Genomic DNA, 200,009 nt, shown 5'->3' with positions numbered 1-200,009 from the left:
CGCAAAATAGCGGATCAGTTGCCGAAATTTAGCTTCAGAAATTTTTGAACGCTTATAATACTTATTATTCATTGCATAGCAATATGTTACAAACTTTTATAATATGCTATGCTTCACTAGACCCTAACTTTTTATCAGGAGAAGCTGATCTTAAAATAGTAAGAGGTTCCACCAAAGAAGAAGCTGTTGCTTTTACTATTGCTTCGATATTGCAATCTCAACCACATCAAGCTGAATCCTTAAAATCCAGAACTTTAATCCTTGAGGATAAGAACAGTTTTCGTGGTTTGAAAAAAAACAATGGAAACTTAATTCTAATAACCAATTTTGAGGAATCAAAAATTGTATATAGCGCAGTTAGCAACGGTCACCATGTAATTATACCGGCAGGTCCTGATGATTCATTTAACAACCAAAATATAATAGATTTGCCCCTCATTGATCGAGATGGTCAAGTCAATGCACTGGTTGATATGGGGATACCTAAAGATGAATCGAAGAGACTTTCAAGAGAATCAGGCAGAAATATAACGATCCTCAAAAAGCAATTAGGTTTTCCGTTAAGTAAACATAAGTGGGCACACCAAGATGAAGCTAACGAACTAATCCCAGCTTTGTTAGTTGGCAGGTGGGATGAATCAAAAGAAGGAGATCGGGAAATTCTCGAAAAAATATCTGGAGAAGATTATAAGGAATATTCAGGTAGACTAATGAAATGGCTAAAAGTTGAAGCCCCACCTTTAATGAAAATTGGTTCTACTTGGCGACTTACCTCACCTTTAGATGCCTGGACAAATCTTTCCAATTTAATTACTGATGAAGATCTAAATAAAATTCGAACTCTATTCCTTGAAGTGTTTGAAGAGATAGATCCTGTATTCGAACTCGCCCCAGAAGAAAGAAAAATGGCTTCAATAAAGGGAAAAGAATCCATTTATAGTAGTTGGTGCCGAGAAGGTTTAATACAATCAATAATATTAATTGCTTTATATGGTGAAAGTCTAAAAGTCAGAAATAATATCAATCCTCAAGAGTGGGCTGATTCAATCATTGACGATTTGTTACTTGATGCTCCTGGAAAGCTTTGGGCTTCTCGAAATCAGGAAATGCCTCTAATAGCTGAAGCATCTCCGGATAGTTTTATTAAAGCTGTTAAAGAATCCCTCTCAAAACAGAAGAAACCAATAATGACTATGTTTACTGAAGAAGAGGGTGTGCTTTCTCCTACTAGCCGACATACAGGATTATTATGGGCCTTGGAATGTTTAGCTTGGGATCCAAAATATCTTTACCAATCATCATCATTATTAGCTCAGTTAGCAAAATTGGATCCTGGAGGAAATCTTACTAATAGGCCAATCAATAGTTTAACAGAAATTTACCTGCCTTGGCATTATCAGACATTTGCATCTTTTGAAGAAAGGATGGAGACAATTGAGGAAATTATCAAAAATGAATATGAAATTGGTTGGACATTGCTTATTAACTTGTTCCCTAACATACGTGGTATTGCTCATCCAACCTACAAAATGAGATGGAGACTATTTGATAAGAGTTATGATATGAGTTACTCAAGACAAGAAATACATGATACTTATTCTTATATCACAAAATTAGCACTAAAATACCTCGATTACTCTGAAACAAAAGTTGCCACAATAATAGATAAATCAACTTCTCTTGGAGTTATTCCCAAGGATAGGAAAGCCATATTAAATACTATTGAGTCTAATCTTTCAGAGATAAATCAAGAAGATTTTTCTGTATGGTACAAATTAAGAGAAATCCTTTCAAAGCATCGAACTCATTCTGATGCTAAATGGGCATTGAGTGAAAATATTTTAGATAGTTATGAACAACTATATATAAAACTTGAGCCCCAAGATCCGGTTCAAAAATATCTCTGGTTGTTTGATGAACATTGGCCAGATCTAGTTGAGGGTAAAAAGAAAATAGGAGATTCATACGAAAAACTAGAAGAAGAAATAAACACTAAGCGGGTCGATGCACTAAGGTCCATATATCAAGAGGTAGGGATAGATGGAGTTATATTATTAAGTGATAGAGTTGGGGAACCATGGATTTTTGGGTCGACTTTAGCAGAGCTAATCACTGAAAAGAAGGAAATTAAGTCAATAATAGACCTATTGAAACTGGGAGAAAACCATATTGAATTTATCCATGGTTTCGTTAATAAAAAAAGCAATGAATTAGGATATGATTGGATATTCAAACTTTATGAAAAATTGGCTGAAGAAGATTTTCAAGATGTGCATTTGGTGCATCTTTTTATTCCTTTAAGTCAAAATAGAAAAGTTTGGAAATTCATTGAAAATACAAGTGAAGAACTTGAAATAGAATACTGGAATACTATTAGACCAGCATTTAGTAATTTACCAATTGAAGAAAGATTGATTGGAATTAATAAACTAATAATGGTAGGTCGTCATTTAAGCGCTATAAAAATTGCCTCCATTAATACTGATGATTTTCCTTCAGATAAATTAGTAAAATTACTAGAACAGGGTGCGACATCGAAGTCAGAAGAAGACATTCATTTCCAAGGATATGAAATTAACAACTTATTCGAAGTCCTTGACGAAAGAGAAGATGTCGATGAATCAACTTTTGTACATTTAGAATGGCTTTATCTACAAGTTTTGACCAGTTATGGATCTATACGAAAACCGAAACTACTTCATAAAGAACTTGCTAAAAATCCTAAATTTTTTGTTGATGTATTAAGCTGGATCTACAAATCTGATAAAGAAGACAAAGATAAAAGTCTTTCAGAAGAACAGTTAAAGAAAAGAGCAGAATATACCTATGATTTACTTTCCACTTGGAATAGGATTCCAGGTACTGATGAATCCAATAATTTAAATTATGAATTTCTGAGGGATTGGATAGAAGAATCTCGAAAAATTGCAAATGAAAGAGGATACCTAGAAATAGCCGATTTGCAGATTGGGAAAGTACTAGCTGAATATCCTGAAAATATTGAACCTTGGCCACCTGAGGAAATTTGTAAAGTTATTGATACAATAAACACTGAAAGCATGAAAGATGGTTTCTCAACTGCAACCTTTAATAAAAGAGGCTCTTCTACAAGAGGCCCCTTTGAGGGAGGCGATATAGAAAGAGAACATTCTAACTTCTTCCAAAACCAAGCAGATAGTCTTAAAAACAAATATCCTAATACTGCAGAAATTTTAGAACGACTTGCCCGTAATTATGAGCAAGATGCTAAGAGAATGGATGAAATGGCACAACGTGATAAATTAGACTATTAGTAAATAAGTTCGCCTTATAACCAGCCTTTAGATTACCTCTAAGAAAATTACTACTTACTTTGGTGGTATAACCGCTACTGGACCCCGCCGGGGTGACCTATATAACCCGCTAGCTTTCGAGCTATCATGCGTATGAGTCCCCGGCAGGGTTCCAGACCAGAAGGCACTAGTTAGAATATAAGCCCAACGAGCTTATAAAGGTAATAGTGGCTGGTCCTATCCAGTAAGCGGCCATCATTCCACTTATAAATATAGGAGAAAATCTCATGGAAGCCAGCTATTATATAGGTATTGACATCTCAAAACAGCGGTTGGACTGGCAGGTAAACGACAGCCAAAATAACTCACGTAAAAACGGCCAAGCAGCAAACACTCCAAAAGGAATCCACAAAATGATTGGCCGATGGAAACGAGGTAACATCCGCCTGCATGAGCTTATCGTTTGTTTTGAACACACCGGCCCCTATGGGCTGTTGCTGGCGACCATATTAGAAGAATCCGGGATTTGTTATGTGGTGGTTTCGGCCGTCCAGGTTCAGCTCTCTTTGGGTATCCGTCGGGGAAAGTCTGATCCCATTGATGCTCGCCGCCTGGCTGAGTACTTGTGGCGCTTCCAAGACCGGTTGTCTCCCAGTCGCCTGCCCTCGAAAATGTTACTTGAATTACGCGGTTGGCTGCTCTGGCGGGAGAAACTGGTGAAAATGCGAACGGCCCTAATTAATGGCATCAAAGCCAATACCTTAACCAGTCAGGTAGCGGATCTGACAGAGATTAATGAACAAATGCAACTCCAGCATGATGGGTTGACTAAGCAACTCAAGCTGGTTGATCGGACCATTAAATCCTTGCTTCACAAGTACAACACCACCGAAGGCCAATATGATTTGCTGGCAAGTATTCCAGGTATCGGTCCTGTAATTGCCGGTTGGTTGTTGGTCTATACTGAAGGGTTTACCCGGTTTGACAACGCCCGGCAATTGGCCTGCTTTGCGGGCAGTGCGCCGTTCCCAAAGCAATCAGGCCAGAAGAAGAGCCCCGACCGAGTCAGCCGGTGGCGGTGCCAACGGCTGAAATCCTTATTGCTCAATGGGGTACATTCGGCTATCCAATATGATCCGGAGCTGCGGGCCTACTACGAGCGTAAGTGCGGGGAAGGCAAACATCCCCAAAGCGTGAGGAATGCGGTAATATGCAAACTGCTTTATCGGGTCTTTGCGGTGATCAACCGAGGAACCCCATACGTAAAAATACATCAGCACGAGGCCATAACATGAGTTGACTTACTCTTAGAATACGCATTAAGCTGACGTGCCTCGCCCTTTCTTGCCGATTTTGAGGTTACTCAATTTCTGTAGTACATTCTATTTTTAAATAAACGTTGGCCTGCACGCAGCTTATGCGCCATGTCGTTATGTACCTAAATAAATTCATCACTTATGAGTAGTGGAGTAATTGGAGGGATAATAGGTTCAAAAATTTCCGATTTCTTTGGGAAAAAGTATGGTAAGAAAAAAGCCTACTTTTGGACCGGGCTTGTCACTGCAATTATTGGTTTATTAATAACCGGTGCTTTCCTTACCACCCCAATTGTTAGAACTTCAGATTATGAAAAAGTTGAGCTAGAATTTGATGATGTTTGGCTGCGGGATGGTTATCGATCTTTTGAAATTATCTTCGAAAAAGGGTCAAATAAATATGAACTTAATCGCTCAATGTGGAAAGATAATTACGAAGCGTCTAATCTACTACGTTACCTGAAAGATCAAAAGGAAGCTACCCTTTGGATAAAAAGAAGTGAAAGTAATTATAAAATAGTCCGTGGTTTGGAAACCGGAAATATATTTTTGAGTCCAGAACATGGAACGGAATTGGACAATGGTAACAGAAAAGCCGGTTTCCTACTAGGTGGTTTGTTCATTGTTTTGGGACTGGGTGGTATTTACTCAAGCCGAATCAAAAAGTATTAGGTACATAACCTATATATGGCCTCCAATGTCAATAGGCTATAGCATTTTCTGGCAAGAAAAATCCTTCCTCGCCTACACAATTTCGATACCTTTCCTGTGGAGGTGTAGGTGTACTACAAGCAGTATTCAACGATGGTTTGCAGGTTCATGACTGCACCAAACACATATAGAGGCTCAACGACCAACGGTCGGTCAGAAAACCGATTCGTTACTCGGTCCCGCGGTTTGTGGGACGGCCATAGAACATATTGCGTACCCTGAGCCCGGATGATCAAGCGCGGGGATATGGGAAGAATCCCCCATTCCAGTTATGGAGCACCTCGGAGCAGGGGCAGTACATGCCGATGGTTCTGGCAACCAATCCATATGCCAGGTATCGAAAAATCCAGGGGCCGCTGCCGCCTCCAATCAAGCGGTGCGAGCTGGGCGTTACGGCCTGGTCAGCCGGATAATGATCTGCGGTGCAGTCATAATGAATAGGCTGAACAAAAGGCTCTTACCATAGGTCTTAGTTATACGTCGGGCTGACGGCAGCTCCCCATTTATACGTTTGCAGTTGTTGTAGACATCATCGCATTGTTTAGAAATTTGTGTTCATTGAACGGTTCCCGCCGCTTGAGCATATAATACACCACCACGCCCAGGCGCTTGGCAATGATGGTCAAAGCCTTTCCTTTCCCGTGCCGGCTGATCAGACGATTATAGTATTTCTCGGCCTGTTTATTGCCTCGCAGGTACAGCAAAGACGCTTCCGAGAAAGCCCACCTCAAATGGGGGTTGCCAATCCCCCCCGTGGTTCCATAGTTCTTTCCAGCCGAAGACTTTTGCCGGCCACCAGCCGTGCATAGGAACAAAACTCCCTACGGGAGGGGAACCGGTTCATCTCGTGAATTTCGTAGAGCATCGTCAGGGCCAGTACATCCCCTACACCTTTAATACTTTTTAGAAGATACAGACTCGTAGGGTCGTGTCCTTTGGCTAAGGCGAGGATCTGCCGGTCCAACTCTTTAATAATCGGATCATAGAAATCGATCAGCTTCAGATCAGTTTCGACCATAAGGCGGACCACCGGATCCGGAAAGTAGCCCACGATATCTTTGTCCCGGCGATGATGGGGACGGGACAAGGTCCCCAATGGCTCCAAGTTATACTGGCTTGTCGTATTCTGGATATGCCCTAACAGTTCGGCCCGCTTGCGTACAAAATGGATGCGCCGGCGCATTAGGTCCCGCGTGGGCCGCATTTCGGGCGGACGGGCGCACGCCATCGGGAAATTGCCGCCGCGTATCAGACGGGCGATTTTCAGCGAGTCAATGCGGTCGTTCTTAGTTTTTACGCCGTGGATGGCCCGCATGTACAGGGCGTGCCCCAAGATGAAGTCAATCCCTTCCTTCTTGCATAAATCAGCTATCCAATACCAGCAGAAAATACATTCCACGCCGACGACCAGATCGGCCCGGAAAGGTTCAATAGCCTGAAGAAAACGTTCTGGTTTGCAGGGTATGTTTTTGTGATAGACCTTTTGTCCATCTTTGTCCAGGATACAGACATACATGGTTCTTGCATGCAAATCAATTCCGCAGTAATATCGGTGGGTACCGGTATATAGGTTCATGGTTTTTCCTCCTTTGGTTTCTTATGGGTAAAAACGTAATGTAGCCTTGGAGGAGGCCATGAACAATATCACGCGCATTAACGCGGACGCACCTCGCCTATTCTTTGCTCCTCTTGGTTTTATGACTCTTCTTTCGTTAGTTGCTAATTCAACATTCATTCGCGTGCAGCTTATGCGCAGGGTCGTTAGCGGTACAAATTAAGTCACCTTGAAAGACATGAATCAGTTTCCAATTCTCGATGCTCGATTGGTCAAAAAATATTTCGAGCACCTAATTTCAAAGGATCCATTATTAGGACAAATTCAAAGTCATGCAGATATCCATCTTGGTGGACATAGGTATGAGATGGATGAAGAAGAACTAATTACAGAAAAAGAAAAAATTGGTAACACCCTTGAAATAAAATTTTCAGAAATAGAAGACTATGATTTAGAAAAATTAGCAATTCAACTATTTGAGTCAGGTCAAAATCATATTCAGCAAGTCCATGAAATGATGATCAAAGATTTGCAAAAGGTTACTGACTTGACAGGTAATGTTACGAGTCTAGAAGGGAAAGAAATTACAGCGGATCATGTCATTGATACAATTGAACAAATAAAAATAGCTTTCGACGAAAAAGGAAACCCTCAATACCCTCAAATTATTGCTGGATCTGAGTTAGCAGATAAGCTAAGTAAACTTGAGGTATCTGAAGAACAAGAGAAAAGACTAGAAAACATAATCAATAAAAAACGACAGAAATACTTTGCTGAGAAACGTAATCGAAGATTATCTTTCATCGATTGAAGAGCTACAATTATTTGAACCTTTTCGACAGCTATTAGCCTTAAAGGGATATTATGATACCCACATAGTCCATAGCTCAACAGAGTTCGGAAAGGATATTATTGCCAAAAAAGAGGTAGATGGAAAGGAACACCAATTTTCTTTTCAATTAAAGGCTAAAGACGTAAAGACAAATACTTTTAGGCAGGAAGTGAGACCTCAAATTATTGAGGCGTACACCAATAAATTATCCCATCCAAATTTTAATACTAACTTAGATTATCAGGTCATATTCGTTACAAGTGGAGAGATTAAACAACCAGCTAGTATAAATTTTCAGCAGCTTAATAAGTTTCTCGAAACAAAATTAAATCAAATAAGGTGTGATACGTGGGATAAAAATTATTTAGTTGAGAAATTTTTAAAAGTAGGTATAGAACCGTTTTATTCCTTACATAAATCAACAGAAACGGCAGGTAGTTTTATATCATTTTATTCTGCTATAAAAAATCATAAAGACATTGACTTTTTGGAGATCGAGAGATATTCCAAAAAGTGGTTAGACTATGATTATGATAATCCTATTAACAGATTAGAAATCTTGTTTGAGGCTTATTTTTTCTCAAAGTTATTGATAGATGACAAGCGATATTACGAAGCATTATTAATTATATCATCTCTAGTCAGGGTTATCTTAAAAAATGATGTTTACGCCGAATACAAAGACATAATTGAAGAGTACACTGATAGCCTATTCCAAAAGGTTCTAGTGGAAATAAATGGGATATTTGAAGAAGGCAATGATTACCCTATTATTGAAAGTACTAAGGGCGGTATCTTTAAAATATTTTACTATCCAATTTTATGTCATGAATATTTAGAACTCCTCTCTTTTTGTTATTTATTTTCATCTTCAGATGAACTGAAGGAAAATGCTTTTCAACTTATTCTAAAATTATTGGATGAAAAGGGAGCTTTTAGACCAATAAGTGATAATTATGCAATTACTATTGTATTGGTTTCACTTTGTTTGTATAAGGCTGACAAAAAAGAAGAGTTGAAACGATATTTGAATAATGTTACAGTCTGGTTAGCCAACCGATATAAAGAAATCGGCATTTCAAGCTTAGGTTCAACTCGTGAAGAAGAATTTGAGCAATTACTCTCTGAATACTTGGAGGGGTACTCATATTCAAAACTAGCAACTAGTTTTACCGCAAATGCTGTACTAGATATTTCATATAAAATAGGTGATCAAAAACTTTATGAAGATATTGCAAATGATCTTAAAGCGGTCGAACTAATTCCAGAATTTTACCACATTTTAAATCAGGATGCTTTATATACCTATGATGATCCCAGTATTCTAACATCAAATGATGATAAATTTAAGCTTGCCTATGAAGATGATTACACAAAAATGATAAAACATGAGAGAGCAAATTCTTCAGTAGAACTAGATCAAAATGTGCTATTTCTGATCTTTCTATTACGAGATCGCTATTTCCCAACCAAAATTTTCAATATTATTTAGGTTGTACCGCTAACCCCTTTAAAAAGGAAAATGTCAAGCAGCCCCCGTTAGACGGGGCAGGAAGTTCTCACCCAGTTATCCGTTTTTTTCATTTCTATAAACGTTTGGTTCAAACCTGTAACTGGCAACCGGGCTCAGTGACCGTGGTCGAATTATCACCTTTGCTAAGTTTCGAAGGGTACGTCCCTATTTTGGCTTTTAATTCTCTGTTCGTTTATTTATTAATTCAACAATCATCATCCATTCGTGCACCCTTTGAGCGCCATATCGTTATAGGCACTTTACCTAAACTGAGACTTTCATCAACCTATATATTAAAAACTGTTTACCCTAATTATGAAATATCGCCTTAAAATTCTGCCAATGTTAGTTGGGTTTTTATTTCTTAATGGCTGCCACGTAAGTAATTCGGGAAATTACCAGCAACTTCATCAAGAATTTAATGGGACATGGCAACCCGTACATTCAATCACTGATCAATCCATTGATGCTGATTTAGATGGAGAATCTTCACGTTTTTTACTTGAAGAAATCACCAATTGGGACGTTGCATTTTTGTCACTTCAAATTCTTAAAGATTCGGACGGTAATGAATACCCGCATTTATTTAACTTACCGTATCCCGATCAATATTTTCCACCTGAATCAAATCTGGGAGACCAAGGCTTTTATATAAACTATAATACTGGCTTGGCTCCCAGACGTTTTAAAATTACTCGAAGCGAAGGACAATTATCAATTCAGCTTCAACCAAAATCAGGTTATCAAGACGATGACCTTCCACATTATAAATCCATTGCAATAAAAAGTGACCATCTGATATTAGAAGTTGTAATGGAGATAGAGTTACTCACTGCTGATGGTTGGCAAATGGTAGAGTTTACGACTCGATATGCAAGAATTGGTGCCGGGACATGAACTATTTAACATCAAAAGGTACCGATGACCAGTGTTTCAACGAGACATTCCTGGTTTTAAAGCTCATCTTTCGTTAGTTGCCCAGCCGGTATCAATCCGAGTGCCGATTGTCCACCGGATCGTTACAGTGATGACCTATCCGATATGCTATTGGGCTTCCTATTCCATATAGGATACCTCAGAAAACGCTCCTCCCTAAAAAGTGGATCCAATCGGGTGTCTGCAGTTCTTTCGGTGCTGTTATTTTTTGCCACCTTTCATATCATCAGTTGTTTCATTAACATTTAATTTCGTACCTGGTAAGAGCAACGGCCGGTATCCTATACAATTAGCCTAAAGTCATGGAGCAATTTTTTTATTCTGTCCTATCTATACTTTTTCTTTTTTACGGTGTTGCAGATGCTCAACCCGATACCTTGCGCATAGACACTGGCTTGGTCACTGGTGTTTCGGAAAGTGGTTCTACAGTTCATGCGTATAAAGGAATTCCCTATGCCGCTCCACCCGTAGGTGATTTGCGATGGCAACCTCCTCAGCCCCCCACAACTTGGGAAGGAGTTTATCATGCAACTGACTTTGCTTCTACTTGCATGCAAAAACATCCACCAAAGGGAAGCTTTTATCAGGTGGAGTTTTTCCAGGAGCCGGAACCCATGAGCGAAGATTGCCTCTACCTGAACGTGTGGACCGGAGCCGAGTCTGCCGAAAATCTGCGGCCCGTGATGATGTGGATCCACGGCGGGGCCTTTTCACAAGGTTCAGGCTCCATGCCAACCTTTAATGGCAATGCCTTTGCTAAAAGCGGGGTGGTACTCGTGACCCTCAATTATCGACTGGGGATATTCGGCCTGTTAGCTCATCCTCAACTTACAGCTGAATCTGAACACAACTCATCAGGGAATTATGGGTTACTGGACCAGGTAGCCGCCCTTCAATGGATTCAACAAAATATTGACGCTTTTGGCGGTAACCCCAATAATGTGACGGTATTTGGTCAATCCTCAGGAGCAGGAAGTATCAATAAACTAATGGCTTCTCCATTGACTAAAGGGCTTTTTGACCGAGCCATTTTGCAGAGCGGTTCAGCTTATACCTTTGGCAAAACACAAGCATTGGAACAGGCAGAACAAAATGGGGAAACGGTTACAAAACTATTGGGAACTTCTTCTATAGAGGGTTTACGCAGCTGGCCGGCATCAAAACTGCTGGATAAAACCAGTCAATTTTCGTTTCGTCCTTCAATTGACGGTTGGTTTCTGCCGGATGAGGTATACAGCATTTTTGAAGAAGGAAGGCAACATGATATCCCAATTTTAGCTGGATCCAATGCTGATGAGGGTACTACGCTTAGAGGCCCTAAGCTCGATGCCAAGATCTTTACAAATATCATTCATCAGACCTATGGTGAAGATGCAAAAAACTTTTTAGCGCTTTATCCTCATCAAACAGACCAACAGGCCCGGAATTCATTTAACAAAGGATGGCGGGATGAAATGGCTTGGGGCGCTCATACCTTAGCACGGATTCACACAAAACAGCATAGCCAGAAGGCCTGGCTTTATTACTTTAGCAATGTCCCTCCCGGTCGCAATAGTCAGCGCTACGGGGCCTTTCATTCGGCTGAAATTGCCTACGTATTTAATACTTTAACTGCCGTTGACCGCCCATGGCAAAAGCAGGATCATCAGTTAGCCGATTTAATGCGCTCTTATTGGGTGAACTTTGCTTCCGAAGGGAACCCTAATAGTAAGCAGTTACCCAAATGGCCACCATACGACGCTAGAGAGAGAAAAGTATTGGAGCTGGGCAACACCATTGAACCTCAGATAATTTTGCAAGGGGATGTTTTGGAGTTTTACAATAAACAGTATGTCCGGCCAAAAGAGGAATGAGGAGATAATAGCTTTGGGAGGCCTTTGCGAACCCCCTCACATCTCGTCATTCTGGCCTCCGACGGCAGTCGGGACAGGCTTTGTTTCAGAATCTTATATACTTTTGGCAGCTTTTCAAAGGAGATCCTGAACTAAATTCAGGATGACAAGCTTAGTTTTACAAAGGTCCCTTTGAAAAAATCAGGCATTTTTCTCAGCCGTTTTTGCTGGGTGATATTTTCAACTACGCTCCACTTTGTTTTTCTGCGCTCAACCTGACATCAGCCTGAGCGCAATGAAGCCGATTTTACATCGAATGAATGAAGTCAAATATTTTATATTACATTATTCAAAGTCCTCTTATACCTCAATTTTCTTGTCATTACTTGATGCTAAAGTTCATAAAGCAAATAACCTTTAACTCTTTAAGAAGACAATGCAAAAAGTCTGCATTATCGGTGCCTCCGGAAAGCTCGGAAAATATATGGTTCAACATGCCCTGGATAAAGGCTATGAAGTTGTAGGCGTTTGCCGGGAGCAGAGTGTCGAAAAGCTGGACCCATTTATAGATCAAATGACCATTGTCCCGGGAAGGACAAACGACAGGTCAATCGTTGAAAAGGCCGTATCGGGTTGTGATGGCGTGCTTACCGTATTGGTACCCTGGGGTACGGATAATTATTCATCCGGAACCGCACAGGCCGTGCTTGATTTTGCGGAGCCCCATGCCCGGCTCATCTTTTCTTGCGGCTGGCATATCAGCAGAGATGGGAAAGATGTGTACTCATGGAAAATTAAGTTCCTGGTTAATATTGCCGGCTGGATAGCCAAGAAGGTTGGTTATGTAGACCTGGATGATCAGGTGGAAGCCTGTGATCGAATATTTGCCAGCGACACTAAATGGACCGTCGTACGGGGCAGCGATCTTGAAGAAGGCGAAAGCCAGGGCCTGCCGGTATGGAGTGAACATGTTGGAGATCCCATTCTTGAAAGTAACCTGACCCGACGCATAGACTTCGCTCTTTTTATGGTTGAAGCTTTGGAAAACGATGAGCTCATCCAAAAAGCGCCGGCCATCGTAGGCTGCCAGACTCCTTCCGCCCTTGCCCATCAATAAGTCTAAAAGCAAATTTGGCGACTTTGCAATACTACCCCATCCCAACGCTTATTTTGCAGTCAGGCGGGTTAATAAGTTCTAAAAGGATCCATCGGACGACATAATGAGCTGTCTGATGTTTTTCAAAACCCTCAGTTAGACATTACAGATTTACCCACAGTGACCTATACGCAAAACTTTTTTGCCAATATTCTATATATTCAGTAATTTCAGTCAATACTGAAATAAAAGAAATACTCTTTATGCAATTATCACCAGCGCTGGAAAATCTTGTTCTTCACTGGGGAAAAATGGGTACCAGGTGGGGAATCAATAGATCCGTCGCCCAGATTTATGCCCTCCTGTTCTTCCATCCCGATCCGCTACCGGCAGATGAGATAACAGAAACGTTATCACTGTCAAGATCTAATGTCAGTACGAGTCTGCGAGAACTTCAAAACTGGGGCATCGTCACTGTTACTCAGAAATTGGGAGACTCCAGGGATCATTTTAAGGCTCTGGAAGATGTATGGGAGACGTTCCAGAATATTGCTGCTGAACGAAGGCGACGGGAATTTGAGCCTACTCTCGATAATTTGCACGAAAGCCTGGAATCGCTCGAAGGTGAGGGAAAAGGTGATAATGAGCTTTACATGGAGGAACGCTTATCCGATATGCTTGAATTTCTGGAAGCAGTAGTATCATGGCATAACCAAATTCGGAACCTCTCCCCCAGCTCAGTCCAGAAGCTTGCTAACTTGGGCACAAAGATTCAAAAGATACTGGAAATTGCTAATGGTAAATAATTAATCAAGAAAATGATGGTCAATGCACTCAACAATTTTAAAAAATACGTCCCCATTTATCTACGACTTGCTTTGGGATTCACCTTCCTCTCAGCCGTTGCCGACCGTTTCGGCTTGTGGGGTCCCCCCGGGACTGCAAATGTAGCTTGGGGAAATTTCCAAAACTTTTTGAGTTATACTGCGACCCTTAACCCTTACCTGCCTACTGATTTAATCCCTCTTCTCGGGTGGTTTGTTACAGCAGGCGAAATTGGCCTTGGCTTGGCTCTCATTTTCGGATTTCGCACACGATGGGCTGCTCTTTTAAGTGGATTTTTGCTGTTCACTTTCATATTGGGAATCACCCTTTCGAATAGTATCAAAGGAGCATTAGACTATTCCGTTTTTACCGCCTCAGCAGGGGCTTTTATGCTTGCTTTGTGGCATACGGAAGGAATAAAAACCAATAATACGGCCAATCAATAAAAATGTAACTTTACCTACATTTGAAACCATCATGAAGTCTAAAATTTCTATTCTATTATTTATTCTGTTCCAGGCTGTTTTGCCGATGAGTGCTCAAGCACAGGATAACGACGATCATAATTTAGTGATACAGGATATTTTCCTTCAAAAAACCCCCGATATCGATTATAAGAACGTGAAAGTATCTAAAATTCAATTCCCTCCCGGTGCAGAAGCGCCAAGACACATGCATGACTACGCAACATTTGTTTATGTATTGAAGGGAACCATTGAAAACCAACTTAAAGGAGAAAAGGTCAAAATATTTGAGGCAGGAGAAATGTGGTGGGAGCCCCGGGGAACAGTTCATCTAATTTCACGGAATACCCATGATCAGCAGCAAGCCGAGCTGTTGATATTCTCATTGAGACATCATCATTGACGTTTCCAACGTGTAATCCGAAGATAATTATGAATATAAACGGATGAGTTCAAAACCCATGCATTGGTGATATTTTCATTCCCCCACCGGGCATATGAATGATTTAGAACAAAGGTGTGCTCAACATAGATTCTCCAAATAAGAGAAATAGCATCGATATTTCTTTTCTATGGGTTGCTTAGGATAGCTTTTTAACAAATATTTTTGTTAATTAATAATTGAGTGCTTTTTGGGATCCAAGACTATCATCTCCAAATCCGGTTGCCCCTCTTAATGTTATTCAAAATGGAGGATAGTGATGAAACACGGACTAAAAGTGGGAATTGCAATATTACTTTTTGCGGTTCCAGTACAAGCTCAAGAACAGATGTCACACATGGATATGGATAAGGATGCAAAAATTGAAAGTGCGATGAGCGCTGCTCCCCTTTCAATAGCTCAAGATGCAACTATCCGTGATTGGCCGGCTAATCCCGGTGAAGAGATGCCTTTACTCAAAGAAGGTTCCAACGAGTTTACCTGCCTTCCAAATATGCCCGATACTCCGGGGAATGATCCGATGTGCCTGGATGAGCCGTGGATGCAATGGGCTGAAGCATGGATGAATAAAGAGGATGTCAATATAACTCAAATAGGCTTTGGCTATATGTTGCAGGGCGGAACCCCTGAAAGCAATACAGATCCATACGCCGAAGGGCCGACGGAAGACAACGAATGGATGACGGATCCCGTTCCTCATCTGATGATCATAGTACCCGATCCGGAGATGCTGGAGGGATTGCCTGAAACTCCTGATAGTGGTGGCCCCTGGGTAATGTGGCGCGACACTCCCTATGTTCATATTATGGCACCAATGCCGAAACACAACCCAACAACCATGACTCAATAATCTATGAGGATCTACTCCGGCACAAGCCGTCGGTTGTTCAGCAGACTATTTTCGACAAATTCCTGAAAAGGATAAGGGAGAGATGAATAGAATCATAACTACCCGAGGAGGATTGTCGGGAAGACTGTGACCAGGAATCGGGTCATAAATTGCATCGGCCCGGAGTCCGATTACCGAAAAATCGATCATCCTATGGTGAGAAACCTGCTGAAGCGCGGTTTGATTTGTCCGGGGACCACGCACCTTGGTATAGATTCGCTTCCAAACGGTGCTGTTATTAGTCAGAAAAAAAATTCTGGCATGCTCTACACACTGGGCCCAATTATGAAAGGGCTATTATGAGAGGTATTAGCTGTACCTGACATCCGTGTTCAGGCCGAAAAGCTGGCAAAATTGCTGCTTAAACAATGATTCATAAAGATCAGGAAGGCGAACGGGTCAGAATATAAACTATTTCAGGCCGGCCCTTTTACTCTTTTGCCATAAATCTCAAATACAGACTTAGCCACGTGGCCATTCTCAACTACTAAATTAGTCTATAGTAATTCTTGGCATTCCACTATTTACAGTACTGGCAGCAAAAGTAATATATAGCATTATTCAGTCTCTACAATGATATGTCGTATATCTCCAGGCTTCGGTTCTTTAGCTGTCCAGTAATAGAATAAACCCTGGTCACCTTGTTTCATTTTAAGATCTTCAAGTGAAATTTGCTTAGACTGACCCACTTTTATTTCATTTTCTTTTTCTGAAATTGGGGCCCAATTAATTCTTGCAGCTAAATTTCGTTCTACAGCAAAATAGTAAATAGCGCTTTCGCCTCCATTCAATACCTTTAAAGCTGTTTCAGTGGCTTCTATTTGGATGTCTCCCGGTTTTACATCTGCCGGATTATCGGAACAGCTGATCATAAAACCAGCGAGTACGAATAGTGTTAGCGGTAAAAGATATTTCATAATCAATAATGTAGTTGTTTAGTTTTTGTTGTTAAACACACTGTACCCCAACAATCTAAACCGTTTTTCTCCATTACCCGGCCAGGGTGAGAGATCCAGCGACATGCGATAGCGTTGATCTTCGGTAAATTGCAGCGGTTTTTCTACCGTAAGATGTATTTGGGACTCCAACGATTGGGCATTCAACGAATCAGATATCATAATACCGTCAGGTACAAAACACGCAGCATTATCAGGACATTTAAAGACAGCCGTTACATAAGCATTGACATCCAGGGAGTCGGGCGGTTCTACCTCGGTTTTCATTTTATAAACAGTTGATAGTTCAAAACCATAAGCCTCCGGGTAGGTGCGCCTGGTCTCATCATTGCCGTTATTGTTTTCTAATAACGAACAACTTATCAGCATCATTAAACTAATAATGGTTACAACGATTCTTTTTCCTGAATATAGGCTATTCATCATACATCATAGCTAAAGTTCTAATCCAGTGTTTTAATCAATTTTGCTATACCCCATAAACCGACGGGAAGTGTATTGGTCGTCGGTGCCTGTATATTCAATACTGAATGACATTCTGTACCGTTGTCCCTGCTGAAATTGCCGGGGATTATCGACACCAATGGGATAGTTAATATTTTCTTCACCAGGATTTTTCGTATCTGATACAAAGATGCCATCTCCGAAACACAAGGCATACGGGGCATTTGAACAATCACGTTCAAGCATAATGTCAGTGACATATACTTCTACATTCAGAGAGTCGGTTGGCTGAGTCTCAACCAAATTCTGCAAGCTGGTGACTTCAAAGTCAAATGCCCGGGGATAGGTCCGTTCCGGATCGTCATCATTAAACAGTGAACAGCTTGTTAAAAACGTTAAGATTCCAATAAAAGCTATTATGTTTGCTGGATATCGATTCATAGTAGATTCTATGTTTATAACCTGTTGTACCTTAGAATTTGTTCGTTATTTATCTTCCAGTTTCACTTCAAAACTACCCGTGAGATGATATTTTTCTCCAGCCGGCACATTGTCTAAGCTATAATACGCCCTGAGCTCAAACTCAAACGTTCCCACAACCAAATTTGAAGCCTCATCATAACTGGTAATCGTTGCCGTGCCCGTAGTGTCGGGGTTACTTCCCAATGATTTATGTCCATCACAACCGATTATTTGAGCATAAGAACTGTCAAATATTGGATAAGAGCCAGCGCCATTAAATTCAGGAATGGTAAAATAAACACTCCTCACCCAACATTCGCTGTTTTCTTTAATACCATTAATTCTAAGGTTACCATCAGATAGTTCTCCGTGTGAATACCCACTCCATTTCTCTTCTTTAATTTGAACTTCAAATTTATATTGATCCCTATTTTCCTCCTTTTCTCCATCCCCACCGGACAATAAACCACATCCTGAAATGCAGACAGAAACCAGTAAGAAGCAGCTAATAAAAACAGGTGACTGATATCGAGCTATAATTTGCATAATTATCCTTTTTCAATTTTAACTATTGAGATGGATCCTTCATCATTCCCATAAATAAAATAGTGCCACTGGTTCGTTCTCGGATCAGGTATACAAACGGGCGGTTTACAATAAATGAAGACGAAGCCGTCTCAACTATGCCCACGGAGGTAACCGCAGCAGCTTCACTTCCCTCTTCATTGACGATGATGTTGGCCTTGTGCATCACTTCGCTGATGCGCAGCGCGGCATGGGGATTAATCTTTGAAAAATCAGCTCGTCCGTCAAACGCCTCATCCATCCCCATGGCAATGAGGATGTCATTCAGCTTCTTTTTGTAGTCCGATTCAAACTTAGGAACCCCCGTCATTATATGTCTGGATTTCAGCTGACCAATCCAGCTGGTAACATTCGAGGCAGTCAGCGACTCCTGCACAAAATCCTCAATCGACGTCTCTGAATCGCCGGACATAAGGATCGTCATGGTAAAGAGGCTGTCGCTATAAGCGAGGTCAGCCATCGCTACCTTCTCTGAGGTATAGGTCGCTACCGGTATCTTCTTATTCATCATATCCACCTGTACCGTCGAACCATCTTCCAGGTGGAAGTCTTCCGGCTGGGTATCCTCCGAATCAAATTGGTACAGCCAGTCTGCTTTAAAATAGATGGCGTTAATAAGGTAGAGTACCATATTAGGTGGAATTTCTTCAATAATCTGCTCAATGCGTCCGTTCGTCTGCTCTTCCACCCAGCCATTAATGGTGTCTACGGAAGAGGGATTACTGAAATCAAGTGAATCTACCCGTGCACCAAAATAAGTTTTAAGCGTATCTTTGAAAGATTGGCTAATATCAAATCCCTTGCGTCCCCATAAGGAATTTCCGATACGCATCTTCACCTTGGGATCGGCCCCCAGCAACAACGATATGAGGGTTTGGTAGGATTGGTTGATTTCCTGTAGCTCCATTTCACTCATATCCAGTGTTTCCTTCATCCCTGCCCTGGTAGAACCGGCGGCCCCGTTAAGCGTCATCCCCAGGGCCATGGAAATGCTTAGTGGTGAAATAAAAATGTTTTTATCTGTTTCATCAGCAACTACCTTTCTAAAAATATTGAAGCTGAACGCATTCCCTGATGAAACGATTTGCTTTTCATGCGTGGTGAGCTCCCTGGGCAATTCTTTTTTCTTATCTGCTTGCTTCTCGTCGCTAAACAGTGATGAGCAACCGGCTAAACAAAAAACGATAATAAATAGCGCTAAGGCTTCTTTCTTCATGTGTCGTAATATGGCTTAAAATTTTATAGCGACATTAACCCTCCATCCATATGTATTACACATTCCTTATTATCAATAACTACCCTAAAAAGAAAAAAGCCGCCCTGAATTAACAGGACGGCTTTTCTGTCTAAATACTATTACTAATTACTTTTCATCGTCTCGAACACAATCCACCTTTGGTTCTTGGTGGCATGGTTCAACTGCTGTTGCTCCACACTTGGGACATTCGCTTCCTTTTGCCATAACTATCACCTCTGAATTAGTTATTAATGTTTTCTACACTGACAGTTTACCATAAAATTCGCTCCTAAAACAGCTGTAGAGGCAATTTATACACGATTCAAATAAAACTTAAACTCCCACTCAACACAAAATCATCAGTCCTCTACATCCAAGTACTGTTTTCAGGATCCCCTGTGCCTGTATTCTTTGCTTTAAAAATTCGCTCGCCCGTGCGGCGCTCAAACTTTGTTATAAACGACCCCTGTCCCTCTTGTCGGATAAAGCGAACTATGCGCGCTAACAGATAAAATATCAAAAATACAATGGTAGCCGCTAAAAGCGTACTTATTGGCTGCTTAACCAGGTTTTGATACACCTGCTGAAGATAGGCCAACCCGTCATTCAAATAGTCCATCACATAATTAACAGCTCCTGCCCCATATTTTTGATTGAAGTCAGCGGCCGTCAACGTATTATAATCATCCACAATGCTTCCAACTTGGGGAATACTTTTAACCCACCATATGATCTCTTGGATAGCTTCAGGCAAGGATTGAAAGCCCGCCAAAATTTTATAGAGCAATCCACCCTGAACGCCCATACTGATAAAGGCCGCAAGCGGAGCCGCTACTTTTGAACACCACTCAATGATGAATAAAATAAGTTGCTTAAGAATTCGGAACATTTACCTAAAATTAATAATGATTTACGGACCTGTAACTGTTAACTTTGGCCTTTCATTCAAACCAATATATTAAAAACAGTTAAAGCGAACGAATATGCTGGCAAAACGGATCATCCCGTGTTTAGACATTAAAGATGGCCGTACGGTCAAGGGCGTCAATTTTGTAGGGCTACGTGATGCCGGAGACCCGGTAGAGCTGGCCCAGCGGTACGCTGAAGAAGGCGCCGACGAACTGGTATTTCTGGATATCACCGCTACCAAAGAAAAACGAAAAACGCTTATTGAGCTGGTTGAAAAAATTTCACGCCACATTGATATCCCCTTCACCGTGGGTGGCGGCATTGGAAGCGTGGATGAAATAGCCGACCTGCTGCACGCCGGAGCTGACAAAGTATCCCTAAACAGCGCTATCGTTCGAAATCCCGATCTCATCAATGAAGCTTCACAACAGTTTGGCTCTCAGTGTATTGTAGCGGCTGTGGATGCGAAGCATACCGGCGATGAGTGGACTGTCTTTATTTCCGGGGGATCCAAGAATACCGGGAAAGATGCCTTGAGGTGGATTGAAGAAGTCGAAGAACGAGGAGCCGGCGAAATTTTACTTACCAGCATGGATCGCGACGGCACCAAATCTGGCTTCGATCTGGATCTTCTTGCTGCCGTTAATGACATCATCTCTATCCCGGTAATTGCCAGCGGTGGAGCCGGCACCATCCAACACTGTATCGATGCTATTGAGCAGGGCCACGCCGATGCCGTACTTGCTGCCAGCATCTTTCATTTTAGCGAGATAGAGATTGAAACGCTAAAGCAAGAACTTAACAAAGCCAACATTCCGGTGCGGCAAACAACTTAGAATAATTCGTACTGCGCATTGCGTATCTCTGCTTAACCAAATACGCAGCACGAAACACGCAATATTTTCATTATGATCGACATTGACAGTTTAGACTTTTCTAAAGGCGATGGACTCATTCCCGCTATCATTCAGGATGCGGATAACTTCCAGGTACTGATGCTTGGCTATATGAATAAAGAAGCAGTTGAAATGACGCTCAGCAAAGGGCGGGTTACCTTTTATAGTCGCAGTAAGCAACGCCTGTGGACCAAAGGCGAAACCTCCGAAAACTACTTGGAACTGGTGGATCTCCAGCAGGATTGTGATGATGATACGCTGCTGGTGCTGGCGCATCCACAAGGACCGACCTGCCACACGGGCCATCAGTCTTGTTTCTTTCAAAAAGATTTTACCCCTAAAGATAATCTCCGGTTCCTGGCAAAGTTGGAAACACTGATCCAAAGCCGAAAGCAGGAACTTCCCGAAGGCTCCTACACCACTTCGCTTTTTCAGGATGGTATCGATGAAATTGCCCAGAAGGTGGGCGAAGAGGCCGTCGAAACCATTATCGAGGCCAAAAATGATAATCCGGATGACTTCAAAGATGAAGTGTCAGACCTCCTGTATCATTTGCTGGTTCTTTTAACTGAAAAAGAGTTACCGCTGGCACAAATCATTGAGCGCCTTGAAGAACGACATAAATAAACTCTTTTCATTCGGCCAAAAAATGGGAGACTTTGCAAAACTTAACTGTCATCTCGAACGCAGTGCAGCAATCTCCTTTTACAACTTCTAATTGGAGATTACTTTCTACTGGCGCAAGCGTCTCGCTTGTGCCCAAACCACCAGTTATTATATTTCTAAGCTAGGCAGACTGCCCAATATCCCATATCTCATTTGATTTAGCTTTTGTTATCTATTAACATAATAAACCATGGATCTTATATAGAAAAAGGTGAGCTATGTTAAAATCAAGAGTTTATTATCTACTTATTCTGCTTTTCGCACTTGTTATAGGAGCAGGATGTTCTGTGATCAATGGCGATACCCAATCAAGCACATTTACCATAAAGGTTGATAGCATCAACGTTCCATCTGAAGTGGCCTCGGACGACACGCTCACTGTTCGCCCTTTCGGAACGGTCGGACCCAACGGCTGCTACTCATTTGAACGATTTGAGTCATCGAGAACGTCTTCCTCCCTTGATTTAAAATTGGTTGGTGAATTGACCGAGGGAGATGATATCGGTTGCTTTGATGCAATTGTTCAATTGGATACGGTTTTTAAGGTACCGCCTCCGCTGGAAGGATCCTTTGAAATCAATATCCAGCAACCGGATGAATCGGTACTAAGTCGTACAGTCGAAGTAAAAGATTAAGCTTTCTCTACTGGCGCAAGCGTCTCGCTTGTGCCAAATCAACTGATGACCACTATATCTTCATGCCCCTAACAGGTTTCTCTATTCATCTGTTATCATTATGTAGTATTCCAATTTGAATTATTCTAATAATTTAAACACAGTTCTCACAAATAAAGGTGATGAGCTACGAATATAAGGTTACTTTCCTGGGGCTATCTGGCTAAATTCCTGTAATGGATAAACAACTCTTCATCACAGGATATTTTCCATACCAAACCTTTATTCCCTCCCCCTATTTATGTAAGTTCAGCTTTCTAAAATTGTTATTTAATTCTGAATATTTATCCATGAAAATTACGATTGACCATCTTAAAGACAGACACATGGAAGCCGCAAATGAAGAAGGGGGGCTGACCCGAATGGATGGCTCCACCAGTATTGGGGGCCTCGAAGGCGGCTTTAGTCCCATGCAATTGTTGCTGGCCGGTGCCGGTGGCTGTAGCTCAATCGACATTATGAATATCCTCGAGAAGCAAAAACAAGATTTACAGGACCTCAAGGTAGAGATTGAAGGCGATCGCCAGAAAAAAGATACGTATTCAGAGTTTACTACCATCCACCTGCACTATATTTTCACCGGCGAGTTGGATGAAGCCAAAGTAGAACGAGCCATCAACTTGTCACTGGATAAGTATTGCTCCGTTACCAAAACACTGGGAAAGACTTCTGAGATTACCCACAGTTACGAAATCAAATCTGCATAACACTCTCTCATGAGCAAGCAAAACCCTGAAACGAAATCGATACGTACGCAAACAGAGCGGTCGGAACAGCGCGAACACTCGACTCCGCTTTTCATGACATCAAGCTTTGTTTTTGATTCTGCCGAACATGCCCGCGCACTTTTTGCAAACGAAATAGAGGGCAATGTGTATAGCCGTTATTCCAATCCCAATACGGATGAGTTTGTGGCTAAAATGTGTAGGCTGGAAGAAGCCCAGGCAGGTGTGGCGACGGCTTCGGGGATGTCGGCTATATTTTCAAGCCTGGCGGCGCTTCTTGAACAGGGTGACCATGTGTTGGCCTGTCGCTCACTGTTCGGATCTTCGCATCAAATTCTCAACGGCATCCTCCCGAAGTGGGGTATCGATTTTTCCTATGGTGATATTGACGATCCCGAAAGTTGGGAGGAGCTCATCCAGGATAACACCCGCGTGCTGTTTCTGGAAACACCCTCAAACCCTGGTCTTGATCTGATCGACCTGGAGTGGGCGGGGCAACTGGCCGATGCACATAACCTGGTTCTGATTGTTGATAACTGTTTTGCCACGCCCTATTTACAAAAACCAATGAATTCAGGTGCAGATGTGGTTCTGCATTCGGCTACCAAATTTATTGACGGACAGGGACGTGGTATTGGTGGGGTCATTGTAGGACACGAGCGATATATTGAAGAAATTAATTTCTTTTGTCGACACTCCGGTCCCGCCCTTTCACCTTTCAATGCCTGGATGTTTTCTAAAAGCCTGGAAACCCTACCTGCACGCATGGATCGTCACTGCAGCAATGCACTGGCACTGGCAGAATTTTTAGAGGACCAGCAAAATGTAGAATGGGTTAAATATCCTTTCCTTCCCAGCCACCCGCAGTACAAGCTGGCCAAAAAACAGATGAAACAAGGTGGAGGCGTCGTCGCTTTTAACATTAGCGGTGGGTATGAGGCCGCTAAATCATTTTTGGATAAGCTTGATACCATCTCTTTATCAGCTAACCTCGGCGACACCCGCACTATTGCTACCCATCCAGCTTCTACAACCCATTCTAAACTGACGGATGATGAACGGGCGGCTGTCAATATTACGCCAGGCATGATGCGTATCGCCGTTGGACTGGAATCAGTCGAAGACCTTCAGAAAGATATTGATCAAGCACTGAACTAACATTCGGAAAGCTGGAGGGTTGAAATTAGCGGCTAAAAATCAGATCCTATACAAATTTTTCTAATTTCAAATCTCTGACTTCCAGCTTCTAACCTCCAAAAACTCTCAAGCTCTGAGGGAGTTCTACTCCCGTTGCGCACTATTCACTACGGGATATTGAGAAGGTATATTTCCCTGGCACTTCCAAAGTGCCGGGGAAGTGAAAGTAGCTTTCAATTTTTAAAAGAGTTTCAAAGCCAAGTTTTACTAAAACCTCTGTCAGATAAAAACTATTCTGTGGGGTCCACTTTTTTATAGGGTAGCTGATCGGTAACACACCCTTCTGAAGCTGAGGATACCAAACAGGCGTATTTGTAGAGTGATCCCGTAGTCACTTGCAGAGGAGGTGCTTCCCAAGTCTTGCGACGCTCTTCCAGCTCTTCATCCGAAAGATCGACCTCCAGCGTCCGCTCATCGGCATCGATACTGATCATATCGCCATCTTCAATGAGAGCAATAGTTCCACCAACCTGTGCTTCCGGTGTAACATGGCCAATTACGAATCCATGGCTTCCACCCGAAAAACGTCCATCGGTGATGAGGGCCACCTCTTTGCCAAGACCCGCGCCCATAATTGCCGCAGTGATAGAAAGCATTTCGCGCATGCCGGGCCCTCCTTTCGGACCTTCATACCGAATAACTACGACATCTCCTTTGCTAACTTCACCATTCTGAATAGCTTTCAAGCTTTCTTCCTCGGAATTAAACACCTTAGCGGTGCCGGTAAACTGCGTTCCTTCTTTTCCAGTAATCTTAGCAACTGACCCTTCCGAAGCCAGGTTTCCATACAGAATCTGCAGGTGTCCGGTCTCTTTAATCGGTTCACTCAGCGGGGCTATAATCTTTTGTTCTTCAAACAGCCCCGGAACATCCGCAATATTTTCTTCCAGTGTATTACCAGTAACCGTTATGCAATCTCCGTGCAAATATCCTTCCTCCAAGAGTAATTTTTGTACTGCAGGCACGCCTCCTACATTATAAAGATCTTCCATCATGTATTTTCCACTGGGCTTCAGATCCGCCAGGTAAGGCGTACGGCTACTTATCTCCTGGAAGTCATCAATAGTAAAAGGGACTTCAGCAGATCGGGCAATAGCCAGCAGGTGCATCACAGCATTCGTTGATCCACCCAGTACTACGGTTATCGTCACTGCATTTTCCAGCGCCTTCCGGCTAATGATATCCCGGGGTTTAAGATCTTTTTCCAGCAGATTCAGAATAGCCTGCCCCGCTTTCTCGCACTCTTCTATTTTCTGTTTATGTGTAGCGGGGATCGATGAACTGAAAGGCAAACTCATTCCCATCGTTTCAATCGCAGAAGCCATCGTATTGGCCGTGTACATTCCTCCGCATGCCCCCGCGCCCGGACAAGAGTGACGAATGACATCATTTAGTTCTTCCTCATCAATCTCGTCGGATAAATATTCCCCGTATGATTCAAAAGCAGAAACAAGGTTTAAATCTTGTCCATTGAGTTTACCGGGACTAATCGTTCCTCCGTAAACCATAATGGAAGGGCGGTTAAACCGGGCCATTGCGATGATAGAACCCGGCATGTTTTTATCGCACCCCACGACAGAGATATTAGCGTCGTACCACTGGGCCCGCATCACGGTTTCAATAGAATCAGCGATTACTTCGCGCGATTGCAAAGAATATTTCATGCCTTCCGTACCCATAGAAATTCCATCGCTTACCCCAATACTATGGAATACAAGTCCCACCATTCCGGCTTGCCAAGTACTCTCAGAGACATGCTCAGCCAGTTCATTTAAATGCATATTGCATGGATTACCCTGCCAACCGGTACTGGCAATCCCGACCTGGGCTTTGTCCATATCTTCGTCGGTTAATCCGGCCCCATAAAGCATGGCTCGTGATCCGACTTGTGATTCCTGTTGTGTTAATCGAGAGCTGTATTTATTCAGTTTGTGAGCCATAAAAGCGTTTTAATCCTTCATCCAAGTTAGAAAATACCACTGCGAAGACGGTTTAACAATGGTAAAATTTGATGCCTAAAAACTAAAAGAATAAAAGAATTAAGCAAGCAAAATTAACTATTCAAAAAAAAGCACATTTAATTTGACAAGGAAGTTATCTATCTCTATAATGACAATACTTTATTAAAGAAACAGACAACCTTGTTTAATCGAACAACACATACAGTAATAACAGCTCAGCAAGTGGAAGCTTTTTTCAATAAGCGAAACACTGCTGACATGTCATTGCTGTTCGTTATATCTTTTTTAATCATAGTTGCTGTTTCTATCTCACCTGTGGTAGGTCTAATTAGTGTCCTAATTGGTCTACCTATTCTAATTTCTGGCATTATTAATCTAATTCTAATTATCCGCTAACCATAACAGCCAGAGGTTAGAGCCAAAGTCTTAAAACGATCAACTTCTTTCTGACCTCTGGTAGGAAAAGTATATCTACCAGCCATATGGCACAAACAAAAATGAAATCAATCGATAGTGCAGAAACGGATGACGCCACGCCGTCATCTGAGACCGCTTTTTTGAATGGCGCAGAAATTTTGATCCGCACCCTTAAAGATATCAACGTGGATACCATTTTTGGATATCCGGGAGGGGCGGTGTTACCGGTGTATGATGAACTATTTGATGTTCATGACCTTAACCATGTATTAATTCGACACGAACAAGCTGGCAGCCACGCCGCTGACGGCTATGCCCGTGCTACCGGAAAGCCCGGAGTGGTACTGGTAACCTCAGGACCTGGTGGTACAAATACGGTAACCGGCATTGCAACCGCAGCCATGGACTCCATTCCTATGGTTGTATTTACCGGCCAGGTTCCTACGAATATGATTGGGAATGATGCCTTCCAGGAAGCGGATATTGTAGGTATTACCCGTCCGATCACCAAACAGAACTACCTGGTGAAGGATGTAAACAACCTGGAACGGGTGATTCGGGAGGCTTTCCACGTAGCTACCAGTGGACGCCCCGGCCCGGTATTGGTAGATCTGCCCAAGGATATGATTCAGAATAAGTGTCAATACAGTGGCCAAAAGGAAGTTTCCATCCCCAGTTATAAACCCACAAGGGAAGGGCACTCAACACAGATTTCAAAAGCTGCCCATCTCCTGAGTAACGCTAAAAAGCCGCTCATTTATGCCGGTGGAGGCGTGGTTCTGGGAGAAGCCTGGAAAGAACTCACGGACATGGCCGAGCGATTGAACATTCCGGTAACCACAACCCTTATGGGGTTAGGTGGGTTTCCCGAAGGCAAACCTCAATCACTGGGGATGCTGGGAATGCACGGAACCTATTACGCCAACATGGCTACGACCGAATGTGATGTTTTGTTAGCCGTCGGCGCTCGCTTTGACGACCGCGTAACGGGCCGTCTGGATGGCTTTTCACCGAATTCCAAGAAAATTCATATCGACATCGATCCCTCGAATATTGGTAAGAATGTCCCGGTTGATGTTCCTATCGTGGGCGATGTTAAGAAAGTGTTGCCAGCTATTGATCGGCAGGCTCAGAAACCAGCTATCGATGATTGGTGGGATACCATCAACACCTGGAAGAAAGAGCACCCATTGATTATTCCTGAATCTTCGGACACTATTAAACCACAACTGATGGTCCAACGGATTTCAGAAGTAACTAATGGCGAAGCTATTGTCGTTACGGATGTCGGGCAGCACCAAATGTGGGCCGCTCAACATTATACTTTCAATCATCCACAATCATTCCTTTCTTCCGGTGGACTTGGAACCATGGGTTACGGTTTCCCCGCAGCAATGGGGGCAGCCCTGGGGTGTCCGGACCGTCCGGTTGTCTGTATTACCGGTGATGGCGGTTTCCAAATGACCATTTATGAATTAGCAACAGCCGTTGAATATGAAATCCCGATCAAGATTGCGATTATGAACAATAATTGTCTCGGGATGGTTCGGCAGTGGCAGGAGTTGTTTTACAACAAACGATATAGCCACTCGATCCTGAAGAAAGGCAATCCGGACTTTGTGAAACTGGCTGAAAGCTATGGAGCAGCTGGTTTTCGGGCCTCAAACCCGAAGGAGATGGATTCTGTCCTGGAACAGGCCATGGAGATCAATGATCGACCAGTGGTGATGGATTTTGTTGTTGAAGAATTCGAGAACTGCTATCCGATGGTCCCCTCGGGAGCGGCATTAAATGAAATGGTAGAAGGTGAAGAATAACACAATGAAAATATCTAAAAACGGAACGGCGAAAAGCACCAACGATAAGCATACCCTTTCAGTTCTTGTAAGTTATAACTTGAATGCCCTCTTACGTATCATAGGCATCTTTAGCGGAAAGGGGTTCGAAATTGACAGTATCAGTTTCGGATCGGGAAAGGAATCAAACCTGGCTCGCATTACCATAACAACCCATGGTGATGAGCAGATTATTGAGCAAATCACCAAACAGCTGCATAAAATTATTGATGTGGTGAAGGTTAATGACTTGACCTACGATAGTTTTGTAGAAAGAGAATTAGCTTTAATCAAAGTTAATGCTACGCGATCCAGTCGGTCTGAAATAATGCAAATTGCGCAGGTATTCCGGGCCAAGGTTATTGATATCAGCCCTCAAAAGCTCGCTATCGAAGTAACCGGTAACCGTGATAAAGTTAATGCCTTTATCGGCATGCTCGATCCCTTTGGAATTGATGAAATAGCCCGGACGGGCAGCGTTGCACTAAAACGCGAATTTGAAGGAACTGTATAACAAAGAATAACTCATAAATCATTAAACAACATAGACATGAATGCACAAACGTATTATAACGACGATGCCGACCTCAAGTATCTAAGCGACAAAACCGTTGCTATTATCGGCTATGGAAGTCAAGGTCATGCCCATGCCCTGAATCTTAAGGAAAGTGGCATCGATGTCGTTGTAGGACTTCGTGAAGGAAGCTCATCGCAAGAAGAAGCAGAAAAGGCCGGATTAAAAGTTGTGGATACAGCAGCAGCTGCCAAAGAAGGCGATATTGTGATGATCTTGATTCCCGATCAGTACCAAGCCCAGGTGTACGAGGAAAGTATCAAACCTAACCTGGAAGAAGGCAACGTATTGGCCTTTGCTCATGGATTTAATATCCACTTTGGACAAATACAGCCGGAAGAAGATGTGGATGTCTTTATGGTTGCGCCCAAAAGTCCCGGCCACCTTGTACGACGAGTCTACACCAAAGGATCTGGCGTTCCCTGCCTGATTGCTATTGAGCAGGACTATACCGGAACGGCCAAAGACACCGCCCTCGCTTACACTAAAGCTTTAGGTGGAACACGTGCCGGTGTGCTTGAAACGACCTTTGAAGAAGAAACAGAAACGGATCTTTTCGGCGAGCAAGCTGTATTATGCGGCGGCGCTTCCGAGCTCGTGAAACAAGGGTTCGAAGTGCTCGTTGAAGCTGGATATCAGCCTGAAATTGCATACTTCGAATGCCTCCACGAGCTCAAACTGATTGTTGACCTTATGTACGAAGGTGGCATTGAGCGGATGTACTACTCTGTAAGTGATACCGCCGAGTACGGTGGATTGACGCGCGGACCAAAGGTCGTTGATGCCTCCACGAAAGAGCGCATGAAAGAAGTACTTAAGCAGGTTCAGGATCAGACTTTTGCTGATGAATGGATCCAGGAAAATAAAGACGGAATACCCAATCTGAAGTCCTTGCGAAACGACTTAGGTGAACACAAAATTGAAAAAGTGGGTAAACAACTCCGCTCCATGATGGACTGGATTGAAAAAGACGAAGATGAAGTTGTAGAAGCTGCTGAATAATGGACACTTCCATCCAAATATTTGATACCACGCTCCGGGATGGCACCCAGGGCGAAAAGGTTGCCTTTTCCGCAGAGGATAAACTGCGTATAGCTCAACAGCTCGATGCCTTCGGAATCGATTACATCGAGGGCGGATGGCCCGGCTCCAATCCCCGTGATATGGAGTTCTTCGAGCTGGCGAGCGAGGCTACCTTCAACCATGCCAAGATCGTTGCCTTTGGCAGTACCTGCCGGGCGGGATCAGCCCCCGAGGATGATCGGAACCTGAACTTGTTGGTTGAAGCAGACACGCCAGCGGTTGCCATTTTTGGAAAAAGCTGGCTCCTGCATGTCGAAAAGGCCCTTCAAATATCCGCCGAAGAAAACCTTGGCATCATTCGAGATTCTATCCGTTTCTTAAAGGAACACGGAAAAGAGGTTATCTATGATGCTGAGCACTTCTTTGACGGCTATAAAGCCAATCCGGAATATACGCTTGCCACTATTGAGGCAGCCGCATCAGCCGGTGCCGATACCATCGCTTTATGCGATACGAATGGTGGAACGTTGCCGCATGAGGTCGCGGAAATTGTTATGGATGTCCAAGAGAAAATTGATACCCCCATAGGAATTCACGCTCATAACGACTGCGAACTGGGGGTGGCTAATGCTATTGTTGCCGTCCAAAATGGTTGTGTGCATGTTCAGGGTACGGTCAACGGCTATGGCGAGCGGTGTGGCAACACGAACCTCTGTTCGTTAATCCCGAACCTTCAGCTTAAGCAGGATTTTCGCTGCATTCCGGATGAAAATATGGAACAGCTGACGGCCCTTTCCCGCTTTGTAAGCGAAGTGGCAAACCTTAATCCGGATATACGACAGCCTTATGTGGGTCGCAGTGCTTTTGCTCACAAAGGCGGCATCCATGTGAGTGCCGTTATGAAAAATGAAGAAACTTATGAGCATATTCGTCCGCATGCGGTTGGCAACCAGCGACGAGTCTTGGTATCAGACCTTTCCGGTAAGAGCAACATCAATTATAAAGCCGAACAGCTCGGACTGGAGTTAGATCAATATGGCGAACATGCCAAAGAGATTGTCCAAAAGCTGAAGCAGCTCGAAAATAAAGGCTACCAGTTTGAAGCAGCCGAAGGATCCTTTGAGCTCTTGGTAAAGAAGATGACCGGGGACTGGGAAGAGTTTTTTACCCTGGAAGGATTCCGCATCATTGTGGAGAAGAATGTGTCCGGAAGTTGCCGTACGGAAGCTTCACTTCGCTTAAAGGTTAATGATCAATTGGAACACTGTGCTGCCGAAGGGAATGGTCCGGTACATGCGCTGGACAAGGCGTTGCGTAAAGCCTTGCACAAATTCTATCCGGAAATTAATGATATGCATCTCAATGACTATAAAGTGCGAGTGTTAAACGAAAAGGACGGGACGGGGGCCGATGTACGCGTACTTATCGACTCAGCTGAACATGGTAAAAGCTGGGGCACCGTCGGTGTTTCTCACAACATCATTGATGCCAGCTGGCAAGCCCTGACCGATAGCTTTAGTTACTACCTGGCCCGGCAGCAAAAAGAAGTTCACCAAAAAGAAGCGATATAGATTATGCTTATTCAATATCATCAAACCCATTATCTACGCAGTTTGTAACTGCGATCATACATCTTAATATCTGAACAGATAAAACTATAGCATAATTACAAAATAACTTACAATACCTTTAACTCTATCATTATGGAAGACCAAATTAAAATTTTTGACACGACTCTTCGAGATGGGGAACAATCCCCCGGATTTAGCATGAACCAGGATGAGAAACTCCGGCTTGCTCTCCAACTCGAACGTCTGAAGGCGGATGTTATTGAAGCCGGTTTTCCTATAGCTTCTGAAGGTGACTTTAACACCGTACACGAAATAAGCAAGCACATTAAGGAAAGCACTGTGGCGGCGTTATGCCGTACTACACTCAAAGATATCGACCGCGCAGCTGAATCACTGGAACCAGCTGCCCATCCACGTATTCATACCTTTATTGCTACTTCCGACATCCATATGAAGTATAAGCTGAAGAAAAGTCGCGAAGAGGTGCTTGAGTCAGCTGTCAAAGCCGTTGAGCACGCCAAGAAATTTTGCGACGAAATCGAATTCTCAGCTGAAGACGCCTCCCGAAGTGATCCCGAATTTCTTTATGAAATCTTTACCGCCGTCATCGAAGCCGGTGCCCAGGTCATTAATGTGCCCGATACCGTAGGCTATGCCCTGCCCTGGGAATACGGCGAACTGATTGGCAATATCCGCAAAAACATTTCTAACATCGATCAGGCAACGATAAGCGTGCACTGCCATAACGATCTTGGGCTGGCCGTGGCAAACTCGCTGATGGCTATCCGAAATGGAGCTGAACAGATCGAATGTACGATCAATGGTATCGGCGAACGCGCAGGAAATGCTTCTCTGGAAGAGATTGCGATGGCTATTGCTACCCGCAACAATAATATGGCGAAGAAAACGAATATTGTTACCGAAGAACTGGTACCGGCCAGTAAGCTCCTCACCGAAATTACCGGCAACCAGGTACAGCCCAATAAAGCGATTGTTGGCGAAAATGCCTTTGCTCATGAAGCGGGTATCCACCAGCATGGGGTCTTGAATAATCCAATGACGTATGAAATTATGACCCCCAAGTCGGTGGGTTTAACCGGGAATAAAATTGTATTGGGTAAACACTCCGGACGATTTGCACTCAATAAAAAGTTACAGGAATTGGGTTATTCACTGGGCAAGAAAGAATTAAACCAAGTATATCTGCAATTTACGAATCTGGCCGACGAGAAAAAATCGGTCGAAGAAAAAGAACTGGTTGCCTTGATAAGTAAAACATTGCCACAGGAAGAAATGTCGGGGGATACGACCGTCGCCGGATAATCAAGCTAAAATCATTGGCTTCAGGGGGAGTTGTGCTCCCATAAGAGTCCGAGCGGACATTTGACAAGCTAAAAAGCACATTTTACTGATAAATTAATACTACTAATTTCGAAAACGTTTAGAATTATGGGAATGACTCTCACTGAAAAAATCTTAGCTAAAAACAGCGGCTCTTCCTCCGTAGAACCGGGAGAAAGTGTCTGGGTGGATGTTGATGTACTGATGACCCACGATGTTTGTGGTCCCCCATCCATCGGTATTTTTAAAAATGAGTTTGGAGAAGATGCCCGGGTCTGGGATAAAGAAAAACTGGTTATCATACCCGACCATTACATTTTTACAGAAGATAAATATGCCAATCGTAACGTAGATATCCTTCGGGGCTTTGCAGCGGATCAGGATCTGCCGTATTTTTACGACGTAGGCTCTGACGACTATAAAGGCGTCTGCCATATTGCCCTCCCCGAAGAAGGCTTTACCCGGCCGGGCGAAGTACTTTTTGGAACCGACTCTCACACCTGTACGGCCGGAGCTTTCGGTCAGTTTGCCACCGGTATCGGGAATACCGATGCGGCCTTTATCATGGGCACCGGCCAGCTGTGGGTAAAGGTACCCGAAACCATGCGTTTTGAATTTGAAGGGACTTCTATGCCCCCCTATATCATGGCTAAGGACCTCATCCTGCAGATAATTGGTGATATCGGCGTTGATGGTGCCACCTACCGAACGATGGAGTTTGGTGGAACGGGCATTAGTGCTATGACGATGGAAGACCGTATGACACTCACCAATATGGTCATCGAGGCTGGTGGTAAAAATGGGGTCGTTGAACCTGATGCCAAGACAGAAGCCTATGTCCGCGAACGTACCGACAAAGAGTTTGATCTTGTTTACAGCGATCCCGATGCTAAGTATCACAGCAAGTACCATTACAATCTGGAAGATATGGTACCTATGGTAGCCAAGCCTCACAGTCCGGATAACAAGGCCACCGCTATTGAGCTTGAGGGCACCGACCTTGACCGGGCTTATATTGGATCCTGTACCGGCGGTAAATTGTCAGACTTTGAGGCTGCTGCCGAAATCATTGACGGTCATGATCTGAAGTTGGATACTTATATTGTACCGGCCACCACTGAAATTGCCAAAGGTCTGGAAACACGCACCTTAAACGGTAAGCCACTCATCCAGATTTTCCGGGATGCGGGGTGCAACATTGGACAAGCTTCATGCGCTGCCTGCCTGGGTGGTCCGTCCGATACCTTTGGTCGTCTGAACAACCAGGAAGTCTGCATCTCCACGACCAACCGGAATTACCCCGGACGAATGGGATCCAAAGAGTCGCAAGTCTACCTGGCTTCGCCCTACACCGTTGCTGCATCAGCAGTGACCGGTAAAATTACCGATCCCCGCGTTTTCATTCAGCAAACTGTTATTTAAAACTACCAACTCGTACGACAAAATATTATGGCAACTAAGCATAAGAAAATTACAGGAAAAGCATTTGTGCTCGGTAAAAACATTGATACCGACCAAATTATTCCTGCCGAGCATCTCGTCTATAGTTTAGACGACCCGGAGGAACGTAAATTTTATGGACGTTACGCCCTCTCCGGCGTACCGGATGCCGAATCAGGACTGCCGGAAGGCAATATTCCGTTAGTAGAAGAAGATGAGTTCGAAAGCGATTTTAATATCATTATCGGAGGGCCTAACTTTGGCTGTGGATCTTCTCGTGAGCATGCTCCCGCTTCCCTCGACATCGCTGGGGTAGATGCGATTATTGCACCGACATTTGCGCGTATTTTTTACCGTAACTCGGTGGATGGCGGCTTTGTGGTTCCCTATGAGAGCCTTGAAAACTTAAGCAAGGAAATCCATACCGGGGATGAAATTGAAATCAATCCCGAAGAGCGAGTAGTGAAAAATATAACGCAAGATAAAACGTATGAAATCCGTCCACTGGGCAGCGTTGCAGATATTGTTAACGCCGGTGGTATTTTTGAATTTGCACGAAAAGAAGGAATGATCTCATGTCAGTAAAAGAAATAGTTGTACTACCCGGAGATGGTATCGGGCCCGAAGTTACCAAAGAAGCCCTCAATATTTTAGAGACCGTATGTAAACGACACGGCCACCAGCTAAAAACCAAAAGCTATGCCTTTGGCGGAGCCAGTATTGACCAGTTTGGCCGCCCCTTAACCCAAGAGACTATTGATGCCTGCAAAGATGCATCAGCGGTTCTTCTTGGTGCCGTAGGTGGTGAACAGTGGAATAATGAGCCGAAAGACAAACGTCCGGAAGCAGCTCTGTTGGGTATTCGAAAAGAACTCGACCTTTATGCGAACCTCCGCCCTATCAAAACCTACGATTCGCTCATTCATGCCTCCCCGCTAAAACCAGAGATTGTCAGCGGTGTAGATATCATGATCGTTCGCGAGTTGACGGGCGGCATTTACTTTGGACGTCCGAGACTTATTGAGAAAACGGAGACCGGCGAGCGCGGCGTAGATACCAAAGTTTATACGACTGAGGAGATAGAACGGGTAACTCATACCGCTTTTGAAACCGCTGCCAAACGCAACCGCAGAGTTACTTCTGTGGATAAATCCAATGTACTGGATGCTTCCCGCCTCTGGCGACAGGTCGTTATTGAATCTGCCAGCCAATGGCCTGAAATTGAACTCAACCATATGCTGGTTGACAACTGTGCTATGCAGCTGGTGCGTGATCCCAGCCAGTTTGATGTCATCCTTACCGGTAACATGTTTGGCGATATTTTAAGTGATGAAGCTTCTATGATTACCGGCTCCATCGGCATGTTACCTTCTGCCAGCATTGGCAAGGAGTATGCTATGTACGAGCCCGTTCACGGCTCTGCACCTGATATTGCTGGTCAAAATAAAGCCAATCCATTAGCGACTATCGCTTCAGTAGCACTGATGTGTCGCCATTCGCTCGACATGCCCGATGCGGCCCAGGAAATCGAAGAAGCCATCGAGACAACGTTACAAGATGGTTTCCGCACCGGCGATATTGCTTCCGGTGATCCCGATGAGTATCTCGTGAGTACGACGGAGATGGGAAGTGCGGTCTTAAAGCATTTGAATCCCGACTTACAGCCAGGCACTTTCCTGTAAATTTCGGGTTTATTACCTCATACAGCAGTAATCTACTGGAATTGATAGTGGATTACTGCTTTTTTTATTCCCTCCCTCCTTCTATAAAAATATAGATCCTACTATAGATGTACCAGAATCAGGGCATTGTATTCAGAACCGAAATAACAGCCCGCAAACCCCGTTTTGGAATCCGGAAAAGCGTACCGATTGGGGGGTATACCTCAATTGGGATACATGCAATGATATCAGGTAAGAAATTACCCGAGTTTCGATACAGATAAAATATATTATCCATCGACATTATCTGCATTGGCGATATCTATTGAATACAGATAATATGATCATTTCTTGCTGTTACTTCCCATAGGCCCACTTCTTGAATGTTATCCATTCAAAGTGTACCATAGATATTAAATGAATAAGATTAGGTTAGGTGGCTAAATAATTCATCAATCAAAATTTAATGAGTTTACAGTCTTCACTTGAAAAAGTTCATTCAAAAGTTGTCTCCAATGCTTGGTTAAAACTGTTTACGGCAATTGTAAGAGGTTGGTTGGCCATTGGTTTTATCATTCCAGGATTGAAGAAAGTTGCAAATGTCCCCTTCGCAGCAGGAATACCTACGTCAGAACCTATTGGCTATTTCTTTGATGCATTCTTTCAAGCAACAGAGTTTTATATCTTTGTGGGAGTTGCACAAGTGATAGCTGGTATTCTTCTCCTGTTTCCAGCCACTACTGCTCTTGGAACAGTGCTTTACTTACCAATCATTGTAAACATATGTTTTATAACTGTGGCCCTAAGTTTTAAAGGAACATGGCTCATCGCTTGGCTGATGCTTTTGGCAAATATTTATCTTCTTTGTTGGGAATTTGATAAGTGGCAAGCTTTGATTCCAGGATTTGAAAATTCCAATCCAGAAATTGGAACCAAGCATTTAAGCTTTTTAAAAACCACCATTGCTAGTGGTCTTTCAGGTTTATTCGCATTGGGGCTTATCTTTACAGCATTTGGTATTTTTAACAATAGTAGCATCCTCTATCCAATTTTGCTTGCTGTAGGTTCTTTAACTGTTTCAAGTTACTTGCTCGTTAAATTTCGTTCAAAATATGTTCTAACTAACTAGCCACCTAACCGCGCATTAAGCGGACACGCCTCGCCAGAACTTGCCACTTTCTGGCTTTTTAGCTTCTCGTTCATTATTTATCAAATCAGCATTCATTCGCGTGCAGCTTATGCGCAATGTCGTTAGGCTGCAAACAACTAAAAAGGAGGTTACTATGAAAACTATTTGTTTACAGCTCTTTTCTATTCTACTTCTAATCAGTAATCCACTAGCCTTACACGGTCAGCAGCAAAATTTCTCTGAAGAGGATAAAACTGCAATCAAAAAGCTTATTCAACAAACGGAAACTTATAACAATGCTAGCGACGTTGACAAATGGGTAAACTTATTTGCTGATGACGCAGTTTATATGCCACCTGGTTCACCCGCTGTTACTACACGAAAGGAATTAATAGAAACAGCTAAGGCAGGTTTTAAACACCAAGCTTCAATTTCGATTGAGCCTATAGAAATTAATGGTAATGGCGATTGGGCATTTGCACGCACGAAAGTAACTGGTGAAGTCAATGTCTTTGATTCAAAAGAGGTTGTTACTGTAGATGTAAAGCAAATTGTCATTTATACTCGAGAACCTGACTGTCAGTGGAGAATTGCGCGACTAATTAGTAACAGTAATACTCAATAGTGAAGATTTTTTGCTGCCTAACCCCTTTAAAAAGGAAAAAGTCAAGCAGACCCCGTCGGACGGAGCAGGCCCTCTCCACCTGCATTTTAGTATTTCATTTCTATAAATCCTCGGTTCAAGCCTATAGCTGGCGACCGATACTTGACATAACCGGCACCTATACGACAAAATGGGTAGTCAGAAGGTCTGTTCATCATTGTATCGTACGAAGGGGAAAACCCTTGTTAATGCAAGGTGTATGGCGAAGTTAGACGAATTCCTATTTATAAAGGCAGCTAAAGATCATTGAGATTCAGTTCAGGCAGGGGAGTTTTTATTTCTAAATCCAGCAAATAAAAAACTCCACTCCTGATGTTATAAACAGAAGTGGAGCTCTTTGTAATAACTTAATGCTGTAATTTAATTCCAGCTTTCTACTAAAAGCTCATCTTTATCTTCCTTTTCGGCCCACTCGTCAGCGTCTTCCATCGCTTCTGTTGTTTCTCTAACGTGGTGGTCCATCCACTGCTCGGAAAGCCGATCATTTAAATCTATATAATGCTCCCACTCCAGCGGAAGTTCATCATCCGGATAAATGGCCTCTACCGGACACTCCGGCACGCAGGCATCACAATCGATGCATTCAAAAGGATCAATCGCTAAAAAGTTTGGACCCTCACGAAATGCATCTACCGGACAAACGGAGGCGCAATGGGTATATTTACAGTTAATGCATGGTTCAGCAACTACGTATGCCATCGTAAAACTCTAATAATCTGTGTTAGTATTAAACTTTGTTTTATGTGTGTCAAAAAATCGCTTTAAAGTACAATAAAATGCGGAGGAATATAACAGCTATGCGGTTACTTGTTCGGTAGGCAAGGCATCTCCAACCACCTTTTCACCTACAATTTCAGCTGTTTTGTGGTACGCTTCCTTTATTTTTCCCTGCCGAAAGAAACTTAGTACTTCAGAGTCAATCAACTTGTACCAAAGATCTTTACGGTCAGAAAATTTTTCATGATATTTTGCCATTGGTTTTCTGAGCTTCTGCATAAACTCCAGGAACTGGCCGTATTCCGGGCCAAATTCTTCTTCGAACCGTTCACGTAACCGAACGGAAAGAGCAGGAGCTGCTCCACTGGTTGAAATAGAAATAGTCAGGGGGCCACGCCGTACGATAGAACCAAATGCAAAATTAGCGTTTGGCAGATCATCCATCACATTGACGAGGATATTCCGCTCTTTGGCTTCCTGGTACACCTTTTTATTAATGTCGCCTTCATACTCGGCCACAATAGCCATAAAAGCTCCTTCCAGGTCCCCTTGTTTATAATTCCGCGGGATCCACTTAAAGCGGCTCTCCCGAACCCAACGCCACATCTTTTCTGTTAGATGTGGACTAATGACTGTTAGGTTAGCATTTCGTTCTAACAGCTGCTCTACCTTCTCCTCGGCTTCATCATCACCGCCTACCAAAACCGTTTTACGCTCATCAAGTCGGCGTAAATAGATTGGAAACATTTCCATGGTATTACTCATTTTCTTAAAACTGTTTGTCGTATTAACTCCCGTTTTTCTGGGTTGAAAGATGAATTCCACACTCCGTCTTCTCCAACCCTTGCCAGCGTCCTAATCGTTCATCTTCAGGTTCCTCGCTATCTACGGGCTGTGTACAGGGTATACAGCCAATACTTGGGTAACCTTCATCATGCAGTGGATTGTAGGGCAATCCTTTTCCACGGATATAACCCCACACCTGGTCACCGGTCCAATTGGCTAATGGATTAATCTTAATTACCTCATTTTCAGGATCCCATTCTACAAAATCAGTATCCCGACGCCGTTCTGACTGGCTCCGTCGCACCCCTGTTATCCAAGCCTTTTTATCCGAAAGATAGTTTCGCAGCGGTAAAACCTTGCGTAAATGGCAGCATCGATTGGGGTTGGTTTCCCAGAGTTTATCGCCAAACTTTTCGGCCTGGTCTTCTAACGAAAGATCTGAGCTTACACGAGTGATGTCAATATCGAATCGTTCTTCAATCCGGTCGCGTAATTCATAGGTTTCCTCAAACAGAAGAAGCGTATCCAGATAGAAGATAGGAATCTCAAGCCCCAGCTCCCAAAGACGATAAATCAAGAACATTCCCGAAGGACCAAAACCTGTACCAAGTACCATGTCGGTTCCGAACGTACGGAATCCCCACAGGAGTACCTGATCAGGTCCGGCCACTTCGAACTGCTTGTTGAGGTTATCTAGCAGTTCCTTGGAAAGTTTCTGATTTGGAATGATTTCGTCTTTAAGCTTCTGCATTCTTCTGGTTATTTAGCCGACAAATTGCGTCCTTAATCTCGAATTTGATACCGTAGTTTCTTTAGCATCCTCCGTCTGGAACCAAGCCAACTCATGGCTTTTAGCAGCCAATTCACCAATCACAATAGTTCCCGGCGAAGATATATCCGTAGCTTCATCAACAATCGTTCCCAACGTTCCAAGCGTTGTTCTTTGTGATGAGTAGCTGGCCTTTTCTACAATTCCAACCGGTGTCTGCGGATCTTTTCCATGCTTGATTAACTTTTCAGTAATTTGGGGGAGACTTCGTGTTCCCATTAATACAACTAAGGTGTCCGAATGGACTAAGTGCTCCCAGTTGGTAAATGTTTCCGTATTTTTGATGGTATGGCCGGTTACCACCGTAAATGAACGTGCAACCTTTCGATGGGTTACCGGAATGCCGGCATAAGCAGGTGCTGCTAACGAGCTGCTGATGCCGGGCACTACTTCATACGGTATCTCTTTAGACCGAAGTACTTCGCACTCTTCGCCCCCACGGCCAAAGACAAACGGATCCCCACCTTTAAGGCGGGCTATCGTTTTCCCCTCACCGGCTTTGGTGACAAGAATATGATTGATTTGTTCTTGCGAGACCGAAGGCTTATCCGGACGTTTGCCAACGTAAATATGCTCCGATTTTTCGGAAGTCATTGACAACAGCTCCGGGTTAGCCAGGCGATCATAGACGATAGTATCTGCCTCACTAAGGATTCGGGCTCCCTTCACCGTAATTAATTCGGGGTCGCCGGGGCCTGCGCCCACGAGGTAAACTTTGCCATAGTTATGGTATGCTTCGACACTCATAATATGATTCAATAGTAGTTATGCAGAGACTGCTTCTGGTTCTTCAAGGCCTACACGATTCCAATAATCGCTGAATGATTCGCTGTTGCTTCGGTCACTTTTGTACTGCTCTAACAGTGGACGTACTTCTTCCACCAAGTCCTTACGTTCAACCAGATCCTTGTATTTGGAGTTTAACCGGGTACCGGCAGCATCACCACCGATAAAGATGGTATATTTATCCAGCGAACGACCAACGAAACCGATATCGGCCACGTAGGGTCGCGTACAGCCGTTGGGGCAGCCGGTCATTCGGATCGACAGCTTTTCATCTTCCAAACCCAGCTCATTGAGCACGCCGTCGAGATCACGGACAATATCTGGTAGAGCCCGCTCCGATTCGGTAATAGCGAGACCACAGGTGGGCAGCGCCGGGCAAGCCATAGAGTATTTTATGGCATTGGATAATTCATCATCCAGGAGCACACCATACTTATCAAAAATGGCTTCAATCTTTTCTTTGTCTTCTTCAGCTACATTAGTAAGTAACACATTGTGATTGGCCGTCAAACGAACGCCTGTTCCAAACTTGGAAACTACTTCGCGGAGTGCCGTCTTGAGCTGAAATTCCTGGTTATCCTGAATTCGACCGTTTTCGATAGAAAGTCCTAAAAACCAGTTGCCATCGGACTGCTGATTCCAGCCCAGGTACAGATCCAGATCAAAATCAGGGAGCTCTTCATAAGGCTCGAGTTCAAAGCCTAGACGACTAATCAACTCTTTCTCAAACTTTTCGAGTCCCCAATCATGAATTAGATATTTCATCCGCGCCTGCTTACGATTTACTCGTTCGCCATGGTCGCGCTGAATACCAATAATACTCTTGACTACATCCACGACTTTATCTTTGGAAACATAGCCCAGATGATCGCCCAAACGGGGAAAGGTACTTTCTTTGCGATGGTTCATACCCATGCCGCCACCGACCACTACATTAAAGCCTCTGATTTCATTCTCATCATCAAAGAGTGCTACGAGGCCGATATCCTGGGTGTAGAGATCTACGCTGTTATCTTTAGGCAAGGCAATGCCCACCTTAAATTTTCGTGGCAGATAGCTGTGCCCATATAATGGCTCTTTTTCTTTGACCTCCTCCTTGCCGGAATACACCTTGTCGCCATTGAGCCAAATTTCGTGATAGGCTTTACTGGCCGGCAATAAGATATCTGAAAGGTCATCGGCGAAGTCTTGCACTTTGGACTGCCGCCCATCGATATCAGGGGCTGGCGTTGCCATTACATTTCGGACAATATCACCACATGCTCCAAGTGTCGTAATCAGCGAATTATTAATTTCCTGTAGTGTTGTTTTTAGCTCATCTTTGATTATGCCGTGCAGCTGAAAGGCCTGTCGTGTAGTTACACGCAACGTTCCGTCAGCGTATTCATCGGCAATATCATCTATTGCTAAATATTGATCGGTGGTCATCTTCCCGGCAGGAATGCGCCCGCGGATCATGAACATATAATGTCGGTTACGACCTTCTCGGAGATCACGATCATCTTGCTGGTAGGTGCCATGGAATTTGAGCACCTGGATGGCGTCCTTGCTGAAGTGGGACTCGTCATTTCCCACTTCATCAGCAAGGGGCCCGCGAAGATTATCGCTGTTCTCCTTTATGACTTCAATTTTACTTTTTGTTCGTTTTCTTCGAGAACCCATAAAGGATATTTAGATTACGTTATATTGTAAATTACTTTTCAATTGGAGCGTCGATCAGGTTACCCCACTCTGTCCAGGAGCCGTCGTAATTGCGTACGCTTGGGAATTCAAGCAGTTCATTTAAGACGAACCAAGAGTGAGCAGAACGTTCACCAATTCGGCAGTACGAGACAATGTCTTTATCAGGAGTTATTCCTTCAGCCTCATAAATAGCCTTTATTTCTTCTTCAGTCTTAAAGGTACCGTCTTCATTCACCGTCTTAGACCACGGAATGTTTGAAGCACCGGGGATGTGACCTGGTCGTTGTGAAAGTTCATTCAGTCCTGGAGGGGCCAAAATCTTACCCGTAAATTCATCCGGAGATCGTACATCTACCAAGCCAAAGTCTTCATCATTCAGACGATCAGAAATATCGGATCGGAAAGCTCTGTACTCTTTCTTCTCACCGGAAATGGTATAATCAGTGGTGCCATAGTCGGCCGCATCGGTGGTCAATTCACGATCTTCAGCGATCCATTTTTTACGTCCACCATCCAGAATTTTAACATCTTCGTGGCCATAATACTTCAACAGCCAATACGCCCAGGCGGCAAACCAATTATTGTTATCTCCGTAGAGCACAATAGTGGTATCTTCACTTACGCCGGATTCCTGCAGTAGGGTTTCAAAATCTTCTTTAGTTGAAATCGTTCTTCGCAGTTGATCCTGCAGCTGGGTTTTCCAGTTCCATCCTATAGATCCCGGAATATGTCCCGAGTCATACGATTCGGTATCAACATCTACTTCTACAAACCGCACTGCTTCATCTTCGAGATGATTGGCAGCCCAATCAGTGGTTACAAGTACTTTTTTATTTGTTATTACGTCAGGCATTATTCTATTTGTTTTGCTTTGTGTTTAGATTAGATTATTTGAATAATTCTCACAAAGCCGCTTCCTGACACAGGTTGGCAGGCATTATCAACAAAAAAAGCCCGCTTCCTGTAACAGGCAGCGGGCTTTTATGATCAAGTTTTTAAAACTTATTTTCTCATATCAGTTCCACTACCTCCCGGCATATGCATACAACAACACATACACATACAGCACATGGCAACTGGCATGACAAGGAAGTTATGGATCTGATTATGAAAATTCATTACACTAAATTTTTGTTGATTAAATGACCGTTCGTCATCAGCGCTTATACAATAATAAATTAATCGCATGGAAGTCAACTAAAATTTCAAAAAAATATTTTTTTCTTTTTGGGCTGTTCAGAAACCCATTTTCCGGGAACGCTTTTGGAGCTTTTTTCATTACATAATCAGATCAAATGGAAAAGAAAGATTTTATAATTGGATTTATCAAAATTTTCCTTAACTTTTAAATCAATTATCCGATACCCCTGATGTATCGCAACACAATTTCAAGTAATTTGACAACAGCATTTAACATATCGCTCTCCCTTCTGTGCAAGTACACCTCTTGTACGTGTTGTTGCTGTTGTTGTAGCTAAGTTACCGGACTTTAACTTTTACATTCATTTCTTACCGGTAACAGTTTGAACGTGAGTTTACTGCTCTGTTCGTCTGTTTTTCATCTATCCTTCTTAAACTCTTGCTATTACTAAATTATTATGAAAACGCTCGATATCATTTCACAACCAGAATCACCGCTTACTAAAAAAAGCACTAAACTGGACTCCTTTGTCGGGAATACCCCCCTGTATCCCATTCAGAACCTGGACATTAAAGAAGATGTAAAAGTGTTTGCCAAGCTGGAATGGCAACAATTTGGTGGAAGTGTTAAGACACGAGCTGCTTATCGGATTATCCAGGATGCTATTGAAAGAGGAGAGCTTACGGAAGGAAAACATCTGCTGGATGCCAGTAGTGGCAATACGGGCATTGCATATGCACACATCGGAGCGGCACTCGGAATCCCAGTAACGCTATGCCTCCCGGAAAATGCTTCGGAAGAGCGAAAACAAATTCTACGCTCGCTCGACGTCAACTTGAAACTGACCTCACGCGCCGGCGGTACGGATGAAGCCCAGGAAGTAGCGAAGGAAATTTATGAGCAAAATCCGAGCCAATACTACTATGCTGATCAGTACAGCAATCCAAGTAACTGGAAGGCTCATTACGACACAACAGGGCCTGAAATATTGGATCAGACCAATTATGATGTCACTCATTTTATTGCCGGCCTGGGTACAACGGGAACCTTTACCGGCACCGGACGATTTTTGAAAACATATAAACAAGAAATAGAGCTTATCGCCTTACAGCCCGACATTGCGATGCACGGGCTTGAAGGCTGGAAACACCTTGAAACGGCTCATACCCCGGCTATTTTTGATGATTCTGTAGCGGATGTCATGCAAACCGTGAGCACCGAAGAAGCCCATGAGACAATGAAATTGGCAGCTCAAAAGGAAGGATTGCTCATCAGCCCCTCTTCGGCTGCTAACCTGGCTGGAGCATTGAGATTGGCCCGTCAGCTGGAAGAAGGAACTATTGTCACGCTCTTCCCTGATGATAGCAGCAAATACGGCGAAGTTACTAACCAACTGTTTAAATAACACTATGGCGCTTACGATTAGTAAAGAGGCTTTATCAATCATAAATGAACACGCCGAAGCGGATTATCCCAATGAATGCTGCGGATTTTTTTACGGCCTTGCCGATGGTGGTCAGCGTCAGGTTCGTGTTATACAGAAGGTGAAAAATGCGAAGGAGGGCGACCAACGCAGGCGCTTCCAGATTGATCCTCAAGACTATCAAAAAGCAGAAAAGTATGCCATTGACAACGATCTGGATCTTTTAGGAGTGTACCACTCACATCCGGATCATCCGGCTAAACCATCTGAACATGATCGTAAAGTGGCTATGCCCTATTTCTCCTATATCATTGTTTCTGTGCAAGACGGGAAGGCGGTCACCGTGCGCTCCTGGCGACTCAATGAAAGCCAACAATTTGATGAAGAACCAATAGAAACACACGAATTTACACCCGAAGTTTAACCCAAATACGATAACGACCCAAAATGGCACGAATAATTATACCCACTCCGTTGCGTAAGTACACGGATCAAAACAGACAGTTTGAGACTCAGCAGGATACCCTGTCAGCTGCAATAGAGCAGTTTATTGAGAAGTATCCGGATGTAAAGCAAAATTTACTGGACGACAATGGCAACATTCGTTCGTACATCAAACTGTACATCGGCAATGAGGAAGTAAGTCCTGCTGAAAATGGCTCAATTGAGCTGAAAGAAGATACGGAAGTTAGCATTGTACCCGCTATTGCCGGCGGTTGTTGAGGTACAGAAATACCGACCTTTTCAATACATTCTCAACAGATAACTTTTGTAACCGTATAACACTATGAGTAATTGGAACGATATAGAATTTTCAAGTAAAGAGCTGGGGCACTACAGCCGGCACCTTTCGATCCCGGAATTTGGAATGGAAGGGCAAAAAAAACTGAAGGCAGCTAAAGTATTAGCTGTTGGTACCGGTGGACTCGGTGCGCCCATGCTGCAGTATTTGGCCGCTGCAGGAGTTGGTACTATTGGCATTGTTGATTTTGATAAAGTGGAAGCAAGCAACCTCCACCGTCAAGTGCTGTTTGGTGACTCTGATGTGGGCCGGCCTAAAGTTGAGGTCGCCAAAGAACGACTCTTACAAAACAACCCTTATATCAACATCAATGTGCACGAGGTTCGTCTTACCAGCGAAAATGCTCTGGATATTATCAAAGATTATGATGTTGTGGCGGATGGCACGGACAATTTTCCAACCCGCTACCTGATCAATGATGCCTGTGTCATGCTTGACAAGCCGAATGTACACGGCTCTATTTTCCAGTTTGAGGGACAAATTTCGGTATTTAATTACGAGGATGAAGAAGGGAATCGTGGCCCCAACTATCGCGATCTGTTTCCTGAACCTCCCCCACCCGGATTGGTTCCGAGCTGTGCCGAAGCGGGAGTATTAGGCGTTCTTCCCGGAATAATTGGCTCCCTGCAGGCCAGTGAAGTCATTAAAATTATTACCGGCATAGGCGATCCACTCGCCGGCCAACTGTTTCTTTTTGATGCACAGGATTTCAGCACCCGGAAAGTTAAAATCACCAAGAATGAAGATAATCCACTGACCGGCAAAAATCCTTCTATTACAGAGCTGATAGACTATGAGGCGTTCTGTGGTATTCCTTCCAATGGGGAAGCCGAAGAAGAGGAAGCATCGGAAGTACCTGAGGTTAGCGTCACGGAATATAAATCCTGGTTAGATACCGGAGAAGATGTACAGCTAATTGACGTACGGGAGCCTTATGAAGCCGAAATAGCTGAAATAGGCGGTGATCTTATCCCACTCAAAACGGTCCTCGATCATGCTGATGATATCAGCCGAAATAAAAAGGTGGTGGTTCACTGCCGCAGCGGGGCCCGCAGTGCTGATGCCATTAAGCAACTGCAGGAAAAACACGGCTTTGATAACCTGTATAACCTGAAGGGCGGTATCCTGGCGTGGTCAGAACAGATTGATGAAAGCATACCACAGTATTAGCATTACTTACTTTACCCGTCGGACGAATTAAAATCGTCCGATGGGTACATATAAGAAAGCCATCCCAAAACATATGAGTTAAATGTTTGATAGCTTATAAAGAGTTATCGACTCTTATCGCTCTATGGGTGCATCGATCAGGTTGCCCCATTCGGTCCATGAACCATCATAATTGCGCACATTCGGGTATTCCAACAGCTCATTGAGGACAAACCAAGAATGAGCGGAACGTTCACCAATGCGACAATAGGCAATGATCTCCTTATCCGGGGTGATCCCTTCCCCTTCATAGAGCTTTTTTAACTCCTCTTCGCTTTTGAATGTGCCATCGTCATTGACTGCCTTAGACCACGGTATGTTGGAAGCTCCCGGAATATGGCCGGGGCGCTGCGAAAGTTCATTCAATCCCGGAGGGGCCAGAATCTTACCCGTAAATTCGTCAGGCGACCGAACATCCACGAGACCAAAGTCAGAACTATTAAGTTTAGGTTCAATATCATCTCGGAAGGCCCGATATTTTTTATTTTCACCTGAGATGGTGTAATCGGCAGTATCGTAATCAACGACATCGGTCGTCAACTCGCGATTCTCTGTTTCCCATTTCTTGCGGCCGCCATCCAGTATTCTTACATCCTCATGACCGTAATATTTTAATAACCAATAGGCCCAGGCGGCAAACCAGTTGTTATTATCACCATAGAGCACGATAGTTGTATCGTTGGTGATGCCGGAATGCTGAAGAAGCTTTTCAAAATTCTCTTTGGAAGCGATGGTTCGCCGGAGCTGATCCTGCAGCTGGGTCTTCCAGTTCCATCCTACTGCCCCGGGAATGTGGTTCGAGTCGTAGGCATCCGTATTAACATCTACTTCCACAAACCGGACATCTTCATCATCTAAATGGTCTTCGGCCCAATCGGTGGTAACCAACACATGATGATTTGATATGATATTAGACATAGTATTTTGATTTTAGATTATGATTTGTACTTCATGGACAAATCTTGTCTGGGGAAAGGCAGAGGATATTAAAATAGCAAAACCCACCACCTTCTCAGATAGTGGGCTTCTTTTCAGGAAACTATGTTCAGAATCAACTTACAGTATTCACAACCACTATCTTTTGTTTTATCAATAATGAGGTAATGAACCTTGTAGATGTAATAGGAAGACCATCAATTCAATGATGACCTAAATATAAAAGAATATCAAAACTGACAATTAATATAGCAACTCTATAAGTACCATTTTTTTAAAACCTGAACATTGATGCTTTCTACGATTCCCCTTCTAGTAATTTTAACGAAGCCGAGTTAATACAATATCGCAAACCGGTCGGTTCTGGTCCGTCGGGGAAAACGTGCCCTAAATGAGCATCACAAATATTGCAGAGCACTTCAATGCGCCTCATCCCGAAGCTATTGTCCGTTTTATAGCGAATTACATTCTTTTGTACCGGTTCGGAAAAGCTGGGCCAGCCGGATCCGGATTCAAACTTTTCGCCCGAATCAAACAACTGGGTTCCACAGCAGACACACGCATACAACCCCGGTTGGTGAGCCTCGCAATATTCACCGGAATGTGGTTGCTCTGTACCATGCATCCGGGTAATCTGAAACTGTTCTTCGGTCAACTCCTTTTGCCATTCGTCCTCTGATTTCTCTATTCTTTGGGGAGGTTCCGGAGTTCCGTTTTGAGCATATTCTTGTACTTTTTGCCAGTTAATCATGGGTCAATAAATTCAAATCCGAAGTATCATTGCTCTGTCGATAAGTTAAATCATTTCGTGACTATTTAAAACAGCCGATAGAGCTATTTCCCAGATATTATTGAATTGCCACTACTGTTTAGGAGAGTCATCAAAATATAAAAAAAGCCAGGCACCTATTAAGCACCTGGCTTTTAATAAAAATACAACAATGATTACGCAATTTTGGTAATCAGGTCAGCGGTACGCGCCGAATATCCAGCTTCGTTATCATACCATCCTAACAATTTGACCAACTTACCGTCTGCCTTGGTAAAGCCGTGATCATAAATGCAGGAATGAGGATTCGTCAAGATATCGGTAGATACGATTTCCTCTTCTGTATATTGCAGAACTCCTTTAAGCGGACCATTGGCGGCCTCTTCAAAGGCTTTATGCACATCTTCTGCGCTAACTTCTTTGTCAAGCACAGCGGTTACATCTGTAAGTGATCCGTCTGGGACCGGTACGCGAACTGCGCTACCATCCAACTTACCGTCTAAGTGAGGCAGGACAAGACCGACGGCCTGAGCTGCACCTGTTGTCGTCGGAACGATGTTATGAGCAGCGGTACGGCCTCTGCGGACATCCGAATGAGGGCCATCCAAAATCTGCTGGCTGCTCGTATAGGCGTGAATAGTAGTCATAAATGCCTTTGTCAGCCCAAACGTATCGTCTAATACCTTAACCATCGGAGCCAGGCAGTTCGTCGTACAGCTGGCGTTAGAGTAGATCTGTGTTTCATCATCAATCTGATCATCATTTACTCCAAGAACGATCGTCTTAACTCCATCACTCTTGGCGGGAGCGGAAATAATCACTTTCTCTGCTCCTGCTTCCAGGTGCTTCGCTGCACCATCCCGAGTACGGAAAAAGCCTGTAGATTCTACGATAATATCAGCACCACGCTCATCCCAGTTCAAATTAGCCGGGTCGCGCTCAGAAGAAACACCAATTTCTTTACCGTCAATTGTGATACTGTTTTCCGTCGCACTTACCTCGCCCGGGTACGTTCCATGAACGGAATCGCGCTTAAATAGATAAGCCAGGGTATCGGCATCCATAAGATCATTAATACCCACAATATTGATCTCATCTTCATGATAAGCCAATATCGATCGCGTTACCAATCGGCCGATTCGTCCAAATCCGTTAATACCTACATTAATTTTAGCCATAAAAGTTGTTCGTTTGTGTTAACTCGTTTTGAGTGTGATTTTTTTGTTTTAATCTTAGGCGTTCAAAATACCTCAAATTCTATTAAAGCCTCTTAAAATAACAGTATATCCGTTTTTTCTAAACTCCTATACAAATTTTTCAGTGCCCATCTTCATCCAGATTAATATCTTCGGGAATTTCTTCATCAAGCGGTAGTTCGTCCATAAAATCTTCTTCCTCTTCATCATCTGTGGCCTCAGCATTCGGACCTTCTTTAGCACCGGCTTTTCTCAGTAGATTTGCCACTTCACTGTTATCATTATCACGAGCCATGGTTAAAGCCGTATTTCCATTTTTATCACGCTTGCCCACACTAGCCCCCTGCCCAATTAAATACTCTACAATCTCCACATGGCCATCCCGTGCGGCAAGCATTAATGCGGTCTGTTGCCATCGCTGGGTGGCATTGATATCGGCTCCGTGTTCGCATAAAAACGTTACGGCTTCCAAACTGGATTCCCTTGCCGCTGCGATAAGAGCCAGCTCTCCAATTTCTGCTCCATGATCCAACAGCTGCTGCATCATAACGATATTATTATTTTCTGCAGCACGGTTTAAAGCAGTCCCCCCCATAGATGTGGCTCTATTGGGGTCTGCACCTTGCTTCAGGAGGTAGTCCACAATATCAGAATGATTATGTTGAGCAGCAATGATGAGGGGAGAGGATCCGTTTTTAGCGGTACTATTTATATCCGATCCTTCATTAACCAATTCTTTTATATCATCAAGTGCTCCTTCCTGCGCAGCTTTAAGCAAAGGGGACGTCTTCATAATAAATGCATTCAATTAGGAATATTTACAGGTTTGAAAAGTATATCATCATTATGAAGCTAATTATCAACTGATAATTAATATTTTTACTCTAATTTTCCTTGGCCATGGTATCCGTTCATAAAATCTTTGCCACTCATACGCTTTTTTCCCTGCAGTTGCACTTTTTTTAGGATGACGGTTCCCCGCTTACACCCCACCAGCAGATGCTCTCCCTCCATTACCAATTTCCCCACTTCCACTGATTTATCAGGCCCTAATTGGGAACGGTAGATGTTAAATTTTTGGCCATCAAGGGTAGCCCAAGCTGTCGGAAAAGGACTCAGACCCCGGATTTTATTATGAATCTGCTCCGCCGGATGGTCAAAATCTATTTTACAATCTTCTTTAAATAACTTAGGAGCCGGTGTAGCCTCTTCATGGTTCTGCGGAGTGGTTGTATAGCTATCCTGATCAATTTCTTCTACTGCTTCTACTAAAAGGTCGCTCCCCATTTTTTTGAGACGATTATACACCTCTCCTGTTGTTTCATTTCTACCAATGGGGGTCGTCTGTTGTTTGATGATATTCCCGGTATCCACCTTTTCATCAAGAAAGAATATTGAACAACCGGTCTGCTTTTCTCCCTCTATTACCGCCCAGTGGATAGGTGCAGCACCGCGATACTTCGGCAACAATGAGGCATGTAGATTAACCGACCCTTTGGAGGGTAGTTCTAACAATCGGGGGGGCAAGATCCGGAAAGCTACGACAACAAAAAGATCCGCTTCCAGAGCTTTTAGCTCTTCATAAAAATCATCAGCTCCAAGATCTTCTACTCCTATAACCGGAAGTCCCAGTTCCAGGGCTTTGGCCTTCAATGGAGTAGGCGAAGGCTTGGCGCGCCGCCCCCTTCGCTTATCGATATTACTGACAACGGAGATAATTTCATGGTCGGATTGATGAAGTTTTTCCAGACTTGGGATAGCAAAGTCCGGCGATCCCATAAAGACAATACGCATACGACTTGTTATTTAAACTTGGGCTTTTTTGGGTACGGTGGGGTAATCGATTTCTTTGTCTCCGGAAGCAATGCTCTTCAGCTTAGAGCCAAAAAGTTTACGCTTAAAGACCGAAAGGTAATCTAAAAAGAGAATGCCATCCAGATGATCATTCTCGTGTTGAATAACGCGCGATAACCAGCCACTGGCCTCCAAACGTTGTTTGTTAAAATCCCGATCCAGGTATTCTACGACAATATCTTCAGGACGCTTAACCGGGGCATTGACATCCGGGATACTCAGGCAACCTTCATCGAGCTGTATCTCTTGCTCTCCTGCCTCTATAATCTCAGGATTAATCATAACAAGGGGCCCTTGCTTGGGTTCATCAAACTCTTTTGCCATGGGGTCGGCATCCATAACAAACAGGCGCTTAAGCTTTCCCACTTGGGGTCCAGCCAAACCTACACCATCAGAGTTATACATGGTATCGAACATATCGTCGATAAGCTGCTGGAACGACTCTGAATTTTCTTTAACCTTCTCTGCCTTCTGGCGGAGAAGATCATCATCATACGTAACGATCGGTAATACGGACATTATCTGTGTTTTGCATTTCTATATATTTCTGAAGAATGATGGCTGCAGCAGCTTGATTAACACGGTCAGACTCCCGGCGTTTCATCTTGGGGACTCCCGCTTCCACCATTGCCCGAACAGCTTCTTTGGATGTATAACGTTCATCCACCTTTTCTACTTCCATATCCGGGAAGTGTTCATCCAAGCGGGTAAGAAATTTGCGAACCATTTTAATAGCCCTGCCTTCTTCCCCCTCGGGGGTTAATGGCCAGCCGACAACGAACTTTTCTACCTGTTCATTCTCAACAAGTTCCTTCAGACCTTCCATAATTTCACTGGTATGGTAAGTTCCTACCGGGTTTGCTACGGTTCGCAACAGATCAGAGCGTGCTACTCCAATCCACTTGGTGCCAACATCAATTCCTATAAGTCTGCCATATTTTGCCACTATTAGTCATCCATTTCTTCTAATTCTTCCTCATCCAGAGGTTGTTTTAGAAATTCTTTTAAAAGTTTACTGGGTTTAAAATGTGTTTTGCGATGCGCAGGCACATAGATTTCCTCATTTGTACGTGGATTTCGGGCCCGCGGCTTCGCTTTGGTCTTCTTAACTTCAAAAACACCAAAATCGCGTAATTCAATCCGACACGTCGGATCGGCATCCATCATGGTTTCTCGCATAGCGACCAGTACCGCCTCTACCCAGGGTTCGGACTGAACCATAGGCTCATCCAGCTGGTCGGCAACACGGCGCACTAAGTCTCTTTTGGTATAGGTAATCATCGTCTGTATATGATATTAAATTATTGCTCTAATGTGATAATTGTATGAATATATAAAGATTGACCTCTGATGTCTTACCGTAAAATATAATAGATGATATTACTTTTATTACGGATATAAAAATAATGACTCTATATGCAACGAGTGGTATCCACTATTCGTACCTGAACACGCTTTTGATCCCGTCAACCTTTTGAATCTTGGTAATCACCCGATCCAAATGCTCAATATCATCTACATATACCGTTAAAAGCCCTTCAAACATACCGCTGTCGCTGTTGACGTTAATACTCTTCATGTTGGTCTCCATCGATTTAGACAGGATATCGGTAATATCGTTGATCATACCCACGCGGTCTTCGCCAATCACTTTTACAGCACCCAGGAACTTTGACTCGATATGCTTGGCCCACGATACATCAATGATGCGCTCACCATCCGTCTTAATTAAATGACGGATATTTTTACAATTAGAGCGATGGACTTTCACATCTCCCGTGCGACTGATGAAACCAATAACATCATCACCGGGAATAGGATTGCAGCAATTGGCATAGCTATACTTAATATTGGAGATCTCATCATCAATAACCAAGGCTTTTTCATCTCCAATAGATCGGGCGGTGTCAATATAGGACTGCTGAAGTTCTTCCTCACTCCGGCTTCGGGGTCGCCGGGTACCGTCTCCTTCATCCTCAGTAATCCGGCCCGTGCCGGTAAATTGTTTAACGGCCTTAAAAAGTTTATTTACATCAAAATTGCCCTGGCCAATTTCATAGAACAACTCTTGTGTAGACTCAAACTTTAGCTTGTGAGCGATCTGCATCAAATCCTGATCTGAAATCTCGACATTGCCCCGCTGAGCTCTTTTTTCCCACAGCTCCTGCCCCTCGGTTACAACCTGGCGCTCTTTCTGTTTCATATACTGCCGGATACGTGACTTCGCTTTATGCGTAACCACGTCGTTTATCCAGTCAGGATTCAGGTTTATATCATTGCCTGTAATAATCTCTACCTGATCGCCAATTTCCAACTTCTGGCGCAGAGGGGCCATCTTACCGTTAACTTTGGCTGCCATCGCCCGCTCTCCAATTTCGCTGTGAATATCAAAAGCAAAATCGATGGGTGTTGCTCCCTGGGGCAGGGTACGCAGCTCGCCCTGGGGCGTAAATACATAAATCTCATCCTGATAGAGATTTAGCTGGAAATCTTTTACGAACTCAGTGGCAGCATCCGGACGCGGATTATCCAACACGTCGCGCACCCAGTGAACGAATTTATCCAGTGTTTCCGAACCGCGTTTACCCTCTTTGTATTTCCAATGGGCAGCGAGTCCTTTTTCAGCGATATCGTCCATCTGACGCGTTCGAATCTGTACCTCTACCTTGCGGCCCTGCTTGGTAATCACCGTGGTATGCAGCGACTGATAGCCATTGGCTTTGGGTACTGAGATAAAATCACGAAACCGCTTGGGAATGGGGGTATACCAATCCGTGATGATGGAATATACCCTCCAGCAGTCTTCTTTGGAATGCGGATCTTCCAGAATTATACGGATTGCAAAAAGATCGTAAATCTCTTCAAATGGCTTCTGCTGGCGCTGCATCTTCCGGAAGATCGAATAAATATGCTTGGGACGACCTTTGATCTCAAAAGTGAACCCCTGATTCTCCAGCTCATCGCGAATGGGCTGCATAAACTCTTCAATAAAATTTTCCCGAGCCTCCCGCTTTTCACGCAGCTTTCGCGAAATAAATTTATATGAGTTGGGATCAATAACTTTGAAGCAAAGATCCTCAAGTTCACTCTTCATATTAAACAGACCAAAGCGGTGGGCCAACGGGGCATAGAGCTCCATCGTTTCGGTAGCTTTCTGAAGCTGCTTTTCGCGCGGCAGGTGCTGAATGGTACGCATATTATGCAGACGGTCGGCAAATTTAATCAGCACGACCCGAATATCTTCGGCCATGGATAGCAGCAGCTTCATAAATGTTTCGGCCTGCTTGGTATCCCGGCTTTTAAAGACGCCCGAAATTTTTGTCACTCCGTCAATCAGGTGGGCTACCGTCTCGCCAAACTTTTCTTCGATATCATCGAGTGTCACACCAGTATCTTCCACGGTATCGTGCAGCAGGGCGGCCACTACCGAAACGTCATCAATATTGATTTCTGAAGCTACAATTTCGGCCACCGACACCGGATGCAGATAAAAAGGCTCGCCTGAGGCCCGTGCTACCCCCTCGTGCGATAGGTAACACAACTTAAACGCCCGTGCTACCATCTGCTCATCCACTTCATCGAGATCTCGACGGCAGACGTCCAACAGTCGCTTAAGATCCTCCTGTTGGGCAGGATCAAGCTCATGTGTATCTAAATCTATGTTATATTTCGTTTTCGCTTCAGCCATACATAATCGCTATTTAGCTCCCCGTATAATGTTGCTTCCTTAAACAACATCTTTAACTGTGACATTCAAATAAAACAACTGGCAACTTATTTTACTAATTGCAATAAAAAAGGCGGATGCATTCAAACATCCGCCCAAAATAACGTAATTATTTAGAAAGAAAGAGAAACCCCTACGATAAATCGACCGGTACTGGTATCAAAGTCATCAGTACTTAAATCTTTGAACTCCTTATTAGACTTAACCCGATACTCTACAAACGGCTTTATAGCTGGTATAGGGCTTATTTCTGCACCCACAAATCCGTTCCAATAAAGATTGCTGTCGGATTCTCCGGGTAATGATTCTTCCTGATAGTCCAGATCTGCTGTTTCAGAACCAAGCCCAAGCCCTACATAAGGAGCCACAAGACCTACCGAGACACCACCAACCGCTGCGAGTCCATAATCGTAACTTGTTATCTCAGTAGAGATACTTTGACTATCTCTTGTAAGCTGGTTTTCATCATTGAAATAGCTGAAATGAGCACGTAACCCCAAATTAACTATCGGTAACTTTTGGAGTATATCGCGTTCCAGACGGACTCCAAAACCATTTTTAGGCTCTTCGTCCCGAATTTCATAGGATGCACCTAAACTCCACTGCGCAACACTTTTTTGGGGAACAGCACTTACTAATAAAGCGAGGGTAGCAAAACCGAGTAATAATTTTTTAATATCCATAGTAGCTTATCTTTATATAATGTTATTTAGTTAAATGAGTTTTAAGGTTTAAGGGGTAAGATATACATTATCTTAATCCAAAGACAACCTTATCTCACATGCGTTTATAACAGTGTTAGCTATGATTTTATTCCCTTTTTTAAAAAAATAAATGCACCACCCAGCTTCCGTAAGCCTGAAAAAAATATGGACATTCCGCTTGGTTACCTTTATCTTTAAGAGTTATAATTAATTCCCACCTTTGGTATAGTCCTGCAGGAGCGCTGCATAAACCCAACACTTCTATATGGATGACATCTAAGGTGCTTAAAACACTTATTAGTATACATGAGACAGCAAGGAACAGTAAAATGGTTTGACGTAGAAAAAGGATTTGGATTCATCAAACCAGAGGACGGCGGAAAAGACGTATTCGTCCACAGAAATAACGTAGAAAATTTAGACTATAATCAAGGCCTCGAAGACGGAGAGAATGTAGAATTCGACGTTGAAGAAACCCCTAAAGGGTTAAGTGCCGTTGAAGTACAGAGCCTCGATTATAAATAAATAGTAGCCTTTTTGGTAAAGCTATAGCCTATTCCGTTCATCTCGGAATAGGCTTTTTACTGCTCTTTATTACTCCAAATCTGTAAAGGGCTCTTCAATATGGATGGTTTAACCTTTCGCAGGGCAATTTCCCGATCTTCAGGATCTCTTTTCAGCTCCTTATAAATATCTGAGACACCCAAACCTGCTTCTGCAGCGGCATCGAGATCAGATGAAAAATATACTTCAGATATGCCAGCCAGATAAATAGCCGATAAGCACATAGGACAAGGATGTCCGCTGGCGTACAAAGTAGCCCCTTTTAAACTTCCCTCGCCCCTTTTTTGCGTTGCCTTTCTGATCGCCTCCATTTCAGCATGAGATGTGAGATCGCCTGTCTGGGCGGCCTTATTTACACCAGTTGCAACAACTTTGCCTCCTTTCACAATGACTGCTCCAAACGGCTTACCCCCATCCTCCACATTTTGTAAAGCTAATGTAACTGCCTGATCAATATATTTTTGATTTTCCATATGCCAAGAGTAGGTATTTATTATAGTAAGGCGTTGTGGAGTTAACCCCCACGTTATTTCCTTGTGTCATCCCAATGAGTCCGACTCTGTCGAAGGAAGAGGAGCAGTTCCGAGGTAATAATTACGGTATCTAACACATTTAACTCCTAAAGACATTATAATAATTATTCATCTCCCAACGCTTTCATCCCGAATGTCTTCAACTTTGGAGAGGTATGCTCCTCTTCCATTATCTGCCTTATCGTTTCAACCACATCCGGATACTGGTTGGCAATATCCTGCTCTTCTGTGGGGTCCTCTTCGAGATTATACAACTCAATATCTAAATTCTTTTCTTTCTTTATATCTCTCCTGACTGCTTTCCATTTACCCATGCGTACCGCCTGCTGTCCGCCGTAGGCCGGGAACTCCCAATATAAATGGTTGTGTACCTCCTGTTTCTCCGGTAGTCCCTTCAGGGTTGGAGCAAAACTTATTCCATCGATAGAGGCTGGTACATCTTGACCTGCAATTTCACTTAGTGTAGGCAGGACATCCCAAAAGGCCGAGAGATGATTGGTTTTACTTCCGGGCTTAACAACATCGGGCCAGCTGGCAATCATCGGTACCCGAATACCGCCCTCGTATACAAACCCTTTGCCTCGGCCATATTTTTCTTGAAAAGGACCGGCGCTGTTAAAAAACTCGGAATAGGTTCCACCATTATAGGTGGGACCATTATCGCTGGTAAAAATAATAAGCGTATCATCATACTCATTCTTCTCTTTAAGCTTTTGAACCAACTGTCCTACTTGCTCATCCAGGTATGAGATCATGGCGGCATAGGTTGCTTTAGGGTAACGAACCGGCAGATATCCTGCCCCACCCAGATAGGGTTCTTCGTCACCAAATTTTTCATGGTAGTACTCTATCCAACGCTGAGGTGCCTGTAAGGCGGCGTGTGGAATAGGAGTAGCATAGTAGAGAAAAAAGGGTTGGTCTTTTTGTGCAGATCGATCTACAAATGAAAGTACTTCTTCCTGCATAAGGTCAGGCGCATAGTCAGGCTGATCGTGGTATTTGGCATAACTGTTGGTATCTCTGGGGTCCAGGCTATCCGGGAGTGTGGCATGGGGCGTCTGAACAATATTATCAAGAAAAATACGCTCGTGATTTCTCCAGAGGTGATCCGGATAATAATTATGCGCCTGGCGTTGACCGATATATCCATAAAAGAAATCGAACCCCTGCTCATTGGGATGTCCCTCGGTTTTGGGGGCTCCCAATCCCCATTTGCCTATGGCTGCCGTTTGGTATCCTCCCTTTTTTAAAACCTCTGCAACGGTAACGGTTGAATCCGGGATAGGTCGCTGGCCTTCCAGCTCAGGATCATCACGCATGGCCTGTATGCTCCACACATCACCGCGTTCGCCCCACTCATCATTACCACGAATATAAGCATGCCCCGGATGCTTACCCGTCATGAGCATATAGCGGGAGGGCGCACAAACCGGAGAGCCGGCATAGTGTTGGCTAAATAGCATCCCATTTTGAGCTAATTGGTCGATATTGGGCGTTTCTATTTTTTGTTGCCCATAGGCCCCAAGCTCTCCATAGCCCAAATCGTCTGCTAAAATATAGACGATATTGGGCGGAGAATTTCTTTCTTGTTGAGATGAATCGCAAGCTACACATACTGCTATCAAAATGACTACAAATATATAAATGTTCTTCATCTCAAAGCTGAAACTTTAAGGGTTCTGCTCTAAGCTGCCGTTTAACTCAATTTCATTTTCCGGAATATAAAAAACGACGCGAGGCTCATCCGGTTGGATAACTTGCGCAGCCTCTCCGGTTGAGAGATGTGTCCCCGGATAATCCCGTTGCATGGTACGACCATTTCTGAATACATCAAACTTTCGTTGTCCTTCAAAAGCAAATTCCAGTCGACGTTCTTCCATAACTACATCCATAATGGAATCATGGTTTTTTAGATCGCCAACCGAATAAAGCTGATTACCTGATAATCCTGCCCGTTTGCGGATGGTATTTACATCATCGATGGCTTGTTGATCGTTACCCAGCTTGGCATTCGCTTCGGCCCTGTTAAGATACATCTCTGCAAGGCGTAATATGACCGGAGAACTCAGCGATACAATACCCTCCTGGTAGGAAAATTTATTGACGTAATATTTTGGATAACCATTTCGCTCTTCGAGCACCGGATCTCCATTCTCATCTTTTTGGATGCTCCCGTCTTCATTGCGTACATATTGCGGTTCTATAAAGGCGTGGCGTGCGTCTTCTTCATACCGACCTAATACATCCCGGTAAGATTTTGATGCATACATTTCGCCCCAACCTACGCCATCGTCCGACCGTAGATACATAGATCCAATATTACCAAACCCGTGGTCATTTTCCTTAGTATGCTTGATGGCAAAAATGGTTTCCGGGTTGTTTTCATTCGGAAGGGTAAAATATTCCCGATAGGTTTGCGTGTCCACCAGTTCATAACGGCCGGAGTTAATGACTCTGTTCGCATACTCAATTGCCTGCTCGTTATTTTCCATATACAAGTGCACTCGGGATAGCAACGCGTAAGCTACCTCGGTTGAAGCATAACTACTATTTTTGTCCTCATTCATCAGACTGGCAGCTTGCTCCAAATCTTTAACAATAAAGTCATACACTTCTGCAACGGTGGCACGTCCGGGGCGCTCTTGGATGTCGGTAAAGTCAACGATGGGAATGCCCAGGTTTTGTTCTGGATTTTGAGTATACGGGCGCCCAAAATTATTGACCAACTGGAAGTGGACCAAAGCGCGCAGAAAGAGGTTTTCTCCCTTAATTTGGTCCAGCTTATCCGAAGATTCCTCTCCAATGGCTTCGATCACCCTATTGGCACCCTGTATAATCGCATAACCATCGCGCCAGAGCGTTTCAACATTGCCCATATTTGGGCTATGTCCATAGTTATAGGCATAGAACAAGGGATCGGTGGTCGTACCACTGAGCGAGACATTATCGCCCGGGAACTCATTCATATAAAATAGGTGCTTGGTATAATAATAGTAGCCAGATCCACCTACAAAGATTTGATAATTTCCACGTGTGGCTGCTTCCAGTCCCTGTACGGTTTCTAACGCTTCTTCATTTGATTTTCCATCATAGGGGGTCGTGCTAATATCACACCCTGCAAGGAGCATCAACAAAAGTCCAAATACTGCAATCGGTTTTCTATCTAAAAAAGTCATTGCTTTTGTCGTTTTAAATTGGTGTTCAAATATTCTGGATGATTAAAATCCTAATTCTATGCCCAGCAAATATTTTTTGCTGATTGGATATTTAGTGCCTGCAATCCCATCCAAATCAACTTCAGGATCCATCCCTGAAAAAGAGGTGATTGTCAGAAGGTTATCTCCACTGGCAAATATTCGCGCAGAACGAATACCTAACTCAGAAATCCAGCTGCCTGGTAAGTTGTAAGACAAAGAAATATTCTGGAGACGAATATAGGATCCATCTTCTAAATAACGCGAAGAGGGTTTATTGGAATTATTGTTGCCGCCATACACCGGCTTGGGATGCGTTGCCTGGTCACCAGACTCTTGCCATCGGTTCCAGTCATCCATCAACACCATGGCATTGTAGGTTGCGTAAGCACCATCAGAATCGAACAACTCTCGGGCGCTGTGGTAAATTTTGTTTCCATACACAAAATTAAAGAAGGCATTCAACTTCCATCCTTTGTATTCCAGGGTGTTTCCAAACCCTCCACTAAAGTCAGGAGATGCTGATCCAACGGACATGAGGGAAGCTTCGCTGTAATTGCTGGTGGTTGTTTCGGAAACAACATTCCCATTTTCATCTTTTTCCTGCTTTACCCACAGCGGGTTTCCATTTTCCGGATCTACGCCGGCCCATTTGCGCATGTACCAGGTCCGCAGATCTTTTCCTTCCATAATACGCTGATTGCCATTGGGGATATCTTCGCCATTATTTAGCGACAGCACTTCATTATTGTTGAAGGCAATATTAAAATTGGTGGTCCAGTTTAGGGCCCCTTGTATGTTGGTGGATGAGATCCCCAACTCAACTCCCCGGTTCCGAACAGACCCAATATTTCGGGTGATATTATCAAACCCACTGGTGCCCGGAAGAATCACGTTTTGTAGCAAGTCGTCGTTGGTCTTCTGATAGAGATCTACCGACAAATCGACCCGATCAAACAACCCGAAATCCACTCCGATATTTGCCATTTCAGCTACCTCCCAGGTTAGATCCGGATTTTCGATGCGTTCCGGCTGACTGGCTGCTTCACCTGCATATTGCACCGAATAGGCATAAAGTCCGCTTGCCAAATAATTGCTAATATCTGCATTACCGGTAGTTCCGTAACTGGCACGCAGCTTCAGGTTGGTTACCTGAGACGCAGATTCCAGGAACTCTTCATTACTGATAATCCAGGAACCGCCTACGGAGTAAAAGTTCCCATACCGATTATTGCGCCCAAACCGGGAAGAACCATCGCGCCGGAAGGAAAGCTTGGCAAAATAGGTATTCTCATAGTCATAGGATACCTGGGAAAGGCCCGATATAAATTTGCTTTCGGATTTATAGCCTCCCAGTGAAAAAGCTTCTGCCGTTACGTCCAAAATTTCCAGTCCGGAGAAGATCCCGGTTCCGGTGCCTCCGGTCCCATCAGCGTAGTTGGTTTCATATTCAAAACCGAGTACTCCACTTACTGTATGGGGACCAAAATTATGCTCAAAATTTAGAAGATTAGACGACAGGAAAGAGCTTGACTGGGCATAATAATTATAGAGTTCACCATTATTGGTACTTCCGGCAGCCGTGCGAGAGTCAGAAAAGCTTTCGTTCCTGGAATTACTATATGTTATCCTATTGGTAGAAGTAAAATATAACCAATCGGCAAAATCATACTCGCCCCGTACATTTGCCGTTAACCTTTTGGAGTTTTTCTTGTTGAAATTATACTGCATCGGGTACAAGAAGTTTGACTGGTCACGTCCTATCCAGTTGCTTTCTTTACCGGTCCGTATTTCTCCATTCTCACCAAACGGGCGGTCCCACGGCATGTTGATATATGACTGGTATAACGCTCCTGCCGGATTATTTACTTCGTTGGCATACCGGCCGGCAATTTTGGCGCTTACGTTAAAATTATCGGTAAACTGGTGGTCCACATTTACCCGGCCGCCAAATCGTTCATATCCTGTTGAAACCAGTGTCCCTTCTTCATCGTAATAATTCCCCGAAATATAAAATGTTGTTTGCTCATCCCCACCAGAGGCCGAGGCTTCGTATTTATTGGTTAAGCCGGTACGGAAGGCCAAATCCTGCCAATTGGTATTTCTATTTTGGTAATCGGATTCAAGAATCGGACTCTCAAACCGCTCATGGTAACTATACAACTGCTGGCCATTCATGACCTCAAAGTTACCGTTCGAACGCTGATTCCAGCCAACTGTGCTACTCACGTTAAGCTGTGTTTCTCCGGCACTTCCGGACTTTGTTTGTACTACAACAACCCCATTGGCCGCGCGGGAGCCATATAAAGAAGTAGCAGAAGCATCTTTAAGTACATTTATCGATGCCACATCATTGGGATCGAAAGTTCCGCCAATAACACCATCCACTACGTACAACGGCTCAGCGCCTGCCGAAATAGATCCCGTTCCCCGTATACGAACTTTGGTATCTGATTCGGGCCCGGGCTGACCGGAAGCACTGGTAACAAATACCCCAGCTGCCTTTCCCTGCAGGGCTTCTGTTGCTGATGAGGTCGTCACATCATTTAAATCTTCACCTGAAACCTGAACGACCGAACTCGTGCTTTCCTCTTTAGACTGTGTGGTATATCCCAGTACCAATACCTCTTCTAAAGCTTCAGTAGATTCTGTAAGACTTACACTTAAGGAGGATTGCCCATTTACCGGTACTTCTTTTGTTTCAAAACCAATAAATGAAAATACAAGCGTGGCATCGTCGGGAGCTGTGATTTCAAATGCCCCATTCGTATTAGTAGTTGTACCGCTGCTTGTTCCCTTCACCGTTATATTAACTCCCGGCAAAGGCTGTTGATTAGTCGTATTTATAACTTTGCCAGTTATTGTCATATCCTGAGCCTTTACGACCGAGGAAGAGAATAACAAAGCAAAACACACACAAAGAACTTTCCGTATCTTTTTATACTTCATAAGCTATGATTAAAGTTATGGCCCTAATGAAAGGTTAATGAAAGATAACACTTGTCTTTCACAACACTTTTTAGATAAATAAAAATTTAACGAAACACAACATGTATTTTTTATTTACTTACACGCCCTTATACTTTTGTTTTATTTCGTCTATGTTCGAAAATAGATAATGAGTATAAAAGAGAAGCACATCCAGTTATGGCTCATATACGGTCTTAGAAGACCATAGATATACCACCAAACAAATAGTGAAGAATTGCAATTTTCCAACGATCTATAATGAAAGAAGAGCATAACTCAAGCTCTGTGCCTTTGATCTCAGACACCAAGCTCACTCCTGATACCTTACTAAATTGCCCCTGATGATGTTGAATAAAATGTCGTTAATTTAAATCCATCAACAATATTTTATATAACGTTCTGGTAGTTGGAGTTTCAAAAATTTTCTTGCCACCTCGGTGTATTAGTCCCCTTAGGTTCGGGCGTGCTTTTTATATCAAAAGGATTGAAATATGAGATCTGATATTTATCCAATATCTCAAGCATACCCTTTAAGCGTTGCTGAAACCCTTCATAAGATTTGCTATCTGCCGGGGTCCATGCGGCCTCAGCCATAGCCGACAGGCGGGGCCAGACCATAAAATCAAGGCGCTCTTCATTTTGAACTCTTTCGGTCCACAGATTAGCCTGAATACCCAGAATTTGATCACCAAATACTTCATCATTGATACTCAACTTTGAAGGAAACCCATACACACTCCGCAAGTCCGAAAATCCATTCCATCGGCGACCAGACTGGTGCGAATCGTGCTGTACGAAATCAAAATACATGGGAATACGTGGGCACAAAACGGTGGTATATCCCTGCTGCAGCACCTCGTCTAATATTTCGGGTTTATCATGATGCCACCACATGACGACACTGCTATCTTTGGACACACCAGCGCTTGCAACCTCATCCCATCCAACGACTTTGCTTCCCATGGCTTTAACTGAATCGGCCATTCGGCGGATAAAGTACGACTCTACAGTCTTCAGATCCTCCAAATTTTGCTCATGCATAAGCTGCTGTATCTCCTCATCAGCGGCCCACTCCTGATTACCATAATGCACTTCATCACCACCGATGTGTACATAACTGGAAGGAAACAAAGTCGCGATTTCACGTAAAATGTTGGTTAAGTAGTCATAAGTAGACTCTCTACCCGGATGAAAAGTAAATTCCGGATGATCTTCTGATCCACCGCCCGAAAATTCTGGATATGCGCGATTGGCTGCAGAGGCATGACCCGGCATGTCAATCTCGGGAATCACTTTAATAAATCGTTTCTTTGCATAATTGACAATCTCCCGAATATCTTTTTGCGTATAAAACTGAGCAGGTGTATCAGGATTGCTCCAAGTTCCCTTACCCCCTATGGTTGTCAGTTTCGGATATTCTTTAATTTCTACACGCCAACCCGGCTCATCTGTTAAATGCCAATGGAAGGTGTTAATTTTGTGGAGAGCCATCAGATCAAGCAGCTGCTTTACCTTTTCCTTGCCGAAAAAATGGCGAGATTCATCCAGCATAAACCCTCGCCATTCGAACCTTGGCGCATCCTCAATAGTACAGGACCGGATCGTCAGCGGACGATTATCCTCCGATGCGGTATAGACTAGTTGCATCAGGCTTTGGATTCCATTGAACACCCCATGGGCAGCGCCCCCGGTAATTATAATCTCATCGGACATTACCTGTAACTGGTAGGCTTCATCAGCTAAGAGACTCTCATCTACCTGAAGCACAATCGAGCGATCGACACTGCTTTCCTCAGTCAGTGAGATCCCGAAACGACCCTCGAACTCCCGGCTAAGATAGGCCGGGACTGATTTCAGCTCAGCGTCGGCTTGCAGACCTATGCGTCCATCAAAAGTAAATTGCCCATCCTGTATTGTTTGTTTCTGAGGAGCAGGAATGATCGAAAGTTGCCCATATACTTTGGGCACACCGATCAGCAATAAACCGATAACAAACAGCCTTAAAAAAAGAGTCGTTTTCATATAAAAATTTATAGATTATAGAAAGGTTAGGCATTTATGGCGATAATGCTAAAAACCGAGCGGCATAATATATAAGCTTTTTTTAAGAAACACTATAAGCTAGGTTTTTGCCTTACGATAAGTCCCTTTTGAACCATCCTTCCCGCTTACCTTCAGCTTAATGACATAAGGAGCTTCAAACATTGGTTGGGGCAGATGGATAAAAACTTCATTGGGCCCCTTTTCTGATATTTTTAATGACTCAGACTCATCCTTCAACGGATGTGCTTCTTCAATAGAAATGCCTTCGGGCGTTGCAACCGTTATCTTCTGGGTTACAGGCACATTAAAAACTAATGCATAAACCTCATTCGTCTTCTGATCGGCAATATAATAACCCCAATCTTGCTTTTCCCATCCAAGATAATCTCCCGCATAAATCGCTTCACCATTGATGTCCATCCATTGCTCGATCTCTTTCATTAACGTCTTTTCTTGCTGGCGGATGGTGCCATCAGGCTTGGGACCAATATTAACCAGCATATTTCCTCCCATGGCTACACTATGAGTAATCCATTCCAATACCTCATTTGTAGATTTTACGTGGCTCACACTCCAGTCCTGATGGTAGCCCCACTGGTTTTCGGGAACAGTCATAACGGCTTCCCAGTCGCGGGTAGTTACAATCGTATCTTCCCGGAAAGAAGGTAATCGACGCTCATAGCCTGATTCGTAATCGCCCATCAGTTTATCGTTGGAATCAAAATGGCGACTGCCGTGATCATCGGCCCGCAGCCTGCTATTCACAATCATTCCGGGCTTCAGGGACTTTAACATTTGCTGAATTTCCAGTGTCCATTTTCCATTCTTTTTAACCGACTTATCCCAAGTTCCATCGAACCAGAACCCTTTTACTTCCGGATATCGTTCTACCAGCTCCGTCAGCTGGTTATCCACATACGTTTTATAGCGTTCAAAGGCCTGCTCATCCTCTTCAGATTTAATATCGTACCGCCAGTCCGGATGGTGCCAGTCCAAGATAGAGTAATAAAAGTAAACGTCGATTCCCACCTTGGTATAAGCATCGATTAGCTCTCCCATAATGTCCGTTTTATTAGGAGCCGACGCTACATCAAAGTCGGTGTATTCACTCGGCCACAAACAAAATCCTTCATGATGTTTGGTAGTCACTGTCATATATTTGAAGCCGGCCTCTTTTGCCATATGAGCCCATTCTTGGGCATCAAATTCATCAGGATTCCACTGATTGATCAATTTCGACCATTCTTCAGGCGGCACATCAGCCCAGGATTGTAGCCATTCTGCAGCACCGGGATATATTTTGCCATCCCACTTGCCGCCGGGAATGGCATACAGCCCCCAATGGATAAATTGTCCCAGCCTGTTTTCTCTAAACTTTTGCATGGCCTCATCCTGGCGTTTGCCTTCATATTGAGACCCATATTTCAAAGATTCATTCTCTTGCCCATGTACTGTAGAAATAGTGACAAAAACAGCAATGAGAAGAGGCAATAATGTAAAGCGATAGTTCATGAACACCGATTATATTTTATCATTACATTTATATTTATTTAAGAAGCAATTGGCAAAAAACCTATTGGCCGGAGCGTTGAATGGCAAGTACTTTTGCTCATTGCAACCCCGGCCAAGATTAATTACTGTTCGCTTACGATAATGGATGAGGTCTTATCATTAAACCCTGATAAGAACCAGATACTTCCGGGACCTACTTCATAGGAATCGCCCGTAAAGTTATCTTCGGAATAGAGGGTAACTGTTTGTCCCAGGGGCACCCTGATTGAACTTATATCATTGTTAACGCCTCCCAAAGCTTCCAACTCGCTTGTAGTATAAGAACCAACCTCCAGTTCGACGCCCCAGCCATTGTAGCTGGAATGCTGGTACACACCTACGGGATTGAGTTGAAACTCACCATTTTCAAACTCAAATGCATATCCGTGACTGCTTACACTTCCATTCTCCATCAGCAGTTTTATGCGCAACGCATATGGATAATCGCCGTGAGCAGGTATTTCATCGAAAGATAAGGTTGCACTAAAGCTGCTTCCATTGGCATTTTGTCTCCATGTAGCCGAATTGTAATCCCCATCACTGTCACTTGTCTTGGGATCAAGGTAGAACAGTACATCACTCACAGCTTTGTCGCTGGTATAGGTTCCTTCAACCTCAAGGCTATTGCTGGCAGCATCATAATTGATCTGTGGACTCATGGTCGTATTAGCCGACTCATAAATATCGGGGACCGGAGTAGACTGAAAAATCTGGTTCCGGTTCAAAATAGCGGCATGTGCTTCAGTTATAAACGTAGGTTCACGTCCCCAGGTATAATTTCCAGACCCCATAAGAGCGGTACCCAATGTTCCCTCCTGGGAGCTTTTCTCTCCATTATGGGGAAGGTTGAGTCCATGCCCCAGCTCATGCAACATCCCTCCAATGAGGTTCGATTCTGTTATCTCAATTTCTTCTACTTTTATATTGGCATTATCTACTGCAAAACAATGACGTCCCCAACCATAAAATGGCTGACTTCCCCCGTCAGTGCGTTGTGGCAAAAGAATCAGGTTGTGTTGGCTGCTAAACTCCTCCGGGTGTGCATCCCGATAAGCATTAACTTCGTCAAGAATGTCAGATCCGCTTCCATAATCATAGGTGGCTTGATCATGTTGCCCTTGTATAGTGATAATATCTACCTGGTGGTTAACCGTATCTATGGGTAAGCCAAAAGTCTTTTCACCAAAGCCATTCCGATCCACCTCCGACTTCACGTAATCTTGAAAATAAATCAGGAGCTCGCTCAGCCGCTGTTTGTAATTTTCCACTTCAGGATTATCGTTGGGCACAAAATAAACCACGTTTAGGTTCTTGGGATGAGTAACAAAATCCGAGACCAACTTTTCCTGGGCCCAGGCGCTTACACATTCGCCATAATTTGCGAATCCGAGATCCGCGCACCGAGCTTTATCGGGCTTTTTTGCTTTCGTTGGATGGGAATCTGACTGCATCTGCAAATCGGTACAAGAAACGATCAAAAACAAAGTTGTTATGAACAGTGATATCTTAGTGAACAAATGAGAAGTCTTCATGATAGATAGAGTATTGTTTTTATGAGTTTACCAGACGATGCACAATCCCCTTTTTAAATGCATCCTGCTGAATAATACTTCCCGGAAGTACAGGAAGTGTCTGGATGATACAGTTGTGCTTGTTATTGTTACTATTGGTTAGTGAAACTAAAATCGTAATAATGATAACTGGTAAGAGAAATCAATTCAGATTCCTCCTACCAGTATCGATGGATCAGGGAGAATCATACCCCGGATTCTGATCTAAATTGGGATTTAACACCAGCTGCTCCGTCGGCAGTGGGAAGAGATATTGACGCTCGTCAAATTCGCGTCCATTCGGCAATGTTTCAGCATAAGGCCGAATGAAGCCTTCTTCGCTTAAGAATACATCGCTACCCGTTACTACTGAAGGAAATTGCTCTTGTACAAATTTGATACCCTCTACCGGTTTCTCCAAGAATCCTCCGGCTTTCCAGCGCATCAAATCATCCCATCGAAACCCTTCAAAAGCTAATTCCACTCGGCGCTCTCTCCTTATTTCTCGTAATAAGGGATCGGGGACATAACCTACATATTGGCTATATTGGCTATCGAGAGCGGGATCATCGGGTACATTCCCCATCATCAAGTGGGGCATATCTACGCGATCTCTAATGGCATTAATGGTGCGATCAATGTCGCTTTGCGTAATTTGACCCAGCTCGTATTTAGCCTCCGCATAATTCAATAGCACTTCGGCATATCTGAAAACCGGGGCAGCTTGAATACCGTTATATACCCGGTCCCATTCAGCCGGATCATTCATATACCATTTGGCAACTCTAAAGCCTGTTGGGCAGGTGTTACCACTTAGCCCAGGAATATTGGGGACCGGAGCATTATTGGCGCCCATTGCCCCTTCTGTCAAATTATATTCCCCGAAATTGGCAATAGTTTGTGTTAGCCTTGGATCCCTATTGGTCATTTCTTGCTGGATGGAATCTTTACCTTCAAACACCGGACTTACTGAAATTGGTTTCCCATCGCTGGCTAAATATGTCTCAACCAACGAGCGTGTTGCTCCAAATCGGTGCCGCAGGTTTTGAGCCCAGTACCGGGCAAAAGCATGGCCAAGCCCTGATTCGGTGCTGTAATCCTTCCAGAAAATTATCTCCGGATTATCACTGTAGGAATAGGTGGAAAAAAGATCATAGTAATCGCTCTGTGTATCTCCTGTGGAGTAAATAGCATAGCTCCCTTCGGTCATTAATCGTTCAGAAGCTTCTACGCTGGCCTGTAAAAACTTGGTTTCATCCAGACCTAAATCTGTATGATATTTGCGGTAGGTTCCCTCAAAAAGACCAATTCGAGATTTTAGAGCCAAGGCTACGTCTTTATGAATTCGGCCGGCCTTCTCCTCACCCTTAGCCGGAAGGTATTCAATGGATTGATCCAATATATTCAGTACCGAATCCATCACTGCTTCACGAGGATCCCGTTCTCCCATTAATTCAGGAGAGTCTACATTTAAGGGTTTGGAAAGCCAGGGGACCGCCCCAAAAATTTTGACCTTTTTGTAGTAGGCCCAGGCCTTGAAAAATAAGACTTCTCCGAGGTAAATATTTCGATCTGCCGGATCCACATTGCCTCGCTTATAATTTGCCAGGAAATAATTCAGGCTGCGTATGTCATCCCAGCTCCATCCCACACTACTGCCGCTGTTATAGCTATCATATTCATTATTTGTAATACCTAAGTATGATTCCGGGGCCGCATTATCCGAAAGGACATCGCGGTAAGCCAATCCTTCATTTACGCCATAAGGCTGAACCCGACCGGCAGCCCAGCTGTAGCCATGTCCCCGTATATAGGTTTGGTAAAAGGTGTTTGTGTAGAGCTCCATATCCTGGGCTGTTCTCCAAAAGTTTTCATCGGAAACCTCATCCAAGGGAGCTCGCGTCATAAACCCATCATTACAGCTCAAGATGGAAATGCTCATCAGCAAAATGACCGATACTATATATATTCGTTTCATCTTATTAGATCTTTAAAATTTAAAAGTGAATTGCTTTAAAATGATACCTGTAATCCAACAGCTGCTGACCGAATCATTGGATAATCCAAATCCAACAACTCAGGGTCGAAGGTTTCCGGTATTCCCGTAGCTTCCCAAATGTTGTGAGCAGAAACAGATACCCGCAGCTTCTTCATGTTAAGTTTGGAAGCAATATCATTCGGCAAGGTATAACCGATAGCCACATTTTTCAGGCGGATATATGAAGCATCCTGTAAATATCGCGTCTGAGTCCGGATGTTGGCTCCTTTTGCTTTGTAAGCCGGGTAAAAAGCATTGGTCCTATCCCGTGTCCAGGAATTGTTATAGACTTCCCAGGTACCCGGAGCGCTTGAATTGGCAATTCGTCCCCAGAAAATGCTGTCACCAATCCATACATCTCGTTTACCGATCCCCTGGAAGAAGAGGTTGAGGTCAAAAGATTTCCAATAGGCATTGAAGTCCAACCCAAACCGGTACCGGGGCGTGCTGTTACCGATCTTTTTAAGGTCGCCGTGATCTTCAAGGGTATTGGCACCATTGGTAATCTCGCCATCTCCGTTCAGATCTTTATATCGAACATCGCCCGGATACCAGGTGCCGCTATCGATATCTGATTGATCAGCGGCGGCATCAATTTCAGCCTGATCCTGGAATATGCCCTGCGTTTCATAGCCCCATATTTCACCCATCTTCTGGCCTTCATACAAGCCGCTTAACAATTTATTGGGATTTCCATCAAACTTTATGATTTCGCTCTGGTAATCAGACACGTTGATCGCAACATCATATCGGAGCTCATCCTGGATTTGATCTCTCCATCGCGCCTCAAACTCCCATCCGACACTCTCCATGGTCCCTGCATTCTTATCGGGCACAGCGGCTCCCAGCACGGCCGGTAGCTTATCCCCGGGAACGATAATATCAGACGTTCTGCGACGGTACCAGTCAAAGGAAACATCCAGCCTGTCGATCATGGTCATATTCACACCAATATTAATGGTGGTCGTAGACTCCCAGGTCAGGTTATCATCAACCAAGCCCGGAGGCGTAATACCCACTGGCCTTGTACCATTGAAGAGGTGATTGACTTGAGAAATGGTACCATAGGATGGATAGAATAGATAATTCGATACATCCTGGTTACCCAGGCTACCATATGAGGCTCTTACTTTAAGCTCATTAAACGCAGGCTTTAAGAATTCAGCAAACTTCTCGTTGCTTATACGCCAGCCCGCCGATACGGAGGGGAAAAATTGAAATCTATTTTCTTTTGGAAAACGAGATGTACCGTCATAACGCCCGTTTGACTCCAATAAATAGCGATCGTCATAATTGTACTTAACCCTGTAAAAGGCACCCCGGATGGCCCAGTGGCTTTCACTGTCATACGAAAACTCGTTTCCTAAGGTTTGACCAATTACAGGAATATTGGGGCTCAGCAGCTCTTCGCCTCGGCCTCCGATATATTCATACTTATACCATTCCTGGTTAAAACCACCGGTAAGATCAATCGCGTGATTATCAAGATCCAAGGAGTAATCTGAATAAATATTTAGCGTGTATTTATCCGAATTTTCATCCCATCGCTGCACAGAAGAAGGCGAGGTATGAACAGCCGTTGGATTATTCCAATCACTATCTATGCGTTCCAATTCAGGAACAGTCTGCTTGCGTTCAAAAGCCGTTGTCCGATAGGAAAACGACCCCTTAATGCTCCAGTTCTCCGATATATTAATAGTCGGGGCAACATCCAGCATCAGCTCCTGATCATCCTCCTTATTCTCGGATCCATAATCCATGAAGGACAGGATATTATCGGTGTACATGGTACCCACAGGCGAGTCGGCCGGAGTTTGAAGCGGCATGTTAATATTTCTGCCATACTCCTGCGACATGGCATACCACCAGCCTCCCTTACCAGCCGGACTTACAGGCTCAGAATAGGTCGACGTATTATAGGAAACGCCATAATCCATCGTTAACCAATCTGTAACCTTTGAATTAAAATTCAATAACCCGTTGTAACGGTTGAACTGGTCGGTATTGATCCTGTATAACCCTTCTTGGTTTTGAAATCCAACGGAAACATAGTAGGTATTCTGCTCATTGCCTCCGCGAAGACTTAAAGTACTTTTCTGCATGGGACTATAGGACCGCACGGCTCTATCATAAACCTGGGTGTTACCGACCCAGATAATCTGGCCTCCCGGACTTTCAAAATAGACGGGATTTTCCTGTGGATTATTCATGTAGGCCTTAATACGGTCTCTTTTTTCAAGCATATCGCTGGGTGCCGACTGATCTCTCAGTCCATATGCTTTGATAGCCGCATCCTGGATAGTGTAGGCATCCAATAAATTTGGATTACCGGATGGCCGATTCCATTGCGTAGTAGCGTTAAAGGTAATCTGGGGAGCCCCGGACTGGCTTCCTTCTTTGGTAGTTACTAAAATAACCCCATTGGATGCCCGCGCACCATAAATAGCAGCCGAAGCGGCATCTTTTAACACCGATACACTTGCAATATCCTCTGGGTTTAACATATTGATATCTCGCTCCACCCCATCGACCAATATCAAAGGACTACCTTTCTTAAATACCTGATCACCATCATCCTCAATTGTAAAAGAGGTTGCCCCACGAATATTGAATGAGGGCTCCGTATTGGGTGATCCATTGGCAAAATCGATATTTAAATTCGGTATCGTACCCTGCAGAGCTTGCCCGACGTTAGCGACCGGTTTATTCTCTATAGATTCGGATGTTACCTGGCTCACAGAACCGGTTAAATTCACTTCTTCCTGCGTTCCATAACCCACTACAACTACTTCATCACCAGCAATGGCTTGGGGCTGTAGATCGACGTCAATTTGCGTTCTGCCCTGGATAGGTAATTCAAGAGTCTTATATCCTACAAAAGAAAACAGAAGCGTATCTTGCAAGGAAGAAACATTCAGCTCGTAGGTCCCCTCCGTACCCGTTGAGGTCCCATTTGTTGTTCCTTTAACCATCACATTAACCCCAGGTAGCGTTCCGCCCGTTTGGGCATCGGTAACCGTCCCGGAAATAACTTCTAATGCTTGCCTGGTCTTTTCGCTTGCTTCAACGGAATCTGCTTTCGATAAAACAAAGGAACGATTATTAATCCGCTTGAAGGTTAAATTGTTAGGAGTTAATAAACGTTTTAGCTCCTTCCTTAAATTCTGGGAGAGCTGATCCTTAGGGCTGACATATTTTCCTTTTAACAGCTCACTTGGGTACATAAAGTCTATCTCGAAAGCCCTTTCAATACGACTAAGCTCTTTTTCGAGTGTTACTTTTTCCTGCACCAAGTCGAGCTCGTCCAGCGTACTTCGGACCACCCACTTGTTGTCTATTTTTTGTGCCTGTGCCAACGATTGCACTAATATGAATAAAACAATCGCTGCAAGTTTTGTAAATTTACCTATCATAGATCCCTTCGGTTTTGGATTATAATTGTCTACTACTGATGCGATGCTGATCAAAATGTGATCAATGTTATTTATTGCGAGAAATAGTGATATGATTGTTCGTTCGGCGTATCTCAATATCCAATGCTTCTGAAAGGCCATCGAGCAAAGTTTGCAGGTCAGGGTTATTAACTGATCCTGATATTTTTTCACTTTTCAAGCTACTCCCATCTACCTGGATATCAACTCCGTAAGTATGTTCAATATCTTTGGCAATCTTCTCTAAAGCCGTCCTGTCAAACATCATCTTGTGGTTCGTCCAGGATGTGTATAAAGCCGGATCTACAGCCTGAACTCCAATTTCTTTATTGTCTTTACTGAGCACAGCCAACTCACCGGGTCTCATGACATAGCTATCTCTGGCTTGCTGTGTTGAATCCTTCAGCTCCAGGCCTACCTTTCCTTCTTCTAATACAACATTCGTTTGCTGGTCGCGCGTACTGACATTAAACCTTGTTCCGAGCACTTCAACATTTCCTTCGGAGGTATGGACAATAAAAGAACGGCGTTGCCCCCGAGGATTGCGGGTTATAGAGAAATACCCCTCGCCATTCAGCCACACTTCTATCGTATCTGCATTAAGCTGCTCCGGGGCATACCGAAGTTTAGTATTTGAATTGAGTGTAATTTGAGAGCCATCACTTATCTCGATCGTTCCCCGCATACCATAATCAATAGATACGGTTCGATAGGCGACTTGGCTGGAAGTACGACCTTCTTCAATTGAATAAAGTATTATACTCAGCACTCCAATCAGGAGTGCAATGGTCGCAGCGGCATAAGAGTAGGCCGTTGTACTTCGCTTTTGCACAAATGGTAACCTCCAAACATTATGCTCCCTTTGATCAATAGAACGGTTTAAACGAGCCAGTTGCTGCTTTCTATCTTCCCCTGCATCATCGGCCATAGGAAGCTCATACAAGAGCTTTGCCTGCTCTTTCAACATCCGATATTCTTCTCCCTGGCTTTCCCAATACTCCCATTGCTGCTGTTCTTCCGGTGTTGCTTCATTATTGATCCACCGGACAAATGAATCATCATCTAAAAGTTTGGCTATATCAGGATTTCGTTCAGACAAATCACTTCCTTTTTTAGTGGTTATGGTAGTCGTTCACTTTTAGAAAGGAAGTCAAATCGAGGATCTACTCAATTTATTTTATAAAACTTTGAGAAAAGTACGCAGGACAGGAAAGGCCTTAACAAAATCATAAAGGAATTATTTATAATCAGCTCATCACAAGTAGCTGTTCTCGGAGGGTATCAATAGATCGGGAGATATAATTATAAACGCTCTGTTTATTCACTCCCATAATTTCAGCAATTTCATCAGAAGTGAATCCATTATAAAATTTCAAAAACACAGCTTCTTTTTGTCTCTTTGAGAGCTGCTCTATGGCCTGTTCGAGCCTATACTTTTGTTCCTCTTCCAGCTCATCCATAATCATGAGCTGCTCTTTATTGATTAATTTTTTGAAAGACTCTTCCGAATAGCGCTCATCCCTTTCTTGTCGTGTTTCTGCTACATCATGCTGCCGGATAATGGTACGACGAAGTGACGAAAAAAGATAACTTCGGATATACTCAACTTGCGATAGGTTAGATCGGTACTCCCAAATAGAAATAAATAGTTCCTGAATGCTGTCCTTAACAAGCTGTGTATTGGGGATGATCTTTAACCCATAATTCAACAGATGAGTATAGTATTTATTGAATAAAGAAGACAAGGCCGTACGATCTCCCGCCCGCAGTTCTTCCCACAACCGGATATCTTCCGAACAATTTTCTTTATCCTTGTTAAGAACTGTTGTTAAAAACATATCTCAGAATTAAAGAAATATTATATTGCTCCGTACCTATTTCTTTTTGTTAGAACATCACTATAATTAACGTTTTCGCACTACCTCTTCATCAAATTGTTAGTTTTACCTTGTTATTCCATCCTTCCAACCAACCTCTGAAAATAAAAAACCCCCATCGTGAAACGGGGGCTTTTACCGAAGAATTAGCGACACCTACCCAAGGGGAAAAGGCAGACGTTGCTTAATATTCTCCGTTTGTGTGAAAAATCGGTTCATTGCGCAGCCATTGACCGCCGGTAAAGTCCGGAAATTCAACCGGAGCTCCTCCTTTGGCAATAGAGTTTTCCGAAAGTGGGAAAATCACGCTCCAGCTGGCGGCATCATAGGCATCCATCGGCGTGTTAACTCCTCGTTTAATGGATTCTACAAACGCATTTCGTACAAAGAAGTCCATTCCGCCATGGCCAGATCCTTCAGCTTGTTTTTCCATCTTTTTCCAAAGAATGGAATCAAACTCATCCTGGTATTTGCCAAATTCTTCCCACTGATGCTGTTCGCTACGCCCACGAATATGAACGGCATCGCGCTCGAGCTCCCAGAGACCATTAGTTCCCTGGGCTCTGAATCCCAATGAATACGGGCGTGGTAAGGTGGTATCAAGCGTAACAATAATCGTTTCACCATTAGCCGTTGTGATCGTTGTAGTAATGACATCACCCGTTTGCCAGTCTACGTCTTCATTCGGATGATCTTCTCCGCCATAATACTCAATATGACTTTCGAGTCCTCTGGCTTTAGTTGCATTAGAGGTTAGCTTTACAAAACGATTCCCTCTGTTTATATCCAGCCAATGGGCTACCGGACCAATTCCATGTGTGGGATAGTGATCTCCATTTCGCTTGGTGTAGTGTTCGGTTCTCCAACTGGAGACACTTCCTGTTCCGGGGCCAAACTCAAGATCTTTATTAAAAATAAATGGAGTCAAGTCGTGCTGATAACCACAGCGGGCATGAATCATTTCTCCAAACAGTCCCTCGCGCACCATATTGAGAACCGCCAACACATCACGCCGGTAACATACATTCTCTAACATCATGCAGGGCATGCCCGTACGTTCCGAAGTGCGGACCAACTGCCAGCACTCTTCGATTGTCAAACCTGCGGGAACTTCTACGCCGGCATACTTGCCATTTTCCATTGCTGCGACGGCCTGTTGGGCGTGGAATCGCCAGGGAGATGCAATTATCACTCCATCAAGATCATCCCGTTCACAGAGGTCGATATACTCTTCTTCTTTGGAATAGCCTTCGGGACGCTCTTGGCCGGCTTCTTCCACTAAATCCAAAGCACGGTTTAAATTATCTGGATTGGGATCCAGAATGGCTTTTATTTCTACGTCATCACGGTTCAGCATGCCGTTCAGATGGCTGGTTCCTCGTGAACCGACTCCTAAAAAACCCAATGATACCGTACGATCATCCTTGCCTTCAGCTATCGAAAAAGGAGCCATCGACAAACCAAGCCCCGTTAGTGCTGATGTTTTCAAAAAATCCTTCCTGTCAATTCCTTTACTCATATCAAAAAAACGTTAATCACTTAAAATGAAACGAAACCCAAACCACTTGTTAAGTTAATACTCTATGAATGAAAAGCAAATTTTATTTCGTTGTATTTCATTTTATTAAATTAGGTTATGTTATATAGAAAATAAGGCTTTCACTCCAAAGGGTATTAAGGATATCTTCTCCTTTAATGTCGTCTTAAAAAGAAACCACTACCGGACCTTTATCAGCAGAAGTAATACCCTCATACTCTTGCCAAAGGTTCCGGTCCGGATCCCCTATCCGTATTTTATAATTTGAGCGCTCAAAAACTTTAGGCCGAAACGGCTGACCTTTTAGACGAAGCGTATAGACCAACTCATCGCGATCCTGGTTATAAATCTGCACTACGGGCTTTTCCATGCCCTCTACTTGAATTTCCGGTAAATAAGTGACTGCTCGGCGACCGTAGTTATCTTCCTGCCGAATCACAATCGGCCAGCCATCATACTGTCCCTCGGGGTTGGCTTCCGGATCCACATACCTTGGCCAGCATTCTATACGAATGGAACGTTCGGTTTTATTGAAGGTCACTATGCCATAACCGGTGGCCCGATCATAAATGATAGATGGCTCCCGATTCGTCTGCACGGGATTTGCTACCGCATAAATGGACATCTGGTTTCCAAATCCATCGGTAAAATTACCCGTATTCTTAGGGCGGCCCGGCAATGGCTGGTGATCTTCGCCAACCTGAGGCCACCAGCGTCGGGGCCAAATATTATTCAACGCAGGTCCCGCAAAGGCAAAGCCAGAGTCACCAAACTCATCAATACCATATTGTACAGTACTTGCCAGATGTTGATCCCCGGCAATATGAAAAGCAAAGCTCTTCCTGATTTTACGAAGGGCTTCATCCCGGCCTTTTTGAGGCCACCCATTTGAATCCATATCGGTGGTTGGCGCATCTCCTTCAACATACTCTCCTTTTTCCGGGGTTGGCAGGCTGGGCACTATCTCATCAATAAGCGATCCTTCCGGAAGCGTTGCAACCGTACAAAAGTTAGTCTGCGACAATACCGCCTTCATTTGGGTTTGTCCACTCCAGTCGGCTGACCATTCCTCCAAAAACTGAAGCTGACGTTCTCCCAACAACTCGGCATCCACATCGTAATGTTGAGTTATATCAAAATCCGGATTCTGGATGAAGCCATTTTTTACCTTTGCCTCCTTGGGCAGCACATTTTGGGGTGCGGATTTAAACTTCCGATCCTCCAAAACGGCAAAACTCACCCCTCCGTAACTCCAATCGGTATAGTAGACCCCGATGTCCTGCTTAACCGGTGTTGGATCATAGGGATCAGGAAGGTTTGAGGTTTGCGTACGCTGAATAACATTAACCCATTCGGGGGGCATTTTATATCCGCCCTGATCCTGTGCTGCATATCCCCATCCCTCCCCGGTAGGGGCATCTTTACCTCCTGCTCCCCACACATTACCGTGGTACACATCATGATCATCCGGGATAATAGCACAGGGAATATCACGAAAAATATCCCGGTACGACCATCCAAACATATACCATTTGCGCAGGTAATCGAGGCAGGCTTTATCTACCGGTGAGCGCTGCACGCCAAATCCACCGTGACTTTCATAAATCTGATCGCCCAGGAAGACTGCCATATCCGGTTGGTGCTTAGCCACATGTTGAACCACTTCATTATTGGGAAATCCATAATGACTGTTGCAACTAAATACAGCCGTTTTAAGCTCGTCTGAAGATATCGGGTTAGCTGCTATTGTTCCCTCATAATAAAACAATTCGTCTTCTCCCCCCATCGGCAGGTCCAGTTTGATGCGATAAGGGATATCCTTGCTGTAGTTCCAGCCTTCTATACGAAAGCGTGCGGTTCGCGCATAGGAATCGACGGTAGTGGCTTTAACGGTGATCCACCCATATCCCTGCTTAATTTGGAAGTGGACCTGGTGCCCCTCAATTGCCTCAACCGGAGCACATTGCGCCGTAAGCTTCAGCGTCTTCTTGTGCAGGGTATATTGTGCAAAACAGATGGGACCAAAGGCTCGATCGGGATAGTGATCAACTTTCTCTCCCTGAATGGTCCAGTCAGAAAAATGGGCCGATGGCGTACTGGCGTTCTCTTGTTTTGAACCAAAGTGAGAGAGCAAGGCTATATTTCCAACCAGATGCTCTGGGTCCACATCCTCAGATTCTAAACGGGCAATGGGATGTTCATCATCACTTTTGAACAAAGAAAGGACAAGTTTATACCGATTTTCTACCGGCATGGCGGTAATCTGGAGTGCTATCTGCTCATTAAGCGCCACCTGACCTGTACTTTTCTGATCTCCAATAAATAGCTTGCCTTCGGTTGTAATGCCTACATCCAGTCCTTTTCCAAAAACGGCAGCGGATCGGTAGTCCTCGAACTTTCCTTTGGCTCCCAGCCGAAACCCCAGGTAATCTTCTGCAGTATTTGTTTGGTTTTGAAGGTGAATATCAACAGTGGTCTTAAACGGTTCCAACCGGTCTGAGAGCTGATGCGTCAGGCAGTGTAATGTCCTATTATTACTGCTAACTGAACATTGAGCCTTTCCACTCCTTATTTGCCAATCCTGCAAGCGATTCCCCCAATACTCGGGCCCTACCCACTCCATATCCTGCATTCGGTGCCAGTTGCTTTTAAAGGCTTTATCTTTGGAATTAAAAAACGACTTGACCTGCGATAAAAAGCTTTCATTTTCGCCTTTCTTTATTAATAGTTGGGGACTTAAGGCACTAAATGCCATTGCTTTAATTGCATTTTTTCTCTGCATAATATTAGAATAGATCTAAAATTGTGGATGTCATTAAATTGGCTAAACAAACTGGTACAGGAATAATTGATATCTAATTTCTTATATACTTGCAAATAGCTACCATTCCCAAATAAAAAGTCGAAAAACAGCCTCATTTAGCTGGACCACTTTTCGACGAACTAAATATTAATAATTTAAGTATGGGCTATGAATTAGAACTAATACACGCCCACTTCGGCCAAGGCTGCAAATTGTTCTCCATCCCAAGCAGATTGGGCAATTAATTTGAAGTATTGAAAAGTTTCAACAGCGCCAAGCGAAACAGTCTGTTCCGATACCGTATTAGCCAATTGAAAAGTGCCCAGGCTTGTCCAATTGGTACCATTAACACTCACCTTAATTTCCAAATCTTTGATATGTCGCTGCCCATTTTGGCGTTGGATAAATGTGAAACCTGACACCTCGGTCACCCCCTTCATATCTATCGTAAGAGAATGAGGGTAATCGGGCACAGGCGATATGTTGTACCATTGCGAATGCCAAAATGTAGTAGAGTCTGAATCAATGGCATCTGTAGCACGACCGTTATTTGCTCCTTCACCGGCAGGTTCTTCGGAAGAAAAGCTTGTGACCTCCCAAAATCCTTTACCAAAAGCACCTACTTCGGCCAGTGCCGCATATTGTTCGGTATCCCATGCTGACTGGGTCGTCATCCTGAAATACCGGAATTGCTGAGCACTACTAAACGTCAGGCTTTGTGACAAAGAGGTATGGGCCAGCTCATAAGTTCCAAGCGTTTGCCAACTTTGACCATCTGAGCTAATCTCTATCTTCAGATCTTTGATATTGCGTCGTCCGTCTTGGCGCTGGACAAACTGTAGACCATCAACAGGTAGCTCTTCGCCCATATCCACGGTTAAATAGTGTGGATGAGTAGGGTCGGGATCAATATCTGACCAACGAGAATGCCAAGTTGTACCGGGATCATCATCCAGAATGGAAGAAGCTGACGACCCTTCCTGAGAACTAAAGTCAATAACCTGCCAGTTGGCACGGTCGTAAATAGGCCGCGGACCATAGTCGAATGCCAGATCCGGCACGCCATTGGTATAAGTATAGTTCTGGACACTAAAGACCTTCGTTATCCCATTTTGAAAAACCAATCGTACCTTCAATTGATAATTTTTATCCGTCGTTTCGTACAGCTCACTGGCAGGCATACTTACGCTAAAGGTGTTGTCAAGGTTGGGCTCGACAGTCCACCCAATCTGATTGTATGTTGAATTACCTTCTGGATCTTGATAAACAATCACATCAGTCACCGGGGTATCCGTCTGGAATTTACCCTCCATTGCAACATATCCGTTTTGATAACTACCCGATACCTCCTGCAGGGAAGCATTGACCTGTCCGTAGAACGACCCTGTAGTTGAACTAAACACTTGATTGGTATTGAGGATGGCTGCATCCACTGGCGTCAAAAAGGTAGGCTGATCAAAAACGTGATTGCCGTTGTCCATGAGTGCAGTACCATGCTGCTGTTCTTCGCTCTGCTTGTGCGAATTATGGGGCAGATTCAACCCGTGTCCCAATTCATGGGCCAAGCCTCCGATCCAACCGGCCTGTTCCCCGGCATCACCTCCGGCGCCAAGATTGTCAACATCCATGAGCGGTCCGGCATCCAAAGCAAAGCACCACCGGCCTATTCCATAGAAAGGAACACCCGGATTACCGACTTCATCCGACATAAGGACTAAAATATGATCGCTGGTTTTCTTAGATGGATTTGCGTTAAAATAGGCATTAACTTCATCCATCACTTCGTCGGCACCGCCATTGTAGGGATAATGATCTACCGAATGATCCGCCTCTATATGGATGATATCCACCATGGACGTATCGGGCTTCATGTTCAAACCAAATGTTTTATTGCCATATCCCCATTGCTGCATCCACTGCCCATAATAGTCCTGCAGGTAGAGCATAATTTCGCTGATACGTTCCTCATAGTTGGCATGCGGAGGATGATCGGTGGGCGAAAAGTATACTACGTTTAAGTTATAGGCGTTGGTTACAGAAGTTGCATTTACACTACCCAATGCAGTAATCGGCCCCTGCTCCCCGATTTGTTGAGGCGATGAAGATAGATTAGGCTTATCACATGAACTTGTAAAACTGGCAACTATTAAAACTATAATTAAGCCAAGGTGAATTCTGTATTGATTTGTTATGGTCTGTAACATGATAACTTGATCTGCTATTAAGATAATATTGAATAATCCCTATTCTTTTTTGAACATAGATCCTGCAACTTATTGGTTTACCTTTACCTCCTTTTTATTTTGTCCAATCCCGTTTATTGTTGCATATATTTTTTGTGTATGCTATATCCCTTAATGTATGGGTGAGGAGCTGGGCCCCATCACCCATTCGTATTACATTATTCGTCCCCTTTTAAAAAGTGCCTACTTCAGCTAAGGCTGCAAACTTTGCCTCATCCCAGGCAGAATGTGTGGTTAGCTTGAAGTATCGGAACGTCTGCTGCTGTTCAAGAATGAGACTTTGTGGAAGAGATGTGTGCGCTAACTCGTAGGATCCAAGCTCTTGCCAGGTTTGTCCGTCGGAACTTACCTCAATACTAACATCTTTAATGTTGCGCCGACCGTCTTGCCGCTGTACGAATTGGAAGCCCTCTACATTCAGCGACTCTCCCATATCAACGGTTAAATAATGCGGGTGACCTGGATCAGGATTCACATCAGCCCAGCGTGAATGCCAGATGGTATCATAATCGCCATCCAGGATCAGGCTTGCTACAGAACCCGTGGCCACCTCTTCAGAGCTAAAGTCAACGACCTCCCAGCTGTCTCGTGAATTTATTGGCCGGGGCCCATAATCAAAATCCAAATCGGGAATACCGTTGTTATAAGTATAATTCTGTATACTAAATTGTTTAGTACTTCCATTTTCAAAAACCAGTCGTACCTTTAGCTGATAGTCCTTATCGGTGGTCTCAAACAGCTCGCTTGTTGACATGCTCACACTAAATGTATTATCACTGTTCGGTTTTACCGTCCAGCCAATTTGGTTGTAGGTTGAACGTCCCTCGGGATCCAGATAGACAATAACATCCGTGACAGGCGTATCCGTCTGAAATTTTCCATCTACTACAATACTCCCATTTTGATAGGAGCCAGAAATTTCTTCAAGAGACGCGTCCACCTCCCCATAAAATGATCCGCTGTTTGGGCTAAATACTTGATTGGTATTAAGGATAGCGGCATCCACCGGGGTTAAAAAGGTGGGCTGATCAAACACATGATTTCCGTTATCCATGAGGGCGGTACCATACTGTTGTTCCTCACTCATCTTGTGGGAATTATGGGGTAAATTCAGTCCATGGCCTAATTCATGGGCTAAACCACCGATCCAGGATGCCTGATCACCTGCTTCTCCACCAACCCCGAGGTTATCTATAGTCATCTCCGGGCCGCTATCGAGGGCGAAACACCAACGTCCGATTCCATAGAACGGAACACCCGGATTCCCCACTTCATCTGGCATGATGACCAGAATATGATCACTCGTTTTTTCCTCCGGATGCTCATCAAAATAAGCATTTACCTCATCCATCACCTTGCCAGCTCCTCCGCTGTAGGGATAATCATCCACCGGATACTGTCCTTCAATATGGATAATGTCAACCATCTGGCTCGCTTGATTTACTTCCAAACCAAAGGTTTTATCTCCGTATCCCCACTGTTGCATCCAGTCGGCATAGTAATCCTGGAGGTATAACATGATTTCACTGATGCGTTTACGGTAATCCTGGTGTGGGCCCTGATCAGCCGAGGAGAAATAGACGACGTTCAAACTATATTCAGAGACAGAATCAAAGCCGCCCTTTTGTTTTTCTGAAGAATTGGCATTCGAAATATTTTTACCGGAACTTAGATTTGATGCAGGATCATTACAGCCATTTAATATTAAAGCAAAGACAACTCCTATTGATAAAATTAAAATTGACTTGAATCCCCATTTTTTTATAATAATCATAATATTAATACTAAAATGAATAATTTAACATGTAAATATATCCAGGGTATAAAAGGCAACCGATAATCCAGCCGCTCCTTGCCCCCCTTCTTTATTTCTAAATATCTTCTATAAGCTATTACACTTCAGAATTGTACCTCTGTGACAAACAGGAGCAATTTTTAAAAGAAATTTAAAAATCACGGTAACATCCCGTATTATTTTTATCTTGCGGAAGCGATCAGTCTATGTATAGACAGGCGTCTTTGCTCGTATAAACGTTCATGCTTATACCTTTTATCTACATCTATACTTGAGCTTCAAGCATGTGTACTTAACCTCTCGGGGTGATACCTATCTGAGCCTTCAGATTATATTACGGGCAATCAATATTCTTTTAAATTTAATCTCTATCAGGAAGAAGATAGAACACAATTATAGAAGCTTTCCCGGTTGTATGGATATTGATTTACCTATTATATCCCTCTTATTTAGAATAGTATATAACGTTCTCTTGATCTTCTGATACATTGACCAATGTTGTTGTGCCATCAAACCAGGTAATTTGAATTTTATCCGGCTCTCTGCTTGTACCCATCACCTGAACTTTGCTGTTTTGCGACCAATACCCCGAGCCAGCCTGTATCTCTCTACGAGGACCCTTACTCCCATCCTGATAAACAATACGGATACTCGATCCTATAGCATCGCGGTTACTTTCCGGACCAACTAACCGGATACTGATGCCTGGCTTTTTGGTTTGATTCACGTATACTTTGGTCTGTCCACTATTTTGGGATATAACCAAGTCAACCTTGCGATCTTCATTGAAATCACTAAATCCTGCGCCACGCTGTTCTCCATATATTTTAATTCCGCTTTTCGTGCCCAATACAGGCAAAAATTGCCCCTGTCCATCCCCCCGCAATAATAATCCTCTGCCTGCATCCAGTCGCGGTGTTGATTTTCGAAATGAAAAATTATTCTGACCTAAGAAAAGATCCTCATTTCCATCGTTATTGAAGTCAGCTACCCCGACATACGAAGCTGATGTAAACTGGGCTTCAGCCGGAAGCGGGTGGGCCTTAAAACCATCGCTTGTATTTAAGAATACCGTTTGTCTTAATGTCTTGATTTCCTTGTAGGGAATGTTAGCAAAATTACGGCCAAAAATTTCGCCTACAGAAGCTTTAGCATAGGCTCGGTGTGATGGCACGTTCCGCAGGATAGATGGCATCGAGTCAAAATCATATAGTTTATTTCTGGGCACATATTCGTTGCTTGCCCTATCATAATAGGCTTCCACAATATCCAGCTTGCCGTCTCCATTAAAATCTTGGTAGTACATCCGCGGCGGATGCTCTTCATCAATCTGGTACGGACTGTTTAAGCCCAGGTTGGTAGCTACAATATCCGGCCGCCCATCGTTATTAAAATCTCCGGTGGCAATGCCATTCCACCAACCTGACCATTGATCCAAACCGACTTCTTTTGTTATTTCGTTGAAAACTCCATCATCATTTTCAAATAATTTCAATGGATACCATTCCATACTTAATAAAAGATCTGGGTCGCCGTCTGAATCAAAATCCGTAAAAACAGCTCCTGTTACCAGCCCTATATCCGAAAAAAGCTGCGTATTGCGGGCATCATACTGAAACTCTCCGCCATTATTAATTACCAATCTGCTTGTTGCATTTTTGGGGTACTGTAACGGCTTAAAGCGACCACCAATAAATAAATCTATCCAGTCATCCCCATTATAATCCGCAGCTGCTATAGGCCCGGTCGTTGACAACACCCCGGGTATTTTAGCTTGACTACTTACATTACCACCAGAAGAGAAGCCATAAATATAAGCCGAAGGAACGTTTGGATCTCCTTGCTCATAATTAGCACTACCAACTACAATATTTGTTTCTTTATCGGTAGACCAGCTAATGATAGACGTTTGATCGCCCGGCGCCTCATCTGTTAATTGATCTACCTGTATCTCTTTGAAACCATTGCCTGTATTTTGAAAAACATCCGTTGCGCTTCCTTTACCAGATCCTATGATCAGGTCATCCAATCCATCCTCGTTAACATCAACCCATGCTACTCCCGGGCCCTGCCGGCTTAGTTTTTTGGGTAATAATGGATGGAATCGAAACTCATCATATTCATTTTCATGATGAGTATGGCTAATTAAATCAGACTCATCCGCAAAAATGGGAGCATGCGTTACAGTATCAATCTCGCTACTTCCTGAAGGCTCTACGGCTCCTGATTCATAAACCTCATAAATTCTATTGCCCTTTACATTTCTAATAACACTTTTCTCACCGTCTCGCCAAGTCACAACCAAAATCTGAGTAGAGTCGTCTTCTTGAGCAGCAAATACTACTTGCTTTTGAGAGTCAGATAAATAATTTCCACCGGCCGTTATCTCTTTTTTTTGGGGCACGGGACCACCTTTAAGTTGCACTTTTGCTCCTATTCCTGCAGTATTGGGAGACTGTCCTTTCAAACGAACTGCAATCCGGGGCGCACCCGCTTGGTTTTCATACACAGCAGGTGTATCATTAAACCGATTCATTATTAAATCCAAGTCCCCGTCATTATTAAGGTCTGCGAGCGCCATTCCCATAGAAACATCTTCCGTTTTAAAGCCCCATTCTGTACTTACATCAGAAAACATAAGGTCTCCATTATTTCTAAAGGCCTTATTTTTCAATTTTAGCGGCGGATAATCTAACACATCTCCCTTGCCCCGACCTAACGATTGCCCTTCGCCACTATGTTTTATCTGCGTGTCCATATCCTGGTAATCGTAAGCGAAGCCGGTAGCAATAACGACATCCTCATAGCCATCCAGATCAACATCCATAAAATAGGTAGCCCATGACCACTCACTCGCTTCCAATCCGCTGTAGTGGGCAATCTGTGCAAAGGTGGTGTCCCTACGGTTCAGATAGAGCGAGTTTCTATTATATAGTATATGTCCTTTACGCTTTTCAAGATGTTCCGCAAACTGACGCATTCTCATCCGGTGGCTCTGGCTCAACATTTCTGTGGTTATATAATCAAGATGCCCATCCTTATTGATATCCGAAAAGTCCACCCCCATAGAAGCAAAGCTAATGTTGGGATTCGCCTCTGGGTTAAGTGCTTGAAAGGTTCCATCCCCCTGATTAATCCAGAACCGATCGGGTGTCCAGAAGTCATTTGCTACATATAAATCTGGCTCTCCATTACCTGTCACATCCTGAAACTTGGCTGTCAAGCCCCAATCTCTGGGAAGCTCTGTTGGTCCCCCATCCTGGTTCAAAAAATAGTCCTTCGAATTTGTTTTTTTGAAGCTCCCCTCTCCCTGATTAATATAGAGTTCATCAGAGGTCCCAACTTCATTCATATATGGCCCACCTTCCGTTTCAATGACGGTGTAATATTCATCAAATGGTGGATTAACGATGAGCTCGCCATCTTTGATTGTTACCGTGTTATCATAGTCAAGCTCTTCGGTACTGTAGAGGTCACGAACGGTGCGCAGCTTGTAGTTTGTAATATATAAATCCAATAGTCCATCACTGTTGATATCTGCCAGCGTCATCGTTTTGGATCCTTTACTTTTCCCTAATCCACTATCCTTTTTAAGAGAAAAATGTCCCTTGCCGTCATTAATATAGAGCTCATTAGTCTTTGTCAGAGAAGTTACCAATAGATCCGGAAATCCGTCTCCGGTCACATCAGTAAGCACAACACCGGTAGAATTATACCCTTCATGAGCAACCCCGGCCTGCTCGGTGATATCCTTAAATTCAAATCCGCCTATATTCTTATAGAGTTTATTGGGACCTTCAAGACTGGCAAAATAGAGATCTACCAACCCATCGCCATCGATATCACCCGCTGCCACGCCGGAACCGTTCAAATAGTGACGATTTTTACGAATACTGTCGGTGCTTACTTCATTGGCAAATTCAATATTCGTGGTTGCAGAACTAATATATTCAAAGCCTACTGTCCCATCTTTTTCAGGCTGTAGCTCGGCCCAGCGATAGCCTTCTTCCTGCTGCCACTGCAATTCTGGTTGGGAAGGCGGTGTACAGGTCGATAATATTACCACGCATATCATCAGATACAGGCATCGGACGAATATTCTTTTATAAGTAATTAAGGCTACAAGTCCAGTTCTATCCATATAAAAACTTATTTAACAATCACCTAAGCCAACACTTACAGTCGATTCAAAGTACAAAAAATAAAATCCCCTTCTCGATTGGGAAAGGAAATATACTACTATAGAGAATCCCAATCCGCTTGAAGGCGAACCGGGATTACGGATAGTAGTTTTATAAAGATTCTCTATTACTCCTAAAAAGCTTCAATTTCAGACACAAAGGTAAAGAAATTGGGGCCTTCCAGAGCTACCAGCTTGAAATATCGGATTTTCGGATTCGACTCTATAAAATACCGTTGTGGATCATTGATCTGTTCGAAATCGAACTCTCCAAAACTGGTCCACGTTTCACCATCGGTACTCCCCTCCAACCGGATGCGCGTCATACCCCGGCTATCATTTTGACGATTAGTAATTTGGAAACCACCAATTGTTTGCATGTTCTTCATATCCACTATGATATGATGTGGGTAATCAGGTTGTGACTGCGACCATGCCGTATGCCAAAAAGTATTGACGTCTCCATCCAAAGTCGAAGCACCTTGAGAATTCACCTCTTCTGAAGAAACCTCCACAACCGACCAGCCGGAACGATCCAGGAAATCCAGCGAAGCAGTGAGTAAGAAATAGGTTGTTTCCAGGTCCGGATTCACAATATACCCTCCCTCTATACTGCTCATGCTTAAAGGAAGCAGATAAGGTTGATCCAACTCTAAGCTTCCGTAAGGATTTACCCGCAATTTAAGAGGGGCAGAAGCACGCTCTCCTGCAGGAATAACAGCGGAGCTTGCCTCCATTTCAAAAGCCTGCTCCGGAATTAACGGGTAATCGGTTCCCTGCGCTTCGTTAAAGGAGTCGGCCAGTGCCGGAGTGAATTCAAAGCTTACCTTGATATCACTGGCTGGTGCCGACGGACCGCCGTAGCCGGCTCCATAGGTAATGTTTTGAACCTCATCTTTGAGAATTAGTATTTCCTCAGCCGGCATACTATTGGCCTGCGGCATGTACACTTGCTTGTATTGTTCAGGATTTTCAATATCGGTACCGCTCCCCGCCGGATCACATGCAGTAAACATGAGTAGAACGGCAACGGATGCAAAGCTGAAATAGCGAAAAAGTTTATTCATCTGTAACATAGTTTTAACCTCTAATTTATTCTACCATCCCGGGTTTTGCGTTAATACGCCATCCGTATTATTAATTTCGGACTGCGGAATAGGGAACAGATTCATTTTTTCTGTGTAAACACGATTCTGCAGTTCAATAATATTGTAATTATAGTTGCCTTCGCCCTCCTCGGTAATACGCACCCCGCGAATAGGCCCGTCAAATGTATCAGTACCGATATCCCAGCGGCGCACATCGAAGAATCGCTGACCTTCAAAAGCAAATTCAATACGGCGTTCGTGACGGATACGCTGTCTCATTTGCTCCTGAGAAAGCCCGGTCGGAAGGTCGGGCATTCCCACCCGGCTTCGCACTGCATTCACCGCATCGTAGACCGACTGGTCCGGACCAACTGCTTCGTTCTGTGCTTCGGCATAACCGAGTAATATCTCTGCATATCGCAAAATGACCCAGTTTTTGACACTGGTCTGATTACGCAGCAGATCCAGATCAGGGTCCAGGAATTTACCCATATAGTAACCGGTCAAAGTAGCGTTCTGTACGCCTTCACCATCCTGGCCGCCTACATAGGTTTCTACAGCACGGTCTCTCCACTGTGCACCGTTATGCAGAATGGATGTATAAAAGCGGGGATCGCGGTTGGCATAAGGGTCAGCAGCGTGCGTCGGATTATCCCAGTCAAAGGATTCACCGTTGGCCATTTCATAGGCGTCCACCAGGTCCTGCGTGGGATTTATCCCTCCGCCCCCGCTTTCGTATCCCACCGGGGTATGAGCCTGTTCAATAACGTTAGTTGGACCACTGCGAAGAGAAAATATAATTTCCGGACTATCCAAATTTCGTACAAAGACACTTTTATAATCGGAATCCAGCTCATAGACCCCCAGGTCCATCACAGCTTTAGCTGCCTCAGCGGCATCCACCCACTTCTGGGTATCGCCCGAAGGATTATGCAATGGACTGGCGGCCCAGAGCAGAACCTGTGCTTTAAGAGCCATAGCCATGGGTGTCGTTGCCCGTCCCCGGTTGGCCGTATAATGATCGTAGTTCATCGGCAAAGTATTAATCGCCTGATCCAAATCATCAATGATGAACGATACCGTCTCTTCGGCAGAAGCACGGGTTGCATCAATGGACTCCCCAAGATCGAAGGTCTGGGTATATAACGGCACGCCGCCATATCGCTTCAACAGCTGAAAGTAGAAAAAAGCACGCAGGAAGTGAACCTCTCCCGTTAAACGAGACCTCAGTTGTTCGGCGGTAATAAGTCCTCCGTCCTGACCGGTTTCTTCGCCGTGACGCACGGGGTATCCTCCTTCCTCCAGCACCATCTGGTCTGAATTCTCGAAAAACAGATTGGTCTTGCGGATGCCTTCGTACATTTCATCCCAAATATCCGCGGGATTAAAGGTGGATGACCAACTGTCATTATTCATAAAATGCACAACCCCAGACTGGTTAGAGTAATAAGCATCATCCGTAGCGGATGCCAGCATCGCGGCACCTACCGGCTGGGTATATCCATCCGTACGAACGGAATATATATTATTTACGAACTCGTAGGTCAAGTTCATGTCCGTGAATACTCGTTCTTTATCCAAGTCTCCCACAATATTACGGTCCAGCGGACTCGACACATCGCAGGAAGTAGCGGTTATAGCCAACAGTACTGCAACGATTCTTAACATATTTTTCTTAATTCGCATCATTTTTATAACCCTATATTAATTCCAAGATTAAATACTCTCATCAACGGATACTGACTGATACCGGCTCTCTGGTTTTCAGGATCAACACTATCCAGATCCGTAAACGTCAACAGATTGTAACCGTTAACGTATATTCGAAGGTTATCCACCCCGAATTTAGAGGTAAACTCCACGGGAAGGCGGTAGCCAATTTCAGCATGACGCAAGCGTAGATACTGCGCATCGCGCAGCCAGAACGTAGACGCCCGGTAGTTGTTTGGACTGGAACCAGTGGTAAGCCGCGGGTAGTCTGCAGAGCCCGCTGTTTCCGGTGTCCATCGATTCATTACAAATTCAGTGGGGCGGGCGTTGACAAACCCCCGGGTGGCACCGTTCAGCATAAAAAAGTCGTGACTGCCGGTTCCCTGTAACAGCGCACTCAGGCTAAAGCCTTTATACTCGAAGCCCAACTGCGCGCCATAGTACAACTCTGGCAAACCTGAATTACCAATTGGGCGCACATCACGGTCGTTAATAATACCGTTGTCATCCAGATCACGGTATTTAATATCTCCGGGCTGCACATCTCCAAAGGTTTGCACCGGACTGTTGGCGATCTCTGCTTCATCCTGAAAGAAACCTTCAGCCACCAGGCCAAACGGTTGCCCGACCGAATGTCCCCGGCGATACTCCCAGGGGTTTTCACGGAAGGGCTCATCCTGGTACACAATTTCGTTGCGAGCAAAAGAACCCAATGCACGCACAAACCAGTTGAAATCCTCATGAGTCTGGCTCCATGTTACATCCCACTCCACACCTTTATTTTCTACAATCCCCACATTTTGTGCCGGTAAAGTGGCCCCGATTAAGTCTGGAACAGAACTGATGGATGAAAGGATATCTTCACGCCGCTCAAAGAAGCCGTCCAACGATACGTTGAGACGTTCATTAAAGGCCGTTAAATCAATGCCGATATTGGCCTGTTTGGCAGTTTCCCAGGTAGCATCAGGATTAGGCAAAGCTCCTTCTGCTATTCCCCCAACTCCCTGTTGGTCACCGAAGGTTGAACCCGAGGCATTATCATAAAGAGCCGTATAAGGATAGCGACGGCCGCCCGTATTTTCGTTACCCAATAAACCGAAGGAAGCACGGAGCTTCAGGAAGTCAATGGTCTCATTTTCACTCAAAAAGTCTTCCTTAGACATGATCCATGCTGCCGAGGCGACCGGGAAGAACCCGAATCGTTCGCCCGGGGCAAAATTCTCAGAACCGGAATAAGAGACGGCCAGTTGCCCGATGTATTTGCCGTTATGAACGTAGCGGCTGTTAAAAGACAACAGCTGCTGGGCAAAAGGATCTGGGATATATGCCGGCGCCAGCTTAGACTGATAGTATTGCAAGCCTGCTTCAAAGCTGCTGGCGTTGTCAAAACCCTTCTGGTAGTTTAAGCCCGCCCTGAAAGCAGAGCGATTATCCTGGCTCTCATTCTGTCCCCTCCCGGACAGCGGATCCTCACTGCCAAAAGAACTGACAGTTCCATCACCATTCGGCTGGTAAACGGCGAATCCAGCCCGTTGATAAATAGACTGCCGGTGGAAATAGTCAAACGAATAGCCGACCATGGCCGAAAGACCTTCCAGCAATCCGTCCAGCTCTCGGTTCACTTCTACTGTGCCCAAGAAAAAATTGGATTTATTATCTACATACCCGGTATTGGTGATCAATCCATAAGGGTTTTGGGTATATTGGGCATTACCCCCGATCAGCGTTTCCCCGTCTTCTCCTTCCAGTCTCATGGGAAATAACCCCGGCGGATAGGTCGAGATGTTATTAAAAATTGGATTAAAGAACTGAGCATTTTGGTTACCTCGCACCCCAAAATCTCCAGGTGTATTTCGTTCTTCAAGACGGGCAGCCAAATCCAAGGTTACAGAGGTGGCCTCATCTAAGTCGATATCAACATTACTACGGAAATTGTAACGCGAATAATCGCTGGCCGTGCTGAACCCATCGTTCAGATCGGCATGTTTAAACAACCCCTGCTGGTCTGTCAAACCGAGTGAAACGAAATATCGGGCCACATCATTGCCGCCGCTGATATTAAAGTTATGGCGACTTTGTGTGGTTCTGTTTTTGAGCAGCTTGTTCTGCCAGTCCACATCGGGGTACAGCAAGGGATCGCTTCCGGTTCGATAGGCTTCAATGGCCTGGCTGTCAAAGCGTTCCGGGAGGCCATCATTGCGCAGGGCCTCATTATAAAGTACCGCATAATCGTGCGAACCCAGAAAATCGGGCATACTCAACGGTTCTTGTATCCCCGCTTCCGTGGAAAATCGAATTTTCGTACCCCCACTGGCCCCGCGTTTGGTGCGCACCAGTATAGTACGGTTCGCACCCATGATGCCGTACTGGGCATTGGCGGCTGCATCTTTTAAGATGGTAATTGATTCAATTTCATTAGGATCAAGCTGGTGGAAGCTGCGTTCGTATCCATCCACAAATACCCTGCTGCTGCTATTTCCAAAAGTAGAGAGACCTCGCACCCACAGCCTGGCCGTATTGAACCCTGGCTCTGAGGTGGTCTGCTGCACGATCAAACCCGGCAGCTGTCCTGTTAGGGCATTAGTCAAGTTGGTCTGCGGGAGCCGTCCCAGCTTATCGCCACTAACTGAAGCCGTTGAGGCTGTTGAATATTTTTCCTGTACCTCATCCCACGGCAGTGCTATGGTTTGGTCCCATTGCTGCGTCGAAATGAGATCGTATCCTTGTGCTCTTAGCGAATCCAGCTTCTGGGTCTGACGGTTCAGGCTATCTCTAATAGCCTGTTCGGTCTGGGCAGCTGCCGTATTAGCCCCACCCAGTACAAGCAGCAGCAATACTGCCCCGCTTGCCCAAAGCCGAAAACTATGTACCAATCCTTTCATATACATCCTGTTATGATAATTTCGGTTACTATTCATTTTTGTAAATCCCGATTGACTTAATATATCCCTCATTGCTACCACCCCGGATTTTGTTCTAATTCAGGATTTATATTCATTTCACTCTGAGGTATGGGGTACCGGTAAAATTCAGGTGTGTCATACCGTCTGGTCTGAATCACCTGTTTTTCGTACGTAATAGAACTATCCTCATTCAGCGTCACATCATAGCCGTACATATCCCCGGCGAATTCTTCTCCCTTTTTCCAACGCATCACGTCGAACCAGCGATGTTCTTCAAAGGCCAGCTCAATGCGCCGTTCTTTATGAATACGCTCTCGCATCTTTTCCTTGGTATAAGCCCCACAGTTCAAAGGCGGGAGTTCTACAGTTTCTCTTCCCCGCACTTCATTTAAGGCTTCACAAACCTCGGAAACAGGTCCCTGAGCCTCGTTCAGCGCCTCGGCATGATTCAGGTACATTTCTCCAAGACGGAAGATGGGCCAGGTCCTGGAATTGGGCTGCAAATTTTCACGGTCGGGCTCATACAGAAACTTTTTGAGGTTAAAGCCGGTACGGGTACCATCACCGCCACCGCCTGCTTCAGAGTCACGCCCGTCTACGCCCCAAGGCTCATAGATATAACCCTGCCACTCTGTTCCCGGTACAACCACCGTTTGATATAGCCGCGGATCCCGGTTCTCCATAGGCTTATCTTCGTCAAAGCCGGACGTTGGATCCTCAATAGACTTCCCGTTGGCCATATCGTAATCTTCAATCAGGTTTACCAGCGGGTTGGTCCCGCCCCAACCCAGCCGGTTGTTTAAGTTCATCGTACCGAAAAAAGTATTCCCATAATCCGGCTTGGCAAAAATAATTTCCCGGTTAAAAGGCTCCAGGAAAAGCTGCCGGTAATCGGGGTATAACTCATAGATCCCCAGGTCGATTACCTCTTTGGCCGCATCGGCCGCTGCCTGCCACCTTCCGGTCTCATTCGACGGGTTGTGCAGCGGACTGGCCCAGTAAAGCAGCGTACGGGCTTTCAGAGCTAACGCTGCCCCTTTTGTTGCTCGTCCCAAGTCGGAAGGCCCGTATTGTTCGGGCAGGCGGTTAGACACGGTATCTACTTCTGCGGCAATAAAATCAACGACTTCCCCGGCACTGGCACGGGGGATATCCAGATCATCCTGCACATTGATCACCTTTGTGATAAGTGGTACACCACCATACCGTTTAAAGAGTGCAAAGTAATAATAAGCACGCATAAAACGAGCCTCCGCCTTCATCCGATTGATCAACGCCTGGTCACCTGGCGTCTGCTCAATATTCTGCAAAAATAGGTGAATTTTCCGCAACGAAGCATAATGTCCACTCCAGGCACTATCAAAAGTATTTGATGGACTCCAAGCCCCACTGTTTATGCTCCAAGATCCCGCCCAATTATAAGCATTTATACCCTCATCGGTAACAGATCCCAGCATACAATAATGATAAGAACCCGAACTAAGCCCACTGCGAATGCCTGAGTAGATATTGCTGAGTACCCGCTCGGCCTGTAGTATATCACTGTATACCTCTTCTTCGGTCACTACGTTTCGGCGCGGCTCCGGGTCGAGAAAATTCTCGCAACCCAGCAAACCGGTAAATAGTAACAGAGCCAGCACCGGTACCAAGATTTCGTATCGATTTATCTTTTTCATAACTAAAACCTTATCAATTAACTATTTATGATTGATCCTTGGCCGGCTAACCGTTCAGATAAGACCGTTCAGCTGACCTAAAACTCACAGACAATCTTATAACTTTATGTTTACACCAACGTTGAATACCTTCTGAAGTGGATATTGCCAGCCGCGGAAATTTCTACTACCACTATTATTTCTGATTTCCGGGTCCTGCCATTCCACATCATCCCATGTCAACAAATTAGTACCATTGAGATAAACTCTCAGCTGTTTAACTCCTGCTCGTGACAGTAATTCAACCGGCAGCGTATATCCGATTTCAAGATTTTTAAGACGCAGATAAGAAGCATCTTTCATCCAAAATTCGGAAACTTGGAAGTTGTTAGCTGAACCGCTGGAAGACGTACTGATTCGAGGATAGGTAGCTGACTCTTTGGTTTCCGGCGTCCAGCGCCCCAGGTGATGTTCCATTACTTTACCTCCATTAAAGAACTCCCACCCTGCTTCATTCTGAAAATAAGAACTCCCGTTGGTTACGCCCTGGAAGAGCGCGCTAAAATCAAGCCCTTTGTAGTCGAATCCAAGCGAGAAGCCGAATTGCACTTCCGGGAACAAAGGATACCCGATAGGAAGACGATCATCACTGTTGATGACACCATCCCCGTTCTGATCGATATACTTGATATCACCGGGCAGCGTGGTTCCATAGGTAGACTGGTCTGCCCAGTTATCAATGTCTTCCTGGCTGTCAAAGAAGCCAGCCGTTTCAAAACCGAACAGTTGTCCTCTTGGAGTTCCCTCTGCTGAGAGCCAGGGGAAGGCGGGTTCCGGGTCAGCTAAATTTTTCCGCTCGTTCCTGGCAAAGGAGTAATTTCCTTTCAACCAGTATTGGAAGTTATTGCCGACCGCATTGCGGTGAACCAGCTCTATTTCATAACCACGATTGACCATTTCTGCAATATTACCAGGCGGGAGATTACTCTGTCCTACAATAGAAGGTACATCATCCCGGGTTATCAGAATATCATTGCGGTATTCGTGGAACAGATCAGCTTCTAACGCTAAAAAGTCTTCAAACAGATTTATTTCAAAACCAATATTGGTCTTTTCGGCGGTCTCCCAGGTTACTAATGGGTTTCCGAGTTCGGTCTGACCAAGCCCGGTGCCCCACTGCGGGTTTTCCCCGAAATAGTATCCACCCTGGTCTCCATAGGTATCAGAGAAATAGAGCCATCGGCGGCCGCCAATATCATCATTTCCAACGATTCCGTAGGAACCTCGGACTTTTAGAAAGGTGATCCATCCGTCACCGGCATTAAACCAAGACTCGTTACTTACGACCCAGCCGGCTGAGAAAGCGGGAAAAAAACCAAAACGACGGCCGGGAGCAAAGTTATCAGTCCCGTTGTAACCAAGGTTGAATTCTGCCAGATATTTGTCCTTGTAGTCGTAAGTCACACGGCCTACAAACCCCATTTCAGACCGGGGCCAAGCCGAATTAATCCAGTGACGGTCGGCCCGGAACATTGCTAACCCTGATGTTGAATGCGGACCAAAGTCCCGCGCATATTCGAGGGCCACCTCGCCGCTGTACTTGCGATCGTTCCGTCCGCCCAGAGTACCAAAGTAAGAAAGCGGGGTATTTCTACCCACCGGTTCATCATATATATACTCTCCGGTATCTTCATCCTTACCTAACAAGGTTACGGTTTGATAATCCCGATTCCATCCTTCAGCATAACGATAAATGTTATCGTAGGATATCATGGCCCGGGCCTCTAATCCCTGAGTAATAAAATCAAGCTTATGATTTAAGCGAGCAGTCACCTCAAGTGTATTTAAATCTTCCTGGCTATAGCCCGTTTCTCGAGCCAATGCAACCGGGTTACCGCCCGAGGCCTGCGACCTTACCGTTCCATTGGGGTTATAAGGCGTACCCCCATTGGGAGGGATACGTGAAGCCTGGGCTAGAATTTCACCATCTACGCCGGCTCCGGGCTGGTTACGTATTTCTTTTCGACCTGACAAGTTTAACTTAGCCTTAAAGTCGGGCGTAATATCAAAATCAAGATTTGATCGAAAGTTAAAACGCTTAAAGTTAGCGTTGGCCGAATAGTTATCATGCTCGGCTGCATCAAATAAACCCTGCTGAAACAGATAACTGCCCGAGACAAAATAACGCGCAAAATCGGTCCCCCCACTTATATTCAAATTAGTTTTGGTCTGTGCAGCGGTCTTATCCAACAGCTCTCCATACCAATCAGTATCGGGATACAGATAGGGGTCGCTACCGGTTCTATACGCTTCTAACTGTTCTTCGGAAAATCTCAAATCTTCTTCCGATGTGCCTTCATTCAGCTGTGCCTCATTATACAGCATAGCATACTCATATGACCCCACGTATTCCGGAAGCTGTGTAGGCGTCTGCAACGAGTAGTTATAGGAAAAATCAATAACAGGCGCACCCTCAGAGCCACGCTTTGTTGTCACCAAAACAACCCCGTTAGCCCCGCGAACACCATATACGGCCGTTGCAGAAGCATCTTTGAGGATAGAAATAGACTCTACAGCCGCTGGATCTATCTGGTCAAAGTCTCGTTCCACTCCATCCACTAATACCAGAGGACTGGAGCTATTGATTGTCCCGATTCCCCGAATCCTAATAGTCGGCGCATCTTCTCCCGGCTGGCCGCCACGTTGCTGCACGATCAATCCCGGTAAACGCCCTCCCAGACTGTTACCCAAATTTGCAACCGGAGACTGTTTAAGCTCTTCTGTCTGCACACTGGTTATTGATCCCGTTAACGTTTCCTTCCTCTGCTCACCATAGGCCACAACCACAAGTTCTTCTCCTTCGAGTACTTGCGGCTCTATTACTACCTCAACCTCTGTCCTTCCAGCAATAGGCTCCTCCCGTGTTTGATAACCAACAAAAGAGAAGACAAGGGTATCCTGCAGCGAAGGAACTTCAAGTTGATACTGTCCCTCATTATCTGTTGAGGTACCGATGGTAGTTCCTTTAACAGAGACATTTACAGCTGGCAAGGTCTCTCCCGACGCTGCGTCAGTTACGCTGCCGGTAATTGTTTCCTGAAGAGCATCGACCTTAGTCGCCTCCTCCATTTTCATCAGTATCAGCTGCCGATTTTGAGACAGTGCAAAACGGAGTCCCGTTCCATCGAGTATCTTCCAGAGTGCATTATTAAGACTGATCTCTTGCTCATGTAATGTCACTTTCTTTGAGGATGGGAGAAGCGCCTTGCTGTACATCAATTTGAGATCCGCCTTCCTCGCTATATTCATCAAAGCCTGTTCAATACCTACATCAGTTAAATCAATTTCGATGACCTGCTGTAGCTCATTGGCAACAGCTTCATTTTGCTGCATCTTATCATGCATAGCAATAGACTGTTGCAGATGGACTTTTGCCTGCTGCCCATGAAGCAATGGGGGGGCAACCCCCAACAGACATACTAATCCTATCAACCCGAGGATTCGAAACTGGAACCCCATCCTTTGTATCACTATCATATCATCCATTATATTTATTGTTTTTGTTCTACTTAACTTTTATGACCACTAATTATTTATCCGTTTCCCCTCTTTAACTGAACGTAATGGTATCACCTTCTTTGCCTACGCTTAAACCAAGCGATAAGGCAATATTTTGTACTACCTCTCTCATGGATTGACTATAGTCTATTTCTGCCGTTAATTTTTGGGAAGCAATCTCTCTGGTTGCTGTTTTAATATCTATATCATACCAGCGCTCAAGCTTGGGAATAATCTCACTAAGTGGACGATTATTAAAAATCAGACGCCCTTGTGTCCAGCCCAAATACCAGTCCAGATCAACATTGTCATAAATGACAGGTTCTTGATCTCCCGAGAGCACGCCCTTTTGATTACGTGTAACAATAGCCTCTTCCCCGGTTGGCCTTTTTTCAGTTCCCAGTGCAACCTTTCCTTCTGAAACAACGACCTCTAATTTCTTACGAACTCCTGACCACGCCTGGACCAAAAATTTTGTTCCCAGAACTTTTGTATAGGTCTCCTCGGAATGAACGATAAAAGGCTTATCGGGATTAGCGGTTACCTCAAAATAAGCCTCCCCTTCCAGGTAAAGCTCCCGACTATCAATATTAAAGTTTGTAGGAACCTCTATCCGACTACCGGCATGCAAGACAATCTTAGAACTATCATTCAGAATGTATGTAGCACGCTCTCCCTGATTAGCAACAATTTCACGAACTCCAACAGGGGTATTTTTGCTATTTTCATAACTACCGTTATAAACGTACAATCCAACGGCCATCAGAATAACTGCAGCTGCTGCTATTATAAAACGTTTGGGGCTGCGGCTTTGAGGTTTCCTGCCATAATCATAGGGCTGAAATGACTTTCTTTGATTCCTACGATCGGCTTCTTGGTGATGCTTAATCCTCTGCTCTTGCTTCTCCAATTCGTTCATTCCCTTTTCCAGCTTTCCCCAGCCCTCATCAACATCAAGCTGATAGGGTAACGTCCCCGATTCCTGCCAAATCTCATAAAGCTTTCCTACTTGCTCTTCTCTTTGAGGATTAGCGCTAATCCAGGATTCCATTTCGCGATTTTCTTCCCTGGTTAACTCTCCGGCAAAATATTTCACCAACTGTTCCCAAGGTATCTGCTGTTTCATTTGCTTACCGTGTCTTAAATCTTTAAAAACATCTTCTATAAGCTAATACACTTGAGAATGGCACCTCTGTGACAAAAAGAATATTTTTTCAAAAAACTTTTAACTGCGGGTTATAAGCTTCTCTTGGACTGCTGTATATAGCTATTTTAAAGAAACCGCGTCGAGTGGTTAAAAGAGAGCTTTGAAATACCACCCCGTCCCAACCCTTTAACCATACTGGCGCACCTGGTATTCTACGGCTCCGAGGGAGTTACACTCCTGTTAGTTTTAATAATAATTTGTGAGTAAACTTGAGGGCAAGACAACCGGGAGTACAACTCCCTTTGAGCTCAGAAAGGATTTTAAACATATAGCAATGCTACCGAAAATTCCGTAACCATTACTATAAGAGGCAGATAATCAGCGAGATGATTTCGTAAAAATTTTAAGGCACGCGTCATTTGTGTACCAACTGTATTAACAGAAATATCTAAGAATTCAGCTATTTCAGAATAAGTTAAACCGCTTCGACGATTCAATAAAAAAATCTCTTTCCGTTTAGAAGGTAGCTGGTTGATTCCCTCCTGAATATCACTTCGGAGTTTTTCTAATTGACGTTTATTCTTTGAAACAGTCTCCGTTTTAATCTCTTTAAATATCCGGGTGACTTCATCTTCTTTTTCTTTTACAATCCTTTGATGCCGAATCACATTCAATGCTTTATTCCGTACAGCCGAAAACAGGTAATGCTTTATCGTACCCGGTGGATTCCAGTCTTCCCTCTGAGCCCAAATATTCAGAAATATACTTTGGACAATATCCTCTGCTCCCTGCTTTTGCTTTACGAAACTATAGGCATAACCATGCAAGCGTTTGTAATAGGTACTAAATATTTGTTGAAAGGCTGCTCGATCGTTTTCTTCGCGAACTCTTCTTATCAACTCTTCCTCGGAATAAGAAGACTTCTCCACCCTTTTTTTTATTTTTTCAAACTCGATCATAGATTTCAATACCTTACCCTTTTTATTGCATTACCTTTCCTAAATTAAAATAAATTTACATAAATACAACCTTAAACTTTATTTCCCTTTACTACATCATTAAAAAACTTTCGTTTCGTTTCTTTGAGGAAGTTACTATATTGTACGATACATGGTCAAAGGGGTATTGTCGAAGAAGAATGATTTATTTATTAATCTATCTGCATCTGTATTTATCATGAGCCTATTATTAAACGCTTTCGATTCTAAAGAAAAGAACATCGACTTATTTACATCTTCAGAGATTGAACGACAGCCTTCTACCTGGAAAAAAGTTTGGAAAAAGCTTCAAAATGAAGCCGGAGAGTTATTAACATTTCTGAATCCCCTTCGAGCCAATCCCGAGTTAAATATAGCTCTAACCGGTGCCGGTTCTTCAGCCTTCATCGGAGACACTGTCTCCTCTGCATGGGTTAAGGACTTTGGCTGCCCCGTTCATGCTATTCCTACTACTGATTTAGTCACTCATTTTAAAAGTAGGATTGCTACCTCAAAACCCCTGCTTTTAATTTCTTTTGCTCGCTCGGGTAACAGTCCAGAGAGTACGGCGGCTGTGGACAAAGCCAATCAATACTGCGATGAAGTGTATCATCTTATTATTACCTGTAACCCGGACGGAGCTCTTGCTCAAATGGAAACGAAGGATAATACCCATGTATTTTTGCTTCCCCCAGAGGCTGAAGATCAGAGCCTGGCCATGACCAATAGTTTCACCAGCATGGCCTTGGCTGCTACCTTAATACCCAAAATTGTTACCGATAATACCGCAAGTCTTGCACGGCAAGTTGATCTGCTATCTGAATATGGAGAAGAGGTGATCAACGAATTTTCCACCATGCTTTATGAAGCTGCCCAAACAGATTTTAACCGGATTATCTTTCTCGGCAGCGGGCCAAACTGGGGCATTGCCAAAGAATCACATTTAAAAGTACAGGAACTGACCAATGGCAACGTCGTCGGTAAGTTTGACTCATTCCTGGGCTTCCGGCATGGACCCAAAGCTATTATTAATGACGAAACACTTTTGGTCTATTTACTTTCCAATAACGAGGCAACCAACCGTTATGAAAAAGACCTTATCGAACAGGTTGCCCAGCATGATGTCGATCTGACAACCCTTGCTATCACAGAATCCGACTGTTTGGATTCTCAAATAGATTTCTGCCTGAATCTGGCTCAAGAGGGCAACATCAGGGAAGATTTCTGGGCTATACTCTGTACCCTTCCCGCCCAAATCATCGGATTGTATAAATGCCTGCTCTTGGGTTACAGTCCCGACAACCCCTCTCCGGATGGAACCATCTCAAGAGTGGTAGAAGGAGTGACGATCTATGACAATTCCGAACCTTTGGCCCAATAACAGCTATGTTTCTTACAGTCTGTGCGAATCCATCGGTGGACTCTTTTTGGTCTATTGACCAGATACAACAAGGAACAACCAATCGCTCGACACAGGAATCCTTTTTCCCGGGTGGAAAAGGGATCCATACCGCATTGGCTATAAATGAGTTAGGAGAAAATGTAAGTACACTTGGTGTTTGGGGCGGACAGACCGGCCAATGGCTGAAAAGTGAATGCCAGAATCAAGGTATTTCAACTATAGGTCCATCTGTTGAAGCCTGGACCCGCCTTTGCATCACTGTTGATTCGGACTCCCCATGGAATGAAACAGAACTTTTAGGTGGTGGACCGGAGGTTCATACTGATGATATTGCATCCTTCAGGGAAGACTACATCAAGTGTCTTCAGCATAAAGATATCAGGGCTATCCTTATAAGTGGATCAACCCCAAGAGGATTTAAAAATGACATTTATAGCGAACTTGTGCGCAAAGCTCAAAAGAAAGACATTCCGGTCTTTGTAGATGCTTCGGGCCCACTTCTGGAACATACACTGCCCAAACATCCGTATGCTATCCACCTTAATCACCATGAAGGACACGAGCTTTCAGGAAAAGAAAAGCCCGCTGCTATAGCCCGGTGGTTAAGTAAATACTGCACCCTGGCAGCTGTTACGGCGGGTGCCGATGGTTTGTACCTTGCATATGAGGGCAAGATCTATCATGCGTTTTACACCCTGGATGAGAAAGAAATTATCAGTACTATTGGTTCGGGCGATTGCTTGCTTGCCGGACTCAGCCTCGCCATCTTCCGATACGATAAACCAGGACAATGGGCCAAATATGCTGCAGCCTGTGGAAGTGCCAACTGTATTCATCCGGAACTTGGGATGCTTAAAGCAGAAGAGGTAGAACAAATTTTTGAGCAGGTAACGCTTAACATAGTCAAACTTTGATGGATAAGAAGAACGCTAAAATAGATCTGCTGGTAATTGGAGAGCTCAATATGGACCTCATCTTTAATGAGGTTGCCTCATTCCCCGAGCTGGGAAAAGAAAAGATTGCGGGCGACATGAACCTTACGCTCGGCAGCTCATCCGCTATCTTTGCCGGGAACAGTGCCAGACTGGGGCTTTCCGTCGGATTTTGCGGCATGGTCGGCGAGGATGATTTTGGAGACGCCGTCATCACTCAGCTGAAAGAATATGAAGTCGACACCTCACTGGTAACGATGTCCGAGCAATATAAAACAGGGCTTACTGCTATCATTCGTCATGCGGATGACCGAGCGATGGTTACTTATCCAGGGGCCATGCAGCATTTCTCTATCGCTGATATTCCCAAGAAGGCTTTTCAACAAGCGCGCCATCTTCATGTTTCTTCTCTTTTTCTGCAGCCCGGCATTAAAGAGCATCTGTTTGAAATTATCCAACAGGCAAAAGCTAATGGCTTAACCATTTCCATTGATCCGCAGTGGGATCCAGAGGAAAAGTGGGACGTCGATTTTAAAAAGCTGGTTTCGCAAATAGACTTTTTTCTGCCCAATGAAGATGAATTTCTACATATAGCAGACAGCTCCAATATCGAAGAAGCTATTGCTGCATTTCAGCCCCACCTAACTGATGGCACTATTGTCGTAAAACAAGGGATTAATGGCGCTACCGGTATTACTAAGGACGAAGTAACCCAAGTGCCGGGATACTTGAACCAAGATCCTGTTGATACCGTGGGTGCCGGAGACAGCTTTAACTCGGGCGTTATCTATCAATTTTTGCAGGGCAAACCCATCGATGAGTGTATCAAATTTGGAAATATTACCGGGGCCGTTTCAACTACCGCTCCGGGAGGAACCACGGCCATCAAAAGTTTAGAAGAAGTGCATAACATTGCCAAGAACAAACTTTCAATAACAAAATAAGATGACTTTACAGGAAAAATTTTCGCAACTTGATCAACAGAATGATGCGTTGCTGGCGGTCAATTTTTATAATTTCGAAACGCTCTCTGCGGTTTTAAAAGCGGCATCAGCGCAAGAAGTGCCCATTATCCTGCAGTCCACAAAAAGTACCATCAACTACCTGGGTTTAGAAGTGACCGCTAAATTAGCACGGGCGGCGATCAGCCAGTACGATGTGGAGGCGTGGCTTCACCTGGACCATGCCCAGGATGTCGATCTTATCAAACGAGCGCTCGATGCCGGCTATGACTCAGTGATGATTGACGCCAGCGAAAAGCCTATTAACGAAAATCGGGAAGTCAGCCGCAAGGTTGTTGAAATGGCCAAACCTTATGGTGCTAATGTTGAAGCCGAGCTGGGCTACATCGCCAAGCTGGGACAATCTAAAGAGGATGTAGCCTTTACCCAGCCCGATGAAGCCCAGTCTTTTGTAGAAGATACCGGAGTGAATGCCCTGGCCGTAGCTATCGGCTCTGCGCACGGATTTTATGACCAAGACCCCGAACTGGATATTGAACTTCTGAGCCGTATCCAGCAGGCAACCCCCGCCGCCCTGGTGCTGCACGGCGGTTCCGGTATCCCTGATGCCCAAATTCAAGAAGCCATCCGAAATGGTATTCGAAAGATCAATCTCGCCACGGAAGTTAAGAATGGCTTCATGAACACCCTTCGCGAAGAACTGCCCAAATCCGATGAAATTGACCTCCGAAAGGTCTTTCCGGCTGCCATCGACCACGTTCAAAGTCTGCTGGAAAATAAAATCGCGATGATCAACCAAGCGTAATTTTATGATACCTATTGACTCCTTTTCTAAAATTGATGCACATATCCACTTTAATGCGGACCGAACCAATGTGCTTCAGCTCGCCGATCAGTTTGGCTTTTCACTACTGAGCATTAATACTGAAGTACCTGAATTTCCTTCGGTTGAAAAGCAACATACGCTTGCCAATGATCATCACCGGAAATCTGAAGTCGACCTCGCTCATGCGGCTACGGTCTCTACGGAGGGGGTGTTTGAAGAGGATTGGGCTGAGAAAGCAATTGCCAATATCAAAAGACGGCTTGCGGAAGGAGCCTGTGGTGTTAAGTTCTGGAAAAATATCGGAATGTCAATCCAGCGACCGAATGGCTCCTTTCTGATGCCGGATGCTCCTGAGCTGGAACCTATTTTCTCCTTCCTGGAGGAAGAACAAATTCCTACCCTTGGTCACCAGGGCGAACCCAAAAACTGTTGGCTTCCTGTGGATAAGATGACCGTCAACAGCGACCGGGAGTATTTTTCGGCTCACCCTCAGTACCACATGTACAAGCATGATGAATACCCGGATTACTGGGACCACATTGAAGCACGCGATCGTATCCTGGACCGTCATCCTAACCTGCAGTTCGTAGGCCTACACCTGGCCAGCCTGGAATGGAACCTCGATCAGGTTGCTGACCGACTGGACTGTTATCCTAATTTGGCAGTTGACCTCGCCGAACGGCAGTCGCACCTCTACTTCCATGCGGCCCAGGATCGGCAGAAGGTGATCGATTTTTTTGAGACCTACCAGGATCGGATTATTTACGGGACGGATATCATCGATGATCCCGAACAATCACCCGAGTCCATTAATGAAGAACTGGAGCGGCGGTGGACGGAACACTGGCAATTTTTTAGCAGTGATAAAGAAATGACGTCTTCACAAATTGACTCCTCATTCAAAGGATTGGCACTGCCAAAAGAAATCCTGGAGAAAATCTATCGTACCAATGCCGAGAAGAGATATAATTTGTGAGTAGTTAGAGGTTATTAGTTATTGGTTAATAGCTCATAAAACCAACCAATAACTAATAACAAACATCCCACACTAAACTTTCACCACTTCGATGTCTCTTTTCTTGAGTCCCTGTTCAAACTCTGGAGAGATCTCGTCGTCGGTAATGACCATACCAATAGGCGATAGATCACAAATAAATGAAAAGCTGTGGCGGCCAAATTTTGATGAATCTGTTACCGCAATAACCTGGTTGGATCGCTCTACCATCAACCGGTTAAGTTGGGCCTCTTGTGGATTAAAGGTGGTTAATCCATGTTCGAAGTCCATGCCGTCGACGCCTAAAAAGAGCTTATCAAAATAGTAATTCTTCATGGTCCGTTCGGCTTCGGGACCAACAAGCGAGTAGGATTTATCTCGCAAGACACCTCCCGTCAGCATCAGCTGAATCTCGGAAACCCCGGCCAGCTCGACGGCTGTATTAATGGCATTGGTCATCAACACCATATTCTTTTTATCCTTCAGACGAAGCGCAATTTCACGGGTTGTGGTTCCCGAATCAAGGATAATGGAGTCCCCGTCATTGACCAGTCCGGCTGCATACTCCCCGATACGTCGCTTTTTATCAACGTTAATCTTTTGCTTCTCCTCCAAAGAGGGATCATTGTAAACGTTATTGCGCAACAATGCCCCACCATAGGTACGATGGATCAATCCCTTTTCTTCGAAAAAGTCCAAGTCATTTCGAATGGTTACCGTGGATACGTCAAATTCTTCGCTCAATTCATCAACCCGTACCGATCCCTCACTCTGAATCTTATGTATAATTTTATCTCTTCTATCTACTGTTGATTTCATCTACAGACTGTTTATTATTAAGAATCGTTTTAGTGTTTTCAACATATATATGCCAAATGATTATAAAACGCAATTTTATTGCTTTTTTTCAATCCCTTTTAGAGACATAGTTGCAAAGAAAGCAATTTTTCCCATTTCTACATCCAAGATTCTGTATATCTTAGACGCTGGCTGGGTTTATATCCAACTGTGCGGCCAGGTTCTCCAGCATATCGGCCACCATCTTTTCCAGTGTAAACTGAGGTTCCCACCCCCACTGTTCACGGGCCGGACTGTCGTCGATGGAATCGGGCCAGGAATTCGCAATCTTTTGGCGATAGTCTGGTTCGTACTCGATGGTAAAGTCCGGTATATGTTGTTTAATAGCTTCAGCAATTTCAGCCGGAGTGAAACTGGTCGCTGCCAAATTATAGCTTGTACGGATGTCAATTGCATCTCCAGGTGCTTCCATCAGTTGCACCGTTGCGTTCACGGCATCTTCCATGTACATCATGGGGAGCTTGCTCTCCGGGCCTAAAAAACAGCTAAATCGTTCTCCTTTTAAGGCTTTATGATAAATATCCACCGCATAGTCCGTGGTGCCGCCCCCGGGCAATGACTTGTAGCCAATGAGTCCGGGATAGCGGACGCTACGCACATCCACCCCAAACTGCTGATGGTAATAGGAACACCACTGTTCGCCAGCCACCTTACTAATACCATAAACCGTAGTCGGATTAAGCGCCGTATTCTGAGGCGTCTGCTCTTTGGGTGCATCCGGACCAAAAACCGCAATGGAACTGGGCCAGAAGATACGATCCAGAGACTGCTCCTTCGCTATATTTAGCACATTCAACAACCCATCCATATTGAGTTTCCAGCCCAGCTCTATATTTTGTTCGGCCTTGGCAGACAGTAACGCTGCCAAATGATAAACCTGCCTGATTCCATGATCCTCAACAACTTGTGCAAGCCGATCCTTATTCAGCACATCAACAGACTCAAATGGTCCATCAGCAGCCTCTCCCCCCGGCTTCCGGATGTCGGAGGCGATGACCTTACTTTTCCCATGGATCTGGCGCAACCGCGCCGTCAATTCACTGCCCAGCTGTCCACTGGCTCCGGTTATTAATATCTTAGCCATAATGTAGTTCTCCGGGTTCTAAGTCTAAATTTCTTCTTTTACTTCTTTAAATGCTTCGATGGCTTTATCCAGGTCTTCTATTTCGTGTCCGGCCGAAAGTTGTACCCGGATACGGGCTTCGCCTTTCGGAACCACCGGATAATAGAATCCAATAACGTAAATACCTTTCTCTAACAGCCGCTCGGCAAATGCCTGGGCTTTGGGGGCGTCATACAGCATGATGGGCACAATGGGATGCGTTCCCTCTTTAATATCAAAGCCGGCCTCTGCCATGCCCTTGCGGAAATAGGTGGTATTTTCTTCCAGCTTATCCCGAAGCTCAGTCGTTTCATTCAACAGATTTAGTACTTCGATAGAAGCTCCCGTTATGGATGGAGCCAGTGTATTTGAAAAGAGATAGGGACGCGACTTCTGGCGCAGTATATCCACAATTTCCTGACGGGCTGCCGTAAATCCGCCGGAGGCCCCTCCAAGGGCTTTGCCAAGCGTTCCGGTGATGATGTCAACACGTCCTATCACATCACGATACTCGTGCACTCCACGGCCTGTCTTCCCGATAAATCCTGTGGCGTGGCATTCGTCTGACATTACCAAGGCATCATATTTGTCCGCCAGGTCACAGATTTTATCCAGCTGAGCGATGGTGCCATCCATCGAAAAGACGCCGTCGGTGGCGATTACCTTAACTTCGGCATCAGCGGCTTCTTGTAACTTTTCTTCCAGTGCCTCCATGTCATTATGGGCGTACACATACCGTTGCGCCTTACAGAGGCGAACGCCATCAATAATGGATGCATGATTGAGTCGGTCCGAGATAATGGCATCTTCCGGCCCCAGCAGCGGTTCAAAAATGCCTCCATTGGCATCGAAAGCCGCGGCATAGAGAATGGTATCGTCGGTACCCAGGAAGTCCGCTAATTTCTGCTCCAGCGTTTTGTGAATGGTTTGTGTACCACAGATAAACCGTACGGATGACATGCCGTAGCCATATTCATCGACCGTTTCTTTGGCGGCTTTTAGCACCCTGGGATGTGATGAAAGTCCCAAATAGTTATTCGAACAAAAGTTTATGACTTCGTCTCCTTTCTCTGTATTGATCACGGCCCCCTGAGGAGTCGTAATAACGCGCTCTTCTTTATAGAGTCCTTCTTTTTTCAATTCTTCTAACTCACTTTGAAGGCGTCCTTTTAAGCTACTATACATCTCTTTTCCTTTTATTGAATTTCGTTTTGTTTCTTTTATGCATCAAATAGAAAGATAATGAAATTAAACAAATATTCATTATTCATTCTACTGTTTATAATATCGACAGATAATAATAACGAAAGTTTAGCAATTTTTTGGATCCCTTTGGTAATTGACGACTCCCTCCTCTGCTTTGGATGCAGATAACAAATACCTGAAAAGAATGTTGTAGTTAATGGTTGTAATCCATTATATTTAGCGTCTCATTTTAGCAATGCTTATTTTTATAGGCGTTACAGGTGATGTGCCCGAGTGGCGGAATTGGTAGACGCGTCGGACTTAAAATCCGATTGGTATTTAAATGCCAGTGCCGGTTCGAGTCCGGCCTCGGGTACTTTTTAACTGACTTGTTCAGTAGTTTCGATTTGCATTACCAGTAAAAATCGCAATTTTAGTAGCGGCTTTTTGCTAAGATGTACCATTTCTTATTGATACTGAACGATTGATGCAGCCGTGCTAATTTTAGTTCTGGCTTGCATAAACTTATCCTTTGGGCCCGTAGCTCAGTGGTTAGAGCAGTCGACTCATAATCGATTGGCCGGGGGTTCAAATCCCTCCGGGCCCACTTTATAAACGCTAAATTACTGCCTACCAACAATTTATCGTTTTTGGCATAAATAAGGGTGCAATACTCCTTTCTTCTTACTTAACTTTACTCACTTGGATAACTGATCATCATTTTGAAGCAGAAACCTGACCAGAGGTTACTATATCCTTGACTTGTATATAAGTGCTCAACTATTAAGGCCCCATCTTGGCGTGCTTTTCAGGTACTATACTTCTGTCGAAACGAAAACAACATTCTAAGCCAGATTCTATAAATGAATATTAGGCTTTGTACCCTTTACTTCTTGCCATTCTCTAACTTTTTACTACATTACAGCAAATTAAGTAAAAACGTTGGTATTTAGTATCATCAAGGCTATAAACTAACCCATAATGAGTTCAGATAATCTTACACCTGAGCAGCAGGCAAGGAGGAAAATAGATCGAAGGCTCAATCAGTCCGGATGGGATATTCAAGGCAAAGATGACATCAACTTCAACGAGTCGAAGGGCCTTGCTATACGTGAATATCAGACAGACACCGGACCTGCAGATTATATCTCTTTTATAAACAAAAGGCCGGCCGCCGTTATTGAAGCTAAACGAGCCGAAGAGGGGCACCGGTTATTGCAGGTTGAAGAACAGTCAAACCGCTATTCATCCAGCGACCTTCAATATGTTGGAGAAACATCACTACCTTTTATTTATGAAAGCAACGGTGAGATTACACGTTTCACAAATCTAAACGATCCCAAGCCGCGGTCCAGGGAAGTCTTTTCATTCCACAAGCCCGAGACCCTGGAGAAATGGTTAAATCAGGAAAGGACGATTCGGGAACGCCTTCAAGGGTTGCCGGGGTTGAATGCCGATGGATTAAGAGACTGTCAGGTCACTGCTATTCAGAATTTAGAGCAATCTTTTAAAGAAGGCCGGCCGCGTGCCCTTATACAGATGGCTACAGGTTCCGGAAAGACATTTACAGCCATTACCTCTATTTATCGGCTCCTGAAGTATGCCGATGCCAAACGCATTCTATTCTTGGTGGATACGACGAATCTGGGAGAGCAGGCTGAGCAGGAGTTTATGAAGTATACGCCCAAAGGTGAAAACCGAAAGTTTACCGAGCTCTACCCGGTGCAGCTGCTTCGCTCCAGTTACATTGCGCCTGATAGTAAGGTGTGCATTAGTACTATTCAGCGAATGTACTCTATTCTGAAAGGAGAAGAGTTGAATGAATGGTCTGAACAGGAAAATCCTAATGAACAATTTCAGCCGGATAAGCCGGTTCCGGTGGCCTATAATGAAGAGGTGCCTATAGAATTTTTTGATTTTATCGTCATTGATGAATGCCATCGCTCTATTTATAATCTTTGGCGACAGGTATTGGACTATTTTGATGCCTTCCAAGTAGGCTTAACGGCTACGCCGGACAATCGAACCTTCGGCTATTTTAAAGAAAACGTGGTTAGTGAATATTCTCATGAACGGGCGGTGGCTGACGGCGTGAACGTTGGTTATGATGTATTTACCATTGAAACGGAGATTACCCAGAACGGCAAAGAGATTAGGGCCAAAGAATATGTAGAGAAGCGAGAAAAACTAACCCGCGAAAAGCGCTGGGAGCAACTGGATGAAGATGTGGAATACTCAGCTTCGCAGTTAGATCGGGATGTTGTCAATCCCAGTCAGATCCGGAATATTATACGAACTTTTAAAGATAACTTGCCCATAATCTTTCCCAATCGGGATAAGGTACCCAAAACGCTCATCTTTGCCAAAACCGACAGCCATTGTGATGATATCATCAAGACCGTACGTGAGGAGTTCGGTGAGGGCAATGACTTCTGCAAAAAAGTAACTTACAAGACGGAAGAAGACCCCAAGTCGGTACTGCAGCAGTTTCGCAATGAATACTATCCGCGCATTGCGGTGACGGTGGACATGATTGCCACTGGGACAGATGTAAAGCCGATCGAATGCCTGCTGTTTATGCGGGATGTAAAAAGCCGCAACTATTTTGAGCAGATGAAAGGCCGCGGGACCCGAACACTGCAAAAAGAGGACCTGGAACGGGTAACACCTTCAGCCAAAACGGATAAGACTCATTTTGTTATTGTGGATGCCGTTGGGGTGACCAAAAGCGTGAAAACGGACAGCCGTCCGCTGGAGCAAAATAAATCCGTTAAAACAAAAGACCTGCTGCATCACATTATGATGGGTAGTGCTGATGAGGAATATTTTGATTCCGCGGCTAATCGTCTGGCTCGACTGAATAAGGAGTTGGATGCGGAACAGAAGTCAACCTTTGAAGCAATAGCCGGCAAATCCATTAATACGGTCGTGAATGAGCTGTTGGATGCCCATAACCCGGATAAAATCCAGGAGCTGGCCGACAAGTCTGCTGCTGAAGGTGGTACCGAGGGGGATGAAGAAAAAGCACATGAGCAGCTAAAAGAAAAGGCGTCTTCTACCTTTACCGGAGAGCTAATCGAATACATTCAGGAGGCTCGCAAACAGAAGTTTCAAATCATTGATACGACTAATCGGGATAAGGTAACGCATGTTGGCTGGGATAAAGAACAAAAACAGCTTTCTGAAACGGTGGCGGAAAACTTCAAGACCTACATCCGGGAAAACAAGGATGAGATTACCGCCTTCAAGATATTTTATGACCAGCCGCACCGCCTGAAAGAAGTAACCTACCAAATGATCAAAGAGGTGGTAGCAAAGATCAGGCAGGATAAGCCTAACCTGGCTCCCCTGCACGTATGGAAAGCCTATGCACAACTGGAGAATTACCAGGGCAAAGATCCTCAGTCAGAACTCACGGCTTTGGTAGCACTGCTGCGTAAAGTTTGTGGACTGGACAGCGAACTACGCCCCTTTGACGCCACGGTGGATAAGAACTTCCAGGATTGGGTATTCGATAAACAGGCCGGCTCGTTAAAGTTCAACGACCAACAGATGGAGTGGCTACGCATGATTAAAAACCATATCGCTACCTCCATGCACTTTTCTAAAAATGATCTGGAGTTTGCTCCATTTGATGCCAAAGGCGGCATAGGACGTATGTATAAGCTTTTTGGCAATCAGATGGATGATATTATCGAAGAGATGAATGAGGAATTAGTGGCGTAGGTCTGAACTGTGATCATGATGATATAATATGATAGCCAGGATATCATGTAGATCAAAATCATCCTGTGCATCACAGTTCTGACAATGATAAATGAAGAAAGATAATAAATTGAGTTCGAAGCAATATAAATATTCCGATATCACCGAGCTTATTATCGGCTGTGCGATGGAAGTTCACAATACGCTGGGCAATGGGTTCCAGGAAGTTATTTACCAGCGAGCACTGGCTCATGAACTCGGATACAAGGAATTAAATTTCGAGCGAGAATTTAAGATGCCAGTGATCTATAAAGATCTCCGGATTGGCACACGGCGGGTTGATTTTCTGGTGGAGGATAAGATCAGCGTTGAGCTGAAAGCAGTAGTAGAATTAGAAAAGGTACATTTGGCACAGGCGATTAATTATTTGGAGGCGTATAATCTTGAAATCGGATTGTTGATTAATTTTGGCAACACCCGGCTGCAGTTTCATCGGTTGGAGAATAAGAAATTTGAACCGACATGATGATAGGCCAAAAGTTTTGAACTGTGATTACCGTGATAATTGAGGTATACAGGATCGTAAATGATCATGCACATCATATTTTATCCCAATCATCACAGTTCTGACAATTGATCGCTTAATCAAGTCTGTTAGACTAAAAAATTTCTTAATCTAATAAAACGCCATATATTAGATTAGTAAAATCTATAATCTAATTCATTAGAATAAGGTGGATATAAAGCATCATAAACTGGAGCACTTACCTCCTTCGGAGGATATAACGCCTGATCTTAAGTCATTAACCTCTGCTCATCACGCATTGGGTGAAATAAAAGGGCGTATAACGCGGGATGTTATTAATCCAAGCCTGATCATCGCCCCTCTGTTGACCAAAGAAGCGGTCGCCAGTTCAAAAATTGAAGGCACACAAACGACCGTTGAAGAAGTATTAAAATATGAGGCGGAGGAGCCTAAAAAAGAAGATTCAGACATTCGAGAGGTGGTCAACTACCGGAAAGCTATTCAGGAGTCTATTGAGTTTCTGGAGAAAAAGCCGCTGGGCGAACACCTGATCCGTAATCTTCATGCTACGCTCATGGCCTCTGTGCGGGGCAAAGAAAAAGATCTGGGCAATTTTAGAAGGATGGCCGTTCACCTGGGACCTCCCGACAGTTCAGCGGAAGAAGCAGAGTATGTACCTCCAAAGCCTAATGAGATAACAGACCTTATGAAAAACTGGGTGGAGTTTGTTCATGATAAAGAGATGGATCCTTTAATTCAGGCCGGAATTGCCCATTACCAGTTCGAAGCCATCCACCCATTTATGGACGGTAACGGCCGTATCGGAAGATTACTTATTCCCATATTGCTATATGCCAAGGATGTCATACCCTATCCTTATCTGTATATCAGTGACTTTTTTGAACAAAACAGGAAACACTATTACGATGCTCTGCGGGGCGTGGATCGCGACCGGGATTGGGACAGCTGGATCAGCTTTTTTCTTTATGGCGTTAAAGAAACATCTGAACAGATGCAGGACAAAGTTGTAAAAATGTACCGGCTATATGGACGTTTAAAAGAAGAACTGGTGGATCTTAATTCCCAATATTCTCAGCTATTGTTGGACCTGCTATTTGAAAAACCCATTATTTCCTCTAAAGAAATTTTAAAGCAACTGGATCAGCCGAGCCGACAAACGGTCTATAACCTTGTGGACAAATTTGAGACCCAAGAGATTATTTATGAAATAACGGGAAATAAGCGGAATAAAGTTTATGCGTTTCGGGAGTTACTGGGAATCATTAAGTAAAGGGGTGACAAGAGTTGTCAATATTATCAATATTTTTGCTGTTACATATGTATAATTAGAAACTGTTATAATGACCTATAAAGCCTTAAGAGAAAAAATATCTGGCTCAGACAACTACGAGCACTTCAAGAGCTTAAATATTACAGTTAATTGTCCTCATCTTGACTTTCAAAAGCAATTTGAAGGCATTAATGATATTTATCGGTTTTTCCGACAGCAGGCGCAGGCTTGGGAAAAAGTCAATAATGAAATACCAGGGACACTGAAAAACTCCAAAAACCACTTTTCAAATCTGCGGGATAGAATTGCTAATTTTGTTGAGCAAAACCTCAACGTTAATGGTAATGCCCTCCAAAACAATTGGCGAAACCTTAGTAATCAATTAAAGCGTCGAAAGACAATGAATGGTGGAACGCCGATTTTTTTAGCAGAAGCTCCTGAAACCAGCTATTTAATTGAGATTTATAATGACTATCCAGAAGCTTTTGGTGGGCTCCATGAATTTATTGTTACACCCGATAATCAAAATATTGACCTAAGAAATGCCTCTCCGTCTAAATTAAAGGGATACATCTTGGGATATGAATTTCGGTTGCAAGATCACACTGAAATCCAGCAGAGAAGGGACAACGAAAAAATTAGTCTTGGTCATATAAGAAGTAAATATGAGGATTATCTACAGCAAGCTGAGAAAGATTTACAGGATACGATTAAAAAGACAAAAGCTAATTATGACGAATATGTTCAGGCTATAGATGAATTAGAAAAAGCAAAAGAAGAATCATTTGAAAAATGGTTTGGACAATCAAAACAAGATTTTATTTCTTTTTTCGAAAATGCTAAGGAAGATGCACAGAATCTTCGAGAGGTTTATAGAGAAAGATTACGGTTTGCTGGCCCTGTTGAATATTGGCAGGAAAGAGCATCTGATATGAAACAAAATGGTGAGTGGTGGATGAGATGGTTTGGTGGATCTATAATTTTAGCAGCCAGTTCAATATTTTTACTTTTGTGGTTGGTACCAGATAGCATGACTGCTTCATTATTCAAGGGTGATCCAGAAGCTATTAAATGGACCTTACTTTTTGTAACATTTATTTCCTTTCTTGCCTATGGTGTGAGAACATTTTCCAAACTAACTTTCAGTTCTTATCACTTGGCACGGGATGCGGAAGAGCGTGAACAACTCACCCATATTTATCTTGCTCTTAAGAAAGATTCTAATGTGGAAGAAGAGGATCGGCATTTGATTCTTCAAGCTCTGTTTAGTCGCGCTGAGACGGGTCTATTAAAAGATGATGCTGCCCCAACGATGCCAGCATCTGTATTAGAAAAATTTAGAAATATATAGCCTTATACTAATGGAACTTACTGAGCATAAGATCGTTGATTCAAAAGATTGGAAAACTGTAAAACTAGAAGATGCTTGTGAAATATTAGATAGCGATAGAATTCCAATTAATTCAACCGAACGAAATGAAAGGATAAAAGGAAAATCAGAAGAAGAACTATATCCGTATTATGGAGCTACAGGTCAAGTTGGATGGATTGATGATTATATATATGATGGTGAGTATGTTCTCCTTGGAGAAGATGGTGCACCCTTTTTAGATTCACTTAAGAACACGGCATATATAGTAAAAGGTAAAATATGGGTAAATAATCATGCTCATATTTTGAAAGCTTATGATTCTAATAAGTACCTTTGCTACTATTTAAACTACATTGACTATAGAGATTATGTCTCGGGCACAACCAGACTAAAGCTTACACAAACATCAATGAAAAAGATTGATGTATTACTCCCCCCTCCCTTCATACAACATCGCATAGTTGAAAAAATAGAAGAACTTTTCTCCGATCTCGACAATGGCATTGAGAACCTCAAAAAAGCCCGGAAACAGCTTGAAACCTATAAACAGTCCGTCCTTAAAGCCGCTTTTGAAGGCAAGCTGACAAAAGAATGGCGGGAGCAACAAAAAAATTTGCCTACTCCAGAAGAACTGAAGCGACAAATAAAAAAAGAGCATAAAAATTACCGAGAGCAACAGCTTAAGGAATGGGAGCAGGAAGTTGAGGAGTGGCAAGAACAGGGAGAGCCGAGACGGAAGCCCCGCAAGCCGAGGAAAATGCCCGCTTTCAAAGCAATAAAAAAGAATGAATTAGAAAATTTGGATAACATTCCTTCTTCTTGGTTATGGTTGAGAACACAAGAAATCGGTGAATGGAATGGAGGTGGCACTCCAAGAAGAAGTAATGCTGAATATTGGGAAGATGGATCAATACCCTGGGTATCTCCCAAAGATATGAAGCGAAAAGATATTGCTACAACCCAAGACCTGATGACAGAAAAGGCATTGTCTGAAAGTTCGTCTGCAAGAATGGTAGATAAAGGATCTGTCCTTTTTGTTACACGAAGTGGAATTCTGAGAAGAACATTGCCGGTAGCTATTGCAAAAAATGATTTGACTATTAATCAGGATTTAAAAGCCCTTACCCCTGTTGTAGATATGTCACCAGAATATATCTACTGGTATTGCAAAGCGAATGATTTCAAAATTAGAAGAGAATGCTCTAAAGATGGGACAACGGTTGAAAGTATTAAAACGCAGGCAATAAAGGATTATCCTATACCGGTATGTTCTCCAAAAGAACAAGAAAAACTAATTGATGAAATTGAATCAAAAGTTTCAATTATCCAACAAGTAGCTACCACAATTGAACAAGAATTAGTAAAAGCAGAGTCCTTACGCCAAAGCATTTTAAAGAAAGCGTTTGAGGGGCGATTGGTAAATTGAAAAGGATTATCATTTAATTGACATCGCAAAAATTATTAAATAGCAGGGGTTGACCTGCGTGCCAACCCGATAAAGTGGATTGTCCTATTCGGGGCGATCACGTGGGATCGCCCCAACGGGAACCGGGGTTATCCCAACTGGGTACGAATTCAAAAATCGTAGGGGGCGATCCACGTATCAGCCCTGAAGAAAACGATAAAAAACCAAGATATTGTCTCCGTTAGAAACGATAACCAAGGATAAAAAATACCCGAATTCGGATTATATATATTACTATTAGCAATAATTGGTTGACCAATGACCTACGACCCCAAAAAACATAACCGACGTTCCATCCGCCTGGAGGGTTATGATTATGCCTCGCCGGGGTTGTATTTTCTGACCCTGTGCCTGCAAAACCGTGCCTGCCTGTTCGGGAATGTCGAAAATGGCAAAATGATTTTAAATACCGCTGGCCTGTTAACAGATGAATGGTGGAATAAAATCCCTGAAAAATTTCCCAACGTCCGGTTAGATGTTTACCAGATCATGCCTAACCATTTTCACGCCATCGTCGAAATTATCGATTCCGATAAAACCGTAGGAGCAGGCCCGCGTCTCTGCCCTGACAAAAACGACCGCCATAATCAGGATGGACACGCGGGTCCATCCCAACCGGCATCGCCCCAACGGGATTTTGAACCGCGGCAGGCGTCTATTCCGAAAATTGTTCAATGGTTTAAAACCATGACGACCAATAAATATATTAAAGGCGTCAAAAATGGCCAGTACCCGCCATTTGATCGTAAATTATGGCAACGCAATTACCACGATCACATCATCCGGGATGAAGAATCATTAGAACGTATCCGCTATTATATCACCCACTACCCGACCCAATGGCAAAAAGACAACAATAATCCTCAGAATATCAATTTTTAGTACAGATTGACCCGTGTGTCAATCCATTAATAATAAATCTATAAATCTGAATATAAAATGACTACGAACGGTATTGTACAGAAGGTTTGGAATTTTTGCGACACCCTCAGAGATGATGGGGTTGGCTACGGGGACTACCTGGAACAGATTACCTATCTGCTTTTTCTCAAAATGGCCTGGGAATACAGCCAACCGCCTTACAACAGAGACACCCACATCCCCGAGGAACATAACTGGAAAAGTCTCACTGAGAAAAGCGGCTCAGAGCTTGAACAGCATTATGTTACGCTGCTTCGGGAGTTGGGTAAAAGAGAAGGCATGATCGGGCAAATATTCGTCAAAGCACAAAACAAGATTACCGATCCGGCCAAGCTGTATAAGCTTATCCAGATGATTGATGGCGAAGATTGGGTGATGCTTGGGGCTGATGTGAAGGGCGATATTTATGAAGGCCTGCTGGAGAAAAATGCTGAGGATACCAAGAGCGGGGCTGGACAATATTTTACACCCCGTCCGCTTATCAAGGCTATGGTGGAATGCGTACAACCGGAGCCTATGAAAACGATCGGAGATCCCGCTTGCGGGACCGGTGGATTTTTCCTGGCTTCCTATGATTTTATCCTCGACAATTACGAGCTGGATAAAGAGCAGAAAGAGTTTTTAAAATATGATACCTTCAAAGGCTGGGAGATTGTGGCCAATACCGCACGGATGTGTTTAATGAATCTCTTCCTGCATAACATTGGGGATCTAACATCCGAACCGCCCATAGAACGGGAAGACAGCCTTATCTCTGATCCCGGTGACCGCTTTGATTACGTACTGGCGAATCCGCCCTTCGGTAAGAAAAGCAGTATTACCATCACCAACGAAGACGGTACCCAAAGCAAAGAAAAACTGACCTATAACCGTCAGGATTTCTGGACGACCAGCTCCAACAAGCAGCTTAATTTTGTCCAACACATAAAGAGCATCCTTAAAAATACCGGTCAGGCTGCTGTGGTTGTTCCTGATAACGTCTTATTTGAAGGTGGTTCCGGTGAAACCGTTCGCAAAAAATTGTTACAAACAACAGATCTGCATACCATTTTAAGGTTACCGACCGGTATTTTTTATGCCAACGGTGTCAAAGCAAATGTGATATTCTTCGATGCCAAACCGGCTTCTAAAGATGCCCAAACGAAAGAAGTATGGTTTTATGATTATCGGACCAACGTCCATCATACGCTGAAGCGTAAACCGATGACTTATGAGCATTTAAAAGATTTCATTGAATGCTACAAGCCCGGTCAGCGCCATAATAGAGAAGAAACCTGGAACGAAGAAAATGAGGACGGCCGATGGCGAAAGTACACGTATGAAGAGATCATCGATCGGGATAAAACCAGCTTGGATATCACCTGGATTAAAGATGACAGTCTAACTGATCTGGAAAACTTGCCGGAGCCTGAGGTACTGGCCGGGGATATTGTTGAAAATTTGGAAGCCGGATTAGAAAGCTTTCGTCAGATTGTGGATGAATTAGACGAGTAAATAAGTATCAATGCACTATACCCAGCCAGCTTCATATCGGTTTCTGGAAGGGTATATTTACGAAAAACGGTTACAGTATCTGAAAATCGATTATTTTCGGGCATTATTTACAAATATCGATTACCAATTATATTGATACCAATATTACAAAAATTGATTACTTTTTATAAAAATCGTTTATATAAGGGGGTGTTTTTATTAAAAACGTTTATATTTTGTATGGAATATCCATTTAAGATTACACATTCAATACAAAATGCAGATAGCAGAATTCTTAACTACGATAGGCATTGTATCAAGGTTGGAGAATATCGCTACTGCACTGCATATGATGCAGTTTAGCGAGGCTATCGAAAGGTGCAGATAAGTTGCTATTATTAGCTTAGCAATTTACAGGAAAGAAGAGAATTTGTCGCGAAGCGTTTTGAGGGCTCTGCAAATCTGTGTATCAACGGTATTGACGGATATATCAAGTTTTTCAGCTATTTCTTTGTAGGTCATCCCTTCATAACGACTTAGCATAAACACCAGGCGACGCTTTTCCGGAAGATCTTCGATAGCCTGTTTCACTTCTTTCAGCATCAATTTCTTGTGGAGACGATCATCGATTTTTTTCCCCAGGATGGGAATACTATGGAGCGCTTTCTTTTCTTCTTCCCACTCCCGAACCACTTTTTGGTGACGGCTATGATCTATGGCAAGATTCCGGCCCACTTTATAAATGTAGGTCTTTATTTTTTCATTGGGATTTAAAGCATCCCTGTTTTCCCAGACTCTCACAAACACTTCCTGAACCAGGTCTTCCGCGATTTGATTGTTCTTCACATATCCCCACAAAAAACGGTGTAAGCCCGAATAATACCTGCGGAAAAGCTTTTCAAAAGCTTCCTCATCATGATTCTTTATTTGCTCAACGAGGGTATTATCTGTCGGCAAAGAATTAAATTTAGGAGCAGAATCCACAGTGGCGTTTTTCTCTTAGGATGTGTTCTTTAAATCCCGGTTTTATTCTATCAAATAATCCTTTTAACAAATTACTAATAAAAAGATAACAATCAACTTTTAAGCCATGATTTTGGCTTTTATTCCCATTTATCCTCAATTTTTCAGATAAATTAATTACCCAAGATTTCTTTCTCCGTTTCTGTTCAGGTAGCGTGCTGAATACCGCGATCTGCCCGCTCTGGAACCACTTGTGAACAGGGAGACTGACTAACGTTAACCAGACGAAAACTATTAATATTTTGCGAGTAATCATCTGTGTTAATTGCTCCAAATTCTACCCAAATGGTTGATATGCCAAACCGTTTCGCTTTCCTTAATCATAAGCGTTATTTGAAAGAGCGACCGGGTTGTTTCTACCATAATACGATCTTGATATTCAGCCCACAATGGATCTTTAATATTCAGGGCCTGGATATTATTGGGAAAATAGCCATGGTATGATTGAAATTCCTTCATCTCATAATAAAGTTGTCGTAATAACCATTTATACGGCTGCCCCGGATCCGCTTCAAACGGCACCTCGTCGTCGCCCACTGTTGCTTCTGAAAACTGTAGCAATCCCCACATTTCGGGATAGTGAATATTTATAATGCCCTGGGGCGACCATACGGAGTAATCCGGGGGATAAGGTTTGTTGGTTGTGGGATCTTGGGCAAGCTGATATTCTCCATCTGTAACTTCTAACCGTCGTTGTGCTCGCTGAAAGTTCACTTTCCACTGGTCGCCATCAGATAAAGACTGCTTGTCCGTATCCAATGCCAAAATCGACGGGATAGGGATGGCATACTCGAGCGACCAGCCTTCATCCTCTGGGCCCGGCTCGTTGATAGTTCCATCCAGATGCACGGCGGAATGATAATTCAACAGATTGTAGTCGCTTATCCCTTGTCCGCCATCCCGGTAGGGTCTGGACAGATAGAGGTCCCAGATGGTGCCCAACGCATTGATTTGAAGCTCAATATAGTTGTAGGTGTCTTTATCAGGATCGATAAATATCTCAAACGCATTGGCCAAATGTAGCGGCATATCCCGTTCATGCATCGTGCTCCACAGGTGGGGATCTTCCAGGTAAGCTCCCACATATAAATAGTCCTCATCCCAAAGTACCTTTACTTTGGTCGCATATTCTGGCATAACATTTCCTTTGCTCGCTGCTTTTACAAAGGAATCTGTCCATTTTGCCTGCTGCCACGAAGCTTCATCCATTTTCCCATCGATTGTTATTGAGTCTCGGGTCTGATAAACCACATATTCTTGGGGAGCAAAAGGTGTTTGTGGAACTGGAAAGTTACGGCTTTTTTCCTGACCGTAGATCAGGCTTGGAGCACCTAACAAAAGGCTCATCCAAATGACAAAAGCTGTTGATAGACTTGGTTTGTCCAGTGTGTGCAGGAATGTTACCATAAAATCATCACAACCCCTTTATTTGTACCGGAATACTGTAGATACCGTCTTGGGCAGTAATATACAATATTTGATTATTATTGCCTCCAAAACTCACGTTGTTCGAAGGAGTCGGTGTCTCTATGTTGCCCAGATACTTCCCCTGTGGATTAAAAATCTGTACTCCAACTCCTTTGGTCGTCGCCACATACACATTACCCTCCGTATCCACCGCCATGCCGTCAGCCCCGCTTTCTTCTTCCCCTTCAGCGAGCTTAAGTGCTCCAAAATCCCGTTTATTATGGACGGTTCCATCTTCCCTCACATCATAGGCCAGAAGATGACCGCCTTGCGTGTTCGCTACATACAGCGTCGTTCCCTCCGGTGACAGCGCCATTCCGTTGGGAAAGGGAATATCATCAATAACCCTGCTTAGTTCTCCTTCCTCATTTACATAGTAGACTGCTGGAGTTTCCTGCATCTTCTGGCCTCCTGCGATAAACTGTGAATCACTAAAATACAACCCTCCCTTTTGGTCCACGACGATATCATTCGGCCCGTCAATGCGTGTTCCGTTATATTTCGCCGCCACGGTATTGATTATTTGTCCATCGGTATCCAGCTCCACCACCTTATGACCCAGCATCTGGCAGGCATAGATGGTTCCTTTTCCGCTGGCTTGCAGGGTTGTGGTCACGCCATTATCCATGGCCAGGGTATCAATCGAGCCATCCGGATTTTGGCGCAGCGTGCGGCTGACCTCCGGCTGATCAAAATTATTATTGGTAAAATAGAGCCGCCCGTCCATAAAAAGCGGGGAGCCGGCAGTATCAAAAATATAATCGCCCGTTACCTTTGTCAGAGCAGCCCCAGGAGAGACAATAGCTTCCGGATGGTGCCCTGCCTCTGAGGCAGATACTTTTTGTTGCTCTTGGGGTTTTTGTTCCGACTTCTCACTACATCCTGTCATTATAAGCAAGACGGCCAGTATAGATAAAGAAACAAATGTGAGCTTTTTCATATTGGTATAGTATTTAAGGTTAACAAATGCTGGTCATTGACCTGTTCTTCAGCTTTAATCGGGCAGCGTAAAGGCCACATAGTAATCATCGGGCCTTGTTCCTCTGCCTCCTCCCACGGCTATCACAACGTACTGTTTGTCATTGCTCATATAGGTTGAAGGAGTTGCAAAACCTCCCGTTGGCAGTGTGGTTTCCCAGAGCAGCTCACCGCTATCCTTATCAAAAGCACGAAACTTCTTGTCTTTAGTCCCCCCGATGAAGACCAACCCACCCGCTGTAGCGATGGGCCCGCCCCAGCTTTCTAATCCTGTAGGATTTTTAGTTTCCAATTTAGGTTCCGTCCCCAGTGGAATACGCCACGCAATTTCTCCGGTATTTAAGTTGATGGCATTCAATGTTCCCCAAGGTGGAGTAACCCCCGGGAATCCATCGGGATCCTCCAAGCGGCTGTAGGCGGTTAAATTAATATATCGGCCTTCATTTTCGCTTTCAGCTACTCGCTGATGAACGCCCTCTTTATCAGCACGGGCATTTTCTCCTTGTTTGTATAAGAACGTAATAATTGCCTCTTTTTCGGCATCCGAAATATTGGTAAAAGCCGGCATCATGCCTCCGCCCTGCTCTATTACTTCTATCACTTCTTCCTCCGACCGCTGCTCTGCAATATTGGTCAATGGTGGGTAAATAGGATGCTGCCCCTCGAGGTCCCCTCCGTGGCAAGTAGCACAGTTTTGCAGGTAGAAGTTTTTACCCCGATCAAAAAGCGACTTGCCGGGTGCTGGTTCTCGTTTCACCTGCTTGACTGTAGTAATTTCGGGGGTCTCATTAGCATTGATGAAGAGAAAACCCGATTCCGGATCATATGCGGCCCCTCCCCAGTTAGCTCCTCCCCGAGTACTGGGAAACAGCACCGTTCCTTTGGGATCGGGCGGAGTAAAAAGTCCTTCGTTGCGATAGGTTTGCAGCTTAGCCTGAACAGAATCATGGGCTTCCGGCGTTCTGGTTGTAATATCTTCCTTATGGAGCCCCTGCCGAACGAAAGGCTCAGGTTTAGTTGGAATTGGTTGTGTTGGCCATGTCTGCTCAGATGCAATACTGGATGCAGGGAACGGCTTTTCTTCAATGGGAAAAAGGGGCTCGCCCGTTTCTCTATTAAATACAAATGTAAAACCCGTTTTGGTTACCTGGGCTACGGCATCGATCTCCCTGCCATCGTGTTCTACTGTTACCAGATTTGGAGGCGCCGGCAAATCATAATCCCATAAATCATGATGAACAGTCTGGTAGTGCCAAATGTATTCCCCTGATGTAGCATTCAAAGCCAACAGGGAGTTACCATACAGATTCTTTCCCTTTCGATCTCCGCCGTAAAAATCATAGACTGGCGAACCCAGCGGGATATACACAATACCTCGTTCCGTATCCAGGCTCATTCCGGCCCAGCTATTCACCCCTCCACGGTTCTGAAGCGAATCAGGGGCCCCGCCGGCCCATGTTTCCGCGCCGGGTTTTCCGGGCTGTGGGATGGTATGAAACGTCCACTTAATTTCTCCTGTCCGAACATTGTACGCGCGGATGTGTCCGGGTGCAGCATTGTATCCCTCTCCCACAGCGGACCCCATAATAAGCAGATCGTTGTGGATAATGCCGGGTGAAGACGCTTTGACGGAAATTTCATCCGGATTTCTCCCAAGCCCAACATTTAAATCCACTTTTCCCTGATTCCCAAAGTCTGTTATCAGTTCGCCGGTGGAAGCATCCAGTGCATAAAGGTTGGTGCCTGCTGAGAACAGTATCCGCTGGTCACTACCGTCTTCCCAGTACACAACCGATCGCATGTAACCACTGGCACGTTCGCCCTCAAAAGGATCAAAGCGCCACAACTCTTCTCCTGTTGCTGCATCCAAGGCAAAGACTTTCAGAAAGGGAGACGCCCCGTAAAGCACATCATCGACGACCAGGGGATTCGTTTCAATAGTCGAATAAGCCTCTTCTTCGGCATCTCCGACCTCGTATTTCCAGGCCACCTGCAGCTGGTCTACATTCTGTTTATCGATCTGCCTGAGCGCAGAATAGCTGGAACTGGCGGCATCACTTTTATATGTTGCCCAATTCCGATCCTCCCCGGATTGGCATCCGATCAGTAATAGCAGTAAAAGAACCGCAATACATCCGGGAAAAGCATAAGACTTTACGTTCCCCCGGCAGAAATCAACAATTTTCATAGACGGACAGACAACTCTATTCTGAATTTCTGTTTTGAATCATGGTTTCCAGAAGCTCCTTCGATCTCAGCAATCCTCGTACCGTATGGTAGTTCCCTTTCCAGATCGAAGCCTTGGACGCTCCCCGGACTTCGGGGTCTTCATCGATTCCGCTCCGGTACCAGCCGCCATATTCATGGTCGAGCATGTATTCCTTAATATAGGCCCACTGTTTGGCAAAGAGATCGAAATAGTTATGCGGATCATCGGGAAAATACCGGGCCATAATCAACAGGGAATGCAGGGCTTCTACCTGTGACCACCACTCTTTGGATGTTGAAGTCACCGTCAGGCTATCATCGCCCTGGAAGTAATAGCCATAATCATATATGCCTCCGTCCTCATGATCCCAAGCATGCTCAATGGTATGATCGACCATTTTCTTGGCCTTCGATAGAGTAGAATCTGCCTCAAAACCCAGGGCATGCGCGGCCTCCAGTAACAAGAAAGCTGTCTCAATATCGTGCCCAAAGGTAATATGGTCGATGTCTTGATTTTCCTGCTGCAGCGTGCGGGATGAATCTTCATACGTCACCGGCTGCCAATCAGCGCGAAAATACAGGTTCATATATCCTTGGTCCGTCACAATGGAATCGCGTACAATCCTGAACATCTCATAGAGCCGGTCTCGCACAACGCTGTCGGGCCATACCTGGTACAGCTCAGCCAACGCTTCCAGGATATGGATCCCGCTGTTGTAATCTTTGGCAAGCCCGGATTCATAAGGCTGACCTTCGCGTGTAAGACTATTAAAATAGCCTCCATGCTGCTTATCATAAGATCCTTTTTCAAGCCAGTTAAACGCCTTTTTAGCCAAGTCCAGGGCTTCTTTATTTTGAGACACTTCGTAGTACGAGGCCAATCCATAAATGGCAAACGCATTGCCATATAGCTGCTTCCGGATGTTGCCGGCCTCATCAGGCAGCACCTTGCCATCTCTACTCACAAGATCATAAAATCCGCCGTACTCCTTATCCCACATTATATTTTGCAGAAACTCAAAACCATGCTGTCCGTATTGTACGAAATCTTTGTGTGTGCTATCATGGCGGGCAACTTTAGAGCTGGACCATACATGCCGCGCCTGGGTGACAATAAATTTGTCTTGAGAACCCGAAAGCTGCCAGTCACGGCTAAACTGGCTTAGAAAACCGCCATATTCCTCGTCAACCGTCCGGGGATACCACAGCTGATATTGATCATTGAGTACGCTATCAATCTCAGCAGCAATCTTTTTTTGTTGAAAAAGCAAATTTAGGCTTGAATCAGCCTGCTTCTGTTCGCATGCTGATGATATCACCAATACCAAAAAGCCTGCTATTATCGTGTACCACTGGACGAATGACCTCATAAGTTTCAATTTTATTTTCAAGTAAATTAGGATGGAAGAATGAGTAGCTGTTTTTTAAAGTCATCCAATAACCTAACTCCATAAGCGATCCCAAGATTGCGATTCGTCCCATTCCGGGGTTGGTTCGAAAAAGCCTATCTCCTGATCCATGTGTTTCTTCACAACCTCTTCATTAAGCTCTACCCCAAGACCAGGTTTTTCGGGCACCGGCACATACCCATCCTGAACAATCGGCTTTTTTACGCCCGTAACCAGATCATCGTACCAGGGCGTATCTACGAAATGATGCTCCAACCACAGAAAGTTTTCAGTTGCTGCGGCTGCATGAACAGCGCCTAAAAAAGACACTGGTGAAGAGGCGTGGTGCAGCTGCATGGGGATGCCTTGTTTTTGAGCATAGTCCCCAATCTTTTTCGTCTCCAGCAGGCCGCCACAGCCGACCGGGTCGGGATGAATCACATTAATCGCCTGGTTATCGATCAGTTCTTTGAATCCCCCTTTGAGCATAAATATATCTTCGCCCGTTTGGGTTGGAGTTGTGGTTGAATCCGTAATTCTCTTCCACTGGTTGGTGTAGGTCCATGGAATCAGATCTTCCATATAGGCCAGGTTATAAGGCTCAGCAGCCCGGGCCAGCTTAATAGCTTCGTTAACCCCAAAATGTCCCCAGTGATCGGTGCCCATCGGAATTTCATAACCAATCTGCGACCGCATGACATCCACATACTCCATCAGCTTGTCAATCCCTTTTTCGGTAACTTGTACCCGCGTAAAGGGATGCTCCGTATTTGAGTAACTGCCCGGTATAGAATTCCAGCCGCTCATACCGCCCGGCCTGTTTTTCCAGAACTCCGCATTTACAAGTGCCCCTTCAACATCCTCAACCAAGCTGATGCCGATATCCATCTTCAGGGAAGTATAGCCGGCATCGACCCGCTCCTGCATGCGACGAGCATACTCCTGTGGATCTTTGGACATGGTGGTATCGCAGTAGATACGAACCTTATCCCGGTACTTGCCGCCCAGCATTTGATATACCGGCACGCCATACGCCTTACCGGCTAAATCCCAGAGGGCGGTCTCTACTCCCGAAACACCTCCGCCCTGGCGCCCATGGTGGCCAAACTGGCTTATAATTTTAAAGAGCTTTTCAACATTACACGGATTTTGTCCCAGGATGCGGCTCTTAAGCATCAGGGCATAGCGATAATCACCAATATCGCGGACATCCCCGTGCCCAACGATGCCCTGGTTGGTATAAATTCTGATGATTGGAGTCCGCAGGACTCTCGTCACCCGTAAATCTGTAATCTTTAGATCTGAAGGACTGGAATTCTGCTGTACATTTTGAGTGGCATAGGCTACCTGATCTTGCATTGGAGCCAATGTGAAACCGGCCAAACTTAATCCGCCTAATCCCATCTTTTTCAAAAAACTCCGGCGACCATTGCTACTACTATTTTTGTTCATAAATCCCTTTTCTCTTACTTATACTTGTTGTTAACATTTAAACTTCTCATCATTTAGACTCACTAACCGTTGGTGTGGGTTCAGCCTGAGGCGACTGTTCGGAACCCTCTTTTTTCAGGGCCTTTCGTCGCCACCAGTTAGCTAAAGTCGAGCCGGATACATTCATCCATGGACCAAAGACGGCCGGTGCCAGCCCAACGGTGGCAATTTTGCCCATTTCAGCGGCCAGCCCGGAAGCCATCCCTCCGTTCTGCATCCCTACCTCCAGGGCAATGGTACGGCACGATTTCTCGTCCATCCCCAACATTCGTCCTCCCCAATAACCCAGGAAGTAGCCCACAGCATTATGAATGATAGCTGCCAGAACCAACAGCAGTCCGATAGAGACTAATGAATCTCTTCCAGCGGCGGTAATGACGGTGATAATGACGGCAATGCCGACCATGGAGACCACCGGCATTATATCATCCAGCCATTTGGCTTTACCATGCAGAAAGTGGTTAAATATCAGTCCCAGTACGATGGGCAGAATAATCATATTGAGGATACTCCACATCATACCCAAGGCGTCAATGGGCACAAACTGGCCGGCCAAAAGCTGCATCAGCATTGGTGTTACAAAGGGCGAAACCATAGTAGCGACAGCTGTCAGGCTGATGGAGAGAGCTAAGTCTGCCTCGGCAATAAAGGCCATTACATTGGAGGCTACCCCGCCCGGACAGGATCCGATAAGTACCACACCAGCGGCTATTTCGGCTGGAAAGCCGAAGGTCAGTGCCAGACTGATACCCACCAGCGGCATAATGGTAAACTGACAGGCCATCCCGACCAACACACCACGTGGACGTTTCAGGACGCCTTTAAAATCACTCAGGCTCAACTGGGTGCCCATCCCAAACATAATGAGTTGAATAAGGGGAACAATCAGCTGGCTGGTATCGAAGCCACCGACCTCAACAATCATGGCCGGATAAAACATCGCCAGTGAGACGGAAGCAAAAATCCAGATGGAAAAAGAAAATGATTTAAATAACGTATCCGTACTCCGAACGCCCAGAGCAAGGGCTACGAACATTGCGATCGTCAGCGGACCGATTACTCCCGCTCCAAAGCCTGCCACTAAGGCAATCAATATTGCGAGGAAAAAGCATCCACTTAAATATAATAGCGCCCGATAAAACGTCTGCATAACTAAATATTTTAATACTTAACGTTATATTTTCCGATAATAAGAATAAAAGCCATGACCGAATTTCTCCTCCTCCGGCCTGACTCCATTTAATACGGCTTGTATTTCCCTGGAGACTAACTCCAGAGACGATCCCATGACCGACGCTCGTCCCATTCGGGTGTTGGCTCAAAAAAGCCTGAATCATCGGTCAGGTTCTCTTTTATTGCTTCTTCATTCAACTCAAATCCAAGGCCCGGTTTCTCCGGAACGGGCACATAGCCCTCATCAAATACAACCGTATCATCAGATATCAGGCTGTACCAAGCCTCATTTTCTACCGAATGGTGCTCCAGCCAGAGGAAGTTTTGCGTGGCTGCAGCAGCGTGGACGGACCCAAAAAATCCAATGGGCGATCCCGCGTAGTGCAGCATCATACCGATGCCTCCGTCTTCGGCATAATCACCAATACGTTTTGATTCCAGGATACCGCCCGCCGATCCAAGATCCGGATGCACTATATTTACGGCTTGCTTGTCAATCAGCTCTTTAAAACCACCCTCCAGTCCAAATATATCTTCCCCGGTAACAGTCGGGGTCGTGGTTGAAGTGGTGATTTCCTTCCACTTATCCACCCATTCCCAGGCAACCAGATCCTCCATATAGGACAGCGTGTAAGGCTCCAGCCGACGGGCCAATTTAATAGCCTCATCCGTATCGAAATGACCGGTATGATCGATACCCAGCGGAATTTCATAGCCGATGGTATCACGCATGACGCTTACAAACTCTTCAATCCTGTCGAGACCCTTCTCGGTAATCTGAATGCGGGTAAAAGGATGGTCGATCTGCCCATACTCTCCGGGGGTGCCCGAATATTGACTTTGCAGTCCCCGCTCGCCCTGCGGCGCATGGTGATGTGTATTGGTCAACGCTCCGGAAATGTCGTCCACCAGGCCAATACCGATATCCATCTTTAAGGCGGTATATCCTTTATCAACCCGCGTCTTTTTCATCCGATTGGCAAAAACATGAGGATCGTCGGCCCCTGCCGTATCCGCATAGAGGCGAACTTTGTCGCGGTATTTACCACCCAATAATTGGTAAACGGGCACGCCATAGGCTTTACCGGCTAAATCCCACAGGGCAGTTTCGACCCCGGCAACGCCTCCACCCTGGCGACCGTGGAAGCCAAACTGTCGGATCATTTTAAACAGTTTTTCCACATTACAAGGATTTTCGCCCAAAATGCGGCTTTTCAGCATTAAGGCATAGCGCGGATCACCATCGTCACGCACCTCGCCATATCCGGAAATTCCCTGGTTGGTATCAATACGGATAATCGGGATGCGGAATGGGATGCCATCCACTTCGGCAATACGCATGTCGGTTATTTCCAGCTCAGAGGGAGAGGAATTGCGGTTTACTTTTGAGGTAGCGTGCTCTATCTGATTCCGATAGGGTGCCATTATCATGGAGCCGAGTCCCAAGCCCCCCAAGCCCGCTCTTTTAAGAAAACTTCTTCGATCTTCGCCCTTACCATTCCTTCTACTATTATCCATAAATCACCAATTTATATTATTGTCATCGTTAAAATTCCCGGATTCACTTATTCTTCTACTAAATTGTCAATGGTTACCTGGCTCACCCCTACTTCTTCTTTCAGTCGCTGGCTGTTTTCTTCTACCCAATTTTTGAAATCTACTTCTATCTCTTCGGTCCATTCGGTGTCCATTTGCCCTGCGGTATAGGTTCCGCTGCGTACTTTTTCATGGGCGAACGTATCCCTGACCCGAATGACTTCTGACTCATCCACTACCTTTTGGGCCAGGTGAGCCGGAATAAAAATCACCCCTTCTTTCTTCGCAAGCACCACGTCACCCGGCATTACGGTAACCGATCCAAGACGTGTGGGGGTATTGAGTCCGATGAGCATCATCTCCTGGATAAAAGAAGGATGCCAGGCCCGAACAAAAGCATTAAATCCTTCTATTTCCGAAAGTCCTTCCCGATCACGTGAGGAGCCATGAAATACAACGCCATTCCCGGAGTTAGCATAAATGGTATTGCCTAACCGATCCCCAATTAAGGTACCATCCTTAACTTTTCCGTAGCCGTCAGCGATATAGACATCGCCCTGCTCCAGCATATCGATTGGCCAGGTGTTGGGTGGGCCCGAACGACCATCTTTTTCTCCCTGGGCTTTAATTTGTTCTTGCACTGCGGGACGTGCCGGCGTATAGGTTGCCGTTAGTGCCCGACCAACAATGGGTTCATCCGGATGAAGGACTTCCCACTTACCGCCTTCAAACTGGTTATGATATCCTTCCTCACGTATGATACCCCAGGCTTCTTCTATGGTTACATGCTCCATCCGTTCCAGAATGTTAGCTGGCACTTTGGGCCGGCCATCGTCAAACCGTTCGCCTTCCCACTCCGGGGTTAGCGCTATAAGCTTTTCCTCTGGAATAGTCTGGGCTTCCGATGAAAACTGGAAGAGTACACAAAAAGCAAAAACAAAGATTGAGTAGGATTTTAAATATCTCATATTTACTGGCTTATACTTTAATGGTCTAATTAATTTTGATAAGGTATCAGGCCTATTTTAATCGTATTCCCAAACGACGCCTAACCGCTTGCCTTAATTTTAATTAATTTGAGTCAATGGGGAAAAAATTTATGCGCTAATTTTTTACTACTATATGGGCCTTTCCTCCTATATCATCGCCTGTTTAATTTTCGGAAGTACCCAAAAGACACGCTCACAAACTGTCTCAGCAGATTAACTCAGAAAAATCAGTCATTTGAAGGGGCTAAATTCATGAGTTCAACCTAACGATTGGACTAGACGATCTACCCTCACATAAGCCGTATGTATTGCCATTTTGGAATTAAGCTTTTCTTTACACCCAACTTCTGATATAAATACGTACGAGTGGCAAAACTGCTCTACAGAAAAAGCCTACTTTTTTAAAATTTATTTCTCTTTAACCATCTTCTCACGAAAAAAGTTTTACTTCCTTTCAAAAGGATGTGACTTCATAAAAATGGTAGCAACGTAAATGCTAGATCGGTTGGCTAACTTCGTATTATCTTCTAACTCTCATCAATCCAGGCTGGCCCTTATTATTAGCGACGAGGACATATTTTCTATTTCCTATCTGAAATGAAGCTAGCGTATTGACTTGATCCGGCGCCCAAAAACCACTTCGTTGTGATGAGAGAGCCTTAAACTCCCCCTTTCCGTCCCCAAGCAACACCAAGCCATTCCCGGCATCGTTGGGGGGGACCTCCGAATTCATGCCATACATATTGCCAGCTACCACAAGGTCCAAATCCTGATCACCGTCCATATCCTCCATGATAATATCGTTAACTGAAGATATCTGGGCTTTGTGCGGCAACGCCTTTACCTTAAACCCCTCCTTTTTTTCATTGATCAGAAGGGCACTTGCAAAATAATTTGCACTTTTTTTATCCGCTGAATTAACGGCATCTTCACCAAAGATATCTGCAATACTGGATTTTGAAAAGGTCTTAAAAGACTGCACATGTTGAGTCATGCGCGGCAGCTGTTTAGCCATACTTCGCATCCCGGGAAGGGCATAATACCCGTTCTGTTTCCGGATAGTCAAAATAGCATCCCGTTGCCGGTTCCGGTCAAAATCAGCTGACAAGAGATGCAGGCCTGAATCTCCCATTATGCTATATCGATTATTCAAGCCTATATTGCCCGCTGCCAAATCCATATCTCCATCCCCGTCGATATCTCCTTTTGCAAGACTTTGCCACCAACCTTGATGCTCTTCAATCCCAAGCGTTTGTGTTACCTCCTGAAAACGACCCGATTGGTTGGCAAAAAATCGTATCGGCATCCACTCTCCCGCAATTATCAAGTCCAGCGCCCCATCTCTGTTAAAATCTATCCAGACCCCATCAGTCAAACTGCCCGGTTTAACCAGGTCCGGTGCAATATCGGCTGTTACATTGGTAAAATTTCCTCCGTCATTTCGCAGAATATAGCTTTCCGCATCCCCCCCATATTGCCCGGGCACCTGCCGGCCTGCTACGAACAGATCCTGGTCTCCATCCGCATCAAAATCTCCCTCCTTCACGGTTGATCCGCTCGTGTACATACGTGGAAGCATATCATCAGCTTTAATAAACGATCCGGAACCCGTATTGAGGTACAACCGGTCCTGCAGCTGGGCTGACGTTGGTGAAAAGCTGTTTCCCCCACTTACTACATACAAATCGCATAACTCATCTCCGTTGGCATCGAAGAAGGTAGCATCAATATCTTCGTAGGCGTCATCGTCCTGCCAGGGTTGGCCTCCCGATACTGCAAAGGTCCCATCTTCCTGTTGCAAATAGAGTTGCGCTGCGCTTCCACGGGCGCCTCCCAGGAAAATATCATCCCGGCCATCGTGGTTAACATCCCCAATCGCTACAGCTGGCCCCAGACGTGAGTGCATGTATGGAATCAGAGGCTCTTTGGCAAAGTCATTATAGTTGTTTTCAGTATGCGTATAATCTATGCCGAGGTTATGGGCTTGTCTAAAAAACGGATTACCCGAGGAGGCTCTCTCTGTTTCCCTGGGTTTGCTGGCATCCCGGTATCGAAGCGTCAAGGTTTGATTTGCCGGTATGGCTGTAAGCTGTTGCCTATATCCGTCTGGCCAAATAACGGAAAGTGAATCAACCACTGGCTGTTTTCCAAGTCCAATATGCATCTCACTGCTCATCGTTGACTGATAGCCGCGGTAAGGATTATGATACCGGTATTGTTTTTGACCATCGACACTCAACATGAGCTGTGCTCCTATGCCCCCCGGATTTAAAGAGTTGCCTTCAAATCTGACCTTCAAGTATTGGTTATTGCGCAATGTATCCGCTCGGTTGTTCAGGATAGTTGCTTTTCCATTAATATTATTGATGGCAACATCCAGATCCCCGTCATTATCCAAATCAACCTGCGCGGCACCATAAGAGAAGGTCTGTTCATCACTTCCCCATGCCTGAGACATATCCCTGAATGTCAAATCTCCATTATTTCTAAATATATAGTTGGAAAGTTTTAAGGTTGGCAGATTGTCCATCGTGTTGTACCTACGTACGGCTCGCGAGCTATCGGTCCCGAACATGGTTGAACGATTAAGCTTCATCAGATAGTCATAGTTGTTTACGGTTTTAGGATATCCATTGGTTATCATGATATCTTTCAGGCCGTCGTTGTCATAATCTCCGAACAGGCCGCTCCAGCTCCAATCCGTATGAGCGATGCCTGCCATCTGACCAATTTCACTAAATCTGGCCCTACCCTTTGGGTCAACTCCATTATTCAGCTGCAACGTATTGAGGGTAAACTGCGGCTGATACCCCTTTTCTTCCAGTTCACTCAAATATTCATAACTGGTAGCACCGCTCACCAGATGCTGGTCCTTCAATGACGGTGGCATCATATCTACTTGCAGTATATCCGGCCAGCCATCCTTATTAAAGTCCGCAATATCGGTTCCCATCCCGGCATAGCTCGTATGTTTTAAAAACGCTGCAGCCCGATCGGTAAATGTGCCGTCACCATTGTTTATGTAGAGCAGGTCATCCGTCTGGATGTCATTAGATACGAAGACATCCGGCCAGCCATCCCGGTTGACATCCGACACCGCAATTCCCAGGCTGTACCCCTCCTTCAGGATTCCCGCCTGCCGGGAAACTTCGGTAAACGTTCCATCCCCGTTGTTACGATACAAGCGATCAACACTCGGTGAACTACCGTCATTTACTTCCGGACGTACGCCTTTTTTACTGTCTAAAGAAAAAGAGCCCGTAAAATTATTCATTAAAAAAGCATCCAGATCTCCATCCTTGTCATAATCCAGGAAGGCGGTGTGGCTGGTATAACTGGTGTCGGCGAGACCATACGCCCTTGCTGATTCGGTAAAGGTGCTATCTCCATTATTGATAAACAGCCTGTTTGCCCGCTCTTTGCCGGTGGTTTGCTCTGGCCCACTCACTGAAACATAAATATCCAGGTAGCCATCCTGATTGATATCGACCATCGACACGCCCCCGGCCCAATGGGATGTACCCGTCCCTGAAGACTCGGTAATATCCTCGAACTCAAAGTTGCCTTTATTCAGATATAACCGACTCGATACCATGTTGCCCGTAAAATACAAGTCCGGCAAGCCATCATTATTGATATCACCCGCTGCTACTCCTCCCCCATTATAGATGTAAGAATAGTTGAGCACATTGAACTCTTTATCGTAACTGATATCGTTTGAGAAGTGAATGGAGGTCTCATCCGCTGATACCTTTTCAAAAAGTGTAGCGGGCTCCTCAGTTTTTAACCATTGGCATGCTCCAACCGCCAATGCAAGTGCTATCATGCTGAACGCTTGAATAAGACGTTGACTCATTAGCGAATCTTTTGTTTTCAACTTTTACCATTGGGAATATATCAGAAATATTTTTCCAGAATTCAATAATAACAATATAGAGAATGCAATGTCAGCCATACAACCAACCCAGCATTCTCTATATGCGAGCAGGAAATATTAAGTAACCCAATGACCATCTGTGGTTTAGCAGGTTTCAGCTTACTGGCAGGTAATAGTTTTAAGTCTCAAAATTTCTTTCAGCCTGTAAGTATTGAACTACAAACAACAACCACGTTCGTGTTGAAATAATTGTTACTGGGCGCGTTATATGAAAGCGCCATAGTTTAATTTTCGACATTAAAGATCAGTCTTCTATATCTCTTTAGTTTTGGATTACCATCGTCTGTAACTTCCAATACGATGTGAATATTCTCACTTGCATTTTCTGGAACTGTAAAAGACGCGTCATTCGACGATTCATGATCGATCTTAATAGGTTGATCCATACCTGACGGTATCGGAATAATGCCACCAATGATAGTAAATATTATCTCCATCTGGATCAGTAGCGGTTGCATTTAATTCCACCTGTTCACCGGGTTTTATGGACTCGGCAGAAGTTACCCTATCAATTACCGGTGCATGATTTGCTTCCTCATAGGATTGTACCGTCCAATCCATTCGCGCTGCAAAATTATTTTGCACATCAGGAATCCACCTCCAAAGTGTTTTATGGGTATTATTATCGTCGTGTGCATCCATCCAATAGTTACCATTAACGGAAATATATCGGCCTCCCCATCCGCCTAATGAATAATTTTCATAAGCTTCCAGACCATTATTTACAAAGCTTAAGAAAGCCGGTGTGTCCCCCCTCACTTATATTATCTTGAGGATACCAGGCACCTAAAGGGCCATGGTTGGTCTTTACATTTTCATAAAGCCATTTTTTACTCATTAAATTTGGGTATGGATTATGAGGTAAGGGGTTATCGATAGAGTGATAATTCCATGTCATATGAAAAGCATTGTTGCGGATTATTCTGATTTGCGGCATATTTTTTACAATCCAATCACCCGCTTCATCCTGAAAGTCTATGGTAATTAATCTTACTTTTGCTGCTTTTTTTGCATATTCTGCCGGGTAATTCTTTCTGAATTTCCATAAAGCATGTGCCACTGTATTAATGCCCCCCCAGCAATTAATATGCAACAGGTTGTCTTCAAGGTTTAGGAGTTCTTTTATAATTAAATCAGCTCCTTCTGAATCGGCATAAGGAGGAGCTCCGGTTAAATGTTCTGAATCCTCATTACCCAAGACGGTAATTGATTGCAGAAATGCAACAGTAGGATAATCGGAGTTGTGTAAAAGAAGGTTGTTCCTTACCTGACCATATAATCCATAAGCTTCATTGATCCAACCTAAGCCATGTCCATTCTTTTGCCACTTGGAATTTGTTGCTATAATACCTCGCAAATCGATATCCGGGGTATAAAGTAGAAATCTCATAAACGAACTTCGATCATCTACTTCTCCATCCTGGGTAATAATTATCCGTGGTTTTTCATTTTGGCTGTAAGCTTTTGTCCCTGCAAACAGCATGAATAAGGTGGCAACAAACAGCACCTTATTCATAATTATTGACGCAACTTTCCTAATCATTTTAAAAGGAAGACCTCTTCTTTTTTTGATTTGATTAATATATCTCACATTTATCCGGAAACTATTAGGATACAAATTTATATCTACCATTCAGATTTACTCACGTTTTTCTAACCCATTGAAAGATGTTAGAAGTCCACTTTAAGACATAAATCTATCGTTCGAAATGACAGATCATCATTAAGCCCTACAACCGTTAACTAATATCCTGGATTTTGGTCTTCCTGACTGATTTCAGTATTTGCATTGATTTCATCCTGGGGAATGGGAAATACTTCATGCTTGCCTTCCTGGAAAGTGCTTAACTCTTCTGCTGCAATGCCCCAGCGGACAAGATCGAAGAACCGTGTTTGCTCACCGGCCAATTCTAATCGACGTTCTTCAATCAAAAACTCCATAGCCTGTTGTTGAGAAGCTGAAGTGGCCCGATCAGGCAAAATGGTACCCGACGGATCAGCCCGGCGACGCACCTGGTTGATGTACTCTACGCCTTCTGCAACTTGTCCCTGCTGTATTTTAGCTTCCGCCATCATCAACAGTACGTCGGCATAGCGGATGACATCCATATTGGCATTGGATTCGCTCTGTTCGGCTTCATCCGTTTTCTGATACTTCTTCCAGGCCCATCCATCCTGCTCAAAGGGATAGGGTTCACCTTGATAAGTACTGTTGGGACCAAAATAGAAAGCTTCCAAACGAGGATCATCGGAATTGTAAGCATCGATTAAGTCGCTGGCTGGCGTGGCGTTATAAAAGGCGAAGCCATTTACGCCGTATTCTTGTGGACGAATGGAGGTTTCATTTAAGCCCGTCCCATCGGTGGACCAACCGAAACCTGTTCCAGCTGAAAACTGTACTTCAAAGACAGCTTCATCATTGTTACCCACATTGGGATCGTGGTTAGAACGCATCGCTGCTACCGGGTCGCTGCCAAACTCATCAGCCTGAATCAAGTGATAATTCCCGGACCCAATCACAGCCTGAAATTGTGTTTCAGCATCGGACCATTCTTCCTGATACAAATGTGCCTTACCCAACAGTGCCCTGGCTGCACCCGAGGTTGCCCGACCAATATCCGCCTCGCTATATTCTCCTTTAGCAGGAAGATTAGGAAAGGCAGCGGACAAGTCGTTTTCTACCTGTGTCCAAATCTCCTCAGCAGAAGAACGGGGAAGGTTAATTTCTTCCAGATTTTCTTCCGTACGCAATGGCCCGCCGCCATAAATCGCATTGATGTAAAAATATCCGAGTCCGCGCAGAAATTGAGACTCAGCTATGATACGACTCTGCAAACCTTGATCGATGTTTTCCATCTCAGAAACATTCAGGATGGTCGAATTCGCCTTGGAAATCATATCATAGATGTTACTCCAGGGCGTAGTTATATGTGTATTCCCTGAGGAGGTATAAGTGTGGTTTAACAGCTCCAGGGGAGGCCCTTGCGTGTTAGCGGTTGTTCCCACTTCTTTGCCGGCAAAGTCCAGCAGAAAAAAGATGCTCCGTCCCCACAAACCATGAGCCTGCAACATTGCATAGGCCGAGTTAACCGAAGCCAGGGCATCTTCCGGTGTTTGGTAAAAGGTGTTGGAATTTACACTGTTTTCGTTTGTCGTTTCCAAAAAACTGTCGGTACAACTTATATACAACAAAGCTGTCATACCTAACGAAAGTACTATAAGTAATAAGCGCTTCATAATAGTCTATATCTTTGAGTATTAATGGTCTTGTCTAAAATCCGAGTTGTACACCCAGCAAAAATGCTCGGGGCTGGGGATAAACGAACCGGTCTATCCCGGCATCTCGGGCGGTACCTGTAGACAATGATCCAATTTCAGGCTCTAATCCGCTGTATCCCGTCAGGGTCAACAAATTTCGTGCTTTAGCATAAATCCGAAAACGGCTGGCTCCTACCCGGTTTACCAAATCCTGGCCAAGCGTGTAGCCCAGGGTTAGCGATTTAATTCTCAAGTAAGACCCATCCTCCACATACCGGTCTGAACTTCTGGATATGTTTGAATTGGGATCGTTGGGTGTGGCCCTTGGCACATCTGTATTGGTATTCTCGGGTGTCCAGCGGTCGAGTGCAGCAGTGCCCTGATTAAAGTTTTGCCGCAGATCCTGGAGCCATTTCGTTGCTCCATTATAGATTTCGTTTCCATAATTCCCCTGCAGGAATAAATTGAAATCGAAGTTTTTGTAGGATAAATCTGCGGTAAAGCCGTAATTAAAGTCCGGTATAGGGTTCCCAATAATGGTTTTATCTGCATCATTGATAGCGCCATCACCATTAAGATCTTTAAACCGGATGTCGCCCGGAGCGGTATACTGACTGGCAGTAACCTCATCGCGACCACCGTCGGGATCTTGGTTCTGGCTGGCATGATCGTACACTTCATCCCAACTCTGGAAAAGTCCATCGGTTACATAGCCGTAAAACTGTCCAACGGGTGCTCCAACTTTGGTAATTGATACATCTTGAAGATCATCAGCGACATCAGCTTCGGGCGGAATAATTTGCAGCTGATCGTTGGCCCCCAAGCTAATCACTTCGTTGTCGATGGTCGTCAGGTTACCCGAAAGATTAACACTTAAGTCTCCAAACGTCTGCTGATAAGATGTTGCAAACTCAAATCCATTATTCTCAATCGTCCCGGCATTAATAAATGGCGGGTTCAGTCCTACGGAAGCCGGCACTTGTGCCTCCCACAACAACTGTTCAGTCCGTCGGTTATAGTAGTCCACATCCAGGGAAAACATATCATCCAAGAACCCAATTTCGACTCCTACATCGGTCTGGGCCGAAGTCTCCCAGGTAATGTTACGGTTGGCCATTGACTGCTGACCTATCCCCTGCGTGTTCTGATTTCCAAACACATAGTAATAATTGGTACTCAAATTGACCGTAGTTGGATAGTTGGAAAGCACCGACTGATTGCCTAATTCTCCATATCCTGCCCTAATCTTCAGGTTGCTGATAATGTCAGAATCTGATAAGAATGGCTCTTCGCTGACTCTCCATCCCACAGAAACGGAAGGAAATATTCCCACCGGATCGGTGCTGTTAAAGAGCTTGGATGATTCATCTCTTCGGATGTTTCCAGTAAACAAGTACTTATCATCATAGGAATAGGTGACCCGTCCAAAAAGTGACCGCAACGTATTCTTCTGGGTCTCACTGTCAACCGTCAGGGAAGATGAAGCCGCTCCCAATGACTTTACATTCGTTGGAAGATCGAGACCACTTCCGTTGACAAAATCGTAGGTAAACAACTGGGCAGAGAATCCGGCCAGGACGCTAACATCATGCTTCCCGATGGTTTTATCGTAACTTAATGTCTGCTCAATGAGTGGGTTCAAGTTTTGACTTCTTGTTCTGTTTAATGAAGATCGGACCGTAAGTCGACGAGTATTTTCGTACACATCGTTATAAGTGGTCGCATCAGAGTATCTGAAATCAAGCCCTACCTGTAACTTATAGGTGAAATTCTGCAAAAAAGTCGCTTCACCATAGACCGAGCTTACAACCGAATAGCGATTGATGGAATCTTCAATCAGGTGTGCCGTGGCAATGGGATTGGAAGCATCCTGCCCATCGGCGGTTACCGGCCAACCAAAGCCTCCTAAGAAAGATTCATCATACACAGGCACCGTAGGCGCCTGCTTCATAGCATGTTCGATCGATCGGCGGCCGCCGGCCTGATCATTTTGAGCAATATCCCCTTTACTGAGTAATACTGATCCTCCAAAATTAACATTATCATTTACTTCAAATTGATAATTACCGCGGAGCGAGTAGCGTTGGAACTCACTACCTACCATCGTTCCGGTTTCATCATAATAGCCCAAGCCAATACTGTAGGTAGAACTTTCTCCTCCGCCTGAAATATCCAGATTATAATTCTGCATGGGCGCTGCCCTAAAAAGCTCTTCTTGCCAGTCGGTATTATGAGGCGGACGCTCTCCATTTGCAAAATTCGATGGCAGCTCTCCGCTATTGGGACCTGACCGCAGGTCTCGAAGATACTGTGCATATTGATCGGCATTGAGCACATCATAAAATTCGGGCTGCGATTGCGTTCCATAAGAAGCTTCAAAATTAACCTGCACGGGTCCTCTTGTGCCTTTTTTGGTGGTTATAAGCACAACCCCGCCGGATGCCCGAGATCCATAAATGGCAGCAGCCGAAGCATCTTTTAAAATATCGATAGATTCAATGTCATTCGGATTGAGACTGCTTAACACATTCGTCCCCAGCTGTGACTCCGAGCTTCCCTGGATAGGCACGCCATCAATAACGTAAAGGGGGGATTCAGAATTAATGGTACCAATTCCACGGATATTAACGCTAACCCCACCTCCGGGCTTACCACCGCCTGTTTGAACTACCTGGACACCAGAAACACGACCCTGCAATGACTGTTCAACGGAACTTTGCCCCGAAGCGCTGATATCATCTGCTGCCAAACTGCTTACAGACCCCGTAACACTACCCCGTGCTTGGGTTCCATATCCTACAACAACCATTTCGTCCAGGGCCATCGCTGCTGGCTGCAGAACAAAATCAACGGTTATTCTTTCTTGACCTTCAGAAACAGTCACCTCCCGTGTACTTTCCTGGTAACCGATAAACGTAGCTATGAGCGTGTAGGTGCCCGGCTCTACCCCCGTTATACTAAATTGCCCGTTTTCATCGGCAGAAGCTCCCTTTGTAGTATTAGCAATAGAAACATTAGCACCCGGCAGAGATTCTCCTGTTTCACCGTCCGTAATCGTACCTGCCAAAACAGTCTGTATAGCTTGCTGCCTTTGCTTCTTCTGCTTCAAGATAATGTAACCGCCCTCAATAGGCACATAGTCGATCTCCGGCTCTTTCAGGATGATACTCAGAGCCCTGTCGAGCGACACCTTCTCCAGGTGAAAAGAATATTTGCCTGTTTTATCAAAAACCTTCTCCTGGTATGAAAAGGTAATTGACACTTGTTCTTCTATGGTAGTCAAAATCGTTTTCAACGACTTCTCTTGAGCGTTGACACTCACTTTTTGAGCCATATATGATGGCTTTTCCTCAACGGTAGCTGGAAAAACTGATTTAGCCAGCAATTCCTCTACCTCTTGTGCTTCAGCATTTGGATTAAAAAGCAAGACCACACAAAAAAACAAAAAAGCTGTGCAGAAACTTTGTCCCCTTTTTCTCATAATTTCTCTTTTTTATTTATGAATATGCTAATTATATGAAAACTATTTGCAAGATTAAGGTATCTTGAAACATCCCTTTTGGGCCTTAGTTAGGTGTTCACACTCTCAAAAGCATCTTCGAAATCGTACCCAATATAGACCCTCTATCCATAAATACGAACAAACAGAACCTCTCCATGACAAAAAATTATATTTTTTTTCTCACCGCTGGGAATATTTCATTGAGGAGCACAACTTATTTACACTCAGGAGTAAACTATTGTTGCTAATAGGACGGAACTCTCTTATTAAAGTCACATCCATTAATTTAGACACCAATCATAAACAGCCATTTAAGGGAGGGACAGAAAATTGCTATTTATTACTATAGTCGTTTTGAATACTGGGGGAATACGGCTCCAGATAAATAAGAGAATCCACCTGTTCGTATTTTACATCCATAGCTATGGAGAGGACATCCAACACTTTCGAAAGCGACTCTTTTTTAAAGGTGGCCGTGAGTTTGCGATCTAAAAGCATTGCATTTGTTACCTGAAAATCGCGATTATAATACAGCTCCAGCCGTCGAATCACCTCTTCAAGGGGAGTTGCATCGAATATAAGATTACCATCAACCCACCCCAAATGATAGTCCATTGAAGTTACGGTAACCGGCGTGGTAGGCACACTTTCTTTTCCAACAATCGTATACTCTCCTTTGGTTAAAAATACTTCATTTGGCAAGGTTGATGAAGATACTGAATCCCTATCTCCCACACTCATTGCTGACTTAACAGCTACTTTTCCTTCTGCAACGACCACTTCTACCTCTTCATCTTCAGCATAGGCATTAACATTAAACTTTGTACCCAAAACCCGAACAGTAGCTTCTCCCGTATGTACTAAAAAAGGCTTAGATTTATCCTTTGCCACACTAAAGAAGGCCTCACCATCTAACTCTATTTTCCGGGTTGAATCGCTAAACTGTGATGGATACCGCAATACGCTTGCCGAATTTAATACTACGCTCGTTCCATCATCGAGGGTAAGGTTTAACCGTTGTCCACGTTCAGCTTTTACTTCTTGCATAGTAGAAGCAAGCGATACCTCCTGGGTCTTTTTTTCCGGAGCATAATTATAAACCGCATACATAACGCCCACAAAAAGCAGACAAATAGCAGCAGCACGAAGCGCCCATACCTGGTAACTCGTATCTTTGCTACCCGAATACGTCTTGTCAGAGGCCTGCCCCTCCGTTGGGGATTGCTCTGTATTATCCAGACGATGAATTTTCAAATGGTCTGGTCGTGAAATACGCTTGGATAATTTTTGCCAGGCCTTATCTTCATTTTGTTGGAGCTCAAAGTGGTCTGCGACATCCCAGGTCTTCCGCAACTGCTCAAACCTTGCTTCGTTCTCCGGATCTTCTTTTATCCATTCCAAAACCCTTTCACGTTCCTTCCAAGAACAATCGCCAGTAATCACGTGTATTATTTCCTGTTCAGTTATGGGATGATCCATCTTAGCACTCTGTACTTAATACTTTTCATGTTCTATGCTATAACGAATAAATGCAGCGTCTCCACTACAGGCAGCTTTAATTTTCCGCTGAAATATAATAGTATATGTTATCGTAAAAATTGATGGCTATTTTCAGATTGTAAGTGTAATGCTTACCTGTCTTTTTATGGTAATGCAGAAAGAATAAGTGAACTTAACTTTCAAAAAACTGGTCCGCCTGTTTCAAGTTGATAAATAAATACTAAAAGTATGTAAATAAAAAGAAGAAACATGTGGGCTTAAAGCTTGTTTTTAATATTTTGATTTTGAGTAACTAATTTTAAGAGTTTGAAATTTATCCATTAACTGGATGTCCACGGATACAACGAGCCCAGTTATCTCAACTCCAATCTAAAACCTACTTTTGACTAATCATATGCCACAGACATCCACTTTTATCAAGACATTGTCCTTGTTGACAGTGATATCAGCCTTCGTAATTTCAGGATGTACCGGATCCAAACAAACCACAACCTCCGATACGCCCTCAACTCAGCCGGATACAGCAATGATACAAGAAGGACACGCCCTGCCTTCTGAAATGAATCGCCTGGTACCTAATCCTATAACTAACGAAATATCACCCACTTTTTTTCGTGCTGTTGACCAAGAAACACGAACCATGTCGGGCGTGCCGGGTAAAGATTACTGGCAGCAGTGGACCAACTATGATATTGATGTGGAACTAATACCTGCAGATACGCTTATCAAAGGCAGTAGTACCATCACCTATCACAACAACTCGCCCGACACCCTCAACCAGGTATTTTTAGAGCTCAGCCAAAACATGCACAAAGAAGGGGGCGTACGAAACGAGGCGACAGAAATAACCGGCGGTATCAATCTGCACAATGTATCTACAAAAGGGACCCAGCTTGGCGAGATGCAATCATCACGGGCTGCCCAGGGATATTATGTTGATGGCACGCTGATGGTCTTACGCCCCGGTTCGGTGCTGGCCCCGGGCGATTCCATCGATATCCGGATCGACTGGGATTTTAAAATCCCCCAGCAAGGCGCCAGTGGACGCATGGGCTACAGCCAAGATAACCTCTATTATATTGCTTACTGGTATCCCCAGATGCGTGTGTATGATGATGTAAACGGCTGGTTTACCGATCAATTTAAAGGGAATGCTGAATTCTACCACGGTTTTGGCAATTATAATGTGGATATCACCGTGCCCGAACAGTGGATGGTGGCCTCTACCGGTCAATTGACCAATAGTGCAGATGTGCTCAAAGAGAATATACACGAACAATTACAAAAGGGGCATAACAGTGATGAGGTAGTATCGGTCGTTACCGAAAAAGATTTTGGCAATGTTACAAAATCCACAGACAAAGAAACAACAACCTGGAATTTTAAAGCCCATAAGGTACGAGATTTTGCCTTTAGTGTTACCAAAGAATCGAAGTGGGATGCCACCCGATCCAACATTGGGGACCCGGACGGCGATGGAGAAACCAACTATGTTAACATTAATGCCATTTACCGCAGTTCTGCTCCACTCTGGACGGATGGAGCTAAATTCACGAGTCATGCGATCTCTGAACTTTCAGAAATTACGGGAATGGCTTATCCCTGGCCGCATATGACCTCGGTAGAAGGAGGCGGTATTATCGGCGGCGGTATGGAATTCCCCATGATCACTATTATCGGGGCATATAATAACCGATCGCCGCAATCATTATATGCCGTCATTGCCCACGAGCTTGCCCATATGTGGGTACCTATGCAGGTCAGCAGTAATGAACGGCGATACGCTTGGATGGACGAAGGCACCACCACTTTTAATGAAGCGCAGTCTAAAAAAGACTATTATCCGAATGGAAACTTTGAGCAGACCGACTTTCAAACCTATCTGCGCATTGTAGGCAGTGGACTTGAAGGTCCCATCATGCGGTGGTCTGACTACCATTACAACGGCTTTGCCTATGGGATCGCTTCCTACCCCAAACCTGCCTCTGTACTGGTAGCACTGCGAGGCGTGCTGGGGGAAGAAACATTCGAAAAAGCCTACCATACGTTCCTTGACCGCTGGCGCTACAAGCATCCGTATCCCTGGGATATGTTTAATACCTTCGAAGATGTGAGCGGACGTGATCTCGATTGGTTTTGGCGGAGCTGGTACTTTGAAACCTGGAAGCTCGATCAGGCCGTGGGCAGCGTGCAACTTTCTGAAGACGGGACCAAGATTGTCATCGAAGACCACGGGCAAGTGCCCATGCCGGCCACTGTTGAAATAACGTTAGCAGATGGAACCACGGTAAGCCGAGAAATCCCCGTTGAAACCTGGCTTAAGGGAGCAACACAAAAAGTGCTTTCTATTGATAATGCCAGTGAGGTAACACAAGTTGTCATCGATCCGGAGATGAAGTTCCCGGATGCTAACCGCACAAATAACAGCTGGCAGAAATAGCTTGGGTTTAAACAAGAAGAGACACGATTAATGGCGTCTCTATTTGTTAGACTATTCGCTGTGATAGTAAGCGACCACGCTTAGCACCCATTATTATTTTCTTGTTTCGAGCATCGAGGTATAAAACAGCAATTATTGGTTATTATCCAACATACAATCACTACAAATTAAAACCCTAAGTAAGGTTGCAAATATTCGAAAAAATCACTGTATTTACTAAGCATTGCTGAAAATAAATTATCAAAGTTAAACAAGAAGATATCTCGTGAAATTTACGACTTTAAAAGATGGTACGGCGACAGCTATTGTCAATGAAACCAGCATCCCACTTTCTGATTTAGGATTTGAAGGCTCTCTGCTTGATCTCATCAAGAACAACAATGGACAGCTCTCTCAGATTGAGCAACAATTAGAGCAACATTCGGGAACTGGGACTTCCGTAAGTACGAAAGACTTTGCAGCTCCGGTCCGCCGCCCATCCAAAATTGTAGCTATTGGTCTTAACTATATGGACCATGCCGATGAGTCTCAGATGGAAGTTCCTGATACCCCCCTGGTCTTTACCAAGTTTACCAGCTCTATTATTTCTGCCACCGACACCATTAAAATTCCGACTGATTTAACCCAGGAAGTCGACTATGAAGTTGAACTTGGCGTTGTCATCGGAAAAGAAGCAAAGAATGTAACACCTGAAGAAGCACTGGAGCATGTATTTGGCTACACAGTAATCAACGACGTATCGGCCCGTGACCTCCAGTTTAGTGATGAGCAATGGGTACGTGGAAAATCCCTGGATACGTTCTGCCCCATAGGACCGGTTATTGTAACCTCCGATGAGATTGCAGATCCCCAAAAGTTGGCCATCGGGTGCAGCGTAAACGGAAAGACTTTGCAAGAGGACAACACGGCCAATATGATTTTTGATGTAGCTACGCTGATATCGGAGCTCTCCCATTCCTTTACGCTCGAAGCCGGAGATATTATTGCTTCCGGGACCCCACAAGGAGTTGGATTCAGCCGAAAACCACCCGTTTACCTCACGCCCGGCGACACTGTACGCACCTGGATTGAAGGTATCGGGGAACTTGTTAATCCCGTCGAAGAAGCATAACTACCCCTTCTAATGCGGCTTGAGGTAGCATAACGATATTGAAGCTACTTCAAGCTTTCTAAAAATATCCCCATGGACTTGCACCTTAAAAATAAAGTTATCATTGTTACCGGCGGCGCGGGGCTTTCCGGCAGCATTGGAGAAGTAACTGTCCGCCATATTGCTGCGGAAGGGGGTATTCCGGTTATCGTTGATAAAAACGAACGGGGCGTAAAGTTAGCTAACGATATTCGCGAAAAGCATGGGAATGCAATGTTTGTCCCCGTTGACCTCACCACAGAAGAGGGATGCCGTGAAGCAGCCGAACAAGCTGCAGCTGAATACGGGCGTATCGATGGAATTGTAAATAATTTGGGAGTTAATGATGGAGTTGGATTTGACCACTCCTACCAGGAGTTCATGGATTCTCTTAAACTCAATCTTGCCCATTTTTTTGGTGTAACTAAGGCAGCACTTCCTCACTTGAGAAAATCATCCGGATCTGTCATTAATATTGCATCCAAAGTAGCGCTCACCGGCCAGGGTGGCACTTCCGGATATGCTGCAGCCAAAGGAGGGGTCTTGTCCTTAACGCGCGAGTGGGCGCTGGAATTAAGAGAAGACGATATCCGGGTAAACGCTATCGTCATAGCAGAATCTTTTACGCCCAGCTATAGAACATGGCTTGAAAAGTTTGATGATCCGGAAGCCAAGAAAAAAGAAATTTCCGCTAAAGTACCCCTTGGCAAAAGGATGACCGAACCCTCAGAAATTGCCGATACGATCCTCTTTCTCCTCTCTGACCGCTCCTCTCACACTACCGGTCAGTTTGTGCATGTGGATGGCGGCTATACCCACCTGGATCGAGCTATCACTTAAAAGAATTTGCCTCTTAACATGGATCTTGAATCGATTGCTTCCATTTGAGGGATCACAATAGCTCAACTATACTTTTTCGAAGAGGCTATATTTTAGTTATCCCTTCCACACCAACGAGATAACACCAACACCCTACCATCCATTAAGTTCATAAAAAACATATACTTAATATTGATTGACAGTTCCTAAAACAGTAAGTTTGTTTTACCATTCCTACAGACGTCTCACTCCATTGTGCCTATTAGGCTATAGCTGATTCAAGAGATTATAATCAGCAATTAAAACTTAAAAGTAAGTGGGTGTTATTATGATGAAGGCAAATCAAGTGAACCATATCAAAGTTGAAACGAACGAGATCTCGGAAGACCTATCCAGAACCGAAATCAATAGTACCAGACGAAGCATTGCTCTCTACTATAGGGACGGTAAATTTATGTACCAAAACTTTTTTACTCAACCGTTAACAGGCAAAATTAATGCTCTGGAAGGACTGGAAAACAAGGCAGATGTATTTTTCCGATCCATCCGAATGGTTGGAAGCAACACCTTCCACCTCCGCTTGGTAGGTAGTAAAGAAGAGGTACGGAAGATGTGTAATGATCAGGCATGCTATAAGCTCCTTCAAGGCATCGGTGAGTCTTTAGACACTGAGGTGCGTTCCAGAAGGTATCTTGAGGTATCCGATATACATGATCATTGCGATGTATTGATATCCCTTAATAAAAGAGCCTTTTATCTTGCCAATGATGTCGAAGTTGAAGGGAAAGATATGCATATCCGTAATCCTATTATTGTCGGCGATCGGATGATCGGACTTACGGAAGCAAGAGAAGTTTGTATCGGAAAGCTAACCCCGGATGTTATCGAGCAGCCTGATGTTAAGCTCGATATGGAACTCATGGAAGATGTTAATAAGCTGGGAAAAGTAGATATGCTGGAACCTGCTCCTAATTCTGAAGATCTGTTTTTGGTATCTATCCGAAATTCCGTCTATCAGTTCAATATTTGGGGTGAAATGGCGCACTTTGAAGAACTGGAAGAAGAGGTAAAACATATCCACTCCATTAATTTCAACCATACGTCGTCCATTATGGCTACCGACAATGGACTCTATGAAGTGGATGTGAAAGAATTGCCGAATATGATTAAAGCGGAAGGGTTACCCCGCCGTATCAGTAGCAAAGACCTTTCAGGGGACTTTCAAGTAGCCCATTACACAGAAGATCCCTATGTCTGTGGTATAAAACCCGCCCTTGGAGTTTTTTCCAAAACAGAGGATAATCGTGTGCTATTCTTCTAAACAAAACCTAACTCAAATATAGCCTCCGGCCGTATTTACTCTTTCACAGGGGCAGCGGCCGGGTTTATTTCTTATGATTCAAAGTGAAGGCACCAAATAACTCAAATTTTGCAATCCTCAGAATCAATTACCTTTTAACCCCCTTCTCATTCCTGAACCCATTCGGTTGCTTCCCATCCAGTGGGTTGCTGAGGGTTTGAATCATTAAAAAAGATACTATCAGAATCTTCAGCCTTAAATTCTGTATAAATTTGCTCGCCTGGTACGTCAAAATCAATATTATTGAATTGAATATTCTGGCTGTTTAATAACTCGATCAGGGAATCGGAAGCCTGTATCTCTAAGTCTTTGAGTGTTATGTTTTTCGTATCGTGAAGGCGTATGAGCTGCTTACTGTTCACTATACCATTCTCGATGACCACATTTTCAAGGGGAGATTCCGGGATACCGTACGCTTTGACAAAATGATCCCCGTCTTCAACAATAATGTCCTTTATTCTAATATTCCGGTAAACAGGCGTAATTTCTGTTACCGGACGAGGGGGTAATCGTTCGGCCAGCTCACCCACATATTTGGGCTGACCCAGCATATCCCATTTGATTACCGTGCAGTTCAAATTCATGCGAAGGCGTTCGTAGTATAAATTTTCACCGCCACCACCCCGTGGACGCCTTGTTTTAAACCGTATCCCAACACAGGTGTTATTAAATACTGAATCATGAATATACAGGTTACGAATGGTACCCGCCGTCTCGCTTCCGATGGTGATACCTCCATGTCCTTTCTTGGCGAGAGAATGCCTGACGACTACATTTTCGGTGGGCTTGTTAACGCGCAGGCCGTCTTTACCGCGACCGGCCTTCATCGTAAAACAGTCGTCCCCGGTATTTAGGGTAGAATATTCAATAAGGACATTTCTGGAGGATTCTATATCGATACCGTCTCCCCGGGCAACTCCCACCGAGTTTACAGTGATACCCCTGATAATAATATTCTCGGAGTAAACGGGGACAATATTCCAGAATATACTGTGATTCAGGGTTATGCCTTCAATCAAAATATTCTTGCTGTTCGTCGGAGATATAAAAGTAGGGGGAAAGATCCAATCCTGTTCTTCGCCGTTGTACACACGCTCTTCTACCGGCATATCGTGCGGAACCACATTTTCAATAACATCCTCGTTCATAATTTTCTTTCGTACTTCGGCACTGTCAGGAGGACCTATCAATGTACCTCCGCCCGTAATGGCAATATTTTCCTGTTCATTCGCATAAATACAGGCCCCCAATGAATACAATTCAATCCCTTCGTTCCGGGTAAATACAGCCGGCAAATAATCCTTAATCTTTCCGCTAAAATGTACTTTTGCCCCCTTTTCAATGTGTAAATTGACATTGGATTTTAACTCGATACGACCGGTGTGCCAATCCCCCGACGGTATGACCACAACCCCGCCACCCTGTTGACTTACTTCTGCTATGGCCTCATTGATTATGGTTCGAACGTTCGAGTTTTGCTCAGCCCCTTTTTCTGTGATGCGTACCGTATCATCCGGGAAAGTCGGTTTTTCTAAATTCGGAAATGCAAATGGAGCGTTTACCGGGGCAATGGTATCGGGTAAGTTTTCGGCTCCTACCTGGCTTTTGGTAGGCAGATCCAAGTTGATGTTGTCGCTTGCACTATTTTTATTCTGATTTTGGCAGGCATATAAACCAACCAACAGGAAGCCAGCTACCAATAAAAGGGACCATTTTCTTACACTATAAAAGAGAGACATATTTACTGCTGTATGGTGAGTTGAAAAATGTTCTGGATGGGCTTTTACTCATTACCAATAATCAACACATCCAATATACGGGGACCGTGAACTCCTTCAACGCGATTGAGCTCGATATCCGATGTGGCTGATGGACCGGAAATCATGGTAATCGGGGCTCCTTCCTGAGAAACTTTTTGCTCAAAATGATCAAAGGCCTCCGGTATGAGTTCAACAATTTGCTCTTCGCGGACGATACACAGATGATAGTCGGGAATAAGCGTGAGGGCTCGCCGCCCCTGTCCAGCACCGGCATCCAGGATAATCGTACCCGTTTCGGCTACCCCTAACGCACAGGTAGTAACCACTCCATCTGTCTGATCGAGCTCATGATGAGACACAAGGTCATCCGCCGAGTCCCGAATAAAAGTAAATCCTTCGGGTAGCCAATCTGATGGAAACCCTTCGGGGATTACTAATTTTTCGACTGCCCGCTGATGGCAGGCATCCCGGATACTTGCCGTTATCTTCTCTTCCCTCGGAATACGGCTCACTTTTGCCTTGTATTCGGCCACTCGCTCCGCAAACAGATCTACAACCTGTTGCCTGCCAAGTGTTCCTTCCTGGCGATAGTTTCGCTGGGTTTGGAGGTTTTCATCCTCCGGCACATCTGTGAGCGCCTCGCGAATTCGACCTAAAATTGCTTCTTTTGCGTTACTCATCACGCTGCCTCCACCATTCTCTAAATGTTTGATCAGGAATTGCTTTTAAATCACGAGTTGAAGTCCATTTGGACAGATAGCCCGGCAGACTGGAAATCATGCCATCCCTGGCAAAAAGGCCCTGGCCGGTTCGGGCTATTTTCTGAGCCCGCTCATAACGTTTGGCATTGCTAAAGGCGCGGCTCAAGATCTTCATACCCACATGCTCGGGCTCCAGCTTATCTCTCAAGCTACCCTCCTTCTTCTTTTTGTCAATCACTTTGCCCCGGAGGTGGACCAGCACTTCCGGAATATTAATCTTAACCGGGCAGACTTCATAGCAAGCCCCGCACAAACTGGATGCATAGGGTAACGAAGCCGCTCCTTCATCCTCCAGTCCTTTCAATTGAGGCGTCAAAATAGCCCCTATGGGTCCCGGATAGACCGAATGGTAAGCATGTCCCCCGGTCCGTTCATATACAGGACACACATTCAGGCAGGCACTGCAGCGGATACAGTTTAAGGTCTGTCGTCCCATTTCATCGGCCAGTACTTTCGTCCGTCCATTATCCAACAGTACCAAGTGAAAATTTTGCGGACCATCATTCTCAGTGGTGCCCGTCCAGAATGAGTTGTAGGGATTCATTCGCTCGGCGGTAGCCGAACGAGGCAGCAGCTGCATAAACACTTCCAAATCCTTCCATTTGGGCACCACCTTTTCAATGCCCATCAACGTAATTAAGGTGTCGGGCAAGGTGGTACACATGCGGCCATTGCCTTCGGATTCCACAACTGAGACCGTGCCCGTTTCGGCCACTCCAAAATTCGCTCCACTGATGCCCACTTTTGCATTTAAAAATTTCTTCCTCAGATACAGCCGGGCCGCCTCTGCCAAATCCTCCGGCCGATCGGTAAGTTCATCCGCATCCAGTTTCTCCTTAAAGAGTGCTTTAATTTCGGCCCTGTTCTTGTGGATGGCCGGTACCAGGATGTGGGAGGGTTCATCTTCGGCTAGCTGGACAATCAATTCTGCCAGATCGGTTTCCAATGCCTGGATCCCCTCGGCGGCCAGTGCTTTATTCAGGCCGATCTCGTCCGTCGTAATTGACTTAACTTTCACCGCTTCCTTAACCTGTTCTTGCTTCACCAAATCAACGATAATCCGGTTTGCCTCTTCGGCATCTCTTGCCCAATGAACGGTCCCGCCGGCCTCTTGCACAGATTCTTCCAGTTGGAGCAGATAGTCATCGAGATGTCGCATGGTTTTGGTCTTCAACGCTCGGCCGGCCTCGCGCAGGGCTTCCCAGTCCGGCATTTCCTGTACCACCCCTTTACGCTTGCCGCGTATGGTCTGAGTAGCATGACCGATGTTGCGGCGCAGCTGGGTATCATCGAGATAAGAAGCGGCCGTTTCTTGAAAGGTTGGAGTCTGTTGTTTGCTCATAATGGCTGTTCTTCCGTTGACGCTAAAATTTCAGCTAAATGAACGGCCTCGACTCCACCCCGCTGGCGATGCAGACCTCCACCGATATGCATGAGACACGAATTATCAGCAGCGGTACAAACCTCGGCATCGGTACTTTTAATATTCTTGATTTTGTCCCCCATCATCGCCACCGAAGTATCCGCATTCTTGACGGCAAAGGTCCCGCCAAATCCACAGCACTCCTCGGCATCCGGAAGCTCAACCAGATCGATGCCTTCCACATTGCGTAACAACCTAAGCGGGGCATCGCCTACTTCCAGCATACGAAGGGAATGACAGGTGGGATGATAGGTAACCCGGTGCGGGTAGTAAGCCCCCACATCTTCGACACCCAGTTCGTCAACTAAAAACTGGGACAACTCAAAAACACGAGGAAGCAAGTCATCAACTGCTTTGGCAAGCTGTGGATCCTGTGCTCGCTGTGCCACCTGCGGATAAAATTCCTTCACCATACCTACACAAGAAGCAGACGGAGCTACGACCGCTTCAGCATCTTTAAAAACATCAACAAATTTTCTAACCAGCGGAATGGTTTCTTCCTGGTAGCCCGTGTTGTAATGCATTTGTCCACAACACGTTTGCTCGAAGGGAAATATCACACTGTGCCCCAATCGTTCTAAGACCTTTACCATCGCCTTCCCTGTGTTGGGATACAGCGTGTCATTGAAGCACGTAATAAATAGCGAAATGTTCATAATCTAATTCTGATCGCAGATTGTTTATTTGACCATAAGCGATATCCCCCTAAGATATAATTTGCTTATTCTTGCTGTTGGAAGGATGATATTTCTTCATCAGAAAATCAACCGTTTTCCTTAACTATTTTTTACACGGGGGCTTTGCAAAACCGGGCTGTCATCCTGTCCGCCAGCTGGCCCTGTGGAATTGAGCTCCATTCCATGGAGCTGGCGGAGAAGGTTCCCCTTTTCCATTAGCCAACTGTTGTAAGGAGATTCTTCGAGTCCATTCTTCCGAAAGCCTTCGGAAGCATTCCCCTCAGAATGACGGAGCGTTGGTTTAGAAGGGGTATTCGCAGTGTCATTCCGAGTGAAGCGGAGCGAAACCGGGGAATCTCCCGGTAGCGACTCTCATAGCATCTGAAGGTCCCCCCCCCCCACCTTTCAGCCAGCTGCTTCCGGGAGATGGTTTTGCAAAGGTCCTTACTAAAATGAATCTCAATGATCCAAATTTGTGGCTTTCAGGTTGAACTACTATGGAGTTATGCTTAAATAGATAATCAATAAGGATGATTATGATAACCCGTTGTGCGGTTAATTATAAGAGGTCTTTGCAAAACTTGACTTGTCATCCTGAATTTAGTTCAGGATCTTCGTTTAACTGCTAACAAATACCTATGAGATTCTGTCCCGAATGCTATCGGGATCAGAATGACAAAGCCTGCCCCGATCATTTTCGGGGATGTAGTGGTTTTGCCAGACCTCTATAAAAAACAACCCGCATTGAGCATGTCAGATGTTGGTTGACCCACTTACCGACGGCGGTCGGTACAGGCTATGCCCTCTCCCTAATCCCGAATTCTCGGGAGAGAGAGGAACGTTATTGTTCTCCCGACGGCCGATGTAGGCGTCTTTTCCCCTGCTTGCAGGGGAAAAATAAAAAGGGGTCACTTAAAAGACTACAGAAGTCAGATCATCTTTAAAAATCAAAGCGGATTAACAGCATAAGGCGTTGATTATGAGGTCTAAAGAATAGCAATGAAAAAATGTATTGGCATGATTCAGCGGCATTTATTTCTGGGTATCTGGATAATCTTTGCAATGAGCCTAAGCTCCTGCTCTTCTGATACTTCCCCTTCGAAAGATACTCTTTTTGAACGCATCCCCTCTTCCTCATCAAATATTTCCTTTACCAATGAACTGACCTCTACAAATGACTTCAACATCTACACCTACGCTAATTTTTATTCAGGTGGAGGGGTCGGTCTCGGTGATTTCAATAATGACGGACGGCTCGACATATACCTGACGGCCAATCAAAAGAAAAATAAACTCTACCTTAACGAGGGAAACTTTACCTTCAATGACATAACCCAAAAAGCAGGGGTCGGCGGGGAAAAAAGCTGGTCAACCGGGGTCAGTGTTGCCGACGTGAATGGAGATGGCTGGCTGGATATCTATGTCTGCAATGCCGGTGAAATACGGGGCAGCGACCGCAAAAATGAACTATTTATCAATAATGGCGACTCGACTTTCACCGAGCGTGCCGAAGAGTACGGGCTGGCTGATAACGGTCTTTCAATCCATGCCTCTTTCTTTGACTATGACAAGGATGGCGACCTGGATATGTATCTCATGAATTATACTTTTCGCTCTATCGGCAGTTTTGACCTACGGCATAACCAGCGGGATCAAACCCACTTTATGGGCGGTGACCGGTTCTACCGGAATGAACTTATCTCTGATTCCTCATCCAGCGCGTCCCATGATGGCCCTACTTTTACGGATGTCACAGAAGAAGCCGGCATATACAGCAGCGAAATCGGGTTTGGGCTGGGAGTATCGGTTGCGGATGTTAACCGGGATGGCTGGCAGGATATGTTTATCTCTAACGATTTCTTTGAACGAGACTACTTTTACCTCAATAACCGGGATGGTACGTTTAGTGAAGTACTGGAAGAGCAAATGAATGGAATCAGCACGACCTCTATGGGCGGAGACATCGCGGATTTAAACCACGATGGCCGGCCGGAAATTTTTGTGACCGACATGCTGCCCGAAACCCAGGAAAGGCAAAAGGCCATTACCTCTTTTGCCGATTGGGAGCAGTATCAATTTGAGATTCAACACGGATACTACCACCAGTTTACCCGTAATGTCCTGCAGTTTAATAACGGCAATGGGACCTTCAGTGAAATCGGTCGATATGCCGGTGTTGAAGCTACGGATTGGAGCTGGGGTGCCCTCATCACCGATTTCGATATGGATGGGGAGCGTGACATCTTTGTACCGAATGGCATCTACAAAGATATAACCGATAAAGACCATATGCGGAAAGTGAGCAGCTCTGAAGTTCGAAAACAAGTCTTCAGGAATAATCAGGCCGATTACCTGAAACTGATTGACATGATGCCCTCTACGCCCGTTCCGAACTATCTATTTAAAAATGAGGGAGATTTACAATTTAGCAATACAGCCCGGGCATGGGGACTTGCAGAAGACGGGTTTTCCAATGGTGCCGCCTACGGCGACCTTGACAATGACGGCGACCAGGATCTGGTTGTCAATAATGTCAACATGGAATCGTTTGTCTATAAAAACAGGAGCCACGAAAAATATCCGGAAAGAAATTGGCTACAGCTGGCTTTCGATGGGAAAGCACCCAACACTTCGGCTGTTGGGGCCCAGGTAACAGTCGTTGCAAACGGCCAACGCTGGTATGCCGAGCAAATGCCCATCCGGGGATTTCAGTCAACGGTAGATCAACGGCTCTATTTTGGATTGGGTTCTGCCGATCACATTGATACGCTTTGGGTTCGGTGGCCCAATGGTGAGCTTTCCCGAGAAACTAATCTCAAGCCAAATGACCTGCTAACGCTTAAACAACCTGATGCGCGCGCCGATACCAGCTGGAACAGGCAATGGCTGCAACAGTCCTTGTCATCATCAGGGGATATATCTCCAATCATGGAAGAGATAACCGAAAGGATTGGTCTAAGTTGGGAACATACAGAAAATGACTACCTGGATTTTTCCGACCAGCCCCTGCTGTTTCAAGCGCGGTCTGCCGAAGGTCCTCCGCTGTGTACGGCCGACCTAAACGGGGATGGCCTACAGGATTTCTTTGTGGGTGGAGCTAAAGATCAACCGGGAGTACTCTTCATGCAAACAACAGATGGTCGTTTTAGGTCGTCGAATAAGGAAATTCTAAACGCTGATGCAAAAAGTGAAGACACCGATTGTGCCTTCTTCGATGCTAATGGTGATGGAGCCACCGATTTATATGTTGCAAGCGGAGGTTCAGCATTTACTACAGGAGATACGGCCCTCGCTGACCGGTTATACCTAAATGATGGGTCCGGGCAACTGAGCAAAAGCAATACCTCTCTGCCGGGGCAACACCATTTCAATAATCCAACCGGTACGGTTGCTCCCGGAGATTTTGATGGCGACGGTGATACGGATCTCTTCATCGGCATCAGGATGCAGCCGGGCGCCTATGGATTACCCGCACCAAGCTTTCTACTGAGAAACGACGGGTCAGGCTTATTTACAGATGTGACCCAAGAAAAAATGCCAAACCCTATAGGTAGCGGACTCATTACCGACGCGGCATGGGGCGATGCGGATAACGACAAGGATATGGATCTGCTCGTTGCCGGAGAATGGATGCCGGTTACCCTGCTCCAAAATGATAACGCATCCTTTACGCCCGTAAATCAGGAAGCCGGGTTAGATTCCACAAACGGCTGGTGGCAGTCGCTTATACTGACGGACCTGGATGGAGATGGCGACCTGGATTGGGTAGCCGGTAATCATGGGTTGAATTCGCGATTCAAGGCTTCCCCTCAAAGCCCCGTTGAACTGTGGGTCAATGACTTTGATGAAAATGGCGAGGTGGAGCAAATATTTACCTCTTCCAAAGGGGAAAATTCGTATCCCTGGCCACAATATCACGATTTAGTCCACCAGCTGCCCATGCTGTCCTCCCGTTCTGAAAACTACCATACCTATGGCCAGCAAACGATGCAGGATCTTTTTGACGAGCAACAACTGAGTTCCAGCACTCGATTACAAACTACGATGTTAGCCAGCAGCGTTGGGTGGAATGACGGTAACGGTCGGTTCACTGTTGAACCACTACCCATGCAAGCCCAGTGGATGCCCACCTATAGTCTGCTCGCCCAGGATCTGAATGGGGATAAAAAACAGGACCTTCTGTTGGGGGGCAATTTGCATGAAGTTAAACCCCAGGCGGGTCCTTATGATGCCGGTTATGGCACTGTATTGAAACAAGATTCAACACGGCATTTCCAAACCCTTCCTGTACAAAAAAGTGGCTTTAAAGCTGATGGTGAAATTAGAGCTATCCGTGCGCTAAAAAATGCTGCCGACGAAACACTGATTATAACTGCCCGCAATAATAAGAAACTCAAGGTGTTCAGGATAACGAACAAATAAAACGAGAGCTTTAAAAACTATCCCATCCCCGAAAGGGTCGGGGCAGGCTTTTGCAAAGGCCTCTATTATTTATTAACTGTACCGAAATTGGGGCATTGTATTCACAACCGCAATAGAGACCCGCAGCCACCCATTTCGAATTCAGAAAACCGTAGCTATTTAGGGTACCCTATTTTGAATACATGTAATGGATACCAGGTCAGCAATTACCCGGCTTCAATACAGATAAACTATTTTATTCATCGACATTATCTGTATTGTGAGCTTCTCTTGATTACAAATAATATGACTTTTAGCTGCTGTTATGTACCATAGCCCCACTTCTTGAATGTTATCCATTCGATGCGTACCATAGAAACCATATGAATAAGCTTAGGTTAGGTACCTTCATTTTTCTTGCAATAATCCCCTACCCTTTTTAGTTTCATATAGAAACCATAACGAAACCAATATGTTATGCCTAGTATCACAGTAAAAAACATCCCAGAAGAAATTTACGATCGAGTCCGTGAGCAGGCCAACGCTCATCATCGTAGTATCAACAGTGAAATCATTGCTTGTTTAGAGCAAACCGTCAAATCTCAACAGGTTTCTACTGACGATATATTACAAGAAGCACGTCGATTGCGAAAAAAAGCAAAAGGGAGCCTATCTTCCGAAGAGATTGAATCCGCGATTAATCAAGGGCGTCCATGATTGTTGTCGATACTAATATTCTTGCTCACTTTTGGCTTCCATCAGATTCAACAGAACTTTGTGACGAGCTTTATCAAAAAGATCCACAATGGGTGGCTCCTATTCTTTGGCGAAGTGAATTTCGAAATGTTGTAACGCTGTACTTAAGAAAAGAGCTGATCGATTTAGCAGAAGCTTTGTTGATTATGGAGAAGGCTGAACTTCAAATGAAAGACCAACAGTTTCAGGTGAATTCAGTCCAAGTTCTGCATCATGTCAGCCAATCGAGTTGTTCATCCTACGATTGTGAATTCGTAAGCTTAGCCAAGGATCTAGATCTCGAATTAATCACCATGGATAAACAACTTCTGCGGGAGTTTCCAGAATTAGCCAAACATCCAGAGAAAGTGCTCGAATCGTAAATTTTGGTCAGGCACCTAACCAGCGCATTAAGCGGACAGGCCTCGCCTGTTCCTTGCCAACCTCTCTTTTTATAGTTAACCTTTCATCTGTAAACACTTTAAATACCTTGGCGCCTGCAGCTTATGCGCCATGTCGTTAGCCAAAATTGAAAACCATTCACTAGTTTATGAATACTTGTCCTATTTGTTCATCAGATGCCTCCACAAAAGAAAAGGATTACGGAAGACTTCTTTTAGTTAACTGTATTCGTTGTGGTAGATTTGTCAAAGAAAATGAGTGGTCTTTTCCTAAGATGAATGAGAAAGAAAGAGCTTTAATTAGTTATTGGATTAAACATCAAGAAACTGAAAATGAAGCAGGGCCATATCTAGAGTCTAATATGATAGACAGTATTTTAAATAATAATGAATTACCCACCGTATCAGAGAAAGTTGATAATTTAATTAAATACTTATCAGATACAATTTCTAATCCTTCATCTAAGTTTAAGGTTGACTCATCAGGAAAGATCCTCTCAAATATTGGTGCCATAAATAATGAAGAGTTGATTTATCTGATCGAAGAATTAAAAAAAGAGGATCTGGTAAATAGTAATGTACCAATGAAATCTGCTGCCGGTCCGACAATAAGAGATAATGGATGGATACAATTGACAAGGTTGGGATGGGATTATGTAGAAACCATCAATTCCGAAGATAAAAATAAGACTAAATCAAATTTCGCCTTTATGGCAATGGAGTTTGGTAATCCGACTTTGGATAAAGTTTTTGAAGATTATCTTTTACCTACAGTTGAGGAGTGTGGTTATGATTTACTAAGGTTAGATAAATATCCCAAAGCTGGGTCAATTGATGACAGAATACGACGTGAAATTGAAGCATCGAAATTTATTTTAGCAGACGTTACTAATGATAATCTAGGTGCTTACTGGGAAGCAGGGTATGCTGAAGGATCAAACAAAACCGTTATTTATCTGTGTGAAAAAGATCACTTTGATAACAAGGAAACCCATTTTGATATTAATCATCATTTCACCGTTGTATATGACTTAGATGATTTGGGAAGTGCTATGAAAAGGCTCAAAGAAGTTATAAATCATTCAATAGAATAAATTTTGGCTAAATTTAAGTTAGGCTGCCTATTTAGTTCAATATGTTCAGTGATAAAGTTTTAAAAACTCTTTCAATTTCGGATAGAGAAATCGTATTTGATTTCTTTGTTTTTTATTCCCGTTTAGAATATGCACTCAAAAAAACACCCCAGTTTCGTAAAGATGAAGGCTATGTCGAAGCAGATTGGAGTGAATTCAAAAAAAGTATTAAGCCTATTTTTGATGCATCAAAGAATAAAAAATTAAAAAAAGCTGCAGATTATCTAACCGATAAACCTCCCAGAAAGATTGAAGAAACTTCCGATGGATTAGAATTTAGAGATGCTAGTTTTACTGAAGAAAATTCTCCTGAAAACTTAATTGACATAATTTGTGTAGTCAGGAATAATTTATTTCATGGTGGTAAATATGTTAAAGAGGAAGTCAGTGACTTGGCAAGAGATGAAGATCTACTAGAAAATTCTTTAATAATTTTAGAAGAGTTTGTTAACTCAGTAAAACCAGTCAAAGAAGCTTTTTATAATGTTTAACCGGCACCCTAACCCCTTTAAAAAGGAAAATGTCAAGCAGACCCCGTGGGACGGGGCAGGCAGTCCTCACGCCTTATTATTTCCATACATCCTATTTAACCTGTTACTGACGACCGCTACTTTACATAACCGCCCCTTATATAACAAATGGCTGCCAATGACACCACTGTGGCCTCTCCCCAATTAGCCGGGTAATATTAAAGCCGTGTTCAAGTGACAAGTGCAACAACACCACTTTCAACTGGTCAACACCACTGTCACTCTTATTGCTTCTCGTCATTCCATTGTGGAGCCGCTAGCCCGTTCAGGTCATAGACTACCTCTCCGGCCCGGATAGTCACTTCTGTTTCCAGTTTCTGCGTAGCTCCGGACTTCAGAAGCTCATCGGAATCCAGGAATCCAAAATCTCCCTCTCGCATAGTGAAGATGGCGATATCGGCCACTGCCCCTTCGCTTAAGTGCCCCAGCTCTTCACGCTGGATCACTTGGGCCGGCTTCCAGGTAGAAGTCAAGATCACTTCCTGCAGAGACATGCCCATATCCATCATTTTCGATACCACGTTCAGCATATTCTTCATCCCTCCGTTCATGCTTCCAGTATGCAAATCCGTACTGATGGTATTGGGTTTCAAACCCTGTTCAAAAGCCGGAATGGCCACCGGGTAGAAAAAGCTTCCCCCTCCGTGACCGATGTCAAAAATACGACCTTTCTCCTGGGCTTCCAGCATGCCATCCCGCAGTTGGCCATTTTCATCAACCACCGCCTGCCGGTTTCCCCTGCCGCCCCCATACATGTGGGTATAAATATCACCGGCCCGTAATACATCCAGCAGCAAAGTTTTGATGGAAAGCGGTGGATCCGCACTGCCAAAATCAACCATGACGGGCACGTCGGCTTCCTCTCCGGCTTCTACTGCTCGTTCGGCCGGTGTAAAATCGTGCCCGTTATAATGGGCGAGTTTTATACCGACTATCTCGGGATACTGACCAGCTACAATAGCCGTGGTCCGGGGATTCATATCCACCATATTCTGCTCTACAGCACCACCCTTCATACCGCTCCCGACGATATTTAAGAAGGCTAAAACTCTTGTTTTGGATTTATCGACAACATGCTCCTTAAAGAGCCGAAAATTTTTCCATCCGGCACTGCCTGCATCCACCACGGTGGTCACACCCGCGCGGAACGTAAAACCATCCGGCGGCAGGCTGGCAAAACTATTGGACAGATATGCATCCGGTTTCGTGCCCCAAAAGTTATGGGTATGTATATCAATGAGTCCTGGGGTTACATACAAACCTTCCGCGTCGATCACCCGCTCTGCTTCATTAGCGGGAATATCCGTCGCTACCCGGGCAATGGTATCCCCAACAACGGCAATATCCATCGGTCCGTCGATCTGATTCCTGGGGTCAATTACATGGCCGCCTTTGATGACCATATCATACGACTGCCCGAAACTAACAGAGCAGCATAGAACCAGCAGGACTACGGATAAAAGCAGGTGATACAGACCTTTGAAATGAGAGACAGATATAGAAATAAGGTTGGATCGTGAAAATATCTGAGTAGTCATCGGCTTGATAAGTATAGGTTAACAGCTATGATTCAGGCAATCAAAACAACAAATTTTTATTCATGGTACTACAGCTATAGATGACCGTCAGACAATTCATGCTGTCTGACGGCACACTCGATTTCTCAGGCTATTCTTCTACGACGGCAATACAATCAATTTCAACCAGCGATTCGCCGGGCACTCCTCCGTAGGTAGCAACCGTGGTTCGAACCGGTGGGTTTTCTCCAAACCGTCCCCGGTAGACTTCATTCATCGCATCATAATCGTTCAGGTCGGCCAGGTACACATTTACTTTAAGTACGCTTTCCATAGAACTGCCGGCTTTTTCGAGCTCTTCTTCCAATGCTTTAAGCACTTCATCGGTATGTTTTTTGATATCGCCCTCCTCGTGGTACCCTTTACCGGCCAGGTAGACGAGTCCGTCGTGGGTCACGGAGCTGGAAAACAAAGGGGCTTCCTGGCTGGCATCACTACCTTCCGGCAAGTTTCGTTTAATAGGTTTGGAGCCTTTATTCGAGGGAGCTGCCTGGGCTACTCCAAACATCCCTGCAAGACCGGCGGCCGCTCCTGCAAATAATGATTTTATAATCGAACGTCGTGATTGTTTTTTTTCTGTAAAATCCATAATGATTTATTCTGATAGTTTAGGATTATATATGATTCATTTACCGATTAATATTGGTAGCTTTATTAAAATAATTCGCAAATTCGACTTAATAATTTCAATCCTCCTGCCCTTGTAGAATCTCCCGATACTCGGGAGGCCACACAGTGGCATTCCACGGGGCCTGTCCTCCTTCGCCAAGGAGGAACTCATTAATAGATACGACTGCTTAGTATTTCTATCTGGACGATCGCTACATACTCCCTTCCCGATAGCATTCGGGACAAGCTTTGGAGCCGTAACCGCCTGCCGGCGGTAAGAGGGGCTTAGGGAGATTGAAAATCTCTTTTACAGCATTTTTGATAAACATGTTGTATTTGTTTGTGAAGATTGTAGTACAAACTAACTTCCTAAACTGTTAGTTTTTTGCATAAGCTTCCAGTTTCTTCCCGGTTGTTCTACACGAAAAAATTGAATGTTGCCCGTATCAGCCACCGTCATATAAACCGTACGTCCATCGGGTCCTCCAAATGCCAGATTCGTAATATTTTTTCCTTCAGCAGCCGGTATTTCCCGGAGTACTTCTCCCCCGGGAGATACCTTGATCACCGTACCCTTACCGTGTCGTGTAATATACAGATTCCCGTTCACATCGCAACGCATGCCATCCAGCCCATAATCAGTAAAGCTGATAAGCAGACGCTTGTTGCTAATATTGCCATCCGAATACAGATCATACGCCCATACTTTGCGCTGGACCGATTCATTTACATACAACGTTTTTTCATCCGGACTGACGGTTATGCCATTCGTTGTGCCCATATTTTTCTCAAGCAATACCGTTTGCCCATCGGGATCTATGCGCCATAACTGCCCGGTTTCTTCACTCCAATTGGGATCGCTGGCATATAGCCGGTCATCGGCTCCGATAGCTATATCATTGGGCTGATTCATCTTCGCATTGTGGGCAAAAGCGCTTATTTCTCGGCTGTCCATATCAACTTTCAGGATATTATGATTCACATAGTCGGCAATAAGCATATCCCCCTTACTGTTAAACCGGATGCCGTTACCAATACTCTCGCCGGGCAGTTCAACAAAAATTTCGGCCGTCCCATCCGGATATATTTTGCCTATCGTCTGCTGCCGCTGGTAGTTTACCGCATAGAGATTACCAACTTTATCAACGGCAGGTCCTTCCGCTCCGGAGGTGAAACTTCCCGGCTCGGTAAGATGTTGGCTCTCATAGAGATCCTGTTGGGTATGCTGACTTTGTTTCATGCCCATGTATCCTACTGCTAAGAACAAGAATAGAAATATCACCATCGTTTTATTTACCGGTTGGGCCATGATAGTATTATATTTCTGCTTATTCGTGATGTTCATTTTTTCCAGCTTTGAATAATCATTGTATCTAACACGTTTAGCGGTTAAAATTATGTTTAACCAAGCAGTAGTTTGGTTCTGCGTATGATGATATCAGGCTACCGGTAGTGCTGTCATATCCCCCTATTCACGGAAAAGCACCATGAATTTCCCCCTTCGAAGGGGGTGTACAGACAGGGGGATGATAACAGATTATCAATATGGCTCAATCAAACCGGTATGTTTGAGATTGTTTTTATTTTTTAATCCTTAAACGCGTTTCGTTGTGTTTAAACGGCCTGTTCCAGCACTTCTTTAAGCCGTTGGCCAACAATGTCTACCTGTCTAGGTTTCATCATCACCACGGTGATATACAAGCCTTTTTTATTGGATGACACCACAATTTTGGGCGAGCCTTCCTCCAGCTCTTTCACGACCTCTTCCGGCGTAATTGCCACCCTATCCTGGTCCCAGCTTAGCTGTAAATCAGGAAAATGATTGGCCGGTCCCGAGTTTACATGGCGTTCGGCTTGCACTGTTGGCACGGTCTCGGCCTGTCCGGCAATTACCTCTGTCCATCCAACCCACTCTTCCCACTGCTCATCATGGTCGCGTTCTAAATATGATTCAAGCGCCACCAGCATTCCAAATATTTCCTCCTTATTGACCTTCATGCCGCGGCCGATGGAATCAGAATGGGGATTGTTATTAAGCTTGGCAGCCTCAATCAAGTCTTTGCGACCAAACAGCAGGCCGGCACTCTGCGGTCCACGAATGGCTTTTCCGCCGGAAAAGGTGACCAGATCGAATCCCATATCCTTGTACAAAAAGAGGTTTTTGACCGGCGGCACATCTGCTGCGGCATCTATGAAGCTGGGGATATTATGTTTCTTGCTTATAGATACAAATTCCTCGTGCCCGATGGAGTGCTCAAATCCCCCGAACTGGGCTGCGGCATTAAAAAACAGGGTCATCACCGTCTGATCATTAAAGGCCTCTTCCATCTCCTCGGCACTCTCCACCTCCACCATTTTGACACCGGTATTCCGCACCGCATGATCGTAATGGTAGCGGTGCTTTTTCTGGATGATCACCTCCTTACGGGGACCCGGCAGATTGGGCAGAACTGTTATTTTCTCCTCATCCATGCCGGTAATCGTTGCAGCCGTACCCAGGGTAAGTGCTCCGGCCGCGCCGGAGGTCACCATCGCTCCTTCGCACTCCAGCAGTTCAGCAATGCGCACCCCTACCTTATCCTGTACTTCATTCAGGTTTGCGAAGGTATCCGAAGTGGATTCAATAGCTTCAACCACTTCCGGCAGCATCAGTGAACCCGAGAGCTCGGTTATGGTTCCCCGACCATTGATGAGGGGTTCAATTCCCAATTCGTTAAACAGATTTCGTTTACTTTCCGAAATTCCAGGAAAAGCACGGTCTGTTTCCAACAAACGTGACACTCCCAGCCCGCCTAAAAGGGGCATTCCGGCCAAGAGCTGTAACATCTTTCTTCTGCTAAGCATAGTGATGTAGTATTTAATTAGTGTTATTTTTGATGGTTAATTTCTTCCGAACCTCACTTACTTCTTCAGTGCTGACAGCGCTCGCACTGTTATTAAAATTTGTTCTTATAAAGGTGAGCACTTCGGCGACCTCCTCATCGCTTAAAAAACTATGCTGCGGCATGACGCTGTCATATACCTCACCCTTAACTTTAATATTTCCCTCTAATCCATTCAATATAATTTTTATCAATCGTTCCTTATCGCCTGTCACCCATTCCGTGTCTGCTATGGGTGGGAACCGGCCCGGAGCTCCCTGGCCGTCACGCTGGTGGCACGTCACACAGTAGGTATGGTAAATTTTCTCTCCCCCCGTAAATTGTCCTCGTAGCAGATTATCTTCTTCTGCATCCGGCCGACGGATGTTACTGGCTTGTCTTTTTTCTTCTTCCATCCGGGCCAACTGCCTGGACCCAAAATCATCTTTATTTCCCTTATAGGTGATACGCCATATTTTCCCTTCCCGGTCTTCGGCAATATACAGTGAGCCATTCGGTCCCAGGGCCAAACCGGAGGGACGATATTTGGCATCGCTCACATTCACGATGGGATCGACTGCTGCAAAACCATTGGCAAATACTTCCCACTCACCGGATGGCTCTCCATCCTTAAAAGGCACAAAAGCAATGAAATATCCCGCTTGTGGATACGGGTTGCGTATCGTTGATCCGTGAAAAGCAATAAAAGCCCCGTTTTGATAATGCGAGGGAAATTGGTTTCCGTTATAAAACAACAAAGCATTAGGAGCGAAGTGGCCCGGAAATCCCATTATGGGGTCATCAAATTCACTGCACCGCCCCACCTTTTTGCCATCTCCCCCATACTCTGGTGCCAGCACTTTCTTTTGCTGCAGTTGATCATAGTAACAGTAAGGCCATCCAAAATTGGATCCCTCAGTGAGTTGCATAAATTCCTCAGAAGGAAGCATTGCACTCTCCCACAGCGTAAATTTTTGTGGAAAAAGCCTTTGCAGATCATCCCGGCCGTGCATAATCGTATATAGATTTTTGTCTCTCGGATTCCAATCCATCGCTACTACACTTCGTATTCCCGTTGACCAAAGAGTTCCATCGGCCTGCAACTGATTTTTAGTATCTGCATCAAAGCGCCAAATTCCACCATGTTCTTCGAGGTTAGGGCAGGGATCCATACCCGGCACACCGGGGGTGCGTTTCGGTTCCTGGCAGGCGTTAGTAGGAGCTCCAAAAGGGATAAACATATTCCCCCGGTCATCAAATGAGATCGGTTTGGTATTGTGCTCATGATCTCCATGCTCATGATCGTCAATGACAATGGTGTCCATTTTCCCAGTGGGTACAAGTTCACCCGGCGTTAAACGGTAGCGGTAAACGCCCAGACTGGAGCTAAAATAAAGGTGACCGTCCCGAATTTTTATCCCCGTCTCCGCATAATTTCCATCATTATTGCCGAACTGTTCTATAATGTCGGCCGCTCCGTCATTGTTGGTATCACGGAGAGCAACCACTCCACCTCTTGCATCGGAGGACTTCAACTTCACATAGATATCTCCATTTTGATTTACTGCCAGATGGCGCGCTCCCGCCGGCAGGCTATCCACAACAACCGTAGCTTCAAATCCTACGGGGAGCAGCAATGGCGAATCGATGGTATCCTCCTGTGTCCTGTCGCATTGAACAAGAATCAGAATGACCAGAAATAAAGGTAAATATGTTACGGCCCGCATCGGCACATAATATTAATTGTATATTCTTGCGTATTTCGTATTCCGTTGGGCACCGTTTCCAAAAATTGCGGAGCGTACGTAATACGCAATACTTGCTAATCCCTTTTTAGATGTTAAACATGCTAAGCCGATCCATCGGCCTCACTATTAATCTTCTACCTGTACAATCATATCAATTTCTACGGGGATATTACCGGGTAAGGAGCTCATCCCTACAGCCACACGAGCATGTTTCCCTCTTTCTCCAAATACCTCTACCATTAAATCCGAAAAGCCATTAATTACTTGTGAATGATCAGTAAAATCAGGGGTTGCATTGACCATCCCGCTTACTTTTACAATTCGCTTAACTTTAATAAGATCTCCAATCTCTTTTTTTAAGGATGACAACAGAGAAACACCTGTCAACCGGGCGGCTTCCTGCCCTTGCTCAAGTGTCAGGTCTTTTCCCAGCTTCCCAATCACCTTGCCGCCACCCGGTTTATCGGGACCATGTCCCGCCAGAAACACCAAATCTTCATGCTGTACGCTCATCACATAATTGGCGGTGGGGGATGCCGGTTCGATCAGCTGGATCCCAAGCTCTTCAAGCCTTTCTTCTGGACTTATAGTTTCATCAGCCTGATCATTAATTTTTTGCTGATTTGACGTGCAGGACATCAGCAATAGCAGTAATAACAAGTATAACGCTGCATTGTTTTTCATATCGTTGCCTTTCCCTCTAAGGCTATTATAATCCCAATCATCTTTATTTTCTCTGTAACGTATAGAAGGCTTAAAAAAACAACATAATTAACCTATACTACCTGTATTGGTCATCCTCTCAGTTCATTCGCAGAGAGGATGACACTGAATTTATTATGAAGCTATTCAACCAACAACCAGGTTTTAGTTCTCTGGTTTAGCATCCCACCAGAGCTTGATTGTATTCTCATCCTCACCTCCCAGTAATTCGATGGCATTCATGACTGCCTCCCTATTATCGGCATATTCATCTTCAACAAACGTAAGCCGTTGGAAATCACCGGTAACCGGTATATCGGGATTCAGGGAGTTAATGCGGGGATACAGCTTGGGATAGCCCGTTCTTCGGAACTCCGCCCAAGCCTCCTTACTATTGGGATAGAGAGCCAACCATTTCTGGGTAATAATTTGTTCCAGCTTGCGCTCCATACTTCCCCCCGTATCGAAAGCAACGGGTATATCTGTCATGGCAGGCGTATCCCACACATCATCGGGCGAAATAGGGGTATCGTTACCGGCCACATAGGCATCGATTGCCGAAGAAGACGCATCGGTACGCTCCATTAACGACATGCGAATGCCCTGCTCATAGAGCTCTTGAGCCGAACCATTCATCGCCCATCCCAACAGAGCGCCTTCGGCCCGAAGAAAATAGGCCTCTGCCGAACTCATAATACGAATTCGTGGATTGGTTCCTCCCCGGCTGTCATTGAGCCAGTCTACGCCCATATCGGAATAGGCCGCATTGAGTGCCGACTGATCTTTTTGAGATACCGGCAACCCATTTCTCATCCCTTCGTAAGGACTTCCATCTCCATCGGCATCTCCATCCACAGCCTGACTAAAGTATTTTCCCATCCGGGGATCCTCGTACCCTTCCAGTGTACTTTCCATAGCCGAACTCATCCTAAATTCGCCCCAGTCTGTAATGGTCGTATACGGATTTCGGGAGTTAGGCGTGGTTAAGAGTGTAGCATTGTCGGCATTGCTTTGCATCACGCCGGCCGCCACTGCTTTTTCCGCTTCAGTCTGGGCCAAATCAGGTGACACATACCGAACGCGCATGGCCAGTCGCAAACGCAAAGAGTTTGCAAAAGTAAGCCATTGATCCACGCTTCCTTCGAAAACCTGGTCATTGTTACCAAAAGCATTCTGGCCGGTATTGGCTTCCAAAACCGTAACAGCGGAATCCAGAACGGCAAAGAAGTTGTTGTAGACTTCTTCTTGGGAGTCGTAGGCTACACTGGTCTCACCGTTGCCAAACTCAGAATAAATGATAGGGCCAAAGTAGTCGGTCATCCGATGGTACAGTTGAACCCGCCATACCCTGGCCACCGCATTTTCTACCTCCATGCCCTGCTCCGTCGTAAAATCTTCCACGAACTCGAGCTGTGGTGCCGCACTTCCGTAGAAATAATTCCATGCGCCATTGGTCCATCGACCGATCTCAACATATTGATCCGAATCGAAGGTGGTGGCTGTTGTTGCAAAATATTGGGCATAGATATCGGAATACAGCGATTGACTTAGCTGAAAAGCACCAGGGGCCGCACCTGGGTTTCCATACATCCCCACGAACTGGGATTGTGCAAAAGCCTGCCCCAGCTGAGAAGACTCCAGGTTGTCGGCAATCAGCTCATTATCAGGAGTATTTAGTTCCTCAAAATCGGTACATCCTACAATGGTAATCAAAGCCAAGAGGCATACACTTAGCACTCCAGACAAGTTGTATTTAGCATTATTCATAATAGAAACCTCCTTAAACAGTTAGCGTTAATTTGTTGACTAAAAATCGATATTAATATTAGCACCGAATGTTCGACTTGAAGGAGGTGTAAATGATTCGAATCCTTCAGCTGCAGCATTGGTTCCCGTCATAAGATCCGGGTCAATATTATTAGACGCCCGGTGTAGGAACAGCAAGTTTCGGCCCACCAGTGAAATTTTAAGACCCGAAATAGGCAGCCGCCCTATCATAGACTGAGGCAGGCTATAACCAATCTTCAATTCCCGAAGCCGTGTATTGGTGGCATCCTCTACAAAAGCCTCGCCTACCGGCGTGTTTCGTCCGCCAATCGAGGTCCATAGCTGCTCTGCATTAATAGAGGTTGTATTCTCACTATAGACAGGATCGTCTTCTGTTCCCCCGGTCTGGACGACAGCTGGTTCACCACCGAAGATGTTGTCTCCAAATACAAGACCGCCGTCACGCCCCTGAAGGGTTTGGGTCGTTAGTCCATTGTAATAGAGGATAGCATTGGTCAATGAAACGACACTTCCTCCCTGGCGATGATCAATCAGGAAACTGAGGCTAAGATTTTTGTACGAAAACGTGCTCCGGATGCCTCCCCGCCAGTCGGGGGTAAAGTTAGCGACCGGCACCGTAAGTCCGCTCGTGATCTCCGGAATACCATCTGAGCCCACAATAACTTTCCCAAAATGCTCAGAGTCTTCTTTGGTTACTCTCTCAAAACCCCGGGAGTAAACCTGCCCATAAGGCTCGCCTTCTTCAATACGAAAAGCACGGAGGAAATCGGTTGTGATGGTTAACCGGGGCTGATCTTCGGAAATCTCTTCCACCATGTTCTCGTTGGCTGAAAAGTTCATCTTCAGATCCCAATTGAAGTCTGGGGTCTGTACCGGTGTTGCAGACAGCAATACTTCGTATCCCTTGTTGGAAACATCGCCGCCATTGGTAAAGAAAGAACTGGCTCCGGAACCTACCGGTACGGCCACCTGAAATAACTGATCCCGGGTGTGGGTGTTGTAGTAGGTAACATCCAAGCCCAGCCGGTCGTCCAGGAATCGCAGATCAAGTCCCACCTCAAAAGATTCTGTTTCCTCTGGCTTTAGCCGTTCATTGGGAAGCGTCGTACTTAACTGTAAAAAGCCGTTATTACCGCCCGCTGACAAACTTGCCGTCCGTTGTGTCATAAACGGAGGTGCACTATTTCCTACTTTTGCCCATGACCCTCTGAGCTGGGCATAGCTGAAAAGTTCGGGAAGTTCCGGAATCAGCTCTGTCAGATCCGTCGATAATCCTACGGATGGATAAAAGTATGAACGATTATCGGCGGGGAGTGTGGAACTCCAGTCATTTCGTCCCGTGACATCCAAAAATATAGCATCTTGCCAGGCTATTTGCCCGAAAGCATACAAGGAATAAACATCCACCGGCGAGCCCACACTCTCATTGGATACCACATTCTGGGTGTTGGATATCGTAAAAAAGTTGGGGATCGTCAGCGCGTTATTGGTATTTGAATTAATGGCTGAATTGCGCTGCTGCTTAATATTCCCGCCCACATTAGCTTCCAACGACCAATCCTGGGTTAAATCCTGATCGTAGGACAACAAAAAGTCACCATTCCATTCCAGACCCGAACTTTGACCTATCTCATAATATCCATTATCGGCAATAATATAGGTATCGTTGTATCGCTTTATGTTATACTCCCCATTTTCACCATCATAAGAAGCCCGAACCATAAGACGTAGGTAGTCGGTAAAATCATACGTCAACGAAGCAAGGGCGATCACCCGGTTACGGGTATTTTCATTGAGGTTACGGTTCATGGTCCAATACGGATTAGCTCCGCCGTTCGAACCGGGATTCCAAAAATGTTGACGATTAGCCCCGCTTACATTGGTATACTCAAACACTTTGGCATCAGCGGTGCGAACATTTCGTGGCATCCGGTAGATATGGCGAATAGGATTGGCAAAGTTTTCGCCCGTTGGTAGCTCGTTATCGATGACCTGCCGCATGTACGAAAGTTTACTATCCAGCGAAAGCTTATCCGTCAATTGACTGTTGACCCGGGCGCTGATATTGTGCCGCTCGAGGGCATTATTCGGTACCACTCCTTCCGCATCGGTAAACGTGTAAGAAAAGAGGGCCTGGACATTTTCACTTCCCATACTGGCTGACAGGTTGGTCGATGAGTTGTATCCCGTCTGAAAAGCATCGCTCACATTGTTGGGCTGTGGAAGAAATTCATATTCCTGGCTGTCATTTTCGGGATTCGGCGACCAGTGCTCAACCATTTGCCCATTCATTTCAGGGCCGTAGTTAAATTCAGAACTAGCAGAATACACGCCTCCATTTCCCTGTCCATACTGATTTTGATAGTCCGTGAGTAGAATGGGATCTCTAAACATGAAATTGCTGCTCAGGCTAAAGTCAACCTCCCCCTGCTGTCCTTTTTTCGTAGTGATAACGATAGCGCCATTCTGAGCCGCACTTCCATACAGCGCAGCTGCGTTCGGCCCCTTTAAAACATTCATGCTTTGAATATTATCGGGATTGAGATCACTAACCTCTCCACGAATGGGGACCCCATCCACAACGTATAAAGGCTGACTGCTGCCCGTAATGGATCGATTACCGCGCAGTACAACCCGGGAAGATCCGCCTACCCCAGTACCAGCCTGATTAATTTGCAGACCCGCTACTTCTCCGGATAAAGAATTTACCACATTAAGTTCACGAGCTTCCGTAAGCTGTTCATTCTCAACGCTTTGTGTGCTGTAGGTCAACGATTGGGTTTCGCGTTCAAGACCAAAGGCTGTAACGACCACTTCATCACCGGCAATAGCCTGAGGCTGTAAATTTATCTCCAGCGTAGACCGACCATTAAGGGGAACTTCCTGCGTTTGGTAACCGATAAATGAAAATATCAGGGTATCCTGCAAGGAGGGAACCGTAAGTTCAAAGTTACCATCGCTTTCTGTCGAAGTCCCCGTTGTGGTTCCTTTCAACAATACATTAACACCCGGCAGTGGATCTCCGGACTGGGCATCACTAACCGTGCCCGAAATATCTTCCTGTTGGACGTTAATAGTTTGTGTCACAAGCTTGGGCACAATGATGATATATCCATTGCCTGAGACAATAAAATCGAGATTACTTTGGGATAGAGTTTGTTCAAATGCCTCTCTCAAATTGACATTCCTGAGTTCCATCGTCAATTTGTTATCATCCGTCAGAACCAAACTGTGATTAAAAAGCAGTTTCATTCGCCCTTTTTCGGCAACCTCTTGCAGTGCATCCTTAAGAGGCACTTCCTTAAAGCTAAATGAAAATGTAGGGACGGCATCAACAGGTGTTGACAATGATGCTACAGATGAAATAGCTTTGCTGTTATCCAAGCTATTAGCCCCTTTACGTACCTTCTGTCCTTCTGCTACAATGGCCAGCATTAAAAAAGAAGCCAGCAATGCAAAAAAACAGATCCAAATTTTGTTATTCGTTATGTTCATTTCCCTATCCTTTGTTTGGTATTTCAATTTAACTCCCCTTGAATAAAACATTCACACCAAGTGCGAAATGTGCCACAAAAAACACGCTATATTGCTTCCATATGTTGTATCATATTCTATTCGTTCTGGGTAATCGTTATGGTTTGGCTATTACGACGATAACTGAATTCAAGCGACTGCGAGGCTAAACGCAGCATTTCTTCGAGCGACTCGTGCCGAAACTCCCCGGTAAATGTCACTGGCAGAAGCTCTTTATCCTCAACAACAAAGTTTACATCAAACCGACGCTCCCATTCTCTCAACACATTTGAAAACGGTTCCTGGTCAAAAACGAAACTACCGCTAAGCCAGGTTAAATGATTATCTATATTAACAACTCTCGGAATGGATGGAGGCTGACCAACCTTAACAGTACTCATCTGATTCTTCGTCAATACCACCTCTTTTTCATCCGTCTGTTTAGCCACGCTGTTAGATTGCACTGCTACTTTGCCCTGTGCTACGGCCACCTCCACCTGTTCTTCTTCTGATCGCGCCTTAACGTTAAATTTTGTACCCATTACTTTTACACGGGCATCACGTGTTTGAACTATAAAAGAAACATTAGATCTGTGAGCCACCTCAAAGTAGGCTTCCCCCTCCAGATAAACTTTACGCTGTAACGAACTAAATTTTTCAGGAAACCGAATTTTACTGGCTGCACTCAAAACCACTTTAGAGCCATCGCTAAATGTTAACTGCGCCTGGTGGGCTCGCTTCGTTACTACCTCTCGCATGGCTATGTCCGCAGGAGAAGAGGCCGCTTCATTCCCTTTGAGGAAGAAAAAGGAAGTCAATAGCGCCACTACGATGATGGCCGCTACACTTAGCAATGCATATTTTCGGTAATTGGTGGATTTCTGAGCATACTTCTGTTTGGGGAGCGGAACACCTTCAACATCAGCCGATGGCTGCTCCATCTTTTGCTCCAATCGTAACCAAGCCAACTCCACATCAGAATCTACATCCTTCCGTGGGGAGACTTTCCATATTTTCCGTAATTTTGTCACGGTTTCACGATTTGATGGATTTAATTCCATCCATGCCCGGACCATCTCCTTCTCACCATCGGTACACTCACCGGACAGATAGCGATGTATTAAATCCAAATTGACTTCTTTGTTCATTGACTGATCATTTTACGGCTATTTCTACTCTAATGGCGTACGCCAAATGCAATACCCTGAATATTTTTTCAAAAAAATTATCTTCCCGATTTTTTTGGGAAGGCTGAAGGCAGTAAAAAGATACAGAATAACTATTTGATGAGTGGTGAGAGGCTATTTTCCCAGTACTCTTAAAATGCCAGAAAACTATCTACAACTGTTTAATATATAGCTATACTGTTTTAACCGGGAAATGCGTCCCAAAAATCTCTTCAAAAAAACAATAAACAAAGTATGGATAGATAAGGAGTAAGGTGTTTGCGCAAGTAATCAAGCGCCCGGCTGATATGACTTTCAACCGTTTTGGGGGATACATCCAACACTTCGGCAATTTCTTTATAAGTTAGTCCCTCGAGGCGACTTAGCTTATAAACCATACGGGGACGCTGGGGCAGCTCTTCTATTAACTCCTGAACAGCTTGAACAAAGTCTCTTTCCTCATCGTCAAGAGGGATTTCTGGAGATATAGATTGAGTACGTATTTCGGAAAATTGCTGCTGGTATTTCTCTCTTGTCCGTTCATGCCTTAAATAGTCGATAGCCTGATGCTTTACAGCCCTGAATAAGTACGTTTTAAGCTTTCCCCGGACCTCCCATCCTTGCTTATTTTCCCAAATCCAAAGAAAAACATCCTGAACGACGCCCTCAGCTACAGACCGGGAGTTCACATATCGATAAGCGAACTGTAATAATGGCGAATAATAGGTTTCAAAAAGTTTTTTAAACGATCTCTTATTCCCAGTGCGTATTTCTCTTATCCATTTGCCTTCCTCATCTTGCTGATCAGAATCAAGCATTTTTTTCGATGGATGCCGTTGTTTATCCATCATCATATCCCCATATGTCAAAAATTAGTAGCTAATGGCTCATACGTAAATGTTAGTCCTAATTAACATCAATATCTTGTAGAAATCCCAGAGATAACAATACTTGAGCCCTGAGCTTCTACCTTCCATATTAGAAAGTTAATACAATATGGAAAAGACATACCGGAAAAGAAAGCCTTTCATTCCATAATAATATACCCCTGAAATGTTAATTTAATTAATATATAAACCTACTACAGATAATTAAAGTAGGCAATATTAATTTTTTTATAAAAACCAATCCCCATCAATCTAAACCGCGCCTTTTTTCAAAGAACAACCTTTATTCTTCCGCCAATTTAAAGATCCGTTCCATGGGCTTCCATTTCTGGTCGGCAAATGAGTCTTCGTCGGCCTGTTGAAATTTTGAGACGTAAGCTTCCCATTCGGCCTGGCGCGGCTTTTGTGACAGCTTTTGCATAGCCACATCATGATCGAAGTCAGGGACCGTATCCATGATCATAAAGAGTACATTTTCATAAATATAGATTTGCATATCCAGGATGCCTACTTCTTTCATCCCCTGAGTTATCTCTGTCCACATATTTTCAGCCTTGTGGATTTTTTTGTACTCCCGGATTAACTCAGCATCATCTTTTAGCGTAAGCGTTTTACAGTATCGTTTGTAATTACCCTGGTATTCTTTTTCCATCAGTTTATCCTTCGGTCTATTTGACTATCCAATATTTAGTTTGACCTAACACCGTTATTAGGATTCTGCCAGCTGATATTTTTTACTAAGCATACCATAGAAGGCGATTATCACAAAACAGACCAGAGGTACAAAATACGAGAGATGGATGCTCCCGGTCGCATCCGATATCATGCCCTGTACAGCCGGGAGGGCTGCCCCGCCGCCGATGGCCATAATCAGCCCCGAGCTACCAATCTTGGTATCTTCTCCAAGTCCCTGTGAAGCCAGCCCAAAAATAGTGGGAAACATCAGCGACATAAATGCTGAGATAGCCACCAAGGCTATGACTCCCACATATCCACTGCCCAGGATAACGACCAGTGTGCTCAATACGCCGAGCATAGCAGATCCCATCAACAAGTTACTGGGTTTGATATATTTCATCAGGTAGGTATTGACAAACCGAAATAGTGTAAAGACAATAAGGGCTGCAATATAATAATTCGATGCCCCCGCTTCTGCCAGGCCTAACTCATCCATCACATAGCGGATAGTAAACGACCATACGCAAATCTGGGCACCTACATAGAAAAACTGGGCCACTACTCCCAGTACATAGCTCTTCTTTCGGACCAACCGTTTTATGGTAGGCCACAAGTCAATACTGGTACTTGTTGTGGATGCCTTGGGCATCTTTGTAAAAGCAATGAGCAGCCAGATTCCCAGCAGCACAAAACCCAATGTTACATAAGGACCCATAACGGCGCCCAGCTCGGCCTGTTGGATACTCTGTAGCTGCTCGGCCGACATGGCGGCCCGCTCTTGCGCTCCGCTGACATCCAGCTGGGATAGGATGTAGAACTTACTAATCACCACTCCGGATATAGATCCAATAGGATTGAACGACTGCGCCAGGTTTAAGCGCTGTGTGCCCGTCTTCTCATCCCCCATGGCGATGATGTAGGGGTTACAGGCAGTTTCCAGAATAGCTAATCCTCCGGCCAGGATGTATAAAGATCCAAGGAAAAGTCCATACTGCATAGCGATACTGGAAGGATAAAATAAAAGCGCGCCGACTACATATAAACCCAGTCCCAGGAGAACACCTGACTTATAAGTAAACTTTTTGATAAAAACCGCAGCAGGAAGTGCCAGACAAAAATAGGCCCCATAAAACGCAATCTGGATCCACGAGGTTTGAAAGTCGGACATACTCATGATGCGTTTAAATGCCGCCAATAGTGTATCTGTGAGATTGTTCGCCAATCCCCACATAAAGAACAGGCTGGTAATCAGGATAAACGGCACAATCGGGGCCTTTAGCCCAGAGCTTATTGATGAAGAAAACTGCTTTGATTCAGACATAAAATTTATACTTGTTAATCGTATTTAAATGAAGTTCCCCTTCCCCTTAAAATCCAAAAATCGCTTACAATAATGATTCCATATAGTCGAGACACCAAATGATTTATCCTTTTGTTGACTACGTGATTTCAAGTATGGCTTTAATAACCTTTGACTTTGGATTCACCCACTGGTCAAATTCATCAATCATCGTATCCATAGACGCCCGATGTGTAATCCAGGGATCGGTGCTAATTGTACCTTCTTCTATTGAGCGGATAATCTGTTTAAAATCGGCAGCCAGGGCATTTCGACTTGCCATCAGGGTCAGCTCTTTCTTATGAAAACTGGGGTCATGAAAAGTTACATTTCCCTGGAAAAGTCCGATATATACAAGGCGCCCACCATGAGCTATCAAATCAAACGCATGCTCCATCGACTGCTTGTTGCCCGTGGCGTCCAGTACTACGGAAGGTAAACTTCCGTCAAAAAGATCCTTCAGCTGTTCTTTGGCATCCTTATCAGTAGGATCAACCCCACCGGCCAAGGCAAACTGCTGCTGACAAAAGGCCAGCCGGCCAGGATCAATCTCCATAACGGCCACATCGGCTCCCGCTGCTAAGGCAAACTGAATAGCTCCAAGACCAATCGGGCCTGCTCCTATCACAAGCACATTGTCTTCTGAATTGACGGCTGCTCGATTTACCGCATGGCAGCCGATCCCTAAAGGCTCAATCAAAGCCAGTTGATCGTATGTTAATTGGTCAGAAGGGTACAAAAATTTGGCCGGGAACTTAAAATATTCTCGCATCCCGCCGTCTTCATGGACCCCAAGCACCGACATGTTTTCTGCACAATTGGGCTTACCCTGACGAACCGCCTGATCAGCGGGGTTGTACCGATAAGGCTCAACCGAACATTGGTCTCCAACCGAAACGTTTTCTACCTCCGACCCTGTTTCCACCACTTCTACGCCCAGTTCATGGCCTAAAATTCGGGGATAGCTAAAAAAGGGCTGTTCTCCGGCGTAGGCATGCAGATCAGTTCCACAAATCCCCACGCGATGCACCCTCAACAAAGCTTCATTTGGCTCTAAGTTGTTGTCAACATTTTTTTCGACTTGTTGAAAATCCCCTGGTTCTTGTAGAATGATACTTCTCATCAAATACGAGATATTGTTAAGCGATTATTTTTGTTAGATATTGGATAGATGAGGGATAGATATATTCACTAATTAATTACTTACTATCAGGTATTCAACCTGATAAATCCACCATCAATAGGGTAGTCGGTACCGGTTATAAATCCAGCCTGGTCAGAACATAGATAAAGCACCAACGCAGCAACTTCATCGGGCTGCCCCATACGACCTATGGGTTGGGTCTTTGAGAGTTCTTCAAACATTTCATCTTCGCGACCGGGATAGTTGTCTTTTAAAAAACCATCTACAAAAGGGGTATGAACACGGGCAGGAGAGATACAGTTACAGCGGATATTATCATTCACATAATCTTTGGCCACGGAACGCGTCATGGTCAATACCGCCCCCTTACTCATGGAATAGGCAAACCGGTCTTCGATGCCCACGGATGAAGCAACAGACGCCAGGTTTAGAATCACCCCGGCCCCTTGGTCGAGCATGTAGCCTATGGCGGCATGCATACAGTTATACACCCCTTTGACGTTTACGTCGTAAATACGATCGAAATCCTCTTCGCTTGTATCTTGTACATTCCCGACATGAGCGATGCCTGCATTGTTAACCAGGATATCAATGTCTCTGCCTCTGCTTGTAATCTCCGTAAACACTTCTTTCACCTGCTGTTGATCGCTCACATCACAAAAGTGAAAACTGCCGGACAGTCCTTCTGATTTAATGTTTTCAGCAACCTTCTTTCCGGCTTCCCTGTCAAAATCCAAAATACAGACATGGGCGCCGGATTCAGCAAATTGTTCAACAATAGATTTACCAATTCCACTTCCACCGCCGGTTACAATTACCGTCTGACCATCAAAACGTATATTCATAACTCTTCTTTATTTATTTCTTAGATTAACTTCTTTAACGGTTAAAAAAGGGCTTTTGGTCATCCCAGTTGAACTGGGATAACTCTTGCTGTGGTAAGCGTCCACGCTTACCACCCGTTATTTATCTATTTCAAGCGTGGACGCTTGAAATAGCCATAGTTAGTTATCAGTAAAACATCCTAACTGCAAAGACCCCAGTCTATTCAATATTTCTCCATTTAATTCCTTCAGGGTAACTATAATCCTGCAGGCTTTGAGTTTTCATTTCAATACTGTATCCCGGCTTTGCAGGCAGTTTGTAATGCCCCGCCTCAATCTGCACCGGATCCTTAAAATGCTCATGCAGATGATCTACATATTCAATCATCCGGTTTTCTTTGCTTCCACTGATGGCGATATAATCGACTGCCGAAAGATGTTGAACATATTCACATAATCCAACACCGCCGGCATGGGGACAGACCGGGATATCAAACTTGGCAGCCATTAACATAATCGCCAAGTTCTCATTTACTCCGCCGACTCTACAGCTATCGATTTGACAAATATCCAAGGCCCCGGCCTCAATCATCTGTTTGAACATTACCCGATTGTGTGCATGCTCGCCGGTAGCTACTTTAATGGGCCTGATGGCCTTTGCTATCTTTGCATGCCCCAAAATATCATCGGGGTTGGTCGGCTCTTCAATCCACCAAGGATCAAATTCTGCTAAAGCCTTCATATTTTCGATTGCCTCATCTACCTCCCATTTTTGGTTGGCATCCATCATCAGCTTAAGATCCCAGCCAATTTCTTCCCGGATGATAGCAGCCCGCCGAAGGTCATCCTGGAGGTTACTGCCCACTTTCATCTTCATGCAATCCCACCCCTCTTCCAGGGCTTCGCGGCAGAGGTGCCGAATCTTATCATCCGAATAGCCTAACCAACCGGCCGAGGTGGTATAAGCAGGGTATCCGTTTTCAGCTAAATCCTGGATACGACCTTCTTTAGAGCCGACTTGCTTTTTTAGGATTTCCAATGCTTCCTCACGACTCAGAAGATCGGTGATATAGCTAAAGTCGATACAATCCACTAACTCCTCCGGCGACATATCAGCGAGTAATTTCCAGAGCGGCTTTTCCTCAATTTTGGCATATAGGTCCCAGAGGGCATTAACCAAGGCGCCCATAGCCAGATGGATAACGCCTTTTTCAGGTCCAAGCCATCGCAATTGGCTGTCACGAGCTACGGAATGCCAAAAATTACCAAACTGATTTCGTATCTCACTGAAAGGTCGATCTACCACCTGTGCTGCTAGCTGCTGAACAGCCTCCACACAGATATCATTGCCGCGACCAATCGTAAAGGTCAGCCCATGTCCCTCAAGGGCTGTGTTTGTTTTGAGGACCAGGTAGGCCGCGGAGTAGTCCGGATCGGGATTCATGGCATCGGACCCATCCAGATGTTGGCTGGTAGGAAATCGTATATCTTTTACTTCAAATCCTTTTATAATTATATCAGTCATCTGCGCATCATGTCCGGAATTAAATAACCGGCACTTTTTAGAAGTTATTCTTTACTTGGTTTATTTACTCAAAAGAAAGCTTATGAAAAAAGGCACACTTCTCTGATTGTAGAGCTGTACCTACCTGTTCTTTTAATGACTATTAATAAGACTTTTATTGTACTCTTTTGCAAGAGCCTGACATATATTTTTACCTCTAATCCAAAAAATTATTTATAGAGGGCTTTGTTAATTCTAATCCCAAGCCTTCGAAACAGGATGACAAGTCAAGTTTTCCCAAGGCCTCTTATAATAGAAAAGGGAGCCGTTAAAGCTCCCCTTCTTTGAAAAATAACTGTACAAAGTATGCCTTAGTAATTCGGCCCTTCTCCCCAGTCCGGAGCGTTCTGATCATACCAGATGCGCTCGTCATGCAGCGTTTGGGGATTATTCGACCCAGGACTAAAGCCCTGCGCTTCAAGGGCATCCAGAATGTTTTGATAGTTGATGTTGTCCTGTGTAGGCTGTTCAACTACAAAACGACGGGGAATAGTCAGTGCCGCAGGACCATCCTCGAAAGGCACCCGTTCCAGATACTGGCTGTCAGTTTGAGGGATCCCGCTACGCAGTGATGTTACGTAGAGTTGTGTAGGCTCTGCAATAAAGTGGATGAACTGCTGAATATAAATTTTCTCCAGTTGTTCCTGTTGGCTTGAGCCTGCAAGAGAATATGCTTCCCGTGTTAACAAGTCCTGAACCTCGCCCGGCTTCAAGCTAACAGATGCGCCATACTCGGTATCGTAGGGCTCATCATAATACAGAATACCATTCTGGTTGGCTAACCAGTCGTACGTTTCGACCGACTGCCGGATACCTTCCTGTAAATAATATTGCGCGTTATTCGGAAGATTTGCCCCCAGAGCAGCAAATTCTGCTAAATAAAGGTGGGTTTCTGCAGCCGAAAACAGATTATTATGGTAAGGATGGTCTTGTTCATCAATGACGGTTCGTTCCGGGATATCAGGATAGGTTATATCCCTGTTGGTAGCATACAACTCCATTTTATAGTTTGCTTTTGGCTCGTATGTTTTGCTACCAAGCTGCCAGTTTTGGGTGCGGAAGTATTCCTCGGCAACCGTCCCGGAACGAGCGCTATCCGGAGCTACCGGAGCTCCAAAATACCGTACCCATGGTTCGCCCGGTGCTTTCCAGCCTTCAAACACCCGCTGACCATCTACGACCGAGCTTTCTATATATTGCTGGATGTAAGAAGGAATATTGTCTTCTTTACCGGCATCATAGAAGCCCTGAATGACCCGGCTGTTGAAGTCATTTTTGTCGAAAAGGAGCTTCAACCTCGGGTCTTTATTCTCCCGCAAAAAGTTTACCAGGTTACGTGCACCTGGTCCAACTGCTGCTGAGTTGACACTTGTGGGGCCATAAAACTGTACACTACCCTTCCAATTGAAGTTATCCTCTGTTAAAGTGATAGGACCGAATTGATTGCTGGTGACATTCTCAGCAATTTGCAGTGCACGACCTTGGTCCTGATGCAACAGTCTGGTAGCAATCCGAAGCTTCAACGAGTTCATAAACTTCGCCCATTTGGTCCAGTCGCCGCCATAGACGAAATCCTGTTCGCCCAAACTCACTTGGTTTACCGGCTCGCCTTCAAATTCAGGTGTGGATGCCAAAACCTCCAGCGCGCTGTTTAGCTCGCTCAACCAAGTATTGAATAATTCCTCCTGAGTATCCCACTGAGGGGTAAGCATTGGAGGATTGGTATATCGACCCTGCATAGCCTCGGTGTAAGCACGGGCGCCATACACATCCGTGACATGAATACCGTAGTAAATCTGGATCGCATAAGTGATGGCTTTGAGCTTCTCATAACTCTTTTGTTCTTGACCTGAGAGATTTTCATCTACATGATGACGAATCTCAAAAAGGGGCTCCATCAGTTCATACCATTTGCCTATTCGATTCCCAGGGGCCCCGAACTCATTCAACTGACTTCCATTACCTCCGGGACGTACGGATACCTGGCTCCAAGGCAACATATACTGGCTATTATCATAAAACCATTGAGTGTAATGGTCGGGTCCTTGCTCCATCTGCTGTAGCGCAGAGGTAAACAAATAAACTACATCAGGCTCAACAACGGTTGAGGGATCCTGATTGGTCCCTGCAAAATTGCTCCTATCGCAGGCATTAACAAATAGGCCAAGCGTGAGTAATACTAATATTAGTCGTTTCATAATACTTCTGTTTAAAACTGTTAACTATTAAAGGCTTACGTCAAGCGTAAAGAAGATAGACCGTGAGAACGGCGCCGGTGTTCGCTCGAAGTATGAGTAGTCTGAACGATTTCCGCGGAAAGTTTCGGGATTCATATTGTTAGGTGAAGAATTGTACAGATAAAGTACATTTCTGGACTTCAACCCTAACGTAAGATTACGAACTCCTAACTTTTGGGTCAGAGAAACCGGGAGCCGGTAACTTACGCCCAATTGACGTAACGACACATAACTAAGCTCATAAAACCAAGTATCGTTGATGGTTCCATTACCCCATGAATTATTGAAGTAGGTTACGGACGACGCATGTGAAGGTTCCACATATCCGGCTTCGTAGGCCTCGTTGAAGGTCATACCGCTCACATCCTGTTCGCCACCCTGAGGTGTTGTTACCACCGTACCTTCGGCAAACACTCCTTCGGGAATAACACCATCATCATAGGTTCGTCCTTGTGTATCCGAATATTCACTGGTCCAGGTCATGCCTCCATGGTCAGCGTCGAGGTTCTTTGTAGACGATTCAAGAAAACCCCAGGCCGTACCATACCGATTGGTAAACGATGCCACATGTCCACCGAAGCGTCCGTCAATAAGGAAAGAAAGACTCAGGTTTTTATATCGGAATGTGTTTGACACACTACCCAGGAAATCTGGCTGAGTGGAACCTACCTTTTGCACATCACCGCTTCTCTTGTAAAAAGCACTGCGGCTGGTATTATCGTAGTTTAGGATTTTCATTCCATTTTTGGGATCCTCAACAGGCTCACCACTTTCGTTGGTGGCCTGGTAGCGTGCAGGAGCAATGTCAGAAAGCAAGACTCCGTAATCTCCTCCTACATAAGCGGCACTACCGATACGGTAATTCCCGTAGGCAGGACTTCCTGCCAACAGCTGATATGCTCCCACATCCTCATGGAGAGAAATAATTTTATTACGGTTGCGGGTGTAGTTTACGGTCATATCCCAGTCAAAATCACTGGTTCGTACAGGTGTTGCATTTAAGCTAACCTCGACTCCCTGGTTCTGGATATTTCCTGCATTAATTTTCTGTGCCGTCACTCCACTTGTCAACGGCGCGTCAACATTGAGGATTTGATCATAGGTATTTTCTTTATACCAGGTAACATCAAGGCCCAAACGCCGATCCAAGAACTGGATATTAGCCCCCACTTCATAAGAACGCTTTTGTTCTGGAGATAAATCGGGGCTTATGAGAACCCGCTGATTAAAGTTATTGGTATAGATCAGCCCATCCTCTGTTTGTATATTACCGATACCAAAGCCTTGGTTAATGCTGTAAGGATCGGTATCGTTACCGACATGTGCCCATGATGCACGAAGCTTACCAAACGATACCCAGTCTGGTAAATTGAGGGTTTCGTTAAAAATCCAAGAGGCACTTACTGAAGGATAAAAGAATGAGTAATCACCTGCTCCATCGGCATAAACCAGAGCGGATGACCAGTCGTTACGCCCGGTTACATCCATAAATAGCTGATCTTTCCAGGAAAAGCTTAATAACGCATAAAGGGAAGAGATCTGTTTTTCCTGTCCAACCCAGGCCCAATTCGACGTAAGGTCTTTACTATTATCCAGGAAATAACGGCCGGGAACAATCAATCCACCTTCCGTATTGGAACCTGACTCACTGGTCTTGGTGTGGAAGACTTCTCCACCTACCGTTGCATCAAACCCAAAGTCTCCATAATCCTGGGTTATCTGGGTCGTAAGCTTTACGCTTTCCTGCTGCTCGTAATGATGAGACAGCTCATAGTAACCACCTTCATTACGGTAGCCTTGTCCAAGATTTTCTACCTCATTGGTATATTCAAAAACATTCATATTTCCTTCCAGCGTCATACTTAACCAATCGGTAACATCAGCAGTCACTGAAAGTATAGGTCGCCAGGTATTTTCAACTCGTCGACTATTATTTTTATAAGAACTGAACCATAACGAATTTCCCGGTACATAAGCATACTCATCATTGTAAGTAGTGCTGGGAACGCCTCCATGATCAGCTATATACACATCGGAATTTTTATACTTCTCAGTCGAATAGGCTCGATTAAAAGCATAGGCAGTAAAATCGTCCCCAAAGTTTTCGGGTGGATTTTGAGGAATACCACGCGTGTAGTTCATCGATCCCCGAACGGTAAGATAGTCTGTAAAATCGTAACTGGCCTTTAGCATTCCGGAATACTTGTTCAGCTGCTGTGCCGGATAAATACCTTTATTTACATCAATAGAGCTGTTGACATAAAAGGAAAGCTTATCGGCAGCACCGCTCAGTGTAATGTTGGTGCGCGAACTAAGACCGGTATCATAGGCATTTTTCCAGTTGTTTGGATAGGCCTGGTAGGAGGTCATTTGCTCATCGTAACCCTGCACTTGATTCTGTGAATCAAACCTTGGACCAAAATTCAACGTGCTGGCCCCGATTAACGAAGGCACTTGCTGCCCATCCATATCACGATAGTTAAACTGTCCGGTATCAAAACGATGGTAGTCACCATTAGCATCCTGTTCGCCATAGCTTACATATCCAGCGATTGTTCCCGGGCCAAATTCATTCTGCAGGTCGGGCGTGTCATACACATACTTCATGCCTGTTGTCTGGCTGACCTGGATGCCAATACCATTACCCTGCCCACCATCTTTCGTCTCAATAACGACCGCCCCGTTAATAGCACGCGATCCATAAAGAGCCGTAGCAGCCGCTCCTTTAAGAATAGAAACCGACTGAAAGTTATCTGGATTCAAATTCCGCAGCTGGTTTCCCCAGTCAGCAGGGTTCCCGGACCACTCACTACCTCCGGAAGTTTCGTTCTGGAGGATAACACCGTCAACCACAAAGATCGGCATATTATTCGGATCCAGAGTCGAAGCTCCCCGAATAGAAAACTTACTTCCACCGAACATGCCACCGTCCGTACTTGAAATATCAATACCGGCTGCTTTTCCCTGAAGCGCTTCCACCGGATTCATGGCATTGGCTTCGGCTAAATCTTCGCCTCCGACATTCGTGACCGAATATCCAAGGTGTCGCTCATTCCGGTTAATACCAAGAGCCGTTACAACAACCTCTTCGCCACTTACTGCTGCCGGCGTTAGTTGGATATCAATCTGCTCGCGGCCGCCTATTGGAATATTCTGTGTTTGATATCCAATAAAAGAGACAACCAGTGTATCATTCAAAGACGAAACAGAAAGCTCATACTTTCCATCTACATCTGTTGATGTTCCTGTTGAAGTACCCTTAACCAAAATGTTTACACCAGGCATAGTTGATGAGGTGCCCGCATCCGTTACGGTACCTGAAATCGTAGCCTGCTGTGCAAACGAATTGGTTATGATACCAAAGAGCAATGTTACCATCACCCCTATAGCAATTCTAATTTTCTGTAGCTGTTTTCCCATAAATAACTCCAACCCTTTTTGTTTTAGAATGGACTGTTTTTGTACAAATCGAACTTAGAAATAATAAGAAGTAGAAACAAGAAAAAATTTAATTGTGTGCGAGCACATTACGTTTGTGTGCGCACACACTAAATAATGGGCATTTTAGAAATTTTTGTTATTGTTCCTAAAAAAATTTTAAGCTTTTATCAGTTACACAACCTTAGCGACCGAAGGTGTCGTGGTCGAAACACCGCTTTATTCATTGGATGGACAAACCGGCCTTCAATTTCACCGGCTGATGCAACCTATGCAAGATTTATCCCCCGAACATATAGCCAAAGGCGGCGTATATACCGCTATACACACCTTGATCTTCATATTGCAAAGCCTGCGATAAGCCTCTCATTTTTTCAACATCCTCTCAAAATATCTTAACTAAAAAACTCTTGATAATAAAAAGGGGAGCTGTTAAAGCTCCCCCAAACTATAGCTGTACGAAGTATATGTTAGACTTCACTTCTGCTTTTAATTCATTACCAACCCGGATTCTGGGTCAACTGACCATCAGGGTACAAGCCAATTTCACTTGGAGGAATCGGATATAAGTAGTTTTTGTTTTCATCAAACTGCGGGCTAAAACTTAATCCTTGATAGGGCTCTATAAATCCATCCTCATTGGTGCGTGCGAAAGGCTCACCTACAGCATCCGGATATACTTCGGGATTAAACTTTGCTCCCAGCTTTTTCTGTGCTAAAAGCTGTCCTGCTTTCCATCGCATAAGGTCTTCTCGCCGCTGTCCTTCGGCCGCAAGCTCTACTCTTCGCTCTCTTCTTATCTCATCAATAAGAACGGACACCTGCGGTATTTCAGCGATACTGCCGTCAAAGTCGGAATTGGGATCTCGCTGTAACGTTCCCATCACCATATGTGGCATTCCTACTCGGTCTCTGAGCCGGTTGATCGAAATATCCAAATCATTTTGAGTGATAGTACCCAATTCTGCCTTGGCTTCAGCATAGATCAGGTAGATTTCTCCCAACCTAAACAGGTGAATCCCATCGTCTGCTGCACCGGGAACCTGCAGATCCCGGCTTGTATTGCTAAACTTTTTAATGGCATAGCCTGTAGGAAAATTCTGGTTAAAGGGAGGTACCCGCCCATTGTCTTCATTGAAGTATTGGTCGGGATCAGCAAGTCTTAGATCTCCTTTATTCCAAATACTTTGATGCATTCGGGGATCTCTGTTGGCCATTTCATCTTCTATATGATCGTAGTCTGTAGCAGGATCGAACATTGGGCTTAATGAAATTGGGAGGCCGTCAGTGCACAGAAAGTCATCCGCCAGCGACTTTGAAAAGCCCGTCATAGCCTGCAAGAGAATAAACCGCTGTGACCAGTGCGTGATACCTAAATCGGTGGAAAAATGTCTTGCCAAAATAGTTTCACTGCTGACACCGGGGCGTGGAAGCGTAAAATAGTTATAAAAGCTATTATCTGGCCCTCCATCTGTGTGCAAGGCATAGTTTCCTTCATTCATAATAACTTCTGCCGACGCCACAGCCTGGCCCAGCAAATCTTCATGGGGTTCAGACAAGTCGTGATATTTTCTGAAAGTACCTTCAAAAAGCATGGCACGAGCTTTAAAAGCATGAGCGACGAAGCGATCGATATTTTCTTTGTTGCCAACTTCTTGTGGCAAATAATCGATAGCAAAGTTCAGATCTTCAATAATCTTATCAATAACAAAGGCTCTGGGATCTCTCGGCTTATAGATGGCCTCATCTGTTTCACTCAATGCCTCGCTAAACCATGGGACGTCTCCATATTTTTGCACTTTGTCGAAGTACAGGTAGGCTCGGAAAAAACGACCCTCTGCCTCCCATCGATTTTTGGCAGACTCCGGAAGATCCGAAGCTTCTAATTTATCGAGATAGTAATTTACGGTCCTGATATTCTCGAAATCCCAACCTCCTCCATGATAGCCTGGAGGATTGTCGTTGACCGTGTTAGTGCCAAGGGCAAAAATATTGCCATTGCCCCTCGCAATCTGATTGTCGCTGTCGTTATCGTCAGTCCAGATAAAGTCAACAAAACCACGACCTTCTCTTGGGAAGAAGTCGTAAAACTGGTTCGAATAAGTCTCAAAATCACTTTCAGACTTAAAGAAGTTAACCGAAGTTACTTCACTTTCTGGACTTAAGTTTAATACATCACTGCATGATACTGTAACCGAAACTATTAGTAAGAAATAAATAAACTTTTTCATAGCAATATCCCTTTTCAATTTGAGCATTAAAATCTGTTAGAAACTTACATCTATTCCAAGTGATACTGACCGCTGGAATGGATAGCTCTTACCAGATCCCCAGCCATTAAAGCCTCCGGAACTGATTTCGGGATCAAACCCACTGAGAACATTATCCAATTCGAAGAGGTTCTGACCGGTCACATAAACACGGGCAGATTTCAGCAAGGTTTTCTCTAATAAAGAGTTAGAAAAGCTATATGCTAATGTAAGCTGCTTCATTCTGAGATAAGAGAAGTCTTGTAAATATCGATCTGAGGTTGCGTAATTAAAGCCCCCCTGGTTGCCAAGTGCTCTTGGCCAGTAGGCTCCTTTATTGTCTTCTGTCCAATAATCCAAATGATTGACCTGTGGGGTACCATTCTCATTGGGCCAGAAAAGTCCACCATTCAGTGCCAGGTCTCTTTTGGCCACGCCCTGCATAAACACATCCAAAGAAACGCCTTTCCATGCTGCGCCAAGGTTGATACCATAGGTATATCTTGGGATTGTATTTCCAATGACCGTTAAATCTCCGGAATTTCCTACCGTCTGGTTACCCTGGTCAATAATTCCATCCCCATTTTGATCGACGAACCAAACATCGCCGCCCTCAATTTGGAGCCCCGTCCGGTTAGAATAGTCCAAACCAGAGGAGAGATATTCATCTCGGGAGTCGAATAAGCCATTGGTTTTATAGCCCCAAATCTCACCAATTCTTTGGCCCTCGTAGAACGGTGCAGCCAAACTTTTGGTAGGGTTATTATACTTCGTGACCTCAGCATATGAATCTGCAATATTGAAGCCCACGTTATAATTGACCTCACCAATATTGCCTCGCCAGCTTCCTTCAAATTCCCAGCCTTTCGTTACTGACTCTACGGCATTTGATCGGGGAGCCTCGGTACCCAAGGTGGCCGGCACAGAAGAACTGGGGCCCAATTGGTCTGTTACGAGACGCTCAAAATAATCAAATGAGAAATCTAACCTGGAATCAAACATACCCACGTCGACCCCAATATTTTTGGATGTAGCCGTTTCCCACGTCAATGAGCTGCTTACCAGCAGCGGATCCATAACGGATAGTGGTCGGTCCCCTCCCAAAATGGCGCCTGGCCTAAACGCTTCTAATGTAGGCAAATAGGGAAAATTGAGCGTTGATGATGTTTCATCTATAACTGACTGATTACCTAACTGTCCCCAGGAACCTCTTATTTTCAACTTTGAAATTGTGGGTTGCAAGGGTTGCATAAATGACTCTTCAGAAATAATCCACCCTGCAGAAACCGAAGGAAAGAAACCCCAACGATCCTCCGAAGGATACCGTGAGGTCGCATCATAGCGTCCGTTGAACTCAAGCAAGTATCGATCCTTAAGAATATAGTTCAGCCGATAAAAATACCCCTGAAGGGCCCATGAAGTAATGGTTTCGCCGACCGTTGGAGTGGCTGTCGTTAAATTAATTGAAGGCAACTGGTCGGTAAGCAAACTTTGGTTGCCAGAATTTGTGAAGTGAAATTCCTTTTTCTCTTCATTAAAACCAAGAGTAACTTTTATGTTATGGTCTTCCAGGAATTGCTTTTCATACTCCCCATAGATATTAATTGCATAATAATCATTGCGGATATCATCGAGGAACAATGCCGTAGGTGTCGTGTGTGTCGTATTAGGAGTATTAAGTTCACTGGGCCCCGTGTACATCTCTATCCTTTTTCTATGCTGCTTTCTTTCGGATGTAAAGTTATTGTACGAATAGGAACCAGTAATCTGTAACCCTTCGAATGGGTTCACAACAGCATCAAGCGTTACCCATGCATCCGTTTCCGCCATCCTGTCTCTTCCGCCATCTTTTAAAAATGCGACTGTGGAAGGAGTATTTGTTCCATCAGGATTAGTCAAAGGCCTGAAAATGGACTTCCTGGTTAAATCATGCCAAACCGTTCCAATACCAGCATAGTTATAGATTTGATCCTGCTGCGTAGTTGTTAATACGGAATTAACCTTAAATGTCAGCCAATCTGTAGCATCTACATCAAACTTAGCCCTCAGGTTCGATCGATTATAGCTATCATTTCCAAACTTCAAAATACCGGCCTGATCAAGCAGTCCTCCTGAAAGATAATACGTAATATTATCAGTACTTCCACTTAAAGAAATATTGGTCTTTTTGAGCGGACTATAATTTTCAAACACCGTAGCAAACCAGTCCGTATTCCCAAAATATTGGTACTGTGTAGGATCATTGGGATTTATTCTGGCAGACGGATTATTGGCTGGGTCGTTATAATATGCCAGCAACAGAGCTTTTGTCTCTTCATTAAAGGGAGCACCCTGACCTAAATTAGCCGCCTTTTCTTCCCTGAACTGGATGTATTGTCGCGAATCAACTAAATCGGGTATTTCAGTAGGTCGATTCATCGAAAAGCTGGTACTAACATCAACTTTGGGCTTTTGTCCCTTTCTACCCTTTTTGGTTGTAATTAACACAACCCCAAATGCAGCTCGCGATCCATAAACAGCTGCCGCAGACGCATCTTTCAGCACGGAAACACTCTCAACCTCATTAGGATTAAGAAGACTGGGGTCCATTTCCACCCCATCCACGAGCACCAAAGGTTCACCGCCATTAGTAGAAGTAAATCCTCGGACATTAAAAGAAGGTTCTGTCCCCGGTGCGCCATCCGAAAAGTCAATATTAAGATTCGGTATTGCTCCTTGGAGTCCCTGCCCAAGATTCGTAATAGGTCGACTTGCCAGCTTGTCGCTGCCCTGTACCGAAGAAACTGCCCCTGTAAGGTTTTCCTCTTTCTGAGTACCATAACCGACGACGACCACTTCATCACCAGCAACAGCCTGTGACTGCATGACCACATCAATTGTTTCCTGGCCGCTAATTGGTACTTCTTTCGTTTGATAACCGACAAAAGAAAATATCAGCGTATCTTGTAATGAAGGCACATTCAATTCATAATTTCCCTCAACATTTGTTGAAGTACCTATTGATGTACCCTTAACGATTACATTAACTCCCGGCAATGTTTGTGATGCCTCAGCATCAGTAACAGTACCGTTAATACTTACTTCCTGAGCAAGGGAATTAGTAATAATACCAAAGAGCATTATCACCATCACCCCTATAACTGTTCTAACTTTTTGTAGTTGTTTTCCCATAAATAATCCCAACCCTGTTTTTTTAGAATGGACTGTCTTTGTACAAAAGCAACATAGAGATAAAAAGGAGTACAAACAAAAAAATTATTGTTTTGTGTGCGCACACACGTAAAATGTGTGCGCACACAACTCATTCAGTAACATTTATAAATTGCTGTTTTTATTCCCAAAAGATAATTAGTTTTTTATCATTCAACTGGTTAGAAGAACCAACAGTTATTAACAAAAGTCTTTTTTTCGATGGGAATGCGTCCTCTTTAAAGAAAAATTCATTGTATATTTATCAGGATTAATTATGGGAAAAAATCAAAATATCCGTATTAAAGATATCGCCAGAATGGCGGGGGTTTCGGTAGGTACCGTGGATCGTGTGATCCATGATCGGGGCAATGTATCATCCGAATCCGAACGCAAAGTTAAAGCAATTCTCAAAAAAACGAACTATTCCCCGAATCCAATTGCGCAAAGCCTGGGAGCAAAAAAGGAGTACCAAATCTCTGTTATGCTTCCGAATCCCGAGCAGGATGAATACTGGGAATTATCGAACAAGGGGGTTTTACAAGCCCAGAGAGAGTGGAAGTCCTACAATATTGATATTAACATTAACAATTTTGATTTAGAACGTTCGGAATCGTTTTCTGAAAACATCCAGAAACTCCTTGAAACCAAACCCCATGCCGTACTTACGGCTCCTATCTTTTTTGACGAATCTATCACCTTCTTTGAAAAACTGGACGAAGTTGATATTCCCTATATTCTTGTTAATACCGAACTTAATCCCCAAATAAAGAAGTACAATCCACTCTGCATCATAGGTCAGAATCACCATCAAAGTGGACGTGTTGCAGCGGAGCTAATCCACATTTCACTACACGAACCAGGCCAGCTTGCCGTAATGCACATACATGAGAATGTAGAAAACTCCATCCATCTCAAAGAAAAAGAAGAGGGGTTCAGAAATTATTTTGCAGAATTTGGGAATGATGATTTCGAAATTTCGACGTTCTCCTTTCTGGATGAGAAGCGATCATTCGAGGAGCAAATCGGAGAATGCATTGCCCAGCAAGACCTAAAAGGAATTTTTGTACCAACCTCTTCGGGAACTTACCTGACAGCCCGGGCACTGGGCAAGCACCATAAACAGCAAACAAAACTGGTTGGGTACGACCTGCTGGAAGAAAATATCCATTTTTTGAAAGCCGGGACCATTGATTTCTTGATTAATCAGGATCCGCGCCATCAGGCACTGCAGGGATTACGCTACTTGGTCAATCACCTGTTGCTAAAAATCCCACCCCCAACCGATGATCTGCTTCCACTGGATATTATTACTCGTCAAAACTATACTTCCTTTTTAAATAATCATAGCTAACGGAAGCTATCTCAATCAAATAGCTGCTTAGTTACTGTTGTCGGACTGCCACTTTGCAGCTTTATCTCAACTGTTTTTCCCTGATAATGGAGGTTATATAATCCTTCTTGATCAGCTGTCAAAACGGCCTCTTGCAACACACTATTTTTCCAGGTAATATCAACAGTAATACCTCCGCGGGCACGGAGTCCCTGCATGTTGCCAGCGCTCCAAGCTTTAGGCAAGGCCGGCAGAAATTCAATATAGCCAGCGTGAGATTGCAATAGCATTTCAGCAATACCTGCAGTACCTCCAAAATTGCCGTCAATTTGAAAAGGTGGATGGGTATCAAAAAGGTTGGGGAGCGTTGACTTTCGAAATAGAGCCAACAAGTTCTCATGTGCTCGCTCCCCATCATGCAGTCGGGCAAAGAAATTGATAATCCAGGCGCGGCTCCATCCGGTATGTCCGCCTCCATGCCTCAACCTTCGATCAATGGTTTCTCCTGCGGCCTCAAAAAGCGCGGGGGTTTCGCGGGCATTGATAGCATCTCCCGGATACAATGAGTAAAGGTGTGAAATATGACGATGACCGGGATCCACCTCTTCAAAGTCTTCATTCCACTCCATAATGGTTCCGTTTTTGCCAATCCGAACCGGTGCGAGGTTTTCTTTTAGCGTTACAAGTGTATCACGAAAGGCCCCATCCTGGTCCAGCTTCTTAGAGGCTTCAATGGTAGCAGCAAAAAGTTCATGCAAGATTTCCATATCCATCGTCGGCCCCATAGTGATACTTGCTTTCTGTCCATCTGCGGTGATGTACTGATTTTCGGGAGACATCGAGGGACCGGTCACCCAATGGCCGGTTTCCGGATCTTCGACCAGGTAATCCACAAAAAAAGTGGCTGCTTTCTTCATTTGGGGATAGGCCCGCTCTTTTAGAAAGTTTTCATCTTCTGTGAACTGGTAATGATCCCAGAAGTGCATTGCAAGCCAGGCTCCGCCCATGGGCCAAAGCCCCCAATAGGTTTGGCCAATCGGATCGGTAAAATGCCAGACATCCGTTGTATGATGCACCACCATGCCACGGCTTCCGTAGGTTTCTTCAGCCGTTCGGGCTCCTCGTTTATTCAAGTTCTCTACAAAATCGAACAGGGGTAGCGTTGTTTCCGAAAGATTGGTCACATCAGCAGGCCAATAATTCATCTGCAAGTTAATATTAGTATGGTAATCGGCATTCCAGGGCGGAGCCATACCCTGAGCCCAAATACCCTGCAGGTTAGCAGGCAGCGAACCCGGGCGTGAACTGCTAATCAACAGGTAGCGTCCATATTGGAAATACAGTTCGCTCAAATGGGGAGCAACGCCACCCTCTTTGACCCTGTGTAACCTGCGGTCGGTTGCAAGTTCGTCCACGGGATCAGGCGTAACATCTAAAGTAACCCTGTTAAATAGTTGCTGATAATCTTTGACATGCCGCTTTTTTAACTCGTTATAGGAACAGGAACTCGCTTCTTCCATGCGATTCTGCGTTATCGCATCAGGATCTCCACCCTTGTAGTCTGTTGCGGCCGTTAATAAAATTATAACCTCATCTGATTTGGTCACTTTTAAGGTTGAATCTGTGGCTGTTACTGCCCCTCCTTTGCGAGTTACCTTAAGGCGCGCCGTGTACCGGACGCCCTCACCTCCTCCGACATGCTCTTGCATTATAATTTTATTTCCGTCCACAGTTACTTTTTCTCCAGCACCGGGTCTGTTTAATTTGATACGGAATGAAAGTGCCTCCTGCTGATCAGCCGTAATTTTGATCGCCATCAGCTGATCCGGGTTACTGGAAAAAAGCTCTCGCTTGTAGGTAATACCTTCTTTTTGGTATTCCACTTTGGCCACAGATTTATTTAAATCAATTGCACGCCGGTAATGCTTAAAAGCGGTAGAGTCTCCAAAGTCCAAATATAAATTGCCCAACGTTTGATAGGTATGCGTTCCACCTTCCAGCCGTTTACCCATAAGCTTTTCTTGGGCCATTTTTTCTGCGGCAACATATTCTCCCGAAAACAGCAAAGTTCGCACTGAATCCAGATAAGTTTTGGCCTCCGGATTACCTCTCTCAATGGGATGCCCGGTCCATACACTTTCCTCGTTTAACTGAATCCGTTCATGATGAACACCGCCAAATATCATTGTTCCCAGACTGCCATTGCCAATCGGCAGGGCTTCCGTCCACTGCTGAGCGGGTTCATCGTACCAGAGACGGAGATCCTGGGATTGTGCGTTGATGTTACTTGATCCATAGAATAATATAATCAGGACCATCAAAAAACGGCGACTGGCTCTTGACATCATCTTTTCTACTGTGTTTGGATGCATAAAATTTTTAGCGATAAAAAAACAAGTCAGACCTTGTAAGCTTGCTCATTCAGCAAAACTGAGAGCCGGTACCGGCTTGCCCGTCTGTCGAGATATGGGAAGCTGTGCCCCAACCTCTTCCATCCATTCCTTCATCTTCTCCGCCAAAGACTGGGCTATATCCGGATTTTGACTAATCATATTATTAGACTCACCAATATCTGTTTCCAGGTTATAGAGCTCCCAAATTTGTCCATTATAAAAATAGATTAACTTCCATTTACCGTTACGAATAGCCGTAAAGGGGTCATATCCCGGTCCATCCGGCCCCCACTTGTGTGGATAATGCCAGAATAATTTTCTTTGCTCATCCGAGGGTACTTTATCCTGCAATAACGGTATAAAACTCTGTCCATCTGTTGAAGAATTTTCGGGTACATTAACACCGGCAAGTTCAAGAATAGATGGATAAAAATCTTCCGAGATGACTGGTGTATCGTTTCGGCTTCCGGCTTTTATCGGAAATCGGGTTTGTAGCGCCTGTTCTTTTGACGTTTTAGCCCAGGCCACGATCATGGGCACCCGGATACCACCTTCATAGGCAGATCCTTTGCCACTACGCAAAGGCTTATTATGGGTATTAGCCTCCGTACCCATCGGTGTTTCTCCACGTGCATGTGCACTCAGGCCTCCATTATCTGACATAAACAGGATGATGGTATTCTCTGCTACACCTTCTTCTTCCAGATTCTGCCATATTTTACCAAGGCTTGTATCCACTCCTTCGATGAGAGAAGCATATTGGGCTTCTGTAGAATCGATCCCCTCATCCAGATAGTCCTGAAAATATCGTTTATCTGTCATAATCGGGGTATGCACCGCGTAATGGGCCATGTTAATAAAGAAGGGCTTACCATCAGCAACAGCCTGGTCCACAGCCTTGTTGGCTTCAATAGTCAATGCTTCGCTTAAAAAGGTATCCGAATCATAATACTGCTCAAGTCCCGGTACGCCCCAAGGCGAATCGGGGCGTTCATTGCCGTACTTATCTTCCGCCAGATAACTGCCCGGAGCCCCCGCCGCATGCCCTGCAATATTTACATCAAAGCCTAACGTCTTGGGATTCGCTCCTTCAGTATCTATAGCTCCAAAATGAGCCTTTCCTGCGTGTATAGTACGGTATCCCTGCTTTTTTAGCAGCATCGGCAACAGCATGGAATCGGGCTGTACGCCCTCCACTTTCCAGTTATTCGGTGATCGCAACGGGTAGTTCCTGGATGCTGTTTCTTGCCTGGTAACATCATTTCGCAATGTCCAGTTGGTAATATTTGACCGACCCGGATTTTGACCGGTCATGATGCTGCTTCGCGTCGGTGTACACACCGGGCTTGCCGAGTATGCATTTGTGAATAGCATCCCTTGATCTGCCAACCGCTCCATATTTGGAGTATGATACTTCTTGTTAAAAAGGGTGGTGTCCCTATAAAAAGGGACCGACGTGTCTTGCCAGCCAAGATCATCTACAAAGAATAATATGATATTTGGTTTTGATGATGTATCAAACTGTTTATTTGCATGCTCTGAACACCCAACAACCATCAATACGAATACAGCAAAAAGCCAAATTTTATTTATCATAATCCTAATTTTTGAATAAAGTTTGCAGCGGTTACGGTCAAGAGGTTATTAATTTGGGTCTAGTGAAGCATAGCATATTATAAAAGTTTGTAACATATTGCTATGCAATGAATAATAAGTATTATAAGCGTTCAAAAATTTCTGAAGCTAAATTTCGGCAACTGATCCGCTATTTTGCGATG

The 200,009-nt window shown here is 44.5% G+C and carries 145 protein-coding genes, 2 tRNA genes and 3 pseudogenes; 58 read left to right on the top strand and 92 right to left on the bottom strand.

The window, feature by feature from the left end:
• Positions 1–72 (bottom strand): annotated as a pseudogene (locus J6I44_RS14345) (IS1595 family transposase); the annotation flags it as partial.
• Positions 73–83: 11 nt separating this feature from the next.
• Between J6I44_RS14345 and J6I44_RS14340 the strand changes: the two are divergent.
• From J6I44_RS14340 to J6I44_RS14325, 4 genes are all read left to right on the top strand, one after another.
• Positions 84–3,293 (top strand): hypothetical protein, encoded by a 3,210-nt coding sequence (locus J6I44_RS14340; RefSeq protein ID WP_265766838.1) that lies wholly within the window; start codon positions 84–86, stop codon positions 3,291–3,293.
• A 266-nt stretch (positions 3,294–3,559) separates the two neighbouring features.
• On the top strand, positions 3,560–4,567 hold the full coding sequence (locus tag J6I44_RS14335; protein ID WP_265766837.1) for an IS110 family RNA-guided transposase: 1,008 nt from the start codon (positions 3,560–3,562) through the stop codon (positions 4,565–4,567).
• Positions 4,568–4,729: 162 nt separating this feature from the next.
• On the top strand, positions 4,730–5,260 hold the full coding sequence (locus J6I44_RS14330; protein WP_265766836.1) for a hypothetical protein: 531 nt from the start codon (positions 4,730–4,732) through the stop codon (positions 5,258–5,260).
• A 248-nt stretch (positions 5,261–5,508) separates the two neighbouring features.
• Positions 5,509–5,712: a hypothetical protein gene (locus J6I44_RS14325; protein WP_265766835.1), complete on the top strand. Its 204-nt coding sequence runs from the start codon at positions 5,509–5,511 to the stop codon at positions 5,710–5,712.
• A gap of 90 nt (positions 5,713–5,802) precedes the next feature.
• Here the strand turns inward: J6I44_RS14325 and J6I44_RS14320 are convergent.
• Positions 5,803–6,875: pseudogene (locus J6I44_RS14320) on the bottom strand (IS110 family RNA-guided transposase).
• Between the two features lie 217 nt (positions 6,876–7,092).
• Between J6I44_RS14320 and J6I44_RS14315 the strand changes: the two are divergent.
• From J6I44_RS14315 to J6I44_RS14275, 9 genes are all read left to right on the top strand, one after another.
• Positions 7,093–7,665, top strand: a complete 573-nt coding sequence (locus J6I44_RS14315; protein WP_265766834.1) for a hypothetical protein — start codon at positions 7,093–7,095, stop codon at positions 7,663–7,665.
• Positions 7,625–9,178: a restriction endonuclease gene (locus tag J6I44_RS14310; protein WP_265766833.1), complete on the top strand. Its 1,554-nt coding sequence runs from the start codon at positions 7,625–7,627 to the stop codon at positions 9,176–9,178. The genes J6I44_RS14315 and J6I44_RS14310 overlap by 41 nt, the downstream gene beginning before the upstream one ends.
• A gap of 336 nt (positions 9,179–9,514) precedes the next feature.
• Positions 9,515–10,096, top strand: coding sequence for a hypothetical protein (locus J6I44_RS14305; protein ID WP_265766832.1), 582 nt, complete (start codon positions 9,515–9,517; stop codon positions 10,094–10,096).
• 341 nt (positions 10,097–10,437) lie between these two features.
• Complete coding sequence (locus tag J6I44_RS14300) at positions 10,438–11,988, top strand: carboxylesterase/lipase family protein (RefSeq protein ID WP_265766831.1); 1,551 nt, start codon at positions 10,438–10,440, stop codon at positions 11,986–11,988.
• Between the two features lie 415 nt (positions 11,989–12,403).
• The gene (locus J6I44_RS14295) at positions 12,404–13,084 is read left to right on the top strand and encodes an NAD(P)-dependent oxidoreductase (protein WP_265766830.1); all 681 of its coding nucleotides are present in this window, start codon (positions 12,404–12,406) and stop codon (positions 13,082–13,084) included.
• Positions 13,085–13,326: 242 nt separating this feature from the next.
• On the top strand, positions 13,327–13,869 hold the full coding sequence (locus J6I44_RS14290; RefSeq protein WP_265766829.1) for a GbsR/MarR family transcriptional regulator: 543 nt from the start codon (positions 13,327–13,329) through the stop codon (positions 13,867–13,869).
• Positions 13,870–13,881: 12 nt separating this feature from the next.
• Positions 13,882–14,334, top strand: a complete 453-nt coding sequence (locus J6I44_RS14285) for a MauE/DoxX family redox-associated membrane protein (RefSeq protein ID WP_265766828.1) — start codon at positions 13,882–13,884, stop codon at positions 14,332–14,334.
• A 31-nt stretch (positions 14,335–14,365) separates the two neighbouring features.
• Entirely contained in the window at positions 14,366–14,755 is a 390-nt protein-coding gene (locus J6I44_RS14280) for a cupin domain-containing protein (RefSeq protein WP_265766827.1), read from the top strand.
• A gap of 298 nt (positions 14,756–15,053) precedes the next feature.
• The gene (locus tag J6I44_RS14275; protein ID WP_265766826.1) at positions 15,054–15,644 is read left to right on the top strand and encodes a hypothetical protein; all 591 of its coding nucleotides are present in this window, start codon (positions 15,054–15,056) and stop codon (positions 15,642–15,644) included.
• Between the two features lie 596 nt (positions 15,645–16,240).
• On the opposite strand, the gene J6I44_RS14270 is transcribed toward J6I44_RS14275, so the two are convergent.
• The 6 genes from J6I44_RS14270 to J6I44_RS14245 all read right to left on the bottom strand — a co-directional run bounded on the left by J6I44_RS14270 (position 16,241) and on the right by J6I44_RS14245 (position 20,256).
• Positions 16,241–16,600 carry a hypothetical protein gene (locus J6I44_RS14270; protein WP_265766825.1) on the bottom strand — a complete coding sequence of 120 codons (360 nt, stop codon included), beginning with the start codon at positions 16,598–16,600 and terminating at the stop codon, positions 16,241–16,243.
• A gap of 18 nt (positions 16,601–16,618) precedes the next feature.
• Positions 16,619–17,011 carry a hypothetical protein gene (locus tag J6I44_RS14265; RefSeq protein WP_265766824.1) on the bottom strand — a complete coding sequence of 131 codons (393 nt, stop codon included), beginning with the start codon at positions 17,009–17,011 and terminating at the stop codon, positions 16,619–16,621.
• An 84-nt stretch (positions 17,012–17,095) separates the two neighbouring features.
• Positions 17,096–17,524, bottom strand: coding sequence for a hypothetical protein (locus J6I44_RS14260; RefSeq protein WP_265766823.1), 429 nt, complete (start codon positions 17,522–17,524; stop codon positions 17,096–17,098).
• A gap of 45 nt (positions 17,525–17,569) precedes the next feature.
• Positions 17,570–18,091, bottom strand: a complete 522-nt coding sequence (locus J6I44_RS14255) for a hypothetical protein (RefSeq protein ID WP_265766822.1) — start codon at positions 18,089–18,091, stop codon at positions 17,570–17,572.
• Between the two features lie 22 nt (positions 18,092–18,113).
• Positions 18,114–19,346: a serpin family protein gene (locus tag J6I44_RS14250; RefSeq protein ID WP_265766821.1), complete on the bottom strand. Its 1,233-nt coding sequence runs from the start codon at positions 19,344–19,346 to the stop codon at positions 18,114–18,116.
• Positions 19,347–19,734: 388 nt separating this feature from the next.
• The gene (locus J6I44_RS14245; protein WP_265766820.1) at positions 19,735–20,256 is read right to left on the bottom strand and encodes a hypothetical protein; all 522 of its coding nucleotides are present in this window, start codon (positions 20,254–20,256) and stop codon (positions 19,735–19,737) included.
• 94 nt (positions 20,257–20,350) lie between these two features.
• Here J6I44_RS14245 and hisF point away from each other — a divergent pair, with 94 nt between their 5' ends.
• The 5 genes from hisF to J6I44_RS14220 all read left to right on the top strand — a co-directional run bounded on the left by hisF (position 20,351) and on the right by J6I44_RS14220 (position 24,395).
• Positions 20,351–21,112: an imidazole glycerol phosphate synthase subunit HisF gene (hisF, locus tag J6I44_RS14240; protein WP_265766819.1), complete on the top strand. Its 762-nt coding sequence runs from the start codon at positions 20,351–20,353 to the stop codon at positions 21,110–21,112.
• 72 nt (positions 21,113–21,184) lie between these two features.
• Positions 21,185–21,799: a bifunctional phosphoribosyl-AMP cyclohydrolase/phosphoribosyl-ATP diphosphatase HisIE gene (hisIE, locus tag J6I44_RS14235; protein ID WP_265766818.1), complete on the top strand. Its 615-nt coding sequence runs from the start codon at positions 21,185–21,187 to the stop codon at positions 21,797–21,799.
• Between the two features lie 257 nt (positions 21,800–22,056).
• On the top strand, positions 22,057–22,473 hold the full coding sequence (locus tag J6I44_RS14230) for a hypothetical protein (RefSeq protein ID WP_265766817.1): 417 nt from the start codon (positions 22,057–22,059) through the stop codon (positions 22,471–22,473).
• A gap of 329 nt (positions 22,474–22,802) precedes the next feature.
• A complete protein-coding gene (locus J6I44_RS14225) occupies positions 22,803–23,219 on the top strand; it encodes an OsmC family protein (protein ID WP_265766816.1) in 417 nt (138 codons plus the stop codon).
• Positions 23,220–23,228: 9 nt separating this feature from the next.
• A complete protein-coding gene (locus tag J6I44_RS14220) occupies positions 23,229–24,395 on the top strand; it encodes a trans-sulfuration enzyme family protein (protein WP_265766815.1) in 1,167 nt (388 codons plus the stop codon).
• 269 nt (positions 24,396–24,664) lie between these two features.
• On the opposite strand, the gene ilvD is transcribed toward J6I44_RS14220, so the two are convergent.
• Positions 24,665–26,374, bottom strand: a complete 1,710-nt coding sequence (gene ilvD / locus J6I44_RS14215; RefSeq protein ID WP_265766814.1) for a dihydroxy-acid dehydratase — start codon at positions 26,372–26,374, stop codon at positions 24,665–24,667.
• A gap of 518 nt (positions 26,375–26,892) precedes the next feature.
• Here ilvD and ilvB point away from each other — a divergent pair.
• The 10 genes from ilvB (at position 26,893) to J6I44_RS14165 (ending at position 38,011) form a co-directional block, all read left to right on the top strand.
• Positions 26,893–28,629, top strand: coding sequence for a biosynthetic-type acetolactate synthase large subunit (ilvB, locus tag J6I44_RS14210; RefSeq protein ID WP_350356711.1), 1,737 nt, complete (start codon positions 26,893–26,895; stop codon positions 28,627–28,629).
• Positions 28,630–28,633: 4 nt separating this feature from the next.
• Complete coding sequence (gene ilvN, locus J6I44_RS14205) at positions 28,634–29,161, top strand: acetolactate synthase small subunit (RefSeq protein ID WP_265766812.1); 528 nt, start codon at positions 28,634–28,636, stop codon at positions 29,159–29,161.
• Positions 29,162–29,197: 36 nt separating this feature from the next.
• Positions 29,198–30,223: a ketol-acid reductoisomerase gene (gene ilvC, locus J6I44_RS14200; protein WP_265766811.1), complete on the top strand. Its 1,026-nt coding sequence runs from the start codon at positions 29,198–29,200 to the stop codon at positions 30,221–30,223.
• Positions 30,223–31,815 carry a citramalate synthase gene (gene cimA / locus J6I44_RS14195; RefSeq protein ID WP_265766810.1) on the top strand — a complete coding sequence of 531 codons (1,593 nt, stop codon included), beginning with the start codon at positions 30,223–30,225 and terminating at the stop codon, positions 31,813–31,815. The genes ilvC and cimA overlap by 1 nt, the downstream gene beginning before the upstream one ends.
• 132 nt (positions 31,816–31,947) lie before the next feature.
• Positions 31,948–33,138 carry a 2-isopropylmalate synthase gene (locus tag J6I44_RS14190; protein ID WP_265766809.1) on the top strand — a complete coding sequence of 397 codons (1,191 nt, stop codon included), beginning with the start codon at positions 31,948–31,950 and terminating at the stop codon, positions 33,136–33,138.
• A 126-nt stretch (positions 33,139–33,264) separates the two neighbouring features.
• The gene (locus J6I44_RS14185) at positions 33,265–34,578 is read left to right on the top strand and encodes a 3-isopropylmalate dehydratase large subunit (RefSeq protein ID WP_265766808.1); all 1,314 of its coding nucleotides are present in this window, start codon (positions 33,265–33,267) and stop codon (positions 34,576–34,578) included.
• 27 nt (positions 34,579–34,605) lie between these two features.
• The gene (locus J6I44_RS14180; protein WP_265766807.1) at positions 34,606–35,181 is read left to right on the top strand and encodes a hypothetical protein; all 576 of its coding nucleotides are present in this window, start codon (positions 34,606–34,608) and stop codon (positions 35,179–35,181) included.
• Positions 35,172–36,278, top strand: a complete 1,107-nt coding sequence (gene leuB / locus J6I44_RS14175; protein WP_265766806.1) for a 3-isopropylmalate dehydrogenase — start codon at positions 35,172–35,174, stop codon at positions 36,276–36,278. The genes J6I44_RS14180 and leuB overlap by 10 nt, the downstream gene beginning before the upstream one ends.
• 445 nt (positions 36,279–36,723) lie before the next feature.
• The gene (locus J6I44_RS14170) at positions 36,724–37,386 is read left to right on the top strand and encodes a hypothetical protein (RefSeq protein ID WP_265766805.1); all 663 of its coding nucleotides are present in this window, start codon (positions 36,724–36,726) and stop codon (positions 37,384–37,386) included.
• Between the two features lie 154 nt (positions 37,387–37,540).
• Positions 37,541–38,011, top strand: a complete 471-nt coding sequence (locus tag J6I44_RS14165) for a YybH family protein (RefSeq protein ID WP_265766804.1) — start codon at positions 37,541–37,543, stop codon at positions 38,009–38,011.
• 399 nt (positions 38,012–38,410) lie between these two features.
• Here J6I44_RS14165 and J6I44_RS14160 read toward each other — a convergent pair whose 3' ends face one another.
• The 6 genes from J6I44_RS14160 to J6I44_RS14135 form a co-directional block, all read right to left on the bottom strand.
• Positions 38,411–38,749, bottom strand: a complete 339-nt coding sequence (locus tag J6I44_RS14160; protein WP_265766803.1) for a ferredoxin family protein — start codon at positions 38,747–38,749, stop codon at positions 38,411–38,413.
• A 96-nt stretch (positions 38,750–38,845) separates the two neighbouring features.
• A complete protein-coding gene (locus J6I44_RS14155; RefSeq protein ID WP_265766802.1) occupies positions 38,846–39,532 on the bottom strand; it encodes a precorrin-2 dehydrogenase/sirohydrochlorin ferrochelatase family protein in 687 nt (228 codons plus the stop codon).
• 22 nt (positions 39,533–39,554) lie between these two features.
• Complete coding sequence (locus tag J6I44_RS14150; protein WP_265766801.1) at positions 39,555–40,304, bottom strand: phosphoadenylyl-sulfate reductase; 750 nt, start codon at positions 40,302–40,304, stop codon at positions 39,555–39,557.
• A 12-nt stretch (positions 40,305–40,316) separates the two neighbouring features.
• Entirely contained in the window at positions 40,317–41,129 is an 813-nt protein-coding gene (gene cobA / locus J6I44_RS14145; protein ID WP_265766800.1) for a uroporphyrinogen-III C-methyltransferase, read from the bottom strand.
• 18 nt (positions 41,130–41,147) lie between these two features.
• Positions 41,148–42,830 (bottom strand): NADPH-dependent assimilatory sulfite reductase hemoprotein subunit, encoded by a 1,683-nt coding sequence (locus J6I44_RS14140; protein WP_265766799.1) that lies wholly within the window; start codon positions 42,828–42,830, stop codon positions 41,148–41,150.
• Positions 42,831–42,861: 31 nt separating this feature from the next.
• Complete coding sequence (locus tag J6I44_RS14135; protein WP_265766798.1) at positions 42,862–43,704, bottom strand: sulfurtransferase; 843 nt, start codon at positions 43,702–43,704, stop codon at positions 42,862–42,864.
• A gap of 745 nt (positions 43,705–44,449) precedes the next feature.
• Between J6I44_RS14135 and J6I44_RS14130 the strand changes: the two genes are divergently transcribed.
• The 4 genes from J6I44_RS14130 (at position 44,450) to moeB (ending at position 47,387) form a co-directional block, all read left to right on the top strand.
• Positions 44,450–45,397, top strand: coding sequence for a PLP-dependent cysteine synthase family protein (locus tag J6I44_RS14130; RefSeq protein ID WP_265766797.1), 948 nt, complete (start codon positions 44,450–44,452; stop codon positions 45,395–45,397).
• Between the two features lie 4 nt (positions 45,398–45,401).
• A complete protein-coding gene (locus J6I44_RS14125) occupies positions 45,402–45,839 on the top strand; it encodes a M67 family metallopeptidase (RefSeq protein ID WP_265766796.1) in 438 nt (145 codons plus the stop codon).
• A 23-nt stretch (positions 45,840–45,862) separates the two neighbouring features.
• Positions 45,863–46,138: a MoaD/ThiS family protein gene (locus J6I44_RS14120; RefSeq protein ID WP_265766795.1), complete on the top strand. Its 276-nt coding sequence runs from the start codon at positions 45,863–45,865 to the stop codon at positions 46,136–46,138.
• 64 nt (positions 46,139–46,202) lie between these two features.
• On the top strand, positions 46,203–47,387 hold the full coding sequence (gene moeB, locus J6I44_RS14115) for a molybdopterin-synthase adenylyltransferase MoeB (protein ID WP_265766794.1): 1,185 nt from the start codon (positions 46,203–46,205) through the stop codon (positions 47,385–47,387).
• A 114-nt stretch (positions 47,388–47,501) separates the two neighbouring features.
• Here the strand turns inward: moeB and J6I44_RS14110 are convergent, their stop codons facing one another.
• The 10 genes from J6I44_RS14110 to J6I44_RS14065 form a co-directional block, all read right to left on the bottom strand.
• Complete coding sequence (locus J6I44_RS14110) at positions 47,502–48,344, bottom strand: sulfurtransferase (protein WP_265766793.1); 843 nt, start codon at positions 48,342–48,344, stop codon at positions 47,502–47,504.
• Between the two features lie 316 nt (positions 48,345–48,660).
• Positions 48,661–49,113: a peptide-methionine (R)-S-oxide reductase MsrB gene (gene msrB / locus J6I44_RS14105; protein WP_265766792.1), complete on the bottom strand. Its 453-nt coding sequence runs from the start codon at positions 49,111–49,113 to the stop codon at positions 48,661–48,663.
• 194 nt (positions 49,114–49,307) lie between these two features.
• A complete protein-coding gene (gene gap / locus J6I44_RS14100; protein ID WP_265766791.1) occupies positions 49,308–50,309 on the bottom strand; it encodes a type I glyceraldehyde-3-phosphate dehydrogenase in 1,002 nt (333 codons plus the stop codon).
• A 139-nt stretch (positions 50,310–50,448) separates the two neighbouring features.
• Positions 50,449–51,120: an ankyrin repeat domain-containing protein gene (locus J6I44_RS14095; RefSeq protein WP_265766790.1), complete on the bottom strand. Its 672-nt coding sequence runs from the start codon at positions 51,118–51,120 to the stop codon at positions 50,449–50,451.
• 86 nt (positions 51,121–51,206) lie between these two features.
• Positions 51,207–52,121 carry a methionyl-tRNA formyltransferase gene (gene fmt, locus J6I44_RS14090; RefSeq protein WP_265766789.1) on the bottom strand — a complete coding sequence of 305 codons (915 nt, stop codon included), beginning with the start codon at positions 52,119–52,121 and terminating at the stop codon, positions 51,207–51,209.
• 12 nt (positions 52,122–52,133) lie between these two features.
• Positions 52,134–52,700 carry a peptide deformylase gene (gene def, locus J6I44_RS14085; RefSeq protein WP_265766788.1) on the bottom strand — a complete coding sequence of 189 codons (567 nt, stop codon included), beginning with the start codon at positions 52,698–52,700 and terminating at the stop codon, positions 52,134–52,136.
• Entirely contained in the window at positions 52,672–53,127 is a 456-nt protein-coding gene (ruvX, locus tag J6I44_RS14080) for a Holliday junction resolvase RuvX (RefSeq protein ID WP_265766787.1), read from the bottom strand. The genes def and ruvX overlap by 29 nt, the downstream gene beginning before the upstream one ends.
• 2 nt (positions 53,128–53,129) lie before the next feature.
• Positions 53,130–53,462: an HU family DNA-binding protein gene (locus J6I44_RS14075; RefSeq protein ID WP_265766786.1), complete on the bottom strand. Its 333-nt coding sequence runs from the start codon at positions 53,460–53,462 to the stop codon at positions 53,130–53,132.
• Between the two features lie 154 nt (positions 53,463–53,616).
• The gene (locus tag J6I44_RS14070) at positions 53,617–55,869 is read right to left on the bottom strand and encodes a RelA/SpoT family protein (RefSeq protein ID WP_265766785.1); all 2,253 of its coding nucleotides are present in this window, start codon (positions 55,867–55,869) and stop codon (positions 53,617–53,619) included.
• Between the two features lie 152 nt (positions 55,870–56,021).
• Positions 56,022–56,591: an outer membrane beta-barrel protein gene (locus tag J6I44_RS14065; protein ID WP_265766784.1), complete on the bottom strand. Its 570-nt coding sequence runs from the start codon at positions 56,589–56,591 to the stop codon at positions 56,022–56,024.
• 327 nt (positions 56,592–56,918) lie between these two features.
• On the opposite strand from J6I44_RS14065, the gene J6I44_RS14060 reads away from it, so the two are divergent.
• The gene (locus J6I44_RS14060; protein ID WP_265766783.1) at positions 56,919–57,137 is read left to right on the top strand and encodes a cold-shock protein; all 219 of its coding nucleotides are present in this window, start codon (positions 56,919–56,921) and stop codon (positions 57,135–57,137) included.
• 56 nt (positions 57,138–57,193) lie between these two features.
• Here J6I44_RS14060 and J6I44_RS14055 read toward each other — a convergent pair whose 3' ends face one another.
• The 23 genes from J6I44_RS14055 to J6I44_RS13945 all read right to left on the bottom strand — a co-directional run bounded on the left by J6I44_RS14055 (position 57,194) and on the right by J6I44_RS13945 (position 101,941).
• Complete coding sequence (locus J6I44_RS14055; protein WP_265766782.1) at positions 57,194–57,649, bottom strand: nucleoside deaminase; 456 nt, start codon at positions 57,647–57,649, stop codon at positions 57,194–57,196.
• 164 nt (positions 57,650–57,813) lie between these two features.
• Positions 57,814–59,364 (bottom strand): arylsulfatase, encoded by a 1,551-nt coding sequence (locus tag J6I44_RS14050; protein ID WP_265766781.1) that lies wholly within the window; start codon positions 59,362–59,364, stop codon positions 57,814–57,816.
• Positions 59,365–59,379: 15 nt separating this feature from the next.
• Positions 59,380–60,885 carry a RagB/SusD family nutrient uptake outer membrane protein gene (locus tag J6I44_RS14045; protein WP_265766780.1) on the bottom strand — a complete coding sequence of 502 codons (1,506 nt, stop codon included), beginning with the start codon at positions 60,883–60,885 and terminating at the stop codon, positions 59,380–59,382.
• 42 nt (positions 60,886–60,927) lie between these two features.
• Positions 60,928–63,771, bottom strand: a complete 2,844-nt coding sequence (locus tag J6I44_RS14040; RefSeq protein ID WP_265766779.1) for a SusC/RagA family TonB-linked outer membrane protein — start codon at positions 63,769–63,771, stop codon at positions 60,928–60,930.
• A gap of 516 nt (positions 63,772–64,287) precedes the next feature.
• Entirely contained in the window at positions 64,288–65,895 is a 1,608-nt protein-coding gene (locus J6I44_RS14035; protein ID WP_265766778.1) for a beta-N-acetylhexosaminidase, read from the bottom strand.
• A gap of 99 nt (positions 65,896–65,994) precedes the next feature.
• Positions 65,995–67,428 carry an alpha-L-fucosidase gene (locus J6I44_RS14030; protein WP_265766777.1) on the bottom strand — a complete coding sequence of 478 codons (1,434 nt, stop codon included), beginning with the start codon at positions 67,426–67,428 and terminating at the stop codon, positions 65,995–65,997.
• A gap of 122 nt (positions 67,429–67,550) precedes the next feature.
• Positions 67,551–68,918 (bottom strand): beta/gamma crystallin family protein, encoded by a 1,368-nt coding sequence (locus J6I44_RS14025; RefSeq protein ID WP_265766776.1) that lies wholly within the window; start codon positions 68,916–68,918, stop codon positions 67,551–67,553.
• A 295-nt stretch (positions 68,919–69,213) separates the two neighbouring features.
• A complete protein-coding gene (locus tag J6I44_RS14020; RefSeq protein WP_265766775.1) occupies positions 69,214–70,995 on the bottom strand; it encodes a RagB/SusD family nutrient uptake outer membrane protein in 1,782 nt (593 codons plus the stop codon).
• Positions 70,996–71,030: 35 nt separating this feature from the next.
• Positions 71,031–74,468, bottom strand: a complete 3,438-nt coding sequence (locus tag J6I44_RS14015; RefSeq protein WP_265766774.1) for a SusC/RagA family TonB-linked outer membrane protein — start codon at positions 74,466–74,468, stop codon at positions 71,031–71,033.
• A gap of 67 nt (positions 74,469–74,535) precedes the next feature.
• The gene (locus J6I44_RS14010; protein WP_265766773.1) at positions 74,536–75,585 is read right to left on the bottom strand and encodes a FecR family protein; all 1,050 of its coding nucleotides are present in this window, start codon (positions 75,583–75,585) and stop codon (positions 74,536–74,538) included.
• Positions 75,586–75,733: 148 nt separating this feature from the next.
• A complete protein-coding gene (locus J6I44_RS14005) occupies positions 75,734–76,324 on the bottom strand; it encodes an RNA polymerase sigma factor (RefSeq protein WP_265766772.1) in 591 nt (196 codons plus the stop codon).
• A 223-nt stretch (positions 76,325–76,547) separates the two neighbouring features.
• The gene (locus tag J6I44_RS14000) at positions 76,548–77,882 is read right to left on the bottom strand and encodes a Gfo/Idh/MocA family protein (protein ID WP_265766771.1); all 1,335 of its coding nucleotides are present in this window, start codon (positions 77,880–77,882) and stop codon (positions 76,548–76,550) included.
• 184 nt (positions 77,883–78,066) lie between these two features.
• Positions 78,067–80,682, bottom strand: coding sequence for an alkaline phosphatase D family protein (locus J6I44_RS13995; RefSeq protein ID WP_265766770.1), 2,616 nt, complete (start codon positions 80,680–80,682; stop codon positions 78,067–78,069).
• A gap of 200 nt (positions 80,683–80,882) precedes the next feature.
• Positions 80,883–82,763 carry a discoidin domain-containing protein gene (locus J6I44_RS13990; protein WP_265766769.1) on the bottom strand — a complete coding sequence of 627 codons (1,881 nt, stop codon included), beginning with the start codon at positions 82,761–82,763 and terminating at the stop codon, positions 80,883–80,885.
• Between the two features lie 355 nt (positions 82,764–83,118).
• On the bottom strand, positions 83,119–84,720 hold the full coding sequence (locus J6I44_RS13985; protein ID WP_265766768.1) for a discoidin domain-containing protein: 1,602 nt from the start codon (positions 84,718–84,720) through the stop codon (positions 83,119–83,121).
• A gap of 466 nt (positions 84,721–85,186) precedes the next feature.
• Positions 85,187–88,882 carry a CRTAC1 family protein gene (locus J6I44_RS13980; RefSeq protein WP_265766767.1) on the bottom strand — a complete coding sequence of 1,232 codons (3,696 nt, stop codon included), beginning with the start codon at positions 88,880–88,882 and terminating at the stop codon, positions 85,187–85,189.
• A 173-nt stretch (positions 88,883–89,055) separates the two neighbouring features.
• A complete protein-coding gene (locus tag J6I44_RS13975; RefSeq protein ID WP_265766766.1) occupies positions 89,056–89,988 on the bottom strand; it encodes a BT_3987 domain-containing protein in 933 nt (310 codons plus the stop codon).
• A gap of 30 nt (positions 89,989–90,018) precedes the next feature.
• Positions 90,019–91,677 carry a RagB/SusD family nutrient uptake outer membrane protein gene (locus J6I44_RS13970; protein WP_265766765.1) on the bottom strand — a complete coding sequence of 553 codons (1,659 nt, stop codon included), beginning with the start codon at positions 91,675–91,677 and terminating at the stop codon, positions 90,019–90,021.
• 23 nt (positions 91,678–91,700) lie between these two features.
• Complete coding sequence (locus J6I44_RS13965) at positions 91,701–94,637, bottom strand: SusC/RagA family TonB-linked outer membrane protein (RefSeq protein WP_265766764.1); 2,937 nt, start codon at positions 94,635–94,637, stop codon at positions 91,701–91,703.
• Positions 94,638–94,675: 38 nt separating this feature from the next.
• The gene (locus J6I44_RS13960) at positions 94,676–96,298 is read right to left on the bottom strand and encodes a RagB/SusD family nutrient uptake outer membrane protein (RefSeq protein WP_265766763.1); all 1,623 of its coding nucleotides are present in this window, start codon (positions 96,296–96,298) and stop codon (positions 94,676–94,678) included.
• A 96-nt stretch (positions 96,299–96,394) separates the two neighbouring features.
• The gene (locus J6I44_RS13955) at positions 96,395–99,823 is read right to left on the bottom strand and encodes a SusC/RagA family TonB-linked outer membrane protein (RefSeq protein WP_265766762.1); all 3,429 of its coding nucleotides are present in this window, start codon (positions 99,821–99,823) and stop codon (positions 96,395–96,397) included.
• Positions 99,824–99,887: 64 nt separating this feature from the next.
• Positions 99,888–100,961, bottom strand: coding sequence for a FecR family protein (locus J6I44_RS13950; protein ID WP_265766761.1), 1,074 nt, complete (start codon positions 100,959–100,961; stop codon positions 99,888–99,890).
• Positions 100,962–101,302: 341 nt separating this feature from the next.
• On the bottom strand, positions 101,303–101,941 hold the full coding sequence (locus J6I44_RS13945; RefSeq protein WP_265766760.1) for an RNA polymerase sigma-70 factor: 639 nt from the start codon (positions 101,939–101,941) through the stop codon (positions 101,303–101,305).
• 217 nt (positions 101,942–102,158) lie between these two features.
• Between J6I44_RS13945 and J6I44_RS13940 the strand changes: the two genes are divergently transcribed.
• From J6I44_RS13940 to J6I44_RS13920, 5 genes are read left to right on the top strand one after another with little or no spacing between them, the layout of a single operon-like run.
• A complete protein-coding gene (locus J6I44_RS13940) occupies positions 102,159–103,340 on the top strand; it encodes an SIS domain-containing protein (protein ID WP_265766759.1) in 1,182 nt (393 codons plus the stop codon).
• A gap of 5 nt (positions 103,341–103,345) precedes the next feature.
• Positions 103,346–104,275 carry a 1-phosphofructokinase family hexose kinase gene (locus J6I44_RS13935; protein WP_265766758.1) on the top strand — a complete coding sequence of 310 codons (930 nt, stop codon included), beginning with the start codon at positions 103,346–103,348 and terminating at the stop codon, positions 104,273–104,275.
• On the top strand, positions 104,275–105,237 hold the full coding sequence (locus J6I44_RS13930) for a carbohydrate kinase family protein (RefSeq protein ID WP_265766757.1): 963 nt from the start codon (positions 104,275–104,277) through the stop codon (positions 105,235–105,237). The genes J6I44_RS13935 and J6I44_RS13930 overlap by 1 nt, the downstream gene beginning before the upstream one ends.
• A gap of 1 nt (position 105,238) precedes the next feature.
• A complete protein-coding gene (locus J6I44_RS13925; RefSeq protein WP_265766756.1) occupies positions 105,239–106,060 on the top strand; it encodes a class II fructose-bisphosphate aldolase in 822 nt (273 codons plus the stop codon).
• A 4-nt stretch (positions 106,061–106,064) separates the two neighbouring features.
• Positions 106,065–107,057 carry an amidohydrolase family protein gene (locus J6I44_RS13920; protein ID WP_265766755.1) on the top strand — a complete coding sequence of 331 codons (993 nt, stop codon included), beginning with the start codon at positions 106,065–106,067 and terminating at the stop codon, positions 107,055–107,057.
• 72 nt (positions 107,058–107,129) lie between these two features.
• Here the strand turns inward: J6I44_RS13920 and agaR are convergent, their stop codons facing one another.
• The 3 genes from agaR to kbl form a co-directional block, all read right to left on the bottom strand.
• The gene (gene agaR, locus J6I44_RS13915; protein ID WP_265766754.1) at positions 107,130–107,894 is read right to left on the bottom strand and encodes a transcriptional repressor AgaR; all 765 of its coding nucleotides are present in this window, start codon (positions 107,892–107,894) and stop codon (positions 107,130–107,132) included.
• Between the two features lie 160 nt (positions 107,895–108,054).
• Positions 108,055–109,017, bottom strand: a complete 963-nt coding sequence (locus tag J6I44_RS13910) for an NAD-dependent epimerase/dehydratase family protein (protein WP_265766753.1) — start codon at positions 109,015–109,017, stop codon at positions 108,055–108,057.
• A gap of 24 nt (positions 109,018–109,041) precedes the next feature.
• A complete protein-coding gene (gene kbl, locus J6I44_RS13905) occupies positions 109,042–110,220 on the bottom strand; it encodes a glycine C-acetyltransferase (RefSeq protein ID WP_265766752.1) in 1,179 nt (392 codons plus the stop codon).
• Positions 110,221–110,508: 288 nt separating this feature from the next.
• Between kbl and J6I44_RS13900 the strand changes: the two genes are divergently transcribed.
• From J6I44_RS13900 to J6I44_RS13860, 9 genes are all read left to right on the top strand, one after another.
• Positions 110,509–110,596: transfer RNA gene (locus tag J6I44_RS13900), tRNA-Leu, on the top strand.
• 158 nt (positions 110,597–110,754) lie between these two features.
• Positions 110,755–110,827: transfer RNA gene (locus J6I44_RS13895), tRNA-Ile, on the top strand.
• Between the two features lie 374 nt (positions 110,828–111,201).
• A complete protein-coding gene (locus J6I44_RS13890; protein WP_265766751.1) occupies positions 111,202–113,946 on the top strand; it encodes a type I restriction endonuclease subunit R in 2,745 nt (914 codons plus the stop codon).
• 91 nt (positions 113,947–114,037) lie between these two features.
• Positions 114,038–114,451 carry a GxxExxY protein gene (locus J6I44_RS13885; RefSeq protein ID WP_265766750.1) on the top strand — a complete coding sequence of 138 codons (414 nt, stop codon included), beginning with the start codon at positions 114,038–114,040 and terminating at the stop codon, positions 114,449–114,451.
• 208 nt (positions 114,452–114,659) lie between these two features.
• Positions 114,660–115,742 (top strand): Fic family protein, encoded by a 1,083-nt coding sequence (locus J6I44_RS13880; RefSeq protein ID WP_265766749.1) that lies wholly within the window; start codon positions 114,660–114,662, stop codon positions 115,740–115,742.
• A 70-nt stretch (positions 115,743–115,812) separates the two neighbouring features.
• A complete protein-coding gene (locus J6I44_RS13875) occupies positions 115,813–117,093 on the top strand; it encodes a DUF6161 domain-containing protein (RefSeq protein WP_265766748.1) in 1,281 nt (426 codons plus the stop codon).
• A gap of 10 nt (positions 117,094–117,103) precedes the next feature.
• Entirely contained in the window at positions 117,104–118,540 is a 1,437-nt protein-coding gene (locus J6I44_RS13870) for a restriction endonuclease subunit S (protein ID WP_265766747.1), read from the top strand.
• 297 nt (positions 118,541–118,837) lie between these two features.
• Entirely contained in the window at positions 118,838–119,461 is a 624-nt protein-coding gene (locus J6I44_RS13865; protein ID WP_265766746.1) for a transposase, read from the top strand.
• Positions 119,462–119,518: 57 nt separating this feature from the next.
• Positions 119,519–120,994: a type I restriction-modification system subunit M gene (locus J6I44_RS13860; protein WP_265766745.1), complete on the top strand. Its 1,476-nt coding sequence runs from the start codon at positions 119,519–119,521 to the stop codon at positions 120,992–120,994.
• 390 nt (positions 120,995–121,384) lie between these two features.
• Here J6I44_RS13860 and J6I44_RS13855 read toward each other — a convergent pair whose 3' ends face one another.
• The 16 genes from J6I44_RS13855 to J6I44_RS13785 form a co-directional block, all read right to left on the bottom strand.
• Positions 121,385–121,957 carry an RNA polymerase sigma factor gene (locus J6I44_RS13855; protein ID WP_265766744.1) on the bottom strand — a complete coding sequence of 191 codons (573 nt, stop codon included), beginning with the start codon at positions 121,955–121,957 and terminating at the stop codon, positions 121,385–121,387.
• Positions 121,958–122,257: 300 nt separating this feature from the next.
• Positions 122,258–123,403 (bottom strand): carbohydrate-binding family 9-like protein, encoded by a 1,146-nt coding sequence (locus tag J6I44_RS13850; protein WP_265766743.1) that lies wholly within the window; start codon positions 123,401–123,403, stop codon positions 122,258–122,260.
• Between the two features lie 7 nt (positions 123,404–123,410).
• A complete protein-coding gene (locus J6I44_RS13845) occupies positions 123,411–124,403 on the bottom strand; it encodes an SMP-30/gluconolactonase/LRE family protein (protein ID WP_265766742.1) in 993 nt (330 codons plus the stop codon).
• Between the two features lie 54 nt (positions 124,404–124,457).
• Positions 124,458–126,629 (bottom strand): outer membrane protein assembly factor BamB family protein, encoded by a 2,172-nt coding sequence (locus tag J6I44_RS13840; RefSeq protein ID WP_265766741.1) that lies wholly within the window; start codon positions 126,627–126,629, stop codon positions 124,458–124,460.
• A 16-nt stretch (positions 126,630–126,645) separates the two neighbouring features.
• Positions 126,646–128,019 (bottom strand): AGE family epimerase/isomerase, encoded by a 1,374-nt coding sequence (locus J6I44_RS13835; RefSeq protein WP_265766740.1) that lies wholly within the window; start codon positions 128,017–128,019, stop codon positions 126,646–126,648.
• Positions 128,020–128,091: 72 nt separating this feature from the next.
• Positions 128,092–129,489 (bottom strand): mandelate racemase/muconate lactonizing enzyme family protein, encoded by a 1,398-nt coding sequence (locus tag J6I44_RS13830; RefSeq protein ID WP_265766739.1) that lies wholly within the window; start codon positions 129,487–129,489, stop codon positions 128,092–128,094.
• Between the two features lie 49 nt (positions 129,490–129,538).
• Positions 129,539–130,678 carry a bile acid:sodium symporter family protein gene (locus J6I44_RS13825; RefSeq protein WP_265766738.1) on the bottom strand — a complete coding sequence of 380 codons (1,140 nt, stop codon included), beginning with the start codon at positions 130,676–130,678 and terminating at the stop codon, positions 129,539–129,541.
• A 116-nt stretch (positions 130,679–130,794) separates the two neighbouring features.
• Complete coding sequence (locus J6I44_RS13820; protein WP_265766737.1) at positions 130,795–132,219, bottom strand: mandelate racemase/muconate lactonizing enzyme family protein; 1,425 nt, start codon at positions 132,217–132,219, stop codon at positions 130,795–130,797.
• Between the two features lie 47 nt (positions 132,220–132,266).
• Positions 132,267–133,205, bottom strand: a complete 939-nt coding sequence (locus J6I44_RS13815; RefSeq protein WP_265766736.1) for an RraA family protein — start codon at positions 133,203–133,205, stop codon at positions 132,267–132,269.
• 541 nt (positions 133,206–133,746) lie between these two features.
• Positions 133,747–137,082 (bottom strand): VCBS repeat-containing protein, encoded by a 3,336-nt coding sequence (locus tag J6I44_RS13810; protein ID WP_265766735.1) that lies wholly within the window; start codon positions 137,080–137,082, stop codon positions 133,747–133,749.
• A 305-nt stretch (positions 137,083–137,387) separates the two neighbouring features.
• On the bottom strand, positions 137,388–137,549 hold the full coding sequence (locus J6I44_RS20920; RefSeq protein WP_350356709.1) for a hypothetical protein: 162 nt from the start codon (positions 137,547–137,549) through the stop codon (positions 137,388–137,390).
• Positions 137,533–137,922 (bottom strand): nucleoside hydrolase-like domain-containing protein, encoded by a 390-nt coding sequence (locus J6I44_RS13805; RefSeq protein ID WP_265766734.1) that lies wholly within the window; start codon positions 137,920–137,922, stop codon positions 137,533–137,535. Before J6I44_RS13805 ends, J6I44_RS20920 begins: the two co-directional genes overlap by 17 nt.
• Positions 137,882–138,796: a DUF1593 domain-containing protein gene (locus J6I44_RS13800; protein ID WP_265766733.1), complete on the bottom strand. Its 915-nt coding sequence runs from the start codon at positions 138,794–138,796 to the stop codon at positions 137,882–137,884. Before J6I44_RS13800 ends, J6I44_RS13805 begins: the two co-directional genes overlap by 41 nt.
• A 110-nt stretch (positions 138,797–138,906) precedes the next feature.
• On the bottom strand, positions 138,907–140,400 hold the full coding sequence (locus J6I44_RS13795) for a RagB/SusD family nutrient uptake outer membrane protein (RefSeq protein WP_265766732.1): 1,494 nt from the start codon (positions 140,398–140,400) through the stop codon (positions 138,907–138,909).
• Between the two features lie 34 nt (positions 140,401–140,434).
• Positions 140,435–143,902, bottom strand: a complete 3,468-nt coding sequence (locus J6I44_RS13790) for a SusC/RagA family TonB-linked outer membrane protein (protein ID WP_265766731.1) — start codon at positions 143,900–143,902, stop codon at positions 140,435–140,437.
• Between the two features lie 354 nt (positions 143,903–144,256).
• Complete coding sequence (locus tag J6I44_RS13785; RefSeq protein WP_265766730.1) at positions 144,257–145,324, bottom strand: FecR family protein; 1,068 nt, start codon at positions 145,322–145,324, stop codon at positions 144,257–144,259.
• Positions 145,325–145,862: 538 nt separating this feature from the next.
• Here J6I44_RS13785 and J6I44_RS13780 point away from each other — a divergent pair.
• The 4 genes from J6I44_RS13780 (at position 145,863) to J6I44_RS13765 (ending at position 151,132) form a co-directional block, all read left to right on the top strand.
• A complete protein-coding gene (locus J6I44_RS13780) occupies positions 145,863–147,863 on the top strand; it encodes a M1 family metallopeptidase (RefSeq protein WP_265766839.1) in 2,001 nt (666 codons plus the stop codon).
• A 265-nt stretch (positions 147,864–148,128) separates the two neighbouring features.
• Positions 148,129–148,974 (top strand): fumarylacetoacetate hydrolase family protein, encoded by an 846-nt coding sequence (locus tag J6I44_RS13775; RefSeq protein WP_265766729.1) that lies wholly within the window; start codon positions 148,129–148,131, stop codon positions 148,972–148,974.
• A gap of 72 nt (positions 148,975–149,046) precedes the next feature.
• Entirely contained in the window at positions 149,047–149,832 is a 786-nt protein-coding gene (locus J6I44_RS13770; RefSeq protein WP_265766728.1) for an SDR family oxidoreductase, read from the top strand.
• A gap of 307 nt (positions 149,833–150,139) precedes the next feature.
• Positions 150,140–151,132, top strand: a complete 993-nt coding sequence (locus J6I44_RS13765) for a hypothetical protein (RefSeq protein ID WP_265766727.1) — start codon at positions 150,140–150,142, stop codon at positions 151,130–151,132.
• 146 nt (positions 151,133–151,278) lie between these two features.
• On the opposite strand, the gene J6I44_RS13760 is transcribed toward J6I44_RS13765, so the two are convergent.
• Genes J6I44_RS13760 through J6I44_RS13745 form a run of 4 tightly spaced genes read right to left on the bottom strand, consistent with a single transcriptional unit; the run spans position 151,279 to position 155,771 of the window.
• Positions 151,279–152,910, bottom strand: coding sequence for a glycoside hydrolase family 28 protein (locus tag J6I44_RS13760; RefSeq protein ID WP_265766726.1), 1,632 nt, complete (start codon positions 152,908–152,910; stop codon positions 151,279–151,281).
• 44 nt (positions 152,911–152,954) lie between these two features.
• On the bottom strand, positions 152,955–153,611 hold the full coding sequence (locus J6I44_RS13755) for a LutC/YkgG family protein (RefSeq protein ID WP_265766725.1): 657 nt from the start codon (positions 153,609–153,611) through the stop codon (positions 152,955–152,957).
• Positions 153,604–155,034 carry a LutB/LldF family L-lactate oxidation iron-sulfur protein gene (locus J6I44_RS13750; RefSeq protein WP_265766724.1) on the bottom strand — a complete coding sequence of 477 codons (1,431 nt, stop codon included), beginning with the start codon at positions 155,032–155,034 and terminating at the stop codon, positions 153,604–153,606. The genes J6I44_RS13755 and J6I44_RS13750 overlap by 8 nt, the downstream gene beginning before the upstream one ends.
• Positions 155,031–155,771, bottom strand: a complete 741-nt coding sequence (locus J6I44_RS13745; protein ID WP_265766723.1) for a (Fe-S)-binding protein — start codon at positions 155,769–155,771, stop codon at positions 155,031–155,033. Before J6I44_RS13745 ends, J6I44_RS13750 begins: the two co-directional genes overlap by 4 nt.
• A 1,020-nt stretch (positions 155,772–156,791) precedes the next feature.
• Here J6I44_RS13745 and J6I44_RS13740 point away from each other — a divergent pair.
• From J6I44_RS13740 to J6I44_RS13720, 5 genes are all read left to right on the top strand, one after another.
• Positions 156,792–160,214, top strand: coding sequence for a VCBS repeat-containing protein (locus tag J6I44_RS13740; protein ID WP_265766722.1), 3,423 nt, complete (start codon positions 156,792–156,794; stop codon positions 160,212–160,214).
• Between the two features lie 456 nt (positions 160,215–160,670).
• A complete protein-coding gene (locus tag J6I44_RS13735; protein ID WP_265766721.1) occupies positions 160,671–160,910 on the top strand; it encodes a FitA-like ribbon-helix-helix domain-containing protein in 240 nt (79 codons plus the stop codon).
• Positions 160,907–161,311 (top strand): type II toxin-antitoxin system VapC family toxin, encoded by a 405-nt coding sequence (locus J6I44_RS13730; protein WP_265766720.1) that lies wholly within the window; start codon positions 160,907–160,909, stop codon positions 161,309–161,311. Before J6I44_RS13735 ends, J6I44_RS13730 begins: the two co-directional genes overlap by 4 nt.
• A 167-nt stretch (positions 161,312–161,478) precedes the next feature.
• Complete coding sequence (locus J6I44_RS13725; protein WP_265766719.1) at positions 161,479–162,423, top strand: hypothetical protein; 945 nt, start codon at positions 161,479–161,481, stop codon at positions 162,421–162,423.
• Between the two features lie 41 nt (positions 162,424–162,464).
• The gene (locus tag J6I44_RS13720) at positions 162,465–162,953 is read left to right on the top strand and encodes a hypothetical protein (protein ID WP_265766718.1); all 489 of its coding nucleotides are present in this window, start codon (positions 162,465–162,467) and stop codon (positions 162,951–162,953) included.
• Positions 162,954–163,216: 263 nt separating this feature from the next.
• Here the strand turns inward: J6I44_RS13720 and J6I44_RS13715 are convergent, their stop codons facing one another.
• The 19 genes from J6I44_RS13715 to J6I44_RS13625 all read right to left on the bottom strand — a co-directional run bounded on the left by J6I44_RS13715 (position 163,217) and on the right by J6I44_RS13625 (position 194,487).
• On the bottom strand, positions 163,217–164,530 hold the full coding sequence (locus tag J6I44_RS13715) for an amidohydrolase/deacetylase family metallohydrolase (RefSeq protein WP_265766717.1): 1,314 nt from the start codon (positions 164,528–164,530) through the stop codon (positions 163,217–163,219).
• Positions 164,531–164,660: 130 nt separating this feature from the next.
• Positions 164,661–165,158, bottom strand: coding sequence for a RidA family protein (locus J6I44_RS13710; protein ID WP_265766716.1), 498 nt, complete (start codon positions 165,156–165,158; stop codon positions 164,661–164,663).
• Between the two features lie 381 nt (positions 165,159–165,539).
• Complete coding sequence (locus tag J6I44_RS13705) at positions 165,540–166,418, bottom strand: SMP-30/gluconolactonase/LRE family protein (protein WP_350356710.1); 879 nt, start codon at positions 166,416–166,418, stop codon at positions 165,540–165,542.
• A gap of 374 nt (positions 166,419–166,792) precedes the next feature.
• Positions 166,793–168,022 carry an aminotransferase class V-fold PLP-dependent enzyme gene (locus J6I44_RS13700; RefSeq protein ID WP_265766714.1) on the bottom strand — a complete coding sequence of 410 codons (1,230 nt, stop codon included), beginning with the start codon at positions 168,020–168,022 and terminating at the stop codon, positions 166,793–166,795.
• Positions 168,023–168,035: 13 nt separating this feature from the next.
• On the bottom strand, positions 168,036–169,766 hold the full coding sequence (locus tag J6I44_RS13695; RefSeq protein ID WP_265766713.1) for a PQQ-dependent sugar dehydrogenase: 1,731 nt from the start codon (positions 169,764–169,766) through the stop codon (positions 168,036–168,038).
• 147 nt (positions 169,767–169,913) lie between these two features.
• Positions 169,914–170,471, bottom strand: a complete 558-nt coding sequence (locus tag J6I44_RS13690; protein WP_265766712.1) for a RidA family protein — start codon at positions 170,469–170,471, stop codon at positions 169,914–169,916.
• 183 nt (positions 170,472–170,654) lie between these two features.
• Entirely contained in the window at positions 170,655–172,256 is a 1,602-nt protein-coding gene (locus tag J6I44_RS13685) for a SusD/RagB family nutrient-binding outer membrane lipoprotein (RefSeq protein WP_265766711.1), read from the bottom strand.
• A gap of 39 nt (positions 172,257–172,295) precedes the next feature.
• Positions 172,296–175,772, bottom strand: a complete 3,477-nt coding sequence (locus tag J6I44_RS13680; protein ID WP_265766710.1) for a SusC/RagA family TonB-linked outer membrane protein — start codon at positions 175,770–175,772, stop codon at positions 172,296–172,298.
• A gap of 116 nt (positions 175,773–175,888) precedes the next feature.
• Positions 175,889–176,938, bottom strand: coding sequence for a FecR domain-containing protein (locus tag J6I44_RS13675; RefSeq protein WP_265766709.1), 1,050 nt, complete (start codon positions 176,936–176,938; stop codon positions 175,889–175,891).
• 251 nt (positions 176,939–177,189) lie between these two features.
• On the bottom strand, positions 177,190–177,774 hold the full coding sequence (locus J6I44_RS13670) for an RNA polymerase sigma-70 factor (RefSeq protein ID WP_265766708.1): 585 nt from the start codon (positions 177,772–177,774) through the stop codon (positions 177,190–177,192).
• 352 nt (positions 177,775–178,126) lie between these two features.
• Positions 178,127–178,495, bottom strand: coding sequence for an L-rhamnose mutarotase (locus J6I44_RS13665; RefSeq protein WP_265766707.1), 369 nt, complete (start codon positions 178,493–178,495; stop codon positions 178,127–178,129).
• Positions 178,496–178,552: 57 nt separating this feature from the next.
• A complete protein-coding gene (gene fucP / locus J6I44_RS13660) occupies positions 178,553–179,842 on the bottom strand; it encodes an L-fucose:H+ symporter permease (RefSeq protein WP_265766706.1) in 1,290 nt (429 codons plus the stop codon).
• 118 nt (positions 179,843–179,960) lie between these two features.
• Positions 179,961–180,983, bottom strand: coding sequence for a zinc-binding alcohol dehydrogenase family protein (locus J6I44_RS13655; protein WP_265766705.1), 1,023 nt, complete (start codon positions 180,981–180,983; stop codon positions 179,961–179,963).
• 86 nt (positions 180,984–181,069) lie between these two features.
• Positions 181,070–181,849, bottom strand: a complete 780-nt coding sequence (locus J6I44_RS13650) for an SDR family NAD(P)-dependent oxidoreductase (protein ID WP_265766704.1) — start codon at positions 181,847–181,849, stop codon at positions 181,070–181,072.
• Positions 181,850–182,048: 199 nt separating this feature from the next.
• The gene (locus tag J6I44_RS13645) at positions 182,049–183,353 is read right to left on the bottom strand and encodes an L-fuconate dehydratase (protein WP_265766703.1); all 1,305 of its coding nucleotides are present in this window, start codon (positions 183,351–183,353) and stop codon (positions 182,049–182,051) included.
• A 350-nt stretch (positions 183,354–183,703) separates the two neighbouring features.
• Positions 183,704–185,590: a SusD/RagB family nutrient-binding outer membrane lipoprotein gene (locus J6I44_RS13640; protein WP_265766702.1), complete on the bottom strand. Its 1,887-nt coding sequence runs from the start codon at positions 185,588–185,590 to the stop codon at positions 183,704–183,706.
• Between the two features lie 27 nt (positions 185,591–185,617).
• Complete coding sequence (locus tag J6I44_RS13635; RefSeq protein ID WP_265766701.1) at positions 185,618–189,049, bottom strand: SusC/RagA family TonB-linked outer membrane protein; 3,432 nt, start codon at positions 189,047–189,049, stop codon at positions 185,618–185,620.
• 515 nt (positions 189,050–189,564) lie between these two features.
• The gene (locus tag J6I44_RS13630) at positions 189,565–191,298 is read right to left on the bottom strand and encodes a RagB/SusD family nutrient uptake outer membrane protein (protein ID WP_265766700.1); all 1,734 of its coding nucleotides are present in this window, start codon (positions 191,296–191,298) and stop codon (positions 189,565–189,567) included.
• A gap of 36 nt (positions 191,299–191,334) precedes the next feature.
• Positions 191,335–194,487, bottom strand: coding sequence for a SusC/RagA family TonB-linked outer membrane protein (locus J6I44_RS13625; protein WP_265766699.1), 3,153 nt, complete (start codon positions 194,485–194,487; stop codon positions 191,335–191,337).
• Between the two features lie 295 nt (positions 194,488–194,782).
• Between J6I44_RS13625 and J6I44_RS13620 the strand changes: the two genes are divergently transcribed.
• Positions 194,783–195,859, top strand: a complete 1,077-nt coding sequence (locus J6I44_RS13620) for a LacI family DNA-binding transcriptional regulator (protein WP_265766698.1) — start codon at positions 194,783–194,785, stop codon at positions 195,857–195,859.
• Between the two features lie 11 nt (positions 195,860–195,870).
• On the opposite strand, the gene J6I44_RS13615 is transcribed toward J6I44_RS13620, so the two are convergent.
• Entirely contained in the window at positions 195,871–198,210 is a 2,340-nt protein-coding gene (locus J6I44_RS13615) for a glycoside hydrolase family 95 protein (protein ID WP_265766697.1), read from the bottom strand.
• Between the two features lie 45 nt (positions 198,211–198,255).
• Positions 198,256–199,827, bottom strand: coding sequence for a sulfatase (locus J6I44_RS13610; protein ID WP_265766696.1), 1,572 nt, complete (start codon positions 199,825–199,827; stop codon positions 198,256–198,258).
• Positions 199,828–199,934: 107 nt separating this feature from the next.
• Between J6I44_RS13610 and J6I44_RS13605 the strand changes: the two are divergent.
• Positions 199,935–200,009: pseudogene (locus J6I44_RS13605) on the top strand (IS1595 family transposase); the annotation flags it as partial.

The sequence above is a fragment of the Fodinibius salsisoli genome, from assembly GCF_026229185.1.
GTDB classification, from domain to species: Bacteria; Bacteroidota; Rhodothermia; order Balneolales; family Balneolaceae; genus Fodinibius; species Fodinibius salsisoli.
Note: the sequence above shows the minus strand (reverse complement) of the source record. Positions and strands in the feature narration are given on the sequence as shown.

What these genes read in the sequence shown, in the direction of transcription:
- J6I44_RS14340 (WP_265766838.1), top strand. Translation starts at nt 84, where the DNA reads ATGTTACAAACTTTTATAATATGCTATGCTTCACTAGACCCTAACTTT.
- J6I44_RS14335 (WP_265766837.1), top strand. Translation starts at nt 3,560, where the DNA reads ATGGAAGCCAGCTATTATATAGGTATTGACATCTCAAAACAGCGGTTG.
- J6I44_RS14330 (WP_265766836.1), top strand. Translation starts at nt 4,730, where the DNA reads ATGAGTAGTGGAGTAATTGGAGGGATAATAGGTTCAAAAATTTCCGAT.
- J6I44_RS14315 (WP_265766834.1), top strand. Translation starts at nt 7,093, where the DNA reads ATGAATCAGTTTCCAATTCTCGATGCTCGATTGGTCAAAAAATATTTC.
- J6I44_RS14305 (WP_265766832.1), top strand. Translation starts at nt 9,515, where the DNA reads ATGAAATATCGCCTTAAAATTCTGCCAATGTTAGTTGGGTTTTTATTT.
- J6I44_RS14300 (WP_265766831.1), top strand. Translation starts at nt 10,438, where the DNA reads ATGGAGCAATTTTTTTATTCTGTCCTATCTATACTTTTTCTTTTTTAC.
- J6I44_RS14295 (WP_265766830.1), top strand. Translation starts at nt 12,404, where the DNA reads ATGCAAAAAGTCTGCATTATCGGTGCCTCCGGAAAGCTCGGAAAATAT.
- J6I44_RS14290 (WP_265766829.1), top strand. Translation starts at nt 13,327, where the DNA reads ATGCAATTATCACCAGCGCTGGAAAATCTTGTTCTTCACTGGGGAAAA.
- J6I44_RS14285 (WP_265766828.1), top strand. Translation starts at nt 13,882, where the DNA reads ATGATGGTCAATGCACTCAACAATTTTAAAAAATACGTCCCCATTTAT.
- J6I44_RS14280 (WP_265766827.1), top strand. Translation starts at nt 14,366, where the DNA reads ATGAAGTCTAAAATTTCTATTCTATTATTTATTCTGTTCCAGGCTGTT.
- J6I44_RS14275 (WP_265766826.1), top strand. Translation starts at nt 15,054, where the DNA reads ATGAAACACGGACTAAAAGTGGGAATTGCAATATTACTTTTTGCGGTT.
- J6I44_RS14270 (WP_265766825.1), bottom strand. Translation starts at nt 16,600, where the DNA reads ATGAAATATCTTTTACCGCTAACACTATTCGTACTCGCTGGTTTTATG.
- J6I44_RS14265 (WP_265766824.1), bottom strand. Translation starts at nt 17,011, where the DNA reads ATGATGCTGATAAGTTGTTCGTTATTAGAAAACAATAACGGCAATGAT.
- J6I44_RS14260 (WP_265766823.1), bottom strand. Translation starts at nt 17,524, where the DNA reads ATGAATCGATATCCAGCAAACATAATAGCTTTTATTGGAATCTTAACG.
- J6I44_RS14255 (WP_265766822.1), bottom strand. Translation starts at nt 18,091, where the DNA reads ATGCAAATTATAGCTCGATATCAGTCACCTGTTTTTATTAGCTGCTTC.
- J6I44_RS14250 (WP_265766821.1), bottom strand. Translation starts at nt 19,346, where the DNA reads ATGAAGAAAGAAGCCTTAGCGCTATTTATTATCGTTTTTTGTTTAGCC.
- J6I44_RS14245 (WP_265766820.1), bottom strand. Translation starts at nt 20,256, where the DNA reads ATGTTCCGAATTCTTAAGCAACTTATTTTATTCATCATTGAGTGGTGT.
- hisF (WP_265766819.1), top strand. Translation starts at nt 20,351, where the DNA reads ATGCTGGCAAAACGGATCATCCCGTGTTTAGACATTAAAGATGGCCGT.
- hisIE (WP_265766818.1), top strand. Translation starts at nt 21,185, where the DNA reads ATGATCGACATTGACAGTTTAGACTTTTCTAAAGGCGATGGACTCATT.
- J6I44_RS14230 (WP_265766817.1), top strand. Translation starts at nt 22,057, where the DNA reads ATGTTAAAATCAAGAGTTTATTATCTACTTATTCTGCTTTTCGCACTT.
- J6I44_RS14225 (WP_265766816.1), top strand. Translation starts at nt 22,803, where the DNA reads ATGAAAATTACGATTGACCATCTTAAAGACAGACACATGGAAGCCGCA.
- J6I44_RS14220 (WP_265766815.1), top strand. Translation starts at nt 23,229, where the DNA reads ATGAGCAAGCAAAACCCTGAAACGAAATCGATACGTACGCAAACAGAG.
- ilvD (WP_265766814.1), bottom strand. Translation starts at nt 26,374, where the DNA reads ATGGCTCACAAACTGAATAAATACAGCTCTCGATTAACACAACAGGAA.
- ilvB (WP_350356711.1), top strand. Translation starts at nt 26,893, where the DNA reads ATGAAATCAATCGATAGTGCAGAAACGGATGACGCCACGCCGTCATCT.
- ilvN (WP_265766812.1), top strand. Translation starts at nt 28,634, where the DNA reads ATGAAAATATCTAAAAACGGAACGGCGAAAAGCACCAACGATAAGCAT.
- ilvC (WP_265766811.1), top strand. Translation starts at nt 29,198, where the DNA reads ATGAATGCACAAACGTATTATAACGACGATGCCGACCTCAAGTATCTA.
- cimA (WP_265766810.1), top strand. Translation starts at nt 30,223, where the DNA reads ATGGACACTTCCATCCAAATATTTGATACCACGCTCCGGGATGGCACC.
- J6I44_RS14190 (WP_265766809.1), top strand. Translation starts at nt 31,948, where the DNA reads ATGGAAGACCAAATTAAAATTTTTGACACGACTCTTCGAGATGGGGAA.
- J6I44_RS14185 (WP_265766808.1), top strand. Translation starts at nt 33,265, where the DNA reads ATGGGAATGACTCTCACTGAAAAAATCTTAGCTAAAAACAGCGGCTCT.
- J6I44_RS14180 (WP_265766807.1), top strand. Translation starts at nt 34,606, where the DNA reads ATGGCAACTAAGCATAAGAAAATTACAGGAAAAGCATTTGTGCTCGGT.
- leuB (WP_265766806.1), top strand. Translation starts at nt 35,172, where the DNA reads ATGTCAGTAAAAGAAATAGTTGTACTACCCGGAGATGGTATCGGGCCC.
- J6I44_RS14170 (WP_265766805.1), top strand. Translation starts at nt 36,724, where the DNA reads ATGAGTTTACAGTCTTCACTTGAAAAAGTTCATTCAAAAGTTGTCTCC.
- J6I44_RS14165 (WP_265766804.1), top strand. Translation starts at nt 37,541, where the DNA reads ATGAAAACTATTTGTTTACAGCTCTTTTCTATTCTACTTCTAATCAGT.
- J6I44_RS14160 (WP_265766803.1), bottom strand. Translation starts at nt 38,749, where the DNA reads ATGGCATACGTAGTTGCTGAACCATGCATTAACTGTAAATATACCCAT.
- J6I44_RS14155 (WP_265766802.1), bottom strand. Translation starts at nt 39,532, where the DNA reads ATGAGTAATACCATGGAAATGTTTCCAATCTATTTACGCCGACTTGAT.
- J6I44_RS14150 (WP_265766801.1), bottom strand. Translation starts at nt 40,304, where the DNA reads ATGCAGAAGCTTAAAGACGAAATCATTCCAAATCAGAAACTTTCCAAG.
- cobA (WP_265766800.1), bottom strand. Translation starts at nt 41,129, where the DNA reads ATGAGTGTCGAAGCATACCATAACTATGGCAAAGTTTACCTCGTGGGC.
- J6I44_RS14140 (WP_265766799.1), bottom strand. Translation starts at nt 42,830, where the DNA reads ATGGGTTCTCGAAGAAAACGAACAAAAAGTAAAATTGAAGTCATAAAG.
- J6I44_RS14135 (WP_265766798.1), bottom strand. Translation starts at nt 43,704, where the DNA reads ATGCCTGACGTAATAACAAATAAAAAAGTACTTGTAACCACTGATTGG.
- J6I44_RS14130 (WP_265766797.1), top strand. Translation starts at nt 44,450, where the DNA reads ATGAAAACGCTCGATATCATTTCACAACCAGAATCACCGCTTACTAAA.
- J6I44_RS14125 (WP_265766796.1), top strand. Translation starts at nt 45,402, where the DNA reads ATGGCGCTTACGATTAGTAAAGAGGCTTTATCAATCATAAATGAACAC.
- J6I44_RS14120 (WP_265766795.1), top strand. Translation starts at nt 45,863, where the DNA reads ATGGCACGAATAATTATACCCACTCCGTTGCGTAAGTACACGGATCAA.
- moeB (WP_265766794.1), top strand. Translation starts at nt 46,203, where the DNA reads ATGAGTAATTGGAACGATATAGAATTTTCAAGTAAAGAGCTGGGGCAC.
- J6I44_RS14110 (WP_265766793.1), bottom strand. Translation starts at nt 48,344, where the DNA reads ATGTCTAATATCATATCAAATCATCATGTGTTGGTTACCACCGATTGG.
- msrB (WP_265766792.1), bottom strand. Translation starts at nt 49,113, where the DNA reads ATGATTAACTGGCAAAAAGTACAAGAATATGCTCAAAACGGAACTCCG.
- gap (WP_265766791.1), bottom strand. Translation starts at nt 50,309, where the DNA reads ATGGCTAAAATTAATGTAGGTATTAACGGATTTGGACGAATCGGCCGA.
- J6I44_RS14095 (WP_265766790.1), bottom strand. Translation starts at nt 51,120, where the DNA reads ATGAAGACGTCCCCTTTGCTTAAAGCTGCGCAGGAAGGAGCACTTGAT.
- fmt (WP_265766789.1), bottom strand. Translation starts at nt 52,121, where the DNA reads ATGCGTATTGTCTTTATGGGATCGCCGGACTTTGCTATCCCAAGTCTG.
- def (WP_265766788.1), bottom strand. Translation starts at nt 52,700, where the DNA reads ATGTCCGTATTACCGATCGTTACGTATGATGATGATCTTCTCCGCCAG.
- J6I44_RS14075 (WP_265766786.1), bottom strand. Translation starts at nt 53,462, where the DNA reads ATGATTACCTATACCAAAAGAGACTTAGTGCGCCGTGTTGCCGACCAG.
- J6I44_RS14070 (WP_265766785.1), bottom strand. Translation starts at nt 55,869, where the DNA reads ATGGCTGAAGCGAAAACGAAATATAACATAGATTTAGATACACATGAG.
- J6I44_RS14065 (WP_265766784.1), bottom strand. Translation starts at nt 56,591, where the DNA reads ATGGATATTAAAAAATTATTACTCGGTTTTGCTACCCTCGCTTTATTA.
- J6I44_RS14060 (WP_265766783.1), top strand. Translation starts at nt 56,919, where the DNA reads ATGAGACAGCAAGGAACAGTAAAATGGTTTGACGTAGAAAAAGGATTT.
- J6I44_RS14055 (WP_265766782.1), bottom strand. Translation starts at nt 57,649, where the DNA reads ATGGAAAATCAAAAATATATTGATCAGGCAGTTACATTAGCTTTACAA.
- J6I44_RS14050 (WP_265766781.1), bottom strand. Translation starts at nt 59,364, where the DNA reads ATGAAGAACATTTATATATTTGTAGTCATTTTGATAGCAGTATGTGTA.
- J6I44_RS14045 (WP_265766780.1), bottom strand. Translation starts at nt 60,885, where the DNA reads ATGACTTTTTTAGATAGAAAACCGATTGCAGTATTTGGACTTTTGTTG.
- J6I44_RS14040 (WP_265766779.1), bottom strand. Translation starts at nt 63,771, where the DNA reads ATGACAATAACTGGCAAAGTTATAAATACGACTAATCAACAGCCTTTG.
- J6I44_RS14035 (WP_265766778.1), bottom strand. Translation starts at nt 65,895, where the DNA reads ATGAAAACGACTCTTTTTTTAAGGCTGTTTGTTATCGGTTTATTGCTG.
- J6I44_RS14030 (WP_265766777.1), bottom strand. Translation starts at nt 67,428, where the DNA reads ATGAACTATCGCTTTACATTATTGCCTCTTCTCATTGCTGTTTTTGTC.
- J6I44_RS14025 (WP_265766776.1), bottom strand. Translation starts at nt 68,918, where the DNA reads ATGCAGTCAGATTCCCATCCAACGAAAGCAAAAAAGCCCGATAAAGCT.
- J6I44_RS14020 (WP_265766775.1), bottom strand. Translation starts at nt 70,995, where the DNA reads ATGAAACGAATATATATAGTATCGGTCATTTTGCTGATGAGCATTTCC.
- J6I44_RS14015 (WP_265766774.1), bottom strand. Translation starts at nt 74,468, where the DNA reads ATGATAGGTAAATTTACAAAACTTGCAGCGATTGTTTTATTCATATTA.
- J6I44_RS14005 (WP_265766772.1), bottom strand. Translation starts at nt 76,324, where the DNA reads ATGTTTTTAACAACAGTTCTTAACAAGGATAAAGAAAATTGTTCGGAA.
- J6I44_RS14000 (WP_265766771.1), bottom strand. Translation starts at nt 77,882, where the DNA reads ATGAGTAAAGGAATTGACAGGAAGGATTTTTTGAAAACATCAGCACTA.
- J6I44_RS13995 (WP_265766770.1), bottom strand. Translation starts at nt 80,682, where the DNA reads ATGCAGAGAAAAAATGCAATTAAAGCAATGGCATTTAGTGCCTTAAGT.
- J6I44_RS13985 (WP_265766768.1), bottom strand. Translation starts at nt 84,720, where the DNA reads ATGATTATTATAAAAAAATGGGGATTCAAGTCAATTTTAATTTTATCA.
- J6I44_RS13980 (WP_265766767.1), bottom strand. Translation starts at nt 88,882, where the DNA reads ATGGATAGAACTGGACTTGTAGCCTTAATTACTTATAAAAGAATATTC.
- J6I44_RS13975 (WP_265766766.1), bottom strand. Translation starts at nt 89,988, where the DNA reads ATGAATAAACTTTTTCGCTATTTCAGCTTTGCATCCGTTGCCGTTCTA.
- J6I44_RS13970 (WP_265766765.1), bottom strand. Translation starts at nt 91,677, where the DNA reads ATGTTAAGAATCGTTGCAGTACTGTTGGCTATAACCGCTACTTCCTGC.
- J6I44_RS13965 (WP_265766764.1), bottom strand. Translation starts at nt 94,637, where the DNA reads ATGAATAGTAACCGAAATTATCATAACAGGATGTATATGAAAGGATTG.
- J6I44_RS13960 (WP_265766763.1), bottom strand. Translation starts at nt 96,298, where the DNA reads ATGAAAAAGATAAATCGATACGAAATCTTGGTACCGGTGCTGGCTCTG.
- J6I44_RS13955 (WP_265766762.1), bottom strand. Translation starts at nt 99,823, where the DNA reads ATGGATGATATGATAGTGATACAAAGGATGGGGTTCCAGTTTCGAATC.
- J6I44_RS13950 (WP_265766761.1), bottom strand. Translation starts at nt 100,961, where the DNA reads ATGAAACAGCAGATACCTTGGGAACAGTTGGTGAAATATTTTGCCGGA.
- J6I44_RS13945 (WP_265766760.1), bottom strand. Translation starts at nt 101,941, where the DNA reads ATGATCGAGTTTGAAAAAATAAAAAAAAGGGTGGAGAAGTCTTCTTAT.
- J6I44_RS13940 (WP_265766759.1), top strand. Translation starts at nt 102,159, where the DNA reads ATGAGCCTATTATTAAACGCTTTCGATTCTAAAGAAAAGAACATCGAC.
- J6I44_RS13935 (WP_265766758.1), top strand. Translation starts at nt 103,346, where the DNA reads ATGTTTCTTACAGTCTGTGCGAATCCATCGGTGGACTCTTTTTGGTCT.
- J6I44_RS13930 (WP_265766757.1), top strand. Translation starts at nt 104,275, where the DNA reads ATGGATAAGAAGAACGCTAAAATAGATCTGCTGGTAATTGGAGAGCTC.
- J6I44_RS13925 (WP_265766756.1), top strand. Translation starts at nt 105,239, where the DNA reads ATGACTTTACAGGAAAAATTTTCGCAACTTGATCAACAGAATGATGCG.
- J6I44_RS13920 (WP_265766755.1), top strand. Translation starts at nt 106,065, where the DNA reads ATGATACCTATTGACTCCTTTTCTAAAATTGATGCACATATCCACTTT.
- agaR (WP_265766754.1), bottom strand. Translation starts at nt 107,894, where the DNA reads ATGAAATCAACAGTAGATAGAAGAGATAAAATTATACATAAGATTCAG.
- J6I44_RS13910 (WP_265766753.1), bottom strand. Translation starts at nt 109,017, where the DNA reads ATGGCTAAGATATTAATAACCGGAGCCAGTGGACAGCTGGGCAGTGAA.
- kbl (WP_265766752.1), bottom strand. Translation starts at nt 110,220, where the DNA reads ATGTATAGTAGCTTAAAAGGACGCCTTCAAAGTGAGTTAGAAGAATTG.
- J6I44_RS13890 (WP_265766751.1), top strand. Translation starts at nt 111,202, where the DNA reads ATGAGTTCAGATAATCTTACACCTGAGCAGCAGGCAAGGAGGAAAATA.
- J6I44_RS13885 (WP_265766750.1), top strand. Translation starts at nt 114,038, where the DNA reads ATGAAGAAAGATAATAAATTGAGTTCGAAGCAATATAAATATTCCGAT.
- J6I44_RS13875 (WP_265766748.1), top strand. Translation starts at nt 115,813, where the DNA reads ATGACCTATAAAGCCTTAAGAGAAAAAATATCTGGCTCAGACAACTAC.
- J6I44_RS13870 (WP_265766747.1), top strand. Translation starts at nt 117,104, where the DNA reads ATGGAACTTACTGAGCATAAGATCGTTGATTCAAAAGATTGGAAAACT.
- J6I44_RS13865 (WP_265766746.1), top strand. Translation starts at nt 118,838, where the DNA reads ATGACCTACGACCCCAAAAAACATAACCGACGTTCCATCCGCCTGGAG.
- J6I44_RS13860 (WP_265766745.1), top strand. Translation starts at nt 119,519, where the DNA reads ATGACTACGAACGGTATTGTACAGAAGGTTTGGAATTTTTGCGACACC.
- J6I44_RS13850 (WP_265766743.1), bottom strand. Translation starts at nt 123,403, where the DNA reads ATGGTAACATTCCTGCACACACTGGACAAACCAAGTCTATCAACAGCT.
- J6I44_RS13845 (WP_265766742.1), bottom strand. Translation starts at nt 124,403, where the DNA reads ATGAAAAAGCTCACATTTGTTTCTTTATCTATACTGGCCGTCTTGCTT.
- J6I44_RS13840 (WP_265766741.1), bottom strand. Translation starts at nt 126,629, where the DNA reads ATGAAAATTGTTGATTTCTGCCGGGGGAACGTAAAGTCTTATGCTTTT.
- J6I44_RS13835 (WP_265766740.1), bottom strand. Translation starts at nt 128,019, where the DNA reads ATGAGGTCATTCGTCCAGTGGTACACGATAATAGCAGGCTTTTTGGTA.
- J6I44_RS13830 (WP_265766739.1), bottom strand. Translation starts at nt 129,489, where the DNA reads ATGAACAAAAATAGTAGTAGCAATGGTCGCCGGAGTTTTTTGAAAAAG.
- J6I44_RS13825 (WP_265766738.1), bottom strand. Translation starts at nt 130,678, where the DNA reads ATGCAGACGTTTTATCGGGCGCTATTATATTTAAGTGGATGCTTTTTC.
- J6I44_RS13820 (WP_265766737.1), bottom strand. Translation starts at nt 132,219, where the DNA reads ATGGATAATAGTAGAAGGAATGGTAAGGGCGAAGATCGAAGAAGTTTT.
- J6I44_RS13815 (WP_265766736.1), bottom strand. Translation starts at nt 133,205, where the DNA reads ATGAGATATTTAAAATCCTACTCAATCTTTGTTTTTGCTTTTTGTGTA.
- J6I44_RS13810 (WP_265766735.1), bottom strand. Translation starts at nt 137,082, where the DNA reads ATGAGTCAACGTCTTATTCAAGCGTTCAGCATGATAGCACTTGCATTG.
- J6I44_RS20920 (WP_350356709.1), bottom strand. Translation starts at nt 137,549, where the DNA reads ATGGATCAACCTATTAAGATCGATCATGAATCGTCGAATGACGCGTCT.
- J6I44_RS13800 (WP_265766733.1), bottom strand. Translation starts at nt 138,796, where the DNA reads ATGGTAGATATAAATTTGTATCCTAATAGTTTCCGGATAAATGTGAGA.
- J6I44_RS13795 (WP_265766732.1), bottom strand. Translation starts at nt 140,400, where the DNA reads ATGAAGCGCTTATTACTTATAGTACTTTCGTTAGGTATGACAGCTTTG.
- J6I44_RS13790 (WP_265766731.1), bottom strand. Translation starts at nt 143,902, where the DNA reads ATGAGAAAAAGGGGACAAAGTTTCTGCACAGCTTTTTTGTTTTTTTGT.
- J6I44_RS13770 (WP_265766728.1), top strand. Translation starts at nt 149,047, where the DNA reads ATGGACTTGCACCTTAAAAATAAAGTTATCATTGTTACCGGCGGCGCG.
- J6I44_RS13765 (WP_265766727.1), top strand. Translation starts at nt 150,140, where the DNA reads ATGATGAAGGCAAATCAAGTGAACCATATCAAAGTTGAAACGAACGAG.
- J6I44_RS13760 (WP_265766726.1), bottom strand. Translation starts at nt 152,910, where the DNA reads ATGTCTCTCTTTTATAGTGTAAGAAAATGGTCCCTTTTATTGGTAGCT.
- J6I44_RS13755 (WP_265766725.1), bottom strand. Translation starts at nt 153,611, where the DNA reads ATGAGTAACGCAAAAGAAGCAATTTTAGGTCGAATTCGCGAGGCGCTC.
- J6I44_RS13750 (WP_265766724.1), bottom strand. Translation starts at nt 155,034, where the DNA reads ATGAGCAAACAACAGACTCCAACCTTTCAAGAAACGGCCGCTTCTTAT.
- J6I44_RS13745 (WP_265766723.1), bottom strand. Translation starts at nt 155,771, where the DNA reads ATGAACATTTCGCTATTTATTACGTGCTTCAATGACACGCTGTATCCC.
- J6I44_RS13740 (WP_265766722.1), top strand. Translation starts at nt 156,792, where the DNA reads ATGAAAAAATGTATTGGCATGATTCAGCGGCATTTATTTCTGGGTATC.
- J6I44_RS13735 (WP_265766721.1), top strand. Translation starts at nt 160,671, where the DNA reads ATGCCTAGTATCACAGTAAAAAACATCCCAGAAGAAATTTACGATCGA.
- J6I44_RS13730 (WP_265766720.1), top strand. Translation starts at nt 160,907, where the DNA reads ATGATTGTTGTCGATACTAATATTCTTGCTCACTTTTGGCTTCCATCA.
- J6I44_RS13725 (WP_265766719.1), top strand. Translation starts at nt 161,479, where the DNA reads ATGAATACTTGTCCTATTTGTTCATCAGATGCCTCCACAAAAGAAAAG.
- J6I44_RS13720 (WP_265766718.1), top strand. Translation starts at nt 162,465, where the DNA reads ATGTTCAGTGATAAAGTTTTAAAAACTCTTTCAATTTCGGATAGAGAA.
- J6I44_RS13715 (WP_265766717.1), bottom strand. Translation starts at nt 164,530, where the DNA reads ATGACTACTCAGATATTTTCACGATCCAACCTTATTTCTATATCTGTC.
- J6I44_RS13710 (WP_265766716.1), bottom strand. Translation starts at nt 165,158, where the DNA reads ATGGATTTTACAGAAAAAAAACAATCACGACGTTCGATTATAAAATCA.
- J6I44_RS13705 (WP_350356710.1), bottom strand. Translation starts at nt 166,418, where the DNA reads ATGAAACAAAGTCAGCATACCCAACAGGATCTCTATGAGAGCCAACAT.
- J6I44_RS13700 (WP_265766714.1), bottom strand. Translation starts at nt 168,022, where the DNA reads ATGCTTAGCAGAAGAAAGATGTTACAGCTCTTGGCCGGAATGCCCCTT.
- J6I44_RS13695 (WP_265766713.1), bottom strand. Translation starts at nt 169,766, where the DNA reads ATGCGGGCCGTAACATATTTACCTTTATTTCTGGTCATTCTGATTCTT.
- J6I44_RS13690 (WP_265766712.1), bottom strand. Translation starts at nt 170,471, where the DNA reads ATGAAAAACAATGCAGCGTTATACTTGTTATTACTGCTATTGCTGATG.
- J6I44_RS13685 (WP_265766711.1), bottom strand. Translation starts at nt 172,256, where the DNA reads ATGAATAATGCTAAATACAACTTGTCTGGAGTGCTAAGTGTATGCCTC.
- J6I44_RS13680 (WP_265766710.1), bottom strand. Translation starts at nt 175,772, where the DNA reads ATGAACATAACGAATAACAAAATTTGGATCTGTTTTTTTGCATTGCTG.
- J6I44_RS13675 (WP_265766709.1), bottom strand. Translation starts at nt 176,938, where the DNA reads ATGAACAAAGAAGTCAATTTGGATTTAATACATCGCTATCTGTCCGGT.
- J6I44_RS13670 (WP_265766708.1), bottom strand. Translation starts at nt 177,774, where the DNA reads ATGCTTGATTCTGATCAGCAAGATGAGGAAGGCAAATGGATAAGAGAA.
- J6I44_RS13665 (WP_265766707.1), bottom strand. Translation starts at nt 178,495, where the DNA reads ATGGAAAAAGAATACCAGGGTAATTACAAACGATACTGTAAAACGCTT.
- fucP (WP_265766706.1), bottom strand. Translation starts at nt 179,842, where the DNA reads ATGTCTGAATCAAAGCAGTTTTCTTCATCAATAAGCTCTGGGCTAAAG.
- J6I44_RS13655 (WP_265766705.1), bottom strand. Translation starts at nt 180,983, where the DNA reads ATGAGAAGTATCATTCTACAAGAACCAGGGGATTTTCAACAAGTCGAA.
- J6I44_RS13650 (WP_265766704.1), bottom strand. Translation starts at nt 181,849, where the DNA reads ATGAATATACGTTTTGATGGTCAGACGGTAATTGTAACCGGCGGTGGA.
- J6I44_RS13645 (WP_265766703.1), bottom strand. Translation starts at nt 183,353, where the DNA reads ATGACTGATATAATTATAAAAGGATTTGAAGTAAAAGATATACGATTT.
- J6I44_RS13640 (WP_265766702.1), bottom strand. Translation starts at nt 185,590, where the DNA reads ATGAAACGACTAATATTAGTATTACTCACGCTTGGCCTATTTGTTAAT.
- J6I44_RS13635 (WP_265766701.1), bottom strand. Translation starts at nt 189,049, where the DNA reads ATGGGAAAACAGCTACAGAAAATTAGAATTGCTATAGGGGTGATGGTA.
- J6I44_RS13630 (WP_265766700.1), bottom strand. Translation starts at nt 191,298, where the DNA reads ATGAAAAAGTTTATTTATTTCTTACTAATAGTTTCGGTTACAGTATCA.
- J6I44_RS13625 (WP_265766699.1), bottom strand. Translation starts at nt 194,487, where the DNA reads ATGGGAAAACAACTACAAAAAGTTAGAACAGTTATAGGGGTGATGGTG.
- J6I44_RS13620 (WP_265766698.1), top strand. Translation starts at nt 194,783, where the DNA reads ATGGGAAAAAATCAAAATATCCGTATTAAAGATATCGCCAGAATGGCG.
- J6I44_RS13615 (WP_265766697.1), bottom strand. Translation starts at nt 198,210, where the DNA reads ATGCATCCAAACACAGTAGAAAAGATGATGTCAAGAGCCAGTCGCCGT.
- J6I44_RS13610 (WP_265766696.1), bottom strand. Translation starts at nt 199,827, where the DNA reads ATGATAAATAAAATTTGGCTTTTTGCTGTATTCGTATTGATGGTTGTT.